Origin of the sequence: Microbacterium hydrocarbonoxydans, from assembly GCF_011752045.1 — a bacterium.
Lineage (GTDB): Bacteria > Actinomycetota > Actinomycetes > Actinomycetales > Microbacteriaceae > Microbacterium.
Genome location: NZ_JAAKXW010000003.1, coordinates 171,136 through 400,587 on the forward strand (window position 1 = coordinate 171,136; position 229,452 = coordinate 400,587).

205 protein-coding genes, 3 pseudogenes and 1 riboswitch (2 of these 209 cut by a window edge) are annotated in these 229,452 nt (G+C 69.6%); of the genes and pseudogenes, 88 read left to right on the forward strand and 120 right to left on the reverse strand.

The window, feature by feature from the left end:
* Both G6G98_RS11855 and G6G98_RS11860 read right to left on the reverse strand, forming a co-directional pair.
* Positions 1-575: the beginning of a DHA2 family efflux MFS transporter permease subunit gene (locus G6G98_RS11855; protein WP_243842131.1), read on the reverse strand. Its footprint begins 826 nt before the window's first position; the window shows 575 of its 1,401 coding nt (coding positions 1-575); its start codon is at positions 573-575; the stop codon falls past the left edge of the window.
* 150 nt (positions 576-725) lie between these two features.
* On the reverse strand, positions 726-1,274 hold the full coding sequence (locus G6G98_RS11860) for a GNAT family N-acetyltransferase (protein WP_067356173.1): 549 nt from the start codon (positions 1,272-1,274) through the stop codon (positions 726-728).
* Positions 1,275-1,411: 137 nt separating this feature from the next.
* Here G6G98_RS11860 and G6G98_RS11865 point away from each other — a divergent pair, with 137 nt between their 5' ends.
* Both G6G98_RS11865 and G6G98_RS11870 read left to right on the forward strand, forming a co-directional pair.
* Positions 1,412-2,767 carry a hypothetical protein gene (locus G6G98_RS11865; RefSeq protein WP_164234200.1) on the forward strand — a complete coding sequence of 452 codons (1,356 nt, stop codon included), beginning with the start codon at positions 1,412-1,414 and terminating at the stop codon, positions 2,765-2,767.
* A gap of 25 nt (positions 2,768-2,792) precedes the next feature.
* Complete coding sequence (locus G6G98_RS11870; RefSeq protein WP_432207073.1) at positions 2,793-3,656, forward strand: phosphoribosylaminoimidazolesuccinocarboxamide synthase; 864 nt, start codon at positions 2,793-2,795, stop codon at positions 3,654-3,656.
* A 261-nt stretch (positions 3,657-3,917) separates the two neighbouring features.
* Here G6G98_RS11870 and G6G98_RS11875 read toward each other — a convergent pair whose 3' ends face one another.
* Complete coding sequence (locus G6G98_RS11875; RefSeq protein WP_164234199.1) at positions 3,918-5,462, reverse strand: HNH endonuclease signature motif containing protein; 1,545 nt, start codon at positions 5,460-5,462, stop codon at positions 3,918-3,920.
* Between the two features lie 427 nt (positions 5,463-5,889).
* Here G6G98_RS11875 and G6G98_RS11880 point away from each other — a divergent pair, with 427 nt between their 5' ends.
* Positions 5,890-7,218, forward strand: coding sequence for a uracil-xanthine permease family protein (locus G6G98_RS11880; RefSeq protein WP_067356184.1), 1,329 nt, complete (start codon positions 5,890-5,892; stop codon positions 7,216-7,218).
* Positions 7,219-7,270: 52 nt separating this feature from the next.
* Here the strand turns inward: G6G98_RS11880 and G6G98_RS11885 are convergent, their stop codons facing one another.
* The 10 genes from G6G98_RS11885 to G6G98_RS11930 form a co-directional block, all read right to left on the reverse strand.
* Complete coding sequence (locus G6G98_RS11885) at positions 7,271-8,311, reverse strand: LacI family DNA-binding transcriptional regulator (RefSeq protein ID WP_067356187.1); 1,041 nt, start codon at positions 8,309-8,311, stop codon at positions 7,271-7,273.
* A 37-nt stretch (positions 8,312-8,348) separates the two neighbouring features.
* Entirely contained in the window at positions 8,349-9,695 is a 1,347-nt protein-coding gene (locus G6G98_RS11890; RefSeq protein WP_164234297.1) for a NosD domain-containing protein, read from the reverse strand.
* A 22-nt stretch (positions 9,696-9,717) separates the two neighbouring features.
* Positions 9,718-10,554 (reverse strand): carbohydrate ABC transporter permease, encoded by an 837-nt coding sequence (locus G6G98_RS11895; protein ID WP_164234198.1) that lies wholly within the window; start codon positions 10,552-10,554, stop codon positions 9,718-9,720.
* Complete coding sequence (locus G6G98_RS11900) at positions 10,551-11,459, reverse strand: carbohydrate ABC transporter permease (RefSeq protein WP_164234197.1); 909 nt, start codon at positions 11,457-11,459, stop codon at positions 10,551-10,553. Before G6G98_RS11900 ends, G6G98_RS11895 begins: the two co-directional genes overlap by 4 nt.
* Before the next feature lie 140 nt (positions 11,460-11,599).
* Entirely contained in the window at positions 11,600-12,916 is a 1,317-nt protein-coding gene (locus G6G98_RS11905; protein ID WP_164234196.1) for an ABC transporter substrate-binding protein, read from the reverse strand.
* Between the two features lie 144 nt (positions 12,917-13,060).
* The gene (locus G6G98_RS11910; protein ID WP_164234195.1) at positions 13,061-13,714 is read right to left on the reverse strand and encodes a TetR/AcrR family transcriptional regulator; all 654 of its coding nucleotides are present in this window, start codon (positions 13,712-13,714) and stop codon (positions 13,061-13,063) included.
* A 266-nt stretch (positions 13,715-13,980) separates the two neighbouring features.
* Positions 13,981-14,607, reverse strand: a complete 627-nt coding sequence (locus G6G98_RS11915) for a response regulator (RefSeq protein WP_067356203.1) — start codon at positions 14,605-14,607, stop codon at positions 13,981-13,983.
* Positions 14,608-14,617: 10 nt separating this feature from the next.
* On the reverse strand, positions 14,618-15,940 hold the full coding sequence (locus G6G98_RS11920; RefSeq protein WP_067356206.1) for a sensor histidine kinase: 1,323 nt from the start codon (positions 15,938-15,940) through the stop codon (positions 14,618-14,620).
* Positions 15,941-15,945: 5 nt separating this feature from the next.
* Positions 15,946-17,547, reverse strand: a complete 1,602-nt coding sequence (locus G6G98_RS11925) for a carboxyltransferase domain-containing protein (protein ID WP_164234194.1) — start codon at positions 17,545-17,547, stop codon at positions 15,946-15,948.
* 4 nt (positions 17,548-17,551) lie between these two features.
* Positions 17,552-18,322, reverse strand: a complete 771-nt coding sequence (locus G6G98_RS11930; RefSeq protein ID WP_164234193.1) for a LamB/YcsF family protein — start codon at positions 18,320-18,322, stop codon at positions 17,552-17,554.
* Positions 18,323-18,629: 307 nt separating this feature from the next.
* Between G6G98_RS11930 and G6G98_RS11935 the strand changes: the two genes are divergently transcribed.
* Positions 18,630-19,451: a M57 family metalloprotease gene (locus G6G98_RS11935; protein WP_067356214.1), complete on the forward strand. Its 822-nt coding sequence runs from the start codon at positions 18,630-18,632 to the stop codon at positions 19,449-19,451.
* Between the two features lie 76 nt (positions 19,452-19,527).
* Here the strand turns inward: G6G98_RS11935 and G6G98_RS11940 are convergent, their stop codons facing one another.
* From G6G98_RS11940 to G6G98_RS11965, 6 genes are all read right to left on the reverse strand, one after another.
* Complete coding sequence (locus G6G98_RS11940) at positions 19,528-20,766, reverse strand: glycoside hydrolase family 6 protein (RefSeq protein WP_164234192.1); 1,239 nt, start codon at positions 20,764-20,766, stop codon at positions 19,528-19,530.
* 110 nt (positions 20,767-20,876) lie between these two features.
* Positions 20,877-21,872 carry a LacI family DNA-binding transcriptional regulator gene (locus G6G98_RS11945; RefSeq protein WP_067356219.1) on the reverse strand — a complete coding sequence of 332 codons (996 nt, stop codon included), beginning with the start codon at positions 21,870-21,872 and terminating at the stop codon, positions 20,877-20,879.
* Positions 21,873-21,961: 89 nt separating this feature from the next.
* On the reverse strand, positions 21,962-23,386 hold the full coding sequence (locus tag G6G98_RS11950) for a GH1 family beta-glucosidase (RefSeq protein ID WP_432207074.1): 1,425 nt from the start codon (positions 23,384-23,386) through the stop codon (positions 21,962-21,964).
* A 5-nt stretch (positions 23,387-23,391) separates the two neighbouring features.
* The gene (locus G6G98_RS11955) at positions 23,392-24,309 is read right to left on the reverse strand and encodes a carbohydrate ABC transporter permease (protein WP_067356226.1); all 918 of its coding nucleotides are present in this window, start codon (positions 24,307-24,309) and stop codon (positions 23,392-23,394) included.
* Entirely contained in the window at positions 24,306-25,253 is a 948-nt protein-coding gene (locus G6G98_RS11960; protein ID WP_067356230.1) for a carbohydrate ABC transporter permease, read from the reverse strand. Before G6G98_RS11960 ends, G6G98_RS11955 begins: the two co-directional genes overlap by 4 nt.
* 56 nt (positions 25,254-25,309) lie before the next feature.
* Entirely contained in the window at positions 25,310-26,584 is a 1,275-nt protein-coding gene (locus G6G98_RS11965) for an ABC transporter substrate-binding protein (protein WP_164234190.1), read from the reverse strand.
* Between the two features lie 302 nt (positions 26,585-26,886).
* Here G6G98_RS11965 and G6G98_RS11970 point away from each other — a divergent pair, with 302 nt between their 5' ends.
* From G6G98_RS11970 to G6G98_RS11985, 4 genes are all read left to right on the forward strand, one after another.
* Positions 26,887-27,417 (forward strand): adenine phosphoribosyltransferase, encoded by a 531-nt coding sequence (locus G6G98_RS11970; protein WP_164234189.1) that lies wholly within the window; start codon positions 26,887-26,889, stop codon positions 27,415-27,417.
* Positions 27,418-27,573: 156 nt separating this feature from the next.
* Positions 27,574-27,822: a phosphoribosylformylglycinamidine synthase subunit PurS gene (gene purS / locus G6G98_RS11975; RefSeq protein ID WP_067356239.1), complete on the forward strand. Its 249-nt coding sequence runs from the start codon at positions 27,574-27,576 to the stop codon at positions 27,820-27,822.
* Positions 27,819-28,526 (forward strand): phosphoribosylformylglycinamidine synthase subunit PurQ, encoded by a 708-nt coding sequence (gene purQ / locus G6G98_RS11980; RefSeq protein ID WP_067356242.1) that lies wholly within the window; start codon positions 27,819-27,821, stop codon positions 28,524-28,526. The genes purS and purQ overlap by 4 nt, the downstream gene beginning before the upstream one ends.
* Before the next feature lie 226 nt (positions 28,527-28,752).
* The gene (locus tag G6G98_RS11985; protein ID WP_243842110.1) at positions 28,753-31,050 is read left to right on the forward strand and encodes an immune inhibitor A domain-containing protein; all 2,298 of its coding nucleotides are present in this window, start codon (positions 28,753-28,755) and stop codon (positions 31,048-31,050) included.
* Between the two features lie 103 nt (positions 31,051-31,153).
* On the opposite strand, the gene G6G98_RS11990 is transcribed toward G6G98_RS11985, so the two are convergent.
* Entirely contained in the window at positions 31,154-31,582 is a 429-nt protein-coding gene (locus tag G6G98_RS11990) for a DUF1761 domain-containing protein (protein ID WP_067356245.1), read from the reverse strand.
* Positions 31,583-31,720: 138 nt separating this feature from the next.
* Between G6G98_RS11990 and G6G98_RS11995 the strand changes: the two genes are divergently transcribed.
* The 7 genes from G6G98_RS11995 (at position 31,721) to G6G98_RS12025 (ending at position 39,349) form a co-directional block, all read left to right on the forward strand.
* On the forward strand, positions 31,721-33,379 hold the full coding sequence (locus G6G98_RS11995; protein WP_164234188.1) for a glycoside hydrolase family 13 protein: 1,659 nt from the start codon (positions 31,721-31,723) through the stop codon (positions 33,377-33,379).
* Between the two features lie 100 nt (positions 33,380-33,479).
* Positions 33,480-34,487: a LacI family DNA-binding transcriptional regulator gene (locus tag G6G98_RS12000; protein ID WP_067356252.1), complete on the forward strand. Its 1,008-nt coding sequence runs from the start codon at positions 33,480-33,482 to the stop codon at positions 34,485-34,487.
* A gap of 246 nt (positions 34,488-34,733) precedes the next feature.
* The gene (locus G6G98_RS12005; protein WP_084788430.1) at positions 34,734-36,095 is read left to right on the forward strand and encodes a TrkH family potassium uptake protein; all 1,362 of its coding nucleotides are present in this window, start codon (positions 34,734-34,736) and stop codon (positions 36,093-36,095) included.
* A gap of 30 nt (positions 36,096-36,125) precedes the next feature.
* Positions 36,126-36,821, forward strand: a complete 696-nt coding sequence (locus G6G98_RS12010; RefSeq protein WP_208321481.1) for a potassium channel family protein — start codon at positions 36,126-36,128, stop codon at positions 36,819-36,821.
* A 58-nt stretch (positions 36,822-36,879) separates the two neighbouring features.
* The gene (locus G6G98_RS17225; protein ID WP_164234187.1) at positions 36,880-37,569 is read left to right on the forward strand and encodes a TetR family transcriptional regulator; all 690 of its coding nucleotides are present in this window, start codon (positions 36,880-36,882) and stop codon (positions 37,567-37,569) included.
* Between the two features lie 48 nt (positions 37,570-37,617).
* Positions 37,618-38,556, forward strand: a complete 939-nt coding sequence (locus G6G98_RS12020) for an ABC transporter ATP-binding protein (protein ID WP_164234186.1) — start codon at positions 37,618-37,620, stop codon at positions 38,554-38,556.
* Positions 38,549-39,349: an ABC transporter permease subunit gene (locus tag G6G98_RS12025; RefSeq protein ID WP_164234185.1), complete on the forward strand. Its 801-nt coding sequence runs from the start codon at positions 38,549-38,551 to the stop codon at positions 39,347-39,349. Before G6G98_RS12020 ends, G6G98_RS12025 begins: the two co-directional genes overlap by 8 nt.
* A 45-nt stretch (positions 39,350-39,394) precedes the next feature.
* Here the strand turns inward: G6G98_RS12025 and nhaA are convergent, their stop codons facing one another.
* The gene (nhaA, locus tag G6G98_RS12030; RefSeq protein WP_067356265.1) at positions 39,395-40,723 is read right to left on the reverse strand and encodes a Na+/H+ antiporter NhaA; all 1,329 of its coding nucleotides are present in this window, start codon (positions 40,721-40,723) and stop codon (positions 39,395-39,397) included.
* A 110-nt stretch (positions 40,724-40,833) separates the two neighbouring features.
* Between nhaA and G6G98_RS12035 the strand changes: the two genes are divergently transcribed.
* Positions 40,834-42,048 carry an amidohydrolase gene (locus G6G98_RS12035; protein ID WP_164234184.1) on the forward strand — a complete coding sequence of 405 codons (1,215 nt, stop codon included), beginning with the start codon at positions 40,834-40,836 and terminating at the stop codon, positions 42,046-42,048.
* A 110-nt stretch (positions 42,049-42,158) separates the two neighbouring features.
* Here G6G98_RS12035 and G6G98_RS12040 read toward each other — a convergent pair whose 3' ends face one another.
* On the reverse strand, positions 42,159-42,854 hold the full coding sequence (locus G6G98_RS12040; RefSeq protein ID WP_164234183.1) for a GTP pyrophosphokinase: 696 nt from the start codon (positions 42,852-42,854) through the stop codon (positions 42,159-42,161).
* A gap of 45 nt (positions 42,855-42,899) precedes the next feature.
* A complete protein-coding gene (locus tag G6G98_RS12045; RefSeq protein ID WP_164234182.1) occupies positions 42,900-43,973 on the reverse strand; it encodes a VanZ family protein in 1,074 nt (357 codons plus the stop codon).
* A 78-nt stretch (positions 43,974-44,051) separates the two neighbouring features.
* Between G6G98_RS12045 and G6G98_RS12050 the strand changes: the two genes are divergently transcribed.
* Positions 44,052-46,190: an APC family permease gene (locus G6G98_RS12050; RefSeq protein WP_164234181.1), complete on the forward strand. Its 2,139-nt coding sequence runs from the start codon at positions 44,052-44,054 to the stop codon at positions 46,188-46,190.
* Between the two features lie 84 nt (positions 46,191-46,274).
* On the opposite strand, the gene G6G98_RS12055 is transcribed toward G6G98_RS12050, so the two are convergent.
* Together G6G98_RS12055 and G6G98_RS12060 are read right to left on the reverse strand one after the other, a co-directional pair.
* A complete protein-coding gene (locus G6G98_RS12055) occupies positions 46,275-48,722 on the reverse strand; it encodes a X2-like carbohydrate binding domain-containing protein (RefSeq protein WP_164234180.1) in 2,448 nt (815 codons plus the stop codon).
* Positions 48,723-48,803: 81 nt separating this feature from the next.
* Positions 48,804-50,984 (reverse strand): alpha-galactosidase, encoded by a 2,181-nt coding sequence (locus G6G98_RS12060; RefSeq protein WP_164234179.1) that lies wholly within the window; start codon positions 50,982-50,984, stop codon positions 48,804-48,806.
* A 190-nt stretch (positions 50,985-51,174) separates the two neighbouring features.
* On the opposite strand from G6G98_RS12060, the gene G6G98_RS12065 reads away from it, so the two are divergent.
* The 4 genes from G6G98_RS12065 to G6G98_RS12080 are packed head-to-tail and all read left to right on the forward strand — an operon-like array spanning position 51,175 to position 56,792.
* Positions 51,175-53,517, forward strand: a complete 2,343-nt coding sequence (locus G6G98_RS12065) for a glycosyl hydrolase family 95 catalytic domain-containing protein (RefSeq protein ID WP_243842111.1) — start codon at positions 51,175-51,177, stop codon at positions 53,515-53,517.
* Positions 53,507-54,487 (forward strand): acetylxylan esterase, encoded by a 981-nt coding sequence (locus tag G6G98_RS12070; RefSeq protein WP_164234177.1) that lies wholly within the window; start codon positions 53,507-53,509, stop codon positions 54,485-54,487. The genes G6G98_RS12065 and G6G98_RS12070 overlap by 11 nt, the downstream gene beginning before the upstream one ends.
* Positions 54,488-54,494: 7 nt before the next feature.
* Complete coding sequence (locus tag G6G98_RS12075) at positions 54,495-55,661, forward strand: ROK family transcriptional regulator (protein ID WP_084788431.1); 1,167 nt, start codon at positions 54,495-54,497, stop codon at positions 55,659-55,661.
* A 42-nt stretch (positions 55,662-55,703) separates the two neighbouring features.
* Entirely contained in the window at positions 55,704-56,792 is a 1,089-nt protein-coding gene (locus G6G98_RS12080; protein ID WP_067356297.1) for a mandelate racemase/muconate lactonizing enzyme family protein, read from the forward strand.
* A gap of 58 nt (positions 56,793-56,850) precedes the next feature.
* Here G6G98_RS12080 and G6G98_RS12085 read toward each other — a convergent pair whose 3' ends face one another.
* The 4 genes from G6G98_RS12085 to G6G98_RS12100 all read right to left on the reverse strand — a co-directional run bounded on the left by G6G98_RS12085 (position 56,851) and on the right by G6G98_RS12100 (position 62,039).
* Positions 56,851-58,476: an extracellular solute-binding protein gene (locus G6G98_RS12085; RefSeq protein ID WP_067356300.1), complete on the reverse strand. Its 1,626-nt coding sequence runs from the start codon at positions 58,474-58,476 to the stop codon at positions 56,851-56,853.
* Between the two features lie 62 nt (positions 58,477-58,538).
* On the reverse strand, positions 58,539-59,492 hold the full coding sequence (locus tag G6G98_RS12090) for a carbohydrate ABC transporter permease (RefSeq protein WP_243842112.1): 954 nt from the start codon (positions 59,490-59,492) through the stop codon (positions 58,539-58,541).
* The gene (locus tag G6G98_RS12095; RefSeq protein WP_243842113.1) at positions 59,489-60,487 is read right to left on the reverse strand and encodes an ABC transporter permease; all 999 of its coding nucleotides are present in this window, start codon (positions 60,485-60,487) and stop codon (positions 59,489-59,491) included. Before G6G98_RS12095 ends, G6G98_RS12090 begins: the two co-directional genes overlap by 4 nt.
* 145 nt (positions 60,488-60,632) lie before the next feature.
* Positions 60,633-62,039: a PLP-dependent aminotransferase family protein gene (locus G6G98_RS12100; protein ID WP_164234176.1), complete on the reverse strand. Its 1,407-nt coding sequence runs from the start codon at positions 62,037-62,039 to the stop codon at positions 60,633-60,635.
* On the opposite strand from G6G98_RS12100, the gene G6G98_RS12105 reads away from it, so the two are divergent.
* The 4 genes and pseudogenes from G6G98_RS12105 (at position 62,038) to G6G98_RS12120 (ending at position 65,967) form a co-directional block, all read left to right on the forward strand.
* Positions 62,038-63,033 (forward strand): DMT family transporter, encoded by a 996-nt coding sequence (locus tag G6G98_RS12105; RefSeq protein ID WP_164234175.1) that lies wholly within the window; start codon positions 62,038-62,040, stop codon positions 63,031-63,033. The two genes, G6G98_RS12100 and G6G98_RS12105, sit on opposite strands and share 2 nt — an antisense overlap.
* On the forward strand, positions 63,033-63,632 hold the full coding sequence (locus tag G6G98_RS12110) for an FMN-binding negative transcriptional regulator (RefSeq protein WP_164234174.1): 600 nt from the start codon (positions 63,033-63,035) through the stop codon (positions 63,630-63,632). Before G6G98_RS12105 ends, G6G98_RS12110 begins: the two co-directional genes overlap by 1 nt.
* 221 nt (positions 63,633-63,853) lie before the next feature.
* Positions 63,854-65,299: pseudogene (locus G6G98_RS12115) on the forward strand (sensor histidine kinase); the annotation flags it as partial.
* Positions 65,296-65,967: a response regulator gene (locus tag G6G98_RS12120; protein WP_164234172.1), complete on the forward strand. Its 672-nt coding sequence runs from the start codon at positions 65,296-65,298 to the stop codon at positions 65,965-65,967. The pseudogene G6G98_RS12115 and the gene G6G98_RS12120, both read left to right, overlap by 4 nt.
* Positions 65,968-66,078: 111 nt before the next feature.
* On the opposite strand, the gene G6G98_RS12125 is transcribed toward G6G98_RS12120, so the two are convergent.
* Positions 66,079-66,642, reverse strand: a complete 564-nt coding sequence (locus G6G98_RS12125; protein WP_164234171.1) for a TetR/AcrR family transcriptional regulator — start codon at positions 66,640-66,642, stop codon at positions 66,079-66,081.
* A 96-nt stretch (positions 66,643-66,738) separates the two neighbouring features.
* On the opposite strand from G6G98_RS12125, the gene G6G98_RS12130 reads away from it, so the two are divergent.
* The gene (locus G6G98_RS12130) at positions 66,739-67,581 is read left to right on the forward strand and encodes an alpha/beta fold hydrolase (protein ID WP_067356321.1); all 843 of its coding nucleotides are present in this window, start codon (positions 66,739-66,741) and stop codon (positions 67,579-67,581) included.
* Positions 67,582-67,657: 76 nt separating this feature from the next.
* On the opposite strand, the gene G6G98_RS12135 is transcribed toward G6G98_RS12130, so the two are convergent.
* From G6G98_RS12135 to G6G98_RS12175, 9 genes are all read right to left on the reverse strand, one after another.
* A complete protein-coding gene (locus tag G6G98_RS12135; RefSeq protein ID WP_164234170.1) occupies positions 67,658-68,599 on the reverse strand; it encodes a siderophore-interacting protein in 942 nt (313 codons plus the stop codon).
* Positions 68,589-69,389 (reverse strand): ABC transporter ATP-binding protein, encoded by an 801-nt coding sequence (locus G6G98_RS12140; protein ID WP_067356328.1) that lies wholly within the window; start codon positions 69,387-69,389, stop codon positions 68,589-68,591. Before G6G98_RS12140 ends, G6G98_RS12135 begins: the two co-directional genes overlap by 11 nt.
* Positions 69,386-70,444: a FecCD family ABC transporter permease gene (locus tag G6G98_RS12145; protein WP_164234169.1), complete on the reverse strand. Its 1,059-nt coding sequence runs from the start codon at positions 70,442-70,444 to the stop codon at positions 69,386-69,388. The genes G6G98_RS12140 and G6G98_RS12145 overlap by 4 nt, the downstream gene beginning before the upstream one ends.
* Positions 70,441-71,499, reverse strand: a complete 1,059-nt coding sequence (locus G6G98_RS12150) for a FecCD family ABC transporter permease (protein ID WP_432207077.1) — start codon at positions 71,497-71,499, stop codon at positions 70,441-70,443. Before G6G98_RS12150 ends, G6G98_RS12145 begins: the two co-directional genes overlap by 4 nt.
* A gap of 18 nt (positions 71,500-71,517) precedes the next feature.
* A complete protein-coding gene (locus tag G6G98_RS12155) occupies positions 71,518-72,546 on the reverse strand; it encodes an iron-siderophore ABC transporter substrate-binding protein (protein WP_432207075.1) in 1,029 nt (342 codons plus the stop codon).
* Between the two features lie 333 nt (positions 72,547-72,879).
* Positions 72,880-73,083: a cold-shock protein gene (locus tag G6G98_RS12160; RefSeq protein ID WP_042538190.1), complete on the reverse strand. Its 204-nt coding sequence runs from the start codon at positions 73,081-73,083 to the stop codon at positions 72,880-72,882.
* A gap of 73 nt (positions 73,084-73,156) precedes the next feature.
* Positions 73,157-76,039, reverse strand: a complete 2,883-nt coding sequence (locus tag G6G98_RS12165) for a helix-turn-helix transcriptional regulator (RefSeq protein ID WP_164234167.1) — start codon at positions 76,037-76,039, stop codon at positions 73,157-73,159.
* A 68-nt stretch (positions 76,040-76,107) separates the two neighbouring features.
* Entirely contained in the window at positions 76,108-76,329 is a 222-nt protein-coding gene (locus G6G98_RS12170; RefSeq protein ID WP_164234166.1) for a hypothetical protein, read from the reverse strand.
* Positions 76,330-76,450: 121 nt separating this feature from the next.
* Positions 76,451-77,506: a DUF998 domain-containing protein gene (locus G6G98_RS12175; RefSeq protein WP_243842114.1), complete on the reverse strand. Its 1,056-nt coding sequence runs from the start codon at positions 77,504-77,506 to the stop codon at positions 76,451-76,453.
* Positions 77,507-77,791: 285 nt separating this feature from the next.
* Between G6G98_RS12175 and G6G98_RS12180 the strand changes: the two genes are divergently transcribed.
* Both G6G98_RS12180 and G6G98_RS12185 read left to right on the forward strand, forming a co-directional pair.
* Positions 77,792-78,829, forward strand: coding sequence for an FUSC family protein (locus G6G98_RS12180; RefSeq protein WP_164234165.1), 1,038 nt, complete (start codon positions 77,792-77,794; stop codon positions 78,827-78,829).
* A 123-nt stretch (positions 78,830-78,952) separates the two neighbouring features.
* The gene (locus tag G6G98_RS12185) at positions 78,953-79,609 is read left to right on the forward strand and encodes a DNA alkylation repair protein (protein ID WP_164234164.1); all 657 of its coding nucleotides are present in this window, start codon (positions 78,953-78,955) and stop codon (positions 79,607-79,609) included.
* A gap of 3 nt (positions 79,610-79,612) precedes the next feature.
* On the opposite strand, the gene putP is transcribed toward G6G98_RS12185, so the two are convergent.
* The 3 genes from putP to G6G98_RS12200 form a co-directional block, all read right to left on the reverse strand.
* Positions 79,613-81,127, reverse strand: a complete 1,515-nt coding sequence (putP, locus tag G6G98_RS12190) for a sodium/proline symporter PutP (RefSeq protein WP_067356352.1) — start codon at positions 81,125-81,127, stop codon at positions 79,613-79,615.
* A 157-nt stretch (positions 81,128-81,284) separates the two neighbouring features.
* Positions 81,285-82,925 (reverse strand): SulP family inorganic anion transporter, encoded by a 1,641-nt coding sequence (locus tag G6G98_RS12195; protein ID WP_164234163.1) that lies wholly within the window; start codon positions 82,923-82,925, stop codon positions 81,285-81,287.
* The gene (locus G6G98_RS12200) at positions 82,922-83,284 is read right to left on the reverse strand and encodes an ArsR/SmtB family transcription factor (RefSeq protein ID WP_164234162.1); all 363 of its coding nucleotides are present in this window, start codon (positions 83,282-83,284) and stop codon (positions 82,922-82,924) included. The genes G6G98_RS12195 and G6G98_RS12200 overlap by 4 nt, the downstream gene beginning before the upstream one ends.
* A 74-nt stretch (positions 83,285-83,358) precedes the next feature.
* On the opposite strand from G6G98_RS12200, the gene G6G98_RS12205 reads away from it, so the two are divergent.
* Positions 83,359-83,724 (forward strand): zinc ribbon domain-containing protein YjdM, encoded by a 366-nt coding sequence (locus G6G98_RS12205; protein WP_164234161.1) that lies wholly within the window; start codon positions 83,359-83,361, stop codon positions 83,722-83,724.
* 125 nt (positions 83,725-83,849) lie between these two features.
* Entirely contained in the window at positions 83,850-86,342 is a 2,493-nt protein-coding gene (locus tag G6G98_RS12210; protein ID WP_164234160.1) for a DEAD/DEAH box helicase, read from the forward strand.
* Between the two features lie 33 nt (positions 86,343-86,375).
* Here the strand turns inward: G6G98_RS12210 and G6G98_RS12215 are convergent, their stop codons facing one another.
* The 3 genes from G6G98_RS12215 to G6G98_RS12225 are packed head-to-tail and all read right to left on the reverse strand — an operon-like array spanning position 86,376 to position 89,064.
* Positions 86,376-87,341 (reverse strand): D-alanine--D-alanine ligase family protein, encoded by a 966-nt coding sequence (locus G6G98_RS12215; RefSeq protein ID WP_164234159.1) that lies wholly within the window; start codon positions 87,339-87,341, stop codon positions 86,376-86,378.
* Positions 87,338-88,459 (reverse strand): alanine racemase, encoded by a 1,122-nt coding sequence (gene alr, locus G6G98_RS12220; protein ID WP_243842115.1) that lies wholly within the window; start codon positions 88,457-88,459, stop codon positions 87,338-87,340. The genes G6G98_RS12215 and alr overlap by 4 nt, the downstream gene beginning before the upstream one ends.
* Positions 88,456-89,064, reverse strand: coding sequence for a M15 family metallopeptidase (locus G6G98_RS12225; RefSeq protein WP_164234158.1), 609 nt, complete (start codon positions 89,062-89,064; stop codon positions 88,456-88,458). Before G6G98_RS12225 ends, alr begins: the two co-directional genes overlap by 4 nt.
* An 88-nt stretch (positions 89,065-89,152) precedes the next feature.
* Between G6G98_RS12225 and G6G98_RS12230 the strand changes: the two genes are divergently transcribed.
* Positions 89,153-89,857, forward strand: coding sequence for a response regulator transcription factor (locus G6G98_RS12230; protein WP_067356380.1), 705 nt, complete (start codon positions 89,153-89,155; stop codon positions 89,855-89,857).
* A gap of 10 nt (positions 89,858-89,867) precedes the next feature.
* Entirely contained in the window at positions 89,868-90,956 is a 1,089-nt protein-coding gene (locus G6G98_RS12235) for a sensor histidine kinase (RefSeq protein ID WP_164234157.1), read from the forward strand.
* Here the strand turns inward: G6G98_RS12235 and G6G98_RS12240 are convergent.
* Positions 90,918-91,910, reverse strand: a complete 993-nt coding sequence (locus G6G98_RS12240; RefSeq protein WP_164234156.1) for a helix-turn-helix transcriptional regulator — start codon at positions 91,908-91,910, stop codon at positions 90,918-90,920. The genes G6G98_RS12235 and G6G98_RS12240 overlap by 39 nt on opposite strands.
* Before the next feature lie 61 nt (positions 91,911-91,971).
* On the opposite strand from G6G98_RS12240, the gene G6G98_RS12245 reads away from it, so the two are divergent.
* Positions 91,972-93,147: an epoxide hydrolase family protein gene (locus G6G98_RS12245; protein WP_243842116.1), complete on the forward strand. Its 1,176-nt coding sequence runs from the start codon at positions 91,972-91,974 to the stop codon at positions 93,145-93,147.
* Positions 93,148-93,186: 39 nt separating this feature from the next.
* Complete coding sequence (gene arr, locus G6G98_RS12250; RefSeq protein WP_164234155.1) at positions 93,187-93,597, forward strand: NAD(+)--rifampin ADP-ribosyltransferase; 411 nt, start codon at positions 93,187-93,189, stop codon at positions 93,595-93,597.
* Positions 93,598-93,612: 15 nt separating this feature from the next.
* On the opposite strand, the gene G6G98_RS12255 is transcribed toward arr, so the two are convergent.
* Entirely contained in the window at positions 93,613-94,632 is a 1,020-nt protein-coding gene (locus G6G98_RS12255) for a LacI family DNA-binding transcriptional regulator (protein WP_243842117.1), read from the reverse strand.
* Between the two features lie 151 nt (positions 94,633-94,783).
* On the opposite strand from G6G98_RS12255, the gene G6G98_RS12260 reads away from it, so the two are divergent.
* Both G6G98_RS12260 and G6G98_RS12265 read left to right on the forward strand, forming a co-directional pair.
* The gene (locus G6G98_RS12260; protein ID WP_208321483.1) at positions 94,784-95,719 is read left to right on the forward strand and encodes a dihydrodipicolinate synthase family protein; all 936 of its coding nucleotides are present in this window, start codon (positions 94,784-94,786) and stop codon (positions 95,717-95,719) included.
* Between the two features lie 98 nt (positions 95,720-95,817).
* On the forward strand, positions 95,818-97,125 hold the full coding sequence (locus tag G6G98_RS12265) for an Nramp family divalent metal transporter (protein ID WP_208321484.1): 1,308 nt from the start codon (positions 95,818-95,820) through the stop codon (positions 97,123-97,125).
* A gap of 130 nt (positions 97,126-97,255) precedes the next feature.
* On the opposite strand, the gene G6G98_RS12270 is transcribed toward G6G98_RS12265, so the two are convergent.
* The 6 genes from G6G98_RS12270 to G6G98_RS12295 all read right to left on the reverse strand — a co-directional run bounded on the left by G6G98_RS12270 (position 97,256) and on the right by G6G98_RS12295 (position 106,263).
* Positions 97,256-98,773 (reverse strand): SDR family NAD(P)-dependent oxidoreductase, encoded by a 1,518-nt coding sequence (locus G6G98_RS12270; RefSeq protein ID WP_164234154.1) that lies wholly within the window; start codon positions 98,771-98,773, stop codon positions 97,256-97,258.
* Between the two features lie 117 nt (positions 98,774-98,890).
* Entirely contained in the window at positions 98,891-99,649 is a 759-nt protein-coding gene (locus tag G6G98_RS12275; RefSeq protein WP_164234153.1) for an SDR family NAD(P)-dependent oxidoreductase, read from the reverse strand.
* A gap of 8 nt (positions 99,650-99,657) precedes the next feature.
* A complete protein-coding gene (locus G6G98_RS12280; RefSeq protein ID WP_164234152.1) occupies positions 99,658-101,106 on the reverse strand; it encodes an ATP-NAD kinase family protein in 1,449 nt (482 codons plus the stop codon).
* 5 nt (positions 101,107-101,111) lie between these two features.
* Positions 101,112-102,698 (reverse strand): aminomethyl-transferring glycine dehydrogenase subunit GcvPB, encoded by a 1,587-nt coding sequence (gcvPB, locus tag G6G98_RS12285; RefSeq protein ID WP_164234151.1) that lies wholly within the window; start codon positions 102,696-102,698, stop codon positions 101,112-101,114.
* Positions 102,695-104,080: an aminomethyl-transferring glycine dehydrogenase subunit GcvPA gene (gene gcvPA, locus G6G98_RS12290; protein ID WP_067356406.1), complete on the reverse strand. Its 1,386-nt coding sequence runs from the start codon at positions 104,078-104,080 to the stop codon at positions 102,695-102,697. Before gcvPA ends, gcvPB begins: the two co-directional genes overlap by 4 nt.
* A gap of 113 nt (positions 104,081-104,193) precedes the next feature.
* Complete coding sequence (locus G6G98_RS12295; protein WP_164234150.1) at positions 104,194-106,263, reverse strand: beta-galactosidase; 2,070 nt, start codon at positions 106,261-106,263, stop codon at positions 104,194-104,196.
* Between the two features lie 147 nt (positions 106,264-106,410).
* Here G6G98_RS12295 and G6G98_RS12300 point away from each other — a divergent pair, with 147 nt between their 5' ends.
* The gene (locus tag G6G98_RS12300) at positions 106,411-107,067 is read left to right on the forward strand and encodes a GntR family transcriptional regulator (RefSeq protein WP_084788437.1); all 657 of its coding nucleotides are present in this window, start codon (positions 106,411-106,413) and stop codon (positions 107,065-107,067) included.
* 96 nt (positions 107,068-107,163) lie between these two features.
* On the opposite strand, the gene G6G98_RS12305 is transcribed toward G6G98_RS12300, so the two are convergent.
* The 7 genes from G6G98_RS12305 to G6G98_RS12335 form a co-directional block, all read right to left on the reverse strand.
* On the reverse strand, positions 107,164-108,060 hold the full coding sequence (locus G6G98_RS12305; protein ID WP_084788438.1) for a carbohydrate ABC transporter permease: 897 nt from the start codon (positions 108,058-108,060) through the stop codon (positions 107,164-107,166).
* Positions 108,057-108,953, reverse strand: a complete 897-nt coding sequence (locus G6G98_RS12310; RefSeq protein ID WP_067356412.1) for a carbohydrate ABC transporter permease — start codon at positions 108,951-108,953, stop codon at positions 108,057-108,059. Before G6G98_RS12310 ends, G6G98_RS12305 begins: the two co-directional genes overlap by 4 nt.
* 2 nt (positions 108,954-108,955) lie before the next feature.
* On the reverse strand, positions 108,956-110,272 hold the full coding sequence (locus tag G6G98_RS12315) for an ABC transporter substrate-binding protein (RefSeq protein ID WP_164234149.1): 1,317 nt from the start codon (positions 110,270-110,272) through the stop codon (positions 108,956-108,958).
* A 132-nt stretch (positions 110,273-110,404) separates the two neighbouring features.
* On the reverse strand, positions 110,405-112,171 hold the full coding sequence (locus G6G98_RS12320) for an amylo-alpha-1,6-glucosidase (protein WP_164234148.1): 1,767 nt from the start codon (positions 112,169-112,171) through the stop codon (positions 110,405-110,407).
* Positions 112,168-113,112, reverse strand: coding sequence for a carbohydrate ABC transporter permease (locus tag G6G98_RS12325; protein ID WP_208321485.1), 945 nt, complete (start codon positions 113,110-113,112; stop codon positions 112,168-112,170). Before G6G98_RS12325 ends, G6G98_RS12320 begins: the two co-directional genes overlap by 4 nt.
* Positions 113,109-114,080 carry a carbohydrate ABC transporter permease gene (locus tag G6G98_RS12330; RefSeq protein ID WP_084788439.1) on the reverse strand — a complete coding sequence of 324 codons (972 nt, stop codon included), beginning with the start codon at positions 114,078-114,080 and terminating at the stop codon, positions 113,109-113,111. The genes G6G98_RS12325 and G6G98_RS12330 overlap by 4 nt, the downstream gene beginning before the upstream one ends.
* A complete protein-coding gene (locus tag G6G98_RS12335) occupies positions 114,080-115,417 on the reverse strand; it encodes an ABC transporter substrate-binding protein (RefSeq protein ID WP_164234147.1) in 1,338 nt (445 codons plus the stop codon). The genes G6G98_RS12330 and G6G98_RS12335 overlap by 1 nt, the downstream gene beginning before the upstream one ends.
* Before the next feature lie 193 nt (positions 115,418-115,610).
* Here G6G98_RS12335 and G6G98_RS12340 point away from each other — a divergent pair, with 193 nt between their 5' ends.
* A complete protein-coding gene (locus G6G98_RS12340; protein WP_067356423.1) occupies positions 115,611-116,048 on the forward strand; it encodes a hypothetical protein in 438 nt (145 codons plus the stop codon).
* 251 nt (positions 116,049-116,299) lie between these two features.
* Here G6G98_RS12340 and G6G98_RS12345 read toward each other — a convergent pair whose 3' ends face one another.
* Both G6G98_RS12345 and G6G98_RS12350 read right to left on the reverse strand, forming a co-directional pair.
* Entirely contained in the window at positions 116,300-117,508 is a 1,209-nt protein-coding gene (locus tag G6G98_RS12345; protein ID WP_164234146.1) for a hypothetical protein, read from the reverse strand.
* A gap of 40 nt (positions 117,509-117,548) precedes the next feature.
* A complete protein-coding gene (locus G6G98_RS12350) occupies positions 117,549-118,757 on the reverse strand; it encodes a hypothetical protein (protein WP_164234145.1) in 1,209 nt (402 codons plus the stop codon).
* Positions 118,758-118,867: 110 nt separating this feature from the next.
* Between G6G98_RS12350 and G6G98_RS12355 the strand changes: the two genes are divergently transcribed.
* From G6G98_RS12355 to G6G98_RS12370, 4 genes are all read left to right on the forward strand, one after another.
* Entirely contained in the window at positions 118,868-119,932 is a 1,065-nt protein-coding gene (locus tag G6G98_RS12355; RefSeq protein ID WP_067356433.1) for a M4 family metallopeptidase, read from the forward strand.
* Positions 119,907-120,242, forward strand: a complete 336-nt coding sequence (locus tag G6G98_RS12360) for a protealysin inhibitor emfourin (RefSeq protein ID WP_067356437.1) — start codon at positions 119,907-119,909, stop codon at positions 120,240-120,242. Before G6G98_RS12355 ends, G6G98_RS12360 begins: the two co-directional genes overlap by 26 nt.
* Before the next feature lie 27 nt (positions 120,243-120,269).
* Positions 120,270-120,506 (forward strand): hypothetical protein, encoded by a 237-nt coding sequence (locus G6G98_RS12365; protein ID WP_164234144.1) that lies wholly within the window; start codon positions 120,270-120,272, stop codon positions 120,504-120,506.
* A 118-nt stretch (positions 120,507-120,624) separates the two neighbouring features.
* Positions 120,625-121,527 (forward strand): ribonuclease H family protein, encoded by a 903-nt coding sequence (locus tag G6G98_RS12370; RefSeq protein ID WP_164234143.1) that lies wholly within the window; start codon positions 120,625-120,627, stop codon positions 121,525-121,527.
* A 33-nt stretch (positions 121,528-121,560) separates the two neighbouring features.
* Here the strand turns inward: G6G98_RS12370 and G6G98_RS12375 are convergent, their stop codons facing one another.
* Positions 121,561-122,745, reverse strand: coding sequence for an FAD-dependent oxidoreductase (locus G6G98_RS12375; RefSeq protein ID WP_164234142.1), 1,185 nt, complete (start codon positions 122,743-122,745; stop codon positions 121,561-121,563).
* Between the two features lie 37 nt (positions 122,746-122,782).
* On the opposite strand from G6G98_RS12375, the gene G6G98_RS12380 reads away from it, so the two are divergent.
* Both G6G98_RS12380 and G6G98_RS12385 read left to right on the forward strand, forming a co-directional pair.
* Complete coding sequence (locus tag G6G98_RS12380; protein WP_164234141.1) at positions 122,783-123,340, forward strand: TetR/AcrR family transcriptional regulator; 558 nt, start codon at positions 122,783-122,785, stop codon at positions 123,338-123,340.
* Positions 123,341-123,462: 122 nt separating this feature from the next.
* A complete protein-coding gene (locus tag G6G98_RS12385; protein WP_067356454.1) occupies positions 123,463-124,377 on the forward strand; it encodes an SGNH/GDSL hydrolase family protein in 915 nt (304 codons plus the stop codon).
* A 179-nt stretch (positions 124,378-124,556) separates the two neighbouring features.
* Here G6G98_RS12385 and G6G98_RS12390 read toward each other — a convergent pair whose 3' ends face one another.
* Entirely contained in the window at positions 124,557-125,537 is a 981-nt protein-coding gene (locus G6G98_RS12390; RefSeq protein ID WP_067356459.1) for an SRPBCC family protein, read from the reverse strand.
* Position 125,538: 1 nt separating this feature from the next.
* A complete protein-coding gene (locus tag G6G98_RS12395) occupies positions 125,539-125,916 on the reverse strand; it encodes an ArsR/SmtB family transcription factor (protein WP_067356463.1) in 378 nt (125 codons plus the stop codon).
* Positions 125,917-126,300: 384 nt separating this feature from the next.
* Between G6G98_RS12395 and G6G98_RS12400 the strand changes: the two genes are divergently transcribed.
* The 5 genes from G6G98_RS12400 to G6G98_RS17070 all read left to right on the forward strand — a co-directional run bounded on the left by G6G98_RS12400 (position 126,301) and on the right by G6G98_RS17070 (position 130,118).
* Positions 126,301-126,666: a type II toxin-antitoxin system VapB family antitoxin gene (locus G6G98_RS12400; RefSeq protein ID WP_164234140.1), complete on the forward strand. Its 366-nt coding sequence runs from the start codon at positions 126,301-126,303 to the stop codon at positions 126,664-126,666.
* Positions 126,663-127,067 carry a PIN domain nuclease gene (locus tag G6G98_RS12405; protein ID WP_164234139.1) on the forward strand — a complete coding sequence of 135 codons (405 nt, stop codon included), beginning with the start codon at positions 126,663-126,665 and terminating at the stop codon, positions 127,065-127,067. Before G6G98_RS12400 ends, G6G98_RS12405 begins: the two co-directional genes overlap by 4 nt.
* Before the next feature lie 74 nt (positions 127,068-127,141).
* A complete protein-coding gene (locus G6G98_RS12410; protein WP_164234138.1) occupies positions 127,142-127,510 on the forward strand; it encodes a YciI family protein in 369 nt (122 codons plus the stop codon).
* Positions 127,507-128,739 (forward strand): RNA polymerase sigma factor, encoded by a 1,233-nt coding sequence (locus G6G98_RS12415; RefSeq protein WP_164234137.1) that lies wholly within the window; start codon positions 127,507-127,509, stop codon positions 128,737-128,739. The genes G6G98_RS12410 and G6G98_RS12415 overlap by 4 nt, the downstream gene beginning before the upstream one ends.
* Before the next feature lie 107 nt (positions 128,740-128,846).
* The gene (locus G6G98_RS17070) at positions 128,847-130,118 is read left to right on the forward strand and encodes an alpha/beta fold hydrolase (protein ID WP_208321486.1); all 1,272 of its coding nucleotides are present in this window, start codon (positions 128,847-128,849) and stop codon (positions 130,116-130,118) included.
* A 289-nt stretch (positions 130,119-130,407) separates the two neighbouring features.
* Here G6G98_RS17070 and G6G98_RS12430 read toward each other — a convergent pair whose 3' ends face one another.
* From G6G98_RS12430 to G6G98_RS12445, 4 genes are read right to left on the reverse strand one after another with little or no spacing between them, the layout of a single operon-like run.
* Positions 130,408-130,989 carry an NADPH-dependent FMN reductase gene (locus G6G98_RS12430; RefSeq protein WP_164234136.1) on the reverse strand — a complete coding sequence of 194 codons (582 nt, stop codon included), beginning with the start codon at positions 130,987-130,989 and terminating at the stop codon, positions 130,408-130,410.
* A 46-nt stretch (positions 130,990-131,035) separates the two neighbouring features.
* Complete coding sequence (locus G6G98_RS12435) at positions 131,036-131,704, reverse strand: NADPH-dependent F420 reductase (protein WP_164234135.1); 669 nt, start codon at positions 131,702-131,704, stop codon at positions 131,036-131,038.
* Positions 131,705-131,718: 14 nt separating this feature from the next.
* Positions 131,719-132,801, reverse strand: coding sequence for an LLM class flavin-dependent oxidoreductase (locus tag G6G98_RS12440; RefSeq protein ID WP_164234134.1), 1,083 nt, complete (start codon positions 132,799-132,801; stop codon positions 131,719-131,721).
* Positions 132,802-132,836: 35 nt separating this feature from the next.
* On the reverse strand, positions 132,837-133,949 hold the full coding sequence (locus G6G98_RS12445; RefSeq protein ID WP_164234133.1) for an LLM class flavin-dependent oxidoreductase: 1,113 nt from the start codon (positions 133,947-133,949) through the stop codon (positions 132,837-132,839).
* Between the two features lie 116 nt (positions 133,950-134,065).
* On the opposite strand from G6G98_RS12445, the gene G6G98_RS12450 reads away from it, so the two are divergent.
* On the forward strand, positions 134,066-134,512 hold the full coding sequence (locus G6G98_RS12450) for a MarR family winged helix-turn-helix transcriptional regulator (RefSeq protein WP_243842118.1): 447 nt from the start codon (positions 134,066-134,068) through the stop codon (positions 134,510-134,512).
* A 30-nt stretch (positions 134,513-134,542) separates the two neighbouring features.
* A complete protein-coding gene (locus G6G98_RS12455) occupies positions 134,543-134,857 on the forward strand; it encodes a (4Fe-4S)-binding protein (RefSeq protein WP_164234131.1) in 315 nt (104 codons plus the stop codon).
* 111 nt (positions 134,858-134,968) lie between these two features.
* Here G6G98_RS12455 and hisD (G6G98_RS12460) read toward each other — a convergent pair whose 3' ends face one another.
* Positions 134,969-136,285, reverse strand: coding sequence for a histidinol dehydrogenase (hisD, locus tag G6G98_RS12460; protein WP_067356465.1), 1,317 nt, complete (start codon positions 136,283-136,285; stop codon positions 134,969-134,971).
* Between the two features lie 76 nt (positions 136,286-136,361).
* Here hisD (G6G98_RS12460) and G6G98_RS12465 point away from each other — a divergent pair, with 76 nt between their 5' ends.
* Entirely contained in the window at positions 136,362-137,288 is a 927-nt protein-coding gene (locus G6G98_RS12465) for a LysR family transcriptional regulator (RefSeq protein WP_164234130.1), read from the forward strand.
* A 4-nt stretch (positions 137,289-137,292) separates the two neighbouring features.
* On the opposite strand, the gene G6G98_RS12470 is transcribed toward G6G98_RS12465, so the two are convergent.
* The 4 genes from G6G98_RS12470 to G6G98_RS12485 all read right to left on the reverse strand — a co-directional run bounded on the left by G6G98_RS12470 (position 137,293) and on the right by G6G98_RS12485 (position 141,476).
* Complete coding sequence (locus G6G98_RS12470) at positions 137,293-138,099, reverse strand: nitrilase-related carbon-nitrogen hydrolase (protein ID WP_164234129.1); 807 nt, start codon at positions 138,097-138,099, stop codon at positions 137,293-137,295.
* A 64-nt stretch (positions 138,100-138,163) separates the two neighbouring features.
* A complete protein-coding gene (locus tag G6G98_RS12475) occupies positions 138,164-139,333 on the reverse strand; it encodes a cupin domain-containing protein (RefSeq protein WP_067356474.1) in 1,170 nt (389 codons plus the stop codon).
* A 29-nt stretch (positions 139,334-139,362) separates the two neighbouring features.
* Positions 139,363-140,343, reverse strand: coding sequence for an ester cyclase (locus tag G6G98_RS12480; protein WP_164234128.1), 981 nt, complete (start codon positions 140,341-140,343; stop codon positions 139,363-139,365).
* Positions 140,344-140,474: 131 nt separating this feature from the next.
* Positions 140,475-141,476, reverse strand: coding sequence for a LacI family DNA-binding transcriptional regulator (locus tag G6G98_RS12485; protein ID WP_164234127.1), 1,002 nt, complete (start codon positions 141,474-141,476; stop codon positions 140,475-140,477).
* 98 nt (positions 141,477-141,574) lie between these two features.
* On the opposite strand from G6G98_RS12485, the gene hisD (G6G98_RS12490) reads away from it, so the two are divergent.
* From hisD (G6G98_RS12490) to G6G98_RS12500, 3 genes are read left to right on the forward strand one after another with little or no spacing between them, the layout of a single operon-like run.
* Entirely contained in the window at positions 141,575-142,903 is a 1,329-nt protein-coding gene (hisD, locus tag G6G98_RS12490) for a histidinol dehydrogenase (RefSeq protein ID WP_164234126.1), read from the forward strand.
* Positions 142,900-143,658 carry an SDR family NAD(P)-dependent oxidoreductase gene (locus G6G98_RS12495; protein WP_067356486.1) on the forward strand — a complete coding sequence of 253 codons (759 nt, stop codon included), beginning with the start codon at positions 142,900-142,902 and terminating at the stop codon, positions 143,656-143,658. The genes hisD (G6G98_RS12490) and G6G98_RS12495 overlap by 4 nt, the downstream gene beginning before the upstream one ends.
* Entirely contained in the window at positions 143,658-144,398 is a 741-nt protein-coding gene (locus G6G98_RS12500) for an HpcH/HpaI aldolase family protein (RefSeq protein ID WP_164234125.1), read from the forward strand. Before G6G98_RS12495 ends, G6G98_RS12500 begins: the two co-directional genes overlap by 1 nt.
* A gap of 49 nt (positions 144,399-144,447) precedes the next feature.
* On the opposite strand, the gene G6G98_RS12505 is transcribed toward G6G98_RS12500, so the two are convergent.
* The 5 genes from G6G98_RS12505 to G6G98_RS12525 form a co-directional block, all read right to left on the reverse strand.
* Positions 144,448-145,158, reverse strand: a complete 711-nt coding sequence (locus tag G6G98_RS12505) for an alpha/beta fold hydrolase (protein WP_164234124.1) — start codon at positions 145,156-145,158, stop codon at positions 144,448-144,450.
* A gap of 1 nt (position 145,159) precedes the next feature.
* A complete protein-coding gene (locus G6G98_RS12510) occupies positions 145,160-146,053 on the reverse strand; it encodes a carbohydrate ABC transporter permease (RefSeq protein WP_067356496.1) in 894 nt (297 codons plus the stop codon).
* A complete protein-coding gene (locus G6G98_RS12515) occupies positions 146,050-146,922 on the reverse strand; it encodes a carbohydrate ABC transporter permease (RefSeq protein WP_164234123.1) in 873 nt (290 codons plus the stop codon). The genes G6G98_RS12510 and G6G98_RS12515 overlap by 4 nt, the downstream gene beginning before the upstream one ends.
* A gap of 71 nt (positions 146,923-146,993) precedes the next feature.
* A complete protein-coding gene (locus G6G98_RS12520) occupies positions 146,994-148,301 on the reverse strand; it encodes an ABC transporter substrate-binding protein (RefSeq protein ID WP_164234122.1) in 1,308 nt (435 codons plus the stop codon).
* Between the two features lie 115 nt (positions 148,302-148,416).
* Positions 148,417-149,067, reverse strand: coding sequence for a TetR/AcrR family transcriptional regulator (locus G6G98_RS12525; RefSeq protein WP_067356508.1), 651 nt, complete (start codon positions 149,065-149,067; stop codon positions 148,417-148,419).
* A gap of 80 nt (positions 149,068-149,147) precedes the next feature.
* On the opposite strand from G6G98_RS12525, the gene G6G98_RS12530 reads away from it, so the two are divergent.
* Complete coding sequence (locus G6G98_RS12530) at positions 149,148-149,630, forward strand: DUF6326 family protein (protein ID WP_164234121.1); 483 nt, start codon at positions 149,148-149,150, stop codon at positions 149,628-149,630.
* A gap of 63 nt (positions 149,631-149,693) precedes the next feature.
* On the opposite strand, the gene G6G98_RS12535 is transcribed toward G6G98_RS12530, so the two are convergent.
* Positions 149,694-151,379: an FAD-dependent oxidoreductase gene (locus tag G6G98_RS12535; RefSeq protein WP_164234120.1), complete on the reverse strand. Its 1,686-nt coding sequence runs from the start codon at positions 151,377-151,379 to the stop codon at positions 149,694-149,696.
* A gap of 253 nt (positions 151,380-151,632) precedes the next feature.
* Here G6G98_RS12535 and G6G98_RS12540 point away from each other — a divergent pair, with 253 nt between their 5' ends.
* Both G6G98_RS12540 and G6G98_RS12545 read left to right on the forward strand, forming a co-directional pair.
* Positions 151,633-151,908, forward strand: coding sequence for a metal-sensitive transcriptional regulator (locus G6G98_RS12540; protein ID WP_067356516.1), 276 nt, complete (start codon positions 151,633-151,635; stop codon positions 151,906-151,908).
* A 73-nt stretch (positions 151,909-151,981) separates the two neighbouring features.
* Positions 151,982-153,679, forward strand: coding sequence for an SDR family oxidoreductase (locus G6G98_RS12545; protein ID WP_164234119.1), 1,698 nt, complete (start codon positions 151,982-151,984; stop codon positions 153,677-153,679).
* Between the two features lie 604 nt (positions 153,680-154,283).
* Here G6G98_RS12545 and G6G98_RS12550 read toward each other — a convergent pair.
* On the reverse strand, positions 154,284-156,038 hold the full coding sequence (locus tag G6G98_RS12550; protein WP_164234118.1) for an ABC1 kinase family protein: 1,755 nt from the start codon (positions 156,036-156,038) through the stop codon (positions 154,284-154,286).
* A 64-nt stretch (positions 156,039-156,102) separates the two neighbouring features.
* On the reverse strand, positions 156,103-156,696 hold the full coding sequence (locus tag G6G98_RS12555; protein ID WP_164234117.1) for a PadR family transcriptional regulator: 594 nt from the start codon (positions 156,694-156,696) through the stop codon (positions 156,103-156,105).
* Between the two features lie 277 nt (positions 156,697-156,973).
* On the opposite strand from G6G98_RS12555, the gene G6G98_RS12560 reads away from it, so the two are divergent.
* Entirely contained in the window at positions 156,974-157,441 is a 468-nt protein-coding gene (locus G6G98_RS12560; protein ID WP_164234116.1) for a DUF2975 domain-containing protein, read from the forward strand.
* Entirely contained in the window at positions 157,442-157,651 is a 210-nt protein-coding gene (locus G6G98_RS12565) for a helix-turn-helix domain-containing protein (RefSeq protein WP_067356522.1), read from the forward strand.
* Positions 157,652-157,759: 108 nt separating this feature from the next.
* Here the strand turns inward: G6G98_RS12565 and panB are convergent, their stop codons facing one another.
* The 6 genes from panB to G6G98_RS12595 form a co-directional block, all read right to left on the reverse strand.
* Entirely contained in the window at positions 157,760-158,629 is an 870-nt protein-coding gene (gene panB, locus G6G98_RS12570; RefSeq protein WP_164234115.1) for a 3-methyl-2-oxobutanoate hydroxymethyltransferase, read from the reverse strand.
* Positions 158,626-159,009: an aspartate 1-decarboxylase gene (gene panD, locus G6G98_RS12575; protein WP_164234114.1), complete on the reverse strand. Its 384-nt coding sequence runs from the start codon at positions 159,007-159,009 to the stop codon at positions 158,626-158,628. The genes panB and panD overlap by 4 nt, the downstream gene beginning before the upstream one ends.
* Complete coding sequence (gene panC / locus G6G98_RS12580; protein ID WP_164234113.1) at positions 159,009-159,860, reverse strand: pantoate--beta-alanine ligase; 852 nt, start codon at positions 159,858-159,860, stop codon at positions 159,009-159,011. Before panC ends, panD begins: the two co-directional genes overlap by 1 nt.
* Entirely contained in the window at positions 159,857-160,564 is a 708-nt protein-coding gene (locus G6G98_RS12585; protein ID WP_164234112.1) for a DUF2520 domain-containing protein, read from the reverse strand. Before G6G98_RS12585 ends, panC begins: the two co-directional genes overlap by 4 nt.
* Before the next feature lie 204 nt (positions 160,565-160,768).
* Positions 160,769-161,416 (reverse strand): NAD(P)H-hydrate epimerase, encoded by a 648-nt coding sequence (locus tag G6G98_RS12590; RefSeq protein ID WP_164234111.1) that lies wholly within the window; start codon positions 161,414-161,416, stop codon positions 160,769-160,771.
* Between the two features lie 90 nt (positions 161,417-161,506).
* Positions 161,507-161,953: a hypothetical protein gene (locus tag G6G98_RS12595; RefSeq protein ID WP_164234110.1), complete on the reverse strand. Its 447-nt coding sequence runs from the start codon at positions 161,951-161,953 to the stop codon at positions 161,507-161,509.
* Positions 161,954-162,083: 130 nt separating this feature from the next.
* Between G6G98_RS12595 and G6G98_RS12600 the strand changes: the two are divergent.
* The 6 genes and pseudogenes from G6G98_RS12600 to G6G98_RS12625 form a co-directional block, all read left to right on the forward strand.
* A pseudogene (locus tag G6G98_RS12600) lies at positions 162,084-162,812 on the forward strand (SulP family inorganic anion transporter); the annotation flags it as partial.
* A 440-nt stretch (positions 162,813-163,252) separates the two neighbouring features.
* Positions 163,253-163,369, forward strand: a riboswitch (SAM riboswitch).
* 508 nt (positions 163,370-163,877) lie between these two features.
* The gene (locus G6G98_RS12605; protein WP_164234109.1) at positions 163,878-164,108 is read left to right on the forward strand and encodes a hypothetical protein; all 231 of its coding nucleotides are present in this window, start codon (positions 163,878-163,880) and stop codon (positions 164,106-164,108) included.
* A 31-nt stretch (positions 164,109-164,139) separates the two neighbouring features.
* On the forward strand, positions 164,140-166,059 hold the full coding sequence (locus tag G6G98_RS12610) for a hypothetical protein (protein ID WP_164234108.1): 1,920 nt from the start codon (positions 164,140-164,142) through the stop codon (positions 166,057-166,059).
* Positions 166,056-166,898 (forward strand): hypothetical protein, encoded by an 843-nt coding sequence (locus G6G98_RS12615; RefSeq protein WP_164234107.1) that lies wholly within the window; start codon positions 166,056-166,058, stop codon positions 166,896-166,898. The genes G6G98_RS12610 and G6G98_RS12615 overlap by 4 nt, the downstream gene beginning before the upstream one ends.
* Positions 166,891-167,649 (forward strand): DUF6339 family protein, encoded by a 759-nt coding sequence (locus tag G6G98_RS12620; protein ID WP_164234106.1) that lies wholly within the window; start codon positions 166,891-166,893, stop codon positions 167,647-167,649. The genes G6G98_RS12615 and G6G98_RS12620 overlap by 8 nt, the downstream gene beginning before the upstream one ends.
* Before the next feature lie 139 nt (positions 167,650-167,788).
* Positions 167,789-168,028: a hypothetical protein gene (locus tag G6G98_RS12625; RefSeq protein WP_164234105.1), complete on the forward strand. Its 240-nt coding sequence runs from the start codon at positions 167,789-167,791 to the stop codon at positions 168,026-168,028.
* A 76-nt stretch (positions 168,029-168,104) separates the two neighbouring features.
* On the opposite strand, the gene G6G98_RS17230 is transcribed toward G6G98_RS12625, so the two are convergent.
* From G6G98_RS17230 to G6G98_RS12645, 5 genes are all read right to left on the reverse strand, one after another.
* The gene (locus G6G98_RS17230; protein WP_279587593.1) at positions 168,105-168,239 is read right to left on the reverse strand and encodes a hypothetical protein; all 135 of its coding nucleotides are present in this window, start codon (positions 168,237-168,239) and stop codon (positions 168,105-168,107) included.
* 53 nt (positions 168,240-168,292) lie between these two features.
* The gene (locus G6G98_RS12630) at positions 168,293-168,772 is read right to left on the reverse strand and encodes a very short patch repair endonuclease (RefSeq protein ID WP_164234104.1); all 480 of its coding nucleotides are present in this window, start codon (positions 168,770-168,772) and stop codon (positions 168,293-168,295) included.
* 56 nt (positions 168,773-168,828) lie between these two features.
* On the reverse strand, positions 168,829-170,400 hold the full coding sequence (locus tag G6G98_RS12635; RefSeq protein ID WP_164234103.1) for a restriction endonuclease FokI C-terminal domain-containing protein: 1,572 nt from the start codon (positions 170,398-170,400) through the stop codon (positions 168,829-168,831).
* Between the two features lie 67 nt (positions 170,401-170,467).
* On the reverse strand, positions 170,468-171,535 hold the full coding sequence (locus G6G98_RS12640; protein WP_166706100.1) for a restriction endonuclease PLD domain-containing protein: 1,068 nt from the start codon (positions 171,533-171,535) through the stop codon (positions 170,468-170,470).
* Between the two features lie 12 nt (positions 171,536-171,547).
* Positions 171,548-172,651, reverse strand: a complete 1,104-nt coding sequence (locus G6G98_RS12645) for a DNA cytosine methyltransferase (RefSeq protein ID WP_243842119.1) — start codon at positions 172,649-172,651, stop codon at positions 171,548-171,550.
* 339 nt (positions 172,652-172,990) lie between these two features.
* Here G6G98_RS12645 and G6G98_RS12650 point away from each other — a divergent pair, with 339 nt between their 5' ends.
* The 3 genes from G6G98_RS12650 (at position 172,991) to G6G98_RS17170 (ending at position 176,100) form a co-directional block, all read left to right on the forward strand.
* Positions 172,991-173,311, forward strand: a complete 321-nt coding sequence (locus tag G6G98_RS12650) for a nucleotide pyrophosphohydrolase (protein ID WP_164234101.1) — start codon at positions 172,991-172,993, stop codon at positions 173,309-173,311.
* Entirely contained in the window at positions 173,308-175,026 is a 1,719-nt protein-coding gene (locus tag G6G98_RS12655; protein ID WP_164234100.1) for a DUF2075 domain-containing protein, read from the forward strand. Before G6G98_RS12650 ends, G6G98_RS12655 begins: the two co-directional genes overlap by 4 nt.
* Positions 175,027-175,161: 135 nt before the next feature.
* Positions 175,162-176,100 (forward strand): G5 domain-containing protein, encoded by a 939-nt coding sequence (locus G6G98_RS17170; RefSeq protein ID WP_164234099.1) that lies wholly within the window; start codon positions 175,162-175,164, stop codon positions 176,098-176,100.
* On the opposite strand, the gene G6G98_RS12670 is transcribed toward G6G98_RS17170, so the two are convergent.
* The gene (locus G6G98_RS12670; protein ID WP_164234098.1) at positions 176,058-176,978 is read right to left on the reverse strand and encodes a hypothetical protein; all 921 of its coding nucleotides are present in this window, start codon (positions 176,976-176,978) and stop codon (positions 176,058-176,060) included. The two genes, G6G98_RS17170 and G6G98_RS12670, sit on opposite strands and share 43 nt — an antisense overlap.
* Positions 176,979-177,226: 248 nt before the next feature.
* On the opposite strand from G6G98_RS12670, the gene G6G98_RS12675 reads away from it, so the two are divergent.
* Positions 177,227-177,430, forward strand: a complete 204-nt coding sequence (locus G6G98_RS12675) for a dodecin family protein (protein ID WP_067356576.1) — start codon at positions 177,227-177,229, stop codon at positions 177,428-177,430.
* Between the two features lie 76 nt (positions 177,431-177,506).
* On the opposite strand, the gene G6G98_RS12680 is transcribed toward G6G98_RS12675, so the two are convergent.
* Both G6G98_RS12680 and G6G98_RS12685 read right to left on the reverse strand, forming a co-directional pair.
* Complete coding sequence (locus G6G98_RS12680) at positions 177,507-178,778, reverse strand: phytase (RefSeq protein ID WP_208321488.1); 1,272 nt, start codon at positions 178,776-178,778, stop codon at positions 177,507-177,509.
* 125 nt (positions 178,779-178,903) lie between these two features.
* Positions 178,904-180,991: a carbohydrate binding domain-containing protein gene (locus G6G98_RS12685; RefSeq protein WP_067356583.1), complete on the reverse strand. Its 2,088-nt coding sequence runs from the start codon at positions 180,989-180,991 to the stop codon at positions 178,904-178,906.
* A 323-nt stretch (positions 180,992-181,314) separates the two neighbouring features.
* Here G6G98_RS12685 and G6G98_RS12690 point away from each other — a divergent pair, with 323 nt between their 5' ends.
* Entirely contained in the window at positions 181,315-182,124 is an 810-nt protein-coding gene (locus tag G6G98_RS12690; RefSeq protein ID WP_164234097.1) for a class I SAM-dependent methyltransferase, read from the forward strand.
* An 81-nt stretch (positions 182,125-182,205) separates the two neighbouring features.
* On the opposite strand, the gene G6G98_RS12695 is transcribed toward G6G98_RS12690, so the two are convergent.
* Positions 182,206-182,436 carry a hypothetical protein gene (locus G6G98_RS12695; protein WP_067356589.1) on the reverse strand — a complete coding sequence of 77 codons (231 nt, stop codon included), beginning with the start codon at positions 182,434-182,436 and terminating at the stop codon, positions 182,206-182,208.
* A 97-nt stretch (positions 182,437-182,533) separates the two neighbouring features.
* The gene (locus G6G98_RS12700) at positions 182,534-183,688 is read right to left on the reverse strand and encodes an SLC13 family permease (RefSeq protein WP_164234096.1); all 1,155 of its coding nucleotides are present in this window, start codon (positions 183,686-183,688) and stop codon (positions 182,534-182,536) included.
* Between the two features lie 161 nt (positions 183,689-183,849).
* Between G6G98_RS12700 and G6G98_RS12705 the strand changes: the two genes are divergently transcribed.
* The 11 genes from G6G98_RS12705 to G6G98_RS12750 all read left to right on the forward strand — a co-directional run bounded on the left by G6G98_RS12705 (position 183,850) and on the right by G6G98_RS12750 (position 197,473).
* Complete coding sequence (locus G6G98_RS12705) at positions 183,850-184,875, forward strand: LacI family DNA-binding transcriptional regulator (RefSeq protein ID WP_164234095.1); 1,026 nt, start codon at positions 183,850-183,852, stop codon at positions 184,873-184,875.
* A 270-nt stretch (positions 184,876-185,145) separates the two neighbouring features.
* Positions 185,146-186,495, forward strand: coding sequence for an ABC transporter substrate-binding protein (locus tag G6G98_RS12710; protein WP_164234094.1), 1,350 nt, complete (start codon positions 185,146-185,148; stop codon positions 186,493-186,495).
* A gap of 61 nt (positions 186,496-186,556) precedes the next feature.
* The gene (locus tag G6G98_RS12715) at positions 186,557-187,519 is read left to right on the forward strand and encodes a carbohydrate ABC transporter permease (protein WP_243842120.1); all 963 of its coding nucleotides are present in this window, start codon (positions 186,557-186,559) and stop codon (positions 187,517-187,519) included.
* Positions 187,516-188,370: a carbohydrate ABC transporter permease gene (locus G6G98_RS12720; protein ID WP_164234093.1), complete on the forward strand. Its 855-nt coding sequence runs from the start codon at positions 187,516-187,518 to the stop codon at positions 188,368-188,370. Before G6G98_RS12715 ends, G6G98_RS12720 begins: the two co-directional genes overlap by 4 nt.
* Before the next feature lie 10 nt (positions 188,371-188,380).
* Positions 188,381-189,547, forward strand: coding sequence for a serine hydrolase domain-containing protein (locus tag G6G98_RS12725; RefSeq protein WP_164234092.1), 1,167 nt, complete (start codon positions 188,381-188,383; stop codon positions 189,545-189,547).
* Between the two features lie 43 nt (positions 189,548-189,590).
* The gene (locus G6G98_RS12730) at positions 189,591-190,565 is read left to right on the forward strand and encodes a glycosyl hydrolase family 32 (protein ID WP_164234091.1); all 975 of its coding nucleotides are present in this window, start codon (positions 189,591-189,593) and stop codon (positions 190,563-190,565) included.
* Positions 190,562-191,710, forward strand: coding sequence for a serine hydrolase domain-containing protein (locus G6G98_RS12735; RefSeq protein ID WP_067356615.1), 1,149 nt, complete (start codon positions 190,562-190,564; stop codon positions 191,708-191,710). The genes G6G98_RS12730 and G6G98_RS12735 overlap by 4 nt, the downstream gene beginning before the upstream one ends.
* A 125-nt stretch (positions 191,711-191,835) precedes the next feature.
* Positions 191,836-194,166 carry a phosphoribosylformylglycinamidine synthase subunit PurL gene (gene purL / locus G6G98_RS12740; protein ID WP_164234090.1) on the forward strand — a complete coding sequence of 777 codons (2,331 nt, stop codon included), beginning with the start codon at positions 191,836-191,838 and terminating at the stop codon, positions 194,164-194,166.
* A 34-nt stretch (positions 194,167-194,200) separates the two neighbouring features.
* On the forward strand, positions 194,201-194,335 hold the full coding sequence (locus G6G98_RS17235) for a hypothetical protein (protein ID WP_279587594.1): 135 nt from the start codon (positions 194,201-194,203) through the stop codon (positions 194,333-194,335).
* Between the two features lie 238 nt (positions 194,336-194,573).
* The gene (locus tag G6G98_RS12745; RefSeq protein ID WP_164234089.1) at positions 194,574-196,799 is read left to right on the forward strand and encodes an esterase-like activity of phytase family protein; all 2,226 of its coding nucleotides are present in this window, start codon (positions 194,574-194,576) and stop codon (positions 196,797-196,799) included.
* Positions 196,800-197,149: 350 nt separating this feature from the next.
* Positions 197,150-197,473 carry a cupin domain-containing protein gene (locus G6G98_RS12750; protein WP_208321489.1) on the forward strand — a complete coding sequence of 108 codons (324 nt, stop codon included), beginning with the start codon at positions 197,150-197,152 and terminating at the stop codon, positions 197,471-197,473.
* 101 nt (positions 197,474-197,574) lie between these two features.
* Here the strand turns inward: G6G98_RS12750 and G6G98_RS12755 are convergent, their stop codons facing one another.
* From G6G98_RS12755 to phnD, 5 genes are read right to left on the reverse strand one after another with little or no spacing between them, the layout of a single operon-like run.
* A complete protein-coding gene (locus tag G6G98_RS12755) occupies positions 197,575-198,210 on the reverse strand; it encodes a TetR/AcrR family transcriptional regulator (protein ID WP_067357282.1) in 636 nt (211 codons plus the stop codon).
* Between the two features lie 2 nt (positions 198,211-198,212).
* Complete coding sequence (locus G6G98_RS12760; RefSeq protein ID WP_067356625.1) at positions 198,213-198,980, reverse strand: tyrosine-protein phosphatase; 768 nt, start codon at positions 198,978-198,980, stop codon at positions 198,213-198,215.
* The gene (gene phnE, locus G6G98_RS12765) at positions 198,977-199,813 is read right to left on the reverse strand and encodes a phosphonate ABC transporter, permease protein PhnE (RefSeq protein ID WP_067356628.1); all 837 of its coding nucleotides are present in this window, start codon (positions 199,811-199,813) and stop codon (positions 198,977-198,979) included. The genes G6G98_RS12760 and phnE overlap by 4 nt, the downstream gene beginning before the upstream one ends.
* On the reverse strand, positions 199,797-200,681 hold the full coding sequence (gene phnC / locus G6G98_RS12770) for a phosphonate ABC transporter ATP-binding protein (RefSeq protein ID WP_243842121.1): 885 nt from the start codon (positions 200,679-200,681) through the stop codon (positions 199,797-199,799). The genes phnE and phnC overlap by 17 nt, the downstream gene beginning before the upstream one ends.
* Positions 200,678-201,580 carry a phosphate/phosphite/phosphonate ABC transporter substrate-binding protein gene (gene phnD, locus G6G98_RS12775; RefSeq protein WP_164234088.1) on the reverse strand — a complete coding sequence of 301 codons (903 nt, stop codon included), beginning with the start codon at positions 201,578-201,580 and terminating at the stop codon, positions 200,678-200,680. The genes phnC and phnD overlap by 4 nt, the downstream gene beginning before the upstream one ends.
* A gap of 148 nt (positions 201,581-201,728) precedes the next feature.
* Here phnD and G6G98_RS12780 point away from each other — a divergent pair, with 148 nt between their 5' ends.
* From G6G98_RS12780 to G6G98_RS12795, 4 genes are all read left to right on the forward strand, one after another.
* On the forward strand, positions 201,729-202,079 hold the full coding sequence (locus G6G98_RS12780; RefSeq protein ID WP_164234087.1) for a TraR/DksA family transcriptional regulator: 351 nt from the start codon (positions 201,729-201,731) through the stop codon (positions 202,077-202,079).
* A gap of 30 nt (positions 202,080-202,109) precedes the next feature.
* Positions 202,110-203,129: a LacI family DNA-binding transcriptional regulator gene (locus G6G98_RS12785; protein WP_164234086.1), complete on the forward strand. Its 1,020-nt coding sequence runs from the start codon at positions 202,110-202,112 to the stop codon at positions 203,127-203,129.
* Between the two features lie 227 nt (positions 203,130-203,356).
* On the forward strand, positions 203,357-204,730 hold the full coding sequence (locus G6G98_RS12790; protein ID WP_164234085.1) for an APC family permease: 1,374 nt from the start codon (positions 203,357-203,359) through the stop codon (positions 204,728-204,730).
* Between the two features lie 2 nt (positions 204,731-204,732).
* A complete protein-coding gene (locus G6G98_RS12795; protein WP_164234084.1) occupies positions 204,733-206,334 on the forward strand; it encodes an amidohydrolase in 1,602 nt (533 codons plus the stop codon).
* Positions 206,335-206,456: 122 nt separating this feature from the next.
* On the opposite strand, the gene G6G98_RS12800 is transcribed toward G6G98_RS12795, so the two are convergent.
* The 8 genes from G6G98_RS12800 to gnd form a co-directional block, all read right to left on the reverse strand.
* Positions 206,457-207,278: a hypothetical protein gene (locus tag G6G98_RS12800; protein WP_164234083.1), complete on the reverse strand. Its 822-nt coding sequence runs from the start codon at positions 207,276-207,278 to the stop codon at positions 206,457-206,459.
* A gap of 56 nt (positions 207,279-207,334) precedes the next feature.
* Positions 207,335-208,642 carry a sensor histidine kinase gene (locus G6G98_RS12805; RefSeq protein WP_164234082.1) on the reverse strand — a complete coding sequence of 436 codons (1,308 nt, stop codon included), beginning with the start codon at positions 208,640-208,642 and terminating at the stop codon, positions 207,335-207,337.
* Position 208,643: 1 nt separating this feature from the next.
* Positions 208,644-209,321 carry a response regulator transcription factor gene (locus tag G6G98_RS12810; protein ID WP_164234081.1) on the reverse strand — a complete coding sequence of 226 codons (678 nt, stop codon included), beginning with the start codon at positions 209,319-209,321 and terminating at the stop codon, positions 208,644-208,646.
* Positions 209,322-209,453: 132 nt separating this feature from the next.
* A complete protein-coding gene (locus G6G98_RS12815) occupies positions 209,454-210,002 on the reverse strand; it encodes a hypothetical protein (protein ID WP_164234080.1) in 549 nt (182 codons plus the stop codon).
* Between the two features lie 182 nt (positions 210,003-210,184).
* Entirely contained in the window at positions 210,185-211,135 is a 951-nt protein-coding gene (locus G6G98_RS12820; protein WP_164234079.1) for a histidine phosphatase family protein, read from the reverse strand.
* 175 nt (positions 211,136-211,310) lie between these two features.
* Positions 211,311-213,956: a beta-glucosidase gene (locus G6G98_RS12825; protein ID WP_164234078.1), complete on the reverse strand. Its 2,646-nt coding sequence runs from the start codon at positions 213,954-213,956 to the stop codon at positions 211,311-211,313.
* Between the two features lie 132 nt (positions 213,957-214,088).
* Positions 214,089-215,594 (reverse strand): glucose-6-phosphate dehydrogenase, encoded by a 1,506-nt coding sequence (gene zwf / locus G6G98_RS12830; RefSeq protein ID WP_067356657.1) that lies wholly within the window; start codon positions 215,592-215,594, stop codon positions 214,089-214,091.
* 16 nt (positions 215,595-215,610) lie between these two features.
* Positions 215,611-216,666, reverse strand: coding sequence for a phosphogluconate dehydrogenase (NAD(+)-dependent, decarboxylating) (gene gnd / locus G6G98_RS12835; protein ID WP_067356660.1), 1,056 nt, complete (start codon positions 216,664-216,666; stop codon positions 215,611-215,613).
* Between the two features lie 141 nt (positions 216,667-216,807).
* Between gnd and G6G98_RS12840 the strand changes: the two genes are divergently transcribed.
* Positions 216,808-219,096, forward strand: a complete 2,289-nt coding sequence (locus G6G98_RS12840) for a glycoside hydrolase family 3 N-terminal domain-containing protein (protein WP_164234077.1) — start codon at positions 216,808-216,810, stop codon at positions 219,094-219,096.
* A 13-nt stretch (positions 219,097-219,109) separates the two neighbouring features.
* Here the strand turns inward: G6G98_RS12840 and G6G98_RS12845 are convergent, their stop codons facing one another.
* The 4 genes and pseudogenes from G6G98_RS12845 to G6G98_RS12855 form a co-directional block, all read right to left on the reverse strand.
* On the reverse strand, positions 219,110-219,373 hold the full coding sequence (locus G6G98_RS12845; protein ID WP_166706094.1) for a hypothetical protein: 264 nt from the start codon (positions 219,371-219,373) through the stop codon (positions 219,110-219,112).
* A gap of 169 nt (positions 219,374-219,542) precedes the next feature.
* Positions 219,543-220,040, reverse strand: a pseudogene (locus G6G98_RS17285) (antibiotic biosynthesis monooxygenase); the annotation flags it as partial.
* Positions 220,041-220,189: 149 nt separating this feature from the next.
* Positions 220,190-220,780, reverse strand: coding sequence for a TetR/AcrR family transcriptional regulator (locus tag G6G98_RS12850; RefSeq protein WP_243842122.1), 591 nt, complete (start codon positions 220,778-220,780; stop codon positions 220,190-220,192).
* Positions 220,781-220,949: 169 nt separating this feature from the next.
* Positions 220,950-222,245 (reverse strand): MFS transporter, encoded by a 1,296-nt coding sequence (locus G6G98_RS12855; protein ID WP_243842123.1) that lies wholly within the window; start codon positions 222,243-222,245, stop codon positions 220,950-220,952.
* Positions 222,246-222,509: 264 nt separating this feature from the next.
* Between G6G98_RS12855 and G6G98_RS12860 the strand changes: the two genes are divergently transcribed.
* A complete protein-coding gene (locus tag G6G98_RS12860; RefSeq protein ID WP_164234074.1) occupies positions 222,510-224,735 on the forward strand; it encodes a glycoside hydrolase family 3 C-terminal domain-containing protein in 2,226 nt (741 codons plus the stop codon).
* Positions 224,736-224,819: 84 nt separating this feature from the next.
* On the opposite strand, the gene G6G98_RS12865 is transcribed toward G6G98_RS12860, so the two are convergent.
* From G6G98_RS12865 to G6G98_RS12885, 5 genes are all read right to left on the reverse strand, one after another.
* A complete protein-coding gene (locus G6G98_RS12865; protein WP_243842124.1) occupies positions 224,820-226,172 on the reverse strand; it encodes a mannitol dehydrogenase family protein in 1,353 nt (450 codons plus the stop codon).
* Positions 226,173-226,267: 95 nt separating this feature from the next.
* A complete protein-coding gene (locus G6G98_RS12870) occupies positions 226,268-227,191 on the reverse strand; it encodes a carbohydrate ABC transporter permease (RefSeq protein WP_164234072.1) in 924 nt (307 codons plus the stop codon).
* The gene (locus G6G98_RS12875; protein WP_164234071.1) at positions 227,181-228,119 is read right to left on the reverse strand and encodes a carbohydrate ABC transporter permease; all 939 of its coding nucleotides are present in this window, start codon (positions 228,117-228,119) and stop codon (positions 227,181-227,183) included. Before G6G98_RS12875 ends, G6G98_RS12870 begins: the two co-directional genes overlap by 11 nt.
* Positions 228,116-229,408, reverse strand: coding sequence for an ABC transporter substrate-binding protein (locus tag G6G98_RS12880; RefSeq protein ID WP_164234070.1), 1,293 nt, complete (start codon positions 229,406-229,408; stop codon positions 228,116-228,118). The genes G6G98_RS12875 and G6G98_RS12880 overlap by 4 nt, the downstream gene beginning before the upstream one ends.
* Positions 229,409-229,413: 5 nt before the next feature.
* A protein-coding gene (locus G6G98_RS12885) for a Gfo/Idh/MocA family protein (protein WP_164234069.1) crosses the window boundary here: on the reverse strand, positions 229,414-229,452 show its end. The gene runs 1,026 nt beyond the window's last position; the window shows 39 of its 1,065 coding nt (coding positions 1,027-1,065); the start codon falls outside the window, past its right edge; its stop codon occupies positions 229,414-229,416.

Below are 229,452 nucleotides of genomic sequence, written 5' to 3' on the forward strand. Positions count from 1 at the left end.
AGGAACAGCGCGATGGCGCTGAGGAAGACGCCGGGGATGTCGAAGCGGTGCGGGTGGGTCTCCAGCTTCGGCACCAGCATCCAGGCGAGGACGAACCCGACGACGCCGATCGGCACGTTGATGAAGAAGATCCACTCCCAGCCGGCGCCGTCGACGAGGAAGCCGCCGGCCAGAGGGCCGACGAGCATCGCGACGCCCGAGGTGCCGCCCCAGAGGCCCATGGCGGCACCTCGGCGCTCGGGCGGGAACGTGCGGGTGATCACGGCCATGGTCTGCGGGGTCATGCAGGCGGCGCCGAGTCCCTGCACCGCACGGGCGACGATGAGACCTTCGAGGGTCGTCGACAGGCCGCACCACAGCGAGGCGAGCGTGAAGATCGCGAGGCCGATCAGATAGATGTTCTTCGGGCCGAACCGGTCGCCGAGGCGTCCGGTGATGAGCAGCGGCACCGCGTAGGCGAGAAGGTAGGCGCTGGTGACCCACACGACGTTGTCGAGGTTGTTCGTCTCGGGGTCGAGGGCCGTCTTGATCGCAGGGTTCGCCACGGAGACGATCGTCGTGTCCACCAGGATCATGAAGAACCCGATGACGAGAGCCCAGAGGGCGGGCCACGGACTCGTCGGGCGCAGGAAGGAGCCGGTGTCGCTGCTGACGGGGGAGGTCACGGCGCCACGCTACACCTCGGGTCCGACGCCGGATGCCGTCAGGGCGCGGGACGGATGCCGTCAGGCCAGCGCCGCCGCGAGCTGAGCCGCGGTGAGGGGGCGGTCGGCGTAGACGAGGCGCATCACGTCGGGGTCGGGGTTGCCTGCGTCGGGAGCCCGATGGACGAGCTCGAGTCCCAGCTTCTCGGCGACGTGAGCGGAGGCGCGGTTGTGCTCGACGAGGAAGGCGATCAGCGGGCGCTCCGGTGCGATCGCCCGTGCCCGCGCCACGGCGGCCTCCGCGAGCTCGGTCGCGTAGCCCTTCCCGTGGTGGTCGGCGGCGATCCGGTAGCCGATGTTCCACACCTCGCCGCCCAGCAGGGTGCAGCCGCCGTTGCCGATCATCTCGCCGGTGCCGCGGAGGCGGGCGACCCATGATCCGAGGCCCGCTGCGTTCCAGCTGCGCTCCCAGCGCCCCATCATCTGCAGGGTCGGCGTCGTGTCGATGTGCCGCAGGCTCGGGAAGTGCGTCCAGACCCGCGGATCGTTCTGGATCGCGAACACCTCGTCGAGGTCGGCCGGCACCGGCCGGGACAGTCGCAGCCGATCGGTGAAGGTGTCCGCCGTCATGCCACCAGGCTATGCGGCGCCGCGGACACCGCGGCTCTCGCGGGCCGGGGCGGCCTGGTGGGGCGGGCGGCCCCCGGTAGGGTCGGAGGCACGGACCCGGGGGAGTCGTCGTGACGAGGATGAGGAGCGGACGCCGCGTGCGCCGCACAGTTGCCGCAGCCATACTGACCTGCGGCGTCGGCGTGATGGCCCTCACCGGATGCGGCCCCGTGAACGCCGGCAGCGCGGCGGCGGACGACATCGAGGCGCAGTTCTCGGAAGCCGATGGCGTCGCGTCCGTCGAGGCGAGCGGATCCAACGACCTGCCCTTCGTCGGCAGCGTCGAGGCCACTGTGACCGCGGAACCCGGGCTTTCCGCGGACCGGATCGACGCGATCGCCGAGGATCTCGCCGGCCACATGTCGGCGAGAGACGGCATCGGCTGGTCCGTCACGCTCGTCGCGGATGCCCTCACCGTCGGCATGACCATCGACGATGCTGAGCGCGCACTGCGCCTGGACATCGCGCGGGAGCTCGCGGAGCATCCGCACGCCGAATCGGTACGGGTGGCCGTCGCGTACGAGGATCCCGTCGTCCTGGTCGAGGTCGATGCCCCGGAAACCCTGTCGGAGGCATACGCCCTGGCCAGGGCCGCCGTCGACCAGATGGACGTCGACGGCTACGACACGAACGCGGGCGCTGTCAGCGGCGAGTTCACGATCGACGACGAATCGCGGGACGGTGAGGAGACAGCGATCCAGGTGCCGCTGCGCATCTTCGATGCCGTTCTCGCACGTTTCCCACTCACGTCGGCGACAGTCACCCCCGAGGAACTGGAGCTTCGTGCGGCGAGCGAGGAGGACGTCCCTCAGCTCGAGGCGCTGGTCACCACGATGCCCGTCCCCGAGGAACTCGAGATCGAGATCCAGGGCGGCAGGACGACGCTCGCTCCCGATGCGAGCGCCGCCGCAGATGCCGTCGCCGCAGCACTGCGCGAAGTGAAGGAGGTGTCGGAGATCAGCGCCTCGGGCGACTTCGTGAACATCGTCGTCGACTCGATCGACGACGCCTCCACCGTCCTCGCCGCGATCGAGAAGTCCCCCGACTTCCTCTCGCTCGGCGGGTTCGGCGTGCGCGATCCCTCACTGTCGTTCCGCGTGTTCGACCGGCCCGCCGAACTCGCCGCGACGCTCGCGATCGCCGAAGCGGCATCCGTTCTCCCCTCGCTCACATCGGTCGATGCATCGAGGTACGACGAGAGGCCCGCGCCTTCCCTCCAGCTCCGGTTCGACGGCGCGACCGAGGAGATGCTGGCAGCGTTCGCGACGACGATGAAGCCGGCACTCGTCGCCGGCGGCTGGGACGTGTGGCTCAACGCCGACGGCTTCGTCGAGTCTTTCCGCGCGGAGGATCGGATCACCCTCGAGGAGCCCGTGACCGGGGACCGGGAGCAGGACGAGCAGCGGTTCGCGGACACCCTCGTCCGCACGTGGAACGACGCCGCGACATCATGAACAGGCGCCGCGACATAATGAACTGGTGAGCGAAGCACTGAGCATCCCCGGCTGGCGGCACGTCTACTCCGGCAAGGTCCGCGACCTGTACGCGTCGGAGGATGCCGAGGACACGCGCATCCTCGTCGTCGCCTCGGACCGGGTGAGCGCCTTCGACTTCGTGCTGTCCCCCGGCATCACCGACAAGGGCGCCCTGCTCACCCGCCTCAGCCGCTGGTGGTTCGCGCAGCTCTCCGATGTGCCCAATCACCTGGCTGAGGGCGAGATCCCCGAGGTCGTCGCGGACCGCGCGATGCTCGCGCAGTCCCTGGACATGCTGTCGATCGAGTGCGTCGTGCGCGGCTACATCACCGGCTCCGGCTGGGTCGAGTACCAGGAGAACGGCACCGTGTGCGGCATCCCGCTGCCCGAGGGCCTGCAGAACGGGGACCGTCTGCCCGAGCCGCTGTTCACGCCTGCGTACAAGGCGCCGCTGGGCGAGCACGACGAGAACATCACCTTCGACCGCGTCATGGAGCTCGTCGGCGCCGACCGCGCCTTCCAGCTCCGTGACGTCTCCCTCACCGTCTACCGTCGTGCCGCGGCGATCGCCGAGGACAAGGGCCTCATCCTCGCGGACACGAAGTTCGAGTTCGGTACGGATGCCGAGGGCACCCTGCGCCTTGCCGACGAGGTGCTCACCAGCGACTCCTCGCGTTACTGGGACGCCGAGGCCTGGGCGACCGGCGACACCCCGAGCGAGCGCATGGCGAGCTTCGACAAGCAGATCGTCCGCGACTGGCTCGCCGCGAACTGGGACAGGGAAGGCGAGCCGCCGACGCTCCCCGCCGATGTGGTCGACCGCACCACCGCCCGGTACCGCGAACTCATCGAGCGCCTCGGAGCCTGAGCTCCCGCGGGCCGGTGCTCCGGCCCGCGACTGCGCGGGTCTCTCGTTGGGGCTTCTTACGGGTTTCGTGTGTGGTCGCTGCGCGATGGATGCCGTGGGGAAGACATGCCCTCGCTCGCCTTCGGCGTGCTCCCGCCAGACCCGGTGCCAGCTTCCCCACGACATCCATCGCTCCGCTCGGAACCCCGGTCGTTACAGCCGGTCGTTGAGCGAGCGGAGCGAGTCGAAACGCACCTTCCGGCGCACGACACGCGGGCAGGTTCAAGTTCGCAGGGGTGTTCGTCGTCCTGGCGGTACGGGGATCGACAGACTCGGCGTGCGCCATCGCTGCTCCCGATCCCACCACTCCGGTCCCCGGATCTGCGGGACCCCGCCGTTCATCCGGATCTCCCACCCCGAATGATCCAGCGACCGGTGATGCCACCAACACAACGGCACCCCGTTATCGGTATGCGTCGGACCACCCTTCGCATGCTCGGTCACGTGATGGATTTCACACCACGCGGCGGGGACGTGACAGCCGGGGATGAGGCACTCCTGGTCGCGGGCGATGATCGCCCGCCGCTGATGCACCGTGAACACCCGATCGGTGGTCGTGATCCCGACGATCCGGCCCTCGTCGAACAGCACCCGCTGAACCGCACCCGTGCACGCGGTATGCGTGGCGACGGTGAGTGAGACGGGGGTTTCGGCGCCGGGGATCGTGGCCCAGCCCGTCCCGGTGGCGAGGTCCTTCGCATCCACGTGCACGACCAGGGTCGGGGCGGCACCGCCCAGGGTGGGCATCTCTTCGTGGCGGGCGGCGATGCCCAGCGCGGCGGCGAGAGCGTCGTGGCGCTTCTGCCCGGGGGTGCGGGAATCGATCAGGTTCCGCGGATCGATAGTGAACCGATCCTCCCCCTCACCATCGCCTTCGCGTTCGCCATCGCTGCCGTCACCAAAGTCGGCTCCGTTCTCACCATCAGCGGGTTGGAACCGCACCCCAGGAGCAGGGGCACCCCCGACCTTGGGGTTGTTGTACGCGTCAGCGATCAGCTGCCACGCCGCAGCGACCTCCGGGGTCAGGTTTCCGCGCACCGGATGCACCCCATTGCGCAACCGGCCCACCGTGAAGAAGCGGCGCGACTGCGCCTCCAAATCCGACGGCTCCGCCCCATCCGGATCCAACCCCACCGCGAGAGCACTCGCGAACATCTTCAAGTCCTCCGCCGACGCCCGCGGACCGTGGGAGGTGCCGTCGCTCTCCGCGGTGCCTTCCGGGCTCATCCCCGCTACGTCGGCATCTGCACCCGCGTCGGCGTCCGCGCCGGTGTCGGGGAGGTTCTCGCCGCGCGCGAAAGCAGCGAGGTTGGCATCCGCCCACAGTCGCTCCTCGAGCGTGATGCGATCCCGCGCCGCATCCAACGGCCCCACCGCCGCCAGCAGACCGGCCACGCCGACGGCACCGCCCAGGAGCGCTTCCCGCATCGCCGGCCAGCGAGCCGGCATCCGCTCCCCCGACACCAGACTCACCTCCCGAGCCACCGCGTCGGCAGCACGGATGATCCTCCCCGCCGTCGGCGCATCGACCAGGGTGGCTCGGCGGAGGAGCTCGTTCATGCCGCGGCATCCGAAACGGTGACCGAACTCCACATCCGCCGTCGCCACCACCTCCACCGTCGCCGCATCGGTCAACCTCGACACCTCACCGAGACCCACCAGAAGCGCCGCGCGGTCGGCATCCGACAGCCCCGCGACCGTGTCGCCGGACAGCAGCTCGCGCAGGCCGGAAACGACCTGAGCGACGGTGTCTGCGGGGCTGTTCATACCTCAATTCTGCCGAGGGCCACCGACATTGAGAGGCTGGTTTCCCCCAGATCGGAGAAACTTTTCGACCGTATCTCAAGTCGTGTTCGGAAAGGGCGTTTCGACTCGCTCCGCTCGCTCAACGACCGCGAGGCCAACCCCTCCGACGGGGCGTTTCGACTCGCTCCGCTCGCTCAACGACCGCGGGGCGAACCCCTCGGAAGGCGCGTTTCGACTCGCTCCGCTCGCTCAACGACCGGGGGCAGGACACAGGCGTTTCGACTCGCTCGCTCAACGACCACGGGACTGCGCCCCTCCGCCCACTCGACGACCGGTTCGGAACCCTCGCCCGACGATCGAGAGGAGGGCCCAAAGCCCCCGTCCATCCAGGGAACACTCAGGAATCGGTAGTGTGGCGGGAGTCATCCCCCGACCCTGAGGAGCCCGCATGCCGCTGTGGAACCTGCACGGAGACGGACGGACCGTCGAACCCGGCGCCGTCGTCCGCCCCGAAGAACGACTCTCCTGGCCCGCCACCATCGCGATCGGCCTGCAGCACGTCGTCGCGATGTTCGGCGCCACCTTCCTGGTGCCGATCCTCACCGGCTTCCCGGTGCCGACCACGCTGCTGTTCAGCGGCGTGGGCACGATCCTGTTCCTGCTCATCACGAAGAACAAGCTGCCCAGCTACCTCGGCTCCTCGTTCGCGTTCATCGCTCCGGTCACCGCCGCCACCGCGACGACCCATATGGGCACAGCCCTCGCGGGCATCGTGTCCGTCGGCATCCTGCTCGCCCTGATCGGCGTGGTCGTGCACACGGTCGGCGTGAGGTGGGTCGACCGCTTCCTGCCTCCGGTCCTCGCCGGCACGATCGTCGCGCTGATCGGTTTCAACCTCGCCGGGGCCGCGCATTTCAACTACGCCCAGGCACCGGTCACCGCGACGTTCACGCTCGCAGTGACGATCCTGTTCGCCGTGGTGTTCCGCGGATTCCTCGGCCGCATCTCGATCTTCCTCGGCGTGATCGCCGGCTACATCTTCGCCGGCATCCGCGGTGAGCTGAACTTCGAATCCGTCGACAAGGCCGACTGGGTGGGCCTGCCGACGTTCCAGCTCCCGAACTTCACCGAACCGGGGACGCTCACCGCCCTGGCGATGTTCCTGCCCGTCGTGCTCGTGCTGATCGCCGAGAACGTCGGCCACGTGCGCGGCGTCGCGACCATGACCGAGGACCCGACGATCAACGAGCAGACCGGCAAGGCCCTCATCGCCGACGGCGTCTCGACCACCCTCGCCGGCTTCTTCGGAGGCTCCGGCACCACCACCTATGGCGAGAACATCGGGGTCATGGCGGCGACCCGGGTGTACTCGACCGCCGCCTACTGGGTCGCCGGCATCGCGGCGATCCTGCTCAGCCTCTCGCCGAAGTTCGGCGCGATCATCAACTCGGTGCCCGCGGGGGTGCTGGGCGGCGTGACCACCGCACTGTACGGCCTCATCGGCATCATCGGCGTGAAGATCTGGGTCGACAACCGGGTCGACTTCTCCCGCCCGGTGAACCAGTACACGGCGGCGGTCGCGCTGATCATGGCAGTCGGCGGCTTCGCCATCAAGGACGAGGCGTCCGGCTTCGAGCTCGGCGGCATCGTGATCGCCACGGTCGCCGCGATCCTCATCTACCACCTGGGCAACCTCATCGCACGGGTGCGCAGGAGCGGAGCGGACGACCCGAAGCCCCTTCAGGCGGTCGGCCCGCTCGGCGGCGACCCCGCCTGAGATCACTCAGGAGGTCCCGGATGCCGCCACCGCGGCATCCGGGACCTCTGCGTCACGCACGCGGAGGAGCCACGGAGTCCCGCACCACGAGCGGGCAGGTCAGGCGCACCGGCTCGGCGGCGCGCCGACGGCTCGCGTCGTCGCCGTTGAACAGGTCGACCAGGGTCGACACGGCCCATTCGCCCATCTCGTAGTGCGGGAGTGCCACGGTGGTGAGAGCGGGGAACAGGCTCGTCGGGATCGGCGCCTGGTCGTCGAAACCCACGATCGACAGATCCTCGGGGATCCGCAGACCGCGCTCGGCCACCGCCCGGTACGCTCCCATCGCCATCCGGTCGTCGTAGCAGAACACCGCCGTCGGAGGCTCCTTCATGGCGAGCAGCGCCCGGGTCGCCTCGTAGCCGCCCGCCGCGTCCGAGGTGCCGGCCACGACCAGCCCGTCGGTCGGCAGTCCTGCCTCCGCCATCGCCTCGCCGTACCCGATGAGGCGGCCGCGGGTCGCCGGCACGTCCTCAGCCGCGTCCGTGAAGCCGATCCGCGTGTGCCCGGTCTGCACGAGCATCCGGACCACCGATGCCGCACCGGCGCGCTCGTCCGGGACGACAGACGGGATGACCCCGTCCCGGTCCTTCGCGCCGATCAGCACTGCCGGGAGCGTATGGAGCGTCGGCGGCGCGACGACGACGTCGTGGAAGACCGTGGCGTAGATGATCCCGTCGATCTGCCGATCCAGGAACGCCTGCACCTGAGCCGGGTCGACGATCGGACGGGCACTCAGCTGCGTGTTGATGATCGCGAGCGTCAGGTTGTCGTCGCTCGCGCGCTCCTGCGCGCCGAGGATGATCCGGCCTGCGTATGGGGTGGTCGCGATCTCCTCGGTGAGCAGGCCCACCATGCCCGAGGTCTGCGTGCGGAGTCCGCGGGCCAGCCTGTTCGGCCGGTACCCCAGCTCCTCAGCCGCCGCGCGCACGCGCGTGGCCGTCTCCTCGCTGGTGCGGGTGTGAGGCGTCTCGTTGAGGACATGCGAGACCGTGGTGACGGACACGCCGGCGTGTTCGGCCACATCACGAATGCCGACCTTCTTGCGAGGCATCCAACTCCCTGGTCTCACGGACTCCCCTATCTTGACATCACCGCGGCATCGCCGAGCCGACCGCCGGCGTCGGCCGGATGGCGTTCGCCGCCCGATCGGCGACCACCTCGAGGTCAGTCCCCGAATCGAGGATCGTGTTCCCGGCCGATCCCGTGTCGACGAGGACGGTCGTGACGGCCAGCGCCTCTGCGACGTCGGTCGACAGCAGCGCGTCGACCTGCGCCTCGAAGCAGGAGTCGCCGGTCTCCGGACGCACGTCCGACGCGACCACGTTGTTCGCCGCCACGAAGTTGCCGCGCCCGTCGGTGAGCCGGATGATCACGGGCCTCGTCCCGGCTGGACGGACGGCGCGTCCGTCGACCGCTGCTGAGAAGTGGTTCCCGATGACCGAGTTGCCTCTTCCGCCGATGCGGAGAAGGCCGAACTCGTCGTCCCGGCTGTTGTCGACGCCGAGGAAGGGCGTCCACGGCTCGTGATCGCGCAGGAAGTGGTTCGAGGCGATGAGGTTCTCCGACCCTCCTCCCTCCAGGACGACCATCCCCGGGTAGAAGGAGTGCAGCCGGTTCGCGGTGACGCTCGACCGGGTGACGCCGTGGAGGTGGATGCTGTGCGCTCCGCGCGGGAAGACGTTGTTCGCGGTGATCAGCAGCCCTCCGTGGTTCTCCGCGTGGATCGAATGCCCCCGGGGCCCGGCGCCGATGAGGTTGTCGGTGATCTTCGACGCCTGCCCCCACCCGCTCAGCTCGATGCAGCTCCCGCACTCGGCGATGAAGTTGTCGTGCACCGACAGCGCATCGGCACCGTGGATCACGAGTGCGTGCTCGAGGTACACGAAGCCCATCCCGCGCACGCGCACGGAGTCGTTCGCGCTGACGATCCGGATCCCGCTCTTGCCGTTGACGTAGGTGTTCGCCGCCGGCAGACCGGAACCGTCGTCCTCGAACCGCAGGCCGTCGATGCAGAAGTCCACGAACTCGAGCGAGCTGATCCGCGGGCTCCCGCTCCGCTCGACGAGGAATGCCGCACCGTCGGACTCCTCCGCATCCGGCCCCAGGGGGATGTCGACCAGGACCCGGCTTCCACCCGGCCAGAGCTCATGCAGATCCGGCCAGTCATCTTCCGGCACGTTGAACCGGATGCTCGACGAGCTGAACCCGTGCCCTGCTCCCTCGATGCGCAGGAAGCTGATGTCGATCCGCACCTGAGTGCGCAGACGCCAGTCGCCCGGGGGGATGCGGATGACGGCACCCGGCTTGCCGCCGTCGCCGGCGACTGCCTGCCGCGACTTCACGTCGGCGAGGATGCTGTTGATCACCTCGCCGATGTCCTGCGCCGGGTCGCCGACGGGCCATGAGGTGACGTCGTAGTGGTTGCCGCCGGTCATCGTCTCGCTGTTCATGTCGTCGTCAGCCCTTGACCGCGCCGAGCGTGAGTCCGGCGACGATGTGCCGCTGCAGGAACATCGTCAGCAGCACGACGGGCAGGGAGTAGATCGCGGCGAGCGCCGTCATCGCTCCCCACTCCAGGCCGAACTGGCTCTGGAAGTTGGCGATGACGATCGGCGCCGTCTGGGCCCGCACGGCGCTGAGCAGCAACGCGAACAGGAACTCGTTCCACGAGGCGAGGAAGGCGAAGATCGCCGTCACCGCGAGGCCGCCGGTCACGACAGGGAGCACGACCCGCACGAGCGCCTGGATGCGGGAGCATCCGTCTACCTTGGCGGCCTCCTCGAGCTCCTCGGGCACCGCCTCGAAGAAGCTCGACATCAGCCAGATGGACAGCGGCAGCGAGATCGTGGCGTGCGCGACGGCGAGACCGAACGACGTGTCGGTGAGACCCAAGGTGCGCATCACCTCGACGAGAGGCACGCCGACGGCGATCGTCGGCACCATCCGCGCGACGAGGGCGGCGAGGATGAACACCTGCCCGCTCGGGGTGCGGAACCGGGTGATCGCGTAGGCGGCCGGCACGGCGAGGACCAGGGAGATCGCCGTGCTCGTCACCGCGGTGATCACGCTGTTGATCAGCGCGGCCGGAACTCCCTCGCGGGTCAGAGCGATCACGTAGTTCTCGAGCGACCACTGGCCCGGCAGCACGCTCGGCGGCACCGAGATCGCGTCGAGCGGTGTCTTGAACGAGGTCAGCAGCAGGTACAGGAACGGGAATCCGTAGAGGACGAGCGTCACTGCGAGCAGGATCCAGAGCAGGATGCGGCTGCGACCGCGCACTTCCAGACCGTTCATCGCTTCGCCCCTCCCGGCCGCCAGATCAGGCCTATCGCGAGCACCGCGACGACGAGCATCACGATGAGGTAGACCGTGCCCATCGCGCTGGCGAGCCCCGGCTCACCGAATCGCGTCATGGTGCGGTACACGAGAAGGCTCAGCGTCGTGGTGGAGCCCTGCGGCCCGCCGTCGGTCTGGATGAGGATGATGTCGAAGGCGCGGGCGGCATCGATGCCGCGCACGAGCAGCGCGACGGCGATCACAGGGCGGAGCAGCGGCAGGATGACGCTGAACAGCAGCCGCGGGTACCTTGCGCCGTCCAGTCGAGCGGCCTCGATCACGTCGCCGGGGATGTTCTGAAGCCCGGCGAACAGCACCAGTGTGATGAACGACGTCGTCAGCCAGATGTCCGGGAGGGCGACGGAGAAGAGCGCGATCGACGGGTCGCTGAGCCAGGAGACGGCATCCGCCCTCGGGAGGATCCCGGCCTGGGCGAGCACATGGTTGACGATGCCGAAGTTGTCGATGAGCAGGAACCGCCAGAGGAGACCGGCGACCACCGGTGCGATCATCAGCGGGTACATGAACAGCGTGCGGAAGATCGTCGAGCGCTGTCCGAGGGCGCTGAACAGCAGCGCGACCGCGAGGCCGAGGGTGAACTCGAGCACCACGACGATGAAGGTGTACGCGGCGGTGCGCCATCCGGCTCCCTGGAACGCCGCGGAGTCGAAGGCCCGTACGTAGTTGTCGAAGCCGACGAACGTCCTGGCGCCGCCTGCGAAGGGCGAGATGTCGAAGAAGCTGTCGGAGACGAAGCGGACGAGGGGCCACAGGACGAACAGCGCGAGGAAGAGCGCTGCCGGGGCCATCAGGATGAGCGCGAACCGGCGATCGCTCTTCTGCGCGCGGGAGACGGCGGCCATGACTCCTCCTTTCGGATCGAGGTGACGGTGCAGGTCGGGGCGGATGCGGGCGGGGCGGATGCGGGCGGGACGGATGCGGGCGGGACGGATGCGGGCGGGACGGATGCGGGCGGGACGGGGATCCGCCCCGCCCGCACGGCTCAGGGCTGGACGAGTTCCTCGATCTGGGCCTTGGCCTCGGCGAGGAGCGCCTCATTGTCCGCTCCCGGCACCACCGCCTTCTGCAGCATCGGGATGAGCACGGAGTCGACGATCTGCTGCCACTTCTCCGTCGCCGGACGCGGCCGGCTCTGCGCAGCGTCCAGCGTCTCGACGAGGGCGGGATAGTTCTCGAAGCCCTCCTCGCCGGAACGGTTCTCGAAGGCGGACTTACGCGCCACCAGGCCGAGCGAGGTGTCAGCGGCGAGCTCGTTGTGCTCGTACGCGAACGCGATGAACTCCTTCGCCGCATCCTGCGTCGATCCGCTCGCCGGCACCGACAGGTACCAGGCGCCGGGGACTCCGGCGATCCCACCCTCACCGCCGATCATCGGCGCGACCCCCACCTTGCCTGCGACGACGGAGTCCTCGGGGGTTCCGCGGTACGCGTGGCCCCAGAAGCGCATCATCGCGAGCTTGCCCTGGTAGAAGAGGTTCTGCGAGCCCGCCCAGTCGAGCTGCGCGGCCCCGGGCGGGGCGTAGGGGAGCAGACTCGTGTAGAAGTCGAGCGCCTCGAGATGAGCCGCGGAGTCGATCGTCACCTCACCCGAGCTCGCATCGAGCACCATCTTCTCCTCGCCGGCCTGCGACACGGTGGCGAGCCACTCCGTCTCCACCGCACCCTTGACGTCCGTGCCGTACAGGTCGACCTCGCCGTCTCCGTCGGTGTCCTGCGTGAAGAACTCCGCGACGTCGGAGTACTGCTCCCACGTGGTCGGCGGGGCGAGCGGATAGCCGAATCGCTGCTCGAACGCGGACGCGTTCGCCGGGTCCTCGAAGAGGTCGGTGCGGTAGAACAGCACCTCGGAGTTGGTCCAGACCGGCATGCCCACGAACGAGCCGCCCACCTGGGCCTCTTCGACGAGGCCGCCGAACAGGTCGGAGGTGACGTCCTCGGTGAACAGGTCGTCCAGCGGGGCGAGGCCCTCGCCGAAGGCGCTCAGCCAGATCGCGTCGAGCGCGGCGATGTCGAAGCTCGGGCTTCCGGACGTGAGTTCGGCGGAGATCCGGTCATAGAGGCCCGCGTACGGGAGCTCGACGAGCGTGACCTCGACGCCCGTCTCCTCGGTGTACAGGTCGGCGATCGGCTGGAGCTCAGCCTTGCCGCCGCCCTCCACCACGATCGAGAGCGAATCGGTTCCGGATTCGGCGGGGGTGTCACCGCCGACACCGCACCCTGACAGCAGCAGCGACGCCGACGCCACGGCGGCGACACCGATCACGACGCGTCGTGCGCCGGCATTCATGCGAAGCTCCATCACTTCGACTCCTTCGTCTCGGAAGTTCGGGTTGTTTGCCAAAACGTCTTGGCAAAACGTCTTGGCACGAGATTAGAACCTGACTCGGATCCGCGTCAAGCACTTCTTCCGGAGACGCTCAGCCGTGACCCGTCCGCCGAGCGATCACACGACCCCGGAAGCGCGGGGCCGCGGCTCGCCCTCGCCCGGACGGGACTCCAGCGGCAGCGGGGCCTCGGGCTCCGGCAGTCCGTAGAGCCGGCGCACCCAGCGCCGCGCATCCTCGAGCGGATACGTGTCGCCGTAGACGGCGAACTTCATGAAGATGCCCTCGAGCGTGCTGCGGAGCATGACCTCCTCGAGCGCAGGGTCGGCGGCCCCGCGGGCGCGGAACAGCGAGCGCACGGCATCCTCCGCCGCTGTCACCCCCGCGGCGTGCCGCTCCTCGGACTCCGCGAACAGGCGGTGCGTCGACGGCTGCTGCTGCATCGCGAGCACCGCCCGCTGCAGCGGAAGGGCGAATGCCGTCGCCATCATCACCGCGTCGATGATGCCCGCGAGCACCTCGTCGGGACTGCCCTCCGCCTGCGGAAGCCCGAGCAGCGTGTCGAACCAGCGGTCCATGATGGCCGCGATGAGCTGATCCTTGGAGCCGAAGTGGTAGTTGACGAGGCCCTGCGCCACTCCCGCGCGGCGCGTGATCTCGGCGATGCTCGCTCCCGACGCCCCGCGCTCGCTGATCACGGCGATGGCAGCGTCGAGGATGCTCTCGCGGGCGCGCTCACGGGCCTGGCGATTCTGCTCGTCCGAGCGCGGCACGGCCCTTCCCTTCCCCCGCCGCGAACCTGCCGCCGGCGAGTGCTCCGTCGTCAAGGGTAACCATTGAATGAGTATTCAGCTATGATCGGAGTGCACTGGGGCCAGGGATGCTCAGCCGATCCGGGGGGGACCGCGCTCGGCATCCGTGGGTCGTCCGCGATCGGGAGGCATTGTCCCTGCCCGCGATCGCACGATGGGTGCGGACCCGCACTGGAGGGGCGTCCGGTCCGCACCCGTCAGCGGCGCCCGCCTCTGCCTCCGCCCCGTCAGCGACGGATGATGCGCTGCTCGATCGCGGCGGCCACCGCGCCCGCACGGGTGTCGACGCCGAGCTTGCCGTAGATGTGCGAGAGGTGCGACTTCACGGTGGCCTCGGAGACGAACAGCGTCTTCGCGAGCTCGCGGTTGCCGAGCCCGTCGGCGAGGAGCTCCAGCACTTCGACCTCGCGCTCCGTCATCCGCGGTTCCGGCGATGCCGCCCTCCGCATGAGCACCGAGGTGACCGACGGAGCGAGCGCCGGCTCCCCCTTGGCGACGGCGCGGATGCCTGCGAAGAGGTCCTCCGGCGGCACGTCCTTCAGCAGGTAGCCGCGGGCGCCGGCATCCAGCGCCCTGAGGATGTCGGACTCGGTGTCGTAGGTCGTGAGGACGAGCACGGCGGGCGGATCGTCGAGCGCGGTGAGGCGTCGGGTCGCCTCGATGCCGCCGACGCCGTCGCCGAGGCTCAGGTCCATGAGCACGACGTCAGGGCTCTCCGCGGCGACCACGGCGACCGCCGACGCTGCGTCGCCGGCCTCGCCGACCACCTGCAGATCCTCGCTCGATTCGATCAGCGCGCGCAGGCCCGCACGCACCACGGGGTGGTCGTCGACCAGCACCAGTCGCAGGGTCATCGGATTCCTCTCATGCTCCAGGAGCCGGCCGCGCCTGCCCGCTCCCGCCGAACGCGTCCTCGCCGAACGCGCCATCAGCGGACGCGCCCTCGCCGAACGCGCCCTCGCCGAACACCGACGAGTCGGAGCCGCCGGCCAGAACCGACGCCGGGAAGACCGCGGACAGCGTCGTTCCCTCACCCGGAGCGCTCTCGATCTCGAGCGTCCCGCCGAGCGCGGCGATGCGCTCCTCGATGCCGGTGAGCCCGTGCCCGCGACCCTGACGGTGACGCTGGCCCGCGCGCTCGCGGCGGGCTGCGGGGCGGGCGTCGAACCCCACCCCGTCGTCGCGGATGTCGAGCCGCAGCTCGTCGGGCTGCGCGGTGAGGCTCACGACGACACGGGTGGCCTGCGCGTGCTCGGCGACGTTCGCGAGCGCGCCGCGCACCGTGCGGATGACGGCCGCGGCGACCGGCAGCGGCACATCGGCGACGGCGCCGTGGCTGCGGAACGAGGCGTCGACGCCGACGGCATCCGCCACCACCCGCCGGATCGCGTCCGGGAGGGATCCCGCGGCGCCGTCCAGCTCGGCCGGGGCGAGGTCGCGCACGACCCGGCGCACCTCGTCGAGGCCCTCGCGGGCGGAGTCGGCGGCCGTGCGCACCTGGGCGCGCGCCTCGTCGGGGCGCCGATCCCACTGCTGCTGCGCGGCCTGGAGCAGGAGGTTGATGCTGGAGAGGTCCTGCCCGACGGAGTCGTGGATCTCGCGGGAGAGCCGGGCCCGCTCGGCGAGAGCACCGGCGCGGTGCTCGGCGGCGGCGAGCTCGGCCTGGGTCGCCGTGAGCTCGTCGAGGAGCTGCTGACGTGCGCGCGCCTCCCGGTCGAGGGCCCGGTAGGCGACGATCGTCGCGACGGCGATGCCGATGGGACCGGCGACGATCGTGGGGTCGACGTCGGCGGCGAGGCGCAGCTCAGCGACGACCACCACGGCGGTCATCCCGGCCACGACCGCGCTCGCCGGCCAGAACGGGAGGATCTGCAGCACCGCGAAGGCGAGGGGCACGGCGCACCAGGCGAAGGAGGGGGCGGTGAGGGTGAGCGCCACCCAGGCGGCCACCGCCACGAGCGTCCAGGCCGCGGGCCAGGCGCCGCGGCGCGGCACGAGGCCCTGCACGGCGGCCACCGCCGCGAGCACGACGGCCCCGGCGAGGACCGGCACCATCATCGCCGAGTCGTCGTGCCGGAGCACGTAGCGGATTCCGCACACCGCGATCATCGCGAGCAGCACGGAGCGCAGCATCCGCCCGAACCGCACGGGGGCGAGGATGCCGCGGGCGCCGTCCATCGTGTCCATCACGGTCAGCCTAGGGACGAACCGCGCCCTGCGGCATCAGCCGATCGGCTACTCGACGGGGCGACGCGGAAGCGGATGCGGGCGCCCGGCGGCAGCTGTGCGGCGAGGTCGAGGCAGCGGTCGGTGAGGGCGCCGACGATCGGGTACCCGCCGGTCAGAGGATGATCCGCGAGGAACAGCACCGGCTGCCCGTCCGGCGGCACCTGGATCGCTCCGGTGACCGCGCCCTCGCTCGGCAGCTCCCCGGTGATCGCGCGCTCGAGCGGCACCGGTCCGCGGAGCCGGATGCCGACCCGGTCGGACCGCGGCGTGACCTCCCACTCCTGCTCGGCGAGGGTGCGCAGGGCGCCCTCGGTGAACCAGTCCGCGCGCGGTCCCAGCGTGATCTCGAGGTCGACGAGATCACCGGATGCCGGCAGCGTCCGCGGCACCGCGTCGGGCTCGACCGCGTGCGGGGCACCGTCCCCGATCCCGACGACGTCGCCGGCCGCGAGCGGCGCCGGGCCGAGACCGGCGAGCGTGTCCGTCGCACGGCTGCCGAGGGCGAGCTCGCCGCGGATGCCGCCGCGGGCCGCGATCACGTACCGGAGTCCGCGCACCGGCGGCTCGAGGTGCAGCGCGTCGCCACTCGACATGCCGAAGGGGGCGCCGTGCGGGACCGGCCGCTCATCGCCGGCGGCATCCGTGACGATGAGGCCTCCGACGGCGCCGGCAACCGCGAGCACCGCGGAGCCGCGCACCCGCAGCACCGCGCCGCCGACGTTCTCCAGCACGGCGGCGCCGCGACCGTTTCCGACGGCCCGGTTCGCGTCGCCGAGGGCGGTGCGGTCGGCGGCGCCGGAGGCCGAGACGCCGAGAGCGGCGTGCCCGGGGCGCCCGCGGTCCTGCACGAGTAGCTGGAGACCCGGGTGGACGACCTCGATGGCAGCATCGGACGCTTCCCCGCGGTCGTGGGCGCTCGCTCGCGCGGCGAGCGAAGGCGCGACGATCGGGGGGCCGTCCCGCTCGGCCCGTGCGAAGCGGACCACCGTGCCCGGCGACAGCAGCGCCGGTGGATCGCGGTCGACGTCCCACATCGCGGCGTCCGTCTGTCCGATCAGCTGCCAGCCGCCGGGGCTCTCACGCGGATAGACGCCAGTGAAGGGACCGGCCAGCCCGACCGATCCCGCCGGCACGCGGGTGCGCGGCGACGAGCGGCGCGGTACGTCGAACAGCGGATCCGAGCCGACGAGGTAGCCGAACCCGGGAGCGAAGCCGGAGAACGCGACGCGCCACTCGGCCGCGAGGTGCCGAGCCACCACCTCCTCCGCCGTGAAGCCGAGGAGGTCGGCGACCGCGGCGAGGTCCTCGCCGTCGTATCGCACGGGTATCGTCACCGCCCGCGACGGGACCGGCAGCACGGCATCCGCGGGGATTCCGCGCAGCAGCTCGGTAAGCTCCTGCGCCGACACCTGCAGCGGATCGAAGCGCACCAGCACCGTGCGCGCGCCCGGCACCCGCTCGACGACACCGGGGAGCCCGGCCGCACCGAGATGGATCCGCATCGCCTCGTCGAGGTCGGCGGCCTCGACGAGCAGCGCCCGATCGGATGCCGTGAGGACGCGCATCGGCTCACGCCCCGCGGCCGGCGAACGGCTCGATGACGACGCCGGCGGACTGCAGCATCCGCCGGGTCTCCGCCGCCATCGCGACCGCGCCGGGGCTGTCGCCATGCACGCAGATCGACTGCGCATCCACGCGCACGTCCGTGCCGTCGATCGCACGGACCACGCCCTCACCGGCCAGGCGCAGCATCCGCTCGGCGACGGCTCCGGCATCGTGCAGCACAGCGCCCTCGACGCTGCGCGGAACGAGCCCGCCGTCCGGCAGGTACGCCCTGTCGGCGAACGCCTCCGAGGCGACGCGGAGTCCCACGCGCTCGGCGACCTCCAGCACGACGCTCCCGGCAAGCCCCAGCAGCACGAGGCGCGGATCGACGGCCCTGACCGCGGCCACCACGGCCGCGGCCTGGATCTCGTCGCGAGCGATCCTGTTGTACAGCGCCCCGTGCGGCTTCACATAGGCGACCTCACCGCCGACCGCCGAGGCCAGACCGGTCAGCGCGCCGAGCTGGTACTCCACCTCGGCCTGGAGCGTCGCCGGATCGACGTCGACGTCGACCCGGCCGAAGTTCTCGTAGTCGCGGTAGCCGGGGTGCGCGCCGATCACGACGCCGCGGGCCACCGCGGCGGCGAGCGTCTCCCTGATGCCCTCGGGGCTGCCGGCGTGGAAGCCGCAGGACACGTTCGCGCTGGTGACGATCTCGAGCATGGCGACGTCGTCGCCGACCACGCGGTCGGGGACGTTCTCTCCGAGATCCGAGTTCAGGTCGATGGCCGCCATGTCACCAGTGTGCCCCCATGCAGGGCGGTCGAGGCCCTCCGGGGAGTCTTCGCACGGACGGGACGTCCCCCGCCATCCGACATCCGGCGAGAGATGCCGCGACTTTCGGGCAGGCGAGCCCCGGGCATTTCTCACCTGAGTGCAAAAAGTGCTCGGCGCGCCGCGAGCCCTCTTGACCTCGAGTAAACACGGCGGTTACCGTGAGCGGGCTTCGGCACGATCGGTGGAGCAAGGAAGCCCCGCCGTGGCCGGAGCCTGCTCGCCGACCCGGCGGGTGGTCATCGCTCTGCACAGAAGGATCACTGTTTTGCGACTCACGAGAACATTCGCGCTCGCCGCCACCGCGGCAGCCGCACTCTGCATCGGCGCCGCCATCCCGGCATCCGCTGCGACCCCCACCGCCGATGACGCCGACGTCCCCTCCTACCAGGAGTTCGCGGCGTCGACCTACCGGGATGTCGACGGCAGCTACATCGTCAACGGAGACGAGGTGATCTCCACCCAGGGCGAGCTGAAGAAGTTCTACGACTTCATGCTCAACGGCCCCGACACGTCGACCGACGGCCTCATCGTCAACACCGTCAACGGCGCCGACGACAAGTGGTCGGCCTCGCAGGTGAGCAACCTCACCTACTGCGTCAGCACGAAGTTCGGCTCGCGTCACGCCGACGTCGTCAGCGCGATGGCCAGCGGCGCGGCGCTCTGGGAGTCCGCCTCCTCGAAGATCAACTTCGTGTACGTCGGCAGCGCCGACGGCAACTGCACGACGCGGAACAAGTCGATCGTGTTCTCGGTCGAGCCGGTGCAGACCTCGCAGTACATCGCCAGGGCGTTCTTCCCGAGCACGCCGGACCGCCAGCAGAACGTCCTCATCGACGACTCGATCTGGTCCTCCGGCTCCTGGACCCCGACCAACATCCTCGGCCACGAGCTCGGCCACGTCCTCGGCTTCCGCCACGAGCACACCCGCCCCGAGTCGGGCACCTGCTTCGAGGACAGCAACTGGCGTCCGCTCACGCCGTACGACTCCTCGTCGATCATGCACTACCCGCAGTGCAACGGCACCTCCGACGACCTGTCGATGACCAGCGCCGACCGCGCCGGCGTCGTCGCCCTCTACGGGAACTGACACCGCTCTCCTGAGCGTCGTCGAAGCAGCGGGGCCCGGTCGATCACGACCGGGCCCCGCGTCCGTCATCGCGCGATCATCCTCCGTGCGCGATCGCCGGGACGGCGTTGTCGATGAGCTCGTCCGCCATCTCGGTGAACCAGTGCCCTGCCGGCGGATCCACGGCGCCCCGCGCCGGGTCCTCGGGACCTCCGGTGCCGCGGTAGCACTCGCCGTCGGACTCGCCGGGCACCTTGATCCAGAGATACGCGTCGATCAGCGCGTGACCCGTGCTCGTCGTCGGCCGTGCGCCGAGACCGCGGTCGGGCGGGTTGCACCACACCTGCGGATCCGGGTAGACCTCGGTCGGAGTCCAGGTCCCGACGCCGTTGCGGCTGGTGTCGATCACGAAGTGCGGCTGGCGCGCCTCGTCCGGCACGAGTCCCGCCTCAGCGTACGCCTGGTCGAAGGCCGCGTCCGTGAGGGGCCAGGTCGAGAAGTCGCCGGGGTCGGCCGGGTGGAACTGACTGGGGCACGAGGCCGTGTCCCGTGACGCGTGCAGCGCCAGATCGATGCAGCGGGAGATCCAGGTGCCGTACGCGATCTCGCGCTCCGTCAGCGAGTAGTTCGAGACGTTGAGGAAGAATCCGTCGGCCCGCTCGACGCCCGCCTCGATCAGACGTCCCGAGATGTCGCCGACGTTGAGCCACGCGGAGAGCGTGCCGTCGAGGTAGACCGCGGTGCGGGGCAGGGCCGACAGCACGTCGACGGCGTGTTCGAGCATCTCGTAGCGCTCGGTGGCGGCAGTCTCCGGATCAGCCTCGGCGGGCCGGCACCATTCCAGCTCGCCGGAGGCGGTCGTGTGCCACGGGATGATCCCGAGGCCGTCCGGCTCGAGGATGACCACGGCGTCCTTGTTCCCGATCCCCTTGGCGAAGGCGTCGATCCAGGCCCGGTACTCCGCCGCGGATCGCGCACCTCCCGAGGAGTACTGCGAGCAGTCCCGGAAGGGGAGGTTGTACGCGACCAGCACCGGGACGGCCGCGTCGGAATGCGCACCGGCGACCAGTCGCCTGACGTCGCGCTTCACCTCGTTCGCGGTGCCGCCGGTGAGCCACGACGCACTCGGCACCGATGCGAGGAGCAGAGCATCCTCACGGGCGTCTCCGGTGAGGCCCTCGGCGGCTTTCAGGGTGGTGCTCCGCGGGTTGACCCAGAGGGGAGCATCCTCGTCGAGCGGATTGCCGGGAGGCGCCGCGGCTGCGGCGAGCGGGCTGATGGCGAGGAGGGCGACAGCCACGAGCGCGGCGCGTCGCAGCGGGGATGGAATCTGCATCGGTTCCTTTCGGTGGTCACTTCATCGTGCGTGGGAGCGCTCCCACGGAACAGTCTCGACGGCCCTGAGCGACCTGTCAAGGACAGTCCGGCCGACGGAGGGACTCGCTGTCAGGCGGAGGCGCGAACGACCAGCTCGGTCGGCAGGATGGTCACGCGCTCCGCATCCCGGCCAGCCAGAACGTCGAGCAGCACCGACGCCATCGTCTCCCCCTGCGCGTACATCGGCTGCCGCACCGTCGTCAGCGGCGGATCCACGCTGAGCGCGATCTGCGAATCGTCGAAGCCCACGATCGCGACGTCGCCGGGCACGCGCACGCCGGCTCCGCGGAGCACATGCAGCACGCCGCGGGCCATGAGGTCGCTCGCGACGAAGATCCCATCGGGGAGCTCGCCGCTCGCGAGCAGGCGACGGGCGGCATCCGCACCGCCCTCCTCTGTGAACCCGCCGTCGATCTCGGCCACCCGCTGCAGCCCGCCGGCTGCGGCCGCTTCGCGGAAGCCCTGCAGACGGTCGACGGCGGCGGGCATGGTGAGCGAGCCGGAGACGGTGGCGATCCTCCGGCATCCCCGGTCGATGAGCCGCTGCGTGGCGATCCGGCCGCCGATCACGTTGTCGACGTCGACCACGTAGTCGCCGGGGCGAGCCTGCACCGGCCGCCCTCCGAACACCACCGGCACCGCTTCCGCGATGCGGTCGACGAAGGAATCGCTCGTGTGGTGCGACACGATGATCGCCCCGTCGACACCGCCGTTGCGCACGAAGGACGTCATCTTCGCGCCGGGGTCGTCGCTCGCGATCAGCAGGTTCAGGATGTAGTCGGTCCGGGTGATCCGCGCGCTGATCCCGGCGACGATCGCCCCGAAGAACGGGTCGCCGAAGAACCGCGTGGTGTCCTCGGGGACGATCAGCGCGATCGCGTGCGTCTGCCGGGAGGCCAGCGAGCGGGCCGCCCTGTTGGGGACGTAGTTCAGCTCGTCGATGGCACGGCGCACGGCGGCGAGCGCCTCGGGGCTCACCGCGGTGGATCCGTTCACCACCCGCGAGACCGTGGATCGGGACACGCCTGCCGCCGCCGCGACCTCTTCGATCGTCGCCCTGCCCATCGGTCCCCCGTCATCGTTCGAATCGCGCAGATGGCTGCATCCAGGCCCAGGATACGGTCATCCGCGCGACTCGAAACGCACGGACGCCGTCAGAGAGCGCGCGCGGCGATGATGCGCGCGTACTCCCGCCCCGAGTCCTTCACGGTGCGCTCCTGGGTCTCGTAGTCGACGCGGACGATGCCGAACCGCTTGTCGTACCCCCACGCCCACTCGTAGTTGTCCATCAGCGACCAGTAGAAGTAGCCGCGCACGTCCACGCCCGCGTCCAGGGCGTCGAGCGTCGCCGCGAGATGGTCGCGCAGGAACGCCGTGCGGTCGGCATCCGGCACCCTCCCGTCGACCACGACGTCGTCGTAGGCGGCCCCGTTCTCCGTGACATAGAGCGGCACGTCGCCGGCGTAGTCCTCGGCGACCCGCTTCAGCAGGCGCGTGAGCCCCTCGGGCTGCACCTCCCAGTCCATCGCGGTGCGGGGCAGTCCGCGCTCGACCCAGTGCACATCGCCTGCGGCGGGGAACGGCGAGGCCGTCGCCCGGGCGCCGGCGGACTGATCGCCATCGTGCGGAGTCCCGCCCGCGTCTCCCTGCGGATGCCCGGAGAGGAGCTCGCCGTGGTAGTAGTTGATGCCCAGCGCATCCAGCGGCGTGGAGATGATGTCGAGATCGCCGTCGTGCACGGCATCCTGCCAGCGGCTGATCGCGTCGCCGTCGACCTCGCGGATGTCGCGGACGACATCGCTCGGGTACTCGCCGTGGAACACCGGCGAGAGGAACCAGCCGTTGAACTGCCCGTCGATGCGGCGCGCGGCGTCGACGTCGGCGGGGTCGTCGACGTCGGCCGGGTCGGCGACGGTGAGGTTCAGCGTGATGCCGAGGTCGAGGGACGCGTCGCGGGCGCGCAGCTCCTGCACGGTGCGCCCGTGCGCGAGCAGCAGGTGATGCGCGGCGAGCAGCCCGTCGCCGATGTCGGTGCGCCCGGGGGCGTGCACGCCGGCCGTGTATGAGAGGAACGAGGAGCACCACGGCTCGTTCAGGGTCGTCCAGTGCTGCACCCGGTCGCCGAGGGCGTCGTGCATGGTGAGCGCGTACTCGACGAAGCGCTCGACGGTGTCGCGGCTCGTCCACCCGCCCTTCTCCTCGAGCGCCTGCGGCATGTCCCAGTGGTACAGGGTCAGCCAGGGCAGGATGCCGGCGTCGAGCATCTCGTCGACGAGCCGGCTGTAGAAGTCCACCCCCTGCCGGTTCACCGCTCCGCCGTCCGGGCGCACCCGCGACCACGAGGTGGAGAAGCGGTAGGTCTGCAGGCCGAGCTCCTTCATCAGGGCCACGTCCTCGCGGTAGCGGTGATAGTGGTCGCAGGCGACGTCGCCGGTGTCCCCGCCGATCACGGCTCCCGGCACGCGCGAGAACGCGTCCCAGATGGAGGCCGTGCGTCCGTCCACGAAGGCGGCTCCCTCGATCTGATAGGCCGCGGTCGCGGCGCCGAACAGGAAGCCCTCGGGGAAGGTGCGCGTCATGGGGGTCATCCTTTCACCGCACCCTGCATGATGCCACTGACCAGCTGCTTGCCTGCGACCACGAAGAGGAGCAGGAGCGGAATGGTCGAGAGCAGCACGCCGGCGAGGACGATCGAGTAGTCGACGAAGTGGTTCGACTGGAGCAGCGAGAGCGCCACGGGGAGGGTGGGGTCCTGACGGTCGAGCACGATGAACGGCCAGAAGAAGTTGTTCCAGCTCGACACGAAGGTGAACAGCGCGAGCATCGCGGCGGCGGGGCGGGCAGCGGGGAGGCCGATCGTCCAGAAGGTGCGGAACGAGGATGCCCCGTCCATGCGCGCCGCCTCGATGAGCTCGTCGGGGACGGCCTGGGTGAGGTACTGCGTCATCCAGAACACCCCGAAGGCGCTGGTGAGCGCGGGGATGATCACCGCACCGGTGCTGCCGGTCCAGCCCAGTTCGCTGAACAGCACGTACAGCGGCACGACGCCCAGCTGCGTGGGGACGGCCATCGTGCCGACGACGAACGCCAGCAGCCAGCCGCGGCCCTTGAACCTCAGCTTCGCGAAGGCCCAGCCGGCCAGCGTGGAGAAGAAGACCACGGATGCCGCGATGAGCGCGGAGGTGTAGACCGAGTTCCACAGCGCCCGCCAGAAGTTCACCGCCGGGTCGTTCATGACGGCGAGGGCGTTCGACCAGAAGTTGCCGCCAGGGATCCACGACATCTCCGGGTCGCGGATCGTGTAGGCGTCTCCGGAGCCGATGAGGAAGGACCAGTAGAAGGGGAACACGCTGCCGAGCAGCACGATCGCCAGGCTCCCGTAGACGACCCAGCCTGGCCGGGTTCCGCGCACGCGGCGGGGCCTTCCAACCCGCGGCTGCGACGAGCGCGATCGCTCGGAGGATGCCGGGGCCTCGGCATCCGCCCTCTCGATGACGGTCATGACCTCTTCCCTTCTCCGCGCACCAGGGCGCGGGTGACGAGCAGGTTGATCACGCCGATCACGAGCACGATGAGGAACAGGATCCAGGCGAGCGCCGAGGCGCGCCCGAAGTTCCACTCCCCCCAGCCGATGTTGTAGAGGTACAGCGTGATCGTCAGCCACTGGCTGTTGGAGCCCCCGGTTCCGTACTGGTCGTACATGCGCGGTTCGTCGAAGATCTGCAGGCCGCCGATCGTCGAGGTGATGATGACGAAGATGAGGGTGGGGCGCAGGCTCGGCAGCGTGATCGCGAAGAACTGGCGCACCCTGCCCGCGCCGTCGACGGTGGCCGCCTCGTAGTAGTCCCGCGGGATCGCCTGCATCGCCGCGAGCAGGATGAGGGTGTTGTAGCCGGTCCAGCGGAAGTTCACCATGGTGGCGATCGCGACGTGGCTGGCGAAGGCGTTCGAGTGCCAGTTCACCGGCCCCGCACCGATCTGGGCGAGGAGGGTGTTGATGAGGCCGTACTTGTCGCCGAACAGGTTCGAGAAGATCAGCGCCACCGCCACGGGCGCGACCACGTACGGCACGAGCACGCCCATCCGCCAGAAGGTCTTGGCTCGGATGTTCTGGTCGAGCATCGCCGCGATGACGACGGCCGCGATGAGCTGCGGGATGCTCGACAGCAGGAAGATGCTGAACGTGTTGCGCAGCGCGATCCAGAACTTCGGCTGGCTCAGCACGTAGGCGTACTGATCGAAGCCGATGAAGGTGCCGGAGCCGCGCACCTGATCCCAGTCCATGAAGGAGATCACCGCGGTGTACGCGATCGGGAACAGCCCCACCACGAGGAAGAGCAGGAAGAACGGGGAGATGTAGAGGTACGGGGAGAGCTTGACGTCCCAGCGCGACAGGCGCTGGCCGAAGCCCAGGCGCCTGGTCGGCGCGGCGGATGCTGTGGTCATGTCGGTCCTCGGATCGGGACCGGCCCCTCCGTGGAAGGAGGGGCCGGTCACGTCGGCTACTTGATCGCCTCGACCTCGGAGACCCACTGCTTCCAGGAGGTGTCCGCGTCCTGCGTGCCCTCCTCGACGCGGGTGAGGGCCTTCTGCATCGCGTCGTTGATCTGGAAGTAGAACTCGCCCTTGAACGGCGCGACGGTCACGGCCTGCGCGCGCTCGGAGAGGATCTGCCCGGTGGGGGCGTCTGCGAAGAACGCGTTGGTGGCGCCGAGGAGCGTGTCGTCGCTGAGCGCGTCGTTCTGGCTCGGGAAGGTCCCCGCGTTCTCGAACGCCTTGACCTGCTGCGCGGGGTCGGTCAGCCAGTCGGCGAACTCCTGCGCCGCCTCGACGTTCTTCCCGTTCGCGGGCACCGTGAGGTACGAGCCGCCCCAGTTGCCGCCGCCGTTCGGGAACGCGTTCGCGATGTCCCAGCCGGTGACGCCCTCGGCGTTGCCCTCGATGACTCCGAGCATCCAGCCGGGGCAGAGCATGGTGGCGAAGGCGCCGTTGGAGAGGCCGGCGAACCAGTCGTCGGACCACTGGCCGAGGTGCGCGGACTGCGTGGCCGAGGCCTCGAGCACCTGCTCGTAGATGTCCTTCACCTCGTCGTTGCCGGTTGCGATGATCTCGCCGGACTCCGGGTCCTCGTAGGCGGCCTCGACCTGGTTGATCATGCCCTGGTAGGTGCCGCCGGCGGAGTCGAAGAACGCCTTGCCGGTGGCGGCGGTGTACTGCTCGCCGAGCTCGAAGTAGGTGTCCCAGTCGCCCTCGAGGAGCGCGGCGACCTCTTCGCGATCGGTGGGCAGGCCCGCGGCGGCGAACAGGTCGCTGCGGTAGCAGACGCCCTCCGGGCCGATGTCGGTGCCGTAGCCGATGAGGTTGCCGTCCTTGTCGGTGGCGGCATCCGTCTTCCAGTCCAGCCAGCGGTCCTTGAGCGACTCGTCGACCGGCGCGAGCAGGTCGGCGTACTGCATGACCTCCGGCAGCCAGTCGACCTCGATCGCCTCGATGTCGGCGAGGCCGCTCTTGCCGAGCTTCTGGAAGTAGTTCTCGCGGGCCTCGTTGCTGGTCGCCGCACGGTTGTGCACGATCTTCACGTTCGGGTGCTCGTCCATGTACTCCTGGAGGAGCTCGTCGGTGTAGCCGAAGTCGTTGAACGTCGCGACGGTCAGCGTGATCTCGCCGTCCGGGTCGGCGGCGCCGGCGTCGCCGGACGCGCAGCCGGCGAGGGCGATGGCGGTGACGGATGCCGCGGCGGCGGTCGCCAGCATCCGGTTGCGGGCACGTGTGTTCACGGGTCACTCCTTTGTGCAGGGTCGTGCTGTGGATGGGGTCTTCCGGAGCTGTGGGAGCGCTCCCACAAACTGGGGAGTCACTCTATGGGAGCGCTCCCACAACTGTCAAGCGCTCTGCGCGGCCGGGACGATTCGCGGAGGGGGTGACGATTCACGGTGCCATCGACCGCGAAGCATCCGTGAATCGTCGTCGTGTCCGCGGATCGTCGCCGAGCCGGCGGGCAGCCCGGCGGCGGGTGCCGGGCGGCCGGGCGGCGGGCGGGGCGGATGCCGATCGGATGCCGGGCGCGTAGCCTTGTCCGGTGCCCGACACCGAACTCTCCCCCGCCCTCGCCCGCGCCGAGTCGCTGATCCGCAGCATCCCGAACTACCCGCAGCCGGGCATCGTGTTCCGCGACATCACTCCGCTGCTCGCCGACGCCGAGGCCCTGCGCGCGACGACCGAGGCGATCGTCGCGCCGTTCGCCGGAGAGTTCGACGTGGTCGCCGGCATCGAGGCGCGCGGGTTCCTGCTCGCCGGCGCCGCCGCGATCGCCGCGGGCGTCGGCCTCATCCCGATCCGCAAGGCGGGCAAGCTGCCGCGGCCGGCGGCATCCGTCGATTACGCCCTCGAGTACGGCACCGCGACGATCGAGATGCACGACGACCTCCCCGTCGGGTCGCGTGTGCTCCTCATCGACGACGTCCTCGCCACCGGAGGCACCCTCGCCGCCGGCCGCGAGCTCGTCGAGCGCCTCGGCGGCCGCGTCGCCGGGATCTCGGTCCTGTTCGAGATCGACGGCCTCGGCGGCCGCGAGCTCGTCGGCGATCTGCACACCGTCTTCCGCGCCTGAACCCGCCGCGCTCTTCTTCACCGACGCCCCATCTGACCGCCGACGTTCCGGTGGGGCGTGGACGCTCACGGGGGGGCGTCGACGCTCCGGCGAGGTGCGGCGAGAAGTCCCGGTAGACTGGACGCGCCCGTCCGCCCGCGACTTCCGGAGCCGTTCATGCCCACCATCGTCGTCGACGTCATGCCCAAGTCCGAACTGCTCGACCCGCAGGGGAAGGCCGTCTCCGGCGCGTTCGCCCGCCTGGGCGTCGAGGGCTTCACCGACGTCCGCATCGGCAAGCGCTTCGAGCTCACCGTCGAGGGCGAGGTCACCGACGAGCTGCTCGCCGAGGCCAAGCGCGTCGCCGACGAGGTGCTCTCCAACTCCGTGATCGAGGACGTGGTCGGCATCGAGGTCGCCGAATGACCGTCCGCATCGGGGTCATCACCTGGCCCGGATCGCTGGACGACCGCGACGCCCAGCGCGCGGTGCGTCTCGCCGGCGCAGAGCCCGTCGCCCTCTGGCACGGCTCCCACGACCTCGAGGGCGTCGACGCGCTCGTGCTCCCCGGCGGCTTCAGCTACGGCGACTACCTGCGCTCCGGCGCGATCGCCGCGCTCTCGCCGATCATGGCCGAGGTGAAGGATGCCGCCGCGAAGGGCATGCCCATCCTCGGCATCTGCAACGGGTTCCAGATGCTGGTCGAGGCGCACCTGCTGCCCGGCGGGCTGATCCGCAACGACCACCAGCACTTCGTGCGCCGCGACCAGAAGCTCACGGTCGAGAACGCCGACACCGCCTGGACGAACGCGTTCCGCAAGGGCCAGGAGATCGTCATCCCGCTGAAGAACGGCGAGGGCGGCTACATCGCCGACGAGGAGACCCTCGACCGCCTCGAGGGCGAGGGTCTCGTCGCGTTCCGCTACGCGGGCGTGAACCCGAACGGATCGCTGCGCGACATCGCCGGTCTCACCAACGAGGCGGGCAACGTCGTCGGCCTGATGCCGCACCCCGAGCACGCCACGGAGGCCGGCTTCGGGCCGGACACCGCGGCTGCGATGCGCTCGGGCGTCGACGGCCTCGGCTTCTTCGCGAGCGCGATCGCCGCGGTCGCGCGCGTCGCGGCCTGAGCTTCCTCCGCGGCGCTGCGGCGCCGACGGCATCCGATCTCCCGTGTTCCGGAGAACCCCCGGATGCCCGTGAACCGGTATTCCGCGACCCCATCTGCGGATTCCTGTGCTTGCCCGCACAACCCCGGTTAACGAGCCGGAACTCGCCATTCCGGCGAGCCCTCCCGCGTGTTACTTTGGCCCCGTCGTGCCCGGCGATCCCGGGCCAGCGCACAAAGGAGTGAACGTGAAACGACGTACCCGCGGCATCATCGCCGCAGCCGCCACAGGTGCGACCCTCATCGCCGGCGCCATGGTGGTCCCCCCGGCCACGGCCGCACCATCGGGTGACGGGCCCACCTCGGACGGAGCATCGGCGCAGCGATCCGACAACCGCCCCGGCCCGCTGACCGACAGGCAGAACGAACGGCGCAAGGCCGCCCAGCGCCTGATCCTCTCCGGCCAGGCCTCCCCGAACGAGGACGGCGTCGTCGCCCTCAACGCCGAGGGCGACAAGTACTACGAGGCGGCCGTCACCGGAACCGGCCGGCTGTTCACCATCCTCGCCGAGTTCGGAGACCAGGGCAGCGGCAAGCTCGGCACGGAGCCGGGTCCGCTGCACAACGAGATCCCCGAGCCGGATCGCATCGTGAACAACAGCACGCACTGGCGGGCCGACTTCACCACCGAGTACTACGAGACGCTGTTCTTCGGCGACGGCGAGTCGATGGCCGACTTCTACTCGAAGCAGTCCTCCGGCAACTACACCGTCGACGGATCCGTCAGCGACTGGGTCCAGGTGCCCGGCAACGCGTCCACCTACGGAGACAACACCATCGAGGATTACGGCGGCGCCTGGCAGTTCATCGCGGACGCCGCGAACGCCTGGTACCAGGCCCAGCTCGACGCGGGCCGCCCGGCGGCGGAAGTGCTCGCGGAGCTGCAGTCCTTCGACGTCTGGGACCGCTACGACCACGACAACGACGGCGAGTTCGACGAGCCGGACGGCTACATCGACCACTTCCAGGCCGTGCACGCCGGCGAGGGCGAGGACGCAGGCGGCGGCGCGCAGGGCGAGGACGCCATCTGGTCGCACCGCTGGTACGTGAACCAGACGGACTTCGGCGTGACCGGTCCGGCCGGGGCCGAGTTCGGCGGCGCCCAGATCGGCGACAGCGGCATCTGGATCGGCGACTACACGGTCGAGGCGGAGAACGGCGGACTCGGCGTCTTCGCGCACGAGTACGCCCATGACCTCGGCCTTCCCGACTTCTACGACACGGCGGGCGGCGAGAACTCGAGCGCGTTCTGGACGCTCATGTCCAGCGGCTCGTGGCTCGGCCACGGCACCGAGGACATCGGGACGACGCCGAACTACATGGGTCCCTGGGAGAAGCTGCAGCTCGGCTGGCTCGACTACAGCATCGTGAGCCCCGGCGAGGGCGGCACGTACACCCTGAGCCCCGCCGCACTGCAGGTCGACGGTCAGGACCAGGCCCTCGTGGTCGACGTCCCCGACGTGGAGACGACGAGCACCGTCGTCGACCTCGCCGGCGGGCACGCCTGGTGGACCTCCAGCGCCGACGACCTGAACACCACCCTCACCCGGACGCTGGATCTCAGTGCGGTGCGGTCGGCGACGGTCAGCGCGAGCGCCTGGTACGACATCGAGGCCGGCTACGACTACCTGTACGCCGAGTACTCGACCGACGGCGGTGCGGAGTGGACGTCTGCGGGGAGCCCGATCAGCGACAGCTCGGACGGGCGCTGGAAGACGCTCCGGTACTCGGTGCCCGGCGGCAGCGCCGACACGCAGTTCCGCTTCCGCTACCAGAGCGACGGCGGCGTGCACCTCGCGGGCGCCTTCATCGACGACATCGTCGTGAAGAGCGGCGGCACCACCCTGTTCACCGACGATGCGGAGGGCGGTGAGAACGGCTGGACCGCCGCGGGCGGCTTCGCTCTCAGCGACGGCACCTCGACGGCATCCGGCGACCGCTACTACCTCGCCGAGAACCGCACGTACGTCGGCTACGACACCACGCTGCAGACGGGGCCGTACCAGTTCAGCAAGGGCATCACCGCGCCGGACTGGGTGGAGCACTTCCCGTTCCAGGACGGCATGGTGGTCTGGGCGGTCGACGAGTCGTACAGCGACAACAACACGATCGAGCACCTCGGCCATGGCCTGGCGCTGCCGGTCGACGCCAACGCGGTGCCGATCATGTATCCGGACGGGACGATGCCGAGCAACCGGCGCCAGCCGTTCGACGCCGCGTTCGGCCTGAACCCGCTGGACAGCGTGAGCCTGCACAAGGAGGTCACCGTCGGCCACGGCAAGAAGGCGACCGTCGACACTCTCGCCGCGAGCTCGACCCCCGGCATGCAGACGGCCACGTTCGACGACAGCGTCACCGACGCCTTCTACGACGAGGCCAACCCGCTCGGGGGCGTCCTCGTCGCCGGACACGGCGTGACGATCACCGTCACGGACCAGAACACCGGCGGCACGATGACGATCTCGGTCGCCAACCCGGCGGAGTGATCTTCGCCTGACAGCAGTCCGGGCCCGTCCCCTTCCCCGGGGGCGGGCCCGGACTCGTGTCCCGGTGCGGCGTCAGACCTGGCCGACGGCGAGGCCGGGAACGTCAGATCCCGGCCGGGGGCCAGACGCCGATCAGCACCGCCATCACCACGACCGTCACGAGCTCGTGCGCGATGTTGAGGGTCGTGAGCTTCGTCGAGCGTCCCTCGAACGCGTCGTGCGTGATGAACCGCGCCGCGGTGAACCCGGCCCAGAGCGTGACCCCGGTGACGATCGCGCCCCAGAGGAACGACCCGCCGTAGAAGTGCCAGGCGATGGCGGATGCTCCGGCGAGCACCCATGCGGTGATGAAGCTCACGATCACGGTGGTGATGATGGGCATCGTCGCGCTCGACGCCGGCCTGTCCATGTCGACATTCGCCAGCTGCGACCAGCGCGTGCCGAACACCTTCGGCGCGTACCAGACGGAGCCGACGAGCATGCTCGAGGCGGTGGCCAGCAGCACCGCCCAGTAGTTGATCTCGGGAACCATGACAGCCTCCACTCCTCGGATGCCGTCACCCTACTCCCCGTTGCAACTCCGCGCCTCCGTGTGCTCGCCGACACGCCTGCCGAACCGATTCGATGCCCTGTCTGGCGGGAATGTAAGCGTTTGCACTAGCCTGTTCCCATGGCACAGCTTGAACAGATCGCAGCCCCCGGTTCCGAGTGGTGGCGCAGTGCGGTCATCTACCAGATCTACCCCCGCTCCTTCGCCGACGCGTCCGGTGACGGCATCGGCGACCTGCCCGGCATCACCAGCCGTCTGGACTCGCTCAAGGACCTCGGGATCGACGCGATCTGGCTGAGCCCGTTCATGACCAGCCCGCAGCACGACGCCGGCTACGACGTCGCCGACTACCGCGACGTGGACCCGCTATTCGGCACCCTCGCCGACTTCGACGAGATGCTCGCGCAGGCGCACGCCCGCGGCATCCGCGTGATCGTCGACCTGGTCCCGAACCACTCCTCCGACCAGCACCCGTGGTTCCAGGAGGCGCTGAAGGCCGGCCCCGGCAGCCCCGAGCGTGCACGCTACGTCTTCCGCGACGGGCGCGGGAAGAACGGCGAACTCCCGCCGAACAACTGGGAGTCGGTGTTCGGCGGCGGCATGTGGGAGCGCGTCGTCGAGGCCGACGGCACCCCCGGCCAGTGGTACCTGCACATCTTCGACGCCACCCAGCCCGACTTCGACTGGACGAACGAGGAGGTCAAGGAGGAGTTCCGCTCCATCCTCCGCTTCTGGCTCGACCGGGGCGTCGACGGCTTCCGCGTCGACGTGGCGCACGGCATGGTCAAGGAGGCCGGCCTCCCCGACTACGCCCCCGTGGCGGACGCCGACTCCATGGGCGGCAACGACGAGGACGTGCCTTACTGGGGCCAGGACGGCGTGCACGACATCTACCGCGACTGGCACCAGCTGCTCGCGGAGTACGACGGCGACCGCGCCCTGTGCGGCGAGGCCTGGCTGCCGACGCTGAAGCAGACCGCGCTGTGGGTGCGCCCCGACGAGATGCACCAGACGTTCAACTTCCCGTACCTGATGACCGCGTGGGACGCGAAGGCCCTGGGCGACGTCATCCGCGAGTCCCTCGACGAGTTCGGCAAGGTCGGCGCCCCGAGCACCTGGGTGCTCTCCAACCACGACACCGTGCGGCACACCACCCGGCTCGCGGCGACGCGACTTCCCCACGGCGAGGGCATCGGGCCGAAGACTCCGAACAAGCCCGCACCCGAGATCTCCCTGGCCCGCGGCCGCGCCGCGACCACTCTCATGCTCGCCCTCCCGGGTTCCGCCTACCTGTACCAGGGCGAGGAGCTGGGCCTTCCCGAGGCGATGGAGATCCCCGACGAGTTCCGTCAGGACCCGACCTGGTTCCGCACCGAGGGCAAGCGATACGGACGCGACGGATGCCGCGTGCCGCTGCCCTGGGAGGCGGATGCCCCCGCGTTCGGCTTCAACGACACCGGCCTCTCCTGGCTGCCGCAGCCGGCCGAGTGGGCGGAGTACGCCCGTGACGCGGAGTCGTCCGACCCGACGTCGACACTGGCGCTCTACAAGGAGCTCCTCGCCGCGCGCCGCGAGCACGGCTTCGGCAACGGCTCCCTGATCTGGGAGGATGCGGGGAAGGATGCCGTGGCCTTCCGTCGCGGAGACGTGCACGTGGTCGCGAACCTGGGCACCAAGCCGCTGCCGCTGCCCGCCGGCGCGACCGTGATCCTGAAGAGCCAGCCTTTCGACGGCGACGCCCTTCCGGTCGACACCGCCGTCTGGTACACCACGGCCTGATCAGCACACACCATCCGCTCCGGTATGAGTTCCTGCGGCCTTCCGGCCTCGAACACGACGAGAACTCATACCGGAGCAGGAGGATCGAGGAAGGAAACCCATGGCGAGCATCGATGAGGTCGCCCGGCTCGCCGGGGTCTCCACGGCGACCGTATCCCGGGCCCTGAGCGGGCGAGGGCACGTCTCGGAGTCCGCGCGCCAGCGCGTGCAGGAGGCGGCGTCCTCGCTCGGCTACGTCGTGTCCTCGCGCGCCTCGAGCCTCGCCTCCGGGCGCACCCGGAACGTCGGCGTCGTCGTGCCGTTCCTCGACCGCTGGTTCTTCAGCACCGTGCTCTCCGGGGTGTCCTCGGCGCTGATGCGCGAGGGCTACGACATCACGCTCTACAACATCACCGCCGACAAGGACGTGCGCCGGCACGTGTTCGACACGTTCCTGCGCCGGCAGCGGGTGGATGCCGTGATCGCCGTCTCGATCGAGCTCGACGAGGGCGAGACGCAGCAGCTGCTCGACCTCGGGCTCCCGGTGATCGCGATCGGCGGCCCGAACCCGAAGCTCGACACCCTCACGGTCGACGACCTCGCCGTCGCCCAGCTCGCCACCGAGCACCTCATCGGACTCGGGCACCGCGACATAGCCCACATCGGCGCGAACCCCGAGTTCGACCAGGACTTCCACATCCCGACCAACCGCCGCCAGGGCTTCGAGAGGGCGCTGGCCAAGGCCGGCATCCCGCTGAACCCCGCGTTCCTGGAACCCGCCGACTTCACCGTCGAGGGCGGGTACCGCGCCGCGAAGCAGCTGCTCGGCCGTCCCGGCCCCCGCCCGACGGCCGTGTTCGCGGCGTCCGACGAGATGGCCATCGGCGCGATCCTCGCCGCCCGCGACCTCGGCTTCCGCGTGCCGGAGGACCTCTCGATCGTCGGCATCGACGGCCACGAGCTCGGCGAGTTCTTCAAGCTGACGACGGTCGACCAGTTCCCGCTCGGCCAGGGCGAGCGGGCGGCGGATGCCGTGCTCGCGAAGCTCGCCGAGGACGGCGCCACCCGCGTCCCGGCCGCGCTCCCGTACGAGCTGAACGTCCGCGGCACGACCGCACGGCTGCAGTAGGAGCGCGGCGGACTCGATCCCGTCTTCACCGGTACTCGGACGCCGGAAGCGACAGGCATCCAATGCGGGTGGAACGAACTCGGCGTCACCGGCCCGATTCCAGTCCCGGCATCGCGCCGAGGCTGATCGCCCGGGTCCAGCTCAGGTCGCGACCCCGTAAGGATTCCGTCAGGACCGCAGCCGATGCCGTAGGGATGGCGTGAAGATGCCGAGCAGGCATGCCCCCTCGCGCGTAAGGTCGTCGGAGTGATCCTGGCCGAACGCATCCCCGCTCCTCGCCGTCCTCGGCATCTCGCCCCGGCGCAGACGATCGCGGCCGGCTTCGGCTCCGTGATACTCCTCGGCACCGTGCTGCTCATGCTGCCGGCATCATCGGCCGCGGGCCGCTGGACGGGTTTCGTGGAGGCTCTGTTCACGTCGACGTCCGCGGTCTGCGTGACCGGGCTGATCGTCGTCGACACACCCGTGTACTGGAGCCCCTTCGGCAAGATCGTCATCCTGCTGCTCATCCAGCTCGGCGGGCTGGGGATCATGCTGCTCGCCTCGCTCGTCGGGCTCGCGCTGGCTCGCCGCCTGTCGGTGCGATCGCGTATCGTCACCAGCGCGGAGACGAAGTCGCCCGGCACCGGCGACGTCCGTGGCGTCGCCGCCGGCATCCTGGTGACGACGCTGACGATCGAGGCCGTCGTCGCCCTCCTGCTGTTCGTCCGCTTCTTCGCGGGCTACGGCTATGACCCGGGTCGCGCGGCCTGGCACGCGATCTTCCACGCCGTCTCCTCGTTCAACAACGCCGGGTTCGCGCTCTACACCGACAGCCTGATGGGCTTCGTGGCGGACCCGTGGATCATGTTCCCGATCTGCGCCGCCATCATCCTCGGCGGCGTCGGCTTCCCGGTGCTCCGGCAGCTGCGTCGCGAGCTGCGGCGTCCGCTGCACTGGACGATGAACACCCGAGTGGTCCTCGTCACCACGGCGGCGCTGCTGGCTCTCGGGATGCTGGCGGTCACCGTCATCGAGTGGGGCAACCCGCGCACCCTCGGCGCCCTCGACCCGTGGTCCCGGCTGCTCGCCGGCTTCACCTACTCGGTGCAGGCCCGTACGGCCGGCTTCAACTCGATCGACATCGCGCAGCTGCACGATGAGACCTGGCTCGTCACCGACGTGCTCATGTTCATCGGCGGCGGACCTGCGGGCACCGCGGGCGGCATCAAGGTGACCACGTTCGCCGTGCTGTTCTTCATCATGTGGACGGAACTGCGCGGCGGCACCGCGGTGAACGTGTTCGGCAAGCGTCTCTCGCGCGCCGTGCACAGGGAGGCGATCACCGTCGTTCTCGTCGCGATCGGGGCGGTGATGGCCGGTGTCATCGCGATCCTGGCGCTGACCGATCTCGACCTTGACAAGGTGCTGTTCGAGGCGGTGTCGGCCTTCGGCACGGTGGGCCTGTCGACGGGCATCACCGCCGCGCTCCCTCCTGCCGCCCAGCTCATCCTCGTGCTGCTGATGTTCCTGGGCCGACTCGGCCCGCTGACCCTCGGTTCAGCGCTCGCCCTCCGTGAGCGCCGGATCGCCTACGAGCTGCCCAAGGAGCGACCGGCGATCGGCTGATCGCGGACGCTCGTGCAGAAAGGACCCTCCTTGCGAAACTTCCTCTCCTTCGGCCACGACGCCCGCCGCATCGCGGAGGCCGACTCCGTCGCAGTGATCGGACTCGGCCGGTTCGGCACCTCGCTCGCTCTGGAACTCATGGCGTCGGGCACCGAGGTGCTCGGCATCGATGGCGACGAGGACGTCGTGCAGTCCCTCAACGGGGAGCTCACCCAGGTCGTGCGCGCCGACTCGACGAAGCTCGAGGTGCTCCGCCAGCTCGCCGTGGACGAGTTCGACCGCGTCGTCGTCGCGATCGGCAGCGACATCACCGCCTCCATCCTCACCGCCTCGCTGCTGCTGCAGCTCGAGGTGCCGGTCATCTGGGCGAAGGCCCTCGACGAGCGACACGGTGCCGTGCTGGAGCAGCTCGGGGTGCACCGTGTGATCTACCCGGAGAAGGACATGGGCCGCCGGGTCGCGCATCTCGTGCGCGGTGCCGCGGCTGACTACCTCGAGATCGACAAGGGATTCGCCGTCGTGAAGACGATCGCCCCGCGTGCTCTGCACGGCGTCACTCTGGCCGAGGCCGGGGTGCGGGCCGAGCACGGCATCACGGTCGCAGCGCACCGCTCGGAGGCGGGCTCGTGGGCGAACGCGGCCCCTGAGACGGTGCTGCAGGCCGGTGACACGGTGCTCATCGTCGGGCCCATCGAGAAGGTCGAGCGCTTCGCGCAGCTCCGGTGAGAGCCGCCGAGTCCGCAAGGGGTTGACGCTGCCTGAACAAGTGTTTAGCATCCTGAACATGCGGTCAGCATCCGACGATCTGACGACGCGCGCACGAATCCGCGACGCGGCGGTCGGGCTGTTCGCCCGCCAGGGGTTCGCGCGGACGAGCCTGCGTCAGATCGCCGAGGATGCCGGCGTGAGCGCCGCTCTGATCGTGCATCACTTCGGCAGCAAGGAGGGGCTTCGCGAGGAATGCGACCGGTTCGTCGTGCACTCCATGCTCGACGACAAGGAAGAGCTGATGGGAGCCGACGCCGCGGCGATGATGCGCGCGGCGCTCGACTCGCCGGAGAGGTACGGACCCATGCTCGACTACCTGTCGCGCATGCTCACCGAGGACACCGACGCCTCCGACCGCCTGTTCGACGCCTTCCTGACCGGCACGCGGCGGATGATGCAGGGCCAGATCGCCGCGGGGCTGATGCGAGAGCCGTCCGACCTGGAGGCGACCGCCGCCTACCTCACGCTGTACGGTCTCGGACCGGTCGTCCTCCAGCGTCAGCTCACCCGTGCCTTCGGGGAGACGCGGCTGTCAGTCGCCCTGCTGGAGCGTTCCACCCTCCCCGTGCTGGAGATGTTCACGCACGGCCTGTACACGGACGACCGCCTGCTCGTGGCGGCGCGCGAGGCATTGGGGCGGCGGTCGGGACCGCGTTCGGACAAGGGCGAGAACGACCCGAATCAGGACCCGGATCCGCCACGCTGAGGCGCGCTCCGTGACCCTGATCGTCCCCATCTGAAAGGAGCAGGGACTGTGACCCCTGCCATCGACCTCATCGACCTGCACAAGAGATACGGGCGCCGCACCGCGGTCGACTCGCTGAGCCTCACCGTGGAACCCGGCACCGTGTTCGGCCTGATCGGCCCGAACGGCGCAGGCAAGACCACCACCCTCCGCCTGATCCTCGACATCATCCGTCCGACCTCCGGTGCGGTACGCGTCCTCGGAGAGGATCCCCGATCCGGCGGTCCCTCGCTGCGCCGGCGCATCGGCTTCGTCCCCGGGGAGCTCCGTCTCGACGGGCGCATGACCGGCAGGCGCCTGCTCGACTTCTACACCGGGGTGTCCGGCCCCGTGCCGGCCGGGCGGATCGACCGGCTCTCGGCGCGGCTCGGCCTCGATCTGACGCGTCGCGTCGGCACTCTGTCGAAGGGGAACAAGCAGAAGCTCGGCATCGTCCAGGCGTTCATGCACGAGCCGGAGCTGCTCGTGCTCGACGAGCCCACCAGCGGGCTGGACCCCCTCGTGCAGCGGGAGTTCCTCCAGCTCGTGCGCGAGGCGCGGGATCGAGGGCAGACCGTGCTGCTGAGTTCTCACGTGCTCAGCGAGATCCAGCAGGCCGCCGACACGGTGGCGGTCCTCAGCGCCGGCCGCCTCGTCGCCGAGGGCGATGTCTCCTCGCTCCGCCTCGGCGCCGTCCGCCGGGTCCGGGCGGGTTTCGACGACGTCGACGCGGAGGAGCTGCGCCGGGAGCTGCAGCTCATCCCGCATCTCGCCGACGTGGAGATCACCCGGGCCGACGGCTCCGCCCGGCTCTCCGCGACCGTGGAGGGCGACATCGACCCCTTCGTCAAGACGATCGCCCGCCACCGGCTCACCGACCTCTCCGTCGAGGAGCCGGATCTCGAGGAGTCGGTGCTCCGGCTCTACGGAAGTCCGCACCCGTCGGCGGAGGAGGCCGGTCATGCGTAGGCCGCTTGCGACGCTTCGACGCGAGCACCGCGAGACGTGGCGCAGCCTCCTCGGCTGGACGATCGGCGTGGCCGGGGTTCTCTTCATGTACCTGCCGCTGTTCCCGAGCATCGGCGGCGGCGGCCAGATGCAGCAGATCGTCGACAGTCTGCCGGCCGAGCTCGTGAAGACGCTCGGCTACGACCTTATCGGCACCGGCGCGGGTTACGCGCAGAGCACGTTCTACGGGCTGATCGGGTTCCTGCTGCTCACCATCGCCGCGATCGGCTGGGGCGCCGAAGCCATCGCCGGCACGGAGGAGTCGGGCCGTCTCGAGCTCGATCTCGCCCACGGGATCGGCCGGGTGCCCTACGCGCTCGAGATGGCGGTCGCCATGCTGATCCGCCTCGCCTGGCTCGGCGCCTTCGCCGGAGTCCTGGTGCTCGCCCTGAACGAGTCCGCGTCGCTCGGAATCGAGCCTTCACGGATCCTCGACGCCACGATCGCCCTCGTCGGCGTCACGATGCTCTCCGGCGCCCTCGCACTGTTCGTCGGCGCCCTGACGGGTCGCCGCAGCCGCGGGGTCGCCGCAGGTGCCGGGATCGCGGTCGCCGGGTACGCGTTCAACGCGATCGCGAATCAGGTGGAGGATGCCGAATGGCTGCGCCTCCTCTCCCCGTACTCCTGGGCCTATCACCGGCCTCCGCTCACCGAGGGGCTCGATCCGGCCGGCTGCGCCGCTCTCTGGGCGGGCGTCGCGGTGCTCGTGACCGGGAGCGCCTGGGTGCTGCATCGAAGGGACGTCGTGGGCTGAACCGGCGGTCGAGGGGCTCCGCGCCGCGCCCGCGCGGCGTCGGGCCTACTCGCCTCGCTCGTAGACGTCGGGGATCCCGTCGGCATCCTCGTCGACGGCGTCCTGCTCCTCGATCAGCCGGTAGTGGCGGTTGCGCAGGCCGAGGATGACGGATGCCGTCAGGGCGGCGAGCACCGACGCGAGCAGGATCGCGACCTTGGCCGCGTCGTGCTCGACGCCTCGGGGGAAGCTCAGCTCGGCGATGAGGAGGGACACCGTGAACCCGATCCCCGCGAGGACGCCGACGCCGATGAGGTCGATCCAGCCGAGGCCGTCGCTCATCCTGCTGCGGGTGATCCTCGTGGTGAGCCAGGTGGTGAGGACGATGCCGACGGGCTTGCCGAGCACCAGCGCGCAGACGATCGCGATCGTCACCGGGTGCGTGATCGTCTCGATCAGGCCATCTCCCGCGAAGGCGACTCCGGCGGCGAAGAACGCGAAGACGGGCACGGCGAAGCCGGCGGAGAGAGGGCGGAAGCGATGCTCGAACTCCTCGGCCAGGCCGGCATCCTCGACGCCGTCGTCGCCTGTCGCGTGAGAGCGGACCGGGATCATGAAGCCGAGCAGGACGCCGGCGATGGTCGCATGGATGCCCGACGCATGCACGAACGCCCAGACGACGATGCCGACCGGGAGGAGGATCAGCCAGGCGGCGAACCGGTTGCGGAGGAAGAACCCGCGGCGGCGCTGAGCGAGGACCGCATAGAGGGCGAGGGCGAGGATCGCCCCCGGTATCGGCATCGGATCGAGGTCGTCGGTGTAGAAGACGGCGATGATGACGATCGCGATGAGGTCGTCGACGACCGCCAGGGTGAGCAGGAAGAGACGGAGCCGTGCAGGCAGGTGCGAGCCGATGATCGCGAGCACCGCCACGGCGAAGGCGATGTCGGTCGCGGTGGGCACCGCCCAGCCTCTCAGCAGTTCGGGCTGCGGACCCACGATGATCATGTAGATCACCGCGGGAACGACCACACCGCCGACGGCCGCCGTGACCGGGACGATGGCCCTGCGGATGTCGCGGAGGTCGCCCACCGTGAACTCCCGCTTCAGCTCGAGACCGACGAGGAAGAAGAAGATCGCGAGCAGCCCGTCGGCCGCCCAGGCACCCAGGCTGAGCCGGAGATGCCACGGCTCGTAGCCGAACTCGAGATCGCGCAGCGCGAAGTAGCTGTCGGCGAAGGGCGAGTTCGACCAGATGAGCGCGATCGCGGCCATGGCCACGAGCAGGATGCCGCCGACGCTCTCCCTGCGCAGCAGCGCGCCGATGCGCACGACCTCGCGGTGGCTGCCACGCGTGGGGAAGACGGAGGAACGGGAAACGGGGGATTCAGCCATGTGAGTGCTCCGAGGTGTCGACGGACGGCGTTGTCGACCAGGCTTCCCGACGCTCCGCGTCCACCCTACCGCGGGTGGGGCGCGCTCGTCGCGACGGCTAGGCTCGGGCCATGACGATCGACCTCGAAGCGCTCTACACCGATCTGCACCAGCACCCTGAGCTGTCGTTCCAGGAGACGCGCACCGCCGGCATCGCCGCCGCCCACCTGCGCGATCTCGGCCTCGAGGTCGAGGAGGGGGTCGGCATCACCGGCGTCGTGGGCGTGCTGCGCAACGGCGAGGGCCCCGTCGTCTGGGTCCGCGCCGACATGGACGCGCTGCCCGTCGAGGAGCAGACCGGGCTCGCCTACGCGAGCACCGCCAAGGGCATCGACCCGTCAGGGAACACCGTTCCGGTCATGCACGCCTGCGGGCACGACATGCACGTCACCGCGATGATCGGCGCCGTCGAGAAGCTCGTCGCCGAGCGCGCGGACTGGAGCGGCACCCTCGTCGTCCTGATCCAGCCGGCCGAGGAGTACGGGGCGGGCGCCAGGGCGATGCTCGACGACGGCATCCTCTTCCGCTATCCGAAGCCCGACGTCGTGCTCGGCCAGCACGTCACCCCGCTGCCGGCCGGAGTCGTCGGGGTCCGATCCGGCACGCAGATGGCGGCATCCGACGGGCTCACCGTCACGCTGCACGGCCGCGGCGGACACGGCTCGCGTCCGCACGCGACGATCGACCCGGTCGTCATGGCGGCCGCCACGGTGATGCGCCTGCAGACCATCGCCTCGCGCGAGATCGACCCGCAGGGTGTCGGCGTCGTCACGGTCGGCTCGATCCACGCGGGCCTGAAGAACAACATCATCCCTGCGGAGGCGAAGCTCGAGCTGAGCCTGCGCTATCCGAACGAGCAGGCGCGGGAGAAGGTGCTCGCCAGCGTCGAGCGCATCGTGCGCGCCGAGGCCGCGGCTTCCGGGGCCGAGCGCGAGCCCGACATCGAGACCCTGCACACCCTGCCGGCCACGATCAACGACGCGGATGCCACGGCCAGGGCGACCGCGGCGATCCAGCGCGCCCTCGGCGAGGCATCCGTCATCGACCCCGGCATGTTCACCGGCAGCGAGGACGTCTCCTGGTTCGCCCGCGACGCCGGAGCGCCGCTGGTGTTCTGGTTCTGGGGCGGCCATGACCCGGCGAAGTTCGCCGCGGCGGTCGCGGCGGGGCGTCAGGAGCAGGACGTCCCGACCAACCACTCGCCGTTCTTCGCGCCGGAGATCCACCCCACGATCGAGGTCGGCGTCACCGCGATGTCCGCCGCCGCGCGGGAATTCCTCGGCTGATCGCCCGCGTCCCTCGGGCGGCGCCTTCCCCTCCGGGGCGCGTTGTCGTCGCCTTCCGATGCCGAGGGCGACGACAAGGCGCACCCCGCTGAGCCTCGCCCGTGGCGGACTCAGACCCCGACGACGCGGGGCGGCGGCGGGGCGAGCTGCCGCTGCGGCACGCCATGCGCCTCTCGGTGCAGCCGCTCCATGCGCAGGTCGAGCTCGGCGGCGGCATCCGCGGCGTCCGTGAGGCTCTCCACGAGGTGCGCAGGCACCTGGTTGGAGAACTTGTAGTAGATCTTGTGCTCGAGGCTCGCCCAGAAGTCCATGGCGATGGTGCGGAACTGCACCTCGACCGGCACCGACAGCGCGCCGGTGGAGAGGAACACGGGCACCTCGAGGATGACGTGCAGGCTCTTGTAGCCGTTCGGCTTCGGGTTGGCGATGTAGTCCTTCACGACCCGCACCGTGATGTCGTCCTGCGCGGTGAGCAGGTCGAACAGCCGGTACACGTCGGCGATGAAGCTGCAGGTGACGCGCACGCCGGCGATGTCGGTGATCTCCTCGCGGATGCGTGCGAAGTCGGGTTCCTCGATGCCCTTGCGCGCGATCTTCTCGACGATGCTGTCCGGCGTCTTCACCCGGCTCTTCACGTGCTCGATCGGGTTGTACGCGTGGTGGTGGGTGAACTCGTCGCGGAGGATGGAGATCTTCGTCTCCACCTCCCGCATGCCGAACTCGTATTCGCGAAGGAAGCGCTGGAACTGATCACGCAGCTCCTTCGCCTCGCTGATCGCCCGCTCGTCGACGGAAACCGTGCTCATACGCTCGACGTTACGCATCCGTGATCGGAAACGGCTGTGCGTCGGCTATGGGCGCGACGCGACCGCGGCCTCCGTCCTCGCGTCCGCGAGCTCCTGGCCGGAGAGCAGGCCGGGCAGGCCGCGGCCGAGCCGGGTGGTGAACACCAGGATGACGGCGATGAGGATCAGTGCCGACGAGATCGCGTCGAACACGCCGCCGAGCAGCGGCAGCGCGCCGACGCCGCCGATCCCGCCGGTCCAGCGCAGCGCACGTGCGAGCGGCACGGGCAGACGCGAGCCGTCGTAGCGGAGCTGCACGGCGAAGTCGCCGACGGAGCGTCCGGTGGCGAGGATGAGCAGCAGCCAGGCTCCCGCGGCGAGCGCCGTGCCCGCGAAGGACGCGACGACCCCGTCGAGCACCGCCTGCCTGTCACCGACGCCGTACTGCAGCCAGATCTGCGTGGCGATCGAGCCGCCGAACTGCACGAACCCGAAGGCGAGTCCGTCGCAGAGCATCGCCAGTGCGCGACGGCCGCGCGTGACCGGTCGCGGCGCCCCGGCATCCGGGCTCACCCTCATGCCGCGACGGCTCGCCGGCACGACGAGAGCGAGGAGCGCGCCGATCGCGGCGCCGGTCGTGTTCGTCAGGAGGTCGCCGACGTCGAAGAACCGGTACGCGCAGGGGTAGAGCCCCCACACGCCGGTGAGCTGGGTGAACTCGACGAACAGCGAGGTGCCGAGCCCGACGGCGAGGGCGGTGAGGATGCCGCGGCCTCCGAGCACCCGGAGGAAGAATCCGAGCGGCACGAACAGGAGCACGTTGAAGACGAGCTGCAGGAGCGCAGGATGCCGCAGCGGATCGCCCGGCTCCGTGAACGCCTTCTGCAGATCGTGCACGACCGACATCGGGTCGGTGATCATGCCGACGCAGCGGATCGACTCCGGGTCGGGAAGGGGCAGCAGGGTGTACGTCCAGATCGCCCAGAAGTAGACCAGCGCCCCCGCCCAGAGCACGAAGCGACCGAATCCCAGGCGTCCGCGGCGCCGGTAGGAGATGGCGACGAACGGCACGAACAGGAGCACGCCGACGATGCCGCCCAGGCCGATCGCGAAGAGCGCGGAGAGGACTTGGCCGGACACCTTCCCGATCCTAATCGGGGGCCGTAAGGATTCCGTGAGGAGGCCGCAGGGCGTCCGTAGGGATTCCGTGAGGACGGCATGAGCGGCCCGCCCGGCGGAGTAGCGTCGCCCGACGTGCCGAACGTAACCCGGGAGACCCCGGACGCCCCTCAGATCGCCAAGCGGATCCTCATCGGAGACCCGCTCACCAGCGAGCAGGCCGACCACCAGCTGCTCCCGAAGAAGATGGCGCTGCCGATCTTCGCCTCGGACGCGCTGAGCTCGGTGGCCTATGCCCCGCAGGAGCTGGTCATGATCCTCCTCATCGGAGGGCTCACCTTCCTGTCCTTCACGCCGATCGTGGCCGTGGCGGTCGTGGTGCTGCTGACGGTGGTGGTGCTCAGCTACCGCCAGCTCATCAAGGCGTATCCGTCCGGCGGCGGCGACTACGAGGTGGCCTTCAAGAACCTCGGCGAGATCCCCGGTGTGGTCGTCGCGTCCGCCCTGCTCGTCGACTACGTGCTCACCGTCGCCGTGTCAGTGGCCTCCGGCGTGGACAACATCATCTCCGCCGTACCGGCGCTCGATCCGCTGCGCGTCGAGCTCGCCGTCGGCTTCGTCATCCTCATCATCATCGTGAACCTCCGCGGAGTGCGCGAGGCCTCCCTCGTCTTCGCCATCCCGACCTACGTGTTCATCGGCTCCGTCGGCTTCATGATCGCGACCGGCCTGGTGCGGACGATGCTCGGCGACGCACCGGTCGCGTCCAGCGCCGAGTTCGCCGTGCATGCCGAGAGCCTCAGCCAGGCGGCGGTCATCCTGCTCATCCTGCGCGCCTTCTCGAGCGGATGCTCCGCTCTCACGGGTGTGGAGGCCGTGTCGAACGGCGTCCCCGCCTTCCGCTCGCCGAAGGTGCGCAACGCGCAGACCACCCTGGTGCTCATGGGCACCATCGCGATCTGCCTGTTCTCGGGCCTCACCGCGCTCGCCCTGATCAGCGGGGTGCACTACGCCGAGAACCCGTGCGACCTCGTCGGCTTCGACTGCACGAACCCGCAGCCGAGCCTGATGGCCCAGATCGCGGCGGCGACGTTCGGCGGCGGGAGCATCCTGTTCTTCATCGTGCAGGCCGCGACGGCCTGCGTGCTGCTGCTCGCCGCCAACACGGCGTTCAACGGGTTCCCGCTGCTCGGCTCGGTGCTCGCCCGCGACGGCTACGCGCCGAAGGCGCTGAACACGCGCGGCGACCGGCTCGTCTTCTCGAACGGCATGATCATCCTCGGCATCGTCGCGATCGGCGTCCTCGTGGTGTTCCGGGCGCAGCTGACGACCCTCATCCAGCTGTACATCATCGGCGTGTTCGTCTCGTTCTCGCTCGGCCAGATCGGCATGGTCCGGCACTGGCGGCGGGTCCTCCGCGAGCAGGCGGGCAAGGGCGATCCCGCGGCGGCATCCGATCGCCGCTCGGCGCGAGCCGGCCTGGTGATCAACTCGCTGGGCGCCACGTTCACCGTGCTGGTCCTGCTGATCGTGACGATCACGAAGTTCACGCACGGCGCCTACCTCGTATTCTTCGCGATCCCCGTCCTCGCGTTCCTGATGATGGGCGTGAAGCGGTACTACCGCGACGTCGAGCACGAGATCGCGATCGACGACACCACGCACTTCGGCGCGACCGGCGACGTCGCCCTCGTCCTCGTGAACAAGCTGCAGAAGCCGGTCGTGAAGGCGGTCGACTACGCGATCGCCGCCAAGCACGGCAAGACGATGGCGATCCACGTGGCCGTGTCGGCTGAGGAGGCCGCGCAGCTGCAGAAGGAGTGGGAGGACCATCTGATGCCGATCCCGCTCATCATCGTGGAGTCGCCCTATCGCTCGTTCGCGCAGCCCGTCGCGGAGTTCATCGAGAAGTACCGGAAGAAGCACGGCTCCTCGGTCGTGACCGTGTACCTGCCGCAGTACATCGTCGGCCACTGGTGGGAGACCTTCCTGCACAACCGCCGCGCCCGCCGCATGGCGAGCCAGCTGATGCTCGTGCACGGCGTCTCGATCACGCTGGTGCCGTGGCTCCTCGACTCCTCCGAGCTGATCTACGGCCGCCGGTCGCGTCCGGTGCCCGGTCAGGAGCGCGCCGGACGGCCGGTGGTCGTGAACGGACGCAGGGCGCACCGGCCCGAAGGACCGCCGGCCGAGGATCGCACGGCCCGGAAGGGCGCGGGCGAGAGCGCCGGGGTCTGAGGCCGGGTCCAGACCTCAGTCGGATGCTCCGACCGAGGATGCCTGCGGTCGGGGTGCGGGGCTGCGAGCCCCGCACCCCGTGTGTCATCTCGTGACGTAGGACAGCGAATCGATCCGCAGCACCTCGCCGGACGCCTTGACGATCCGGATGGTGTGCTCGCCCTTCTTGAGGGTGTCGCTGCGGAACAGCTCCTGCTGGGTGAGACGCGTGTCGCTGTGCAGGTCGACGGTGTCGACGAGCTCGTCATCGATGTAGATCTCCGCGGTGCCCTGATCGGGACCCACGGCACCGGTGATCGACACCGAGGATCCCGTGAATGCGAGAGTCACGGAGGCCCCGTCGGCACTCGTCCAGTGGACGTCGTCGCGGAGGTCGCCGCGGAAGCGGAAGGAGATGTCCGTGTCTCCGTCCGGCAGCGAGGCGAGCAGATCCTTGCCGAGCGTGAGCGTGTTCCCGTCGAGCGTGTACTCGTCTCCGGCGGACAGGCTCTCGCCGTTCAGGGACACCTCGACGAGCTCGCCGGGATCGCGCAGCAGCGTGACCACGGCGTCTGCCGGAGCGGCACGGTCGAAGGCCACATGATCGATGTCGAGCACCCCCTCCTGCACGACGTCGAGCCGGTCGAGCAGCATGAACTGACCGGTCTTCTTCACGACGCGCAGCGTGTGGGTGCCGTTGGGCAGATCCCGGACGCTGTACACGACCTGCTGGGCGCCGCGCCCCTCCGCCTGGAACGTGTCGACGGTGTCGACGAGCACGCCGTCGAGGTAGACCTCGGCTTCGCCCTGCGATTCGTGCGTCTCGGTCACCCAGTCGATGCCGGTCCCGACGAAGACGTGCTCGAAGGCGGCGCCGTCGGCCTCGGCGTAGTGCACGTCGTCCTGGTAGTCGCCCAGCCCGCGACCGGTGCTGTGCCCCCAGTTGCCGCTGTACACGATCCCGGAGTCGCTGTCGTTGAGGACGACGACGTTCGACGCGCCGGGCTCGGGCGCTTCACCGCCGGCGCTCGAGTCGTACACGGAGACGGTGAGATCCTGCGTCCGCGCCGGGACCTCCATGCCCGCATTGCGGTTCCATTCGCCGTCGTACCCGAGCCGGGCATCGTCGTCGTTCAAGGTGATCGCGGTCTTCCGCTCCGGGCTGAACGTGTACAGTGCCGCGCCGTGGACCGGGATGTCCTCGGCCACGAACTCGCCGGTGACGCCACCCAGGTTCTTGCCCTTCCAGAGGTCCCGCACCTTCGCCGACCCGTCGATGCCCAGTGCCTCGAGCGACACCGCGATGTCTGCATCCGTGCGTCCGAGATTGAACACGGCGACGGTGACCGAGCCGTCGGGGTTCACGGCATACCAGGTCTGGCGAGACGTTCCCGTCGAGACGGGATGCGCAGGGATCCCCGCCTGGTTCACGGCGATGACCTCGCGATTCGTGAGGAGCGAGATGCCGTACTCGTCGAGCTGCGTCATGTCGTTGCCGATGTACATCGGCGCGGCCGACACCGCCCACAGCGTCGCCGCCGTCCGTCGCTCATCCTTCGTCAGCCCGTCCATCTGCCCGTTGCCGACGTTGAGGGAGTCGAGGTCGTTCCACCCGTCCGGGCCGGCGTGGCGCCACCAGTCGGCGAGCTTGGGGAAGAGGCGTGCGATGTTGTCCCAGGTGGTCAGCGCCTCCTTCTCGCAGTAGCACTCCACATCCCAGTCGATGCGCCAGCCGTCGGCGTACTGCTTCCAGTACTCGGCGTAGCGGATGTCCAGCGCCCAGGAGAGCTCGAACCAGATGTCGTTGCGCTCGAGCGCCGTCGACCAGGCGGCCACGTCGTCCCGGGCGTCGAGCGTGAGGTCGCCCACGCCCGATCCCGGGGTCACGCTGTCGAACTTCACGAAGTCGACGCCCCAGGAGCCGATGAGGTCGGCGATGGAGTCCACGTACGCCTGCGCGCACGGATTGGAGAAGTCGATGCGGTGCCCGATGCCCCAGTAGTCGGCCTGCTGCACCGGCTGCTTCACGATGTCCCCGGTCGAGCACTCCGGCGCTCCCGCGATGGGCAGGTCGGCCTCCGCCACCTCCGGGGAGATGCCGGGGATGAAGTACAACCCGACCTTCTGCCCGTTGGCGTGGATGTGATCGATGACCGCCTGCAGACCGTCGGGGAAGAGGGTCTCGCTGGGCACGGGACGCCCGTTTCCGTCGACGCCGTCGTTCCATCCGGCGTCGATGTTGATGTACTCGTAGCCGTAGTCCTGCAGGGTGCCGTGCATGGCATCGGACTGCGCGATGATCTGATCGGCGGTGATCCACTTGCCGTCGCCCGAGTACACCTGCATGCTGTAGCTGCTCCACCCCATGTACGGAGCGGAGCCGGCCTCCTCCGTCTTCGCCGCTGCGGCGGGTGTCGACGGGGAGGAGGCAGGGGCTGGGCCGGTCGCCGCATGGGCCGTGGACGCGGCCGTCCCGGCGCCGAGGGCGAGAGCGCCGGCTGCCAGCGCGGCCGGCCATCGCAGCCGGGATTCCGTGCGATAGATCTTCTTCATGATTTCCTCTCGTGGTGGGTTCGACGGTGAACCCCGCGCCCCTTCGCGCGGTTCCCAGGAAGGCGGGAGCGGAGTGCCCGGTCAGTGCACCCGCTCGAGATCGAGCAGCAGCGCCTGCTGCGGGTTGAGTGTCGGCATCGGCAGGCCGGCTCGCGTCAGCAGGAGCCCCGGCATGAGGAATCCGTCCCGCGCCGCGGCGTCGAGCCACGCGGGATCCGTCCCCTCATGCATCCGCGGAGTGCCGAGCTCGGTGCGCAGACGGATGCGGAACGTCGCCTGCGGATCCAGGCCGGGGAACACGATGCGACCGCTCTGCCCGGCGTCCGAAGTCGCGAGGCGCGCCCACGTGAACAGAGCTCGCGCGCCATCCTCGGCGACGATGCCCGTCAGCATCGTGGCCTCATCCGCGAGGTCGGCGTTCACGATCCGTCCTGAGTGGATCAGCGGGCGCAGCTCGCGGTACAGCCGTGACCAGGCGGCGATCGTCGCGAGCTCGTCCGCAGACACCTGGGTGAGATCGGCTTCGATCCCGGCGTGCGCGGTGAGCGCGATGATCAGCCGGAACGCCAGGTCGGTCTCCCGATGGGTCGTGTGCGATCGTCGTGCGCCGAGATGCGAGCCGATCAGCTCGGGCGGCACCAGCATCCTCGTCCAGCGCTCGATGCGAGCCCGCTCCACAGGGTCGTTGCAGTCGGACGCCCAGAGCCGGTCCGTGCGGTCCAGGATGCCGAGGTCCACGCGACCGCCGCCGCCCGAGCACGTCTCGATCTCGAGCTCCGGGTGCCGTGCGCGAAGCTCGTCGAGCATCCGGTACAGCGCGAGGGTCTGCGCGCGCACCCGTGGCCGGTCGCCGCCGTCATGATCGGCGACCGGCTCCATCAGATCCCGGTTGTGATCCCACTTGATGTAGTCGATGGAGTGTGCGACGACGAGCGCGCTGATGCGCTCGAGGACGACGGCGTAGGCGTCGGGGTTCGCGAGGTCGAGCACCTGCTGATGCCGGGCCGTCGCACCGGCTCCGCTGCGAGGGGCGAGCACCCAGTCGGGATGCGCACGCGCCAGCTCGGAGTCGGGATTGATCATCTCGGGCTCGAACCAGAGGCCGAACTGCATGCCGCGCTCATGGACGGCGTCGGCGAACGGGCCGAGACCGTCCGGCCACACGCTCTCGTCGACGACCCAGTCGCCGAGCCCTGCGGTGTCGTCGCGGCGCCCGCGGAACCACCCGTCGTCGAGGACGATCCTCTCGACCCCGACCTCGGTCGCCCGGTCGGCCAGCTCCGTGAGCCGCTCGAGGTCGTGGTCGAAGTACACGGCCTCCCAGGTGTTGAGCACGAGCGGACGGGGCTGCGGGGGATGCTGCGGGCGCGATCGCAGTCGGTCATGCAGGCGCGCGGCGATCCCGTCGAGACCCATGTCGGACCACGTGAACAGCACACGGGGAGCGTCATACCGCTCCCCGGGCTTCAGGATCACTTCGCCCGAGCGCAGGAGCTCACCGGCGCCGAAGACGCGCGAGAACTCGCCGGCGCCCTCGGGAAGCCTCTCGGCGAGATACTCGCCGTCCCCGCTCCACGCGAGATGCGCGCTCCACACCTCGCCATGACCGAAGCCGAAGCCGGCGGTGCCGACGCTCAGCAGATACGGCGCGTCGTGCCCCGGCTTGCCCCGGCGTGCGCGGCGCGCGTGGGTGCCGAAGGGAAGGATCTGCCGCTGCGGCGAGCGCTCGCGGCACCACTTCCCGCTGAAGTCGAGCAGCTCCTCGGCACGATCCGGCAGGGGCAGGAGGATGCGCAGTCCGTCCAGGAGGTAGTCGGAGGAGTCGGTGTTCTCGATCGAGGCATCGACGGAGAGCACGCCCGCCGGGTCGAGGACGCAGACGAGCCGGGATCGCGTGCCCGTCACGGCGTCGGCGAGTTCGATGCGGATCGTGCCGCCACCGGCATCCGCGTGCTCCACCTCGACGTCCACCACGGCCGGGCGCGGTGTCGTCGCGGTCCCCCGCCGGTTGCCGCTCTGCGCGGGCGTACCGACCCACCCGTCCTGTTCCGCGGGCCAGAGGGTGAACAGGCGCGGCAGGTCGGGAGCGTTGTTGAGCACCGCCGGGGTGGCGCTCTCCCGCAGCGCGGCGAGCGCGGGCGCGTCCAGCCGGCCGAGGTCGGCGCCCCAGTGCAGCACGCGCGGCACGCGGCCGGCGTGGTCGATCACGAATGCGACGCCCGCTGCGCGCAGCACCGTCATCGATGCGTCTCCGGTGACCATCGAACCCCTCCATCTAATTACTTGACATCGGTAATTAATCACGTTTACGCTGGCATCGCAAGCAAAGATCCGAGGTTTCCGCCTCGCTGCGACTCTCGACCGCCTCGACAGGAAGACGATGACGCCTTCGCCGGAACACCAGACCCTTCGCCTGTCCTGGCATCGCCCTGCTGACGGGTGGGAGGAGGCTGTGCCCCTCGGCAACGGCCGGATAGGAGCGATGGCGTTCGGGGGCCCGACCGGACGCTACGCACTCAACGACGCGACCCTGTGGTCGGGGCACCCGGACGGGCCCGCCGCGGCTCTGCGCGACGTCGTCGCGGCGGGCGCGGGTCCCGACCGCCTTGGGGAGATCCGCGCAGCGCTCGACGCCGGGGACATCCGCACGGCAGAGCGACTGCTGATGGCCTTCGAAGGGCCGTACTCGCAGGAGTTCCTGCCACTCGGAGACCTCGAGGTCCGCGTCGCCGGCGCCGGCGCCTCTCCGCGCGTGCTCGATCTCGACGACGCCGTGCTCACCGAAGAGCTCGGGGTCCCGGGCGGGACCCTGGTGCGCAGGTCGTGGGTCTCCGCCCCCGCCCAGGCGCTGCTCGTCGAGATGACGGCGGACGTCGAGTTCACGGCGACCCTGAGGCTGACCACACCGCTGCGCGGCAGGCTGGCGGCCGAGTCCGGGCGGATGACGCTCGACGTCGTCGCACCGATCGACGGGGCTCCCCTGCACGAGACGTCGGTCGTCCCGCCCCTGCGGTACGCCGAAGACGACGGCGGCTACGACGCGTTCACGGCCGTCGCCGCCGCATGGAGCAGCGACGGATTCGCGGAGGCCGCGCCCGAAGGCGCGACTGTCCGCGGAGCCCGCCGGCTGCTGATCGCCCTCTCCACATCGTCCCGCGCCGCGTCGTGGTGGGCCGGCGCGGGCGAGGAGTGGCGGACCGTCTCCCGCGAGACGATCCGGGACCGCGCCAGGACCCAGGCGGAGACCGCGGCCGACCGCGCTCCCTCCGCCCTGCTGTCCGAGCACATCGCCGACCGTCGGCGCATGGCCACGGCGCGGTTCGCGATCGGCAGCCGTCGTGGAGGAACGTGGGATGTCGCCGTCGATGTGCTCCGCACGGAGGACCCGGCGCTGGCGGCGACCGTCATCGCGGAGTACGGCGCCTACCTCCTGGCTTCGTGCTCACGCAGCGGCGGGCCCGCCGCGAACCTCCAGGGCATCTGGAACGACCAGCTGCGCCCGGCGTGGTCGTCGAACTACACCATCAACATCAACACCGAGATGAATTACTGGGCGGCTCCCGTCCTGGGCATGAACGACCCGGCGGAACCGCTCCTCCGTCTCGTCGAGCACCTCGCTCGCACCGGGGCTGACACGGCGCGCGTCCTCTACGGCGCCCGCGGCTGGGTCGCTCACCACAACAGCGATCTCTGGGGCTGGTCGCTGCCCGTCGGAGGCGGGCATGGAGCTCCGAGCTGGGCGATCTGGATGATGGGCGGGGTCTGGCTGACCCACAACCTGTGGGACGCGTACGAGTTCAGCGGCGACCAGGACCTGCTCCGGACGCGCATCTGGCCGCTGCTCCGCGGAGCCGCCGAGTTCTGCCTCGACTGGCTGACACCCGACTCGGAGGGACGCCTGCGCACCTCACCCTCCACATCACCCGAGAACTCCTACGTCGCCGGAGACGGCGCGGCGACCGCGATCGGCCTCACCGCCGCATCCGATCTGCTCCTCATCCAGGCGCTGTTCGAACGAGCCCTCGAGGCGATCCGGATCCTCGGCCTCGAGGATCCCGAGCTCCTCGAGGAGCTCGAGCGGTCTCTCGCCGCCCTCGCGTCCGTCGGCATCCGCGCCGACGGACGGCTCTCGGAGTGGTCGAGCGACGTGGTCGAGGTGGAGCCGCTGCATCGTCACCTGACGCCGCTGATCGGGATGTACCCGCTCGAGACCACCACGCGCGAGCGCACTCCGGAGCTCTTCGAGGCGGGCGTGCGGCTGCTCGACGCCCGGGGCCCGGGTGCCATGGGCTGGTCGTGGGCATGGAAGATCGCCTTGCGCGCCCGCATCGGCGACGGCGACGGCGCAGCGGCTCTCCTACTCGAGGCCCTCACCCCCTTCGACGGCGACGCGACACGACACGGCCCTGTCGACGGATCGGAGTGGGGCGGGATCCTCCCCAACCTCTTCAGCACGCATCCGCCGTTCCAGATCGACGCGAACCTCGGCTTTCCCGCGGCGATCGCCGAGATGCTGGTGCAGAGCCACGGCGGTCTGATCCGGCTGCTGCCCGCCCTGCCGTCGTCCTGGCCGCGCGGCGAGGTGCAGGGGCTTCGGGCTCGCACCGGCGTCGCCGTGGACCTCGAGTGGCGCGACGGGCTTCTCTCCCTCGCGCGGCTGCGCAACCTGCGGAGCGAGGAGCACGTGGTGACCGTCACCTGCGCCGGACAGTCGCAGATCGTGCGGATGCGCGGAGGGGAGACTGTGGAGCTCACCGCCGTCGGCGCCGTCACCGGAGTCGGTCATGCTCACTGAGGCCGAGGTCGCCGACGTTCCCATCACGCAGACGGAACCTGCGGACTTCGATGCGTTCTGGAGCGAGACCATCGCGGAGGCGCGACGGCTCCCGATCGACGTGACGGTGACCCCGCACGACACGGGTCTCGCGGTCATCGATGTCTTCGACGTCTCATTCCGCGGCTTCGGCGGCACCCGCATCCGCGCGTGGCTCCGCATGCCGCGTGGCATCGGCGCGCCGATGCCCGGGCTGGTGCAGTTCTACGGCTACGGGAACGGCAGAGGTCACGCCCTGCGCGACCTGCGCTGGGCCGCCGCCGGCTATGCGCACCTGGCCGTGGACGTGCGCGGTCAGGGGCACGGCGACACCGACGACGATCACGCCGACGGCGGCCCCTCCGCCGGCGGATTCCTCACCCGTGGCCTGCGCTCACCGCACGAGTACTTCTATCGGCGCGTGTTCACCGACGCGGTGCGAGCAGTCGAGGCGCTGCGGAGCCTCGACCATGTCGACGCGTCGCGCGTCGGCGTCGTCGGGGCGAGTCAGGGAGGAGGCATCGCGCTGGCGACGGCCGGCCTCGTGCCCGACCTGGCTCTCGCGATCATCCAGGCGCCGTTCCTGTGCGCGCTCGATCGTGCCGCAGACCTGAGCTTCGAAGAGCCGTACGCGCTGCTCGCCCGGCACTTCGCCGATCGGCGCACGGAAGCCGCGGTCGCCCTCGACACCCTGCGCTACTTCGACGGCATCAATCATGCGAAGCGCGCGACCGCACCCGCCCTGCTGAGCACGGGGCTGCGTGACGGCATCACCCCGCCCGCGACGGTGCTTCCCGCGTTCAGCGCCTACGCTGGCGAGAAGCGCGTCGTGCTCTGGCCTTACAACGGGCATGAGGCGGGCGGCGATCTCGACGAGCAGAACGCCATCGCCTTCGCCGCAGATCGACTGGCACCGCAGCGGGGATCCGACACCGAACCGGACGAGGGATGAACGAACGATGGACCACCAGACCGCCGCACGCACCAGGCTGATCAGCTCGTCATCGGATGCCGGGTCGAAGGTGTTCGCGACGATCCTCACGCGCAGCCCGATCAGCCGCATCGACATCGCGCGGCACACCGGGCTCTCGCAGGCCGCAGTGACCAAGGCGGTGTCGCCGCTCATCGCCGCCGGCCTCGTCGACGCGCCGCCCGCGGCACATCGCGATGGGAACCCGGGTCGCCCCGTGGCCCCCGTGTCGATCATCCCCGATGCGATGGTGATGATCGGCATCAAGGTGAACGTCGACGAGGTCATCGCCGTCGCGACGGACCTCGCCACCGCCGTGATCGCCACGAAGCGACGACCGCTGTCCCACCACGACCCGCGTTCGGTCCTCGACGCGATCGCGGCGGTCGTCGGGGAGCTCGAGGCCGACCTGGGTCCGAGATCCGCAGCGATCGCCGGACTCGGCGTCTCGGTGTCGGGCGACGTCGACACCGCGAGCGGCGTCGTCCGCGAGTCGGCCATCATGGGCTGGGCCGACGTGCCCTTCGGCGAGCAGCTCGCCCAGCGCATCGGCCGTCCCATCACGCTGGAGAACGACGTCCATGCCCTCACCGTCGGCGAGCACTGGTTCGGCGTCGGGCTGGGTACCGCCTCGTTCGCGATCGTGACGATCGGACGCGGAATCGGCAGCGGGCTGCACCTCAACGGTCAGGTCGTGTCCGGCGCGTACGGCGTCGCCGGGGAGATCGGCCACCTCCCGCTGGCCGATCCCGCACGCGTGTGCAACTGCGGACGCCGCGGATGCGTCGAGGCCGTCGCGTCGACGGGCGCCATCGAGGCGGCCGTGTCGGCCGCCCACGGCCGCGTCATCGACATCGACGAGGCGGCGCGCCTCTCCCACGAGGGCGACGAGGCCGCACGGAGCGCGTTCCGCGAAGCGGCGGTCATCGTCGGCACCGCCATCGCGACACTCGTCAACCTCGCGGGACCCGAGCTCGTCATCATCGGCGGAGAGGGGGTCTCGAACTTCGACCTGTTCGACCGCACCCTGCGGGAAGCCTTCGAGGCGCATGCGTTCGGAGCAGCCGCCCGGTGCCGCATCGTCACGCGTCCGCACACCTTCGAGGACTGGGCCCGCGGAGCCGCAGCGGCGGCGATCCAGTCACTCGTCGGCTGAGCTCCACGTCCCGGAATCCTTCATCCGCCCGAGAGGTCACACGTGCCCGTCATCACCGCCGCCCGCGCCACGCTCGTGGACATCCCCGTCGAGAGCGTCCGCACAGACGCGATCCAGGCCTTTCTGAAGCAGGAGACGATCGTCGTCGACCTTACGACCGACGACGGCACTCCGGGGCGGGGATACGCGTACACGATCGGCACGGGAGGCCGCGCCGTGCTGGCGATGCTGCGAGAGCACCTGCTCCCGGCGATCATCGGCGAGGACATCCGCCGTCCCGAGCGCGTCTGGCGCCACACCCTCTCCCAGACCCGGGCGACGAGCATCGGCGCGATCACGTCCCTCGCGCTCGCCGCGATCGACACGGCGGTGTGGGATGCCCGATGCCGGCACGCCGGCGAGCCGCTGTGGCGGCTCGCCGGCGGCGCGGAACCCGAGGTCAGGCTCTACGACACCGAGGGCGGCTGGCTCCACATAGACACGGACACCCTCGTGCAGAACGTCATGGCTGCCCGTGCGGGCGGCTGGCACGGGTCGAAGATCAAGGTCGGGTCCGCCAGTGCGCGACGCGACGAGGAGCGGCTCCACGCCGTCCGCGACGCCGTGGGCCCCGACTACCCGATCATGGTCGACGCCAACCAGTCGCTCTCCCTCGCCGACGCGCGAGCACTCGCCCGCGTGCTCGAGCCGATCGGCATCACGTGGCTCGAAGAGCCGCTGCCCTCCGACGACGTGACGGCGCACGCGCGTCTGACCGAGTCCACGGGGATCCCCATCGCGGTCGGAGAGTCCCTGTACTCGGTCGGCCAGTTCGCGGAGTACCTCACCCGGGGCGCAGCGACCATCGTCCAGCCGGACGTCGCCCGCGTCGGCGGCATCACCCCCTGGCTGAAGATCGCGCATCTCGCCGAGACCCTCAACACCCCGGTGTGCCCGCACTTCCTGATGGAGCTGCACGTCAGTCTCGTGGCGGCAGTGCCCAACGGCCGGATCGTCGAGTTCATCCCCCAGCTCAGGGCGATCACGCGCACCGACCTGCCCGTGACCGGCGGGCGCGTCGTCGCCCCGGAGGAACCCGGGATCGGGATCGACTGGGACGAGGACGCGATGGACGACCTCCGCGTGGCGTGAGCCGGAGGATGACGATGCCCGCCGGTCGATCCGACCGGCGGGCATCGTCATCAGCAGCTCACAGCGCGTCGTACAGCGCCTGCTGCAGCTCCAGGTAACGTGCCACCCCGAGGCCGTCCAGGTCGTCGAGATAGGCCTGCCACGCGCTGTCGTCGTCGATGTCGCGCTGCCCGGTCACGAACTCCGCCTGCGCCTGGGTGATGTAGTTCGAGATGTTCGTCTGGAGATCCGCCAGCTCCGCAGACGTGTCGGGGTCGGGCCACAGCTTCTCCGACGGGAACAGGATGCTCTCGTCCGGGCGGTACGGCTCGTACGCCTGGGAGGCGATGAGCAGGCGCCGCTCATAGCCGTCCGGCGAGTAGACATCCTCAGGGACCACCTGCGCGTTGCGGTACTCCAGGGAATCCCAGTACTGCGCCATCGACCGCCACGCGGCGTTCGACGTCTCGTCGTAGGTGAGTGGCTTGAACGTCGGCTCCAGCTCGGGGTCGAGTGCGACGTCGCCTTCTTCGGCGGGCACCCACGCCTCGCCTTCGGGACCCATTGCGCCCCGCCTGTCGCCCTCGTCGGTGACGAGGTAGTCGATGAGCTTGATCGCCTTGATCCGCTCCTCCTCGGTCGACTTGTTCGTCAGCGCGAACATCCCGAGCGGGTTCACCGGCGATCGCCAGGTCGCGTACTGCGTTCCGTCAGGTCCCGCTACCGGGGCGAGGGCGTCGTAATGCGTGTCGCGTCCGTCGGGGGACTCGGCCGACACGAACACATAGGGGTGCAGCGACACGGCAGACCCGAGGATCTCTGCGCTCGCGTTGTCCCCGATTGCCTTGAGGGCATCGCCGTTCTGCGTGAACGCCGTGGTGTCCAGCAGACCGTCCTCGGCGAGCGAGGTCACGTACCTCAGCCCCTCGCGCCAGTCATCCGTCGTCGCCGCCAGCTGCACCTCGTCGCCGTCCCTGGTCAGCGGAGGAGTCGCGCCGTTGCTGTACGGGACATAGGTGAACGCGTTCAGGAAGTAGTTGACGATGGGCTGGGTGGACTCGCCGCTCAGGGGCACCTCGTCCTGCTGGCCGTTGCCGTTCGGGTCGCCGTTCTTGAACGCGAGCAGCACCTCGCGGAGCTCCTCGGTCGTGGTCGGCTGCTCGAGGCCCAGCGTGTCGAGCCAGGCGCTGTTGATCCACAGCTTCGAGGGGAAGCTGCAGTGGAAGCACTCGCTCCACTGCGTGAGCGCGTAGATGTGCCCGTCCGGCGCCGTCACCGACTGCTTCCAGTCGGGCTTCTCCTCGAAGCGCTCCTTGAGTGCGGGCGCGTGCTCGTCGATGAGGTCCTCGAGGGGGACGAGCACGCCCTGCTGACCGTACTTGAGGATCTCGCTGCGAGAGAAGGCGTCCACCCACGGCACGAGGAAGTAGGCGTCCGGATAGTCGCCGCTGGCCAGGGAGACCTGGCGCTTCTCGCCCGCGACGCTGCCGTCGTAGGTCGTGGTCTGCCATTCGAAGTCGATGTCGAACTTCTTCTCGACCTCCTGCGTGAACGAGTTGTCCGCGAGCGAGCCGTTGTCGCCCTGAGGGCCGAAGGCCACGAGCCGGTCGGCATCGTCGCTCGGCGCGGTGCAGGCCGCGAGCGCGAGCGCGCTCACCACGACCATGCCGGCTGCGGCGGCCCCTCGGATGGTGCTGTGTCTCATTGCCGGAATCTCCTTTGACCGGTTCGTTGTTCTCGGGTTGTTGTGGTGGGTCTGCGGGGCGATCAGCCCTTGACGGCGCCGATCATGATGCCCTTCGTGAAGTACTTCGCGACGAAGGGATAGGCGATCAGCATGGGAACGGTCGCGATCACGACCGTCGAGTACTTGAGGAGATCGGCGAGCTCGCGGCGACGGAGCTGCTCGGCGACGTCTCCCCCGGCGCCGACGTCGTTCAGGACGAGCAGCCCCCGGAGGACGAGCTGGAGCGGCTGCAGATCGGCGCTGCGCAGATACAGCAGCGCGTCGAAGTAGGAGTTCCACTGCATGATGGCGTACATGAGCGCGATCACCGCGAGGAGCGGCTTCGCGAGAGGCAGGACCACGGTCCACAGGATCCTGAGCTCGCTCGCGCCGTCCAGCTGCGCCGCCTCGTAGACCTCGTCGGGGATGGAGGTGCGGAAGAACACGATGGCGATGATCACCTGCCACACCCCGATCGCGTTGGGCAGCAGCATCGCCCATCGCGTGTCGAGAAGCCCGAGGGACTGCACCACGAGATACAGCGGGATCACTCCCCCGCTGAACAGCATCGTGAAGACGACGCCCGCAGTGATCGCCTTCCGTCCGAACAGCTGGGTCCGGGAGAGCGGATAGGCGATGGCGACGGTGCCGGCGATGCTGATCACGGTGCCGGCGACGGTGTAGAAGATCGAGTTCGCGAACCCGCGGAGGATCGCGGGGTTGCCGAGCGCCTCCTGATAGCCGAGGAAGGTGACATCGACCGGCCAGAAGAGCACCCGGCCGGAAGATACGGCCTGCGGGCTGGACAGCGAGCTCGCCACGATGTTGAGAAGCGGAAGCAGCACGACGAGGAGGAAGACGCTGAGCAGGATGTAGGCCGCGATGACGAAGCCGCGGTCCGCCCTGGTCTCCTTCACCTTGACGCCGCGAGAGCCGGGATCCCTGCGCTTCTTCCCGGTCGCCGTGATCAGCGCTTCCGTGTCGATCGTCGTCACCACAGTCCGTTTCCCGTCACTCGCTTGGACACCCCGTTGACCACGAGCAGCAGCACCAGGCTGATCACGGCGTTGAAGAGACCGACGGTGGCACCCAGGCTGAAGTTCGCGTTCAGGATTCCCGTCTTGTACACGTACGTCGGGATGATCTCCGAGGTGGACAGATTCAGGGCGTTCTGGAACAGGAACGCCTTCTCGAAGCCGATCGCCATGATGTTGCCGACGCCGAGGATGAGGATGATCGTCGCCGTCGGCATGAGGGCGGGGATGTCGACGTTCCAGATCTTCTGCAGCCGGGACGCGCCGTCGATCTTCGCCGCCTCGTAGAGCGACACGTCCACGGATGCCAGCGCCGCGAGGTAGATCACCGCCGAGTAGCCGGTCGTCGTCCAGATGTCGGTGGCGACGTAGATGTGCCGGAAGAAGTCGGCGTCGGCGAGCAGGTCCACCTGCCCGGCGCCGAAGAAGCTGAGAGTGCGTCCGAGGAGCCCGACGCGCGGCGACAGCAGGAGGATCGTCATCGAGACGACCACGACCGTGGAGATGAAGTAGGGCGCGTAGGTCACCATCTGCACCGTGCGCCTGAAGAAGCGCAGCCGCACCTCGTTCAGCGCGAGCGCCAGGATGATCGGGAGCGGGAAGCTCGCGATCAGCGTGTAGGCGGCGAGGATGAAGGTGTTCCCGACGAGCCTGGGGAACACCGGGTTGCGGAAGAGGTTGGCGAAGTTGTCGAACCCGACCCACGGGCTTCCCCAGACGCCGTCGATCGGGTTGTAGTTCTTGAAGGCGATCACGGCGTTCGCCATCGGGATGTACTTGAAGACGAGGAACCAGGCGACGGGCAGCAGCAGGAGCAGGTAGAGCTGCCAGTATCTGCGCAGGCTGCGCCTCAGACGCGCACCGGCGCGGGTGCGGGGGGACCGTCCGCGGAGGGTCGACCCGGGCGGCGTCGCCCGGTCGTCGACGGGCACGTGCTGCTCAGCGCTGAGCGTCATGGCTGACCTCTCGGTGGATTACTTTACGTCGTAATATAACCCCGGCCACACAGATGCGCAAGCATATTCATCCGATGTCTCGACGAGCGCCGCGGACACGACGATGCCGAGGTGAAGCGAACGACAGCCAACCCCTGCCCCGGCTTCAGCCCTCGGCGAGCACGGACCCGAGGATGCCGGCGGCCTCGGCGAACCGCGCCGGGTCGGCGCTCGCGTAGTTGAGGCGCACATAGGGGCCCGCGGGCTCGGCCGGGAACCATTCGGCACCCGGGGCGAGGATGACGCCGCGCAGCTCGCATTCGCGGACCACGTGAGAAACCTCGGCCCCCTCGGGAAGGCGCAGCCACACGTTGAGCCCGCCGGCCGGGACGGTCTCGACGACGCACTCGGGCGCCTGCGCGGCGAGGGCCGAGAGCAGGAGGTCGCGCCGCGCGCGCAGCTGCTCGCGGAAGCCGCGCAGGTGCGTGCGCCAGCCCGGCTGCGTGACGACGTCGAGGGCCGCCGCCTGCAGCAGGCCGCTGACGTACATCGACTCCGCCGCGCGGTCGGCGAGGATGCGCTCCCTGGCCGGTCCCCGCGCGATCACCGCCGCGACCCGCAGCGCCGGCGACACGCTCTTGGTGAGCGACCGCAGGTAGACGACGTGACCGTCGTCGTCGAGAGCGGCGATCGGGCGCGGCTCCGCGTCGATGGCGAGGTCGTGCGCCCAGTCGTCCTCGATGAGGAAGGCGCCGTGCCGGCGCACGGTGTCGAGCACGGCTCGGGATGTCTCCGCGGCCCACTGCGCACCCGTCGGGTTCGCGAAGGTCGGCTGCGCGTAGAACGCACGAGCGCCGGTCTGCGCGAACGCGCGCTCGACATCGTCGGGGTCCGGTCCCTGAGGACCCGTGGGGATCGGAACGAGCACGACGCCGGCCTGCTCCGCAGCGAGCAGCGCACCCCAGTAGGTCGGCGACTCGATCAGCAGAGGCTGCCCTGGCCCGACGACGGCGCGGAAGATCGAGCTCAGCCCGCTCTGGCTTCCCGAGATGATGAGCGCGTCGCGCCCCGTCGCCGGGGTGACACCGGCGGGCGCGGCCTCGGCCAGCTCGCCGGCGAACCAGGCCTGCAGCGCGGGAAGACCTGCAGCCGGCGACCTGGTCAGCGCGATCTCGGTGCGGGCGGCGCGGGCGAGCGCCTGGCGGACGAGCCGCTCCGGAAGCAGGTCCACGGCCGGATAGCCGGAGTGCAGGCCGATCACGTCCGGAGCCGCCGTCCGCTGCGTCGAGGAGAGCGCGGCGGTGCGGTTCGGCGGGGCGCCGAGGGCGGCCGTCTGCCAGCCGTAGTCGACGGGGCGGGCCGTGCGCGCGGCGCGGACGAAGGTGCCGACGCCGGGGCGGGACTCCACGAGCCCGAGCGCCGCGAGCTGCCGCATCGCCTTCTGCACGGTGACAGGGCTTGCGCCGTACTCCGCCGTCAGGGCCCGGTTCGACGGGACCTGCGCCCCCGGCGGCGCCGCCGCGATCCATGCGCGGAGTCCGGTGAGGATCCGCTCGGTGCTATCCTGACTCATGAAAGAACAGAGTAGCGTTATCCACCCGAAAGCGTCAGCGCTATCGACACGCGCCGGCCTCTGCTGGGGTCTTCTCGGCGTCGCCGCCTTCTCGTTCACGCTCCCTTTCACCCGCATCGCCGTCGCCGGCCTGTCTCCTCTGTTCATCGGAGCCGGGCGCGCGGTCGTCGCCGCCGTTCTCGCTGCCATCGCGCTCACGGCGACCAGACAGCATCTCCCGACGCCGGGCCAGTGGGCGCGGCTGGCGATCGTCGCCGGCGGCGTCGTCGCGGGGTTCCCGCTGCTGACCTCTTTCGCGATGACGACCGCTCCGGCCAGCCACGGCGCCGTGGTCGTCGGCATCCTGCCCGCAGCGACGGCAGCCATGGTCGTGCTGCGCACCCGCGAGCGCCCCCGCCCCGCCTTCTGGGCGTTCGCCGCACTCGGCGCGGCCGCCGCCGTCGGCTTCGCCTCGCTGCAGAACGGAGGACTGGGCGAGCTCCGATGGGCCGACCTGCTGCTGTTCGGCGCCGTGCTCGCCGCGGCGACCGGCTACGCCGAGGGAGGCCTGCTCGCCCGCGAGCTCGGCGCCTGGCAGACCGTCTCCTGGGCCCTCGTTCTCGCGGCGCCCCTGATGGCGTCGCTGACCGTGTTCGCGGCGATCGCGCAGCCCCCTGCCGGGACCCCGGTCGAATGGCTCGCCTTCGCGTATCTCGCCGCGGTGAGCATGTTCCTCGGCTTCTTCGCCTGGTACCGCGGCCTCGCGATCGGCCCGATGGCGCAGGTCAGCCAGGTGCAGCTGGTGCAGCCGGTGATGGGCCTCGCCTGGGCCGCCCTCCTCCTGCACGAGCCGCTCGGCTGGCCGACGGTGCTCGGCGGGGTCGCTGTCATCGCCTGTGCCGCCCTCGCCGTCCGCACCCGCCTGAGCCCCGCCCGCAGCCGCCTGAACCCCGTCCGCCTGAACTCGGCGCACTCCCGCCTGAACCCCGCCCCGATCACCCCTGAGGAGTCCTGATGCGTCACACGCCCCGCTACCTGATGACCGACCCCGAGGACGTCAAGCGCCTCGTCCGGAGGAACCCCTGGGCGACGTTCGTCTCCCCTGCCCGGGGCGGCCTCGTCGCCTCGCACTATCCGGCGCTGCTCGAGGAGGACGCGGACGGCATCGTGATCGTGAGCCACTTCGGGCGCCCCGATGAGGAGCTGCACGAGCTCGGCGCGCACGAGATCCTGGTGATCATCCAGGGCCCGCACGACTACGTCTCGCCGAGCCTGTACGCTCCCGGCGACCTGGTGCCGACGTGGAACCACGTGACAGCGCACCTCTACGGCACGCCGGAGATCCTCGGAGAGGAGGAGAACTACGCCATGCTCTCCCGCCTCACGGATCACTTCGAGCAGCACCGCCCCGGCGGACGCAGCCTCGCCGAGGACGAGGCGGGCACCCGTCGCGCCGCCAAGGGCACCGTCGGCCTGCGGATGCGCGTCGTCCGCTTCGACGCCCGCGCCAAGCTCAGCCAGAACAAGCCCGCCGAGGTGCGGGAGGACATCGCCCGCTCCTTCGAGCGGACCAATCCGCTGCTCGCCGCGGAGATGCGGCGGATCGACGGCTGACGCGCGCTGCCTGGAGCATCCGGGGACGGATGCCGTGAGCATCCCGTATGCGTCGGCACCCGGACCGTATGGATCCCGTGAGGATCGCCGACCGTGGCGCCGCATCCGGATTGAATCGAGCGGTGCCCGTCGCCGACGGCGCGCACGCACGTGCCGGGAGACGGCGGAATAGGATTCGGAGAATGAGCGCAGATCGGATGCCGAGGCGCGGCCGTGCCGGCGCCCTGCCGGCCGGTGCAGTGCTGCTGCCCCGCATCGCGGGAGGCGCACTCGGCTGGCGGCGCCAGCTGGCCGGCTTCACCGTCGCGCTCGTCTGCGGTCCCCTGCTCACCTGGCTGCTGCTGACGCTGCGCCGTCCGGAGTCGATCACGGCCGAGGTGCTCTCTTATCAGCTCCTCGTCGTCATCGTCGCGCTGATCGGCGGGCTGTACCCCGCGGTGTTCGCGGCGGTGCTCTCCGGCATCACCCTCGACTTCCTCTTCGTCGCCCCGCAGTTCACGATCACCGTCGAGCATCCTCTGCATCTGGTCGCCCTTCTGCTGTACGTCGTGATCGCCGTGCTGGTCAGCCTCATCGTCGACCAGGCCGCCCGCCGTGCCCGCGCAGCGAACCGCGCCGCGGAGGACGCGGAGCTGCTCGCCGCCGTCGCAGGCAGCGTCCTGCGCGGCGAGAACGCCGCGCAGGCCCTGGTCAGCAGGACGCGTGAGGCGTTCGGCCTCGCCGGCGTGCGCCTGCTCGCCGCCGACGGCGAGGTGCTCGCCCGCGACGGAGAGCCGCTGGCCGACGGACGGATGACGACCGTGCCGGTCGGCGCTCCCGTCGACGGCAGCGCGCGCGCCGTGCTCGAGCTGCACGGGCATCCCCTCGACGCCCCGTCGCGCCGGCTGCTCGACGCGATCGTGGCGCAGCTGTCGGCCGCGATCGAGCACACCGACCTGCGTGCGACCGCGAAGGAGGCGGAGGCGCTCGCCGAGACCGATCAGGTCCGCAGCGCGCTGCTGTCCGCGCTGAGCCACGATCTCCGGCGCCCCCTCGCCGCCGCGGTCGCCGCGATCGGCGGCCTCCGCGGGGCGCACGATCTCTCCGCCGCCGATCGCGAGGAGCTGCTCGCGACCGCCGACGAGAGCCTGAGCACCCTCACCACGCTGGTGACCGATCTGCTCGACGTGAGCCGCGTGCAGGCGGGCGTGCTCGCGGTCTCGGCGGTGCCGATCGACGCTGCGGGCATCATCCTCGCGGCGATCGACGAGCTGGGGCTCGGCCCTGCCGACGTCGAGCTGCGCCTGGACGCGTTCCTGCCGCCGCTGCTCGCCGACCCCGTGCTGCTGCAGCGCGTCATCGTGAACGTGCTCGCCAACGCCCACCGGTTCTCCCCCGCGCAGACGCGGGTCGTCATCACGACCGCGCGGTCGGGCCCGATGGCGGAGATCCGCGTCATCGACCGGGGAGAGGGAGTGCCGGCGGAGCGCCGCGACGAGATCTTCCAGCCGTTCCAGCGGCTCGGCGACACCGACAACGCCACCGGGCTGGGCCTGGGCCTGGCCCTGTCCCGCGGCTTCGCCGAGGGCATGGGCGGCACGCTCACCCCCGAGGACACGAGGGGCGGCGGCCTGACGATGGTGATCGCGATGCCCCTCGCCGCCGACGACCGGAAGGACACGGAGTGAAGCTCCTCATCGCCGACGACGACCCGCAGATGGTGCGGGCTCTGCGCATCACCCTCTCCGCACACGGCTACGAGGTCGTCGCCGCCGCCGACGGTGCGGCCGCCGTCGCCCTCGCCGCGCAGACGCACCCGGACATCATCATGCTCGACCTGGGGATGCCGCACCTCGACGGCCTCGAGGTGATCCAGGCGCTGCGCGGCTGGACGACCGTGCCGATCATCGTCGTCTCCGGCCGCACCGACTCCGCGGACAAGGTGGACGCACTGGATGCCGGCGCCGACGACTTCGTCACCAAGCCGTTCCAGGTCGACGAGCTGCTCGCGCGCCTGCGCGCGCTCTCCCGTCGCAGCGTGACCGCGGGCGGGGAGTCCACCGTGGCCTTCGGCGACGTCGTCGTCGATCTCGCCACGAAGACGGTCACCCGGGCGGGCTCGCGCGTGCACCTCACACCGACGGAATGGAGGATGCTGGAGCATCTGTCCCGGCATCCGGGAGCCCTCGTCACCCGTCAGGACCTGCTGAAGGAGATCTGGGGCAGTGAGCAGGTCGCGGACTCCGGCTACCTGCGCCTGTACATGTCGCAGCTGCGGAAGAAGCTGGAGACGGAGCCCAGCGCGCCCGCGCATCTGCTCACCGAGTCGGGGATGGGCTACCGGCTCGTGCCCTGAGCCGCGGACCGTTCGGAATTCCTCAGAGAACGCGCGTTCTGGCTCGTGCAGGGGTCGATTCGGCATCGTCGGCCACGATTCCTGAGGAGTCGTGAACGCGAGCGGATGCCGTCAGGCGCGCGTCGCGGCCTCGATGAGCACCTCGGCGGCGGCGCGCGCCTGCGCGGCGACCTGCGGGTCGGCGGAGATCGCCGCGGTGCTCTGCGCCCCCTCCGCGAGGATCGCCAGCTGGGCGGCGAGCGCAGCGGGCGCCCCCGCCTCCACGACGAGCCCCGCCATGTACTGCTGGAAGGACGCCTTGTGCTCCCGCACGATGGCGGCGACCTCCGGGCTCGTGCCGCCGAGCTCGCCGAAGGCGTTGATGAACGCGCAGCCACGGAAGTCGTCGGTGCAGAACCAGTCCTCCAGGTAGCCGTACACGGCGAGCAGGCGCGCCCGCGGGTCGGGACCGGCGGCCGCCACCGCGCCGGTGAGCCCGGACTCCCATTCGCCGTGCTTGCGCTGCAGCACGGCCGAGACGATGTCGGTCTTCGAGGGGAACAGGGCGTAGAGGCGCCGGAGCGACACGCCGGCGGCGGCGCGGAGCTCGTCCATCCCGACGGCCGCGTATCCCTTGCGGTAGTAGAGCTCCTCGGCGGTGGAGAGGATGCGCTCCCTGGCCTCGTCTTCGGTCATGCCAAGAGTTTACTTGACACGAGAACGTTCGTTCTCTACATTGGGACGCATCGAGCGAGAACGACCGTTCTCACCAGGACAGGAAGGGACAGGATCATGGGTTACATCAGCGTCGGCACGGAGAACACCACCCCGATCGAGCTCTACTACGAGGACCAGGGCGCAGGTCAGCCGGTCGTGCTGATCCACGGATACCCGCTGAACGGCCACAGCTGGGAGCGCCAGACCCGCGAGCTGCTCGCCCAGGGCTATCGCGTCATCACCTACGACCGCCGCGGCTTCGGCCAGTCGTCGAAGGTCGGCACCGGCTACGACTACGACACGTTCGCCGCCGACCTGAACACGGTGCTCGAGACCCTCGACCTCCGCGACGTCGTGCTCGTCGGCTTCTCGATGGGCACCGGTGAGCTCGCCCGCTACGTCGCCAGGTACGGCCACGACCGGGTCGCGAAGCTCGCCTTCCTCGCTTCGCTCGAGCCCTTCCTCGTGCAGCGCGACGACAACCCGGAGGGCGTGCCGCAGGAGGTCTTCGACGGCATCGCCGCGGCCGCGAAGGGCGACCGGTACGCCTGGTTCACCGAGTTCTACAAGAACTTCTACAACCTCGACGAGAACCTCGGAACGCGCATCAGCCAGCAGGTCGTCGACGCGAACTGGAACCTCTCCGTCACCAGCGCCCCTGTCGCCGCCTACGCGGTCGTCCCGACCTGGATCGAGGACTTCCGCGGCGACGTCGAGGCCGTGCGCGCGGCCGGCAAGCCCACCCTCATCCTGCACGGCACGAAGGACAACATCCTGCCGATCGACGTCACCGCCCGCCGGTTCCACCAGGCGGTGCCGGACGCCGACTACGTCGAGGTCGAGGGCGCCCCGCACGGCCTGCTCTGGACCCACGCCGACGAGGTCAACGCCGCGCTGAAGGAGTTCCTCGCCAAGTGACGCCGCTGCCGCGGCATCCGCTCTCCCTGCGAGGCGGATGCCGCGGCTTCGTGCGTCCGGAGGCCGGTGCCCGGTCTCAGCCGCGCATCGCGACGCCGCGGCGCCAGTACCCCATGAACGCGACCTGCGCGCGGTCGATGCCGAGGTCCTTCACGAGGTGGCGGCGGAGCGTCGTGACGACGCCGCTCTCGCCGGCGATCCAGAAGTAGCGGTCGGCGGGAGCATCCGCCGGCGCGATCTCCTCGCCAAGGCCGGAGTACACCGGGGTCTCCCAGAGGAGCTCCTCCCCGTCGATGTCGCGGACCTCGACAGCGGTGTGCGCGTCGCCGAGGTGCGCGAGCACGGCCGGGATGAGCAGCGCGCCGTGCAGCTCCCCGCCGGCGCGCGGCAGCCAGGTCACTTCGACGCCGACGGGCGCGGCGATGGGGAGGATGTCGTCGGCCGTGGGCACCTCGATGAACGCGGTGCCGCGCAGATCGCCCGGGGCGTCCTCGAGGATGCGGGCGATCGCCGGGGCCGCGGTCTCGTCACCGGCCAGCAGCACCGAGGATGCCGTGCCGGGGGCGTACTCGATGCCGCCGCGGTCCTCGCGGCCGCGGCGCGGTCCGACCAGGAAGATCTCGTCTCCGGGCTTCGCCGCGCTCGCCCAGGTCGAGGCAGGACCGGTGAGTCCGGGCTGCAGGTGCAGCACGAAGTCGACGACCACCTCGCTGCCGGCCTCGGACACGACGAGCTCGCGCACCGAGTAGGTGCGCATCGAGCCGCGCTCCTCCTCCGGCACGGCGAGGAACGCACCCCACCAGTCCTCGGAATCGCGATCGAGGGGCGGGAGGACGCCGGATGCGGGCGGGAAGATCAGCTTGATGCGCGTGTCGTAGACGTCGCCTGGCGTGCCGAAGTCGTCGAGATCCGCACCGCCGAACGTGACGCGCACGAAGTTCGGCGACACCCTCTCGACGGAGCGCACCTCGGCGAGGGCGAGGATGTAGGGCGATCGCGTTGCGGTCTCAGCGGACATGGTGCCTCCCGATGGGCGTGACCAGCGGCTTGCCGGAAACGGGGTCTGTGGTGACGTGGTTGGCGAGGCCGAAGACCTCCTGGACGAGTTCCGCGGTGACGACCTCGTGCGGGGTGCCCGTGGCGTGCACGCGACCGTCCTTCATGGCGACGAGCTCGTCGGCGTAGCGCGCGGCGAGGTTCAGGTCGTGCAGCACCATGACGATGGTGGTGCCGCGCGAGACGCTGAGGTCGGTGAGCAGGTCGAGCACCTCGACCTGGTGCGCGACGTCGAGGAAGGTCGTCGGCTCGTCGAGCAGCAGGATGTCGGTCTCCTGCGCGAGGGCCATCGCGATCCAGACGCGCTGCCGCTGGCCGCCGGAGAGCTCGTCGACGCTGCGGTCGGCGAGCTCGGCGGTGCCGGTGGCCTCGAGCGCATCGGCGACGACCTCGTAGTCGTGCGCTGTCCAGCGAGACAGCATCCGCTGGTGCGGGTGGCGTCCGCGGCCGACGAGGTCGGCGACGGCGATGCCCTCCGGGGCGATCGGCGACTGCGGCAGCAGCCCCAGCACCCGGGCGACCTCCTTCGTCGGTCGGGCGTGCACGGACTTGCCGTCGAGCACGATCTGCCCGGCGGTCGGCGACAGGAGCCGCGCGAACGAGCGGAGCAGCGTCGACTTGCCGCATCCGTTCGCCCCGACGATGGTGGTGATCCGGCCGGGGGCGAGGGTCAGGTCGAGTCCGTCGATGACGGTGCGGTCGCCGTAGCCGAGGGTGACGGACTCGGCCGACAGGGTGTGCGCCGCGGTCACAGGGAGCCTCCCGAGCGGTTGGTGCGGATGAGCAGGTGGATCAGGTACGGGGCGCCGAGCACACCCGTGATGACGCCGACCGGATATCGGGCGCCGAGCGCGAACTGCCCGATGAGGTCGCCGCCGAGCACGAGCAGGGCGCCCACGAGTCCCGCGGGGAGCAGCAGGTTCGCCCCGGGGCCGGTGAGGCGCGCGGCGATCGGTCCCGCCATGAACGCCACGAAGGCGATCGGGCCGGTCGCGGCGGTGGCGAAGGCGAGCAGCACGACGGCGCCGAGGATGAACAGCACGCGGGTCGCGTTCACGCGCACGCCGAGTCCGGATGCCGAGTCGTCGCCCAGCCTCATCGCGCCGAGTGCTCGCCCCTGCAGCAGCATCAGCGGCACGGTGACGGCCGCCGCGAGCGCGAGCGGCAGGACGCGCTCCCAGGAGGCGTTGTTGAGGCTGCCGGTCAGCCACTGCATGGCCGTCTGGATGTCCCAGTTCGCGGCGCGCGACAGCACGTAGGAGATCACGCTCTGCAGCATCGCCGCCACGCCGATGCCGATGAGGATCAGGCGGGTGCCCGCGAAGCCGCCCCGGTTCGAGAGCAGGTAGATGACCGCCGCGGTGACGAGCGCGCCGGCCAGGGCGAGCAGAGAGACGACGGGGCCGTTCAGCGAGAGCACGACGATGCCGAAGACGGCCGCCGCCCCTGCGCCGTTGGAGATGCCGATGATGTCGGGCGAGGCGAGCGGATTGCGCAGCAGCGTCTGGAAGGAGACGCCGGCGATGCCGAACGCGAGACCGGAGAGGATGCCGAGCACCGCCCGCGGCAGCCGCAGCTCCCCGACGGTGAACGAGGCGCCCGGCACGGTCTGCCCGAGGATCACGCGGATGATCTCGTCGAGGCCGTAGAGGGTGTTGCCGACCATGAGGGCTGTGACGAACAGGGCGAGGAGCAGGATGCCGAGCGCGATGCTCACGCTCGCGTGACGACGGTGGCGGGCGCGGCGGCCGGCGATGACGGCCACCACGCGGTCGGCCGCGGGCGCCTGCTGCGTGAGAAGGGTCACAGTTCACGCACCTTCTGGCGGCGGACGATCCAGATGAAGAACGGGGCGCCGAGGACGGCGGTGATGATGCCGACCTGGATCTCCTCGGACGAGGGGGCGATCACGCGGCCGACGACGTCGCTCGCCGTGAGCAGCGCGGCACCGGCCAGGGCGGAGAAGGGCAGCAGCCAGCGGTGATCGGTGCCGACCAGCATCCGGCAGAGGTGCGGGATGACGAGGCCGACGAAGCCGATGGGGCCGGCGATCGCCGTGGCCGCGCCCGCCAGGATCACCGCCCCGAGCGCGGAGACGAGGCGCGTGCGGAAGACGTGCTCGCCGAGGCCGGCGGCCATGTCGTCGCCGAGGGCGAGGGAGTTCATGCCCCGCGCGGAGGCGAAGCAGATGAGCGCACCGGCGGCGAGCACGGGAGCCGTGATCGCGATGCGCGGCCATTCCGCGCCGCCGACCCCGCCGATCTGCCAGGACTGGAAGGCCTGCAGCAGGTCGACCCGCGGCAGCATGATGGCGCTGACGAGCGAGGCGAACGCCGCGGAGGTCGCGGCGCCGGCGAGGGCGAGCTTGAGCGGGGTGGCGCCGCCGCGGCCGAGGGAGCCCACCGTGTAGACGAAGGTCGCGGCGACGGCGGCGCCGGCGACGGCGAGCGCCATCTGGCCGTAGGGGTCGCTGATGCCGGCGAAGGCGATGCCGACGACGACCGCGAGCGCCGCGCCGTTCGAGACGCCGAGGATGCCGGGGTCGGCGATCGGGTTGCGCGTCACGGCCTGCATCGTCGCGCCGGCGAGCGCGAGCGCCGCGCCGACGAGGATCGCGAGCACTGTGCGCGGGATCCGCTTGATGATGGCGGCCTGCGCGATGGTGTCGTCGTGTCCGCCGAGGGCCGCGAGGACGTCGTCGACCGACACCTCCCGCACGCCGAACGAGACGGAGAGGATGGCCAGGACGGCGAGGACGCCGGCCCCGGCGAGCAGCCAGGCCGCGCGCACCGCCACCGGGCGCCGCAGGTCTGCGGCGCCCGGGTTCACGCGGCCCTTGTGGGGTGCGATGGCGGTCACGATCGTGCTGCTCCCGCGGTCTCAGCCGGCGAGCGGCTTCGCGAGCACGGCGAAGTAGTCGTCGAGGCCCCACGGGATGGACAGCGGCGACGGGTTCGCAGAGGCCGCGAGCGGCGTCGCGTCGCCGAGCACGGCGATGCGTCCCTCCGCGATGGCGGGGATCTTCGACAGCAGCGGGTCGGCCTGCAGCAGCGGGACGATCGACTCGTCGCCGTAGGTGACGAACACGTCGACGTCGCTGAAGGTATCGGCCTCTTCGGCGCTGACGCTGAGGTAGAACTCGGTGCTGTCGGCGTTCTCCTCGACGGCGGCCGGGAACGGCAGGCCGATGTCGTGCAGGTAGCCGGGGCGCGTGTCGATGGCCGTGTAGTAGCCGACCTGGCTGAGGTCGGACGGGTCGATGTACGAGAAGAGGAGCTTCTTGTCCTTCAGCTCGGGGTGCGCCTCGAGAGCGGCATCCGCCTGTGCGTGCAGATCCGCGATGAGGGCCTCGCCCTCCTCCTCGAGGCCGAGCGCCTTCGAGTTCAGGGCGATCATGTCGTCGACCGAGGTGCCCCAGGCGATCTCCGGGTAGGCGACGACGGGTGCGATCTTGGAGAGGGTGTCGTACTCCTCCCGGGTCAGACCCGAGTACGAGGCGAGGATGACGTCGGGGTTCGTGTCGGCGACGGCCTCGTAGTCGATGCCGTCGGTCTCGTCGAACAGCACGGGAGTCTCGGCACCGAGCTCCTCGAGCTTGTCCTCGACCCAGGGAAGCACGCCGTCTTCGTCGTCGTCGCCCCAGGTGGCCTTGCTCATGCCGACCGGCACGATGCCGAGCGCCAGCGGCACCTCGTGGTTCGCCCACGCGACGGTGGCGACGCGCTCCGGCTTCTCGGTGATGGTGGTCTCTCCGTACACGTGCTCGATCGTGACGGGGAACGCGGAGTCGGAGGCCGGGTTGCCGCCGGCGGGAGCGTCTTCGGCAGTGGCAGGGGCGCAGGCGGTGAGGCCGAGGGCGAGTACCGCTGCGGCGCCGAGGGCGACCAGAGGGGAAGTGCGCACAGGCATGTCCTTCGGGTAGGTGGGGGACTTCGACGCGAGGGGGCGCCGCGGCTTTGGTAAGCCTGCCCTAACCTAACACATACTTAGGTAAGCCTTAACTCCACTCGACATCGAGGACCAGCGCTGCCCGCTCGGCCTGTCACGCGCGCCCGGGATCAGACGCCGAAACGAGCGCGAGGCCGAAAGAGCATCCGAAGGAGCATCCGGAGCTGCCTTTCTGACCTCGCACCAGACGACGGGATGCTGCTTCGGCCCGGCACCCGCGCGAAACGCCGCGGGAAAAGCGAAAACCGGCCGGACCCCGAGGGGTCCGGCCGGTTCGCGAAGTCTGTCGCGTGCTCAGAGAGCGCGGATGTTCGCCGCCTGCATGCCCTTGGGGCCACGCTCAGCGTCGAATTCGACCTTCTGGTTCTCACGGAGCTCCTTGAAACCGGAGCCGGTGATAGCCGAGTAGTGGGCGAAGAGGTCGTCGGTGCCGTCATCGGGAGCGATGAAGCCGAAGCCCTTTTCCGCGTTGAACCATTTCACAGTGCCAGTGGCCATGTGTTTCTACTTTCTGTTGAATGACCGCTCGCGCGGCCTGCACCGCGACGAGTCATCCGCCGCGTGTGCTCGGTCACCGTACCACGGCAGGCTGACGAGAAGCCTCGACGTCGAGATGCCGCTGCGCGGCGACGGCCGCCTCGGTGCGCGAGCTGACGCCGAGTTTGCGGAGAACGGCCGACACATGCACGCTCACGGTCTTCACGCTGATGAACAGCCTCTCGCCGATCTGCCGGTTGCTGAGCCCCTCCGCGATGAGGCTCAGCACCTGCCTCTCCCTGGCGGTGAGGAGCAGCGTTTCGGCATCCTCCTCGATGCCGGCGGAGCGGAGTCCCGCGGCCGAGGCGAGGTCCTCGACGATCCGGATGAGCCCGGCGTGCTCGATGCGGGCCGCGATGCCCGCCGCCTCGTCGAGGAGGCGTCCCGCACCGGCGCGGTCGCCGTGCTCGATGAGCATCCGCGCCCGCTCCAGGCGGGTCATCACGCGGAAGACGACGGGGACGTCCTCGCCGTCGGCGAGCCGCACGGCATCGTCGAGCGCTTCGGCAGTGGGCGTGAGCAGCGCGTCGAGGATCGCCGACCATATGTCTCCCCGCAGCTCCGTCGACTGTGCGTTCCACGCCTGACGCACCTCCCCGATCGCGGCCTCCACGTCGGCGCCATGGGCGCGGAGCTCGGAGACGAGCCAGCCGGCCTGCAGGAGCAGTCGCCGCTGATGGATCAGGACCGGCCGTTCGTCGCGCAGCATCCCGCGGATCTCCTCGAGCGCGCCGGCGAGATCGCCACGGCTCTGGGCCACCTCCACGCGCATCATGACCTCGTCGTACCAGATCTGCCGCTCGGCGCGCCCGGTCTCCTCGAAGGCGGGCTGCCACTCCTGCATGACCTCGGCCGCCTCCTCATGACGGCCGCGCCAGCAGAGGACGCGCACCCGCGTCATCGTCGCGTACATGTGGAAGATGCGCAGCGTGTTCTGGGAGAGCTCGCGCGCGAGCATCCCCTCCACTCGCCCGATCTCACCCAGCTCCAGCAGCGGCACGGCCATGTTCTGCGTCATCACTGCACCGGAGGTGCGCTCCACGCCGTACTCCCTGGCGCGGACCAGCCCCTCCTCTGCCACGCGCACCGCATCGCGGTAGCGCCCGAGGAGCCCGAGGAGGTCGGAGTAGTTGACCCGGTATCGCATCTCCGCGTTGGTGCCCCTGGCGAGACTCAGCGCGAGCGCGTACTCGCGGTGCCCCTGCTCGATCTCGCCGCGGTGCGTGCGCGCGGCGCCGCGGATGTTCGCGGCGATGGAGGCCTCGTCGTCGTCTCCGGCGCGGGCCGCCCGCTCGCCGGACTCGGTCGCGAGGACGATCGCCTCGTCGAGGCGGCCGGCGATCATGTAGCGGCTGGCCAGCTGGGTGAGGACCGAGGCCCGCAGGCGATCGTCGTCCACGCGCTCGAGCAGGGCGAGGGATTCGTGCAGCAGCTCGATCACCCCCGGCCTGCCGAGGTTCATCGTGTAATAGGCCTTGTCGCGCAGCAGGCGGGCGTGCATCCTCGGGTCGACCACGGCCGGGTCGATCTCCGAGAGGGCGACGTTGACGACCGCGAGCGCGCGCTCCCCGTCTCCGCCGTTGCGCAGCACCGAGCCCAGGGCGCGCAGCAGCTCGAGGCGTTCGACGCCGGCGACCTCCGCGGCATCCGGAACCTGAATCCACAGGTCGAGCACGAGCTCTCCGAAGCGCGCCGCGGAGGCGAAGGCGAAGCGCGCCTTCGCGTCGAACATCGCGTTCACCGCGGCGGCGAGAGCCTTGCGGTCGTCCTGCGCGAGCTGCCAGTGGTAGGCGAGAGCAGCCGAGTCGCCGGTGTCGCTGCCGGCACACTCCGCCTCGAGCACCTCGGCGTAGGCGCGGTGCAGGCGCGCCCGTTCGCCGGGCAGCAGGTCGTCGTGCACGGCCTCGCGCAGCAGCGCGTGCCGGAAGCGGTAGTAGTCGTCGTCGACCACGACGAGGATGCCGCTGCGCGTCGCCTCGCGGATGCCCTCGTCGAGACGGTCCTCCGGCAGGGCGGCGAGCCGCGTCACCAGCGGATGGGAGAGAGGGCGTTCCGCCCCCGAGACGACCTGGACGACGCGGCGGGCGTCGTCTCCCAGCCGGTCGAAGCGCGCGAGCAGCAGGTCTCGGAGACTGTCGGGCAGCGGGCCCTTCGCGCAGCCCGCGATCTCCTCGACGAAGAACGGCACGCCCTCGGCACGCTGTTGAATGCGCTCGAGAGCGGTGTCGCTGAGCCGGTGCCCGGTGATCTGCTCGGCGAGGCTGCGCACAGCATCCTCGCCGAGTCGTTCCAGACCGATCCGCTCGAGCAGGCGCCCGCGCGTGGCCTCGCCGATGAAGCGGCTGACGGCATCGCCACGGCGGACGTCGTCGGTGCGGCAGGTGAGGATCAGGAGGATGCGACCGCGGCCGAGCGTGCGCAGCAGGAACGACAGGATGGCGAGGGTCGACTCGTCGGCCCAGTGCAGGTCCTCGACGACGATGACCTGCGGCGCGTGCTCCGCGGCTGCCTCGATGAGGGCGGCGATCGCGTCGCGGAGGCGGTCGGGGCTGGTGCGCTCGCGCTCGGTGGCGCTGAGCTCGGGGAGCAGGGTGCCGAGAGCCTCGACTCCCACGCCGAGGTGCTCGCGGACGCGGTCGGCGCCGAGGCGGGCGACGATCGAGCGGAGGATCGCGGCCAGCGGCCCGAAGGGCGAGCGTGCCGCACCGAGGTCGAGGCACCAGCCGACGTGCACGTCGGCTCCGGTCGCGATGTCCGCCGCGAACTCACGCAGCAGCCGGGACTTGCCGATGCCCGCCTCGCCCTCGACGAGGACGGCCGCCGGGATGCCCTCACGGGCCCGGTCGAACAGCACGCGCACATGGGCGAGGTCGGCGTCGCGGCCGACCATCGTCGCGGTGGGGGCGATCGGGGGCATGGACTCATCGTCCCACCCCCGACCGACATCGGGCGCCGATCCGGAGATCTCCGGCGGCGCGACCGTGCTCACCGGGCGACGGCCGGCTCGCAGACCGCGGCGCCGCGGGTGTCCGCGACCGCTCGCGCCGACGACGGCACGAGCAGGCGCAGCAGCCGGGAGACCAGGCCGGGGCGCGCCACGATCTGGTCGGCGTGCTCCGCGAGGAAGCGCCGGCACGCGGCCCTGCGCTCCATCTGCTGCAGCTCGACGCGGGCGACCTGGTCGGTGAAGTACGGGTGCTCGAACATGACATCTCCTCTTTCGCTGTACCCCTACACTCCGCTCTGAGGCGGGGGCACGGCATCGGGAGGATTCCCTATCTTCGTGGGCTCTTCGGGCTGCGGCTGTCCCTAGTCCGGCGCGAGCGCCTCAGACACGCAGCAGCGTCGGGCGCGCCGACGGGCGTGAGCGCTCGGGGGCGAGGATCGCGAGCACCCTGACCAGGGTCGTCATCCAGAGCAGTCCGAGGCCGACCACGATCGCCTCGAGCGCGGTGACCCCGTACACGCCGAACGGACGCCACAGCAGCACCGCCGCGACGACCAGCCCGACGACGCCCACGGTGGTGATCACCAGCGCATGCGGACGTCCGGGGATCACGACGGCGGTCCACACGGCCGCGGCGGCGAAGAGCACGAGCGCCGAGAACGCGGCGATGTTGTGCGGGATGTGCGCGCGGTGCAGCGGCAGCAGGCCGACCGCGGCGAGCGCGGCCCCGGTCGCGGCCCAGAGCACCACCACGACGGCGATCCGGCCGAGCGCCGCGTCGCCGAGCATCCGGTGCAGATCCCGCCCGATGTACGAGCCGACGGTCGCGACGAGGAGCCCGGCGACCACCAGGGTGCCGTTGAACGCCCAGGCGCCCGCCCCGTTCCCCAGGGCGGAGAAGTTGTGCTCCCACCAGCGCGGGTCGGCGGCCGTCGCCATCGCGAACAGGGTGCCGATCACGAGGTAGCCGAACAGGATGCCGGCGAGGTCGGCCGTGCGCAGGCCGATGCCCGCGCCGTAGGCGAAGCGCCCGCCGACGGCTGCGGCGACCCCGGTGAGGACACCGCCTCCTGGCGCTCCGAGCTCGAGGCCCTGCAGGCCGGCGGCGAGGATCTCGGAGACGAGCAGCACCCCCATCGCCGTCACGCCGCCGAAGGCGACGGTCAGCGCCACCGCGGAGAGGTCTGAGATCACGGCCTGCCAGCGCGGCATGGGCGCGGTCTCGCCGCGGCGGTGCCGCACGGTGCTGAACGCGAAGGCGGCGGCTGCGAGAAGCCCCGCGATGAGGGCGATCCGGGGCGCGAGCGATCCCTCGCCGGTGAGCGGGCGCGGCTCGCCAGCCAGGAGCAGGATGCCGCCGCCCGCGCCGAACGCGAAGCACACGACCGTCGCCCAGACGGCCTCGGTCTCGCCCCGCAGTCGCTGCGCCTCGTCCATGCCTCCATGCAAGCATCCGCCGCCGACGGGGTCGACCGCCTCGCCGGGGCGGCCGGGATCGCGAAGTCACCCGCCTCGCGGGGCGTGCGCGCGTTCACTCGCCGGAGCGCACACGCCGATACGGCGCAACCACCGCGCCGGACGCCGAGGTGCGCCGAACGGCCGCCTCCCAGGCTCTGGCGCGACACTTTCGCGCACGCACCCCCGACCTCTGCGCGCACGTCCACGACGCCGATCACGCACGGACGGCTGAAGCGGATGCCGCAGCCGCACTACCGTGGGAGCATGCGCATCCCCGCCGCGATCCGCGCCTCCAAGCGCTCCCCGCTGCTGCAGGTCGTGAAGTCCGCCGCGGCGACGATCGCGGCGTGGCTGATCGCGGGATGGGCCTTCCCCGGCCAGCTGCCCGTGTTCGCCGCGATCGCCGCGCTCCTCGTCGTGCAGCCGAGCGTGAACCAGTCGCTGTCGAAGGCGCTGGAGCGCAGCATCGGCGTGATCATCGGGGTGCTGGTCGCCGTCGGACTCGGGCTTCTCCTCGGCTCGCCGAGCTGGATCGTGCTGCTGGCGATCGTCGTGGCGATGCTCGTCGCCTGGGTGTTCCGCGCCTCCCCCGGCACGGGCAACCAGGTGGCGATCTCCGCCATGCTCGTGCTGGCGCTGGGCTCGTCGAGCCCCGAGTACGCGTTCGCCCGCATCGCCGAGACGCTCATCGGCGTCGTGATCGGCATCGTCGTGAACGCACTCATCGTGCCGCCGGTGCTCACGGGACCTGCCCGCCGCGACCTGGGCCTGCTCGGGAGGGAGCTCGCAGCCAGCCTCGACCGCCTCGCTGCCGCCCTGGGGCAGCCGCAGACCCCGGCACAGCTGCAGGAGCTGATGCTGCAGGTGCGGCTGCTGCGCCCGATGAAGGACGCCGCCGAGGCATCCATCGCGGCCGGCGAGGAGTCCCTCACCCTGAACCCGCGCCGCTCCGCGCACCGCGAGGAGCTGCGCGAGATGCGGGCGCTGCTCGAGCGCCTCTCGCCGATCGTGACGCAGACGATCGGCATGACCCGCGCTTATTTCGACCACTACGACGACGCCCTCGGCGAGGAGCCGGCGGTCACCGCGATCGCCGAGCAGCTGCGCCGGGCCGGGCACGACGTGCGCCTCGCCGTGCAGACCGCGGCGGTCTCCCCCGAGCCCGAGGCCCTGACCTCGGCGATCCCCGCGCTGACCGCTCCGCTGGTGATCCACCCTCCGGCATCCGGTCACTGGATCCTCATCGGCTCGCTCATGGAGGACCTCCGCCGCATCCGCGGGGAGCTCCTCGACGAGGACTGACCGCTCCTCGCTGTTCACGATTCCTCAGAAACCCTGCTCCTGGCGGGTTCTCCGGCCCCGGCGACGCGGATCCCGCGCCTTCTTGAGGAGTTCTGAACGGGCGGCCCGGCCTACCCTGGAACCATGACGCTCGAAGAGGCACTGTCCGAGCTCGCCGCGCTCGAGGACCCGAAGATGCGCGCCGCGAACGAGAAGCGCGGCGACGACCACGGAATGAACCTCAGCAACCTCCGGTCTCTCGCGAAGCGGGTCAAGACCGACCACGCGCTGGCGAAGGAGCTGTGGGCGACGGGCGAGACGCCGGCCCGGCTGCTGGCGCTGCTCATCTGCAAGCCCCGCGAGTTCAGCGCCGATGAGCTCGACGCGATGCTGCGGCAGACGGATCGCCCGAAGGTGAACGACTGGTTCGTGAACTACATCGCGAAGAAGTCGCCGCGGGCTGAGGAGATGCGGCTGCGCTGGTTCGGCGACGCCGATCCCACCGTGGCAGCGGCGGCCTGGTCGCTCACCACGGTGCGCGTCGCCAAGCAGCCGGAAGGCCTCGACCTCGAGCATCTCCTCGATCTCATCGAGCGCGACATGAAGGATGCTCCCGGCCGCCTGCAGTGGGCGATGAACGAGACGCTCGCGACGATCGGCATCCATCACCCGCACCTGCGCGACCGCGCACTCGCGATCGGGAACGACCTGCAGGTGCTGGCCGACTACCCGACCGCGCCGGGCTGCATCTCTCCCTTCGCGCCCATCTGGATCACCGAGATGGCGAAGCGCCTGCCCTGACCGTCAGGGGGTGTCTCCCACCGCGTGCGGTCGGGGCACCGTGAGCATCACGCCGGTGTCGGTGAACTCCTGCTGGATCTCCTCGTTGTGCCGGTAGGTGAGCAGGCTCACCACGACCGCCGCGACGAAGGCGAGCACGAATGCCGGGAGCAGTTCGTAGAGTCCGGTGTTCATCGCCTTCCAGATGAAGACGGTCGCCGCTCCCACGAACATGCCGGCGAGCGCACCCCAGTTGGTGAGCTTCCGCCAGAACAGGCTGAGCAGGATGATCGGCCCGAACGCCGCGCCGAAGCCGGCCCAGGCGAACGAGACCAGCCCGAGGATGGTGTCGTTCGGGCTGACCGCGAGGATGATCGCGATGATCGCCACGACGAGCACGGCCAGACGCCCCATCAGCACGAGCCGCTTCTGCGACGGCGGCGTCTTCTTGACCACCTTGTAGAGGTCCTCGACGAGAGCCGAGGAGCAGACCACGAGCTGGCTGGACACGGTGCTCATGATCGCGGCGAGCACGGCGGCGAGCACGAGGCCGGCGACGAACGGATGCAGCAGCGTCTGCGACATCAGCAGCACGACGGTCTCGGGGTTGTCCAGCGTGATGCCCTGCTTGGCCATGTAGGCGATGCCGACGATGCCGGAGAGGATCGCGCCGCCCATCGACAGCACCATCCAGGAGATGCCGATGCGGCGTGCGCTCTTGGCCTCCTGCGGCGTGCGCAGCGCCATGAACCGGACGATGATGTGCGGCTGGCCGAAGTACCCGAGCCCCCAGGCGAGCGCAGAGACGATGGCGAGGAAGGTGCCGCCGGTGACCGCCCCGCCGCCGAGCAGTGACAGGAAGCCCTCTCCGCCGTGCTCGGTGATGAGTGCAGCGGTCTCGCCGAATCCGCCCGTCGCGATGATCGCCGAGATCGGCACGACGATGAGGGCGATCACCATCATCAGCCCTTGCACCACGTCGGTGAGGGAGGCGCCGAGGAATCCGCCGAAGAGCGTGTACAGCAGCGTGATGCCGCCGACCAGGAGCATCCCGAACATGTAGTCGCCGTTGAAGGAGCTCTCGAAGAAGACGCCGGCGGCGACCATGCCGGAGGAGATGTAGAGGGTGAAGAAGACCAGGATGATGAGGCCGGACAGCACCCGCAGTGCGCGGCTCGTGTCGCGCAGGCGGTTCTCGAAGTAGCTGGGGATCGTGATCGAGTTGCGCGACACCTCGGTGTACGCCCGCAGCCGGGGAGCAACGAGCAGCCAGTTCAGGTAGGCGCCGATCGTGAGCCCGATCGCGATCCACGCCTCGATGAGGCCGGCCGCGTAGATCGCACCCGGCAGGCCCATGACCAGCCAGCCGGACATGTCAGCGGCCCCGGCGCTGATCGCGGCGACCCACGGCGGCAGGTTCCGCCCGCCGAGCATGTAGTCCTCGTGGTCGTCGGTGCGCTTGTAGGCGAAGTAGCCGATGAGGAGCATCCCGGCGAAGTACACGCCGAGGGCCACGTAGGTGAAGATCTGGTCGGACATCGTCGTCCCTTCTTCGCGGCGGATCTCGCCGCACCGTGGTCCGACGATGGCAGAGACGGATGCCGGTGTCCAGGTCCCACGCGGGACGGCGCCCTCTCGGGCGGTGGACACGTACTCGGGAGGAGGATTCCGGGACTCACCGGCCGGACGCGTGAAGCTAGGCGGCCGCCCGTGCGACGTGGCTGCGGGCGTGCGCCGCGGCTGCATCCAGATCATCGAAGAGGTGGTTCTGGTGCCGCAGCGACGCGAGCACGCCGACGCGCTCGGCGAGCGCCAGGTGCTGGGGCGGGATCCCCTTCACGAGCACGGTGATGCCGCGCCGCTCGAGGGAGGTGATGAGCTCGGTGATCACCTGCGCACCGGTGGCGTCGAGTACCTGCAGCTGCGACATCCGGAGCACGACCACCTCGATGTCACGAAGGGCTCCGACGCGCTCCATCGTCCGCTCGGCCGCCCCGAAGAACAGGGCGCCCTCCAGCCGGAACACGGCGATCCGCTCGTCGCCGGGGACGACCGGACCCGGCAGCTCCTCGCGGTGCACGCCGCTGGTGCGAGCGAGCTGGCGGAGGGCGAAGAAGCCGGCGGCGAGGAGTCCGATGAGCACGGCGTAGATGAGGTCGACGCTGACGGTGACGATCGCAGTGAGGCAGAAGACGACGGCATCCGCCCTGGTGGATCGCAGCACCGTGCGCACCGTCGACGGGGCGATCATGCGGCACGCGGTCACCATGAGCACTCCGGCGAGCGCGGCGAGCGGGATGTGCGAGACGACGGATGCTCCCACCAGGGCCACCGCCAGCAGCAGCAGACCATGCGTGACGGCCGCGAGCCGGGTGCGGGCGCCGGCGCGGACGTTCACCGCGGTGCGGGCGATCGCACCGGTCGCCGGCATTCCGCCGAACAGTCCCGCGGCGAGGGACGCCAGCCCCTGCCCGACGAGCTCGCGGTCGGGGTCGTAGGGACCGGTGTCGGCGAGGGTCGAGGCGACGCGCGCCGACAGCAGCGACTCGATCGCGGCGAGCGCGGCGACGGCGGCGGCGGGTCCTGCGAGCGGCAGCAGCGTCGCCGGGGAGAGGTCGGGCAGGGTCGGCGCGGGGAGGCCGGCCGGGAGTGCGCCGATCGTGTCGACGGGCAGCCCGAAGCCGACGGCGATCAGCGAGGCGACGACGATGGCGAGGAGGGAGCCGGGGAACCGGGGGTGCAGGCGCAGCGCCCCGAGCATGATGGCGACGACCACCCCGACGAGCAGCAGCGACCAGCCGAGCTTCGGCCATTCCGCAGTGGCGAGCGACTGCACCGCGGCGACGACCGCGTTCGTGCTGTCGCCCGGGCGCGTGCCGGTGGCGGTCGGCACCTGCTGGAGGAAGATGATGACGGCGATGCCGAGCGTGAACCCCTCGATCACCGGCCAGGGGATGTACCCCACGGTGCGGCCGAGCCGCAGGGCGCCGGCGGCGAGCACGAAGAGCCCGGCGAGCAGGCAGACGGCGGCCAGCGCGCCGGCGCCGCGCTCGGCGAGGATCGGCGCGAGCACGACGACCATGGCGCCGGTCGGCCCGGACACCTGCACGTTCGAGCCGCCGAACACCGCGGCGACGACGCCGGCGACGATCGCGGTGATGAGGCCGCTCTCCGCCCCCGCGCCGGAGCTCACGCCGAAGGCGAGGGCGAGAGGCAGGGCCACGATGCCGACGGTGACTCCGGCGAGCAGGTCGCCCTTCCAGGAGCGGGCGAGACCGCGGTAGTCGGATGCCGCCGGCAGCAGCCCCCGGACGGCCTGCAGGCCCTTCGCTCTCATGCCCGCGCGGGGATCTCGGGGAGACCCTCGCTCTCCACGAGCTGCCGCTGCGTGGTCTGCAGGATCTCGCCGAGCAGGGCGCGCGCCACGCGGAGCAGGTCGGCGACCTGCGGGTACGCGAGTCGGTAATAGACGAGGCTGCCGCGCCGCTCGGAGACGACGAGACGGTTGCGGCGGAGCACCGCGAGGTGCTGCGAGACGTGCGAGGCCTCGAGCCCGACGACCTCGAGGAGGTCGGAGACGGACACCTCGGGGGAGGCCGAGAGCACCTCGAGGATGCGGATGCGGATCGGGTGCGCGAGCCCCTTGAACAGGCCGGCCTTCACCTCGTACAGCGGGCGGTTCGGATCGCTGAGCATCCTCTTCCCCTCTCCCGGCCGCGGCTTCGCGCCCGCGGTCTGATGGATTCATCATATCGCGCTATCCTGGTCGCATGGCCGACTCCCTCCCCCTCTGCCCCGAGTGCTCCAGCGAGCACGCCTACGAGATGGGCGCCCTGCTCGTCTGCCCGATGTGCGGGCACGAGTGGTCGCCGTCTTCGGAGGCCGCGGAACCGGCCGATGGCGAGGGCGAGGGCGAGCGGGTCGTGAAGGATGCCGTCGGCAACGTCCTCGCCGACGGCGACACGGTCGTCGTCACGACGACGATCAAGGTGAAAGGGTCGCCGCAGGGCATCAAGGCCGGCACCAAGGTGCGCGGCATCCGCCTGATCGATCCGGTCAACGGCCACGACATCGACTGCAAGGTCGACGGCTTCGGAGCGATGCTGCTGAAGTCCAGCCTCGTCAAGAAGGCCTGAGACCAGGCGCCGCCGTCCACAACTCCTCAAGAACGGGCCTCCCGGCGCCGGATCACCGGCGTCACGACGCGAAGGCCGCCGGTTCTGAGGAATTGTGAACGCGGCGAGTAGGGGATGATCGAAGGATGCTCCTCGACCCCGCAGCGCTCTCCGACGGATCCGATGCGGATGCCGTCTACACGGCGTTCGTCGAGTGGGCGGAGTCGACGGGCATCACGCTGTACCCGGCGCAGGACGAGGCGGTCATCGAGATCGTCTCGGGCAACAACCTGATCCTGTCGACGCCGACCGGCACGGGGAAGTCGCTGGTCGCGGTGGCCGCGCACTTCGCCGCCCTCGTGGGCGGACGCCGCACGTACTACACCGCCCCGATCAAGGCCCTGGTCAGCGAGAAGTTCTTCGCCCTCGTCGACATCTTCGGCGCGGCGAACGTCGGCATGATCACCGGCGACTCCTCGGTGAACGCGGACGCGCCGATCATCTGCTGCACAGCCGAGATCCTCGCGAACCTCGCACTGCGACAGGGGACGGATGCCGAGGTCGGCCAGGTCGTCATGGACGAGTTCCACTTCTACGCCGACCCCGACCGCGGCTGGGCGTGGCAGGTGCCGCTGCTGGAACTGGCGCAGGCGCAGTTCATCCTCATGTCGGCGACGCTCGGCGACGTCACCGAGCTCTCCGCCGACCTCGCGCGGCGGACGGGCCGGGACACGGCATCCGTCACCGGCGTCGAGCGCCCGGTGCCGCTGCACTTCTTCTACGAGCTGACCCCGATCCACGAGACCATCGACGACCTGCTGAACACCGGGCAGGCTCCGGTCTACATCGTGCACTTCTCGCAGGCGGCCGCCATGGAGCGTGCGCAGGCGCTGTCGAGCACCAAGGTCGCGACCCGCGAACAGCGTGACGAGATCGCCGAGCTCATCGGAGGCTTCCGGTTCACCACCGCGTTCGGCAAGACCCTGTCGCGGTTCCTGCGCGCCGGGATCGGCGTGCACCACGCGGGGATGCTGCCGAAGTACCGCCGGCTCGTCGAGCAGCTCGCCCAGCGGGGGCTGCTGCGGGTGATCTGCGGCACGGACACCCTCGGCGTCGGCATCAACGTGCCCATCCGCACCGTGCTGCTCACGGCTCTCACGAAGTTCGACGGCACCCGGATGCGGCAGCTGAACGCCCGCGAGTTCCACCAGGTCGCGGGGCGGGCGGGCCGCGCGGGATACGACACCGCCGGCACGGTGGTCGCCCAGGCGCCGGAGCACGAGACCGAGAACGCGGCCGCCATCAGGAAGGCCGGCGACGACCCGAAGAAGAAGCGCAAGATCGTCCGCAAGAAGGCACCCGACGGCTTCGTCTCCTGGGGCGAGCCGTCGTTCCGCAGGCTCATCGACGCCGAGCCGGAGACCCTCACCTCGCACATGCAGATCACGAGCGCCATGATGCTGAACGTCATCGCCCGCGGCGGCGACGTGTTCGGCAACATGCGCCGGCTCATCTACGAGAACCACGAATCGCGGCAGCGGCAGCGCGAGCTGGCGCTGCGCGCGATCGGCATCTACCGCACGCTCCTCGAGTCCGGGGTCGTGGAGCAGACGCCTGCCGGTGAGATCCGCCTCACCGTCGACCTGCAGCCCAACTTCGCTCTCAACCAGCCGCTGTCGCCGTTCGCCCTCGCCGCGTTCGAGCTGCTCGACCCCGACGCTCCGTCTTTCGCGCTCGACATGATCTCGATCGTGGAGTCGACCCTCGACGATCCGCGCGCCGTGCTGGGACAGCAGGAGTTCCTCGCCCGCGGCGAGGCCGTGGCCGCGATGAAGCAGGAAGGGATCGAATACGAGGAGCGGATGGAGCTGCTCGAGCAGATCACCTATCCGAAGCCGCTCGACGAGCTGCTCAGCGCCGCGTTCGAGACGTTCAGCGCGGCCCAGCCGTGGATCCGCGACTTCGAACTGCACCCGAAGTCGGTGGTCCGCGACATGTACGAGCGGGCCATGTCGTTCGGGGAATATGTCGCCCACTACCGGATCGCCCGGTCCGAGGGCGTGGTGCTGCGCTACCTCTCCGACGCCTACCGCGCGGCCTCGCAGACCATCCCGGAGGAGCTCAAGAACGACGACCTGCGCGACCTCATCGAGTGGCTCGGCGAGCTCGTGCGTCAGGTCGACTCCAGCCTGCTCGACGAGTGGGAGGAGCTCGTCTCGGGCGTCATCCCGGCCCACGGATCGGAGGAGCCGATCGTCCCGCCGGCGCCCAAGCGACTCACCTCCAACGTGCGGGCCTTCCGCATCCTCGTGCGCAACGAGCTGTTCCGTCGCGTGCAGCTCGCCGCCAGGGAGGACGTGGATGCTCTCGCCGAGCTCGACCCGCACTTCGGCGCCGACGGCTGGAACGCCGCGCTCGACGCGTACTTCGCCGAGCACGACGAGATCCTCACCGGCGCGGATGCTCGCAGCTCGCAGCTGCTCCTCATCACCGAAGGAGCGAACGAGTGGACCGTCCGGCAGATCCTCGACGACCCCGCCGGCGACCACGACTGGGGGATCTCGGCGACGGTCGACCTCGCGGCATCCGACGAAGAGGGCGCTGCCATGGTCACGGTGACCGGCGTCGACCGGCTGTAGACCGCGACCGAATCACTCGGCCCGCGCGGGAACTCACCGTGCGGCACCGGGGACGACGGCCGCACGCACGAGACGGTCGACGAGGTCCTCGTACGACACCCCGGCCGCCGCGAACATGCGCGGCACCTGCGACGCGGCCGTCATGCCGGGCATCGTGTTGACCTCGTTCAGCACCGGCCCCTCGCTCGTGAGGAAGAAGTCCATCCGGGCTATGCCGGCGCACCCGAGAGCGTCGAACATCGCCACGGCTGCACGCTTGAGCACCGCACCCTCCGTGGCGGTGAGCGCCGCCGGCACGGTGAACCGGGCGCTGCCGTCGTACTTCGTCGCCGTGTCGAAGAGACCTGCCGCGTGGATCTCGAGCGCCGGCGCAGCCCAGCGGATGCCGCCCGCCTCGCGGATCACCGCCACGTCGATCTCACGTCCGTGCAGCACCTCCTCGACGAGAATCCGGTCGTCGTGCGCGGCCGCCTCCTCCAGGGCGCCGAGCAGGTCCCCGGCGTCCTGCACGAGCGTCACGCCGTGGCTCGACCCCGCCGACACCGGCTTCACCACCACGGGTCCGTCGTATTCGACGTCGCCGATGGCGGATGCCGCCACCAGGCGCCCCCGCGCGGTGCGGATGCCGACAGCCTCTGCCACGAGCTTCGTCGCCCACTTGTCCATCCCGATCGCCCCGGCGCGCAGGTCGGAGCCGACCACCCGCACACCCGCGAGTGCACAGAGTGCGGCGAGCGCGCCGTCCTCCCCGAGCAGTCCATGCACTGCAGGGAATACGACCTCGATATCCGCCAGGAGCGACAGCGCCTGCGCGAGCGACTCCGCAGCGGACGCCGGCGGCGGAGCATCCGGCACCTGCCACATCCCCTCGCGCGAGATCGTGACCTCGCTCACCTCATGCCCTCCCGCACGCAGTGCCGCCGCGACGGCGGAAGCCGAGGCGAGCGAGACGTCGTGCTCGGAGTTCTGCCCTCCGCCGATCACCAGCACCCTGGTCATGCGACGCTCCTCCGCACTCGCGGACCGATGTGCGTGACGATCGTGTGCGGGATGCTGCCCGCCCACCGTGCCCAGTCCTGCACGGTCGGCACCGCGCCGCCGTCCGGCCCGAACACCGTGACCGTCGTGCCCCGCGGATACGCGGTATCGCCCGTGTCGACGATGATCTGGTCCATCGACACCCTGCCGACCACCGGATGCCGCGCCCCGCCGATCTCGACCGCGGCGCCCTGCGCCAGCTCGCGCGGGATGCCGTCGGCGTAGCCGACCCCCACCACGCACAGGTACGTCTCCCCTGTCGTGACGTGTGTGCCGTCGTAGCCGATCGGCGTGCCCGCGGGCACGAGCCGGGAGTGCACGACCGAGGCGGTGAGCCGCGACGCGCCCATGAGCACGGTCGACTCCGACGGATCGATGCCGACCAGCCCCGCACCCACGCGCACCATGTCGAAGTGCGTCGACGGATCGTTGAGCGCGCCGGAGGTCGCGGCGAGATGCACGGCCAGCGGGCCGAACCCGGCGCGCAGCACCGCATCGCGCGCCTGCCGCATCCGCAGCACGGCGGGGGCGTTCGCGCGCGGGGAGCCCTCGTCGGCGCGGGGCAGATGCCCCATCACCCCGACGACCTCGATGCGACCCCGCCCGGCCCGGGCGACGCGCAGCAGCTCCGCCCAGTCCTCCAGCGGGCACCCGCCCCGCGACATCCCGGTGTCCATGTGCAGGTGCACCCGCACGGGCGCATCCGCATCGGCGATCAACTGGCAGAGCTCCTCCACCGACCCGACGGCGATGTCGACGCGCAGCGCCGCCGCCTGCGCGGCATCCACCCCCGCGGGGTTCAGCCAGGCGAGGATCGGCACGTCGATGCCGGCCGCGCGCAGCGGCGCGGCGTCGGCGGCATCCGTGATCCCCAGCCAGGTCGCCCCGGCGGCGACCGCGGCCTGCGCCACCGTCACGGCGCCGTGCCCGTACCCGTCGGCCTTCACCACGGCCATGATCCGGGCGTCCGTCTCCTTGCGGATCCGGGCGACGTTCGCAGCGACGGCAGAGGGGATCGCGTGCAAGGTGGGCGGGTGCATCCGGGAGAGCGTCAGCCGCTCGGCGATCAGGGCGCTCACTGCGAGATCCTCGGGTCGGCGGTCGGGTCCTCGTACATGGGCGGGCATCCGTTCGCGACGGCGGCGGGCCGCAGCTCGTAGTGCCAGCGCTCGTTGGCGTAGATCTGGCACAGGCCGTAGGCCGCGCCGTGCCGCGACATCCAGTCCTGCCCCGCCAGCGGGCCGAGATCGACCGCGTCGCCCGACACGTGCTCCGACTTCTCCGGCGTGGCCACCCAGCGAGCGGCCTCCTCGGCGGACCCGTACTTCTCGACGGCATCCGCGAGCAGCACCTCCTGGTAGGCGGGCGACCGCCAGCCGCTGTTCACGTGCAGGCGGATGCCGTCCTCCTCGGCGGCCACCGCCGCGGCGCGCAGCGCGGTGAGGAGTTCGGGGTCGAGGTTCGACACGGCCGGGGTGTCGGCGAAGACGGAGACGGCGTCGTGCTCGCTGATCATCCCGTCGGCCTCGCTCACCGGGGCGAGGGAGCTGCGGTCGGCGGCCGAGGCGGGGCTCAGCGACTGCTGGCCGACGACGACGATCGCGGCGAGGATGAGGGCGGCGAGCAGCGCGACACCGATCGTGGCGGTGAGTCGTCGCTGTCTGAAGGCGCGGCGTGTGTTCATGGTTCCAGTGAAGGAAGACGACTGTTGCGACGGCGTATGCGGTTTTCCATATGCTCGCGATATGCGCGGGTGCGTATGCTCGGAACCCATGAGAGTGCTGATCGTCGAGGACGAGCCCTACCTCGCCGAGGCCGTGCGCGACGGTCTGCGCCTCGAGGCGATCGCGGCCGACATCGCGGGAGACGGCGACACCGCCCTCGAGCTGCTGAGCGTGAACGCCTACGACATCGCCGTGCTCGACCGCGACATCCCGGGCCCCTCCGGCGACGACGTGGCGCGCTCGATCGTGGACTCGGGCAGCGGCATCCCGATCCTCATGCTCACCGCCGCCGATCGCCTCGACGACAAGGCGACCGGGTTCGAGATCGGCGCCGACGACTACCTCACCAAGCCCTTCGAGCTGCGCGAGCTCGTGCTGCGCCTGCGCGCCCTCGACCGTCGCCGGCAGCGCGCCCGCCCGCCGGTGCTCGAGCTCGCCGGGCTCCGGCTCGATCCGTTCCGCCGGGAGGTCTACCGCGACGGCCGCTACGTCGCCCTCACGCGCAAGCAGTTCGCGGTGCTGGAGGTGCTCGTCGACGCCGGGGGTGGCGTCGTCAGCGCGGAGGAACTGCTCGAGCGCGCCTGGGACGAGAACGCCGACCCGTTCACGAACGCGGTGCGGATCACCGTCTCGTCGCTGCGCAAGCGCCTGGGCGAACCGTGGCTGATCCTCACAGTGCCCGGCGTCGGCTACCGGATCGGGACGGATGCCGATGTGGCGAGCGCCGGAGCGGGGACGGATGCCGATGACTAGGCGCCGCGGCATGAGCGCGCGGATGAAGCTCACGCTGAGCTATGCGGCCGTGGTCGTCATCTCGGGGGCGCTGCTGCTCGCCGCCGTCGCCCTGTGGCTGCTGCGGTACGTGCCGGACACGGCGGACTTCTTCCCCAACCGCTCCGATCTGACCAGGGCCTTCGTTCCGGTGGCGTTCATCGTGATGCTCGTACTGCTCGCGATCGGGCTCGGCGGCGGCTGGGTCCTCGCCGGGCGGATGCTGGCGCCCCTCGACCGCATCGGCCATGCCGCGCAGCTCGCCGCGCAGGGGTCGCTGTCGCACCGGGTGTCGCTGGAGGGTCCGCGTGACGAGTTCCGCGACCTCGCCGACGTGTTCGACTCCATGCTCGAGCAGCTCGAGGCGAACATGGCGGAGCAGCAGCGGTTCGCGGCGAACGCCTCGCACGAGCTGCGCACGCCCCTCGCGATCTCGCAGACCATGCTCGAGGTGGCGCGCACCGACCCCGACCGCGACGTCGACGCCCTGATCGGCCGGCTGCAGGAGGTCAACGCGAGGGCGATCGAGCTCACCGAAGCCCTCCTGATGCTCAGCCGTGCCGAGCGACGGGCGTTCGCGCGCGAGCCGGTCGAGCTCTCACTCCTCGCCGAGGAGGCCGTGGAGACGCTCACCCCGCTCGCCGACCACCGCGGGGTGGGCGTCGACGTGGGCGGCGACACGGCGCACGTGATCGGCTCCGCCGCACTCCTGCAGCAGCTGATCGCGAACCTCGTGCACAACGGGATCGTGCACAATCTGCCTGCGGGCGGGCTCGTCGCGGTGCGCACGCACTCCCGCCCGGAGGCGGTCGCCCTGGTCGTGGAGAACACCGGCCCCGAATTGCCCGCCCACGTGGTGGCGACGCTGGCCGAGCCGTTCCAGCGCGGTGCCGAGCGGACCCGCGACGTCGATCACGCCGGCGTCGGGCTCGGTCTCGCGATCGTGCAGCGCATCGCGCAGGCTCACGAGGGCTCCCTCGTGCTCACGCCCAGGGCGGGTGGCGGCCTGAACGTGACGGTGTGGCTGCCGCATCCGTTCCCGTCAGCCCTCCGGCACGGAGACGCTCGGCCCGTCGCCTGACGCGCCCGCTCCGCGCAGAAGCCTGCCTGCGACGGCGACCGCCGCACGTCGGACCTCGTCGCCCTCGAGCACCTCGAACTCGATGCCCGACAACCCGATGTACAGCGCGAACTCCTCCGCCGAGCGCGAGCCGCTCGTGAGGATGCTCGTCCCGTCGCCTGCATCGACGACCTCGGCCACCGTGGCATCGAAGTGGCGGGCGACCTCCGCGGCCGGCGCCATCATCCGCAACCGGGCGCGGTACGGGTACGGAGCGCTCGCGATGCTCCTCGTCGTGAAGCGGCGCAGAGCGTCGTCCGGGATGTCGCGCTCAGGGAACTCCTCGCGGAGGATGACCGGGCGTCGCATCCGGTCCACACGAAGAGTGCGCCACTCCCCGCGATCGGCGTCCAGCGCGACCAGATACCAGCGATCGGCCGTGTGCACGATGCGGTGCGGTTCGAGCATCCGGCGCACGTCGACTCCGTCGTGCCGGGTGTAGTCGATCTGAAGTCTTCTGCGTTCAGCGATGGCGGTCGCGACCGTCGTGACGAGGGCGATGTCGATGTCGTCATGGCGCGTGGTCAGCGGCACCATCGCCTGCTCCACCTCCGCGATGTGCCGGCGCGTGGAGGGGGACAGCGACTGCTCGAGCTTCGCGAGCGCGCGGGCCGATGCGTCCTCCATGCCGGTCACCACCGAGGTCGCGGCGGCGCGCAGGCCGACGGCGATGGCCACCGACTCGTCGACGGACAGGGCCAGCGGCGGAACGGCCGCGCCGACACCGAGCCGGTAGCCGCCGTGTCGTCCCCGCGTGGCCTCGATGCCGTAGCCGAGTTCCCGGAGGTCGTCGATGTCGCGCCGCAGGGTGCGTTCGCTGACCTCGAGCCGCTCGCGCAGCTCGGCACCGCTCCAGGCGCGGCGCGACTGCAGCAGCGCGAGGAGATCCAGGGTCCGTCCGGTGGTGCGGGTCATGTCTCGATCCTTCTTCGCTATCAGGACATATTGTGACCGCTGAGGGGAGGAGAGTGAAGACATGAACACGACGCAGATGGACCCCCGCATCCGCCCCTTCCGCATCGCCGTCCCGGAAGCGGTCGTCGACGATCTTCGGCGTCGCCTGGCGAGCGCCCGCCTGCCCGAGCCCCTGCCGGAGGACTCGTGGGACGACGGCATCCCGTCATCCGTGCTGCGGGAGCTCGTCCGCGGATGGACGGCGCACGACTGGCGGGCGACGGAGCAGCGCCTGAACGCACTGCCTCAGATCGTCACCGAGATCGACGGCCAGACCGTCCACGCGGTGTACGTGCGCTCCGCCCACCCCGGTGCGACGCCGCTGCTCCTGCTGCACGGCTGGCCCGGCTCGTTCCTCGAGTTCGAGGATCTCATCGGCCCGCTCACCGACCCCACGTCTCACGGCGGCGACGCCGCCGACGCCTTCGACGTGATCATCCCCTCACATCCGGGGTTCGGCTTCTCGACGCCGCTGTCGTCCGGTCCCTGGCCGGTGGAGCGCGTCGCCTCGCTCCACCTCGAGCTCATGTCACGGCTCGGCTACGACCGGTTCGCCGTCCAGGGCGGCGACTACGGGGCCGCCGTCGCACCCGCCATCGGCCGGATGGCCCCCGAGCGGGTCATCGGCGTGCACGCGAACGGCTCGCTCGGCACCTTCGCAGGCGAGGTCGACGAGGAGACGGCCGCGTCGCTGACGCCTCTCGAACGCGACCGCCTGCGCCGGATCGCCGAGTTCATGCAGCGCGAGTTCGGCTACATCTCCATCCAGTCGACGCGACCGGGCCTCATCGGCGCCATGACCGCCGACAGCCCGCTCGGGCAGATCGCCTGGATCTACGACAAGCTGCAGGCCTGGACCCACCCCGCCGAAGCGGACGCCCTGCGCATCCTCGGGGAGCGCTTCGTCTTCGACAACGCGTCCCTGTACTGGCTGACCGGCTGCGCCGGCTCCGCGGCATCCGTCGTCTACGCGCAGCCCCCGCAGTGGGGCGTCCGCAAGGAGAAGTCCGGCGTCCCCTCCGCGGTGATCGCCTTCGCGCACGACGTGGGGCTCCGTGTCGTGGAGGAGCAGGAGAACGACGTCGTCCGCTGGACCGACGTCGAGGGGCGCGGCGGGCACTTCGCCGCCCTGGAGGAGCCGGAACTGCTGGTCGCCGACGTGCGCGAGTTCTTCCGCGCACTGGACGGTCCGCGCTGACCGCGCGTCACCGGCCGCCGCGGCGTCTAGTCTGTCGGCGTGAGCGATGCACTGGACGACGGCCCCTTCTTCCACGGCACGAAGGCCGATCTCGCCCCGGGCGACCTGCTGACCGCGGGCTTCCGGTCGAACTACCGGCCGGAGGTGGTCATGAACCACATCTACTTCACGGCCCTGCGCGACGGCGCGGGCCTGGCCGCGGAGCTCGCCGCCGGCGACGGCGAGCCCCGGGTCTATCTCGTCGAGCCGACCGGTCCCTTCGAGAACGACCCGAACGTGACCGACAAGAAGTTCCCCGGCAACCCGACCCGCTCCTACCGCAGCGCCGATTCGCTGCGCGTGGTCGAGGAGGTCACCGACTGGACCCGCCTCACTCCCGAGGCGCTGCAGGAGTGGCGTGGCCGGATCGCGGCTCTCCGAGCGGACGAGCGGGGCGAGATCATCAACTGACGGGCGGGGCGCCAGTCACCCGGCCGCCGAGACCGCCGCGGTCGAGGCACGCGGGATGAGCGTGGGAAGCGCGCGGGTCATGGTGCCGACGGGGGCCTCCAGGAGGTCGAGAGCACTGGCCGCGATCTGGTCGAACGCGGTGCGCACCGAGGTCAGCGGAACCGGAAGCATCGCCGCGAGCGGGATGTCGTTGTAGCCCACGATCGAGACGTCCGCTCCCACGTCCAGTCCTGCCGCCCTCGCCGCAGCGACGACGCCGATGGCGAGGTTGTCGTTGGCGGCGAAGACCGCGGTCGGACGTGTCGACGGATCGGAGAACAACAGCGCCCCTGCCGCATTGCCTGACTCGATGCCGTAGCCGGTGGAGATCACGTGATGCTCGGGGACGTCGATGCCGGCCTCGTCGAACGCCCTGCGGGCTCCTGCCAGCCGGGCACGCGCGCTCGAGGTGAACCACGGGCCGGTGATGACCGCGATGTCGCGATGGCCGAGATCGACGAGGTGACGCGCTGCGAAGTACCCGCCCTCCTCATCGTCGCCGAGGGCCGAGGGACTGACGCCGTCGGTGCGAAGCACGAGTGCGTGGGGCACACGTCGCTCGCGGAGCGAGGCGGGGAGGGTGTCGTCCAGCCGTGCGGTGGCGAGGACGAGTCCGTCCACGTTGCGGTCGAGCAGCGTCTCGGTGGCCCGGCGCTCGTCGGCGGGATCGTCGCCGCAGGTCGCGACCACGGCGAAGGTTCCCCGACTGCGCGCCGCCCGCTCGATCGCCTCGAACATCAGCGCCATGACGTTGTCGGTGAGGCGGGGCACGAGCACGCCGATGCTTCCGGTCGCGCCCCGCCGCAGCCCCGAGGCGAACATGTTCCGGCGGTAGCCGAGTTCGTCGGCCACCTGTCGCACCCGGTCTGCGGTCTGCGATCGCGACGGCCGGGTCCGATCGTCGAGGATGCGGCTCACGGTGGAGATGCTGACCCCGGATGCCGCCGCGACGTCCTTGAGCGTGACCACGCGTCGCTCGTGCTGCTCCTCCGCCACGGCGCCTCCTCGAACTCGCTGCGATCCGGGTGTTGACATCGCCCGGCATCCCGATCATACTTGCAATCGTTCCTGCAAACGTTCCCGCGAACGTTTGCACATCAGCGAAGACGTGAACTCGGCAACGATGCCCGACCGAAAGGAAACGATCATGACTCTCGACCTCCGCGGCCTCAACCCCGCCCCCGTCACCCCGTTCACCGAGGACGGCGATGTCGACTACGACGCCATCCAGCGCCTCGGCTCCTGGCTCGGCTCGATCGACGGAGTGAAGAGCCTCGTCGTCCTCGGCCACGCCGGGGAGGGGACCTTCCTCACCGAAGAGGAGCAGCTCGACGTCATCCGCGCCTTCGTCGCCTCCACCGACGGCCGCGTCCCGGTCATCGCCGGCATCACCAAGGAGGGCAACAAGACCGCCGCCCTCGAGGCGAAGGCCGCCGTCGAGGCCGGGGCCGCAGCCGGTCTCGTCTACCCGTCGCACGGCTGGCTGCGCTTCGGCTACCAGCAGGGCGCGCCGCAGTCGCGCTACCGGGAGATCCACGAGGAGTCCGGCCTGCCGCTCATCCTCTTCCAGTACCCCGACAACACGAAGGCCACCTACGATCTCGACACGCAGCTGGAGATCGCCGGCCAGGAGGGCGTGTTCGCCACCAAGAACGGCGTGCGCAACATGCGCCGCTGGTACACCGAGATCCCCGCGCTGCGCGCCGCATATCCTGACCTGCAGATCCTCTCCTGCCACGACGAGTACCTCCTGCCGACGATGTTCGACGTCGACGGCCTGCTCGTCGGTTACGGCAACATCGCGCCGGAGCCGCTCATCGAGCTGATCGCCGCCGGCAAGGCGCGCGACTACGAGGCGGCGCACGCCATCCACGAGCGCCTGCTCCCCGTGACGCAGAACGTGTACCACCGCGGCTCGCACATGGAGGGCACCGTCGCCCTGAAGTGGGGGCTCGTGCAGCGCGGCATCCTCGAGCACGCGACCGTGCGCACCCCGCTCCTTCCGCTTCCGGACGGGGCGGATGCCGAGATCGCGGCCGCCTTCGCCCTCGCCGGCCTCGGCAAGGTCGCGGTCCCCGCGTGACCCCGCGGCGGGGCGGCCGCCCGGCCGCCCCGCCCTCCGCTTCATTCCGTCGCGCTCAGGCGGCACCCGCAGTCAACGACGACTCGAAGGACGAGATCATGAATGAACGCACCACCACCCGCCACACCACGACGACCCCCGGCACTGGCTACGGGCGCGTCTCGACTGAGACGATGAGAAGCATCGTGTCATCGCACAGGCATCACCGCTCGTTCTGGCAGCAGCTGGCCCTCATCGGCCCGGCCTTCGTCGCGGGCGCCTGGCAGTTCGGCCCCGGCAACCTGACCACGGCCGTCCAGGCCGGCAGCGGCTACCAGTACGCCCTCATCTGGGTCATCGTCGTCTCCACGATCCTGATGATCTTCCTCACCGACATGGCCGTCCGGCTCGGCATCAAGTCGCCGACGTCGCTGATCTCCTCGATCAAGGACCACCTCGGCGGCTGGGTGGGGGTGCTCGCCGGCATCGGCGTGTTCCTCATCACGCTGTGCTTCTCGGTCGGCAACGCGGTCGGCTCCGGACTCGGCCTGTCGATGCTGATCGGCGGCAGTCCGATCATGTGGACGATCATCTGCACGGCTGCGGTGGCCGCGCTCCTGCTGCTCCGCAACGTCTACCGCGTCGTCGAGAAGGTGCTCGTCGTCATCGTCGCCCTCATGGCGATCGCCTTCATCGCCTCGGCGTTCATCTCGAATCCGGACTGGTCCGCCGCGGCGTCCGGACTCCTGCCGGCCTTCCCCGACGGGGCCTGGCTGCTGATCGTCGCGCTCGTGGGCACGAACTTCTCCATCAACGCGGCGTTCTACACCGCCTACGGCACCAAGGAGCGCGGCCGCACCGAGGCCGATTACCACGACGTCACGATCGTCGACACGATCCCCGGCATCGTCGCCCCAGGAGTGATGACCGCACTGGTCATCGTGGTGGCGGCATCCGTACTGGGGCAGACCGGAGAGGCCGCGCCGACGATCGTCGCGCTGGCGGGCATCTTCGAGCCGCTGGCCGGTCCGATCGGCTCCACCGTCTTCGCGCTCGGCTTCTTCGGAGCGGCGTTCTCCTCGATGATCGCGAACGCCACAGCCGGCGGCACGATGCTCTCGGACGGCCTCGGCCGCGGGGCGTCTTCGAGCTCGCTGACCGCGAAGCTCGTCAGCGCCGGCATCCTCCTGTTCGGCGTCATCGTGACGCTCGTCTTCCAGACCTCGCCGGTGCAGCTGATCGTCGTCGCGCAGGCCCTGACCGTGTTCGTCGCGCCGATCCTCGCGGCGCTGATCATCCTCATGGCGAACCGGATCACCCTGATGGGCGACATGCGCAACACCTGGTGGCAGAACGCCGCCGGCGTCATCGGGCTGCTGGCCGTGCTCGGGCTGTCGGTGCGGCTGTTCCTGACGCTGATCGGATAGCCCCTCAGGGCCGCTCGACGGCCTCGGCCGTCCCGCCGGATGCCGGACCAGAACGCGCTTCTGGTCCGGCATCCGGTTCTCGCTCATGCGGATGGCGCGCGAAGCGGATGCGGTGCGCCGCCGTCTCAGCTCACCAGGGGCTGGGCTCGTAGTCCTTGAGGAAGACGCCGTGGATGTCCTCGCCGGCCTCGCCGCGCACGATCGGGTCGTACACGCGGGCTGCGCCGTCGACGAGGTCGAGCGGGGCGTGGAAGCCCTCCTCCGCGAGGCGGACCTTCGTGTAGTGCGGGCGCTCGTCGGTGATCCAGCCGGTGTCGACGGCGGTCATCAGGATGCCGTCGGTCTCGAGCATCTCGCCCGCGCTGGTGCGCGTGAGCATGTTCAGCGCGGCCTTCGCCATGTTCGTGTGCGGGTGCCCGGGTCCCTTGTAGCGGCGGGAGAACTGGCCCTCCATCGCGGAGACGTTGACCACGTACTTGCGGTGGGCGCTCGACGCCGCCATCGCGGGGCGGAGGCGGCTGATCAGCAGGAACGGCGCCGTGGTGTTGCAGAGCTGCACCTCGAGCATCTCGAGCGGGTCGACCTGATCGACCGACTGCACCCAGCTGTTCACGCGGTTCACGTCGGGCACGAGCCCGCCGGCGTCGATCGCCGTGCCGTCGGCGTGCTTCTCCAGCGACGAGGACCCCGGGGCCATCGCGAGACGCGCGAGGTCCTCGGCGGTCAGCGCCTGTCCGCCCTGCTCGGCGACGGTGCCGCCGAGGGCCGCGACCGACAGCAGCGGATGCGCGTCGACCGAGGCCTGCAGCGCCTGGGGGTGCGGGTCGGCCGTGTGCCCGAAGGTCTCCATCTCGGGGAGCGGGCCGTCGGGGAGGGGCTGCAGCTCGGCATCCGCCAGCAGAGAGTAGGCGCCGGGAGAGCGGCGCACGGTCTGGGCGGCGTTGTTGATGAGGATGTCGAGCGGTCCCTGAGCCGCGACCGAATCGGCGAGGCCGATCACCTGGGCGGGGTCGCGGAGGTCGATGCCCACGACGCGCAGCCGGTGCAGCCAGTCGGCCGAGTCGGGCAGGGCCGAGAAGCGGCGCACGGCATCCCGCGGGAAGCGCGTGGTGATCGTCGTGTGCGCGCCATCACGGAGCAGGCGCAGCGCGATGTGCATGCCGATCTTCGCGCGGCCGCCGGTGAGCAGGGCGCGCCTGCCGGTGAGGTCGGTGCGGGCGTTGCGCTTGCCGTGGCTGAAGCGGGCGCAGTCCGGGCAGAGCTGGTGGTAGAACGCGTCGACGATCGTGTACGGCTGCTTGCAGATGTAGCAGTTGCGCGGCTTGATCAGCTCGCCGGCGATCGGGGCGTCCACGACGCTCGATGCCAGGTCGTTGCCGCGGGTCTCGTCGTCGATGCGGTCGGGCGCGCCGGTCGCGGTGCGCGCGACGACGGCCTTGTCGGCCTCGGCGATCGCGTCGCGGATCTCCTTGCGGCGCACCCGCTTGACGGCCTTGAACATCGCGGCGGTCGCATGGCGCACGGCGACGAAGTCCGGATGCTCGTTGTCGATCGTGTGCAGCTCGGCGAGCACGCGCAGCGTGGTGGCGAGGTCATCGGGGTCGATGCCCGGGCCGAGATCGGGGGCGGCGTCGGGCGCGTCGGTCATTGGGCCGATTTTACGCGAGAGTCCTGGGGGTATGCCCCGGGGCGGCGCCCGCCCCGGCATCCGCTCCGGTATGAGTCGTCCTCTCCGAACTGCGCCGCCCACGCGGGGCGGATGCCGTCAGGCGATGCCGCCGCCGTCGACCACCAGCGCCGAGCCGGTGACGTACGAGGAGTCGTCGCTCGCGAGCCAGACCACGGCCTGGGCGATCTCGCTCGGCTGCCCCATGCGGCGCAGCGGCCGGTCGGCGGCCTCGGCGAGGAAGGCGGCCGGATCCTGCCCGAGCTGGCGCGCCTCGTCGCTGAGCATCCCGGTGTTGACGTCTCCCGGGTTGACCGAGTTGACGCGGATGCCGGCAGGGCCGTGGTCGATCGCGAGTGCGCGCGTCATGTTCACGACGGCGCCCTTGGAGGCGCAGTAGGAGATCGCCTGGCCGCCGCCCTTGAGCCCCCAGCCGGACCCGGTGTTGATGATCGAGCCGCCGCCCGCGGCCTCCATGATCGGCACGACGTGCTTGCACATGAGGAAGATCGAGCGCACGTTGACGCCGAAGACGCGGTCCCACTCCTCGACCGTCGTCTCGACGGCGGTGGTGCGGCGGATGATGCCCGCGTTGTTGAAGACGACGTTCACGCCGCCGAACTCGGCGACCGTGGCGGCGACGACGCGCTCGATGTCGGCCTCGCTGGAGACGTCGGCGGAGATCGCGACGGCGGTGCCTCCGGCCTCGCGGATCTCTTCTGCGACGGCCTCGGCGGCCTCGGCGTTCAGGTCGACGACGGCGACGGCCGCGCCCTCCGCGGCGAGCGCGATCGACGTGGCGCGGCCGATGCCGCCTGCACCGCCGGTGACGATGGCCTTCTTGTTCTCGAGACGCATGGTGTTCCTTACTGTGTGGGGGCGAGTTCGGGGGCGGTGACGGCATACAGACTGCTGGTGCCGACCCCGGTGATGATGCGCACGTGCCCGGCGAGTCGGGCATCGAGCTCCGGGTCGCCGGTGTCGACGATGAGAGCGCGGCCGTGCAGGTCGAGGAGCTTCTGCTCCGGTGCCACGACGAGGAGCGGGTCGTCGCCGAGGGCGCGGAGGACGGACGCCGAGAGCTGCTGGTTCCCCCGGCCGAGGAGGAACCCCTGCCCGCCGATGACGGTGACGATCGCCTGGGCGGGACCCTCCGCGATCTCGGCGAGGATCTCGCGCTCGCTCGCGGCGGTCTTGATGACGATGCCGTCGAGGACGACGTCCACGCCGAGCGGCGACCCTTCGACGCCGAGCCGGCGGGCGACCTCGGCGGTCGTGCCGCCGGGTCCGAGCAGGTAGCGGATGCCGGGACGCATCCGTGCGACGGCGCCGCGAGCCGCGGCCTCGACGGCGGCGGCCTCGGTGGCCGGGGTCGCGGCCTTGCGGGCCTGGGTGCGGCCGCTGCGATACGGCACCCGGAGGAAGCCGTACAAGGCGGGGTCGACGCGAGCGCGGCGCATCGCCGCCTCGTCGATGTCGAGCACCTCGCGCTCCTCGACGGGCAGCCCGCCCTGTGCGACCCACTCGGCCGCGATCGCGCCCGCGGCGCGGGGACTGACCGCGAACACCGGGGAGTACATCTTCACGCCGGCGGGGATTCCGAGCACCGCCGGCATCCGCTCGGCCACCGGCCCGTGCGCTTCCGCCGGCGCCGGCGCTTCCTGTTCGGAATTCCTCAGAATCGGACCAGTTCCGCTCGGATCTGCCCCCGAACGGGCCCCGGCAGCAGCTTCTTGAGGAGTCATGAACGGTGCGGCCCCGCCAGAACTCCGGAGATCTGCGACGGTTTCCGCGGGGATCGCCCCGGAACCTGCCTCGACGGCATGGTGCTCCGGAGTTGTGGAACCGGAGACCGAGGCGCCCAGCCCGGCGACGGCATCCCGCAGGGTCCCGTCGCCGCCGACGACGAGGATGAGGTCGGCTCCCGCCGCGGCCACTGCGGCGACAGCGCGGGAGGTGTCGGCGGCATCAGTGGCGTGATCGAGAACAGGCGTTCGCGCGAGATCAGGCGATCCTGCCGCCGATTCGCCTTTCCCGGCGTGTTCGCCTGTTCCCGCGCCGGACGCCGGGTACACCACGCGAGGCACGAGCCCGGCGGCGCGCACGGCATCTGCTCCCATGGCCCCGGCCGCGGTCGCCACGACGAGTCCCGGATGCTGCGCCGCCAGCACGCGCAGCGCGAGGGCCGTCCGTTCCTGCACGCGCGAGCGCGCGCCGCGCGCGAGGGCGAGGCGCTGCACGTCCGCGCCGTCGGAGCCGGCGAGGCCCGCGGGCCCGCCGACTCCGGCGACAGGGTTGACGACCAGTCCGATCACGACGGTCAGGCCCCCGAGGAAGCGTCGGCGGCGAAGTACTTCCGCTGGTACGCACGCCAGGTGATGGCCCAGCGCTCCGGGTCGTCGAGGTCGTCGTGGTGCGTGTGGTGCACGGTCTGGTTGTGCGGGGCCGTGCGGACGACCTCGGGGGTCTCCCGCGCCTCGCGCGCGACCTCGGCCAGCGTCGCGGCGTACTCGTCGAGCTCTGCCTTCGAGTACGACTCGGTCGGCTCGAGCGTGAACGGCTGCGGCACGACGTACGGGTGGTGGCTGGTCCAGTAGTGCATGCCGAAGTCGGTCATGCGGATCCCGATCTCCTCGGAGGTGATGCCGGTCTCCTGGAACAGCTCCTCCCACGAGTAGCGCACCTGCTCGATGCGGCGGCGCCCCGTCGCGTACGGCGCCGAGGCGCCGGGGATGTCGAGAACCTTCTTCAGCAGGTAGTTGTTGTTCAGCACCGCGATCTCGGCCGCCGCCAGCAGCCCCGGGGCGCCGAGCGCCATGATCCACGAGTACGCGCGCACGATGTTCGGGATGACGCCGTGGAACGGCGCGACCGCGCCGATCGACTGCTCTCCCGCCTCGGCCACGTCGAACGTGCCGTCGTCGAGACGCACGACCCGCGGACCGGGGAGGAACGGAGCCAGGGCGGCCGAGACCGCGTTCGCACCGGCACCGGGGCCGCCGCACGCGTGCGGGGTGGAGAACGTCTTGTGCAGGTTGAAGTGGCAGACGTCGAAGCCGGCGTCGCGGGCTCGGGTGATGCCGAGGATGCCGTTGGCGTTGGCCTGGTCGTAGGAGGCGAGCGCGCCGACGGCGTGCGCGGCATCCACCCACTCCTTGATGGCCGGGTTGTAGATGCCGGTGTCCTCGGGATTGGTGACCATGATCGCCGCCGTGCGCGGGGAGAGCGCTGCCTTGAGCGCGGCGAGGTCGGGGTAGCCGTCGGCATCCGGGAACACCGTGATGACCTCGTAGCCGGCCGCCTTCGCCGCCGCCGCGTTGGACGGGTGGCTGAAGATCGTGGTGATGACCTCGCGGCGCTGCTCGTCCTCGCCGTTCGCCTCGTGGTACTTGCGGATCATGGCGATGTTCGACCAGATCGCCGCCGACCCGCCCTGGGTGTGCAGGGAGACCTCGTCCATGCCGGAGATCTCGGCGAGCATCCGCTCGAGATTCCAGACGATCTCCAGCACGCCCTGCGCGTCGGCCGGGTCCTGATGCGGGTGCATGTCGGTGAGCTTCGGTGTGTCGATCAGCTGGTCGTTGATCTTCGGCGAGTACTTCATGGTGCAGGTGCCCTGGCCCACGTCGACGTTGAAGTCGGCGCCGAGGTTCTCCTGCGACAGGCGCAGGTAGTGCTTGAGCACGCGCATCTGCCCCATCTCGGGAAGCTTCGGCCTCGACGGGCGGCGCAGGGATGCCGGCAGCGCGCCGACCACGTCGCCGACGGCCTCGCGGACTCCCGCCTCGACCTGCGAGACGAGCACGCCGCGCTCACCGGGGGTGGACAGCTCGAAGATGACCGGCTCGTCCCAGCGAGCCTGCTGGAAGCGGCGCAGCGCCGGCTTCGGGGCGACGGGGAGGCTCATCGGTTGTTCTCCTCAGCGAGTTCGGGGGTGATGACGGAGGCGAGCGCGCCCGCCAGGGTGTCGATGTCGGCCTGCGAGGTCAGCTCGGTGACGCACACCAGGAGGCGGCGCTCGCCGACGATCACACCGGGCTCGATCCCCTTCGCACGCAGTGCGGAGACGACATCGGATGCCGGGACGGCGAGGGTGACGGTGAACTCGCGCAGGTGCACGGCGTCGTCGTCGAGCTCGACGCCGTCGACGGCGGCGAGCGCCTGCTGCGCGTAGCGGGTGCGGGCGAGGAGGGTCTCGCCGAGCTCGGCCATGCCCTCGGGCCCCATGAGCGCGAGGTAGACGCCGGCGGCGATGCCCCAGAGAGCGGCGGCGGTGCCGACCCACTCCTTGCCCTCTTCGCGATGCGCGAAGGAGGTGCGGTCGTAGGCGACGTCGCCGAAGCCGTACTCGCCTGGCACGTCGGTGGTGGCGAGGCCGAAGAGGCGCGAGGGCATCTCCATGACGTACGTCGGGTCGTCGTGCACGGCGATGAAGCCGCCGTGGGCGCCGCCGTACCACTGGTGCAGGCCGAGCGACTGGATGTCGCCGGTGACGATGTCGGCGCCGTGCAGCGACGGCGGGGCGAGCACGCCGTAGCCGATCGGATCGGTGCCGACGACGAGCACGGCACCGGCGGCGTGGGCGGCGTCCGCGATCTGCTGGAGGGCGGCCTCGACGGCGCCGGTGGCGCTGGGGGTCTCCACCCAGACGGCCGCGACGTCGTCACCGAGGGACGCCGTGATCGCGGCGATGTCGGCGGTGCCGCCTACGGTCGGGACATGCTCCAGCGTCAGGTGGGCCCGCACGTAGTCGGCCACCTTGGCGAGCTTGGCCGGCAGCACGTCGCTCGCCACGATCACGCGGCGGCGGCCCGTGATCCGCCCTGACATCGTGAGGCCCGTGGCGGTGGCCTGGTAGCCGTCATAGGTGGGGACGTTCACGACGTCCATCTCGAGCAGCTCGGCCATGAGCGACTGGTACTGGAACAGGGCCTGGAAGCGGCCGTGGTCCTCGTAGGGTTCGCCGGCGTAGGCGGTGAGGAACTCGCTGCGGCCGATGACCTCGTCGACGACGGCGGGCACGTAGTGGTTGTAGACACCGGCGCCGAGGAAGCTGAGACGCTCACCGGTCGGCGTGTTCTTCGCGAGGATGCCGCGGACGTGGCGGGCCAGGTCCTGCTCGGCGACGAGCGGGGCAGGCAGGTCGAGCGGCCTGTTCAGGCGCAGCGACGCCGGGATGTCGGCGTAGAACTCGTCGACGGATGCGGCGCCCACGGCCGCGAGCATCGCTGCGCGCGACTCGGGTGCCGTGTTGGGGATGTACGGATGCACGAAGCTCTCGCTCGTCATGCTTCCTCCTTCACGTGGTGATCGGAAGTGCGGGGTGATCGGAAGATCGAGTTGGTCGGAAGATCGGGGTGGTCGGAAGATCGGGTGGTCGTGAGATCTTGGGGTCCGAGAGCTCAGCTCGGGATGATCGGCGAGAACGGGGTGGTCTCGGTGTGGGGCGCCGCCAGCACTGCGACGCCGTAGCGTTCGAGGTCGAGCCGGTCGGTGTGGCGGATGCCGGTGAGCAGATCGGTCGCGGGTCCCGCGAGCGCGAACGACACCGGGCTGCGCCCGTGGTTCAGGTAGAACGTGTAGTCGGTGGTGCCGTCGGTGCGGGTGACGGCCTCGGCATCCACGTCGACGCGATCGCGGGCGGGGAGGCCTGCCGTGCGGAGCACGTCGCGGAACACCGGCAGCATGCTGTCGTGCTCGAGCATCGCGCTGAGGTACCAGGCGGAGCCGGCGCCGGCAGAGCGGCGGGTCACGGCGGGGAGACCGGCGAGCTCGCCGGACGTGTACGTGCCGCGCACCTCGACGTCGGCATCCGCCTCGAGCCACTCGCTCCAGCTCGGCACCGTGAGCACGTCGTGGCCGTAGTCGATGGTCTCGGTGAGCCCGTCCGCGATCGGCCACTGCTCGTCGACCTCGACGCCGAGCAGGTCGCGCAGCGGACCGGGGGCGCCGCCGTCGTGCACCTTCTCGGTGGCGTCGACGACTCCGGAGAAAGGACCGACGACGAGGTGCCCGCCGCGCTCGACGAAGGCGCGCAGCGCATCGGCCTGCGGCTGTTCGGTGATGTACAGGTTCGGCACGACGACCACGTCGTACCGGTCGAACGGGCCGTCGGCGCGGACGGCATCCGTCGGCTGGCCGAGCGCAAAGAGCGCGCGGTGCCAGGCGCGGGCCTGCTGCGCCCACTGCAGGCGCTGCGACGGCAGCGACTCGAGCGCGCTGGAGCCCCACCAGGAGTCCCAGTCGACGACGAGGGCCACGCGCGAGCGCACCCGGGTGCCGCGCACCGGCTCGAGCTTCTTCAGCTCCTGACCGAGCGCCTTCGTCTCCTGGAAGCTCCGCGACCGCTCGCCGCGGTGGCCGAGCATCGAGGAGTGGAACTTCTCCTGGCCGTACTTCGCCTGCCGCCACTGGAAGAACATCACGGCATCCGACCCGTGCGCGACGGCCTGCAGGCTCTCCACCCGGATCTTGCCCGGCGCCTTCGGCACGTTGACGTCGCGCCAGCTCGTGGCGCTGGCCGACGACTCCAGCAGCAGCCACGGCTGCCCGCCCTTGAGGGACCGCATGAGCCCGTAGTTGAGCGCTGCGCCGACGTGCGAGGTCGGGTCGGCGGGCTCGGGGTAGGCGTCGTCGGTCACCACGTCCTCGACGGCGGCGAAGTCCCAGTAGTCCAGGTCGCGGAACATGCTCATGAAGTTCGTGGTGACGGCGATGTCGGGGGTGACCTCGCGGAGCACGTCGATCTCGATCTGGAACAGCTCCAGCAGGGCATCCGACGAGAACCGCTCGAAGTCGAGCAGCTTGGTGGGGTTCACCGGCCCCGGCGCCTTCTTCGGCGTCTCGATGTGCTCCCAGGAGGTGTAGCGCTGACCCCACACGTTGACGCCCCAGGCCTCGTTGAGCCCGTCGAGGTCGCCGTAGCGGTTCTCCAGCCAGCGGCGGAAGTGCTTCGCCGACTCGGGGCACCAGCAGCGTGAGGTGTGGTCGCCGTACTCGTTCGAGATGTGCCACATCGCCAGCCCCGGATGCTCCCCGTAGCGCTCGGCCATGGCCCGCGTCATCCGCGCGACGTTCTCGCGCCACACGGGCGAGGACGGGCAGTAGGTCTGCCGGGAGCCGAACTCGAGCCGGTGGCCGTCGGCATCCCATGGCGCCATCTCGGGGTGGGCGCGCAGCAGCCAGGACGGCGGGGTGGCGGTGGCCGTGGCCAGATCGATGCGGATGCCGTTCTCGTGCAGCAGGTCGATGATGCGGTCGAGCCACTCCCAGTCGTAGACGCCGGGCTCGGGCTCGAGCTGCGGCCAGCTGAAGATCGGCAGGCTGACCATGTTCACGCCCGCCTCGCGCATCAGGCGGATGTCCTCGTGCCAGGTCTCCTCCGACCACTGGTCGGGGTTGTAGTCGCCGCCGTAGGCGAGCGCGTCGATGCGGACGCGTCGGATCGGCTGGTCGCCACCGGATGCGGGCACGAGTGCTCCTCTCTGAGTCCTGGCCGCGGACTCTGGTGCATTTCCCGAGCCCGCTGTATTCTGTATACACCACAGTAGATCGTCACGCGGAAGCCGTCAACCCATAGGCTGGGCGGGCGGGGGCGCGACGCAGAAGGGGGACGGCCGATGGCCATCGAACGCAAGAACCTGCGCTCTCAGGTGCGCGAGGAGCTCCTCGCCCGGATGCGGGCCGGTCTCGTGCAGCCCGGCGAGGGCATCAACGAGGTGCAGCTCGCCGGCGAGCTCGGCGTCAGCCGCACGCCCCTGCGTGAAGCCCTCATCGCGCTCGAGTCGGAGGGGCAGATCGAGAGCGAGAACGGCAAGGGCTTCCGCTTCGTGCCCCTCAGCGCGTCGGAGTTCCGCGACCTCGCCCCCGTCATGGCCGCCCTGGAGAGCCTCGCCCTCGAGCTCAGCCCGCCCGACGAGCTGCAGGCCATCGGCGTGCGTCTCAAGGAGATGGCGGATGCCTTCGCCGACGAGCTCGTCGAGCACCAGCTCGTGATCGCCAAGGACGACGAGTGGCATGCGGTGATGCTCTCCGCCTGCCCGAACACCCGCCTCCTGGCCGTGATCGACAGCGTGCGCAGCTCGATCCACCGCTACGAGTCGCTGCTCGTGCCGGAGGAGGCCAAGGTCGAACGCGTCGCCGCCGAGCACGCCGAGATCGCCCGCTGCCTGGCAGAGGGCGACGTCCCGGGCGCCGTCGCCGCGCTCAAGGTCAACTGGATGCACGGCGCGCAGCGCATCCTCGACAACGCCTCCAGCAGCTACTTCACCGCCTGACCCGGCCACGGCATCCCGCCAGCATCCGCTCCCGTATGAGTTTCTGCGGCGGAATCGCCGATTTCTCCGCAGCAACTCATACGGGAGCAGCATGGGTCACCCCTTCACGGCACCGCCGAGGAGGCCGGCGACGAACTGCTTCTGGAAGATCAGGAACAGCAGCATCAGCGGCAGGGTCGCCAGCAGCGACCCGAGCATGAGGCCGGAGTAGTCGACGCGGCTCATGCCGATCATCGTGTTCAGCGCGACCGGCACCGTGTAGTTCGCCTCGGTGTTGAGCATCAGCAGCGGCCAGATGAACGAGTTCCACTGGCTGATGAACGTGTAGATCACCAGCGCGGCGATCTGCGGCTTCGCGACCGGCAGCACGATCCGATAGAACGTCCGCAGCTCCGAAGCGCCGTCGATCCGCGCCGCCTCGATGAGGCTCGCCGGGAAGTCGAGGAACCCCTGCCGCATGAGGAAGATCCCGAACGCGTTCGCGAGGAACGGCAGGATGACGGCCTGGTAGGTGTCGATCCACCCCATGCCGGCCATGATCTGGAACAGCGGCACGAGCAGCACCTGCATCGGGATCATCATCGTCACGAGCACGGCGCCGAGCAGGATGCCGCGGCCGCGGAACCGGTACGTGGCGAGGCCGTAGCCGGCCATGATGCTGACGATCGAGCTGAACACCGTGTAGACCACGGCGATGAGGAGGCTGTTGAGCATCACCCGGCTGAAGCCGATGCTCTCCTCGAGCCGGGCGAGGTTCACCCAGAGGTCGCCGCCGGGGAGCACCGGCAGCGGGGTGCCGAACAGCTCGGAGGTCGGATGCGTGGACGCGACGACCATCCACAGGAACGGGACGATCGACACCACCGAGGCGGCGATCAGCAGCAGGTACAGCGGCAGCTTCAGGATGCCGGAGCGGAGGCCGCGCTCCCCCGCTCCGCGGCTGGGCGTCTCCCGGCCTTCGGTGACGAGGGTGCGGGTGGCGAGATCGGTCACTTCTTCTCCCTCATGACGCGGAACTGCACGATCGCGATGATCGCGGTGAGCAGCACGAGCATCCACGCGATGGCGGAGGCGTAGCCGAAGTCGAACTGACGGAATCCGACCTTGTACAGATAGAGCACCGGGGTGAGCGTGGCGTCGCTGGGCCCGCCGCCGGTGAGGATGAAGTTCTCGTCGAACAGCTGCAGCGCGCCGATCGTCGAGGTGATGCCGGTGAAGATGAGCACCGGGCGCAGCTGTGGCAGCACGACGTGCCAGAAGGTCTGCCAGCGGCCGGCGCCGTCGACCTTCGCCGCCTCGTAGAGCTCGGGCGGGATCGATTGGAGCCCGGCGAGGATGATGACCATGTTGTAGCCGGTCCAGCGCCAGGTCACCGCGGCGATCACGGCGACCCGCGCCCACCACTCGTTGTTCAGCCAGTCGATCGGTCCGATGCCGGCGAGGCCGAGCAGCTGGTTCACCGCTCCGCCGTCAGTGGCGAGCAGGACCCGGAAGACGACCGCGTAGGCGACGAGGGTCGTGACAGCGGGGAGGAAGGTGAGCAGCCGGAACCCCGACCGGAACCGCAGCCAGGACTGGTTCAGCAGATAGGCCAGACCCACGGCGAGCGCGAGCATCAGCGGCACCTGGATGACGAGGATGAGGCCCGCGTTGAACAGGCTCTTCGCGATCAGCGGGTCGGCGAAGAGCCGGGCGTACTGCCCGAGCCCGACGAACTCGGTGACGCCCGCCTCGGTGCGGAACAGGCTCTGCCAGAGCGAGGCGAGCAGCGGATAGGCGAAGAAGAAGGCGAGCAGGGCGGCGGCCGGCAGCACGAACCAGCGTCCGGCCCTGCCCGGGTCCAGGCGGGTGCGCCGCCCGGACCCGAGCGTGGTGACGGAAGCCATGATCAGTCCGCGATCTCCCGGCCGGTCGAGGTGGCGAGCTGCTTCGCGGCATCCTCCAGCACCGTCGCCGGGTCGGCTCCGTTGAGCACCGCGGCCGAGACGGCGTTCGCGACGATGTCGGTCGCCTCGGCGCTGTCGGACGTGTACACGATCGGCGGGATCTCGCCGGTGAGCTCGGCGAAGACCTCGTACACCGGCTGGCCGCCGAAGTAGTCGACCGGCGCGGAGAACTGCTCGTCCTCCAGCGCCGGCAGGTACGAGGGGAACAGGCCCTCGTTCTTCATCATGGACGCCTGGTTCTCGGCATCCGCCAGCACGAAGTCGACGAACGCGGCCGCGAGCTGCGGGTTCTTCGCCTGCGCGGGCACGGCGAGGCCGGAGCCGCCGTTGTTCGAGGTGCGGGCGCCGCCCTCGTCGAATACCGGCAGCGGCATCACGCCGTACTTCCCGGCGTGCTCGGGAGCGTCGCCCTGCAGCGTGCCGATCCACCAGACCGCCTCGGGCGTGACCGCGGAGTCGCCGTCCTTCGCAGAGGTGACCCGGCCGTCCCAGCCGGTCACGTTCTTGAGCAGCCCTGCCTCGTTCATGTCCTTGAGCATGGTGAGCACGCGCACCGCCTCGGGCGAGTTCACCGTGATCTCGCCCTTCTCGTTGAAAAGCCCCTGCCCGAGCTGCTGCAGGCGCGCCTGGAAGCCGGCGCCGGCCGCGATGTCGGTCGACATCAGCGTGTGCCCGGTCTTCTCCTTGATGACCTTGCCGGCCGCGATGAGGTCTTCCCAGGTCTGCACGGCCTCGATGTCGACGCCGGCCTCCTCGACGATGTCGGTGCGGTAGAACATCGCGACAGTGCCGGAATCCCACGGCGCGATGCGCAGGGAGCCGTCGGCATCCGACCCCGCCGACCACTTGAACGGGTCGAAGTCGGCCTCGTCCTCGCCGAGGATCGGGTTCAGGTCGAGCATGCCCTTCGGGAACTGCGTGATGTAGCCGGGGGCGGCATCCGTCTCGACGGTGACGACGTCGGGAAGCCCTGTGCCTGCCTGGAAGCCGACGGACATCTTGTCGTAGGCGTTGTCGTAGCCGACGTCGACGACGTTGACCGTGGTGCCCTCGTGCTCCTTCTCGAAGTCTGCGGCGAGGCGCTCGAGCGCGACGGCGCCCACGTCCCACGACCAGACCGTGATCTCGCCCTCGAGCTTCGCGTCGGGGTCGAGGGCGGTGGAGCCGGATCCCCCGGTCGGGACGCCGCCGGTGGCGCATCCCGCGAGGGCGAGGCCGACCGCGGCGAAACCCGCGAGGCCGATGACGTGCTTCTTCATGATGACTCCTTCGTCGCGTGTGAATATTGAATACATCAGGTGGGTGCAGGTCGCCCCCGCCGCTCCCGTATGAGTTGCTGTCGAGTTTCTGCGCTTTCAGCGACAGGAGCTCATACGGGAACGAGGAGGCGGTCAGCCGGACAACCCCACGGCCAGGTCGATGAACAGCGCGGCCGACCAGCCGAAGGCGGTGGTGGCGCGCTCGGCCTTGAGGCCGGTGCGGGGGTTGAAGTACTCGTGCGGCCCGCCGCCGTGGATCACCAGGGCGACCGTCTTCTCACGGAGCTCGCGCGCCCGCTCCGGCCAGCCGGAGGCCTCGAGCCCCTCGGCGACGAGCATGCTCGTGTTCACCCAGATCGGCCCGCGCCACATGCGCTCCGGAGAGAAGTCGGGGTCGGATGCCGCCACGGTCGGCAGCCCGTACTCCAGAGCGAACCGCGAGGCGTCGTCGACGGCGGCGCGCAGCGCCTCCGCGACTGGCGCCGGCAGCGTGCCCGTCAGCAGCGGCATGAGCCCGACGACGGTGTCGCTGAGCAGCGTCTTGCCGGCGGCGCCGGTGGAGGCGCCGGGGATCGCCCCGCCGCCGTACGCGAGGAACCGCTCCTCCTCCGCCGACCACATCCGCAGCAGCAGCTCCTGCGTGCGAGCGGCGCGCTCCCGGAACCGCGTGACGTCGGCATCCGGCTCGTAGCGGGCCAGCAGGTCGGCGATCTCCAGGTCCTGGCGCACGAGGTAGGCGCCGAGATCGGGGGCGGCGGTGGGCAGCGGTCCGTCGAAGATCGGGCTGTCGTCGAGGCCCGAGGAGTACGGATGCCCGTACTCCGGCATCCCGTCGTGATCGAGGTCGGATGCCGCGAACCACCAGTCCTGCGACGCGATCACGCGTGCCAGCTGCGTGCGCACCCACTCCGGGTCGCCCCCGCCGGCGGAGAGCACCTTGCGCAGTGCCCAGGCCGCGAGCGGCGGCTTCGTCAGCGGCACGGGCGCACTCGGGTCGGCGATCTGCGAGCCGGCCCGGCGCAGATTCTCACGATCCCCGAGCGGCAGGTCCTCGCTCGTGGCGAGCACGCCGAGCTCGTGCACGACGTCGGGCAGCTGCCCGTCGGCCGAGGGGAACCGGAAGGCGATGTCCAGTTGCTCGCGGGCGAGGTCGGGGTCGCCGTGGCGCAGTCCGACGGCGATGAAGTAGGCGTCCCACTGCCAGAGCCCGACGTAGCCGATCTTCGACGGCACGATCGCGCGGGCGTCGCCGAGCGACGGCAGCTCGACGATGTTCGCGCCGAGCACCCACCAGCAGAACGCGGTCATCTCCTGCAGGTCGTCGCGCACGATCGGGCACTTCGCGAACCAGTCGTCCCAGATCTCGGCGGTCGCGGCGAGGGCTTCCTCGTGATCGCCCGGCACGACGGTGACGCTGCGGTCGGCCGCGACATGCAGGCGGATGCCGCCATCGAGCGGATGCTCCTCGACGCTGCCGTCCGGGCGCTCGAGGCGCACTCGCGTGCCGGGGGCGCCGCCGAGGCTCAGGGAGGCGGCATCCGCGAAGGTGAGCGTGGCCTCGGGATCCGAGACCTCACCGCGTTTCGTCTCGGTCGCTGGCGCTCCCTCGCTCAACGACCGAGAGTAGGACGTCGGAACCTCCTCGCTCAACGATCGGGGAGAGCCGAACCGCACCCGCCCGGGCAGCACATCGGCGACCGGCAGCACCGCGCCCGAAGCATCCGTCACCACGATCGAATCGAGCACCCGGCATTCCGAGAGCCTCTTCTCATACTCGGAGGTGTGCACCCGCACCCCGTCTCCCGACGGGGAGCGGAACACGAGCACGCGCGAGCGCGGCAGCGTGAACGGCGCCGAGAGGAGGTCGAGGTGCTTTCCGGCAAGCGCAGCGAGTGTCATCGTCCTCCGAGGCCCGAGGCGGCCATGCTGTTCAGGATCCTGCGCTGACCGATCACGAAGACGATCAGCATGGGAACGGTCGAGATCGCCGACGCCGCCGTCACCAGACCGTAGTTGACGGAGCCGAACTGGCCCTGGAACGCGGTCAGCAGCAGCGGCACGGTGAAGAGGTCCGGCGTGTTCAGCAGCACCAGCGGGAACAGGAACGCGTTCCACACCCCGAGCGAGACGATGATGCTGAGCGCGGCGAGGCCCGGCTTCAGGTTCGGCAGGATGACGCTCCAGAAGATGCGCCAGCGCCCGGCGCCGTCGATGATCGCAGCCTCCTCGAGCTCCTTCGGCAGTGACAGCACGAACTGGCGCATCAGGAACACGGCGAACGGGTTGGCGAGCAGGCCCGGCACGATGAGTGCGAGGTGGGAGTCGATCCAGCCGAACTGCGACATCAGCAGGTAGAACGGGATCAGCGTGACCTGCGCGGGAATCATCTGCGTCGCGAGGAACACGATGAAGATCACCTTGCTGCCCTTGAACGGGATGCGGGCGAAGGCGTAGCCCGCCATCGACGCGGTGATGAGCGTGCCGATCACGACCAGCACCGCGATGTAGAGGCTGTTGAGATACGCCTGACCGAAGGGGACCGCCGTCCATGCCTCGGTGTAGTTGTCGAAGGTCCACGGATCGGGGATGAAGGACAGCGGATCCTTGAGCAGCTGGGGCAGCGTCTTGAACGACGTCAGCAGCATCCACACGAACGGGAACACCATCCCGATGGCGCCGACGATCAGCAGCGCGTGCAGCACCGTCGAGTTGAGGCGGCGCTTCGCACGATCGCGCACGGGAGAGTTGCGCTGACCGCGGCCGGGGGCGACGATCGCGACGGTCGAGCCGGTGGCGGGCGGCTGGGTGCCGTCGGTGAGACGGACGACGGGAGCGCTCACGCGACGTCCTCCTCGTAGTGCACGAACCTCTTCTGCGCGCCGAACTGGATGGCGGTGATGATCAGCGTGATCACGAGCAGGATGATGGATGCCGCGCTCGACGGGCCGAACTCGAACCGGCGGAAGCCGAGATCGAAGATGTGGTACACGATCGTGCGGGTGGCGTCGTCGGGTCCGGCATCCTGCACGAGCACGTAGACGGTGTCGAAGGTCTGCAGCGACGAGATGAACGCCACGACACTGGAGAAGAAGAGGATGGGCGAGAGCAGCGGCAGGCGGATGCTCCAGAAGATCCGCCACGCGCCGGCGCCGTCGATGCGGGCGGCCTCGATGACCCCCGGGGAGATGTTCTGCAGGCCGGCGAGGAAGATGACGACGTTGAGGCCGAGCGAGGCCCAGATCGTGACGATGCACACGGCGATCAGGGCGAGCTTCGGGTCGCCCAGCCAGTCCGGCGGGGCGATGCCGAAGACCTTCGCGATCGCCGCAGACATGACGCCGTCGGCGCGGAACATCTGCTGCCAGATCATCGCGACGGCGACCGTCGAGGTCATCACGGGGGCGAAGAAGAGCACGAGGTACAGGGTGCGGGTCTTCAGCTTCTCCAGGGCGACCGCGATGACCACGGCCAGCCCGAGCCCGATCGGCACCGTGACGACGGCGATGAAGAGGGTGTTGGCGATGGAGCGCCAGAGCAGCTCGTCCTGGAACTGGTCGGCGAAGTTGTCGAACCCGACCCACTCGAGCGCCGTGAGGCCGTTCCAGGATGCGAAGGCGAGAATGAGGCTCGCGAAGAACGGCAGGACGACGAACACGCCCATGCCGATGAGCTGCGGGCCGACGAACAGCCAGCCCCAGCGGCGATCACGGCGCCGCCAGGCCGCCTCCCGGCGCACGGGCGGGTCGGGGAGCGCCCCCGAAGGGGCGGCCGCCGCGGCGACCGCCCCTTCGATGCTGGACGTCGTCATCACTCAGACTTCTCCGCCACGAGTTCGGCGACCTCGTCGAGGGTGGCCTGGGCATCCTGCTTGCCCTCGTCGAGGGTGGCCTGGGCATCCTGCTTGCCCTCGTAGAGCTTGAGGAAGATCTCGGCGATGTCGGTCGGCAGGTTCGGGATCTTCGCCTCGGCGGCGTAGTCGACGAAGCCGATGTCGCGCATGTCGAGCAGGGTCTGCGCGTGCGCGGGGTAGTCGTCCTCGAGGACGACCTCGTCGGCGCCGGCGACCGAGGGAACGGCGTTGCCGTCGCCGGACAGACGGGAGATCTGCCCCTCGGCGCTCAGGAACTCGCTCCAGAACGTGAACGCGGCATCCTTCACCTTCGTCGCGTTGTTGATCGCGAGGTACGACACGGCGACGCCGGTGGGCGCTTCCGCGCCGTCGGGGGTGGGCCAGCGCACGACGTCGACGTCGTCGGCGGTGCCGGCCTCCCTGACCGTGCTGATCGTGTAGCGACCCTGGATGAAGAAGCCCGCCTTGCCGGTGACGAACTGGCTGTCGGCGCCTGCGCCGTCGGGGAGCGTGTCCGCGACGATGAACTGCCCGTCCTGCACGCGGTCGCCGAACTCCTGGATCAGCTCGACCGATTCCGGGTCCTCGTTCGCGACGAACGCGCCGGAGTCGTCGTACGGTGCGTCGGCGCCCTGAGAGGACAGCCAGCTCCAGTGCGTGGCCCAGTAGTTCCAGAAGATGGTGCCGCCGATGCCGGCCGCAGCGAGCTTGTCGTTCATCTCGAGGAACTTCTCCGTCGTCCACTCGCCGTTCTCGGCGAGGGTCGCGGGGTCCTCGGTGATGCCGGCCGCCTTGAGCGTCGCCTTGTCGTACCAGAGCGCGTCGGGGTTGGAGTCGTTCGGGGCGCCGTAGTACTCGCCGTCCTTCTCGGCCGCGCCGAACAGGCCGGGGAAGAAGTCGTCGGGAGCGGTCTTGCTGTCCTTCGACTCCATGAGCTCCTTGACCGGCATCAGACGGCCCGAGTCGATGAACTGCCCGATCTGGTCGTCGCCGATGTAGAAGACGTCCGGCGCCTTGTTCGCCGCCAGCTGCGCGAGCAGCTTGGGGTGGTAGTCGCCGTAACCGGCCACCGGCTGCATCTTGACCGTGATGTCGGGGTGGCGCTCCATGAACTCCTTGTTGAACGCGTCGAACCGCTTGAGCTCGTCGGCGCTGCCCCAGGTCGACCAGACGACCGTGGCCTTGCCGTCGGCGTCGGCTCCCCCACCGCCACCGCCGCTGCACGCGGCGAGTCCCAGGACCAGGGCGCCGGCGGCCCCCACTGCCAGATACCGCGTGACCTTCGCGCGTGCCATCTCGCTACCTCTTTCATCATCGGAAGACTGTGTCGGGAAACGCCTCAGGGCGTACTCGTATTCTGTATACAGAACGCAGAAGTGTCAAGGGGTCGTGCGGTTCGAGATCATCTCGTGACGACCGCGGATGCTTTTCGGCGGGTCCCGCCGCCCGGGCGTGACCACCGGCATCCGGTGCGAGCACAATGGGGGCATGACCGACCCGCACATCCTCGGCCCCGGACTCCTGCCGACGCCATTCACGGCCGACGAGATCCGCGAAGCCACCGGCACCGGCAAGACGATCCGGATGCGCATGGATGCCGCCGACGGCTCCGTGGCTTTCCGCGTCAACCGCTTCCGAGAGGTGGATGCCGAGGGCGCCACGCTCGACCGCTGGGCGGAGGAGACCCCCGGCGACGTGTCCTCGAACCGGGTGACCTGGGCGGAGCTGCAGGGCCACGCGGCATTCGACGCGGAGACGACCTCGGTCTCGACCGAGGTCCTGCGCATCCCGCTCGGCGAGGTGAACTGCCTGCGCTTCGACACCGAGGACGGCGTCTTCTGGTTCTCGCTCGCGCACCCCGGGATGCCGGTGCGGTACGAGTCCGAGGGCCTGCGCACGACCGTGATCAGCGTCGACTACGACTGACCCGGGATCCGCTCGGGGGCCCCGGACCCGGCATCCGCTCAGGGGCTCCTCCCGACCGGCATCCGCTCGGGAGGAGAACGCGCGCTCGGGAGGAGGTCTCCGGGGGATTCCTCCTCCCGAACCTGCGTCCTCCTCCCGAACCGCGAGCCCGCCGCAGCTCCGGCGTCCGCCGAACCGCGAGCCCGCCGCAGGCTCCCGAGCACGCGCGGAGGGCGGGTCCGGCGAACCGGACCCGCCCTCGACGTGGAGCCTCAGTGCGCGCCGGCGCCGACCACCACGAACTCGCCGGGCACGACGTCGAGCTTCTGCGAGGCGACGACCTCGCCGGTGTGCAGATCGACGGCGTGGATGCTGTTCACCGCGGGTTCCGTGACGTAGGCGAGATCCCCGACGACCCGCAGGGCCGGGTGCGGCTGCTGCCACTCCTCCGGGCTCTCCCACGGCTCGATGACGCTCCACGAGTCCTGCACGGCCCCGGTCTCCTCGAGCGTGTAGAGCGAGCCGTCCGCACTCAGCACGACGATCCCGTCGTGGGAGTCGCGTCCGACGCCGAGCCAGGTGTACTCGACGCCCTCGGGGAGGTCGACGACCTCGAGCGTCTGCGCGGCGGTGTCGATGAGGGTGAGCGCGGAGAGCAGGTAGCCCTCGGCATCCGGATCGGTCCTGTAGTCGCCGACGGCGATCGCGCTGGTGTCGGTGACGTAGGCGTTGCCGGTGCGGCCGAACTCGTCGGGGGCGTCGAGCTTGGTGAAGGCGCCGCCGGAGAAGAGGAGCACGCCGTCCTCGCAGCCGAACATGACGACCTCGTCCTTCAGCGCGCCTTCGCCGTGCACGCCGGGGCACTGCTCGCTCCGTGCGAGCTCGGTACCGTCGGCGGAGAGGTGGCGGACGCCCGAGCGCGACTCGGCGGTGCCGATGGTCGACAGCACCGTGCCGTCGGAGAGCTCGATCGCGACGCCGTGATGCGCCTCCTCGGAGGCGAGCTCGTCGTACTCCGGCAGCTCGCCGGTGCCGACGGCATCCGTGTCGAAGATCCGCACGCCGCCGGTGCCGTCATCGAAGAGGGCGGTGCGTCCTGCGTGCGGGGTGACGTGCCCCGGTGCCACGGCGTCGAACACCTCCCCCGTGAAGGCGACCTCCCCGGAGGCGAGGCCGGTGTCGAGGAGGTGGAAGCCGCCGTCGGCGGTGACGAACACGTGGCCACTGTCATCGCCGGCGCTGTTGACGCGGAGGTAGCCGTCGAGCTCGGCCTCGCCGACGGGTTCGAGGGTCTCGCCGTCGAGCACGAGGACGCCGCCGTCGTAGGCGATCGCGACCCGAGTGCCGCTCTCGGCCGGGGGTTCGCCTGCGGTGTCGGGGGCGGATGAGGGCGCGGTGCCGCTCGCGCAGCCGGCGAGCGTGACCGCGGCGACGGCGGCGAGCGCGCCGGCCGCGAGGCGGGTTCGGGCAGGTCGGAACATGTCGTTCTCTCTTTCTTCTGGGTGCTGTTCTCGGAGGAGGTCAGCCGACGAGCTCGAGGGCTCGGGGCTGGAGGCCGGTGAAGGTGCGGGTCACGGATCCGCCGTCGAGGTCGATCTCGTGCACGGCGCCGGCCGACGGGTCGCCGACGTAGGCGTGGTCGCCGTCGACGAGCAGCTGCAGGTCTTCGGCCGCGACGGATTCGGCGACGAGCGGATCGGTGCGTGCGAGCACGGAGCCGTCCGCCCCGAGGATGCGGACCCGCCCTTCGGCGTCGACGACGACCGTGCGCGAGGCGTCGTCGCCCACGGCCGCGACGCGGACGAGCGGCACGTCCGAGGGCAGCAGGGTCCAGGTGCGCGCGCGGACGTCGAGCAGCCAGGCGGCCTGGTCGCCGGCGGGCCCGGCGAGGTCGGGACGATCGGGGCGGCCTGCGAGCACGGACGCCGCCGGCGCCCCCTCCGGATACGGGATGCTCTCGGCGCCGACCGCTCCGCCCACCTCGCGGCGCACGAGCACGGCGCCCTCGGCGCAGGCGTACACTGTGCCGACGCGGGTCGCGTCGACGTCGGACGCTGCGGCGCACGGGACCGCGGCGAGAGCGGGAACCGCGATGCCCTCGGCCGTCGCGGCGACGAGGGTCCCGGCGACGGACACGACGGGCCCGACGGCCTCGGCGGCGACGCGGGTCGCGGCATGCGCCCCCGCCTTCGCGAGCTCCTCGTGCGGGAGAACGACGACCTCGGGGTCGCCGTCGAAGCGGATCACGGTGGCGTCCGCGCCGACGCCGACCGTCGCACGCCCGGCGCCCTGGACGGCTCCGAGATCGCGGGGTGCACCGAGGAAGTAGTGGGAGTGGTCGCCGTGCGGCTGCGTCCAGCGGCCCGCGTCGACGATGTCGACCGTGCTCTCTCCACCGCGCTCGCGGGTGAGCAGAAGGAACCGGCCGGTGCCGTCGAGAGCGGCGAACTCGCCGCCCGCCTCGGCGATGATGCTGCGCTTCTCGGTGGCGAGGTCGAGGAGGGTGAGCTCGCCCCGCGCGTCGGCGACGACCAGCGCCCGTGCGGGCTCGGCGACCTCGGCGGCGCCGGCAGCGCCCTCAGGAGTCACCGTGTCGGGGGTCACCGCGTCGGGGGCCGGGTCCGAGGTGGCCTGCGGGTGGGCGGATGCCGCGCAGCCGGCGAGCACGAGGGGCACGAGCAGCGCCGCGACGAGGAGCAGGGCGGGGCGGAGGCTTCGAGCGGGAGTCACAGGACGCCACTCTATTGATAACGATTCTCACTATCAAGTTGGCCGCGTGTCTCCCGTCCCGAACGGTCACGCCGGTCCCGAACGTCGCACCCCCGGCGTAGGGTCGGGGCATGAGCAGTCGCGCAGCATCCCACGGAATCATCCCCTCCTACCTGCTGGCGCGCCTCGCGGAGTCCGGGCGGTTCCCGGGTGCCGCGGCCGCCGCACGGCAGACGCTGACCGCAGGCCGCCCGCCGTTCCGGGCCCGCCTCGACCTCTCCATCGACGAGAACGGCGACCTCGTCGCCTCGGTGTCGGACGCGCCGAACCGCACCATCAGCGACGCCGGCAACACCCAGAAGCTCCCCGGCGTCGTCGTGCGCAGCGAGGACGACGGGCCGGTGGCGGATGCCGCGGTGAACGAGGCCTTCGACGGTCTCGGCGCGACCTTCGAGATGCTCCTGTCGTCGTTCGGCCGCAACTCCCTCGACGACGCGGGCGCGCCCCTCGACGCCACGGTGCACTACGGCGTCGACTACGACAACGCCTTCTGGGACGGCGAGCGCATGGTATTCGGCGACGGGGACGGCGAGGTGTTCCGCGGCTTCACCGGGTCGACCACGGTCATCGGCCACGAACTCGCGCACGGCGTGGTGCAGCACACCGCAGGGCTGGAGTACCAGGGCCAGCCAGGAGCCCTCAACGAATCGATCGCCGACGTGCTCGGCGCTCTCACCGAGCAGCACCTGCTCGGGCAGTCGGCCGCCGGGGCCAGCTGGCTGATCGGCGCCGAGATCTTCACGGATGCCGTGCAGGGCAAGGCGCTCCGGTCGATGATCGAGCCGGGCACCGCCTATGACGACGACGAGCTCGGCAAGGACCCGCAGCCGGCGCACATGCGCGACTTCGTCCGCACCACGGAGGACAACGGCGGGGTGCACATCAACTCCGGCATCCCGAACCGCGCCTTCGCGCTCTTCGCGACCGAGCTCGGCGGCAACGCCTGGGAGACGGCGGGCACCGTCTGGTACCGCGCACTGACCGGCGGACTCTCGAGCACCGCCACGTTCACGCAGTTCGCGGATGCGACGGTGGCGGCGGCATCCGCTCTCGGCGAGCGCACGGCGGCAAGCGCTCGACGCGCGTGGACGACCGTGGGAGTCTATGAGGATGAGCGAGTCCCCTCCTCAGAGTGATCGCCCCGCCCGCAACGCGGCGCGCGTCGTCATCGCGGTGGTGCGCACGGGCGGCATCGCCGGCATCCGTCGACGATGGCGGGTCGAGCCCGGCCCCGAGGAGGCGGGACAGTGGATCTCGCTGATCGAGAGCTGCCCGTGGGACGCGCAGACGCCGGACACGACCGGCGCCGACCGCTTCGTGTGGAGCATCCGCGTGCGCACGCCGTCTGAGCGTCGCGAGCAGGAGCTGCCGGACAACGCCCTCGACGGCCCGTGGCGCGAACTCGTCGACGCGGTGCGCGCGGCCGCCTCGGAGGACGGCGCCTGAGCCGCCGGCCCGGCGCACAATGGAGCCATGGGACTATTCCAGCAGCGCCCCGAGGAAGAAGAGAAGCAGTGGGCGGGCCTGCCCTCGGAACCGCGGGAGCACGGCGCCGCCGAGGTGCTCGACGCCGCGCCCGCCGTCGATCCACTGAGCCTCGGCTTCGGCTTCGGTGACGGCATCGTCGAGTCGATCGCGTTCCCGGTCGCTCCGCCGCCGCCCGCGGCCGTGGTCATCGAGACCGGGGAGCCGGAGCTGCCCGAGGACTGAGTCCCCGGCGCTCGAATCGCCTGAATGACCCCTTCGCCACGGTTCTCACCGCCATTCGCGCGATTCGAACGGGCCCCCGGCGACGGATGCTGTCGCCGGCCCGGGCTACGGTGGAGGGATGACGATCACCGCCGCCGCAGACGGCTCCGCCCTGGGCAACCCCGGCCCGAACGGGTGGGCCTGGTACATCGACGACGCGAACTGGGCGGCGGGCGGATCCCCGCACGGCACGAACAACCAGGGCGAGCTGCAGGCCGTGCTCGAGCTCCTCAGGGCGACCGCCGGCACCGACGAGAAGCTGCTCATCGAGTGCGACAGCAAGTACGTGATCGACTCTGTGACGAAGTGGATGCCGGGCTGGAAGCGCAGGGGCTGGCGCAAGGCCGACGGCGCCCCGGTGCTCAACCGCGAGCTGCTCGAGGGCATCGACGAGGCGATGCGCGGCCGGCAGGTCGAGTTCTCCTGGGTGAAGGGCCACGCCGGTCACCCCCTGAACGAGGCCGCCGACGAGCGTGCGAACGCCGCGGCGACCGCGTACAAGCAGAAGCAGGAGCCGCGCCGCGGTCCCGGGTTCACCCGGGCGACGGATGCCGGCGCCGCAGTCGCGGGTTCGGCAGCGGTCGCAGCAGGAGCGGGAAGCGGTTCGCCCGGCGCGAGCTCGGCAGGAGCGGGCACGGCCGGAGCCGGTTTCGCCGCGGTCGCGACGGGCGCGGATGACGCCTGGCTCGACCCCGCCGAGGACGATTCCTGGATCGACGACGCCGAGGCCCGCGCGGAGGCCGACCGCGACTCCGCGGTGGCTGCGGCCGCGGCATCCGCCCCCTCCCCTGCAGCCGCGGCGTCTCTCGCCGAGCCGCTCTGGGCCGAGGCATCCGACCTGTTCGAGGGTCTCGACGACGAGCCCGCCGACGACCCGATCGAGCTGCGGATCACGCTCAGCGGCGAGGAGCACGCCCGCCTCGCCGACCGCGCCCAGGCGCAGGGCGTCACGCTCGAGGAGGCGCTGCGGCGCCTGATCTGAGAGGCGCCCCGAGGCACCCCGGAGAGCAGACCCTCAGACGAGGTGCTCCGGCCGGGCGCCGAGCCCGACGAAGCGGCCGGTGAGGTGCGCGAGTGCCGGGTGGCGCCGCATCGTCCGCAGCGGCCTCGGCAGCGGCGCATCCGAGGGGCTCGTCGCCAGCAGCGGACGCTGCATGGCGCGCTGCACCGCCTGAGTCACGACGACCGGCCACATCCGCCGCCGCTGCACCCGGCGCAGGTCGGCGGGTCGCGGATTCCGTTTCCGCAGCACCGGACCGAGGATGCGCGCCGTGGCGACGGCGTCCTGGATGGCGAGGTTGATGCCGACGCCGCCCGCCGGTGACATGGCATGCGCGGCGTCGCCGATGCAGAGCATCCCGTCGACGTACCAGCGGCGCAGCCGCTCCAGGCGCACGCGCAGGAGGTGCACGCCGTCGAGCTGCACGTCGGCCGCGGCGGCGCCGATCCGCGGCGAGATGCGGAGGAGTCGCTGCTTCATCCGCGCCAGGTCGTCGGGCGTGCCCGTCCAGCTTCCCGCGGGGATGACGTGCGCGATCTGGAAGAAGTCGTCGCGGTCGATGGCGATGATCATCCCCGCTCCGGCCTGGACGAACGGATGCGTTTCACCCGCCTGCTTCGGCAGCCGGAACCACAGCACGTCCATCGCCGCGGCCACGCCGACCGGGGCGAGGCCGGCTCCCCCTCGCAGGGTCGAGTCGCGCCCGGAGGCGTCGACCACGAGGCGCGCGCGGATCTCGGCCCGGCCCTCGGGTCCCGTGGCCGTGACGCCGACGATGCGCCCGCTCTCGCGGATCACGTCGTCGACCCTGGTGGAGCGCAGGAGGCGGAAGCCGTCGTAGCGCGCGGCGGCGTCGGCGAGCATGTCGAGGAAGTCCCACTGCGGCATGAAGCTCATCACCTTGCGCCGGGTGGGGAGCCGGCGGAAGTCGGCCATGGTCAGCACGGTGCCGTGCCAGCTCAGAGTGATCCGCGGCATGTCCGCGTGCGGGCGTGCGAGGAACTCATCGAGCAGTCCGAGTTCTCCGAGCAGCTCCTGCGTCGACGGATGGATCGTGTCGCCCCGGAAGTCGCGCAGGAAGTCCGCGTGCTTCTCGAGGACCGCCACGTCCAGGCCCCGGCGGGCCAGCAGCAGGCCGAGCATCAGACCGGCAGGACCCCCGCCGGCGATCACCACATCGGTCTCGATTCGCGTGTCCATGCCTCGAGCGTGCCCGGCCCGGCCCCAGGATGCGAGTGTGGTCAATAAGAGACGAGGGCGACCGCGCGGCGGGTCGACGGCGCGACAGCGCCTGCTGGATGCCGCGCAGGAGCACTTCGACCGCGGCGACCTGGCCACGATCTCCTCGAGGGAGCTCGCTGCAGAGGTGGGCGTCAGTCACACCCTGGTCAATTATCATTTCGGCTCCAGGGAGGCGCTGGTCGCAGCGGCCGTCAGCCTGAGGGCGGCGCCGCACGACGTGATCGCCCTGTCGCGCGATCGCGACGGCCGGCTCGACCTGGCGCGGCTCGCGCACGGCATCATCGGCGTCTGGGAGCATCCGGAGCACGGACCGCGGCTGGCCGAGTTCGCCCGCCGCCTGGCATCCGGCGACGCGTCGGGAGCGTCCATCGCCGAGTACCTGCAGCACTCGGTGTTCCAGCCGCTCGTGCGGGACGTGGGCCGCGATCAGGCGCGTCGCATGGCGACTGCGATCATCGGATTCCTCTTCGGCCGGTATGTGATCGCCCTGCCGATGTTCACCGTGCTGACGCGCGAGGAGGCGGGCCGGCTGCTCCTCGGCATGCTGCGGTGAGCGGCGGCATCCGGCGCCCCGGATCGGGGCGATCGCGTGCAGACGTCCGATCATACAGACCACGGGATGCCGCCCCATCACGCTTCTTGTGACCCCTGGACTACAGGTCTAGTGTGTGCTCCATGAGCGCCAGATCAACCCGAGACGGCCGCGCCCTTCGCTACGCGACTGACCACGCCCCCCGCACGATCCGCCACCGGATCGACACGGCTTCCGCCGCACCCGCTCCCGCCCGTCGGGCCATCCGTCTTCTCGCCCTCTTCCTCGTCGCCGCCGGCCTCGCCGTCGGCGCCGCTCCCGCCTACGCCGCACCCGGAGGGAACGGCGGCGGTGGCGGCGGCAAGCCCGCGAACGTGGCCTACGCCGCACTCGGCGACTCCTTCGCAGCCGGCCAGGGCGCCGGCAGCTACCTGAACACGACCTGCTATGTGAGCTCGAAGGGGTACCCCGCACTCATCGACGCCGACCGGAAGATCGATCTCGTCTCACGTCCCGCCTGTTCCGGCAGCTCCACGCTCGAGGTCGTCTCGGTCCAAGTGCCGCAGGTGCCGGCGACGGCCAGCCGGGTCACGCTGACCGCGGGCGGCAACGACGTCGGCTTCGGCGCAGTCATGCAGAACTGCTTCATCATCGTGAACAACTCGGCCTGCAGCCAGGCGATCGCCGCCGGCGACGCGATGGTGCAGGACGGCACCGTCACGAACCGCATCGCCGCGGCGGTGAACGCGATCAGGGCGAAGGCGCCGAACGCGAAGATCATCGTGACCGGGTATCCGCGTCTGTTCGAGCCGACCGTCACGCGGGCGTACGCGCAGCAGGTGAACACCAGCACGACCGCGCTGAACGCGGCGATCCGCGCCGGTGCGCAGTCGGCCGGAGCGGTGTTCGTCGACGTCGAGGGCGCGTTCACCGGCCACGGCATCGGCAGCGCGAGCCCGTGGATCAACGACTGGAGCTGGCTCAACACCTCCGCCGGCTTCCACCCGAACGCCAGCGGCTACGTCGCCTACTCTGGGCAGATCAAGCTCGCCTGGTGAGCGGACGCCGGGGCCACGGTCAGCCGACTCGGCACCCTTCCGTCCGCTGCCGCGCCCGAGGCGCCGTGCCGCGCACCGCGCTCGGAACCCCGTTCATGACTCCTCAAGGATCTGCCCGACACGGCGGAAACCGGCCGATTCCCGAAGGAACCGGCCGGTCTCTGCGGAGTGGTGAACGCTCAGACCTTGAGCAGCGTGCTCTCCAGGCGGGCGTACGACGCCTCCATGCCCTCGGCCATGCCGGTGGCGAGGATCATGTCGCGCGTCTCCTTGTCCGGGTACTCGATGAGCAGCGTGACGAGGGTCGCACCGTCCTCCTCGTAGAGGTTGAGGTCGTTGAGGGTCTCCGGGCCGTCGGTGCCGATCATCCGCTCGGTGGTCACCGCGCGACGCGGGGCGTCAACGAGGAGCACCTCGCCCTCGAAGCCGAACGGCTCGCCTTCGGTGTCGCCCACGGGCGCCCACGAGGTGCGGTGCTGCTGGCCCGGCTCGGTGGCGATGACGCACTCGGTCATCTCCCATCCGTCAGGCCCGAGCATCCACTGCCGCATCAGCTCCTCCTCGTTGTAGGCGCGCCAGACCAGGTCGCGCGGACCGTCGACGAGGCGCGTGATGCGCACGTGGGTGTCGTCGAGCAGCTCGACCTGAGTGCCCTTGCCCTGCGCGAACTCGCGGAGGTCCTGCAACACGACGTCCAGCTGGGCCATCGCCATCTTCAGGCCCTCGACCATGCCCATGCCGACGAGCTGCTCGAGCGCCTCGACCGAAGGGAAATAGCTCTTCGAGACCATCCGGCTGCCGTCGGCGGTCGGCTCGAAGTCGAACGTCATCCGGGTGGCGGGGAAGCCCTCGAGCGGTGTGCCGTCCTCATCGGCGAAGGAGTCGATGACCTCGAAGCGGTGCGGTGCCTCGATCGCGAGGAACTCCCACGAGCCCGAGGAGCGCTCGCCCCGCGGACCGCTCATGGAGTACTGCGCTCGGCCGCCGACCGTGTGGTCCCAGGCGGTGAAGGTGGCCGGCCACCCGGGAGGGCCCCAGAACCGCTCGAGCTGGCGCGGGTCGCTGTAGGCCGACCAGACGCGCTCGACGGGTGCCGCGAAGTCGGCGATGACCGTCATGGTCAGGTTCTCGGGGTCGGTGATGACGTCGGTGACAGGCATGTCAGTCTCCTTGTTCCTTCGGTTCGTCGTGCTGCTGGGTGGATGCCGGCTCTGCCAGCAGGTCGTCGAGGCGGGCGATGCGCGACCGCCACAGCTCTTCGTATCGGGCGAGGAGCGCCCTGGCGCGGGCGATCATCTCGGGGTTCGCGCGGACGAGCCGCTCGCGTCCCTCGGCGCGCTTGATGATGAGGTTCGCGGCTTCGAGCACGGCCACGTGCTTCTGCACCGCTGCGAACGACATCTCGTATTCGGAGGCGAGGGTCGAGACGGACTGCTCCCGCTCGATCGTCCGGCGCAGGATGTCACGCCGGGTCGCCGTCGCCAGTGCGTGGAACACACGGTCGACCTCCGCTTCGCTCAGTTCTCGTTGTGCAACCATTTGGTTGTACGTTATGCCCGAGCGGATGCCGTGTCAAGAGGTACTTGTCGGGAGTGCGGTGACGTGACGCTTGGCAGCCTTAGGTGACACCGGCAACGGTTTGGAAGTGGCCTCGTGTCACCAACTCCCCGACCACTTCGGCCCTGTCGCCACCGACACGCCCGGAAGGATTTGCATCGCGGAACCTTTCGGAAGGCCGATTCTCCTCGTATATGAGCATCGCCCGACCGGCACACGCGCTTGCGCGTGGAAGCGCGGTCAAAGCAGGGCTGGGTCTTGGCCGATTCGCGACGCGGAACCTCGACTTCCTCTCCGCGCCCCGTCACGACCGCTGCATGCTTATACAATGGTCTATACAAGACTTTCGACGCCGAAGGAGGATCCGTGGCCGTCACATCCATCGACATCGACCCGGACGAGCTGAAGCAGGCCAAGAAGCTCGCCGGCACCACCTCCAACCGCGAGACCGTGGACCTTGCCTTGCGCACACTCATCGCTGTGCGCCGACAGCCGGCTGCAGTTGATCGCATCATCGGACGCCGCTTCGAGGATTCCCAGATCGATGCGCCCACGGTTCAGCCGGCTGAGAGCGCAGAACCCCGCAACAGCGGTCCCCGTGGAAAGAGCGGCGGGCAGGCGAAGGGCACGGTCGCGAAGAAGAAGAGCTCTGTCCAGGGCAAGACCGTTGTTCGTGAGTCGCGCACTGGACAGGTCACGACGGCGGCGCGTCGTAAGAGCTCGACCCGGTGACCACGTACCTCGTCGACAACAGCATCTGGCAGAAAGCGGGCAGGAGCACGGCGATCGCCGACCGGCTGAGAGCTCTTTCGCCCAACCACCTCATCATCACCTGCCCGCCGCAGGTGCTCGAGTACTGCCACTCCGCGCGCAACGCCGCAGAGTATGCCGAGCTCCGCGAGGACATGGATGAGCTGCTTCCGGCCTGGGAGCACCCCACTGAACAAGACGCCCTAGACATCCAGCAGGCGCTCTGGGACAAGGGGCTCATGCGCGCGGCGGCAGCGTTCGACTGTCTCATTGCTGCGTACGCCGTGGCCAACGACGCCGTGATCCTCAACTCCGACCACGACTTCGGATACATCGAACTCGCAACCGCGGGGCGGGTCCGCCAGGAGTACGTCGCCATCTGATCGACGCCGTCGGGAGCGAAGCGCCTTCCCAGTTCTGGTGAGGCTGGTTACGATCGCACACGAACGGAGGCGTGATGAAGTTTCTCATTCTCGGGTATACCCCGGCCGACGCGTGGGATGGCACCGACCCCGACGCGCCATCGGAGGACGCCCTGGCGGCGTTCGCCGAGTATCAGAAGTTCGAGGCGGAGTTGCGTGCCACCGGAGAGTTCGTCAGTGCTGAGGGGCTGGGACACCCGGTCATGTCGACCACGGTGAGCAGGCGCGACGGGGAGATCGTCGTCACCGACGGGCCGTTCGCGGAGTTGAAGGAGGTGCTCGCCTCCTTCGCGGTGCTCGATGTGTCGAGCCTCGACCGCGCCAAAGAGATCGTGGCGCAGATGGTCGCCGTCCTCGGCGAGCCGATGGAGATCCGGCCGATCATGGGCGACGACTTCGCTTGACCTCTCCACTGGAGCCGATCGAGCGGGTGCTGCGTGCAGAGGCGCCGCATGTCGTGGGTGCGCTCACGCGCCGTTTCGGTCGCTTCGACGCCGCCGAGGACGCCGCTCAGGAAGCGCTGCTGGCCGCGAGCACGCAGTGGCGCGATGACGGCATCCCTGCCGAGCCGCGATCGTGGCTGATCCGTGTCGGATATCGCCGCATGGTCGACGCGATCCGCTCCGAGCAGGCGGAGCGACGACGTGAGCACGAGTACACGCTCGCCGACCCGAGACTCATCGGAGAGACCGCATCGCTGGACGCCGACGACAGCCTGCACCTGCTGCTGCTGTGCTGCCATCCCGTGCTGTCGACCGCCTCGCAGGTCGCCCTCACGCTCCGCGCCGCGGGCGGCCTCACCACCGCGGAGATCGCCCGCGCCTACGGTGTCACGGAACAGACGATGGCGGTGCGGATCAGCAGAGCGAAGCGTCAGCTGAAGGCGACCGGTGCACGCTTCGAGTTCGCCGTCTCCGAGGATCTCACCGCGCGCATCGCCTCCGTCATGAAAGTGCTCTATCTCGTCTTCAACGAGGGGTATACCGCCTCGTCCGGGGAGCGGCTCACCCGCACGGATCTGTCCGCGGAAGCCATCCGGCTCGCCCGGCTGCTGCACGATCAGACATCGGGCGAGCCTGAGCCCGCCGGCCTGCTTGCGCTCCTGTTGCTCACGGACGCCCGGCGCGCGGCCCGGACCGACGCCCGCGGAGAGCTCGTGCCGCTCGCGGAACAGGATCGCCGGCTCTGGGATGCCGGCATGATCGCGGAGGGGTCTGCGCTCATCGGGTCCGCGTGGGCGCAGAGTCCCGTGGGGCCCTACCGGCTGCAGGCGGCGATCGCCGCCCTTCATGACGAAGCGCCGACCGCCGACCGCACGGACTGGCGGCAGATCGCCGCGCTCTATCTCGCCCTGGAGCAGCTTGAGCCGAGCGGCCCGGTCATGCTCGCCCGCGTCGTCGCCGTCGCTCATGCGTTCGGCGATGCGACCGCGCTGGAGCTGCTCGACCGATTGGATCGCGATCATGGCCTGCTGGAACATCCGCTGACGACGCAGCGCGCGCATGCGATCCGCGCGCACCTGCGGGATCGGTCGGGAAGCCGTGCCGAGGCGCGCGCCGACTTCCTCGCCGCTGCGGACCTCACGGAGAACGATGTCGAGGCTCGGTATCTCCAGGGGCGCGCTCACGGCTGACGAACTCCGCCGGGATTCTTTCGCCGCACATGTCAAGAACGCGTCGCCGGTTCCGATGTGTCTGTGAAAGCTGCCCGATGGGCGGCGCTGACACAGAGGAACACACCATGAACGACCAGCAGAACGCCACGGTCATCTCCGCCGACGGCACTCCCATCGCCTACGAGAGGACCGGCGAAGGACCGGTGATCATTGTCATCAGCAACGTCGCCGAGGATCGCACCGGCGTCGCCGGCCTCGTCGAGGCCCTCGCCGCGGACTTCACCGTAGTCTCGTACGACCGCCGCGGACGCGGCGCCAGCGGCGACCCGCAGCCGTACGAGCCGGCGCGCGAGGTCGACGACGTCGCCGCGCTCATCGAGGCGGTCGGCGCGCCCGTCTACCTCACCAGCGGATCCGGCGGATGCGGTCTCGCCCTCGACGCCGCATCCGCTCTCGGTGACAGGATCGCCGGACTCTACCTCTACGAGCCGCCTTTCATCGTCGACGACTCCCGCGCACCCGCTCCGGCGGACTACGTGAAGCACCAGGAGGAACTCCTCGCCGCAGGACGTCGTGATGACGCCGTCGAGTACTTCATGACAGAGATGATCGGCGTCCCCGCCGAGTACATCCCGATGATGAAGGATGACCCGTCCTGGCAGGAGATGACCCGATACGCGCACACCTACGCCTATGACGGCCGGATCATGCAGGGCCTCCAGGACGGCCGCCCGCTGCCTGCCGACCGGTGGCAGATCGACGCTCCCGTCACCGTGGCGGTCGGCAGCGAGGGGGAAACGTTCATCCGCGCAGGGGCCGAGGCCCTCGCCGCCCTCCTGCCCCACGTCACCGTGCTGACCCTCGAGGGACAGGATCATTCCGCGTTCTGGATGGCGCCGGGTCCGGTGGCCGCTCAACTTCGAGAGGCTCTGCTCGACGCGCGAGGGGACTCGTCGACCGGCGTCGACGAAGCATCCGAGAATCCGGCGCCCAGCCCCGGCATGGCCGCGCTCGAGCGGCTGATCGGTGAATGGACGGTCACCGGCGGAGCCGAGGGGGTCGTCCGGTACGAATGGATGCCCGGCCGCCACTTCCTCCTGCAGCACGTCGAGCTCCAGCAGTTCGGAGAGCAGATCACCGGCCTCGAGGTCATCGGGCATCTGCATCCGTTCGGGGAACCCGCAGGCGCCGACATCGTGTCGCGTTTTTACGACTCGCTCGGCAACACCCTCGACTACACCTACGAGCTCGACGGCGACACCCTCACGATCTGGGGCGGGCCGAAGGGCAGCCCCGCGTACTTCCGCGGAGAGTTCCGAGACGGCGACCGCGTCATGGACGGCGCCTGGGTCTACCCCGGCGGAGGAGGCTACGACTCCACAATGACCCGACGTTGAAGGGGTCAGGCGAAGCGCCGGCCGGGAACCTGCTTCTCGACCGGCGCTTCGCCGGTATGTCCGGCCGCGCGCAACCGCAACGGTTCGCTGCGTGTGTGCATCGTTCGAAGAGTCGCGCACGCCGTGGTCCACCGCCTTCCGGCGAAGGTCGCGATCGACGCTCGGTATGAGAAACTGCGACCCTCCCGGAGGCGCACAACACACTGGCTCAGGAGGCTGTCCCCGGCAAGGCGATGAGGGTCAGTGAAGTCGTCTGGCTACTTCCGCGTCCTTTCAGGTTCGCAACCGGTCAGGCTGTCATGCTCGCGAACTCGGGGTTGCGGACTGACTCGAGCGCTTCAGACCAGGCGATGACCTGGTCGAAGAGGGTGTTCAGGAAGCCGACCTGGTAGTCGCCGGGGGCGAAGGTGCGGAAGTTCTCGAACTCGGTCATGAGCGAGAGCGTCAGCGTCTGGCGCACGGTGGCCACCTGGAGCTCGGCGAGCACCAGCCGCAGGTGTTCGATCGCGCGGGCGCCGCCGACGCCACCGTATCCGACGAAGGCCGCGGCCTTGTTGTTCCACTCGGCATGCAGGTAGTCGATCGCGTTCTTGAGCACGCCGGAGGTGGAATGGTTGTACTCCGGGGTGACGAAGACGTACCCGTCGAACTCGGCGATCTTCTCGGACCACGCGCGGGTGTGGTCGTTCTGATACTGGCCCGTCGACGGCGGCATCGGTTCGTCGAGGTGCGGCAGCGGGAAGTCGGCGAGGTCGACGAGCTCGAACTCTGCGTCGTCGCGTTGCGAGGCCTGTTGCAGAACCCAGTCCGCGACCTGCTTGCCGTTGCGGCCGGGGCGGGTGCTGCCGAGGATGATGGCGATCTTGGTCATGTCGTTTCTTTCTTTCGTCACTTGGATCAGCGGTGAGGAACAGGGATCAATGGAATGTGAGGGGAAGCATGCGATCGGACGCTGCGGGTGAGATCACCGCCCTCAGTCCGTCGGCGGGCAGATCGGCCCCGAACGCCGGATGTCCTGGCTGCAGCACCACCCCGTCGGCGAGGGAACCTGCGAGCACGGGATCGAAGCCGAGCCGGTCGACGAACGCCGAGACCTGCGCGAGGTCGGCGTCTCGGTCGCCGGCGATCGCGATCGCCTTGCGGCCGGCGACGCCGGCGGGACGGGCTTCCTCCTCGAGATCGTGATACCCCATGTGGTTCAGGGCTTTCACCACCCGGGCCCCTGCGAGGAACTCCTGCACGACTTCGCTCGTCGAGGTGCGCGGGTCGTTCAGGTCGTCGCGGATGCCGTCGGTCTCCCACCAGTAGTTCATGGCGTCGATGACGAGCTTGCCCTGCAGCTCCGCCGCAGGGAGACGGCGGTACTTGCCCAAGGGGAGCGCCAGGATCACGATGTCGGCGTCGCGCGCCGCCTCCTCCGCCCGGACGGCGGTCGCGCCCGGTGCGAGCACATCGATCGTCAGGGCGATCCGCTCCGGCTCTCCCGAGCCGGCGATCAGCACCCGGTGCCCCGCCGCGATGGCGAGGCGGGCGAGGACGGTGCCGACCTTCCCGGCGCCCAGGATGCCGATGGTGACGGTGTTCACGGTGGTCTCCTTCCTCAGCGCCGGAACGATGCGCCGGTCATGGTCTTCTCGGGGGTCTCGGCGAGCAGTTCGCGGACCATGGGGATGACCCTGGTGCCGTAGAGCTCGACAGCGCGCAGCCGCGCGCTCGCCGACATCGCACCGCCGGCGGAGTAGATGAGATCGAAGCGCCCGACATCCAGCGCGCGGATCGCGTCGGCCATCCTCCTGCCGACGGTCTCGGGGGAGCCGACGTAGAGCGATCCGTACTCGACGTCCGCCTCGAACTCGCCGCGCTGCAGTGGCGGCCAGCCGCGCAACGCGCCGATGCGATCGCGGATCACCTTATAGCCGGGGTAGAAGAGCTCCTTCGCCTCGTCGTCGGTCTCGGCGATGAACCCCGGAGAGTGCATGCCGACCGGGTACGCGGACGTGCCCAGCTGCGCCGTCGCCCTGCGATACAGATCCACGTACGGAGCGAAGCGCGTCGGGGCGCCGCCGATGATCGCCAGCATGAGCCGGAATCCATAGTGCGCAGTGCGCAGCACCGACTGCGGGGTGCCGCCGACGCCGACCCAGGTGCGCAGCCCGCCGGCATCCGTCTTGGGGAAGACGTCGGCGTTCACCAGCGGAGCGCGAGTCGTGCCCTCCCAGGTGACCGGCTTCTCGTCGAGCAGCGCGTGGAAGAGGTCGATCTTCTCCTCGAACAGCAGGTCGTAGTCGGCCAGGTCGTAGCCGAACAGCGGGAACGACTCGGTGAACGATCCGCGACCGAGGATCACCTCCGCGCGGCCCGATGAGAGGGCGTCCACCGTGGCGAACCGCTGGAAGACCCGCACCGGGTCATCTGACGACAGCACGGTCACGCCGGAGCCGAGTCGGATGCGCTCGGTGGCTGTGGCGATCCCGGCCAGCACGGTTTCGGGCGTGGAGATCGCGAACTCGGGGCGATGGTGCTCGCCGTTCGCGATGGCGTCGATGCCCACGTCGTCGGCCAGCACCGCCTCATCGACGGTGGCCCGGATCGCCTGCCCATAGGACATCACGGCGCCGTGGTCGTCGCGCGGCAGGTCGCCGAAGGTGTCGATGCCGAATTCGATTTCGGTGCGGTCGTTCATCAAGGTGCTCCTCGGTCCGTTCTCACGTGCGGTGTTCAGGCGTGGGCGGCCTTGCCGCCCTTGACGATCTCTGCGGTGTCGCGCCCGGTCAGGTACCAGTCGCCGGGGTCCTCGGCGAGCAGTTCCCGCACGCGCGGTGCGACGCGCTCACCGAACAGGCGGATGCTCTTCTCCCGCGCCTGGCGGGGAAGGTGCAGCACGTCGTACTTCAGGTCGAAGCGGGCCAGATGATTGGTCCGCACGATGCCGGCGATCTTCTGCGCGACGGTCTCGGGTGACCCGACGTAGAGCGCGCCGGTGTCGACCTCCTCGGCGTAGCGCTCCGCGGTGGGCGGGTAGAAGCCGCGCTCCTTGCTCACGGCTTCGACGACCGGCTGCCAGTGCTTCCAGTGCACGTTCTTCGCCTCGTCGTCGGTGTCCGCCACGAAGCCCAGCGAGTGCTGACCGACAGGGAGCTCCGGATGACCGAATTGCGCCAGTGCGCGCAGATACAGCTCCACATGTCCGGCGAAGCGCTGCGGCCGCCCGCCGATGATGGCCATCATCAACGGCATTCCGTGCCTGGCCGCCCTGACGACCGAATCGGGGCTGCCGCCGATGCCGATCCAGGCGGGGATGCCGCCTTCCGGCATCCGCGGGCGCAGGCGCGCATTGTCGAGCGGTGCGCGGTACCTGCCAGACCAGGTGACCCGATCCTCGCGCATCAATCGCAAGAACAGGTCCAGCTTCTCCTCGAAGATCTCCTCATAATCGGCGATGTCGTAGCCGAAGAGCGGGAACGACTCGATCGCCGAGGCTCTCCCCAGCACGAGCTGGGCACGACCGCCGGAGAGTCCGTCAACCGTCGCGAACTGCTGGTACAGCCGCACCGGATCCTGCGTCGAGAGCACGGTCACCGAAGTGCCCAGACGGATCGTCGAGGTCGCCTGCGCCGCGGCGGCGAGGATCACCGGGGTCGCGGAGTCGACCATGTCCTCGCGGTAGTGTTCGCCGATGCTGAAGACGTCGAGGCCGACGGATTCGGCCAGCTGCGCCTCGTCGATGAGCAGTCGCAGCGTCTCGGAATCCGAGAACACCCGTCCATGATCGGTGGCGATGTCTCCGAACGAGTTCAGCCCCAGCTCCAGTTCGTGCGACGACTTCGACATGATCGCGGCCCCTCCCGTCACCGGTCCCTCCGGATTGACGTGTCAATTACCTATGAACGCTAGCATTGATGTATCAATTCCCGGGAGCGAAAATGGACCATGAGCACCGCCGCACGATGCCCACACGTGAGCAGCTGCGCATCTGGCGGGAGTACATCGAGACGGCGGAGACGCTGCGCACACGGCTGACCGGCCGACTGCAGAGTGAGTCGTCGCTCTCACCGGGCGACTACCAGGTGCTGCTCGCCCTCACCGAGGCCGATCAGCACAAGATGCGTTCGTCGGAGCTGGCGACCCACATCGGGTGGGAACGCAGCAGGCTGTCACACCATCTCGGCCGGATGGAGAGGCGTGAACTGATCCAGCGTGTCGCCTGCGCCGACGACGTGCACGGCATCGACGTGATCGCGACCGACTCCGGGCGCGAGGCGTTCCGTGCCGGATCCGTGCCCCACCTGCGCGCCGTGCGCGAACTGTTCGTCGACGCGCTGACCCCGGAGCAGTTCGCCGAGGTGGACGACGTGACGACATCGCTGCGCAGGCACCTCGGCCTCGAGCCCTGACCACATCGGAACAGTCCTGAAGGAGTGAGCATGCAGGAGACGACATCGGGCGGACGCGCAGACGGCATCCGCGAATACGTGGCCGACGGCATCGTCGTGACTTGGGAGGCGTCGCGCTGCCAGCACGCCGCGGAGTGCGTGCGCGGCCTGCCCCGTGTCTTCGACCGCGACCGGCGCCCCTGGATCGACCCGACGGGCGCGAGCATCGACGAGACCGTCACCGTCATCGACCGCTGCCCCAGTTTCGCCCTCGGCTACCGCACGCATGACGGACGCGGTCGCACCGCACCGGCGGTCGCCGAGAAAGGCGGGCCGCAGCGCGCAAGCTCGCGGTCGGCTGGCTGAGCGATCTCATCCCCGAAGCGGCCCCGCCGACAGCCGCTTCGGCTGAGGGCCGTGGAGGGCGAAGTGCCCGCCACCTCACGGTGACGGGCACTTCCTCATCAGCGGCGGAGCTCAGCCGAGACGGTTCAGCCTCAGGGTGGCGGTGGCGCTGTGCGCGGCCATGCCCTCCGAGTCGGAGATCACCTGCACGGCGTTCGCGAGCTGCGGCGTGGCCTCGCGGCTGACGCGCTGGTACGTCAGCGGCTTCAGGAAGCGCGACACCGAGAGGCCTGCGCTGTGCTTCGCTCCGCCAGCGGTCGGCAGCACGTGGTTCGTGCCGGCCATGCCCTTGTCGGAGTACGCCACCGTGCTCCACGGCCCGATGAAGAGCGAGCCGTAGTTCCGAAGGTTCTCGTGGTACCACTCGTCATCGGCCGTGAGCAGCTCGAGGTGCTCCGGGGCGAGGTCGTCCATGAGGGCAGCGGCTGTCTCGCGGTCCTTCGCGACGGTCACCACGCCGTAGTCGCGCCAGGCCGGACCCGCGATCGAGGCGGTCGCGAGATTCTCCAGCTGACGGTCGATCGCGGCGATCACAGCTTTGCCGTGCTCTTCGGACGTCGTCACGAGCGCAGCGGGGGAGTTGGGGCCGTGCTCGGCCTGCCCGAGCAGATCGGCCGCGACGAGCTCCGGGTCGGCGGTCTCGTCCGAGATGACGGCGACTTCACTGGGGCCGGCGAGCAGGTCGATCGCGACCGTGCCGAAGAGCTGACGCTTGGCCTCGGCGACGAACGCGTTTCCTGCCCCGACGAGCATGTCGACGGGCAGTTCGCCGAGCAGACCGTACGCCATGGCGGCGAGGGCCTGGACGCCGCCGATGACGAACACTCGATCGACGCCGGAGAGGTGCGCGGCGTAGACGACGGCGTCGTTCGCGCCGCCGTCAGGCTGCGGCGGAGTGCACGCGATCACGGTGGGAACGCCGGCGGCCTTCGCGACGCCGACCGTCATGAAGGCGCTCGCGGTGAGGGGGAAACGGCCGGCGGGGAGGTAGGCGCCCACGCGCGAGACCGGGATGTACCTGGCGCCGGTGACGAGCCCGGGAACCAGCTCGGTCTCGAAGTCGGAGAGGTGAGCTCGCTGCGCGCGGGCGAACGCCTGGGTCCGCTCGGCGCCGAGCTCGATGGCCGCACGGAGGTCGGGATCGAGGCGGTCGCCACTGGTCGCGATCTGCTCGGCGGTGAGCTCGATGTCGGCACCCTGATAGTTGTCGAGCTTGCGCGCGTAGTCGAGCACGGCGTCGAGACCGCGCTCGCGGATGTCGGCGAGCATGCTCGTCACAGTCTCGATCACGGCCGGGTCCCGCTGGGCCGCCGGGGCGTCGATGAGCGGGGTCTTGAGGTGGTGGAAGGCGCCGTCGAGGCGGGCGAGAACAGGTGAGGAGTAACGCATGCAGGAAGGCTAAGTCGCGGGCTAGCATCCGACAACCCTGGTGATCCGTTGCTGACCATCGGGTTTACCATTAGCTGTGACGATCACGCAGCTCACCGCCTTCCTCGCCGCGCTCGAGCACGGCTCGTTCACGGCCGCGGCGTCGAGCCTGGCGATGACGCAGGCCTCCGTCTCCGAGCTCGTCGCCCGCCTCGAGCGCGAGCTCGGCGTGCCGCTCTTCACCCGCGGCTCCCGACGCCTGGTGCCCACGGAGGCGGCGCTCGAACTCCGCCCCCACGCGACCCAGGCCGTCAGCGCCGTGCAGAACGGCATCGACACGATCCAGGCGCTGACCTCCCTCGAGGGCGGCACCTGCACGTTCGGCGTGCTGCGCAACGCCGCCTATTACGCTCTGGCCGATCTCGCCGAGACGTTCCACCACCGGCATCCGAACGTCCGGCTGCGCCTGGTGGGCATCAACTCCGCTCTCGTCGCGCGCTCGATCGCCCGCGGGGAGCTCGAGGCCGGCCTGCTCGTGCTCCCCGTCGACGAGGAGGGCCTGGAGGTGCGTCCGCTGTTCCGCGACGAGGTCCTCTACGCGTCGGCCATCCGGCCGGCAGATGGTGGGGCCGTGACGATCCAGGAGGCGGCGGCGGCGAAGCTCGTGCTGTACGACGCCTTCGCCGGATGGGACGATCCCACGCGCAGGCAGCTGCTCGAGCGCGCGCGCCTGCGCGGGCTCACGATCGAGCCGGCCGTCGAGGTCGAGAACGTCGAGACGGCACTCGACCTGGTTGCCGCCGGCACCGCCGACACGATCGTGTCCAGGTCGATCGCGGAAGCCGAGGGGTTCCCCGACGGCATCCGCACCTTCCCCTTCGCCGAGCCGATGCACGACACGATCGCGCTCGTGCAGCGCGAGGGCATGCTCCTGTCACCGTCCACGCGGAGGCTGGCGGAGCTGGCGGAGCGGATGCTGCGCGAGCGGATCCCGGAGCATCAGGGCCGCATCCCGCTCAGCTGAGCATTCAGTACAGGTCGGCCCGGCGGTCCGCGAAGAGGTCGTTGTGCGGCGGCAGCGACTTCTCGCGCGCGGCACCGAGCGAGAGGACAGCGGTGGCGCCCGTGACGGCGCGGAACGCGACGATCCACCCCTGCTCGTCGATGATCGCGGTCCCGTCCGTCCAGTCCACTCCGCGCTCCGCGCCGCAGCGGTCGGCGATCACGACGGGGAGCCGCGATGAGCGCGCGGCCGCCATCGCCTGGATCAGTTCTGGCGCGTGCTCACCCTCGGGCCGCGGCACCAGCGGCCAGTTGACCGGCAGGGCCAGGACGTCCGCTCCGGCCAGCGCCAGCCGACGCGGAACCTCGGGGAACTCGTTGTCGTAGCAGAGCGCGACGCCGAGCCGGCCGAACGGGGCGTCGACGACGATCCCGGCCTCGGAGCCGCTCTCGAACACGAGCTTCTCCGCACCCCAGAGGTGGGATTTCCGGTAATCGGCGAGCCTCTCGTCACTGGTCAGCACCGCCGCCGTGTTGTAGAGGCGCTCCCCCGCCGTCTCGGCGTAGCCGACGACGACCACGGTCCCCTCGGGGATCACCTCCCGCACGGCATCCCACCGCGGATCGTCGCGCGTCAGCGCCAGCCTCTCCGCCTCGGCGCGGTCCTCGAACACGTAGCCGCTCGTGGCGAGCTCGGGGAGCACGATCAGGCGCGCGCCCCGACCCGCCGCCACGGCGATCGCCTCGCGGATGCGGCCGAGGTTGGCGTCGAGCTCCCCGATCACGACCTCGGGCGACATCGCCGCGACGCGCAGTTCGCCGGAGTCCGACATGTCCCTCGCTCCCTCCTCGGAGGCGCCGGGTACGAGAGCCGACGGCCCTCGCACCCGCGCGTTCTCAGTCGTCCTCGGTGGCGGTGACCATCACGCCGAGCGGTGCGAGGTAGCCGTTGGGATCGATCGTCCAGTCGGCCGCGGCAGCCGCATCGACGACCTCCGGGGCCCACTCCAGGTAGACGCGGTCGTCGCCGCCGTTGATGACGAGGACGGTGCCGGTTCCGGTCTCGTCGCCCTCCACGCACCGGTACGAGCGCCATGCGCCCTCCGGAACGGAGAAGGCGTCGCCGGGGCCGAGGTTCACGGCCGTCGAAGAGTCCCCATTGAGCGTGACCTCCCAGCGGCCCGTCTTGAACAGCAGCGCCTGCGTCTTGTCGTGGCGGTGCCGCAGCACGCCCTGACCGGCCTCTGCACGCACCCAGGCGAGGTTGAACGAGTGCGGCTCGTGGACGTTGGGCACCTGGCGGCGGTTCTCGGACATGCCGTAGCCGATCGCGGTGGCGAGTTCGACCCGCCCGCCCTCGACGGCGGCGCAGAGCAGAGCAGCAGAGGAGTACCTGCGGTCGCCCGGCTGGATGACGCGCGAGCGCATGTCCTCGACCGTGTAGCTCGTCAGCTCGTCGATGTAGTGCTGCTTCATCGGCTTGATCAGCGCGACGTCGTCGGGAAGCACGTCGCCCGCGACGGTGTCGATGAGGCGGTTGTCCGCCGTGAGGTGCAGGCCGTAGGACTCGGCCTCGCGGAGCACGGAGGGGCCCCAGATGATGCCGCCGTTGTCGTCGCGGCCCAGCACCGTGTAGAGGATGCCGTCGTCCGGCCCCTCGTTGGTGAAGCCGCGGAAGATCCACGTCGGGATCGTGACGATGTCGCCGTCGGTGCTGACGTACTCCCCCTGCTTGCCGTCCACGCCCCAGCGGAGGCGGAACTCGCCGCCGAGGTTGATGAACACCTCGGCGGTGAAGTGCAGGTGGAGGTTGTTCGAGATGCCGTTCGGCATGCCGGCCGCACCGGTGTTGAATCCGTGGTTCTCCTCGAGGTTCACGTACTGGTTCGCGTTCTGGGAGACCCCCGCGCCGATGAACGCGTAGTTCTCCTTGCGGTCGGAACCCGGCGTGCGGCAGTCGATGAATGCGGAGTTGCAGGGGACCCAGTCCGTTCGACGGATCGTCCGTCGCTCGATCTCGGCCGTGTCGACGGTGACCTCTCGGCTGTCGACGATGACGTCGCTCATTCTTCTTCTCCTTGTCGATCAGTCTGTGATCAGTAGATGTTGCTCGGGCCGACCGGCTCGTCGCCGCGCATACCGGCGATCTGCGCCCGGAGGGCGATGTCGTCCCACAGGCGCACCTCCTTGACGAGTGCGCCCTGATGGAACGTGAACTGCGAGATGCCGAGCACGTCGACAGGCTTGCCGGTGAGCGGACCGTAGTTCGGCCTGCCGCTGTAGGCGCCCGTGAACTTCCAGGTCACGGCGACGCGGAGGCCGGCGTAGCGCACGTCGTAGTTGGTCTGGATGTCGCGGATCTCGAACTGTCCCGCGGGGAAGGCCTCGAGGAATCGCAGCAGCGCGCGGCGGTAGCCCTCCGGTCGGATGATGACCTTGTTGCCGACGGTGAGGAGCACGAGGTCGCGATGGAAGTACTTCTCCACCTTCTGCAGGTCACGATCGTTCCAGACCGTCTGGATCATGTCGATCACGGTCTCCACCTCGGAGCGGTAGTCGTTCGGGCGGGGACCGGAATCGCCCACCGCGATCGGATCGGCCGGCGCCGGCTCCGTCCATGAGCCGGTGTAACCGCGGAACGCCTGAGCGCGGGCGAGCTCGTCGAGGTCGTCGCCGCGCTCGAGAGCGCCGGCGAGCGAGTCTCGGACGACCCACTCCTCGACCATGCGGCCGCGACGGTAGAGGCAGTTCGCGATGGTGCGGCTGTGCGCCGAGGTCTGCAGCTGGCCGGAGAGCACGAGGTGGGAGCTGAGGAACGCGTCGTCTCCGCGCGCCTCCCAGATGACGTCCTCGGCCTGTCCGGTGCGGTCGGGGGTGGCCGAGATGCGCATGAGCGTCCCCTCGATGACCTCGTCGCGCGTCGTGGAGGTGCCGTAGGCGCCGTGCACGATCGAGTCGGGTTCGTAGTTCTCCCGGATGTAGTGGATCGAACGATCCACCCAGATCAGGTCGGTGACCTCACGGATGAAGTCGTCGGGGTCCTTGTACGGCAGATAGGCGACCGGGTCGAGAGACACGCTGTTTTCACTCCTTGGACGATGGCCCGCATCTCGTCGATGAATGCGGGCTTCGTCGTCAGTGTATGCGTATGCACAAGCGAGTGCAAGCATGAGTTGAAAGACACACGGGTGCTTGGTATGACGACCGCTCAGTCCGCGGAGACGGGCCCCAGTGTGCGCCGCTCGACGAACGCCGACTCGAAACGGGTGTTCGCGATCGGCGCCGAGCGGTCCTCGATCCGGCGCACGATGAGGTCGGCGGCGGCCGCGGCCATCGCCGCGATGTCGTAGCCGATCGTGGCGAGGCCGATGATCGGCCAGGCCGCCTCCGGAAGGTCGTCGAAGCCGATGACCGAGAGGTCGTCGGGGACGCGCAGCCCTGCACGATGCGCGGCGTTCAGGACGCCGTAGGCGACGACGTCGTTGCCGCAGAAGAGGAGGGTCGGACGCTGCTCGCCGTCGAGGATCTCTGCCGCCGCCTCCTCGCCGGCGGCAGCCCCGTAGGGGACCCGGCGCGTATCGGCCTCGGCGAGCGTCAGCCCGTGCCGGAGGAGCGCCGCGCGCAGAGCGGACTCCCGCGCCTGCGCCGTGCTCGTGTTGCTCGGTCCGAGGACGGCGCCGACCCGGCGATGCCCGAGCTCCGCCGCCCTGGCGACAGCCCGCTCGTATCCCGCTGTCGGGTCGACCACGGTCGCGTCGGCGTCGACGAGCGCGCCGGTCCGGTTGAAGTACACGAACGGGAGCCCGCGGTCCTTGAGTCGCAGCGGCACGGGCGACTCGACGATCGTGGTGGCGAGGATCAGGCCGTCCAGGCCGTTGGCGAGGAGGCGCTCGACGATCGTGTCGTTGTCTGCGGACTCGGTGTGCAGCATGAGCTGATAGCCGAGCGTCTCGAGCTCGCGATGGACCGGCGCGATGATGTGCGAGTAGAACTGGTTGTCGAGGTCCGTCAGGAGGAGGCCGATGCGGCGCGTGCGGCCGGATGACAGGGCCCGGCCGGCCTCGCTGGGCACGTACCCGAGCAGCTGCGCCGCCTCTCGCACGCGGACCTTGGTCGCTTCCGACACCCGCGAGTCGTCTCGGAGGGCCCTGGAGACCGTCGGTTGGGACACACCGGCCAGACGCGCGACATCCCGGCTCGTGACGACCATCTGACGCCTCCCCTCGACCTAGCGAATTCTAACGCCTTGACGCTCGCGTGCATACGTGGTCATAATCTAGACATACGTATGCAACGAAAGGATGGGCCATGCCCCTGCATCTGAAGTCCGCGCCGACGAAGACGTTCGCGGACACCGCGCAGCAGGATGTCGCCGAACGCGTACGCGCGATCATCGGCGACATCCGCGAGAACGGCGACGCCGCCGTCCGACGGTACGCCGAGCAGTTCGACGACTGGAGCCCCGAGTCATACCGCCTCTCCGACACCGAGATCGGTCGGATCATCGGCACGCTCCCTGCGCAGGTGATCACGGACATCGAGTTCGTGCAGAACCAGGTGCGCCGCTTCGCCCAGGCCCAGCGCGACTCGCTCGCCGACATCGAGGTCGAGACGCTGCCCGGCGTCCTCCTCGGCCAGAAGCACGTCCCCGTGCAGGCCGCCGGCGCCTACATCCCCGGCGGGAAGTATCCGCTCACGGCGTCCGCCCACATGACGATCATCACCGCGAAGGTCGCGGGGGTCCCGCGCGTGGTCGCGTGCACCCCGCCGATCCGCGGCCAGATCCCCGCAGCCACGGTCGCCGCCATGAAGATGGCGGGTGCGGACGAGATCTACATCCTCGGCGGCGTGCAGGCGGTGGCCGCCATGGCCGTCGGCACCGACACGATCGCGCCGGTCAACATGATCGCCGGTCCCGGCAACGCCTACGTGGCCGAGGCGAAACGGCAGCTCTTCGGCGAGGTCGGGATCGACCTGTTCGCCGGTCCCACCGAGATCCTCATCGTCGCCGATGAGCACGCCGACCCGTTCTTCACCGCGGTCGACCTGCTCTCCCAGGCCGAGCACGGCCCCGACTCGCCCGCGGTTCTCGTCACCACCTCGCAGAAGCTGGGCGAGGAGGTCATGGACTGGATCGAGCGGATCCTCCCCGGCCTGCCGACTCGGGACTACGCAGGACCGGCGTGGCGCGACTGGGGCCAGGTGATCGTCGCGGACGACCTCGACGAGGCGTACCGCATCGCCGACGACTTCGCGTTCGAGCACGTTCAGATCTTCACCGAGAACCCGCGCGAGGCCCTCACGAAGATGCACGACTACGGCGCGCTCTTCCTCGGCGAGAACACCTGCGTCTCCTACGGCGACAAGGTCATTGGCACCAACCACGTGCTCCCGACGCTCGGCGCGGCGCGCTACACAGGCGGTCTCTGGGTGGGCAAGTACCTGCGCACGGTGACGTACCAGGAGGTGCAGAACACCCACTCCTCGGCCGAGCTCGGCGCGGTGTGCGGCCGGGCGGCCAGGGTGGAGCTGTTCGAGGGCCACGCCCGCTCCGGCGATGTGCGCGCCTGGCGGCACGCCGGCACCGAGTTCGCCTGGATCGACGAGAGCCGCGCGACCGTCGCGGAAGCGCGATGACCGACCTCACGGGACGCAGCGCCGTGGTGACCGGCGGCGGCAGCGGGCTCGGGGCGGCCATCGCCCGCGCGCTGCACGCCGCCGGCGCCGAGGTGATCCTCGTCGGCCGCGACGAGCGCAGGCTCGCCGCGGCCGTCGAGAAGCTCGGCGAGCGCGCACGGTGGCTGCCCTGCGACGTGTCCGACCCGGCATCCGTCGACGCGCTGCGGACGGAGCTCGCCCGCACCGAGGTCTCGATCCTCGTGAACAACGCCGGCATCGCCGGACCGGTCGCCGCCCTCACCGACATCGAGGTCGACGACTGGGACGAGGTCTTCCACGTGAACGTGCGAGGCACCTTCCTCCTCTGCAAGGCACTGCTGCCCGGAATGATCGCCCGCGGGGACGGGGACGTCATCAACATCGCCTCGGTGTCCGGCAAGCGCCCGCTGGCGCACCGCACACCGTACTGCGCATCGAAGATGGCCGTGATCGGCCTCACCTCGACCCTGGCGTTCGAGGTCGGCCCGGCGGGGGTGCGGGTGAACTCGCTCTCCCCTGGCCCGGTCGCCGGTCCGCGCATGGAGCGCAACTTCCGCCTGGAGGCGGAGCGCTCCGGATCGAGCGTCGACGAGGCGGAGCGGGCCTTCGTCTCCCGCGCCGCGCTGGGACGCATGGTCACCGAGGAGGAGGTGGGAGCCGCGGTCGTCGCGATGCTCGGGATGCCGGGGATGTGCGGCGCCGACGTCGACCTCTCCGCCGGGATGGTGGCGTGATGACCTCTCTGCGCGCCAGGGCCCGCGCCGGAGAGAAGCTCGTCGGCGCGCTCCTGCGGATGCCGTCCGAAGAGCTCGTCGAGATGCTCGCCGTCGCCGGATTCGACTACGTGCTGATCGACTGCGAGCACGGTCCTGCCGACGTCGTCGCGCTGCGCGCTCACATCGCCCTGGCGGCGGTGCACGGGGTGCCGGTGATCGTCCGGGTCGGCGAGGACGACCGCGGGCAGATCCTCCGCGTGCTCGACCAGGGGGCCCAGGGGATCCTCGCCCCGCACCTCGATACCGCCGCGGACGCGGCCGGCCTCGTCGACGCCTCGATCTACCCGCCGACCGGATCCCGCGGCTTCGCCACCTACAGCCGTGCCGGACGCTTCGGCGAGGTCGCCCCCTCCGCGCACCTCGAGTGGCACCTCGACAACACCCTGGTGCTGGGGATGATCGAGTCGCCGGCCGGCGTGCGCAGCGTCGACGCGATCCTCGCGACGCCGCGACTCGACGGCATCCTCGTCGGTCCGGCTGACCTTGCCGCGTCCTCAGGACCGGACGACCCGCCCGTCCCGCAATCGATCGCTGCTGTGCATGACGCTCTCGCGAGGGCTGGCTCCCTGCGCATGGACATCGTCGGCTCGCGCGCGGCCGCCGATGAGGCGTTCGCGGGGGGCGCCGACCTGGTCGTCTACAACCTCGCGGCATCGTTGATGAGGCACCTGCGCGAACTGGCCTCGCCCGCACGCTGACCACCGCCACCCGGGCGCCCGCGAGAACGCCGGGCGCCCGCCCGCGCCGTCAGTGACGGGGCGTCACCGCCGCCTCGGCATCCGTCGGCTGCGCCTGCCAGCACCTCACCAGCGCACCGAATGCCTCCGCGCGCTCGAGCGGAAGCATGTGACCGGCGTCCAGGGTCACCAGCCGGGCGTCCGGCAGGCTCGAGACGATCTCGGTGTGGAAGTGCGGCGGGCAGATCACGTCGTCCAGTCCGGACACCACCAGCGTCGGCGTGTGCACCGAGGGCAGCAGGCCAAGCAGGTCCCGCCTGCTGAGCTGCATCCTCAGCTGCGCCCGCAGCCGCTCCGCTCCGGTCTCCGCCCCCATCGCCAGCGTCCGCTCGACGACGTCCGGGCGGCGCGCCGCCTCCGGGCCGAGCAGCGCCGGCAGGATGCGGGACTGCAGCTCGCGAGCATCCGCGCCCCCATCCAGCTCGGCCAGCCACTCGCGCCAGCCGTCGCGCTGGGCGTCGGTCGGCGCCTTGGCGTTCGTGGACACGAGGCACAGTCCGCTCACGCGCTCCGGCGCGGCCGCGGCGAGCGCCATCGCGACGATGCCGCCGAGCGAGTGCCCTCCGAGCACGAACCTCTGCGGCAGCTCGGCGCACAGCGCCTCCACCTGCTCGTCGATGTCATCGCGGTCGAGCACCGGCGTGATCACCGGGCCGAGCCCGGCATCCGACCACAGGTCGCTCGTGCAGTTCATGCCGGCGAGCAGCACCAGCGCGGGCATGTCAGCCCTTCACTGCGCCGTCGCTGAGACCGGCGACGAGATACTTCTGAGCGATGAACGCGATGACGAACACGGGGATGGTGAGCAGCATCGACGCGGCGCCGGCCTGCTGAAGCATCGGCAGGGTCTGCCCGAGCTGCGTGGCGATGAAGACGGGAACCGTCTTCGACGACGTGTCGGTGAGCACGAGCGCGGTGAGGTACTCCTGGAAGGCGAAGAGGAAGACGAAGATGCCTGCCGTGAGGATGCCCGGCCCCATCAGCGGGATCATCACGCGCCGGAGCATGCCGATCCGCGTGCAGCCGTCGATCATCGCCGCCTCGTCGAGCTCCTTCGGGATCTCCGCGAAGAAGTTGCGCAGCAGCCAGATCGTGAACGGCTGGTTGATCGCGACGAGGGCGATGGCCAGGGCGACCGTGGTGTCGTAGATCCCCAGCGCCCGGCTGATGTCGTACATCGGCAGGACCACCGCGAACCGGGGCAGGGCGCGGAAGACCAGCGCGAGCACGAGCAGGCCCGCGGATACGTAGCTCGGGAACCTCGACAGCGCGTAGGCCGCCGGGATGCCGATCGCCAGCGCGACGACGGTGGCGACGACGGCCACGACGAGCGTGTTGACGAGGTAGTCGGCGAAGTACGTCGTCTCCCAGAGATCGACGAAGGCCTGCAGCGTGGGCTCATAGCCCCAGAGCACCGGCGGGTTCGCGAACGCGACATCCGTGGGCTTGGTGACCGACAGCGTCATCCAGATGAACGGGCTGAGCACCACGACGCACAGGATGCCGAGGAGGATGCCTGTGACGACGGGCGGTCGCCCCTGCCCCGTGCGTCGGCGCTTCGGTGCACCGCTCGTGACGATGGCCCTCGTCGAGAGCTCGGCGGAGGTGAGACTCATCGTTCGGCCTTCGCTTCCTTGAAGATGCCCCGGATGAACGGGATCAGCATGATGAGGATGAGGAGGATCGTCAGGACGTTGATCGCGCTGCCGAGACCGAGCTGCTCGGCGCCGTCGGCGAACGCGACGGAGTACACGTACAGCATGATCGACTCGTTCCCGATCGACTGCGCCTGCGGCGACAGCGGGATCAGGTTGTCGAACATGCGCAGCACGTCCATGATCGTGATGAGCGTCACGAAGCCGAGGACTCCGCGGATGGTCGGGATGATCACGTTGAGGTGGGTCTGGAACGCGTTGGCGCCGTCGATCTTCGCGGCCTCCCTGAGCTCGGCAGGCACTCCCTGGAGCCCGGCGAGGATGATGAGCATCGCGAAGGGCAGCATGTGCCAGACCGTGTTCGCGATGACGATGACGGCGTTCGGCACCTGATCGGTGAACCAGAGCACCTGCGTGCCGCCGAAGAACGCGATCAGCCGGTTCACGACCCCGCCGAAGTTGTCGTCGAAGAGCCACGAGAAGGCGACGGCGCCGACCAGGTTCGGCAGCACGTACGAGACCAGCATGATGCCGAGCACCAGGGGGCGCGACGTGGTGATGCGATTGATGCCGGTGGCGATGATGTAGCCGAACACCAGGAGTATCACCGTGGTGATCACGGTCACGGCCACTGTGAAGAGCACCGCCCGGTGGAAACGCGGATCGGTCAGAGCGTGGGTGAAGTTGTCGAACCCGACGAAGACGCCGGGTGTGCCGTAGCGGACCTGCTCGAAGCTCCACTGCACCGTGCGCACCAGCGGGAGCACGAGGAGCGCCCCCATCACCAGCAGGCTCGGGAAGAAGAGCAACCAGAACTCGCGTGCCTTCATGTGCGTCCCTCCTGGACGGACTGTGGCCTGAACTCTCGCTCAGGCCACAGTCGTCGACCGTCGGTCGTGGATCAGCCGGCGATCTTCTCGCCTGCGGCCTGCATCTGCGCGAGCCCGTCTGCGACGGACACGTTGCCGTTGATGATCTCCACGAGGATCGGTCGGATCTCGTTCGTGATGTCGGCCAGGACCGGCGAGACGATGGGAGGCATCGCGTTCGCCATCGAGTCGTTGGCGGCCGCTCCGTAGGGGGAGTTCTCCTCCGTGACCATTCCCTCGCGCGCCGGGTAGGCGGCCGGGACGGATGCCGTGGAAGCGTCTTCGCTGACTGCGGAGGCCATCATGACGAAGAGCATCTCGTGGTCGAGCTTCGTGTTGAACGGGATGGACCAGCCGTCGATCGAGAGGCGGTTGTACGCGTACTCCGCGTCGTCGGAGACCTTCGGCGCCCCTGCGAAGCCGAAGGAGTCGGAGAGCTTCGAGTTCGACTCCAGCGTGAGGTCGAACATGCGTCCGGAGAACATGATCGACATGGCGGCCGTGCCGTTGAACATCTGCTGCTGGACCTTGGGCTGGTCGAAGGTGGTCACCTGCGGGTCCATGTACGGCTTGAGGGCGAGCAGCGCCTCGAGGGCCTGCTCGGCCTCCGGGGTGTCGAGCGTGACGTCTCCGTCGGGGCTGACGAAGTCGGCGCCGAGCGAGTTCATCGTGGCCTGGAAGCTCGTCGTGATGTCGGCGGTCGCCAGCCACGGCAGGGCGATCGGGTACTCCATGAGCCCGGCGGCCTTGATGGCCTCAGCGGCCTCGATCATCTCGTCGAACGTGGTCGGGACGTCGAGGCCGATCTCGTCGAAGACGTCGGTGCGGTACGCCATGACGAACATCTGCGCCTGCATCGGCAGGGCGTAGAGCTCGCCGTCGTAGGACATGCCCTCGCGCATCGACTCGCTGATCTCGTCGAGGCCGTAGTCGTCGGCGTACTTCTCGTAGAGGTCGTTCAGCGGGACGAGCTTCTCCTCCTCGGCGAGGCCGGGGATGACGAATCCGTAGGTCTCGATGATGTCGTACGTGCCCGTGTCGCCGGCGAGGGTCGCCGTCGTCTTGGTCACCTGGCCGCCGAAGTCGATCGGGTCGTGCTTCAGGGTCACGTCGTCGGTCGAGCAGCTGGAGACCATCGTGTCCGTGAAGGGGTCGATGGCGGAGGAGTTGTAGGCGAGGACGTTGACGGTGGTCTTGCCTTCGGGGGCGGTGTAGTCGCACGACACCGTTGTCGCGTTTTCATTGTCGGTGCGGGTACCGGCCCCGCAGCTGGTGAGGGCCAGGACGCCCACGGCTGCGAGTGCGAGTACCGGCAATGCCCGATGCTTCATGTGTGCCATATCGCGATGGTATACGTATGCACCGGGCTAAGGGAAGCCTATGTTTCGAGAATGTTGGAAGTCTGAATACGTATACTGCATCGAGACCCCGAGAGCGGAGCTGCGCGGCTGCCGGTCATGTCGCCTGAGCGAGGCGCTGCTCGAAGCCGTCGAGGATGACGTCGAGACCGACGTCGAACTCGTCGGCGAAGGAGTACGTCCGGTTGCGCATGAGCTCGCCGAGCATCCACGTGAGGTGCGGATACTCCTCGGGGTCCGGGGCGACGTCCTCGGCGAAGGCGTTCTCGGCGCCGTCGGCGGGGGTGAACGGCAGGGTCGATTCCGTGAGGGCGAACCCGTAGATGTAGGCATCCAGGGCCGAGAAGAGGTGCGTGGCGAGCGCGGCCGGGAAGCCGGCGTTGCGCAGGCATCCGAGCACGCGATCGAAGTGCCGGAGCAGCGGGGTGCCCGGCCGAGGGCGCGCCTCGATCATTCCGAGCGCCCACGGATGCTGCACGAGCACCGATCGCGCCGACCGGGCCCTGGCGGCCATGGCCGGCCGCCAGGGGTCGTCGACCTCGGGCGCGAGGATCTGCTCGAACGCCCAGTCGGCGAGCGCGTCCAGCAGCGCGCCCTTGCTGGCCACGTGGTGGTAGAGCGACATCGCCTCGACGCCGAGTTCGGATGCGACGGAGCGCATGCTGACCGCGGCGATGCCGCCCCGGTCGGCGACAGCGGCCGCTGCCGCGACGATCCGCTCCCTGCTGAGCGCAGCGCGTGCATTCATGACGTCATTGACTCCTTACGGGTGTAAGACTAACATCGCGAACACCCTTACACATGTAAGAATCAAGGAGCGGAGACCCCATGAGAACGCAACCCAGCCCACTCGAAGAACAGCGGATGCCGGTGCGAGCCCAGCTCGCATCGGCCTGGACCGCCTTCATGTTCCTGTACATCTACGTGGACTACTACCACCTGTACAAGCCCGGCACGCTGGACCTCATCCTGGAGGGGAGGGTCTTCGAGTTCGCCGTCAGCCCCGTGCTCCTGACCGCGTTCCTCGCCCTGAGCGGGATCCCCGCCCTGATGGTGGCGTTGTCCGCGACGCTGCCTGCACGGGCCAACCGCACCACCCAGCTCGTCGTGGCGTCGATGTACATCCCTGTCACGGTGTTCAACGCAGTGGGGGAGTCCTGGGAGTGGGCTCCGTTCTACGTCCTGTCCATCGGGGTCGAACTGGTGCTCCTGGCGTTCATCCTGCGCTCGGCCTGGACCTGGCCGCGCACCGCGACTTCGGCGGCACAGCCGAGCGTCCGCGTGGCCGATCACGCCCCTCAGCAGGCCTGAACCGCCGGGCGGGTCGATCCGCCCGGCGATTCATGGACGCACGCAGGGCCCTGGCCGCGGTCGTCATGCCCCGACCGCGACCAGGGCTCCGTCGCGCGACGCCGAGAGCTCTGCCGTGGAGCCGTCCCGCCACGTGCGGTAGCCGCCGTCGAGGTTGCGGGCATCGCGCCCGCGCTGGCGGAGCAGCCGGGTGGCGATGTGTCCGCGCAGGCCCACCTGGCAGTGGACGATGAGCTGCCCTGCGGGAAGCTCGTCGAGACGGTCCCTCAGCTCGTCCAGCGGCATGCTGATCGCCCCGGGAATCGACCCGGCGGCGAACTCCGCCGGACTGCGGACGTCGACGAGCGTGGCACCCGCATCGCGTGCGGCGGCGAGCTCGTGCCACTGCACGGCGGGCGTCGTTCCCGTCCTCGTGTTCTCCGCGACGTAGCCGGCGATGTTCACCGCATCCTTCGCCGAGCCGAACTGGGGCGCATAGGCGAGTTCGAGGTGAGCGAGCTCCGCGGCCGCGAGGCCCGCGTGCATCGCCGTCGCGATCACGTCGATCCGCTTGTCCACCCCGTCTCGTCCGATGACCTGGGCGCCGAGGATCCGATCGGATGCCGGGTCGGCGAGCAGCTTGATCGACACCGTCTGGGCACCGGGGAAGTAGCCGGCGTGCGATCCGGGATGCACGTGCACGGCATAGAAGTCGCGACCGGCGGCACGCAGCTGCTTCTCGCTCCATCCGGTCTTCGCCGCGGCCAGGCCGAACACCTCGACGATGCCGGTGCCGATCGCCGGCCGGGCGGACTCGGCGCGCCCCGCGATCACGTCTGCGATGAGACGTCCGTGGCGGTTGGCCAGGCCGGCCATCGTGATGAGCGCCGCATCGCCGCCGATGAGCTCGGTCTTCTCGGCGCCGTCCCCGACCGCGAAGACGTACGGGTCGCTGGTGCGGCAGTGCTCGTCGACCCGGATGCCTCCGGTCTCCCCGAGGGCGATGCCGGCGTCCGCCGCGAGTCGCGTCTCCGGCACGACTCCGGATGCCTCGACGACGAACTCCGCCTCGATCACGCTGCCGTCGCTCAGCTCGACGGCGCCTTCACGCGTCGCGATCACCTCGACCCCGAGCCGCACGTCGACGCCGAGGCTGCGCACCGCGTCGAGCACCGGCGCCGCCATCTCCGGGTCGAGCGGCGACAGCAGCTGCGCCCCGCGCTGCACGAGGGTCACCCTCGCCTCGCGCGCGACGAGATTCTCGACGGCCTCGAGTCCGGTGTATCCGCCGCCGACGACGACCACCGGCACGCCCGGTCGGGAGACCGCGGCCTCGATCTCGACGGCATCCTCCACCGTTCGAAGGCTGCGGACCGGGACGCCGCCTGTCCGCTGACCGTGAGCGGGGCGCGCCCCGGCCGCGAGGACGAGCCTGTCGTAGGCCTCGACGCTCTTCACGCCGCTCTCCAGATCGACGACCTCGACCTGCCTGCGGGCGGTGTCGACGCGAGCGACTTCGTGCCGCACCCGCACGTCCAGCCGGAACCGGCGGTGCAGGGATTCCGGCGTCTGCAGCAGCAGCGAGTCCCGGTCGGCGATCACGCCTCCGACGAAGTACGGCAGACCGCAGTTGGCGTACGACACCTCTGGTCCACGCTCGTAGACGACGATGGTCGCGTCCTCGTCGAGACGGCGCAGACGCGTCGCTGCCGACATGCCGCCTGCCACTCCACCGACGATGACGACCTTGAGCGGCCTCGGGGAGGTCATCGCTGGAACAGCCTCGAGAGGAAGCCGCCCTGGTTCTGCGGCTTCTCGTGCCCTCCGCACCACTGGGGCGCGGGGACGGTTCGGCGCACGGAATCCACGTGCTGCCCGCATCCGGCCCAGGTCGTCTTGCCGCAGGTCCTGCAGCTCACCGCGCGACACATGATCACTCTCCGTCCTTATACCCCGGTGGGTATCTCTAGGCATACCCTAGGGGGTATAGTTGGAGTTGTCCAATCGAGCAGAAGAGGCGAGCATGACCAGCACCGACCCCGAGGTCCAGCGCAAGATCCTCAACCGGCTCCGGCGCGCGCAGGGACAGCTCGCCGCCGTGATCGGCGCCGTGGAGCGGGAGGAGGACTGCCGCACCGTCGTCACCCAGCTCTCCGCCGTGAGCTCGGCGCTCGATCGCGCGGGCTTCCAGATCATCGCCACGGCGATGAAGGACTGCCTGAGCGAGCCGGATGCCGAGACCGAAGGCGATGCGATGCCCCTGGGCGAGCTGGAGAAGCTGTTCCTCTCGCTCGCGTGAGACACCCGTCTCACGACACCTCCCGGAACGCAACCCCCGTGCGCCCGTCCGCGGCCCCGCCTAGCCTCGAGGCATGACCGAGCTCACACAGCCCACCGGCCATGAGGACGCCCTGCGCGCCCTCCCCCGCGACGACAGCACCTCGCCCCGCGCGCTCGTGCTCGGCGCCACCGGCTACATCGGCGGGCGCCTCACCCCGCGCCTCCTCAATGCCGGCTACCGGGTGAGACTGCTCGTCCGCGACGCGCAGCGGGCGGCATCCTTCCCCTGGGGTGCGGACTGCGAGATCGTCGAGGGCTCGGCCGACGACGCGGATGCCGTCGCCGAGGCGATGGCCGATGTCGACGTCGTCTATTACCTGATCCACTCGATGACCGCCGGCAAGGGCTTCGAGGACAGCGATGAGCGAGCCGCGCAGACGGTGGCGGATGCCGCGGCGACGGCGGGCGTGCGGCGCATCGTCTACCTCGGCGGACTGCATCCGGAGAACGTCACGCTGTCGCCGCACCTGCGCTCACGCGTGCGCGTCGGGGAGATCCTCCTCGCCTCGGGCGTGCCGACGCTCGCGCTGCAGGCGGGCGTCGTGATCGGCTCGGGGTCGGCGTCATTCGAGATGATCCGCCACCTCACCGAGGTGCTGCCGTACATGCCGGCGCCGAGGTGGGTGCGCAACCGCATCCAGCCGATCGCCGTGCGCGATGTGCTGCACTACCTGCTCGGCGCCGCGCGGGTGGACGGGAGCGTGAACACCGCCGTCGACATCGGCGGCCCCGACGTGCTGCGGTACGGCCAGATGATGAACGGCTATGCCCTGGAGGCCGGGCTTCCGCAGCGGGCGATCGCCGCGCTGCCGGTGCTCACCCCCGAGCTCGCCTCGCACTGGGTGAACCTCGTGACACCGGTGCCGCGGTCGATCGCGCGCCCGCTGGTCGCCTCGCTGCAGAACGAGTGCGTCGTCAAGGATCGCGCGATCGACGAGCTCATCCCGCAGCCGGAGGGCGGGCTCACCCCCTACCGGAAGTCCGTCGAGCTGGCGCTCGGGCGAGTGGACGCCGACAGCGTCGAGACGAGCTGGCAGGATGCCGAGGTCTCCGGCGCCCCGAGCGACCCGCTGCCGAGCGACCCCGACTGGGCCGGCCGCACCGTGTTCACCGACGAGCGCAGCGTCGACACGACGGCATCCACCGATGAGCTGTGGCGGGTGATCCTCGGGATCGGCGGGGAGAACGGCTGGTACTCCTCGCCGCTGCTGTGGGCCGTGCGCGGCTGGATGGACCGTCTCGTCGGGGGCGTCGGACTGCAGCGTGGCCGGCGCAGCCGCAGCGCCGCCCGCGTCGGCGACGCGATCGACTTCTGGCGGGTCGAGGCGATCGAGACGACGGATGCCGGCAGTCTCCTGCGCCTGCGGGCGGAGATGAAGGTGCCCGGCGACGCCTGGCTGGAGCTGCGCGCGGCGCCGGCCAGGGACGGCGCCCGCTACCAGCAGCGGGCGGTGTTCTTCCCCCGCGGACTGACCGGACGGCTGTACTGGCTGGCTGTGCTGCCCTTCCACGGGTTCATCTTCGCGGGCATGGCGGCGCGCATCACGGCCGCAGCGGAGACGGCCGGCGCGGATGTCGAGGAGGGGGCCGCCGCTGAGACGGGCGCAGCGGTCGAAGAGGAGTCGGGCGGTGCCGGGGGTGCGGGCCCCGTGGCGGATGCCGATCCGGAGCCCTCGTCGATGACTCCGGCGACCGGCGCGGCCGCGGTGTCCGCGGCGAATCCCGCCTGAGGCGGATGCCTTCGGCATCCCCGGTCCCAGTCGCCCCCGCGCACGTCCGGGGTGCGCGGTGCGGGCAGGTGGGCGAAACCGCCGCCCCACGCACCTCAAAGCGACAACAACACGCACCTCCCCCGACTCAGCCCCCGCGCCCCTGCCAACCAGGTGCGCGAAACCGCCGCCCCACGCACCCCGAGGCGACAACAACCCGCACCTCGTCGCCCCGGCCCCCGCACGCCCGGCATCCACGTGCGCGAAACCGCCGCCCCACGCACCTCAAAGCGACAACAACACGCACCTTCCCCACGCAGCCCCCGCGCCCCCCGCCAACCAGGTGCGCGAAACCGTCGCCCTACCCACCCCGAGGCGACAACAACACGCACCTTCCCCTCGCAGCCCCGCGCCCCCGCCAACCAGGTGCGCCGAATCGTCGCTGACGCACCCCGAGGCGACAACAACGCGCACCTCGCCAACTCAGGCGCCTATGCCCCCGAGGTCCAGGTGCGCCGAACCGCCGCCTGACGCACCCCGAGGCGACAACAACACGCACCTCGCCGACCCGAGCCGAGCCCGACCCCGACTGCCGCCCACCCCAGGAGCTACCGCCCGCCAGGCGCTACCGCCGCCCGACTCCCGCGAACAGCGCGTAGAGCAGCGGCAGCGCCGATGCGACGATCATGCCGGTGCCGAGCGGAGCCGCGGGAGCGAGCAGCAGCGCGCCGCCGATGACCAGTCCGGCGAACAGCACGGCGGCGACAGCGCGGCGGCCGACGCGCATGAGCCCGTCGAGTCGGCGCTCCAGCCGTGACGTGTCGAAGGAGACGTCCCCGTCGTCGATGCGGGTGATGATGTCGTCGATGCGCTGCGGAAGCCGCCAGGTGACGGCGGCCGTCGAGGCGGCCTGTTGTGCGAACGCCTGCAGCAGGTTGCCGCTCTCGTCGCGGAGCAGCCCGGCGGCGTAGGGCTCGGCGGCGTCCCACACGTTGAACGCCGGGTTCAGCCCGCTGCACATGCCCGAGGTCAGCGACACCGCGCGGATGAGCAGCAGCATGTTCTCGGGGAGCTGCAGCGGCAGGGAGCGCACGACGTCGCCGAACTCGGCGGCGAAGTCGCGGAACTCGCGCGGGTCGACGCGGCTGAGCTCCGCGAAGCCCATCCCGCCGAAGCGCGCGAAGAGCGCAGTGAGTGCGCGTTCGAGCTCGCGGGTGTCGGCGGCGGGGAGCAGCACGCCGATCTGCTGGGCGGCGCGCACCAGTCCGCGGCTGTCGCGGGCGGTGACCGCGATGAGCAGGGTGCGCAGGCCGTCGCGGAGGCTGTCGGGCACCTCCGCCATCATGCCGAAGTCGACGAAGGTGAGACGCCACGCCCGGCCCGCGGCATCCGGCTCCTGCGGCGTCACGAAGATGTTGCCCGGATGCGGGTCGGCGTGCACGAAGGAGTGCGTGAACACCTGGTCGAACATGACCTGGGCGAAGACGTCGGCCACCTCCGAGGGGTCGATGCCCGCGGCGCGCAGCGCGTCCCTGTCGTTGATCTTGATGGCGGTGACGTCCGACAGGGTGAGCACCCGGCGGGTCGAGCGCTCCCACACCACGGAGGGAGTGTCGACGCGCGGATCGTCGGCGAAGTTCTCCGCGAAGCGCTCGGCATTGGCGGCCTCGTGCAGGTAGTCGATCTCCTGCAGGCTGGTGGTCGCGAACTCTTCGACGAGGGCGGGGGCGTCAACGCGATCGGCGACGACGCGCACGCGGCGCAGCCAGCCTGCCACCCGGCGGAGAGCCGCGAGGTCGACGGCGACGATCTCGTCGATGCCGGGGCGCTGCACCTTCACGACGACGTCCTCGAGCCCGGTGTCGGCGGCGTCGAGCGCCGAGAGTCGCGCCCGGTGCACCTGACCGAGGGATGCCGCGGCCACCGGGTTCTCGTCAACCCAGGCGTAGGCCCGCTCGAGCGGCACGCCCAGCTCTGCCTCGGCGAGCGCCCGGATCTCCGCGAATGGCACCGCGGGCACCTCGTCCTGCAGGCCCTCGAGCTCGGCCGTGATCTCCGGCGGCAGCACGTCGAGACGGGAGGACATGAACTGCCCGACCTTGATCATGAGCCCGCCGAGACCGACGGCGAGCGCGTGGAACCGGCGGGCGAAGCGCTGCATCCGTGCCGGACGGGTGCGCTCGGCGATCGCCGACATCCCGAACCTGGGGAGGACGAGCTCGAACCACCAGATCTGGAGGAACTCGCGGGCCGCGAACGAGAGGATCCGCCGGTAGCGGGCGCGATGGATGCCGTGCGGCTTCTCGGCCCGCGGCGGCGACGTGCGGAACCCGGGGACGGGGCGGCCGGGCGCGACGGGGTCGCCTGCGGCATCCGTCATCGCGCCACCACCTTCAGCTGGTCGGTCGCCTCGCACGCCGATCGGCCGGACGTCCTGCATCCGCTCAGTCCTGGGCGAGGATCGAGTACAGCCTACGGCGGGCCTCGTCGAGCACGTCGATGGCCTGCTGCACCTGCTCGGCGCTGCCGGTGCGTCCGACCTGCGCCGCGGCGGCCGCGAGGTCGACGCCGGCCTTGGGCAGGGCGCTGAAGCGGCCGTGGTCGCGCGCGCCGTCGCGGTTCGGCGACTCCCAAGGGGCCGGGGTCTCGGCGGACTCGTCGGCGACAGCACGGCCGGCCTCGGTGAGCGAGTAGGTCTTGCGTCCGTTCTGCTCCTCGGCCTCGATGAGGCCCTCGTCGGCGAGCAGCTGCAGGGTCGGATACACGGAGCCGGCGCTGGGCTTCCAGGTGCCGCCGCTGCGCTCGGCGATCTCGTTGATGACCTGGTAGCCGTGCATGGGCTTCTCGGCGAGGAGCGACAGCACGGCGGTGCGGACGTCGCCCCGGGCCATGCGCGAGCCGCCGGCCGGGCGCGGGTCGAAGGTCTTGCGCAGCTGCTCCATGGCCTCGAGGAACGCGGATGCCGGGCCGCCGGCGCCGCCGTTCCCGCCGCCTCCGCCGCCGAAGGGACCGCCGAAGGGGAACGAGTTGGTGTTCATGATGACCTCCCGGATCGTGGGTGAGCGATAGCTAACGATATATCGTTAAGTCCGGAAGTGGGGTGGGAGTTCTCGGGCCCGCTCTGCCGCCGAGCATCCGGTCGGTGCGCGGAATTCGGCCAAGCACGTCTTCCTCGGCCAGCTTCCCGGGATTCGGCCGAGGAAGGCGCACTTGGCCGGGGGAGGCGCACGGCGCCGGTGCGAGAGAAGCACCCCGCCTTGCCAAATCGAACGATAAACGATAGATTCCTGTTGTTCTTCGATGAGAGGTGGAGACATGGGCAAGGGGACGATCGTCACGCTCCAGGTCGTGATCGCGCTCGCGCTGGCCGGGTCGCTGGTCGTGCAGACGGTGATCGTGCCGCTGTTGTGGCTCGACCTCGACAAGGCGCCGCTGTGGGCGCGCGTCTCGCTCGTCGCGATCGCCGTGCTCGGCGTGCTGACACTGCAGATCTTCGCGGTGTGCGTCTGGATGCTGCTGAACAAGGTGCGCCGAGGGTCGATCTTCTCGCCGGCATCCTTCCGCTTCGTCGACGTGATCATCGGCGCGATCGCGGCCGCCGCGCTGCTGGGCTTCGCGCTGGCGGTGGTGCTGGCGATCGGGCCGGCGGCACCCGGCGTCGTGGCCCTGATCTGCGGGGCGGCGTTCACGCTCGGCGGCATGGCACTGCTCGTCGTCGTGATGAAGGCGCTGCTGCGGCAGGCGATCGAGCTGCGCTCCGAGCTCGACAACGAGGTGATCTGAATGCCCGTCGTCGTCGACATCGACGTGATGATGGCCCGCCGCAAGATGAGCGTGGGCGAGCTGGCCGAGCGCATCGGCATCACGCCCACGAACCTCGCGGTGCTCAAGAACGGGCGCGCGAAGGCCGTGCGCTTCACGACGCTGGACGCCCTGTGCGAGGTGCTCGAGTGTCAGCCCGGGGACCTGCTCCGGTGGGAGCCGGAGGGGTAGCTCGGCTCGCTTCGATCGCACGATCGCTCCTGGATCGCAGGGATTCCTCGGATTCCTGCGATCCAAGGGGGTTTCTGCGATCGGAGGAAGGGCCGGCGGATGCCGCGGCTACCGCGCCGCGAGCAGCTCCCTGAGTCGCGCGGCCTCGGCCTCCGGCATCCCGTAGCCGTGCTCCGGGCCGGGGTAGACGCCGTCGCGGACCTCGTCGGCGTAGGCGGCGACCCCGTCGATGGAGACACCGCGCACGTCGGCGTAGCGCTTCACGAACTTCGCGGCCGGCCCGCCATAGACCCCGAGGAGGTCATGGAAGACGAGCACCTGGCCGTCGGCATCCGCTCCGGCTCCGATGCCGATGACGGGGATGTCGAGCAGCGGCATGAGGGCCGCGGTGACTTCGGACGGCACGGCTTCGACGACGAGCAGCGAGACGCCGGCGGCCTGCAGGGCGAGGGCGTCGTCGATGACGGCGAGGGCGGCCTCGGCGGTGCGGCCCTGCGCGCGGTAGCCGCCGAGGGCGGTGGCGGTCTGCGGGGTGAGTCCGACATGTCCGACGACGGGGATGCCGGCGTTCACGAGCGCGCGGGCGCGGTCGACGGTGGTGCCGCCGCGCTCGATCTTGACGAGGTCGACCCCGGCCTCCTTGATGAAGCGCTGCGCGGTGGCGATGGCGATCTCGTCGGACGCCTCGTAGGAGCCGAAGGGCAGGTCGCCGACGAGCAGCGGGCGGTCGAGTCCGCGGCGCACGGCCTTGGTGAGCATGAGCATCTCGTCGGTGGTGACGGGCACGGTGCTGTCATAGCCGAGAACCACCATCGCGGCGGAGTCGCCGACGAGCACGATGTCGACGCCTGCGGCCTCGGCGATCTGCGCGCTGGGGAAGTCGTAGGCGGTGACCATGACGATGCGCTCGCCGGCATCCTTCTTGGCGGCGAGGTCGCTCAGCGTGAGCTTCTTCGTGGGGGCGGCGTGCGCGCTCACGCGGTCACCAGCTCTCCGACGGCGTCGTCGACCCGGATGATCGCGTTCGCCCGGTCGACATGCACGACGACGGGCTCGTAGTCCGCGAGCTCCTCACGCGAGTAGTCGGCGTAGGAGATGACGATGATCGTGTCGCCGGTGTGCACGAGGCGGGCGGCGGCGCCGTTGACCTGGATGACGCCGGATCCGCGCTCGCCTTCGAGGGTGTACGTCACGAATCGCGACCCGTTGTCGACGTCGACGACGTGCACCTGCTCGTGCGGGAGGATGTCGGCGGCCTCGAGCAGGTCGGGGTCGATGGTGATCGATCCGACGTAGTTCAGGTCGCTGCCGGTGATGGTGGCGCGGTGGATCTTCGACTTCAGCATCGTGCGGCGCATCAGCTGCTCGCTTTCAGTACGTGGTTGTCGATGAGGCGGGCGGTGCCGACGCGGGCGGCGACGGCGAGCAGGGTCTCTCGTGTGGTGCGGGCGACGGGTTCGAGGGTCTCGGCGTCGCGGAGCTCGAGGTACTCGGGATGGATGCCGGCTTCACGGAGGACCTTCTGTGCGGCAGAGCGGATGCTGTCGGCGTCGCGCTCTCCCCCGTCGTGCAGAGCCTGCGCCGCGTCGAGGGCGCGGTTGAGCGCGGTGGCCTGCTGCCGAGCATCCGCGTCGAGGTAGACGTTGCGGGAGCTCATGGCGAGGCCGTCGGGTTCGCGCACGATGGGGCAGGCCTCGATGCGGACGTCGAGGTCGAGGTCGCGCACGACGCGGCGCACGACGAGCACCTGCTGCGCGTCCTTCTGGCCGAAGTAGGCGACATCGGGGCGGACGATGTTGAAGAGCTTGGTGACGACGGTGGCGACGCCGTCGAAGTGGTGGGCGCCGCGGCTGGCGCCGTCGAGCACGTCGGTGAGGCCTGCGACATGGATGTTCGTGGCGAAGCCGTCGGGGTAGATCTCGGCCGGGGTGGGGGCGAAGAGGATGTCGACGCCCTCCTGTTCGGCCATGCGTGCGTCTGCTTCTTCGTCGCGCGGGTAGGTGCTGAGGTCTTCATTCGGGGCGAACTGGGTCGGGTTGACGAAGAGGGAGACGACGACGAGGTCTGTCTCCTGCCGTGCGCGGCGCATGAGGGAGAGGTGGCCCTGGTGGAACGCGCCCATGGTGGGGACGAGGCCGACGGTGCTGTTCTGCGCCTTGGCTTCTCGGACGGCCTCGCGGACCTCGGCGATCGTGCGGAGGATTCTCATGCGCGGTCCTTCAGGGCTCGGGTGGCGGTGGCGAGGGCGTCGAACAGTGCTTTGTCGTCTGCGGCTTCGCGTTGCCGGGCGACGGTGGCCTCGTCGCCACGGGCGATGGGTCCGGTGAGGGCTGCGTTCGCGCCGCCCCGCTGCCAGTTGTCGACGGTCTGGCGCACGAGCGGCGCGAGGGTCTCGCGCGGGTTCTCGACGCCGGCCGCGGTGGCGAGCTGCTCGGCCGTGTCGAGCACGGTGAGCACGAAGTTCGAGGCGAAGGATGCCGCCGCGTGATAGGTCGCGCGGCCGTCGACGGTGAACGGAGTCATGCCGAGGGCGCGGGCGAGGTCCCTCGCGAGCTGCGTGTCGTCGTCGGTGCGTCCGTCGACGGCGGCGCCGATGCCGTGAAAGACCTCGGGCGGCTCGGTGCCGGTGAAGGTCTGCAGGGGGTGGATGCTGAAGTCGACGGCGTCAAGGGCGGTGGCACCGGAGAGGTGGGCTGTCTTGGTGCTGTTCGCCGTGGCTGCCGCGTCGGCGATCGCGCCGTCGGGGACGGCGAGGATCGCGAGGTCGGTCTCCGGTGCTTCGTCGGTGCGTCCGAGCGGTCCGCGGACGTCGAATCCGGCGGCGCGGAGGGCGCCGGCGAGCACAGTGCCGAGACGGCCGGCGCCGATCACGGCGATGGTCGTCTCGGGCGCGAGAACGAAGGCAGAAGTCATGGCGGATGCCGGGTCGGGATGGGTGATCCGGATGGGTCGAGTATCCGCCTGGGGTGGGGTGCGCTCCAAATCGGAGAGCAAAACGCAATCCAAGAATCGACTATGTCTTGTCTCTATGCTGCCAATTCGCCTACATCTCTACCCATCTTGCTCTCCACCGATTCGCCACTCTTGCTTCGCCGTCGCTTGACGAAACACGGTTGTTCAGCCATCGCGGACCTCGTCGACGGAAGCCGTGCCCACGGCATCCGCGAGTTCGAGCCCGAGCCTCACCAGCACGACGCGCCCGCTGAGCGCGGGACCGCCGCTGCGCGTCAGGCCCGCCTTGACCGCGCCGAAGGTCACAGTGATCGCGGCTGGCAGCACGACACCGTCAGCCTCGCCGGAGTCGGGGTCGAGTCCGCTCGGCAGGTCGACCGCGATGACGCGGGGCCGTGCCGACAGCAGCGCCCCGACGATCTCCCGGGCGCGCCCCCGCAGTCCGCCGCGGGCGCCGATGCCGAGGATGCCGTCGACGACGAGATCGTAAGCCGCGGCATCCACGCCCTCGAGCTCCACGAGCCGCACACCGGCTGCCGTCGCCGCGGCAAGCGCCTCCTCGTGCACGCGATCCGCCGTGCGCAGCACGTCCACCGTGGTGCGGCCGGCCGCGACCTCGGCCGCCGCGAACAGTGCGTCGCCGCCGTTGTCCCCGGCACCGGCGAGCACGAGCATCCGCCCGGGCCGCTGCTCGGCGATCACGCCCGCGAGGGCATGCGCCGCGCGGCGCATGAGCGGCACGCCCGCCTCCAGCAGCGGCGCCTCGGCGGCGCGCACCTGCGTGGAGGTGTGGATCGGGACGGCGGGCGGCATCGGGTTCCTTCCGGCGGGGCGGGGTTCCATCGTGCCCCATGCGGACGGCTGGACCGGCTTCCACCGACCCAGCCGCAGATCACATCCCACTCAGTGCGCGGACCCGGTGTACCTGTCGTCGATGCCAAGGTCGGACGGCGTGCCGGTCAGCGATCCGGATGCCTTCACGCCCTCGTACCAGCCCCACGCGTCGGTGATGTTCCAGGTGCCGGTCGAGCCGAACTCCCCGAATCGTGCCTTCAGGCTCACGGTGAATCCACCGACGCCGCCGTCGCAGGTGAACTCCTTCTCACCGACGTAGACACCGCCCCAGACCGTGAACCTCGGATCCCCCGCGACGTCTTCCACGGTGCCGGTCGCACAGCCCGGGATGTTGCCCTCGAACATGCTCGGCGCACCGCTGAAGTCGGTGTGGACGACGACGTCCACAGGGAACTTCACCGGCGCCGCGGATGCCGGTCCTGCCACTCCCATCGCGAAAACTGCGCCGATCGCGAGCCCCATGGCAACGACCTTCGCAACGGACTTCCTGCTCATGATGTCCTTCTTCCCCAGAGGTCCCCCATCCGGGCGCCGTCGCCCGGCGAGCAACACCGTACGCCGGGTGGCGGGTGGTGTCGAGAGGCGCTGGGGTGGCGCTGACCTGACTTATCGAGTCGCTGTTCCCGCGACGCTCGTCGACGAGATCAACGACACGCATTCGGACAAGAGCTGCGAATCGTGGGGCAGGGCGTCGCGAACGTGCTCTCGGGGATCTTCGGCGGCATGGGCGGATGCGCGCGGTCATCGGGCAGACCATGATCGACGTGAAAGCGTCGGGGGCGCGGACCCGCTTCTCGACGTTCTGCGCCGGCGTCTTCCTGTTTCTGCTGGCCGTCGTGTTCGGCGACTTGGCGGCACGATTCCGATGACGGCGCTCACCGCGGTGATGATCATGGTCGCGATCAGGGTTTTCGGCTGGCACAGCGTGTGTCCGTCGGCTCTGAAGCGGATGCCGAAGAGCGAGACCTTCGTGATGGTCACGACCGTAGTACTGGTCCTGCCACCTACGATCTCGCGGTGGGTGGCGTGGTCGTCGCTTCGGCACTCTTCGTGCGGCGCGTCGATCACCTCGTGAACGTCCGTAGCTATTTGCCGGTTCTATCGTGACGTAGGTCGTGGAGGGCGAGCTGTTCTTCGCGTCGAGCAACGACCTGACGACGTTTTCTCGTACTTCGCCGACCCTGCGCCCGTCGTGATCGACCTGTCGCCTTCACCCGTGTAGGACGCGTCGACCGTGGCGGCGCTCGATGCGATCGAGACGAAGTACGCTGCGCTCGGGAAGCGCGTCGAGATCGTCAGGATAAATCAAGCGAGTGAGTGGATGCGGGGGAGGTTGACTGCCGGGTACGTGTAGGAAGCGAACGCCGGAGTGATGGCGGATCAGCTAGCGCCGATCCGCCATCTCGCCGCTCAACGGTCAGCGCAGTGCTTGCACAGCGGCCAGCCATTCGTTCCGGATCGCTTGTTCTGCCAGGGAATCTGCTTTCCGCTCACGCAGTCGTCGTAGACGTGATGAACGTCCGGGTCGCTGGGGTTGATCGAGTGGTATGGGGAAACGCGCATGACTGCTCCTTTGCATTCGAGAGCCGAAGCTCCGATCAACGGAACGATACGACTCGCCTACGACATCGTCGGCGTTGAGGACGTGGATTGAACCGAGCTTTCTGACCCTCGGGTCCTAGAGTTTCCTGGTTGAGACAGGTAGAGCTCCTGCGCTCGGGATGCCCGCGGTATCTCTGATGGGCAGGAGCCCGCCGACTCGATGTCGGCGGGCTCCTGCTACCGTCGAACCAGGTTCAAGAGCTGCAGTCATCGGTACCTGGCCGGCTGCACGGCAACCCTCCTCCATCGAGCGGGGTGCCCCAGGGGAAGAACCGGCCCGACGCGATCGCGTGCGGGCAAGTCGACGGGCACTCGTTGCCCTTCCCGCGGAAGGACTATCCGATGAATGCAGATCACACCCCGCGCCCCACAGGCGGCTGGCCGGACGACGAGAACCGCCCGGTCTTCGCGCCGACGGATGCCGCGACCGCCGTGCACTCTCCCGAGAAGCGGCTTCATCGTTGCGAGCACGAGACGGTCAGAGCGCACACATTCTAGGTCGCCTTCAAGCCCCGTGATTATGTGCAGACTTCACAGTTCGCACCCTGACCGGAATCGTCAACGCACCGGAGACTACGAACCGTCATGCACCATCGCGAGAGCCACGAATTCCCCGAATGCTTCCACGACTCCGAGCGCACCCACTCGCCATCGCGGCCAAGGCCCCTTCCGGGCTGAGTGCAATCCGAAGCAGTTGGTCAACGAGTCGTGCTGAGAGCGGGCCTCACTCCTGTTCGCAGAGCATTTTGCCTATATGTTGCACATGTAGGCAAGATCTACGTATAATGTGCCCCATGGGGCCCGAAGGTTTAGAACTATGGTGAGAGATCGACGCGAACGCTTCATCTCGCTCGCTGAAGCGCGCACGGACAAGGCGCTCAACGCGATACGGCTGATCGGCAATCTGTCCAACCGATCGAACTACGAGTACGAAGAGGCCGAAGTGAACAAAATCGTCCGAGCCTTGGAGAGCGAGGTGCGCGCGGTCAAGGCGCGATTCGCGGACGCTTCAGCGGGGCGAGAACGTACCTTCCGGCTGAAGGGATGAGGGAATGGTAATGGGCGGGGGGATGACAGGCATGGCAACTGAGGTGGGATGGAAGTTTCCTTCTCTTAACCACGGAACCCGAGAGGGCTTCAACGTGTCGGCAATCGACATGTTCAAGAGTGAGCGCCTCCAAGCACTCGTGCGGGAGATGATTCAGAACTCCCTCGACGCACGGAAGATCGCTGGCGAGCCGGTCGTCGTCCGGTTCACGCTCGACACCACATCCGATCTCGCCAGCACCGGTTTCACCGAACTCGCGCGCTACCTCGAAGCAGCTCACGATCTCGAGCGGACAGCCGCTGGCAAGAGCTTCTACGCGCGCGCCCTCGACCAGATTGAGGACGGGAGTATCACCCTCCTCGGCGTCCATGACTACAACACGAAGGGCCTTACCGGTCCCATCTACGACCCTCCAGAGAATCCCCAGTCAGGACCCTGGCTCGCGCTTGTCAAGGGCGCTGGTATGACGTTCAAGGACAGCAATGCGGCTCTGGGATCATTCGGGCATGGCTCGAGAGCACCGTTCGCGATGTCGGAGCTCCGCACTCTCTTCTACCTGTCGCGTATCGAGCACCAGGAGGGACACGAGACAAGATTCCAGGGGAAGAGCATCCTTCAGTCAGTGCCGCTCACAACCGTGACAGGTGAGAACGAGTGGTGCGTCGCGACGGGGTACTTCGGAGTTCGCCAGGGGTGTCTTCCTCTCACGAACGGCCGGGTGCCGTCATGGGCGATCGCCGCGCGACCGGAACTGAGTGCGGATGCCTTAAGCGTCGGCACGTCCGTGTACATTCCTGAGCCCTATGGCGTGGATGAAGAGGAACTTCTCTGGGCTGGGGTCAAGCTGGCAGTGGTTGCCAACTTCTATTACGCCGTGCTCACGAACAAATTGGTGGTTCATCTTGGACAACGCGAGCGCATCGACGCCGATAGCATCGCGCAGGCCTTCGACGATGTCGTAGAAACCGACCTCATCAACACTCTCAACCCGACCGAAAAGGTCTTCGAGCGTCTCGAGTCCGCGCGTACGGTACGTAAGAGCGACCTCGCCGGAGAGCTTGAGCTCGATGGTTTCGGGGCGATCTCGTGGTATCTACGACTCGATGGCGTCGTGGGACGCCATGTCGGTGTGGCCCGCGGCAACGGGATGCTCATCACTCGAGCTGCTGAGAAGCTGCAGAGGTTTCCGGGCCTCAAACCGTTCGACCTGTTCGTCTGCGTGTCCGGTGATCAGGGCTCAGAACTGCTCCGCAAACTCGAGAATCCCGAGCACACCGAGTTTGCGTTCGATCGAATCAGCGACATGGCGGAGCGAAAGTCTGCGGAAATCGCGTATTCGAAGTTTCAGTCAAGCGTGCGAGCGCTCCTGCGGGACCATGCCTCCGTCGAGATCGAAGAAGAAGTCGCAGTCGACGATCTGGACGATTGGCTGCGCGGGGATCTGGGCACCGGTAGTGAGGAGGAGAAAGGCGAGCCGAACCGCGCCCTACGTGTCGCATTCAAGAAGTCCCGATCCCATCGCGAAAACAAGCAGACCGAGCTCACAGGCGACGCGGAGACCGCCGGTCGGGGCACAAGTGGGGGTGCGGGAAAGCACCGATCGACAGGTGGCACCATTCCCGGAGATGGCGGGGGATCCGCGAAGGGAACTCTTCGCACCGGGATGCCCGTGCGTAATTTGCGCGTCGTCCGCTTGTCGGCGGGATCCGGGGTCGCAGATGTAGCGTTCACTCCGGTCGACGGCTCACGGAAGACCCTCGTGCTTCTTCGTTCAGGTGACTCAGAAACTGAACGTCTGGAGTTTCGCACGGAGGACGAAGCCGCGGCTGGCGCCCCGTGGCGGACATCCCTCGAGTTCGCGGAGCTCAGCGCCACGGCGCGAAAGCGCCTCCGTCTCGTCTTCCATCCCGCTGATCTCGACTATGCAATCGAAGGGAGGCTTGAACCGTGAGTTATCGAGCCAAGGCTTACCCGTACCCGGTTCTCTCGTCGTTCAGTGATGACTTCGGGCCCGACGCAAAGTTCCATGTTGAGATTGATGCGTGGATAGGCGGTGAGTCCTCGCAGCAATTGGTGATCGAGTACGATATCCGCCAGTCTGTCGCGTGGATGGATGAGCTTCTTGTTGACGGTAACGCCCGCCTCCTGATGGACGTCGAGTGCAGATCAACTCTGCTCCGGGAGTACGTAAGTCTCGAAGGCTGGACCGGCCGAATCGCTTTCGAGGACGGACAGCTCTACGGGAGCACCACCTTCACCCCGCTGATCGTGGCAAGCGCGGCTAACTCTGCGTATCGGCCTGAGGGAATCGACGCAGAGTTCGGGGCGGCCGTCTTCCGAACTCGCGAAGGAGACATCCTGGGGATCGGCGAATCGGTGACGGTCGACCTTGAGTTCTCACGCACACTCGATCGAGACTTGGTTACGATTCAGTACTCAACCGAAGAGACGGATACCGATATCTATCGCTTCCAATACGATGGCCCACGCATAATCATCATCGCGGGCGAGAGCCTCCGCGACGCCATCGGACACATGCGCGCGGATCGATCTGCACGCCCGTATCTATTCATGAGTGTATACAAGGACTGCATTGCGGGCGCCCTGAACTATCTCGCGCGCGAAGAGGGCGGCGAGAGCACGGAGTTGCCTTGGGGACGCACTCTGCTGAGTCGTCTTGAAGAGTTGGGACGTGCACTCGAACCCGACGACCCCGAGTATCAAGAGATCTCGGCCCAATTGCTCGTGAGCGCAAAGGGCTTCAAGAAGATCGAGGTTGCCGATGTCTGAGTTGCAGAAGTTGCGCATCCTGACCGCTGACTCGGTCGACACGCTAAGGGTCATGGCGGCAGGCGAGAACGCGACGCGCGTTTGGAACACCGATCTTGATTCGCTGGTGACGGAGCTTGACCTGAGGTTCATCGAGTCGGAGTACGAGGTCGATGGGGCTTTCAGCCTCCACCTCTCGGACGAGGGCACTCGCCAGGGTGACCTAGACGCAGCAAATGCCCACCTGATCCTCCAAGTGTTGCCGAACCTGACCCCAGCAGATGCAGTAGACGAGCGCCTTTGGGTGACTCTCGCGCTCGGCTACTTCCGCAACTACACCCGCGATCGCTGGCCTGCTCACGGCGAAGCGCTCGGCAATCACGTCACGAATCACGTGTTTGCTAGCACAGATCGCAGGCGTGAGCGCGATCACGCGATTGCGCGGCTCTGGTGGAGCGGTTGGTATGTGCGTCGGTTCACCCGCGCTGAGGAGCTCAACCCGGCCCTCCAGGCCTTCTTCTCAAACAGTGACCTGTCTGTGCAGATTCTGGGACGGCCTGGACTCGCGACAATCCCGACCCTTGCGCGCGCCATGCTCAGCGTCCTCAAGACCTACTTCGTTGATCAGGAGACGCCCTATGATCGCATCGGTGTACGCGCATTCCTCGAGGGACTCGACTTCCTCGCTGGTCGCCGAGCGCTCGGGACAGTACCGGAGGCGGAGCTTCTTGAAATCGTGGACCAAGGCTTCCGCGAGAATCTGAAGCTCTGACGGAGTTCGCTTAGGTGTTCTTCTCCGTGAGGTTGTGAACGATCTTCCAGCGCCACAGGGCATTACCTTGAGTAACGAAGGCGACCGAAGCTGACCGCGCATGTAGAACCTCCAACATCAACTCGGCAACATATCATTCGTGAACGGCATGATCCCCGTCGCGCCACCCACCGATGACGAGGCGCGCGAAGCGCTGGAGACTCTTGGGATGCTGTATTTCGTTGCCTGCGCGTATGGCGGAGGCACCAGCATGGAGTGGGACCACCTGCGGCCGCTCGTCGAACAAGCAACGGCCCACTGGATCCATCTCGGAGATCCAAAACTCGGGTTCCTGCGTGTGGCAAATGCAGTCAGAGCAAGGGGAACAAGCATCGGCTGACCTGGTCGCGCAGCACAGCGCGGCTGGCTCCCGCGGCCTGCGGCGTCGCGGACATCGAGGAGCGGATCACCCACCTTCAGGAGTACGAGCGACTTGGACGTCCGACGAAGATCACCTCGAGTCCGCCGTTGGAGCTGAGCTGTGGGAACGCCACGGGGCGCACCATCGGCAGCTCCTTGACCTCATGCGGGTGGCCAATTTGGACGCTCACGAGATCCGCAAGCGTGTTCGCGAGGCGTAAGAGGGCGAAACTGACTGCGGCCACTAGTTTCGAGGTCTACCCCGTGCGTGACTCATCGCATCGATGCTGACGGAATGGTCGCGTGAAGCGGTGTTTCCCCTACATCGAACGACAACCTCAACGATCTCAGATGCAACGTCTTCTGGCGATTCATGCTCCCAGAACCGCAAGACCAGCCACCCCGCGTCGGCGAGCAACGCATCCGTCTCGCGGTCGCGCTCCGCATTCCGTTGGAGCTTGGGCAACCAGTAGTCGCTGTTCTGTTTCGGGGACACCGCATGGAACGGGCAGGAGTGCCAAAAGCAACCGTCAATGAAAACTGCTATGTGAAGGCGAGTGAAGACGATATCTGCTCTCCGACGGCCGCCGAGCGGAGCGAAGTCGACGCGATACCGAAGTCCCTGAGCATGAACGATGCGGCGAACTGCCATCTCGGGCCGCGTATCGCGTCGACGGTTGGCCTGCATCGTTCGCCTGCTCCCGTCAGACGAGGCCCAGGACATCTGCCTACTCTACGTGCGAGTCGGGCTGAGTCGTAGTTGGCTACTGCTCGGCTGACCTATCCGCCAGCAACTAACGTAGGGAGATCTTCCAGCGTGAGCTCTCGTCCAATGCTGAACAAGCGTGGCAGATCGGAACCACCAATTACCCCCGCTTCAGCAAGCTTGATCATCTGGAGCCAAGCCACCATGCCCACAACCGTGCCAGCCAGGCCTACCTGTTTCCCAAGGAAGTGCACCTTTGCGCTCGCCCCGCGCGCAACCGCGCCACAGATGAACGCCCAGAACCTAAGAGGAGAGTCACCCGCCCTGTAGTTCTCAACGTACTCGCGCATCGCGCGATCATGCCCCGAAGGAAGTGTGTACTCGCCTGAATAGGCTTTCGTGTCAACAATTCCTCGCCACCCGTCGCCCGAGACGACCACATCTGGTTCACGTCCCTGACTGCCGACCAGCTTCGCGTCAACACGGAACACAGCCTTAAGGATGTTGGCGGTTGACTCCTCGAACAGTTTCGCGGCACGGGGAGATTCATCATGAACGAGGTTCGCGTAGGTGCTCAGGAACTGGTCGACCGTGCGGTCTCGTCCGAGAACCTGTTGCGCGACGCGAGCCACCATTGCGCGCTCGAGTCCCGTCGCTTCTACGAGACGATCAATAATTTCAGGGGTCGCACCCTCGACAAGCAACTCAGAGCGTGCCCATCCCATGACGACGGTATTGACGCGGCGCCGAGCATGTTCAAGCTCCGTTAGCGCCCGGGATCGCGCCAGGTCGCGGGTGTCCTTCCTGACACCAGGAGGAAGTCCATAACGTCGTTGAAAAGTCTCTTCCTGGTCCGAATCACGGATGGGATTCTCCCGGGTATAAACGTCGATCAAAGCGCTCGCGGCTCCGACGAGACTTTCGGGTATAGATACAACATCACGGTTTCGTTCGATGACGTCCGAATACTCAAGCCAATTGAGCGCGGTGTTCGCAATGTCGTTCAGCTTGCTACGCAAAGAATCAAACGTGTCACGCTGGCCTCCAAACCGCGACACAAAATCGGGCTCGAGAGCATCAATGCCTCGTGCCCGGTAGTCAAGAACGAGCTTAGCAACTCGAGTGGCATCTTTGGGGGCGTCACCAGTTCCGTGGACCAGAACGCGTAGCGCGATCTCTTCCTGCGTCAACCCACCGAGCTCCCCCAAGAGCAACATACGAAGGATAAGAATGAAGGGTCGAACTTTGAATCTCGGGCTAATGTCTACATTCCGACCAACCGAGTATGGCGACGGGAACTGAAAACGCAATACCTGATGTCTGATGAGCTCGCGCGGGGGCGCTCCTTCAGCGAGAGCCTGACCCGCGAGGGTAAGTTCTAGGCTGTTTGTCCGTTCCCGAACAAACGCGAACCCAAGGCTGCGCACTAACGCCGCATGTGTGCGCCCACCAGATCCCGAGCCGTCGCGCCGCTCTCCTGGACGCTTGATCAGTTCGCGTTCAAGGACCTCCTCGAACGCAACATGGAGTTCGCGAGCGCCTCCCCACTCTTCGCGATGCGCAACCTCGTAAAGGGCAGCCACAGTCTGCGGCAGGCGGTAGAGCTTGCGCTGCGGGCGACTGAACATCCAGTACTGCTTCGTCACACCCCTCACCATAGCCAACCGGCGGTCCCCAGCACGTTTAGCGACCCACCGTCCGGCATCGCGACAACTACAGCGGAGGAAATCCGTAAAGCGCCATGCCCTCAGGCTCAAGATCGGGGGAGTAGATCATGTGATAAGTCTCATCATCGAGCCGGAAGAACTTCACGAATCTGGAACCGAAAGCTCGAAGGTGATCCAGCGTCACGACTGCACCGTTCGCGACCCCTAGCCGGAAACGGAAATATTCACCCAAGGCGCCATTCGAGGGCACTGAATGCAGAGCCTTGTCACCTTGCTCGGCGACCGACATGAACATCGATTTGTTGTCATCGGTTCCAACGAGAAAATGAACACGACGTCCGCTTTCGCCGCGCGGGAAGAAGTTCGGCTTATCATCCCTCGCGATCTGTGGAATGAGGATGGACGCCTCGTTCCTGTTACTACGTCCTCGACCGACACCCCAGTTCAATCCCCACACACGATGGGGTTCCCCCCTCACCGTTCCCGTGGGCGGATAGTCTCGGATCGCGACTAGAGGCAGGATCAAACTTTCGGCACCCAGCAACGGTCCACCGGCTCCTGGGACATCCGCAATCGCTGCAGAGTCCAACGATGCTCGCGACCGCGTGTGCAGTTCAATCTCATTCTCGACATCCGGGTGGATGGCGCTTAGAGACTCGGACTCAATCCGGGCGAACTCAGCCATGGCTTGCGACGGGTCAGTCCTTGCTAACACTTCTGAGTGCCTTGACTGGCGCCAGCCGACCAAGAACCCGTTCTGAGTAAAGTTCGATGACCCGACGTATGCCTCGACGCCTTCTCCCTGCCTGCTCCAGACATAAAGCTTCGTATGGATGGAGCGTCCTCCGGTTGTGTAGGCAACGCGCAACCGATCTGAGTTTGCTTCCTGCAATGCGGTAAACGCTTCGTGATCGGCGATGACCACGCCTTCATGGCCCGCCATGCCAACCACCAGGTGCAGGGTTGCCGAGTCTGGCAACTCCGCGAGGACCCTGCTGACCATCGCAGGTGATGCATACCCCGCGACGATCTTAAGCTCATCCGCGTAAGCCGCGGGCGCCATCAGCACCGACTCGAAAAGCCGGTCAGATAGGAGAACGTGTGGAGTGGTCACAGTCGCTTGGCGTTATGCAGATCGCTCGCTTGCCGAAGCCTCGCGCCTGGGTGGGACAGACCTCAGGAGGTTCGGCTCGACGCTCGGATACTCAATGCCTTCCAGCGAGCTGAGCAAGGCCTTAAACACAACGCGCGCGCCGTCGACAGGTACGGCCATGCCGATCTGCTTCCGAACTTCTTCCTTCTTGCCCTCGAAGATGTAGTCGTCGGGGAAGGTCTGAATGCGTGCGCGCTCCCGGTTCGTCAGGGCACGATTCTCCTCGTAGTGATAGACGTGCGTGCCTCCACCGCCAGAGCCTGTGACGGTGTATGAAGGCTTGTCCGCCTGCAGTCTTCGGTAGATCTGGCTGATCTTCGCCCCCTGAACATTCAGTTGCAGATGCGCAGGAAGGTCAGCTGTAAACGCGTTCTCACCTGGCTTGATGTGCGACAGACGCTCAACAACGGTCGGATTCTGTCGGGTGAGCTCCTGGTGGGTCGCGTCTGCCGGTATATTGCTCAGCGCAGTCTTCACGGAGTTGTCGATGTGCGAGTAGGGCTCAGGCGAAGGAACCCGAAAATCCACTTCGAGATCATTGCGCACGCCAACGATGATTATGCGGTGCCGGCGCTGCGGCACGCCGTACTCCTCGAACTTGTACAGGTGAGGGTAAAGCGTGTACCCCCCGTACTCGGGAGCGCCGGCTTCCTGCAGCCGATCCAAGATCATCTCGAAGGCCACACCATCATTGCTGTTCCGCAACCCTCCCACGTTCTCGGCGAAAAACCACTTGGGGCTGTAGCGGTCGACTACTCGCGCGCCGTATTCGTACAACGGCCCAAACGTGCCGTCGATCCCCTTCTGCTCGCCCACGACACTGAAGTCGTTGCAAGGGAAGCCGAACGCGAACCCGTCGATATCAGAAAGCTCGGTCTCAATGTCAAGCTTTCGGATGTCTTTGTGGATAACGTGAGCACCGGGAAAGTTCGCCTTATAGGTCCGAGCGGTCGCCGCGTCGTAATCGTTCGCCCAGGTGTGTTCAACATCAACCTCGACACCCTCTTTGCGGAGGTCTTCCACGGCAAAGTCGAGTCCCCGGGCGATCCCTCCGGGTCCGCAGAACAGCTCTCCCACGCGATACCGAATCATATTTGAAGCTCCTCACATCCGCCCAGCGGGCTAGTACCTAGATTCGAAAGAGTAGGACTGACGTCCGACATCGTGTTCGTAGCTCTCAGCGGCAGCTTACATCAGTTCCACCCGAAAAGCAGCTTCCGCGCGCGCGTGCCTTCGTCTCGAGCGACCGACGCGTTGCTAGGAGCGCAGGACATCTATCCTCTCATCCTCGTTGGAGGATCGACTCCCGTCCTCGCGGCGTCAGCGCCTCCCTCAGCACCCTGGCACCTAAGCCATTTGGAGTATGTTCGCGACACTTGCTACATAGTGCTGACGTCGAGTGCTACCTTCGCTGCCATGCCCTCCCAGCACACCCTCGCCGCCCTCCGCGCCTTCGTAGCCGAGCGCGACTGGGACCACTTCCACACCCCGGAGAACCTCGCGAAGAGCATCGCGATCGAGGCGTCCGAGCTGCTCGAGCTCTACCAGTGGACAGGCAACCCCGACCAGCAGAAAGTCGAGGAAGAGCTCGCCGACGTCGTCACCTACTGCATCCATCTGGCGAACAGGCTCGGGGTCGACCTCGACGACATCGTTATGGCGAAGCTCGAGAAGACGCAGCGGAAGTATCCGGTCGAGCACAACCAGGGCGTCATCAGCAAGCAGGAACCGCAGTGACCGACATCCGCCGCCTCAGATTCACGCGCGAGGCCGTCGACACCTGGGCTCAGGCTGACCCGCGCCATACCAACTGGCCTGTCGTCTACGTGCTCGACGGTTCGCGCAAGCTCTATGTCGGCGAGACGACCGGCACTCAGAAGCGCATGCGCCAGCACCTGGAAAGCACCAAGAAGGGCGAAGGCCTCGACAGCATCCGCGTCGTGATCGACGAGAAGTTCAACAAGTCTGTGTGCCTCGACCTCGAATCGCATCTCATCCGCTGGTTCTCCGGTGACGGCCAGTACAGCGTCCTCAATGGCAACGACGGCCTCACCGACGCGCAGTACTACGATCGCGAGCTCTATCGCGAGTCGTTTCGCGACGTCTTCGAGACGCTCCGCGAAGAGGGTCTGTTCTCGCGCAGCATCCCGCAGATCGAGAACTCCGACCTGTTCAAGCTGTCGCCGTTCAAAGCGCTCACCGACGACCAGGCGATCGCCGTGACCGACATCGTCGAGGGACTGCTCGAGGATCTCGCCCACCCGGACGAGCGATCCACCCTCGTCGTGCAAGGCGACCCGGGCACGGGCAAGACGATCATCGCGATCTTCCTCATGAAGCTCCTCGCCGACATCCGCGACTACACGGAGTACGACGACCTCGAGCCCGACTCGATGTTCGCGGAGTTCTTCGTACCCGAGAATCGCGAGCTCCTCAAGGACCTGCGCATGGCGCTCGTCATCCCGCAGCAGTCGCTGCGCGAATCGGTGCAGCGCGTATTTCGCAAGACCCCCAAGCTCGACCCCACCATGGTGCTCACCGCGTTCCAGGTCGGGGAGTCAGATGCTGACTTCGACCTCGTCCTCGTCGACGAGACGCACCGGCTGAACCAGCGCTCGAATCAGCCGTCAGGCCCGCAGAACAAGAAGTTCCGCGACATCAACGAACGGCTGTTCGGCGAGGACGCCCCACATCACACCCAGCTCGACTGGATCAAGGCGCGGTCGAAGCATCAGCTGCTGCTCGTCGACGGCGCGCAGAGCGTCCGCCCGCACGACCTGTCTCCTGCCACACTCGACGACGTGGTGAGCGACGCCAAGAACGCGCACCGGCACTTCCGGCTCACGACACAGATGCGCGTGCGCGCCGGCGCCGACTACGTCGACTTCATACGAGGGATGCTGCGCGGCGAGAAACGGGCGCTGTCGGACCTCGGCGACTACGACCTGCGGTTCTTCGACGACCTCGGGGACATGCGTAGGGCGATCCGCGAGAAGGACGCCGAGGTTGGCCTGTCCCGCCTGGTCGCAGGTTATGCGTGGGGCTGGATGTCGAAACGGAACCCCGAGGTCTACGACATCGAGCTCGACGGCGAGCGGATGCGGTGGAACAGCACCGACAAGGACTGGATCAACTCTCGCGGTTCGCTCGACGAGGTCGGCTCCATCCACACCGTGCAGGGCTACGACCTCAACTACGCCGGCGTGATCATCGGGCCGGATCTGCGTCTCTCGCCGACCGGCGAGATCGTCGCGAGCGCCGAGGACTACCGCGACAAGATGGGCAAGCTCCGCACCGGAAGCTTCAGCCACGGCTTCACCGATGATGATCTGCTCGTCTTCATCCGGAACATCTACGGAGTGCTGCTGACACGCGGGATGCTTGGGACGTTTGTGTACGTGTGCGATCGCGGACTGCGGGAGCGGCTGCGAAAGCAACTCAGTTCTCAATAGACCGCTTGCCTGCACAACGAGGGAGGCATTTCTCGTCCCCGCCCGTTGTCGCCCTAGGGCGGAAGGCGATATACACATCTCAAGGCGCAACGGCGCGCCCCGCGATTCGTCGCCTCAGCTCCGAGAGGTGCGTTCATGTCTACCCTGCCACCGCCTGCCGCCTGGTACCCGGACCCGCAGAACCCGAACCATCTGCGATGGTGGGACGGCGTGCAGTGGACCGCTGCGACGGCGCCCGTCGCTGCGTCGACCGCAGCAGCCGCCACACCGGCCGTGCGCGCCAAAACACACACAGGCTGGCGCACAGTCGCGATCATCGTCGCCTCGCTGGTGATCGGCGGCATCCTCGCAAGGCTCTCGCCGGTGGCGATCGTTCTCGCCGCGCTCGCGGTGATCGTCGTCGGGCTCGTGGTGCTGATCGCACGACCGCTGCCCGGCGTCGGGTTGCGCACCCGCCGCTCAGGCCTCGCCGCTCTGGGCGTCGCCGCCCTGCTTATCACCGGAGGCGGAGTGGCGAGCGCGAGCCCAAGCCCGAGTACCGAGGCGGGCAACTTTGCGACGCCGAACAGCATCGCCGACATCCCGCCGACGGCGTCAGCTTCGCGTCCGACACCGACCCCCGTGCCGACGACGGTCGGTACCCTGACCGAGAACGTCGCCATCCCGTTCGAGAGGACGACAATCGATGACCCGCTGCGCGATCAGGGCACGACGGCCGTCGTCACCGCCGGTGTGGATGGCGTGAAGGTGATCACGTATCGCGTCACGATGGTTGACGGTGTCGAGGTGGCCCGGGAAGTGGTCAGCGAAACGGTTCAGACTGCGCCAGTCGCCGAGGTCACCGCGATCGGGAGCAAAGCGCCGGCTCCCCCGCCTGCCCCGGTACCACTCGTCCAGCAGGGCGGCGGAGGATGCGATTCCAACTACACCGGGGCCTGTGTCCCGATCGCGAGCGACGTCGATTGCGCTGGCGGGAGCGGGAACGGTCCGGCCTACGTGCAAGGGCCCGTCCGGATCGTCGGCTCCGACATCTACGACTTGGACCGCGACGGCGACGGCATCGCCTGCGACTGAGGCCGGAGACGCCCCACCAGCATCCGCCCCACCGTCCCCACAACCCCGATCCCCGCCGCGACCACCACCGGCAGCCACTCGATCGCGAGCGCCATCGGGAACACCTGCGCGGCGGCCCGCAGCATCTCAGGCACGTCCCCGTCGAGCACGCGCATCCCGAGCCCGTACGAGAGCGCCGTGTACAGAGCGGGCACGATCCACAGCGCGAGCAGCGCGACGGCCCACACGACGAGCCTCCACAGCGGGCGCACCCCGCACCACACCAGCGCCAGACCGACCACGACCGCGGGGACCCACCGCGCGACTGACGTGATCCACATCGGCACAAGCGCCTCGCCGGTGAAGGCGACCACCCAGCGCATCGCCCAGTTCGCGAACGACACCGCGGCGAGCGCGACGCCGAGGGCGGCGACGCCGGCCGAACGACGCGACGTCATCCAGAACGCGAGTTGCGCGAGGAGGACCGTGAGGATCGTGCCACCGAGCATCCCCGCGAAGTACACGGTCGCACGGGGGTCGCCGCCGCCGTCCAGGCCGAGGCCGCCATGCAGCACGATGAAGCTCTGCACCGTGGCGACGACGTGCACGAGCAGCAAGCCCATCGAGCCGGGCCACGCAGCCATGCCTCGGCCGACCAGGCGCACGGCCAGCCCGACGAACACCCCGCCGATCAGCACCAGTGAGAACAGCAGCAGCGCTGAGTACTGGCTCACGGGGAGCAGCACGAACGGCATCTGCTCGGGCGGCACGTACACGGTCCACAGGTTCTGCAGGAGCATCCGCCCGCCGCCGACCAGCCAGGGCAGCAGCCCGAGGACGCCGCCGCCCACGCCGATCAGGAACGACAGCCAGCGCGGGCGAGGAGTCGTGACAGTCATGTGCGCCAGGCTGTCACGACACGAGCGAGACCGTGGGGAGGACGCGGCTGACAGTTCTCTGGGATGAGCGGCTGAGGGTGCGGGCGTTTCGACTCGCTGGCGCTCGCTCAACGTCCGGGGGGCGCGACTGAGGGTGCCGGCGTTTCGACTCGCTTCGCTCGCTCAACGACCGGGGGCCTGACACAACCCCTTGCACCCGCCCCTCCCGGGGAGTTGCATGGAACCCGTCAGCCAACGAAGGAGGACCCATGTCCGTCGCACGCGTCACCACCATCACCGCACGCTCCTCGGAGAGCTTCGAGGCCGCCGTGCGGCACGGCATCGAGAGGTCGAACGAGACGCTGCGCAACGTCAGCGGCGCCTGGGTGAAGGAGCACCAGGTCCTCGTCGCCGACGGCGCGATCACCGAATGGCAGGTGACGCTCGAGGTCACCTTCGTCCTCGACGACTGACCTCCCACACACGCACCACGGAGGGTGAGAAGGAGCGGATGCCGTCGGAGCCTCGCGCCGACGGCATCCGATCCGCCTAGCGTCGCGCCACGTCGAGATCGAGGCCGCTCTTCTCCGCCACGTCCTCCCAAGCGAGGTACTTGAAGTTCGTGCTCGACTCATCCTCGCCCTCGGGGGTGTTGTCGCCGTCCTGCACCACGAGCAGGCCGCCGTCGAAGCCCGGCAGGCTGACGTTCACGGCATCCGCCCCGTCGCTGTGCTGGGTGCTGTCGACGTCGCCGTCGGCGGTGCGGAACGAGCCGACGTAGTCGTTGTCGCCCTGCAGCTCGTACACCGCGTAGCTGTCGTCGCCCTGGCTCGACGCGAGCAGGTAGCCCTTCTTGCCCTGGGTCCGGTAGATCGTCAGGCCCTCGATGTCGGTGCGCAGCACGTCGCCGCCGAAGCCCGGGTTCTCGCCGTAGACGCACTCGTCGGCCTCGGCGTCGTACGTGCCCGGCAGGCCGAACTCGACCGCGGTGTCGACGAGCTCGGGCTCACCCGTGAGATCGGCGTCGACCTTCCAGATGCCGACGAGCTCCTGCCCCAGGTACGCGGTGCCGGTCTTCTCGTCGACGGCCATGCCCTCGACCTGCGCGTACTGGCCGGGGTCGTCGCAGGTGGTCCAGCTCGAGCCGTCGGGCATCGTGAACTCCGCCGGCAGCGCGAGCGTGCGCACCTTCTCCCAGCCGACCGTGCCGTCGTCGTGCGCCTGCAGCTCGAGCAGCGCGACGTCGGTCTCGGAGTTGCGGCTCACCAGCGCGTACGCGCCGTCCTCGTCCTGCCAGGTGGTCAGGCCGTAGGCGGTGTGCTCGCCGTTGATCTCCTCCTGCGAGGCGCTGAAGATCCACCCGGCATCCGGCGCGGTCACCTCGGTGAGCTCGCCGTCGTCGATCACGAAGATGCCGAGGTCGTCCATGCCCTTGTCCGACGCGACCGCGAGGTCGACCTCCTCGCCGTCGAGCTCGAAGTCGTGGATGAGGGCGACGTTGTTGTAGCGGCCCGGGGCGTCGTCCTCGCCCGGAGCGGGGTCGGGTGCGATGTGCTGCACCTCCTGCCCGGCGAGGTCGTAGACGTAGATCCCGGCCTCCTTCGCCGTGGCGATCACGAGGCTGTCCTCGGGGGAGTCCTCGTCGACCCAGATGGCCGGGTCGTCGGCATCCGCGTCGTCCTCGTCCCACAGGGCGGGCGTCTCGAGCACGGCGGTGAGCGGCTCGGGCTCCGGCTTCGGCGGGCGGGCGTACGCGGCGGAGCTGCCGACGAGCGCGACGACGGCGCCGACAGCGGTCGCGGTGAGCAGGCGGGGGATCACGAGTTCTCCTCAGGTCGGTGGATGCTGACGCTCGATCGTTCTCCCGCCCGGTGAACTCGCCCTGAACTCGACATGACGAGGCGGCATCCGGAACCCTGTTCGACCCCGGATGCCGCCCGCTCAGCTCAGCCGCAGGGGTTGACCGTCGTCACCGCCCCGTTGTTCACGGCGGCGGTGGTGCCGGTGAAGGCGTAGTCCTGCCCGCCATTGTTGTCCCACGTGCCCGACCCGTTGTTGAACGCCGCGGTGACGGATGCGCCGTTGGAGTCGATCGTCTTCGACACCCAGCCGCTGCACGCCGCCGCCATGGCCTGGCCGGGAACCGCCGTCCACGCTCCCGCGCCGACCTTGTAGTGCACGTTGTACGCCGACCAGCCCTTCGAGGTCGAGTAGTACACGGTCAGGTCGTCGGTCGGCGGGGTCGCACACGGGTTCGTCGTCGTGACGACCCCGTTCTTCACCGCTGCCGTCGCCCCGGTGAGCGTGTAGTCGCTGCCGCCGTTGTTGTCCCACGTGCCGGAGCCGTTGTTGAACGCGGCCGTGACGGATGCGCCGTTCGAATCGATCGTCTTCGACACCCAGCCGGTGCACGCCGCGGCCATCGCCTGACCGGGCGCGGTGGTCCACGCGCCGGCACCCACGCGATAGTGCACGTTGTATGCCGACCAGTTCTTCGAGGTCGAGTAGTAGACGGTCAGGTCGTCGCCGGGGGTGCCACCGCCGCCACCGGGAGTCGCCTTCGCCCCGGCGTGCAGGGCAATCGCGTCGTTCGCACCGACAGTCGCCGTGAACTGCCCGCCCGATACGGTGATGGTCGGGCCCGACCAGGTCGACCCCGTGCGCACCGCGTCGATCACGTTGTAGTAGGTGCCGTCCGGCAGGCTCGTGGCGAAGGTGCGGCTGATCGCCGATCCGCCGCGGTTGATGGCGACGAAGCCGGCATCCCCGCGGCCGAAGGCGATCGCGCTGCCGCCGTTCGTCCACTTGTCCGTGACCGGCTTGCCGTACGTGGCGTTGCGGAAGCCGACCATGTTCATGATGTCGTTCTGCGCGTGCTTGAAGGTCCAGTTGCCCTGGCCCTTCACGGGGTCGATGACGTTGCCGGCGGCATCCGTGATCGGGCCCGCGTCGTTGCTGCTGAACGAGTAGCCGGAGTGAATCGACGGCGAGCCGTAGTTCCACGCCAGGGTGAAGATCTGCGCGAGGTCGTACTTCGCGCCGTCGGCGTAGGAGAGCGTCTCGTGGTTGCGCTCGGTGTCGTGGTTGTCGACGAACACGGCCGCGTTCGCCTGCGGCAGGAAACCGCTCCAGGTCGGGCCGATGCCGTTGCCCTCGATGAGCCAGTTGATCGTGCCGCCGCCGAACGCCTCCTTGAGCTTGCGGCCGAACGCGAATTCGTGGATGTCGCCGACCGAGGTGTACTCCTCGGGCTGGATGGGCTCGTTCGCGCGGATGACCTCCTGCACGACGTAGAGGGAGTCGCGGTTCTGCACCTTGCTCCAGATCGCCTGCATGTCGGCGGCGGCGATGTGCTTGACGGCGTCGATGCGGAATCCGGCGACGCCCATGCCGACGAGCTTGTTGAGATAGCCGGCGATCGTGTTCTGCACGTAGGTGGAGCCGGTGTTGAGGTCGGAGAGGTTCACGAGGTTGCACTCCTGCACCTCCCACCGGTCCTGGTAGTTCACGATGTCGCGACGGCAGGAGTGGAAGTCCCAGCTCGAGTACGTGCCGGGGTAGTTGTAGTGCTGGAACTGCGTGCCCGCCCAGCCGGTGCCGCCGGCGGACTGCCCGGACATGTGGTTGATGACGGCGTCCACGATGACGCCGACGCCCGCCTGCTCGCAGGTGTCGATCATCGCCTGGAACTCGGCCTCGGTGCCGAGCCGCGAGTCGAGCTTGTAGGAGACGGGCTGGTAGTAGGTCCACCAGGCCGAGCCGAGCACGTGCTCCTGCGGCGGAGAGGTCTGCACGTAGCCGTACCCGGCCGGGCCCAGCGTCTCGGTGCACTCGCGGGCGATCGCGTTCCACGTGTAGGAGAAGAGCACGGCGATCGAGTCCTTCGGGCCGGGCGCCGCCGCCTCGGCGGGCTCGGCCGGCGCGGTCGCGGCGAACACCGGGATCGCGAGAACGGCCGCGAGCAGCAGGGCGAGACGGCCCTTCGATCGTGATCGCTCGCGCGACCGGGTGCGGGGCAGAACGCTCGGGAACATCGAGATACTCCTTCCGTCAGGATCGCCCGCGCGGCATCCTCGCCGCGCGATCGAGAGCACGTCAGCGTGCGTCCCGACGACCGTAGCGGTGCCGCGTGTGTTAATGCAAGCGTTTACAGAATCGGATGCTCGCACAGCGAATGAACTTAACTTCGAGGGCGCAAGCGCTTCCAGAATCGCATCGCATCACCCGCCCCGTACACCGGCGACGACCTGGTGCGGCCGGCCAGGCCGGCGGTGCAGCGCGGGCCAGCGCCCGCGGCATCCTGACCCCCTGTTCCCGGGCGCTCCGCAGGCGTACTCTCGCCTCAGAGGGAGTCAGGATGCCCGAGTCCGACAGCGTCTTCGCGGGGTCGATCCCCGAGAACTACGACCGCCGCATGGTGCCGCTCATCTTCGAGCCGTATGCGGCCGATCTCGCGCGTCGCGTCTCGGCCCTCTCCCCTCGGCGCGTGCTGGAGACGGCCGCCGGCACCGGCGTCGTCACCCGGATGCTGTGGCCGCAGCTCGGCCCCGATGCCGAGTACACCGCGACCGACCTCAACCCGCCGATGCTCGAGTACGCGGCATCCCTCCTCACCGATCCGCGCGTCCGCTGGCGAGCGGCCGACGCGCTCGACCTGCCGTTCCACGGCGCGACCTTCGACGTCGTGCTCTGCCAGTTCGGGGCGATGTTCTTCCCCGACCGCATCCGCGCGTTCGGTGAGGCGCTGCGCGTGCTCACCCCCGACGGCACGTTCCTGTTCAGCGTGTGGGACGCGATCGAGAAGAACGACTTCGCCGCCGTGATCACGGATGCTCTGGCGGCGATGTTCCCCGCCGATCCGCCCCGCTTCCTCGCCCGCACCCCGCATGGCTATCACGACATCGGACGGATCAGGCAGGACGTGGAAGCCGCCGGCTTCGGCACCGTCACCATCGAGACCGTCACCGCGCAGAGCGTCGCGCCCTCCGCACTCGAGGCCGCGACGGCCTACTGCCACGGCACCGTGCTGCGCACGGAGATCGAGGGGCGGGATGCCGGCGCCCTGAACGCCGCCACCTCACGGGCAGCGGCGGCCCTCGCGGCGAGGTTCGGCGACGGCGAGGTCCGCGGGCGGATCCAGGCGCACGTGGTCACCGCGTCCGCGTGACCGCCGCCCCGCTCCGCATCCGCTCGACGGCGGGCCGTACGCCCGGTGGCCGTGCGCCGTTGATGCACGCCTGCAGGAGCATCACGCGATCAGTTCGCGCGGATGCCGCTCGTACGCGCCGACCTCACCCGAGGGACCTCCCTCGTCGATGCGGACCGTGTGGCCGACCTGACGGGCGGCGGCCGCACTGCGGCCGACCCTGACGGCATCCGCCCGGCTCTCGAAGCTCATGCCCAGCGTCGTCGACTCCCCCTCGATGCGGTTGAACCAGATGCCGTTGCGGCGATACGTCTCGATGTCTCCAGCAGCCATGCGTGTTCCTTCCGTCCCCTCTTTCCTACGCCGGGCCACCGACACCGGGAACGGCCTTGACAGCCGCGGCGACGTCCGGCCACGCGCGCGGACGCGGCTACACCGTCGCCGCCAGGGCCAGCGTCGACAGCACCACCGTGAGCGGAGCCGCGATGGCGCCCAGGAGCATGTACCGACGCCAGCGGATCTCCACGCCCGCCGCGCTGAGGCGCTGGTGCCACAGCAGCGTGGCCAGCGACGCCCAGGGCGTGATGAGCGGCCCGGCGTTGACGCCGATGAGCAGCGCGGCCAGCCGGAGCGGAGACGCGGCCGAAGGCTCGAGCGCCAGGTACGCGGGCAGGTTGTCGATGGCGTTCGCGCCCACCATTCCCGTGAGCGCCAGCCGCAGCAGCGCGAGCGGCGACTCGCCCTCCCCCGACACCGCGGCGAGCAGAGCCCCGAACCCCACCGCGTGCAGAGCCTCGATGAACAGGAACAGCCCCGAGGCGAGCATGATCAGCTGCCAGGGCAGGAGGCCGAGCCGGAGCACGCCGCGACGGCGCACGAGGAACGTGACGCCGAGCACCGCCGCCGCTGCGAGCGCCGGCATCCACACCGGCAGTCCGGAGACGAGCAGCGGCACGAGGGCCGCGACGACGACCGCGCTCCAGCGGAACAGCACCGGATCGTCGACGCCGGCAGGCGCGCCCGTCTCATACCGCCCCAGGAGGCTGCGCCGATGGATCGCGAAGATGAGCGCCAGCGGCACGACGACCGCCACGGCGGCCGGAGCCGCCATCAGCCCCGCGAATGCGAGCGGGCTGGGCTCGCCCATCGCGTGCTGCGCGAGGAGGTTGGTGAGGTTCGAGACGGGGAGGAGCAGCGAGCCCGTGTTGGCGATCCACACCGTGGTCAGCGCGAACGGCAGCGGGTCGAGCCGGGCGTGCCGGGCGAGCACGACGACGATCGGGGTCAGCAGCACGGCCGTCGTGTCGAGCGACAGGAAGATCGTGCTCAGAGTCGCGAAGGCCGCGACGAGCAGCCACAGCGCCCAGGCCCTGCCTCGCCCCCAGCGCGCCGTCCGCTGCGCGATCACAGTGAACAGGCCGGCGGCCGCCGCGAGCTCCGTGACGACGGTGATCGCGAGCACGAACAGCAGGATCGGCCAGACGCGAACCCACAGTGCGGCCACGTCGGACAGCGGGAGGATGCCGGTCGCGGTCGCGACCGCACCGGCGGCGAGCAGCACGGCTCCGACGATCGCGGTGCGCATCCGATCTCCGTCTCGAGGCGAGTCGCCGGACCGGGCGCGCCCGGCGACCGTGCGAGCTTAGCCGGTGAACCGCGGTGCGGGCGATCGTCCGGCCGCCTCGGCTTCAACGCTTCAGCGCATAGAGTGGCAGAGCACGGCCGATCGGGGAGGAAGGACGCATCGTGACGGACAAGCGACCGACTCTCGCAGACGTCGCCCGCCTGGCAGGACTTTCGCCGACCGCGGTGTCGCTGATCCTGAACGGCAGACCGAACACCCGTCTCTCCCAGGATGCGCGAGACCGGGCGTTCAGTGCGGCGCAGGCGCTGGGCTATCGGCCCAACCTGTCCGCGCGCGCCCTCCGTGGCGACAAGACCCACACCATCGGGTTCATCTCCGACATGGTGACGACGACGCGCTTCGCCTCCGGACTGATCGAGGGCGCCATCGCTGCCGCCGAGGAGGCGGGTCATGTGGTCCTGGTCATGGAGACGAACGGCGATCCCCGGCGCCAGGCCGTCGCCGTCGAAGCCGTGCTCGATCGGCAGGCCGACGGCATCCTATTCGCCGCGATGCGCGCTCGGGAGGTGAGCCTGCCCGCCGTCCCGTCCGGCACCGAGGTGGTCATGCTCAACGCGACCAGCGCCGCGCACTCCCGGTCGGTGCTCCCCGACGAGGAGGCGGGCGGACGCGCCGCGGTGAACCTGCTCGTGGAAGCCGGCCACCGTGACGGCATCGCCCTGATCGGTCAGCGCGACCAGGTCAGCGCCGATCTCCTCCGCTCGATCGCCGTCAGCCGGCGCATGGCGGGGATCACGGCCGCGATGGGCGAACACGGGCTCGAGTTCGCCGACGAGGAGGCGATCTCCATCTGGGTGCCCGACCGGGGGTACACGGCGACCCAGGCGGTGCTCCAGCGCGGCAGGCCCGTGACCGCGCTGCTCTGCCTGAACGACCGCATCGCCTTCGGCGCGTACCAGGCCCTCGCCGACGCCGGCCTGTCGGTTCCCGGCGACATCTCGGTCGTCTCCTTCGACAACGACGAGCTCGCGTCATACCTGCGCCCGGGCCTGACCACGATCGGCCTGCCCCACGAGTCCATGGGCGCCGAGGCCGTGAAGATGCTGCTCGGTGCGGCGGGAGACGGCGAGCTGCTCGTGCCGATGCCGCCGATCGTGCGCGACTCGATCGCCGCCCCCGCGCGCTGACCGGCCGGACGGCGCCTCCGTCGCCCTCCTCTCCCGTCGTCCTCACCGGACCGGGGGATGCCGCGCGCAAGACCTGACCCCGGCGCCCGCAGGCAGGGCCGCCGACCTCCGACCGTGGGCGCTCACTTGACCTCCGGTGACGCATCGTGCATCATGCTAAATGGTTGTAGCACCCGTAAATCCGGGGAACCCGCTTCGACGCCATCGACCCGCGACGGCGTCATTTCAGCGCGCGTCTCCCCCATCCCGCACGACGAAGGAGTCACGATCATGCGATCACTGCACGCCGTTTCCGGACGATCCCGCAGCTGGCTGAAAGGCTCAGCACTCGCCCTCGGAACCGCCCTGCTTCTCACCGGCTGCTCAGGCGCCACCGACCCGTCCGCCCGGGTGGAGGCCGGCAGCGGCACCGGCACCATCACCGTGTGGGCGCTCGACGGCCAGTCCGCGGAGAACGAGGCGATCCAGAAGATCATGGACGACTTTGAGAAGTCGAACGGCGAGATCGAGATCGACATGCAGTTCATCCCCGCCGACCAGTTCACGACGGCGCTGCAGACCGCCACCGACGAGGAGCTGCCCGACGTCCTCGAGGTCGACGGGCCCCTCATCGCGAACTTCGCGTACCTCGACCGGATCGCCCCGATCGACGACTGGGTGTCGGCCGAGACCATCGACAACCAGACCGAGGCGATCAAGGGCCAGAACACGGTCGAAGGCGACCTGTACGCCGTCGGCATGATGAACTCGGGGCTGGCCATGTGGGGCAACAAGAAGCTCCTGGACGCCGCGGGCGTGACGATGCCCACCACCGCCGCCGACGCCTGGACGGCGGAGGAGTTCAGCGACGTGCTCGACAAGCTCGCGGCCGTCGACGCCGACGGCCGGCCGTTCGGCCTCGCGGAGAACAACGGCTTCTCCACCGAGTACGGCATCTACGCCTTCGCGCCCGTGCTGTGGTCGGCGGGCACGCCCCTGATCGACGACGGGAAGGCCGCAGGCGCACTCGACTCCGAGACCGCCGTGGAGGCCGTCGAGACCTGGGCCTCGTGGCGGGAGTTCACCGACCCCGACACCGACGGCGCGGCGTTCCAGTCAGGCCGCGTCGCGCTGAACTGGATGGGCAACTGGATGTACCCCGCGTACAAGGAGGCCCTCGGCGACGACCTCGTCGTCGGCCCGCTCCCCGACTTCGGCCAGGGCGCCAAGACCGGCTCCGGCACCATCGCCTGGAGCATGGGCGGCGCCACGAAGAACGCGACCGCCGCAGGCGCCCTGCTCGACTACCTCATGAGCGACGCCGTGGTCGAGGAGTACACCTCCGCCAACGGCGCTCCGCCGGCCACGCACTCGGCGCTCGGCTCCTCGGCCCTCTATGGCGAGGGCAAGCCCCTCTCGTACCTCACCGAGCAGCTCGACGCCGCCTGCCCCACCGAGGACAAGCTCGCCGCCGACTGCGTGGCCGTCTCGCGCCCCATCACCGCCGGCTACCCCGTGGTGACGGCCGAGTTCGGCAAGGCGCTCGCCGCGATCTGGGGCGGAGCGGATGCCGCCGAGTCGCTGAGCGCCGCCGCCAGGGCCATCGACCGCGACTTCGCCGACAACGACGAATACAAGTAATCGCCGGACCGGTGTGCTGAGCGGGCCGCCCGCTCAGCACACCCCCGCAAGAGGACTGATGATGACGCTCTCCGCACCACGATCACGCCGCGAAGCGCCGGGCGGCGCGCGGCGCCGCGTCCGGCGCCCCGGCAGCGGCGCCGGCCCCCTGATGGCCGCGCCCGGCCTGATCCTGCTCACGGCCTTCCTGGCGATCCCCTTCCTCGGGGCCGTCGTCATGTCGTTCTTCCGCATCCAGCTCGGCAACCCGCGACCGCCGCGATTCGTGGGGTTCGAGCAGTACGCGCGGCTCTTCCTCGACCCCGACATCAGCGCGACCTTCCTCCGGTCGCTGGGCAACAACTTCGCGTTCGCCGTCGTCGTCGTGCCCCTGCAGACGGCGCTCGCCCTCGGCCTCGCGATCCTCATCAACCGCAAGCTCCGCGGGATGACGGTGTTCCGCACGCTGTTCTTCATGCCGCTGGTGTTCCCGCTCGCGCTCGTCGCGGTGATCTGGCGCCTGATCTTCGCCCGTGACGAGAACGGGCTGCTCAACGGCTTCCTCGGCGCGATCAGCGGGGGAGCGATCGCGCCGCACGACTGGCTCGGCGACCCCTCGACGGCTCTCGCCGCGATCATCGTCATGTCGATCTGGCAGAGCGTGAGCTTCCAGATGATCATCCTGCTCGGCGCCCTCCAGGGCGTACCTGCCGAGCTCTACGAGGCGGCATCCATCGATCGCGCCGGCGGCTGGAGCCAGTTCATCCACGTGACCGTGCCCGGAGTGCGCAACACGCTGATCTTCGTGACGCTGCTGACCACGATCTTCGCCTTCCGACTGTTCGACCAGGTCTACCTCCTCGACAAGAGCGCGTCGATCAACATCGAGGCGACGCAGACGGTGATGTTCCAGGTCATCACCACCGGCTACGACCAGAACAACATCGGGCAGGGCGCGGCGATGGCCGTCGTCTTCCTCATCATCGTCGCCGCCATCGCACTCATCCAGCGACGGCTGATCCGTCAGGAAGGAGGGGTCGAGTGAGCATCGTCCGCAGCCGATCCCGCAGCATCACGACCCGTATCGTCGAGTACGCGCTCCTCGGCTTCTTCGCCCTGCTGTTCTTCGCCCCGATCTACTACCTCATCGTCGGCAGCCTCCGGCCGGGCGACCAGGTGCTCACCGGCGTGCGCGGGTTCTTCCCCACCGAGCTCTCCCTCGAGAACTACATCGACGTCTTCCGGCGCTTCTCGAACTCCACGACCGGCTACCTCGCGCAGTTCATCGCGGTCTCGGTGATCGTCACGGCGGTGGTCGTCGTCGGCGGGCTCCTCGTGAACTCCCTCGCGGGCTATGCCCTCGCCCGCATGCGGTGGAAGGGGCGCTCCTTCGTGCTCCTCCTCGTCACGGTGCTGACCATCATCCCCTTCGAGGCGGTCGCCCTCCCGCTGTACTACATGCTCAACGCCAGCAGGAACACGATCTACGTCCAGGCCCTTCCGTTCATCGCGAGCGCGTTCTCGATCTTCCTCTTCTACACGTTCTTCCTCGGCATCCCGCACGAGATCGAGGAGGCGGCGCGCCTCGACGGCGCCGGTCCCTTCCGAACCTTCTTCACGATCGTGGTCCCGATGAGCAAGCCGGCGTTCGCGACCGTCGCGATCCTCACGTTCCTCGCGCAATGGGGCTCCTATCTCTGGCCGGTCCTCATGGTGACCGACACCTCGGCACGCCCGCTGCCCCTCGAGCTGAGCGTGTTCCAGGCGGCGCAGCCGCCCGAGTGGGGCAGCGTCCTCGCGTTCGGGGTGATCTTCATCCTCCCCGTGCTCATCGTCTTCCTCATCTTCCAGCGCTGGTTCGTCGCCAGCATCGCCAGCTCCGCCGTCAAAGGCTGAAGGACACATCATGAACGACATCGAGGGCACCGTCCTGCCCGGATTCGAGCGGGTCGCCGAAGCGTTCGCCGCGACGACGGCCGGAGACGGCGGCTCTGCGCTGAGCATCCGCGTCAGCGGCGAGACCGTCGTCGACCTGTGGCACGGCCATGCCTCGGCGGACCCCGGGCGGCCGTGGACCGCCACGACCCCTGCCGTCATCTTCAGCGGCACGAAGGGCCTGGTCGCGATCCTCGTCGCGCGCCTCGTGGAGTCGGGCGCGCTGGACCTGGACGCCCCGGTCGCGCAGTACTGGCCCGAGTTCGCCGACGCGGGCAAGGCGGCGATCACCGTCCGCCAGCTCATGGCGCACCGCGCCGGTCTCGCCGCCCTGCGTGACGACATCGACCTCGCCGGGGCGCTGGACTGGACGACGATCACCGGCCTTCTCGCCGCCGAGCGCCCGCTGTGGGAGCCCGGCAGCGCCTACGGATATCACGCCCTCACGTACGGCTGGCTCGTCGGGGAGGTCATCCGCAGGGTCACCGGCACCCCGATCGGCCGCCGCTTCCACGACGAGATCGCGGGACCGCTGTCGGCGGACGCGTGGATCGGCATCCCCGCCGACCGCGAGCCCGAGGTCGCGCGACTGCTGCGAGGCCCCAGCATGGATGCGCCCCCGCCCGGCGGCTTCCCGTCGCTCGATCCCGAGCATGCACGCTGGATGGGACGGGCCATGACCCTCGGCGCGGCTTTCCCCGCCGACCTCGTCGTTCCGGGCGCTGGCTTCGACGACCCGCGTGTGCACAAGGCCGAAGTGCCGGGAGCCGGCGGCATCGGCACGGCGCACGCGCTCGCGACCATCTGGTCGGCGACCGTGCACACGACCGACGGCATCCGGCTCATCGGAGACGAGGTCGCGCACGACATGACCCGCGTGCAGAGCGAAGGCGAGCCGGTGTGGTGGCTCCCCGGGCCGTACCCCCGCTGGGGAACCGGCTTCATGATCTCCTCCGAGCGCCGTCCGTTCCTCACCCCGGATTCGTTCGGCCACGACGGAGCCGGCGGCCAGGTGACCTTCGCCGATCCGACGCACCGGGTGGGGTTCGCCTACGTGACGAACCGGATGGAGCTCCATTCGGATGACCGCGGAGACTCCATCGTCCGGGCGCTGGGCGACGTGCTGATCGCCGGCTGACGCTTCCCGCCCCTATCCCCACCCGATCGACCCGAGAGAAGACATGACGTTCGAGCTGCCCGACCGCTGGGTCTGGGACTGCTGGCTCGCCGACGACGGCGACCGCTTCCACCTCTACTACCTCAACGCCCCCCGCAGCCTTGGCGACCCCGGGCTCCGGCATCGCAACGCGATCGTCGGGCACGCCAGCTCCACCGACCTGCGCGCGTGGACCGTGCACGAGACCGCCCTCGAGCCGGGGCTCCCGGGCGACTTCGACGCCACCGCGACCTGGACCGGCTGCGTGGTGCGGCACGACCACGCATGGCGGATGTTCTACACGGGGTCCGTGTTCCTCGCCCCCGAGGCGCACACCAACATCGAGAGCATCGGCGCGGCGGATTCGGACGACCTGCACCGATGGTCAAAGACCTCTCGGTCTCGGGTGCGCGCCGACGCGCGATGGTACGAGACGCTCGGCGACGGCACCTGGCACGAGGAGGCCTGGCGCGACCCCTGGGTCTTCTTCGAAGACGGGCTGTGGCACATGCTCATCACCGCCAGGGCGAAACCCGCCGGCGACACCGGCGACCCTCGCGATGCCGGGGTGGTCGGGCACGCCACATCGGAAGACCTCGACGAGTGGACGATCCGGGAGCCGCTCAGTGCCCCTGGTTCCGGGTTCGCGCACCTCGAGGTGCTGCAGACCTTCGAGCTCGGCGGCCGACGATTCGTGCTCTTCTCCTGCGATCGCAGTCACCTCGCCGGCGGCCGATCCGAAGACCGCATCGGCGGCGTCTGGGTCGCACCGCGAGACCCGGCGACGGGGTGGTGCACCATCGAGGACGCTCGGCTGCTCCATGACGAGTCCCTGTACGCGGCGCGGCTTGTGCACGAGCGCGATGGCGGGCTCTCACTGATCGGCTTCCTGAACACCGAGGGGGACGGCGAATTCGGCAGCCGCATCTCCGACCCGATCCGGCTGGTGGCCGACGCCGACGGATGGCCGAGCACCGAGAACGGAGAGCACGACGCATGAGCATCGAGATCAAGGGAACAGCGGATGCCGGCTACGGCCGGGTGACCGACGCGTTCACCCGCGCGTTCGAGGGGCGCGAGGGCATGGGCGCTGCGCTGACGATCCTCGTCGACGGGAAGCCCGTCGTCGACGTCTGGGGCGGGCAGGCCGCGCCGGGCCGAGCGTGGACCGACGACACGGCATCCGTGATCTTCTCCTGCACGAAGGGGCTGATGTCCCTCCTGCTCGCGCAGTGCGTCGAGCGCGGAGAGCTCGGGTACGACGACCTCGTGGCCGAGCACTGGCCGGAGTACGCCCGCGGGGGCAAGGAGGGCACGCGCATCCGCCACCTCCTCGCGCACCGCGCCGGCGTCCCGGCGCTGCGTGAGCCGCTGTCCCGCGACGACCTGACGGACTTCGCCCGTGTCACCGCGGCGATCGAGCGGGCCGAGCCGTTCTGGGCGCCCGGCACGGCGTACGCCTATCATCCGATCACGCACGGCTGGCTGGTCGGCGAGATCGTCAGGCGCGTCACGGGTCTCTCAGTGCAGGACGCGTTCGCGCGCGCCCTGGCCGAGCCGCTGGGGGTCGACGCCTGGATCGGCATCCCCGAACACGTGGAGGAGCGTGTGGCGACCATGGCGATCGGGGCGAGTCTCGCCGACGCGACGGCTCGGCTTCTGGCCGACGAGAACCCCTGGCCGGCGCGAGGCATGACGCTGGGTGGGGCGCTGCCGGCAGCCCTCGTCGGTCCGGACGAGGGGTTCAACGACCCGGTGGTCCGTCGCGCGATCATCCCGGGTGCCGGCGGCATCGCGACCGCGCGCGCCCTGGCGACCATCTGGTCCGCCGCAGTGACGGAGACCGGCGGACGACGTCTGATCGGCGATGAGGTCCGCCGAGCGGCGACCTCGGTGCAGAGCGCCGGCGAGCCCTTCTTCCCCGCACCGGGGCCGTGGCCCGCCTGGGGCATGGGCTTCCAGCTCGATTCGGAGGCCCGCCGCTACGTCACCCCGCAGGGCTTCGGCCATGACGGTGCCGGCGGCCAGGTCGCCTTCGCCGAGCCGGAGGCGAAGGTCGGGTTCGCGTTCCTCACGAACGCCATGGAGGCCGGCGACGACCGGGCCACCGCGATCGTCGACGCCCTCCGGGACGTCCTCGGCTGACCGCGGAGCCGGCATCGGGCACGCCTGCGACGGAGCGAGCCCAGCCCCGAGACGCACGGCCGGCCCCCTCGGCATCCGCCGGTAGACTGATATCGCCCCGCTCGGCCCCTTCCTTAGGAGTGCGCGTGACCAACGCCCCCGAAGCCACCGCCCACAAGCACGTCCCCGACTCCGTCGAGAACGCGATCGCGACTCCGGAGAAGGAGCAGCCGTACGCGGCGCTCGGCCTCAAGGACGACGAGTACGCCCGCATCCGCGAGATCCTGGGCCGCCGCCCCACCTCCGGTGAGCTGGCCATGTACTCCGTCATGTGGTCGGAGCACTGCTCCTACAAGTCGTCGAAGAACTACCTGCGCCGGTTCGGCCAGAAGGTCTCCGACGAGATGAAGGAGCGCCTGATGGTCGGCATGGGCCAGAACGCGGGCGTCATCGACGTCGGCGAGGGCTGGGCCGTCACCTTCAAGGCCGAGTCGCACAACCACCCCTCCTTCATCGAGCCGTTCCAGGGCGCGGCCACCGGCGTCGGCGGCATCGTCCGCGACATCATCTCGATGGGCGCCCGCCCGGTCGCCGTGATGGATGCTCTCCGCTTCGGCGCGATCGACCACCCCGACACGGCCCGCGTCGTGCACGGCGTCACCAGCGGCATCAGCTTCTACGGCAACTGCCTGGGCCTGCCGAACATCGGCGGCGAGACGGTCTTCGACTCCGTCTACCAGGCCAACCCGCTCGTCAACGCCCTCGCCGTGGGCGTGCTCCGCCACGAGGACCTCAAGCTCGCGAACGCCACCGGCGTCGGCAACAAGGTCGTGCTCTTCGGCGCCCGCACCGGCGGCGACGGCATCGGCGGAGCATCCATCCTCGCCTCCGACACGTTCGCCGACGGCGGCCCGACAAAGCGCCCCGCGGTGCAGGTCGGCGACCCGTTCGCCGAGAAGGTGCTCATCGAGTGCTGTCTCGAGCTCTACCGTGGCGAGCTCGTCGAGGCCATCCAGGACCTCGGCGCCGCCGGCATCTCCTGCGCGACGAGCGAGCTCGCCGCGAACGGCAACTCGGGCATGCACGTCTCGCTCGACAACGTGCTGCTGCGCGACCCCACCCTGACCGCTGAGGAGATCCTCATGTCGGAGTCGCAGGAGCGCATGATGGCGATCGTCGCGCCCGAGAAGCTCGACGCGTTCCTCGAGGTCGTCAAGAAGTGGGACGTCGAGACCTCCGTGCTCGGCGAGGTCACCGGCGACGGCCGCCTCATCATCGACTGGCAGGGCGAGCGCATCGTCGACGTCGACCCGTCGACGGTCGCGGTCGACGGCCCCGTCTACGACCGCCCGGTCGCATACCCGACGTGGATCGACGCGCTGCAGGCGGATGCCGCCGAGCTGCTGCCCCGCACCGACGACCCGGCCGAGCTGCGGGAGCAGTTCCTGAACCTCGTCGCGTCGCCGAACCTCGCCGACACCCGCTGGATCACCAACCAGTACGACTACTACGTGCTCGGCAACACCGCCCTGGCCTTCCCCGACGACGCCGGCATGATCCGCGTCGACGAGGAGTCGGGCCTCGGCTTCGCGATCGCGACCGACGCGAACGGCCGCTACTGCCAGCTCGACCCGTACGCGGGTGCGCAGCTCGCCCTCGCCGAGGCGTACCGCAACGTCGCCGTCACCGGCGCCGTGCCCACCGCCATCACCGACTGCCTGAACTTCGGCTCCCCGGAGAACCCCGAGGTCATGTGGCAGTTCGGCCAGACGGTCGACGGCCTCGCCGACGGATGCTTCGACCTGGGCACCCCGGTCACCGGCGGCAACGTCTCGTTCTACAACCAGACCGGCGACGTGCCGATCCACCCGACCCCGTTGGTCGGCGTGCTCGGCATCATCGACGACGTCTCCCGTCGCATCCCCTCCGGCTGGCAGGACGAGGGCCAGAACATCTACCTTCTCGGCACCACGTCGACCGAGCTCTCCGGCTCGGCCTGGGCCGATGTCGTGCACGACCACCTCGGCGGCCTGCCCCCGAAGGTCGACCTCGCGGGCGAGAAGCGCCTCGCGGGCCTGCTCTCCGCGGCACGCGACGAGTGGCTGATCTCCTCGGCCCACGACCTGTCGACCGGCGGCCTCGCGCAGGCCCTCGCCGAGGGCGTCATGCGCTTCGGCGTCGGCGCCCGCGTCTGGCTGAACGAGATCATCGAGCGCGACGGCGTCGACGCGGCATCCGCTCTGTTCTCCGAGTCGACCGGTCGCGTCATCGTGACCGTGCCCCGCGAGGACGACGTGAAGTTCCGCGGACTCTGCGGGGGTCGCGGCTACCCGGTGCTGCGCATCGGCGTGACCGACAGTGAGCCGCAGCTCGAGGTGCAGGACGTCTTCACGGTGTCCGTCGAGGAGCTCCGCGAGCGCTCCCAGGCCACCCTGCCCGCCGCCTTCGGCCCGACCGTCGCGGAGCCGGTCGCCTGACCGGTCGTTGAGCGAGCGAAGCGAGCCGAAACGCATGAGCGAAGACACCGACTACGGCGATCTCGACGTCCGCAGGAACCGCCGCATCCGCATCGTCGCCTGGACCGTCATCATCGCGCTGATCCTCGGCGGTGGCGGGGCGACGGTGCTGACGCTGATCCTCGGCTGAGGCCCCGGCCTCGACGACCGCCACATACCGGTCGTTGAGCGAGCGAAGCGAGACGAAACGCCCCGCACCGAACACGGCCTGAAAGCTGCACACACCTCACCGCGTTTCGTCTCGGTCGCTTCGCTCCCTCGCTCAACGACCGCCGGCGGCCCGCCGTCCAGCATCCGTTCACCCCGCCGTCACCGGCCGGTCCCCGGGGAGTCACGGGGATGCCGGGGCGCGCGAGTTGACTCGCGGCATGAGATCACTCCCCCGCGCTCTCGCGGCCGCCACCGTCGTCGCGACGGCAGCCACGCTGCTGCTCGCCGCCCCGGCACAGGCCGCCCAGACCACCCCCACCTCGAAGATGCACGCGTTCGAGCCGACGCTCGTCGCCTGGGCCGAGCTGTCGGCCGACTTCCTCGCCGAAGGCCCGGCATCCGGCGCCCAGGCCTCCCCGGGCAACGGCCGCCAGGGACCCTGGGACGGCCAGGTCATCCCCGGTTTCTCGGCCGTGATCGACAACGGCGACGGCACCTTCTGGGCGCAGCCCGACAACGGCTTCGGCGCCAAGGGCAACTCGGCCGACTTCCTGCTGCGCAGCTACCTCGTGCGCCCCGACTGGCAGACCGCCGAGGGCGGCTCCGGCGAGATCGCGATCGAGCGGTTCATCTCGTACAACGACCGCAACGGCGTGCTCGACTTCCCGATCGTGAACGACGGCACCGAGGAGCGCCTGCTCACCGGCGCCGACTTCGACATCGAGTCCGTCGTCCGCGCGAAGGACGGCTCGTTCTGGGTCGGCGAGGAGTTCGGACCGTTCCTGCTGCACTTCGACGCCGAGGGCACGCTGCTCGAGAAGCCGTTCTCCCTCGACGGCGTGAAGTCGCCGCAGAACCCGTACCTGCAGCCCGGTGAGACCCCGACGCTGCGCTCGAGCCGCGGCTTCGAAGCCCTCGCGATCTCGAAGAACGGCCGCTACCTCTACCCGATCGTCGAGGGCGCCCTCGCGGACGACCCCGACCTCCGTCGCCGCGAGATCCTCGAGTTCGACACCAAGGCCGGCGCCTACACCGGACGCACCTGGGACTACCAGACCGACCAGGAGCCGAACGTCATCGGCGACGCCTTCACGGTGAAGAACGACGTGCTGCTCGTCGTCGAGCGCGACGACTTCGAGGGCGACCAGTCGGTCACCAAGCGCATCTACGAGATCGACCTGAAGAGGACGGATGCCGAGGGCTACGTCGAAAAGACCCTCGTCTTCGACGCGCTCCGCATCGCCAACCCCGACGGTCTCAGCGCCGGCAACGGATACGGCACCGGCGAGGTCTGGTCACTGCCCGTGCAGTCGCTGGAGACGATCGTGCAGCTGAAGAACGGCGACCTGCTCATCGCCAACGACAACAACTACCCGGGCAACGACGCGCGCGTCACCGGCACCCCCGACGACACCGAGTTCGCGGTCATCGACCTCGACCGGAAGAAGGTGGAGCCCGAGCAGGTGACCGTCATCGGCCACCGCGGTGCGAGCGGCTACCGCCCGGAGCACACCCTCGCCTCCTACGAGCAGGCGATCATCCAGTGCGCCGACTACATCGAGCCCGACGTCGTCTCCACGAAGGACGGCGTTCTCGTCGCCCGTCACGAGAACGAGATCAGCGGCACGACCGACGTGGCCGCGCGCCCCGAGTTCGCCGGCCGGAAGACGACGAAGACGATCGACGGCGTGAAGGTCACGGGCTGGTTCACCGAGGACTTCACCTTCGCCGAGCTCCGCACCCTGCGCGCCAAGGAGCGCCTGCCGCAGACCCGTCCGGCGAACACCGCGTTCGACGGCCTCTACGTCATCCCGACGCTCGACGAGGTCATCGACCTCGCCCGCCACTCGGTGAGCTGCGACGGCCGCCAGGTCGGCGTGTACCCCGAGACGAAGCACCCCTCGTACTTCGACTCGATCGGCCTCTCGCTGGAGGAGCCGCTGGTCGCCGCCCTGCAGACGAACGGCGTCGACTCGGCCGAGGCACCCGTGATCGTGCAGAGCTTCGAGGTCTCGAACCTGCAGGAGCTCAACGGCCTCACGAACGTGCGCCTCGCCCAGCTGATCAGCTCGTCGGGACGCCCGTACGACTTCACCCTCGCCGGTGATCCGCGGAAGTACTCCGACCTCGTCACCCCCGATGGGCTGGCCGAGATCACGGCGTACGCCGACGGCATCGGCGCCGAGAAGTCGGTGCTCATCCCGCGCACGCCCGACGGACGGCTGGGATCCCCGTCGCCGGTGATCGCGGATGCTCACGCCGCAGGACTCGACGTGCACGGCTGGACGTTCCGCCTGGAGAACCAGTTCCTGCCCGCCGAGTTCCGCTCCTCGGCCGACCCGATCGCACCCGGCGACCTCGCCGGCGAGATCCAGGTCTTCCTGGACGCGGGCATGGACGGCATCTTCAGCGACCAGCCCGACATCGCGGCGACCGTCGGCTGATTCCGTCGCGCGGCCCGAGTGCCCGGCATCCGATTCGCGCGGATGCCGGGCACTCCTGTATGCGGGCAGGCGTCACCCGGCACCGTTCCGCCCTCTCCGCCTCGTCCCCCGGTCGCACCTGCATGTCCAGATGACGGATGCAGGTCGAGAACTGGCCTTCTCGACCTGCATCCGTCATCTGAGCATCCATCTGTGCCGAGCCGATCACCCTGTGCCGAGCCGATCACCCTGTGCCGAGCCGATCACGGGGCCCCCGCAGAGTCCGGTCGCTGTCGCGGACCGGACAGGGTTCACCTCGCGTGCCGGAGCGCGTACCCTCGGGCAGGGAACGCGCACGTGACGGAGGCACCATGACCATCCAGCCCATCGACGTGGCACGCGACGAGGACATCGAGGGATACCTCCTGGGCTCCCCGGTGAGCGTCATGCGGGAGTACATCACGACGCCGGGGCGAGGGCCGCGGCTGCACCGGCATCCGTACGCCGAGACGTTCGTGATCCGTCGCGGCCGCGCGCTGTTCACGGTCGGCGAGGAGCAGGTCGTCGGTGCGGGCGGGCAGATCCTCGTCGTCCCCGCCCTCGTGCAGCACCGGTTCGAGGTGCTCGACGGCGGTACCTACGAGGCCACCCACATCCACGCGAACGACCGCTTCGTCACGGAGTGGCTCGAGTAGCGGCCGTTCCGGTCGCACTTCCGCACAGTCCGTCGCGCGACGACCGTGCCAGAGTGCGACCGGAGCGGGGAGGCCGGATGCCCGCGCGCACCGGATCCGGGTCAGGCCACCATCCCGTGCCAGATCACGTCGATGGCGGCACGCAGCCGCTCGGCGACTCCGGGGTCGGACATCCGCTCGCCGCGCACGACGATCTGATAGTACGCGGCGCCGGCGATCGCATCGAAGCACGCCTCGACGTCGAGGTCGGGGCGCAGCTCGCCGCGCTGGATGCCCTTCCGCAGCGCGTTGATCAGCGGTGCGCGCCGCCGCGACACGTGCGAGCGCCAGTACGCCTTCTGCAGCGCCCGGTCGGCCATCACCAGGCGGATGCGCTGCCGGAACCGCTCCTCGGAGAACCCGGGTGCCGACGGGGCGATGCCGTCGTCCCCGAGGCCCATCCCCTCGAACAGCGCCTCACGGAGGTCCTGGTCGTCGGGGTGTTCGGGCGGCACGGTGCGGCCGACGTCGAGGGCCTGAGCGATGAGCGTCGTCAGCGACGGCCAGCGGCGGTACAGCGCCGCCCTGCTCACCCCGCTGCGATCGACGACCCGGCCGACGGTGACATCCTCCCCGGCGTCGATGATCGCCAGCGTCGCCTGCAGGATCTGCCCGTCGATCTCCTCGTCGCGCGGACGGCCGGGGCGGCGGCGCACCGCTGCCCCGGCATCCGCCGACGTCCCGGCCTCCGTCGTCATCGTCACGCGGCGACCGCTCGCTGACGCAGCCGGGCGATCGTGTCTGCGGAGAGACCGGCCGCGTGCAGCGGCGCGAGCGCGTCTCCGTGCCGCTCGCGGAGGGTGTCGAGCAGCATCCGCATCGAGACCTCCATCGAGCCCTCCAGCAGCGAGGAGGACTTCTCGAGCGCCGAGGCGTCGAAGCCGAGCGCCTTCCACATGGCGCCCATCACCGGTGCGGTGCGCCGCATGATCGCGACCATGTTCTCGCCGGTGCGGGCGTAGTCGGCGACGATGTCGTCGTCGGCGGCGCCCAGGGCGAGCAGCAGCATCGCGGCGAGCACGCCGGTGCGGTCGCGTCCGGCTGCGCAGTGGAACGCCGCGGCACCTGGCGTGTACGCGATGACGTTCAGTGCGGTGACCAGCTGCGGGGCGGCGACCTCGACCATGCGCAGGTACATCAGGCCCATGCCCTCGTGTCCGAGCGCCGGACCGTCGTCCTCCATGGACCGCGCGACGTCGGCGATCAGCGGCAGGTGGTGGTACGCGATCGGATGCTCGCCGAGCGGGCCGCGTCCGGTCAGCGAGACCTCGAGCGGCGACCGGAGGTCGATGATCGCGGTGAGCCCGTCGGCGACGAGCTGATCCGCCACCTCGGCGGGCACATAGGCGAGGTCGTCGGTGCGGATCGCGAGGCCGTCGCGGAGCACGCCGCCGGCGATCGGGATGCCGCCGAGGTCGCGCAGGTTCACCGGGGCGCTGAGCACGAGCTCGGTGTCGATGATCGTCATGTGATTCTCCTTCGGATGAGGGCGCTGCCCTGGTCGATCGCCGTGACCAGCACGATGATGCAGATGATGATGGCGCTGAGGTGCCCGTAGTCGTACATGCGCATCGCGGTGGTCAGCTCGAGGCCGATGCCGCCGGCGCCGACGAGACCGAGGATGGTCGCGCCGCGCACGTTCCCCTCGAACAGCAGCAGGGTGTACGAGGTGAGCAGGGGCGCGGCCTGCGGCAGGATGCCGTACTGGATGACCTGCCGCTTCGACGCGCCGACCGCCTCCATGGCGACGACGGGCCCGCGGTCGACCTGCTCCATGGCCTCGGCGAAGATCTTGCCGATGGACCCGATCGAGCCGAGGGTCATCGCGAGGATGCCGGCGAACGGACCGAGACCGACGGCCGACACGAACATCAGGGCGAAGACGAGATCGGGCACCGAGCGGATGATGTTCATCACCCAGCGGGTCGGGTAGTACACCCACCTCGGCGCGATGTTCGACGAAGCGCCGAAGGCGACGAGCAGCGACAGCACGGCGCCGAGCACGGTGCCGACGATCGCCATCTGGAAGGTCTCCAGGAGCAGCGCGAGGATGGTGCCGATCTTCGAGAAGTCGGGCGGGAACAGGCGGGAGAGGAACTCGCCCATGTTCACGGTGCCCTCGCCGAGCTTGACGAAGTCGAACCCGGCGCCGTCGAACGACCAGATCAGCAGCAGCGCCGCGACCGGCAGGCCGAGCAGGAAGCGGGCGCGGGGCACGCGGAACGCGCTCTCGAGCCGGTGCCGATCGGCGGTGCCGAGCGCGGGGCGGGTTGTCGTGCGCGATTCACTCGTGAGCGTCATCGCCGTGCTCCTCGTCGTCGTAGAGCGGCGCGAGGGCCGCGGCATCCAGCTGGGAGGTGGCGCCGGCGACGAGCATCCGTCCCTGGCGCAGGCCGATGATGCGGTCGCTGTGCGCGAGCGCGAGCGGCAGCACGTGCAGGCTGACGAGCACCGGAATGCCGTCTTCGGTGGCGATCTCGCGGAGCAGCTCCAGCACCGAGTCGGCGAGCTTCGGGTCGAGGGAGGCGACCGGCTCGTCGGCGAGGATCACCTTTGGCTGCTGCATGAGCGCCCTGGCGATCGCGACGCGCTGCTGCTGCCCGCCCGAAAGCGAGCGCGCGGGCGCCGTGGCCTTGTGCGCGATGCCGACCCGGTCGAGGAGCTCGAGCGCCCGCCGCCGATGCGCGCTCGAGAATCCGCCCACGAGGTTGATCGGTCCCGCGTCATGCAGAGCGCCGGTGAGCACGTTCGTCAGCACGCTGAGCCGCGGGATGAGGTTGAACTGCTGGAACACCTGGCCGACGTCGGAGCGCAGGGTGCGCAGCTCTCCGCGGGCGAGGTTGGTGACGTCGTGGCCGGCGACCCGCACGGAGCCTGCGGAGATCGGCGCGAAACCGGTGAGGCTGCGCATCAGCGTCGACTTGCCCGAGCCGGAGGCGCCGAGCAGTGCCACCATCTCGCCGGGGAACAGGTCGAGGTCGACGCCGTCGAGCACGGTCGTGGTGTCGTACGCGACGCGGAGATCGCGCACGGTGACCAGGGGAAGCGCCTGGCGCAGCTCGGCGGTGGAGGTGCGGGGCTCCGGGGCGGCGGGGGCGGATGCCGCGGCATCCGCCCCCGTTTCGACTCCTCGCTGCGCTCGTCGCTCAACGACCGGTGGCTTCGTCACTTGAGGTCCTTGAGCTCGACGCCCGCGACCGCCGCGATCTCGGCGAAGGAGGCGTAGACGTCGGCATCCGGCTCGACGATCTGCTCGAGGGCGGCGAAGGAGCCCATGGCGCCGAGCCGCTCGGCGTTCTCCGGCGAGAACACCGCGGCGATGCCCTCCTCGATGACCTTGCGGGTGTCGTCGTCGAGCGACTGGCGTCCGAGCACGGTGCCCTGGACGGACATCGACGGGCTCTCGCCGATCCCGCGCCACTCGCCGTCGGCGAAGGGGAACATCGGCGCGCCGAGCTCGGTGAGCATGATCGCGGTGCACGCGGCATCCACCTGGCCCTGCTCGAGCGCCGCGAAGCTGCCCTCGTGGCCGCCGGCGAAGATCGCCTCGTAGTCCTCGCCCTGCTCGAGCCCGGCCTCGTGCAGCATGTACACGGGCATGAAGTAGCCCGAGCTGGAGGCCTGATCGGCGAACGCCACCGTCTTGCCCCTGAAGTCCTCGAGGGTCTGGATCGGGGAGTCGTTCAGCACCACGCAGGTGGAGACGGGCTTGTCGTCGCCGCCGAACGCGACGAGCGGATCGACCTCGCCGGTGTTGACGGCGAGCGCGGACGGGAAGCCGCTCATGATGCCGATGTCGACGTGGTCGGCGCGGATCGCCTCGACGACGCTGAGATAGTCGGGCACGTCGGTGACCTCGACCTCGCGGCCGGTGGCCTCCTCGAAGAGCTCGGCGAACACCTCGATCGGGTTCTCGGCGGTGGGGTCCTCGCCGACGGGGAGTGTGGCGATGGTGATGGGGGCGTCCGGGTCGGACGGGGTGGCTTCGGCAGCGGGGCTCTGGCAGCCGGTGAGGGCGAGGGCGCCGACGCTGAGGAGGCCGACGGCGGGCAGGGTGAGGCGACGCATGATGACCTTTCGGGAGGTGATGTTCCCGACATTTCGAGAACATCGGTATTCCAACTCGCGAAGGTGACCGGCAATTACGAGACCGCCGTACTCCGAAAGGAACGCTGCGTGAACGGACGGTGTCGGATGCCGCGCGTACAGTGCCGACATGACCGCCGATGCCCGTGCCCTGCTCTCCGTACTCCGGGCGGATGCCGCGGCACGCGTCGCCTCGACCGCGGCCGCACTCGAGCAGCTCGCGCACGACCGGGAAGGCTCGAACGACGACGACGAGCACGATCCGGAGGGCGTCACCCTGTCGTCGGAGTGGTCGCGCCTGACCGGGCTCGCCGAGGCGGCGGCATCCGAGCTCCGGCAGGTCGATGAGGCGCTCGCCCGGCTGGATGCCGGCACCTACGGTGTCTGCGCCGGCTGCGGGCAGCCGATCGCGGCCGCCCGGCTGGAGGTGCGCCCGTTCGCGACGCACTGCGTGGCCTGCGCGGAGACGCTCGGGCGCTGACCCCGCAGAACCGCGCGGTACATTCGAACAATGCGACCCGAACGCGCAGTCACCCTGCAGGACATCGCCGACCGTCTCGGCGTGTCCCGCTCGACCGCGTCGTTCGCGATCACCGGCCGCGGCCGGGTCTCCGAGGAGATGCGGCGCCGTGTGCGCGAGGTCGCCGACGAGCTCGGCTATCGCCCGAACAGCGTCGCCCGCCACCTGAAGGGCTCCCGCACCGGGATGCTCGCCCTGCGCCTCCCCCCGGACAGCACGGCGATGTCGTACTACATGGAGGCGACGTTCGGCATCGTCGAGGAGGCGAACGACGCCGGCATGACCGTCATCATGCTGCCCACCGAGCAGGGTCCCGGCGGTGCCGACCAGCTCCCCGCCGACGCCGTCATCCTGCTCGACCCCGATCTCAACGACCCGGTCGTGCACACGCTGCTCGCCGGACGCCTTCCCGTGATCACCGGCGAGCCGGTGCCGCCCGGGCTCCCCGAGCCGCGCGCCTCGGTGACCAGCGAGCATGACCCCGCGGTGCGCGAGCTCATGGATCACCTCCTCGAGCGCGGCATCCGCCGCCCCGCCATGCTGTCCCCCGAGCTCCGCGGGCACTGGGCGCTGACCGTGCGCGACGCGTTCGAGTCGTGGTGCGCCGAGCACGGCATCCGTCCGCGCTTCTCCGAGGTGGAGCATCCGGCGCCGCCCGAGGTCATCCACGCCGCGGTCGCCGAGCTCGTCGCGGAAGACGACGACGATCCCGTCGACGCGATCGTCGCGGTGTCCGACGGCACCGTGCTCAGCGTCGTCACCAGCGCGCAGCAGCTCGGCCGCCGGGTCGGCGAGGACCTCCTCGTCGCCGCGCTCGTCGATTCCGAGGTGCTCTCCCTCACGCAGCCGTCGATCACCGCGATCGACCTGCATCCGCGCGAGTTCGGCCGCCGCTGCGTGCGCGCGGCCCTCGCGGTGCTGGAAGCGGATGCCGCCGGCACGAGCGCGCACGTCCACGAGGTCGTGCCGGTCACGGTGCAGCGGCGCGACTCCACCCGCGGCACGGGCTGACCCGGTTCCGCTGCCGCCTTCCGCTCCCTGCTCCGGCGAGGTGCGCCCTCCTGCCGCGCCGCCACCGAAAGGCGACCACAACGCGCACCTCGCTCCGCGAGCCGCGCGCGAGGCCACCCGCGAAAACCGCTCTTGCGCTTGCTTTATCGATATTGCTACCCTGTGATCACCCGATCCGCCGACCCCGGCGAGCGACGACGATGTCGCGACGCCCTCCAGGAGCACCCATGTCACCGTCCGACGAATCCCTGGCCGCCCCGACCGAGCTCACCGCCCAGGTCACCGAAGGCCGCTTCAAGCGCGTCCTCGGCGTTCCGTCGCTGGTGCTGTTCGGCCTCGTCTACATGGTGCCGCTCACCGCGTTCACCACGTACGGCATCGTCACCGAGCTCACCGGCGGCCGCGTCGCCGCGACGTACATCATCACGCTCGCCGTGATGCTGTTCACCGCACGCTCGTACGCGCGCATGTCGGTCGCCTATCCGTACTCGGGTTCGGCCTACGTGTACACGCAGCAGTCCTTCGGCGGCGCCATCGGCTTCCTCGCCGGCTGGTCGCTGCTGCTCGACTACCTGTTCCTGCCGATGATCAACTACCTCATCATCGGGCTGTACCTGGGCAGCGTGTTCCCCACGGTGCCCACCTGGGTCTGGGTCGTCGGCGCCATCGCCCTCGTGACGGTGCTCAACGTCATCGGCATCGTCTCCGTGGCCCGCGCGAACTTCGTCATCATCGCGGTGCAGACCGTCTTCATCGCCTGCTTCGTCGTCTTCGCCTCCGCGGCGGCCGCCGGCAACGCCGTCGACCCGCTCGCTCCCTTCGCGGGCGACGGCACGGTCGACAGCATCCTCCCGGTCTTCCAGGGCGCCGCGATCCTGTGCCTCTCGTTCCTCGGCTTCGACTCGGTCTCCACCCTCGCCGAGGAGGCCAAGGACTCCCGCCGCACAGTCCCTCGCGCGATCATGATCGTCACGATCGGCGCCGGACTGCTGTTCGTCCTGCTCACCTACCTCGCGCAGGTCGCCTACCCGTCGAACGCGTTCGAGTCGGCCGACACCGCGAGCATCGAGGTCGTCGCCTCCCTCGGCCAGGAGTGGCTGTCCGTCCTCTTCCTCTCCGGCTTCATCGCCGGTGGACTCGGCTCCGCGCTCACCTCGCAGGCCTCGGTCGCCCGCATCCTGTTCGCGATGGGACGCGACGGAGTGCTGCCGCGCTCGCTGTTCGGCCACCTCAGCAAGCGCTTCGGCACTCCGGTGGTCCCGACCCTCATCGTGTCGGCCGTCTCGCTCTCCGCGCTCTTCGCCGACCTGCTGACGATCTCCAACATGATCAGCTTCGGCGCCCTCATCGCGTTCTCCTGCGTGAACCTGTCGACGATCAAGCACCACTTCGTCGACCGCGGCGAGCGCAGCGGGTGGGATGCCGTGAACAACCTGGTCCTGCCCGGCATCGGCTTCGGCCTCACCGTGTGGCTGTGGACGAACCTCAGCGGCATGACCTTCGTGATCGGCCTCTCCTGGATGGCGGCGGGCTTCATCCTGCTGCTCATCGTGACCCGCGGCTTCCGCCGTCCCACCCCCACCCTCGATCTGAAGGAATGATCTTGGTCGACACCATCGTCGTCGGCGCCCGCGTGCGCTCGCTCGCTCCCGAGACCGACGAGGCGGCGGATGCCGTCGCCATCACCGCCGGGCGCATCACGGCCGTCGGTCCGCGCGCCGAGATCCTGCCGCTGGCCGGGCCGGACACCGAGCTGATCACGCATCCCGGAGCGACGATCGTGCCCGGGCTCGTCGACGCGCACAGCCACCCCGTCTACAGCCTCGGCATCGTCCGCGGGCTGTCCCTGACCGGCGTGCACACGTACGCCGAGCTGGTCGCGGCACTCGAAGCCGGCCGCGACCAGCAGTCGGATCAGGAGTGGTTCCTCGCCTGGGGTCTCGACCCGACCGCGTTCGAGGGTCGCCCGATCGGCAACGCCGCGCTGCACGAGGTGCTCGGCCCCGACCGTCCGGCGTACATCAAGATGTTCGACGCGCACTCGGGCATCGCCTCGGCATCCGCCCTCGCCCGCGCCGGGATCGACGCGCCGGTGACGCACGCCGACGGGTCGGGCGCAGCCGGCGACGCCGACGGGAACCTCACCGGTCACCTCATCGAGTTCCCGACCATGGAGATCGTCGAGAAGGTGATGCCCGCTCTCGGGTTCGACGACCGGGTCGCGCAGCTGCGCGGTCTGCTGTCGGACATGGCCGCCGTCGGCATCACCGCCGCGCACGTCATGGACCTGCAGGATGCCGACGCCCTCGACCTGCTCGCCGCGATCGAGGCTGACGGGGAGCTGCCGGTGCGCCTGCGGATCTCGCCGTGGGTGACCCCGGAGACGACGGACGCCGAGGTCGCCGCGCTCGTCGCGATGCAGGGCCGCGGCGGACGCCGGTACCGCGTGGAGGGCGTGAAGTTCTTCATCGACGGCACGGTCGAGGGCGGAACCGCCTGGCTCTCCCGCCCGGACTCGGAGGGCGAGGGCCTGTCGTCGGCCTGGGCGCCCGCCGAGGCGTACGCCGAGCGGGTGCGGCACTTCCACCGTGAGGGCGTGCCCACCGCGACGCACGCGATCGGCGAGCGCGGCATCCGCTTCGTCGCCGAGACGCTCGCCGCCCTGCCGCCGTCGGGGGTTCCGCACCGGATCGAGCACATCGAGTCGGTGGAGGACGACGTGATCGCCCTCATCGGACGCAGCGGGATCATGGCCAGCATGCAGCCGACGCACTGCACGCACCACGTGCGCGCCGACGGCACGGACGACTGGTCCCGCCGTCTGGGCAGCGAGCGGGCGGGTCGCGCCTGGCGCACGGCCGACGTGCGGCGCAGCGGCGCGACCCTCGCTCTCGGCTCGGACTGGCCGGTCGCGGCGTTCGATCCGTGGGAGATCATGGCGGATGCTCAGGGCCGCCGGCACCTCGCGGTACCGGGGTCGGAGGCGGTCGGTCCGGAGCAGGCGCTGACCGCGATCGAGGCCCTCCAGGGCTACACGACCCACGCGCACCGCTCGGTCGCCTCCGACGGAGGGCGGCTGGTGCCCGGCGCTGCGGCGGACCTCGTCGTGGTCGACCGCGACCCGCTCGGCGCCTCGCCCGAGGAGCTCCTCGGCACCCGCGTGCTGCTCACCCTCGTCGACGGGGTGCCCACCCACCGCGCCTGACCGGCATCCGCTCCCGGAGCGTCCTGACTCCTGTTCCGGTCGCACTTCGGCACAGTCCGCGACGTGACGACTGTGCCGAAGTTCGACCGGAGCGGGGCCGACGGGCTCAACGACGCGACGGGTCAGTCGTCGATGTCGGCGGAGACGAGGGTCAGGTCGGAGGCGAGGTCGATGTCGGCGTCGCCTCCGCGGTCGAAGCGGATGCTCACCTCGTACGCGACGCCCTGATCTCCCCTGCTGGAGACCGAGTCGATCGCGCCGCCGGACACGCCTTCGGCCTCGGCGGCCGCGAAGGCCGCTTCGATGATCGCGTCGAGCTGCGCCAGGTCGAGCGCGGGGTCGGAGCGCGGGTCGTCCTGACCGGGCTCGGGTGTCGCCGTGCCGTCGGCCGTCACGAAGACATCGACCTCCTGGCCGTCCCCGAGGAGCACCTCGACCTCGTAGCCGGCATCCTCCACGTCGATCGAGGTCACGCCGGTGCCGTCAGCGGCCGCGAGCGCGGCCTCAGCGGCATCACGCAGCGATGCCGCGTCGGAGGCGGGTGCGGGACCTGCCGCCTGCCCGCCGGGCGCCTCGCCGCGGCGGTCCTCGTCACCGCGCCGGTCGTCGTCGCGGTCATCCCGGTCGTCATGGTCGTCATCGTGCGGGCCCGGTGCGCCTTCGCCGGAGATGCCGGGCCGGTCATCATCGTCGTCCCCGACGTTCGCGCCGACCGCATAGGCGCCGCCGCCGACGGCGACGAGGGCGACCGCCGCAGCCGCGCCGATGAGGATGTTCCGACGGCGCCTCTTCTTCGCCGCCTGCTCGTCGACGGACGCAGCGGGAGCCACGGGCTCCCCGGCCGGCGCAGGGCCCGGCGCGGCATCCGACGGCGCCGGGGTCGTGTCGAATCGCTGGGTCTCGGCGTTCGGGTCGGGCTGAGGGGTGTTCTGCTCGCTGTTCATGCTTCCAGCCTGCTGAGGAGGTGTTGAACGCCGACTGAAGCTTCCTGAAGACCCGTTCAGGAGGCGGCGGGGAGCGCCAGCGTGAAGCGCGCCCCGCCGGCGCTGCCGGCCGCCACCGACACCTCGCCGCCGTGGGCGCGGGCGATCTCCCGGACGATCGCGAGGCCGAGTCCGCTGCCGCCCTCGTCGCGCGCCCTCGCCTCGTCGAGACGGGCGAAGCGCTCGAAGATCTGCTCCCGCCGGTGCTCGGGAACCCCGGCGCCGTCGTCCTCGACCTCGACGACGACCCACGGCCCGGCCGTCCCGACGCGGAGCGTCACCAGGCCGGAGGCATGGCGCGCGGCGTTGTCGACGAGGTTGCGCACGGCCCGTCCGAGCAGCACTTCGCTGCCGGTCACCCGTCCGGGGCCGATGCCGTGCGCGTCGACCCGCACGCCCAGCCCGCGCAGGCGCCGCGCCTCGGAGAGCAGGATGTCGTCGACGTCGACCGCCGTCCACGCCTGCTCCCGGCCGCCGTGCTCGTCGAGCCGCGCCAGCAGCAGAAGACCCTCCACGAGCTCCTGCATCCTCAGCCCCTCGTCGCGCACCACCCGGCCGAGCTCGTCCACCGACGTCGACGAGGGGTGCGCCACGGCGACCTCGGCGTGCTGCCGGATGGTCGCCAGCGGCGAGCGCAGCTCGTGGGAGGCGTCGCTGACGAAGCGGCGCTGCGTCTTCTGCGACTGCTCGATCCGCTCCAGCATCCGGTTCATCGTGGCCGCCAGGGCGCCGAGCTCGTCGTCGCGGCCGGGGTCGACGCGCCGGTCGAGGCCGCTGCCGTCGATGTCGTCGACCTGCCGCCGCATCCGCTCCACCGGGGCGAGGGCGCGGGTGGCGACCGCCCAGACGACGCCGCCGATCAGGACCAGGAGCAGCGGCACGGCCACGGCGAGCACAGCGGATGCCGTTCCCACCGCCTCGTCCACATGCTCGACCGAGCGCGCGACGGTGAGCACTCCGGCATCCGTCCCCTCGGAGGCGGCGAGGTAGGGATCCCCGTCGACGACGATCCGGGCGACGGTGTCCTCCGGGACGACCGGAAGCCCGGCCGCGTCGTCGTCGTTGAACGACCGTCCGCCGTGCGGCCCGCCCTCCCCCTGCAGCCGCACGAGGACGTCGCCGTCGAGGTCGCCGATGTCGATCCGGCGCTCGTCGAGCTGCTCGCCGATGCTCTCCAGATCCTGCTCGACGCTCGCCGCCACTCCGCCCGTGAGCAGCTGGCCGATGACGAGCACCGTCCCGATCGCCCCGGCGGCGAGCGCGAGGGCGACGACGACCAGGGCGCCGAGGGTGACCCGGGCGCGGATGGAGCGAACCCTCGCCATGTCAGCCCCCGTTCCCCGCGAGCCGGTAGCCGGTGCCGCGCACGGTCTCGATCGCCTCACGACCGAACGGCCGGTCGACCTTCGACCGCAGATGCCCGATGTAGACCTCGACGATGTTCACGTCCCCGTCGAAGTCGTCGCCCCAGACGTTCGCGATGACCTCGCGCTTGGTCACGGCCTCTCCGCGTCGCCGCATCAGGAAGTCGAGCACGGCCAGCTCCCGCGCGGTGAGCGAGATCTCGGCGTCGCCGCGGAACACACGGCGGGCGGCGGGATCGAGTCTGAGGTCGCCCGCCTCGAGCACGGCCGGGCGCTCGCGCCCTCCCCGCCGGACGAGGGCGCGCAGCCGGGCGACGAGCACGGGATAGGAGAACGGCTTCGTGAGCCAGTCGTCGCCGCCGGTGTCGAGGCCCTCCACCTCGTCCCACTCGCCGTCCTTGGCGGTGAGGAACAGCACCGGCGTCCAGTCGCCCTCGCTGCGCAGCGCCTGGCAGACCCGGTACCCGCTCATCCCCGGCATCATCACGTCGAGCACGATGGCGTCGTAGTCGTTGTCGCGGGCCAGCCCGAGACCGGCAGTGCCGTCGTGTGCGACGTCGACGACCATGCCCTCGGCCTCCAGCCCGCGGCGGATGCCGTCGGCGAGGCGCGCTTCGTCGTCGACGAGGAGTATTCGCATGCGTCCAGACTGCCCCGCTGCCGCTGAAGCGGGGCTGAAGACCCGCCAGCGGCATCCGCTCTGCGCTCGCTGTTGCGGCGACGGGAACGGCTGTTGTGGCGACGGGAACAGAGGTTGCAGCGACGGCCCGGGTCAGCGCCCGGCCGCGCGGAGCTCGCCGCGCACCGGCCACCGACCGTGCGCCTGGTGGAAGGCGATGTGCGCGAGCAGATCCGGGACGGGATGGACCGCGATGTCGACGGCGAACCGCTCCCCGGTGACCGACCTCACCTGCAGCATCCGCCGGCCGCGGTGATCGCGGAACCGGTAGTCGGCGATGTCGGCGTACCGGATCGTCCGCTCCGCCCCGAGCACCGTGCGGTACGACAGCTCATCGGGTCCCGAGGAGACGTACCAGTTGTGGTACATCAGCGCGAACAGCAGACCGCCGGCCACGAGGGCCACTCCGCCGATCTGCATCCCCAGGACGTCATCCGCGCGGCTCGTGAACGCCGCGTAGGACATCAGCGCCCCGGCCGCGAACGTCGCCCAGCCGACGATGCCGACGATCCTCGGCATCCGGACCCGGTCGGGGTGGCTCTTCGAGCGGTTCGGCCGGCGCCGCGCCCGCCGCGCGACGAGGACCACGAAGAGCAGCGCCGCCGCGAACAGGACGACCTTCAGCACCAGGGCGGGGATCACTCTCCGACGCTACCAGCGCGGGAACCGCCGTCCCGGGGCCAGACAGCGGTTCCGGTCGCACTCTGGCATAGTCCGCGGCGTGAGGACTGTGCCGAAGTGCGACCGGAACGAGGGCCGCGGGGCCGCGGGGCCGCGAGGGGCCGTGGACCGCGCGGTCCGCAGCGCCCGCGCGGTCCACGGGGTCAGGGCTGCGGGTAGTAGGTGCGGGCTCCCACGGCGCCGTCGATCGCGAAGACGCCGTCCTGGTAGACGACCTTCGTCACGCCGAGGTTCGGCACGCCTGCCGGAGGCATCCCCGGGATGCCTCCGTCGACCGTGCGCATGTCGGGCGCGTTCGTGAAGCACATGATCGACAGGCCGCTGGAGACCACGAGCACGGTGTCCTGCTTCTTCTTGGCCGCGGCCTCCGCGATGTCCTCGAGGGCCTCGGTCATGCGGGCGTCGGTGTCGGCGCAGTCCTCGGCGGGCAGGCCCAGCTGCGGAGCATCCGCCACCGCCTTGATCGCGGCCATCATGCCGTACAGGCCGTGCTCGGTGATCGCGATGCCCTGCATGGTCTGCCAGCCGCCGTTCTGGCCGGTCTCATCGGCGGGCGCGGTGCCCGGAGCGTCGTGGTCGATCGTGTAGCCGAGGTGCTCGACGGCATCCGACCACAGCTCCTTGTTCTCCTTGCCCTCGTACTGACCGAAGTTCACCTCGCGCAGACGCCAGTCCTGCGTGATGTCGAGCTTCGTCTCACCGGCGCCCTGCAGCATGTAGGTCGCCGTCTCGAAGTGGCGCTTGCCGTCGGCCGAGTAGGCGACGTCGAAGGAGCCGGCGGCGGCCTCGAGGTTGGCGCCCACGGCGGTGGCCAGCGGACGACCTTCGTCGACCCGGGCGACCGGGTAGGTGGCGACGTCCTTCGTGCCGACGAGGAGCGGGGAGTCCGCCCAGCCCTGCACGGTGTCGGTGGTGTTCAGGATGGTGCGGCCGTGGCGGGTCAGGTAGATGACGACCGCCTGGTCGGACTTGCCCTTCTCGGCGCTGACCGCCGCGTCGACGGTCGGCGCGGCGGATGCCGAGTACCCGGTCAGCGTCGTGGCCGCGACGAGGGCCGCGGTGACGGCTGCGGTGCGGATCAGATTGCGTTTCATCGTGCTTCTCCTTCTGCAGGCGGCTCGTCACTGCTCTGTGACGATTCGGGTACCGCGAGATCAAAAACCTGTCATGTTACGGTATTCAGTTGCAAGGGCGGGTCCGGATTGTTTCAGCTCACAGGTCACGCATGCCCGCCGACCTCTCCCGGAGTGCGGCGGGCATGCGCGGGTCTCAGAGCTCGAGCGAGCCGATCAGCCGGATGTCCCGCGAGGACACGCCCACGCGCACCTCCGCACGACCGGTCGCCGCCGCCCAGTCGTGCCGATCGACGTCGAAGTACGACACCGCCCGACGGGGGATGGCCACGGTGACCCGAGCGGATGCTCCCGCCTGGAGCTCCACCTTCGCGAAGCCCGCGAGCTGCTGCGGCGGCATCGGCACCGGGGCCTGCACGTCGCCCGCGTACACCTGCACGACGGCGGACCCCGCCCTGCCGCCGGCGTTGCGCACGGTGACGGCGGCCGTGCCCGCATCCGCACCGTCGCCCGGCTCGACGACGAGGTCCTCGAACTCCCAGCTCGTGTACCCGAGGCCGTGACCGAACGGGTACGCGGGGATCAGCTCGTTCGCGTCGAACCCGCGGTACCCGACGAACACGCCTTCGTCGTAGAAGACCTGCCCGCCGACGCCGGGGTAGGTGCGGGTCTGCGCGGCGGGCGTCTGGTCCAGCGACAGCGGCAGTGTGAGCGGCAGCCGCCCTCCGGGCTCCGCGGCGCCGGTCAGCACCCGTGCGAGGGCGTCGCCCTGCGCCTGGCCCGGGTACCACGCCTGCAGCAGCGCGGCGGGGTCGCCGCCCCAGCGCGTCACGTCCACCGGGGCGCCGGTCATCAGCACGACGACCGTGCGCGGGTTCGCGGCGATCACGGCGCGGATGAGGTCGTCCTGACCCGCCGGGAGGTTGAAACCCGGGCGGTCGTCCGCCTCCGCCTCGTAGGTCCGCACGACGACGACGGCGACGTCGGATGCCGCGGCCACCTCGGCCGCGTGAGCGACGTCCGGCGCGAACACGCCGGCGGGCGGCACCCAGCCCAGGCGCAGCTTCGCACCGAGCAGGAAGCCCTGCGAGGGGTGGTTCGCCTGATACTCCAGCCGCAGCCGGTACGCGCGGCCAGCCTGCAGCCGCACGGTGACCTCGTCGATCGACGGATTGCCGTCGCCGCCGTCACCGCCCCAGCCGTACGGGGTCTCGGCGGCGGGGGCGCCGTCGGCGCCCTCGCCCCCGCTGAGGTCGATGACCTCGGATCCCGCCACCAGCGGCAGCTCCGCCGCATCCGCGCCGGAGCGGGCGATCACCTGGCCGTCCAGCGCGAAGACGTACTCGCCCAGGGAGGTCACCGCGAAGCCGTAGTCGCCGGTGACCGGCACGGTCAGGGTGCCGGTGTACCGCACCGACATCTGCCCGTTCAACTCGGTGGGCAGCGGCGTGAAGCGCGCGGAGGAGGCGTTGAAGCCGGGGAAGTTGTGGAAGCCGAGCAGCAGCTCGATCTGCCCGTCGGTGCGGACGAGGAAGGGGTCGCCCCAGAAGTCGGTGTTCGTCCAGTACTCGGCCCGAAGGCCCACCTCTCCGTCGGGGGTGTGGAAGAAGCTCGAGCCGATGGCATCCGGTCCTGGCAGCAGGGCACCCGGGGTGACCGGGTCGCTGCCGTGCACGACGGTCACCTCGACGTCGTCGCCGAGCGCCCGGCGGAGTCCCTCGGCCGGGGACACCCCGCGGGTGCCGCGCACCTGGGAGCTGCCGCCGCCCTGGGCGCTCGCGGCGTCGGCATCCGGTCCGATCAGCGCCACCGTGCGCACCTCGCCGAGCGGAAGCACGCCGTCGTTGCGCAGCAGCACCATGGCGCTCTCGGCGATGCGCTGGGCGATCTCGTGGTGGCCGTCCTCGTCGAACTCGGCGACCGACACCGGGTTCTCCAGCTGGCCGAGGCCGATCAGCGGCCGCAGGATGTTGCGGACCTTCTCGTCGATGACCTCCTCCGGCACCTCGCCGGCCTGCACCGCTGCGAGCAGCTGCGATCCCCAGAAGCCCTCGTTCGGCTGCTCCTGGTCGAGACCGGCGTTCGCCGCCGGCGCCGTGGAGTGGTTCGCGCCGTAGTCGCTCATGATCCAGCCGCGGAAGCCGAGGTCGTCGCGGAGGATGTCGCGCAGCAGGGTCGGGTTCTCGCAGGCGTACTCGCCGTTGACCCGGTTGAACGACCCCATCATCGAGGCGACCTCGCCGTCGCGGATGAGCGCCTCGAAGGAGGGCAGGTAGATCTCGCGCATCGTGCGCTCGTCGATCACCGCATCGACGCTGGAGCGGTGATCCTCCTGGTTGTTGATCGCGTAGTGCTTGGCGCACGCCTGCACGCCCTGCGACTGGATGCCGCGCACCACGGCGACGCCGATCCAGGACTGCAGCAGCGGGTCCTCGCCGAAGGACTCGAAGGTGCGGCCGCCGAGAGGCACGCGGGCGATGTCGACGGCCGGCCCGAGGGACACGTTGTGGTCGGTGGCACGGCACTCGGCGCCGATGACGACGCCGTACTCGGCCGCGAGTCCCGGGTCCCAGGTCGCGGCCAGCGCGATCGGCGCGGGAAGCTGCGTGGCCCGTCCCTCGTTGACGTCGCCCTTGTTGATGCGGACGCCCGCGGGCCCGTCGGCCATCTGCAGGTTCGGCAGGTCGAGCCGCTCGTTCCCGCGGGAGAAGAAGCCGAAGTTCCAGTCGAGGTCGCCGGTCACGAAGGCGACCTTGTCCTCCACGGTCATCTCGGCGAGGAGGCGCTCGACGCGCTCCTCCGTGGCTGCGGAATCCCAGCTCGCAGGGGACGGCTCAGGCATGCGGTTACGCTCCATCGGGTCTGCGGCGCCACGACTGTGTGGGCCGGCTCGATCAGAGTCTGGCGCGAAAACCGTAACAGGTCAAGTATTCAGCGGATGCCGCGGCGCGCGCCGACGGCATCCGCTCTCCGGCTACTCCCGCCAGGTGCGCTCGAAGGGGAGCCGCCAGGCGTTCGGGGCCACCAGCTGATGGATGGCGTTCGGCCCCCAGGTGCCGGGGGCGTACTGCTTCACCGCCGGCGGGTTCTCCAGCAGCGGCGCCGAGCGCTCCCAGAGCGACTCGATGCCCTCTGCCGTGGTGAACAGGGTGTGGTCGCCGCGCATCGCGTCGAGGATGAGCCGCTCGTACGCCTCGAGCACGTCGCCGGCACGGTCGGTGTCCTCGGTGGAGAACTGCATGGACAGCTTCTCCAGCCGCATGCCCGGGCCGGGGCGCTTGCCGTAGAACGACAGCGACACCTTGGACTCGTCGGCGAGGTCGAAGGTGAGGTGGTCGGGGCCATCGGCGCCGATGCCCGAGCCGGCGGGGAACATCGACTTCGGCGCCTCCTTGAACGCGATCGAGATGATCCGCATCCCCTCCGCCATCCGCTTGCCGGTGCGGAGGTAGAACGGCACGCCCGCCCAGCGCCAGTTGTCGATGCGGGCCCGCAGGGCGATGAAGGTCTCGGTGTCCGAATCGGGGTTCACCCCCGGCTCGGAGCGATAGCCGGCGTACTGGCCGCGCACCGCGTCCTCCGGGAGGATCGGCTCGAGGGAGCGGAACACCTTGTTCTTCTCCTCCGAGATCGCGCGCGGCTCGAGGGCCGTCGGCGGCTCCATGGCGACGAAGGCGAGCACCTGCAGCAGGTGCGTGACGACCATGTCCTTGTAGGCCCCTGTGGGCTCGTAGAACGCCGCCCGCGCGTCGAGCCCGATCGCCTCGGGCACGTCGATCTGGATGTGGTCGATGAAGTTGCGGTTCCAGATCGGCTCGAACAGGCCGTTGGCGAACCGGAAGGCGAGGATGTTCTGCGCCGCCTCCTTGCCCAGGAAGTGGTCGATCCGGAAGATCTGCTTCTCCTGGAAGGTGCGGTGGATGTCGGCGTTCAGCGCGACCGCCGTCTCGAGGTCCTCGCCGAACGGCTTCTCCATGATCACCCGCGAGCGCGGCACGAGGCGCGCCTGCTCGATGGTGTCGATCACCGCCACGGCCGCCCGCGGCGGAACGCTGAGGTAGTGCAGCCTCCGCACGCCCTTGCCGAGCTCCTCCTCGGCGGCAGCCACCTTGGCCGCAAGCGCCTCCGGCCCCGCCGACGTCGGGACGTAGGACAGCAGCGGGGCGAACCGCTCCCACTGCTCGTCGGTGAGCTTGCGCGCCCCGACCGCCTCGATGGACTCGCGCGCGAAGGCGCGGAACTCCTCGTCATCGAGCTCGTCCAGCGAGGAGCCGACGACCCGGATGCCGGCGGTGAAGCCGGACACCGCGAGGAATCCGATGCCGGAGAGCAGCTTGCGGCGGGCGAGGTCCCCGGTCGCGCCGAACAGCACGATGACGTGCGGGGCGACCTCCGGGCCGGCATCCTTCCGGCTCTGGGCACTCGGCCCCGGATAGGCGACGGTCTGCGCCTTCGCGGCGGCATCCGGCTTGGTCCTCATGCGCGTCCCCTCCCGCTCAGCCCGCGTCGGACTTGCGTCCGCCGGCCTCGAGCACGTCGCCGGCCGGGCGCTCCTGGTGCCCGCCGAACTGCATCCGCATCGCCGAGAGCACCTGGTTGGCGAAGTGGTCCTCGTCGCGGGAGGCGAAGCGCTCGAAGAGGGATGCCGCGAGCACGGGCACCGGCACTCCGATGTCCACCGCCGCCTTGACCGTCCACCGGCCTTCGCCGGAGTCGGAGACCCGGCCGGCGAGCCCGTCCAGCGTCGGATTCTCGTGCAGGGCCGCCGCGGTGAGGTCGAGCAGCCAGGAGGAGACCACCGATCCGCGCCGCCAGAGCTCGGCCACCTTCGCCGTGTCGATCGGGAACTGGTAGTACTCGGGCTCTTCGAGCGGGGCGACCTCGGCGGAGTGCTCGGCCTCGCGTACGCCGGCATCCGCGTTCTTCAGGATGTTCAGCCCCTCGGCGAAGGCGGCCATGATGCCGTACTCGATGCCGTTGTGCACCATCTTCACGAAGTGCCCGGCGCCCGAAGGGCCGCAGTGCAGGAATCCCTGCTCCTCCGGGGAGAGCTCGCCCGTGCGACCCGGGGTCCGCTCGATCTCGCCGGGGCCGGGGGCGATGGTGCGCAGGATGGGCTCGAGGTGCGCGACCGCGGAGTCGTCGCCGCCGACCATCAGGCAGTAGCCGCGCTCGAGGCCGAACACGCCGCCGCTGGTGCCGATGTCGACGAAGTGGATGCCGCGCTCGCGCAGCGCCGCGGCCCGGCGCACGTCGTCGCGGTAGTTCGAGTTGCCGCCGTCGATGAGGATGTCGCCCGGCTCGAGCACCTCGGCCACCGCATCCACCACTCCGCCGGTGAGCGAGGCGGGCACCATCAGCCACACCACGCGCGGCCCGTCGAGCTGGGCCGCGACTTCCGCGTAGCTCGAGGCGCCGATGGCGCCCTCGGCGACGAGCGCCGCCACGGCATCCGGGCTGACGTCGTAGACGACGCATTCGTGCCCCGCCCTCATCAGGCGGCGAACGATGTTCCCGCCCATCCTGCCGAGTCCCACCATCGCCAGCCGCATGTGCGCTCCTCGCCTCGACCTGCCGGCCCGCTCGGGCCGGCAGGCTCATCCTGGCATGGTGCGGCGGATGCCTCAACGGTTCGCATCGCGAAAATCGAAGAGGTTCCGGTTTTGGTGGGCGGCTGTGGAAGGATGAGCGGCATGAGTGCCCGGATGCCGTACCTGGACCCATCCCTGCCCACCGCCGACCGCGTCGCGGACCTGCTGTCCCGGATGACCGTGGAGGAGAAGGTCGGGCAGATGATGCAGCTCGACGCCCGCGGCGACCTCGAAGACCAGGTTCTCGGGGTCCACGTCGGCTCGATCCTGCACACCTCACCGGAGCGGATCGTGCGGGCGCAGGAGCTCACCGCGCAGACCCGGCTCGGCATCCCGCTGCTCGTCGGCGAGGACTGCATCCACGGCCACTCGTTCTGGGAGGGGGCGACGATCTACCCGACCCAGCTGGGCATGGCGGCGTCGTGGGACGCGGAGCTGATCGAGCGCGTCGCGCGCGCCACCGCGGTCGAGGTCTCGTCCACCGGCGTGCACTGGACGTTCTCCCCGGTGCTCTGCATCGCCCGCGACCTGCGCTGGGGCCGCGTCGGCGAGACGTTCGGAGAGGATCCGTTCCTGATCGGCGAGCTCGCCAGCGCGATGGTGCGCGGCTACCAGGGGTCGGGCCTGACGGACGAGACCGCGATCCTCGCGACCGCCAAGCACTTCGCCGGATACTCCGAGACCCAGGGCGGGCGGGATGCCAGCGAGGCGGACATCTCGCGCCGGAAGCTTCGCAGCTGGTTCCTGCCGCCGTTCGAGCGGGTCGCCCGCGAGGGATGCCGCACCTTCATGCTCGGCTACCAGTCGATCGACGGCGTGCCGGTCACCGTGAACGACTGGCTGCTCACCGATGTGCTCCGCGGCGAGTGGGGATACACCGGAACCCTCATCACCGACTGGGACAACGTCGGCCGCATGGTGTGGGAGCAGCACGTGCAGCCGGACTACGCGCACGCGGCGGCCGCCGCCGTGAAGGCCGGGAACGATCTGGTGATGACGACGCCCGGCTTCTTCGAGGGCGCCCTCCAGGCTCTCCGGGACGGGCTGCTGACCGAGAGCGATCTCGACCCGGCGGTCGCGCGGATCCTCACGCTGAAGTTCGAGCTCGGCCTGTTCGAGAATCCGCGACGCCCGGATGCCGCTCGCATCGCGACCGCGATCGGGACCCCCGCGCACGCGGAGCTGAACCTGGAGATCGCGCGCCGATCGCTCGTGCTGCTGCGCAACGACGAGCAGACCCTGCCGCTCGCCGGCGGCTACGTCGCGGATGCGGCGGGACGCGCGGCCGACGGCGACCCGGCCCCGCGGCGCATCGCCGTGATCGGCCCGCTCGCCGACGACGCCCAGACGCAGCTCGGCGACTGGGCGGGCGGCTCCGGACAGGCCGGCTGGCTCGACGGGCAGCCGCGGGAGATGATCACGACGGTGCTCGACGGCATCCGCGCGCATGTGCCGGCGAACTGGAGCATCACGCACGCGCCGGGAGCGGAGATCCTCACCCTCGAGCCCGACCCGCGCGGCGAGACCTTCGAGGACGGCCAGCCACGGCCGCCGATCGTGCGCCCCGCAGAGCCCGATGCGCAGCTGATCGCGGATGCCGTCGCCGACGCTCAGCGCGCCGACTGGGTGGTCGCCGTGGTCGGCGACCGGATCGAACTCGTCGGCGAGGGCCGGTCGACGGCGACCCTGGAGCTGATCGGCGGGCAGAGGGCCCTGCTCGACGCGCTGATCGCGACCGGGAAGCCGGTGATCGTGGTGCTCGTGGCGTCGAAGCCGCTCGTGCTGCCGGCATCCGTCCACGGCGCCGCGGCCGCGGTCTGGGCCGCGAACCCGGGCATGAAGGGCGGACAGGCCGTCGCGGAGCTGCTGCTCGGCCTCATCGAGCCGGCCGGCCGCCTGCCGATCTCGTTCGCGGCGCACGCGGGACAGCAGCCGACCTACTACAACCAGATCCGCGGTCAGCACGGCGACCGCTACGCGGACCTCGACCAGTCTCCGGTCTGGGCGTTCGGCGAGGGTCTGTCGTACACCTGGATCGAGTACGAGGACCTCGCCCTCGATGAATCCGTCCTTCTCGCCGACGGCACCGTGGCCGCCGAGATCACGCTGCGCAACGTCGGCGACCGGCCGGCGATCGAGACCGTGCAGGTGTACGTCAGCGACCGGGTGACCTCGGTGAGCTGGGCGGAGCAGGAGCTGAAGGCCTACCGCCAGGTCGCGCTCGAGCCCGGCGAGGAGCGGCGGATTCGCATCGAGCTGCCCGTGTCCGAGCTCACGATCGTGGACGCCGCGGGCCGCCGCACCGTCGAGCCGGGGGAGTTCGAGCTGCGGGTCGGCCGCTCCAGCCGCGACGAGTGGGCGCAGCGGATCGGCTTCGCCGTCGAGGGCTGAACCGGGCCGCCGTTCAGCCCAGCTGGAGCACCGGGACCACCGCGAACACCGCGAGCGATGCGACGTAGCCCGCGCAGATCACGGCGATCCCGGTGAGATTCACCGCCGGCCGCGACCCCTCGACCGGGTCGAGCCACCGTTTCAGGAGCCTGGCGGCCACCGGCAGCAGCACCCAGGTCAGCAGCACGATGCTGATCGCCATGCTGAGGAACACCGCCAACCAGGGCTGCGGCGCGAACAGGTGGATCACCGGGTTGAGGAACCTGTTGAGCAGCATGATCGCCGGGGTACAGCACGAGGAGGATCATCATCGAGGTCTTCCACGCCGGGGTCACCTCGGCGTGGCCGCCGGCGACGCGGACGGTGGATCCGAGCGAGGTCGACACCGAGGTCGTGATCACGGTGTCCGTCGCCAGATGGGAGCGGCGCTCCGGCCGGGCGCGGCGCAGCTCAGGCGAGGACAGCCAGGCCTCGAGATGCGCGCCGGTGCGGAAGCGGATGACGGTCGCCCACAGCTGCTCTTCGCCGATCGGCGGGAACACGCTCGAGCCCTCGTACCCCGGATAGCGCGACTCCAGGCCGGCGAGATGCTCCGCCGTCTCGATGAACGCCGCCTCGTGGCCCGGCGCCGGGGCGTCCCTGACCAGGAGCACGCCGGGGCTCAGCGGATGGTCTGCGACGAACAGCTCCATCCCCGCCACCGGCCCGCTCTCCCGCAGACCGCCGGCCCGATCGAGCCACGCGTGCAGATCCTGCTCCGAGCGGAAGTGCACGGCGATCGCACGCTCCAGCACCTCGGAGGTCAGCAGCGAGACCTGCATTCCGGCGAACCCCATGGCCGTCGCCGCGTCGCGCTCGATCGACTCCGCCAGTCTCTCCAGATCCGACAGAGCGGGCGCCGTCCGGGAGAACCGGAGGAACACCGTCGCACGATCATCGATCATCTGCCGCTCGCTTTCGCCGTCGAGAACCGCGGATGCCGAGCGGAGATCCGTCGACGCTGAGAACCTAGCCCTCCCGGGAGCCAAAAACCAGAGGCATTACGGGATTCGCGGCGCCCGCGTCACCGGCCGGGGCGCAGCGACAGCCGGGCTCAGCCCTCGGCGGGGATCTTCGAGAGAGCGGCGATGCCGTTCCACAGCGCCTGCAGGCGCGCCACCATGTCGATCGACCGGTCGAGGAGCCACTGCTGCTGCAGGCCGTCGGCGGCGGCGATCACCATGTCGGCGACGAGGTCGGGGTCGACGTTCGGGCCGAACTCGCCGCTCTCCTGCGCGGCGCGGACCGACTCCTTCGACAGCTCCCTGACCCAGGCATAGCGCTCCACGAAGAAGTCGTGCGCCGGATGCTTGCCGATGCTGGCCTCTGCGGAGAACTCCACGTACAGCTGCACGAGCCCTGGCACCTGCGTGTTGTGGCCGATGATGTCGAGGAAGGCCTTGAAGCTGTGCTCGGGCTCCCAGTACGTCGTGGTGTCACGCGTGTCGCGGGCGCGGAGCACCGCCATGTACAGCTCCTCCCGGGAGCCGAAGTAGTGCATCAGGCCGGCCTGGCTCAGGCCGACGCGGCGGGCGATCTCGCGGTTGGAGGCGTTGCGGCATCCGAGCTCGGCGACCACCTCGAGGGCGACCTCGAGGATCTCCTCGCGCTTCGCCACTCCTTTGGCGTAGGCGCCACGACTCATGATGCCCCCTCCACAGAAGCTCGCGTCATCCGTGCGGGCGGCTCCGCCCGCATGACATGCCTGCGTCGGAGTCTACGTGATACCGAGGTCAGCGAGCCAAAACGGGCGGGATGACGGACTCGGCCCCCCGACCTGTCCGCCATCCCGCCGGCCTCTGCCCTCCCGGCGCTTATCTGACTTTCTTGATCGGGAAGATGACCGCGGCGCCGATCAGAGCCGCTACCGCACAGACTGAGAACCATAGGGCGTAGTTGCTGCCGTTCGCGCTGCCCACGTAGACGACGAAGCCGCCGATGGCCGGGGCGAAGGTCTGCGGAAGCGCGTTCGCGATGTTGAACACGCCGAGGTCCTTTCCGGCGTCATCCGGGTTCGGCAGAACGTCCACCACGAGCGCCAGATCGACGCCGACGTAGATGCCGTAGGCGATTCCGAGCAGCGCCTCGAGAACGTAGAAGGCGGTGACGTCCTGGATGAAGATCAGCGCGAAGGTGCCGACGGCGAACAGCGCCGTGGAGCTCCAGACGAACACCTTGCGTCGGCCGATCTTGTCGGAGATGCGACCGGCGATGATGCTCGCGGGGACGAGGGCGATGGTGTAGATCAAGACACTCAGCGAGATGACCCCGGGGATGTCCGCCTCGGGCACATCAACGTGGTTGAGCAGGTAGAAGAACCTGAACGCAGTGAACCCGAAACTGGCGAACGTGATCAGGAAGCGCGACCACCATGCCAGCGCGTAGTCCGGGTTGCTGCGCGGGCTCACCCAGAAGGTCTCGACCCACTCGCGGAAGTTCATCGCCGGAGGCTTGACCGGAAGAACCTGGTCGGGCAGCACGAAGGCGAAGATCACGAGCACGAGGATCGCGAGAATCGACGGGCCCACGAACATGATGAAGAGGTCCGCCGCGAACCACTGCGCGACGTAGACGCCGCCGAGGATACCCAGGTTCTGGGCGATTCCCAGCGCCGCCGTGATCGTGCCGCGCTGGAACTTCGGCACCTGGTCGGAGATGGTCGCGATGAAGGGAGCGAGCGTCATGTTCGCGCCGAGCTGCGCGAGAGCCCACCCGACAGTAGCCATGGTGAGGTCGGGCGCGAGCGCCATGACCGCGAAAGCGATCGTCATCAGCACCGTGCCCAGCACGATCCAGATCCGGCGGCGGCCCCACTTGCTCGTCGTGCGGTCGGACACGCGACCGAAGACGACGTTCGCGACCGTCGCGAACAGGGCACCCACACCACCGAGAACGGCAGCGGCGGCCGTGGCACCGTCTTCCAGGATCGCCCCGGCATGGACCAGCGACTGGATCTTGATACCGATACCGACGATCGCCGGGCCGAGCAGCGCGATGAAGAAGAAGAGCTGCGCGAGCAGCAGCCAGGCCACATATCCCTTCTTCGCCGGCTCGGTCGGCTCCTTGAACCAGTGGTGCTCGTGCGATGCGACGGCACTCGCCGCCGTCATCCCTGACGGGCTACCTGCGGCTGATCCGCTGACAGAACTCATAACCTGCCTCCTTTGGCTGGACTGAGCGGAGCTTTCGCGCGCACGCTTCTCGGGCAACTCCACTGCTGTGAATGAAAACCTAGACCGTTATGGTTTCCGGCCACAAGTCATTTCTGAAAGATCGCTGGGAGCTTGCCGCCGAAAACCCTCATGGATAAGGTTTCTCCACGGCCCGCCGCCCGAGGATCGGTGCCGACGCGAAGAAGCGAAGAAGAGGGAGTCATGTCCGAACCCACCAGCGCACGCGCCGCGGATCTCACGCTCGAGGAGAAGGCGGCGCTCACCAGCGGCGCCGATTTCTGGACGACGAAGGGCATCGAGCGCGTCGGCATCCCGTCCCTCATGCTGACAGACGGCCCTCACGGCCTGCGCAAGCAGGGCGGTGCCACCGACCACCTCGGACTCGCCGGCAGCATCCCGGCGACGTGCTTCCCGCCGGCCGTCGGCCTCAGCGCCTCCTTCGACCCCGAGCTCGCGGAGCGCATCGGCGTCGCCCTCGGCAACGAGTCGGCGATCGAGGACGTCGCCGTCATCCTCGGCCCCGGCATCAACATCAAGCGCTCACCGCTGTGCGGCCGCAATTTCGAGTACATGTCGGAGGACCCGATCGTCTCCGGCGTGATGGGGGCGGCGCTGGTGCGCGGCATCCAGTCTCAGGGCGTCGGCTCCTCGCTCAAGCACTACGCCGCGAACAACCAGGAGACCGACCGGCTGCGCGTCTCCAGCGACGTCGATCCCCGCACCCTGCGGGAGATCTACCTGCGCGGCTTCCAGCGCGTCGTCGAGGACGCCCAGCCGTGGACCGTGATGTGCTCGTACAACCGGATCAACGGCGTCTACGCCTCCGAGGACCCCTGGCTGCTCACCCAGGTGCTCCGCGACGAATGGGGCTTCGAGGGCATCGTCGTCTCCGACTGGGGTGCGGTCAGCGACCGGGTCGCCGGCGTCGCCGCCGGCATGGACCTGGAGATGCCCGGCAGCGGCGGACGGACGGATGCCGAGATCGTCACGGCCGTGCGCGACGGCCGCCTCGCCGAGTCCGCACTAGACACGGTCGCCGACCGGCTCATCGACCTCGCCCGCAAGGCGCAGGCCCGCCCCGCGGCATCCGGTCCCCTGGATGTGGCGGCGCACCATGCCCTCGCCCGCGAGGCCGCCGGCCGCTCGATCGTGCTGCTGAAGAACGAGGGCGGGATCCTGCCGCTGCGGCGCACCGCGAACCTCGCCGTGATCGGCGAGTTCGCGCGCACGCCGCGCTACCAGGGCGCCGGCTCCTCGCAGATCAATCCGACCAGGGTCGACAGCGCCCTCGACGAGATCCGGCACAAGTGCACCGGCGGAGTCACCTTCGCCGCCGGGTTCACCATCGGAGAGGAGGCGCCTGCGGCGGAGGAGGCCGCAGCCCTCCGCGAAGAGGCCGTCGCCGCAGCGGCATCCGCCCACACCGTGGTGCTGTTCCTCGGCGTTCCCGCCCACGAGGAGTCCGAGGGCTTCGACCGCACGCACATCGACCTCCCCGCCGCACAGCTGGAGCTGCTCGACGCGATCCGGGAGGTCAACGGCGACATCGTCGTGGTGCTGTCGAACGGCGGCGTCGTGGCGCTGCCGTTCGCCGACCGCGTCCCCGCGATCCTCGAGGCGTGGCTGCTCGGCCAGGCCGGGGGCGGAGGCACCGCCGACGTGCTGTTCGGCGCCGTGAACCCCTCCGGCCGCCTGGCGGAGACGATCCCGCTGCGACTGGAGGACACCCCGGCGTACGGCAGCTTCCCCGGCGAGCACGGGCACGTGCACTACGGCGAGGGCCTGCTCGTCGGGTACCGCTGGTACGACGCCCGCCGGATGGAAGTCGCCTACCCGTTCGGCCACGGGCTCTCCTACACGAGCTTCACCTACGGCGCCGCGGCGGCCGCCACGACGGCGGAGGGCGACGTCGTCGTCACCGTGCCGGTCACGAACACCGGACCGCGGGCCGGCCGCGAGGTCGTGCAGGTGTACGTCTCCGTGCCGGGCTCGTCCGTGCAGCGCGCGCCACGCGAGCTGAAGACGTTCTCCTCGGTGGAGATCGAGCCGGGGCGCACGGCGCAGGTCTCGCTGCGCATCCGCCGGGCCGATCTCGCCTACTGGGACGTCCGCGTCGACCGCTGGATCGTCGAGGGCGGCGACTACGTCGTCGAGGTCGGCGCGTCCAGCCGCGACATCCGCACCTCCATCACCGTCACGCTCGAGGGCGAGAAGGTGACGCTCCCCGCGACGCTGAACTCGTCGATCGAGGAGATGCTCGACGACCCCGTGGTCGGCGCCGAGCTGCGTGCGAGCATCGAGGAGAAGTTCGGGGCGGACAGCCAGCTGCTCAAGCTCCTCGGCAACTTCCCGGTCGGACGCCTGGACGGCTTCCCGCTGCCGCGAGACGAGATGGTCGCCCTCGTCGAGCGCGCGCAGCGCGGCTGATCAGATCCGCATCCGGGCCGGTGCCCGATCCCGGCCCGGATGCGCACCACGGCCCCGCACGCCCTCGGGCGACGGGCCGCCCGCTCATCGGTGGCCGACGACGTCCAGCGGCGTAGCGAGCATGCCGATGACACGCATGAGGATCGCCTCGTCGTCGGCGAGCTCTGGCGCGATCAGCGCCAGCAACCCTCGCGTTGGATCCGACGCGGCCGCCGCCGCGACGATCTCCGCGGCTGCGGCATCTTCGATGATCCGGCCGGCCTCGCACGCGGCGAGGACGAAGCGAATCCACTCGGCCATCACTCGGAGGGCGGCATCTGCCGACCCTCCGGCTGAGCGTTCGCGCTGCACGACCTCGACGATGCGGCTGCGCAACTTGACACTGCCGTCCGCGGCGATCTGATCCAGGCGATGTGCGATCGCCGAGTTCGCGAATCGTGCGGCGAGCGCCAATCGGTAGTCGTCGAGATCGAGATCGCGCCCGCTCTCCGAGAGAAGCCGTGCATGCAGGTCCCACAGTCGTCCGACCGCCTTCGCGCATCGCTCATCCGCAATGGCCTCAGCGACGGTCGTGTGCCCGAACCCGATTCCCGCATAGGCCAGCAGCGAGTGGGCCCCGTTCAGCATCCACAGCTTTCTCCGTTCGAACGGCTCGAGTACATCGACGAACAGGGCGCCGGCGTCCTCCCACCGCGGCCGAGCCGCGCGGAAACGGCCGCTGAGTATCCAGCTTGAGTACCGCTCCGTCACGACGGGCGCGAGATCGAGTATGCCGGTGCGTGTGGCCACGGCCTCGATATCGGCGACGGTCGTGCGCGGTGTGATGCGATCTATCGAGGTGTGGATCCAGTCGACCTCGATGGCCGATGCCAGCGCCGGGTTGACGAGCTCCGCCAGTCCCATCACCGCAGCGCGCGCCGCTGCGCCGTTGCCGGCAAGGTTGTCGCAGGACACGACTGCGATGGGCCCGGCCCCGGATTCCGCTCGGCCGAGCAGCGCCCAGAGCAGTCGACCAGGCATCGTCCGCAGCGCTCCGTCCTCCACGGCAGCCGCTCCGGCCTCACTCCGCCGCAGCGTCACGCTGTCTGCCACGACATCGGCATCGCCCGTGTCCAGCGCTCCGGACGCGTCGAGGTGATAACCCTTCTCGGTGACCGTCAGAGTCACCACGGTCACTTCCGGTCTGGACACCAGTGCCCGCAGCGCCGCCGTCTCGGAGGCATCGTGAGTCTCCACGATCGACGTCACGGTCTCGTACCGATCCCCGTCCGGACCGCGCTCGATGAGCGTGTACAAGCCCTCCTGCGCCCCGAGAACGTGCGCCGCTGCGGGTCCGCGACCGGTGAACGCCGCGATCCCCCACTCGCCGGCAGGGTCGGCATGAGCCGTGTACCAGGCCTGATGCGCCCGGTGGAACGCGCCGAGGCCGAGGTGCACGATGCGCACCGGCGGCAGTATCCCTGCGCTCCGACACAGACGCCGCGACGCGGCGAGCTCGCCGGAGAGCTCGCCCGCCGATGCTTCATGCATCCTCACTTGAGCCCCGTCGTCGCGATGCCGCGAACCAGGTACTTCTGACCGAAGAGGAAGGCCAGGAAGACGGGGACGATCGAGATGACCGACATTGCGAACAGCGGACCCCAGGAACTCTGACCCTGCGAATCGAGGAAGGCGCGCAACGCGGGCTGCACCGTGTAGGACTCCGGCGAGGTGAGGTAGATCACTTGGCTGAAGAAGTCGTTCCAGGTCCAGATGAACGTGAAGATCGCTGTCGTCGCGAGGGCCGGCGTCATCAGCGGCAGCAGGATCTGCCAGAAGGTGCGCAAGTGCCCGCAACCGTCTATCCGTGCGGCCTCGTCGAGTTCTCGTGGCAGACCGCGAATGAACTGCACCATCAGGAAGATGAAGAAGCCGTCGGTCGCGAAGAGCTTCGGCACGATGAGCGGGAGGACCGTGTTCACCCAGCCCACCGAGTTGAACATGATGTACTGCGGCACGATGATCACCTGCAGCGGCAGCATGATCGTGAGCAGCATCAGGCCGAACATCCATCTGCGTCCCCTGAACGCGAGTCGCGCGAAGGCGTAGGCCGCGAGGGAGCACGACACCAGGTTGCCGATGATCGCGCCGAGCACCACCACGGCCGAGTTCAGCAAGTATCGCCCGAAGGGCTCTGAGAGCGCGTCCCAGCCCAGCGTGTAGTTCTCGAGCGTGAACCCCTCGAACGACAAACCGGGTGAGCTGAAGATGTCGACCGTCGGCCGGAAGGAACTCACTACCATCCAGACGACGGGGTACAGCATGAGTACGGCCAGGGCGACGAGGCCGACGTGCTTCAGGATGGTGCGGATACCCCCGGCGATGCTGCGCCGCGACGCCGCGACACCCACATTCACGTCACGGTGACGGTCTCCGCTGACGACGATCGCCTCGGTCTCACCCACTTCAGTCTTCATAGAACACCCACCATTTCGAGATCCAGAAGTTCAGCGCGGTGACCCCCGCCACGATGACCAGAAGAAGCCAGGCCATCGCCGATGCGTAGCCCATCTGGAACCCGGGGAACCCCTTCTGATAGAGGTACAGAGTGAAGAACAGGGTCGCGTCGGACGGTCCGCCTGTTCCGTTGGAGACGATGAACGCCTGCGTGAAGGTCTGGAAAGCGCCGATCACCTGCAGGATGAGATTGAAGAAGATGATGGGGGACAGGAGCGGCAGCGTGATCGACAGGAATCGCCGCACGGGACCTGCGCCGTCGACTTGCGCTGCCTCGTAGTACATCCGAGGCACGTTGCGCAGACCCGCGAGAAAGATCACCAACGGCGAGCCGAACGTCCACACGTGCAGGACGATGAGCGTTCCGAGCGCCGTGTCCGGACTCGCGATCCAGCTCGCACCCTCGAGACCGAACATCGCCAGCACCTGATTGACGAGCCCGTCGGCACCGAACATCTGGCGCCACAGCACCGCGATGGCCACGGATGCTCCGAGCATCGAGGGCAGATAGAAGGCGGAGCGATAGAACGACATCCCGCGCAGGCCCTGATCAAGCAACATCGCCAAGCCGAGAGCCACGATCAACTGGAGGGGAACGGCCAGCGCAACGTAGGTGAATGTCACGCCGAGCGAGTGATGCAGACGCTCGTCCTGCATCATCTGCTCGTAGTTCTGCGTACCGATCCATGCGGGCGGCTGGAGCAGATTGTATCTCGTGAAAGAAAGGGCGAAGGAGGCGATCACCGGACCGATGGTGAAGGCGACCATGCCGATGATCCACGGAGCAAGGAAGCCGTAGGCGGCAAGAGACTCCCGCAATCCCCGCCGCGCGAGGGCGCGGCGGGGACGTGCGGCGGAGACAGCGGCAGTCACGATCTCGTCTGTCATCCCGCTGCGATCAGAAGGTCGCTGAGTTCCTTGTGGACCCGCTGCGATGCCTCCTGAGGTGAGATCGTGCCGAACAGCACGTCCGAGATCCCTCGCTGGACGACCTGGTCGTAGGTACCGCCGCCCACGGCCGGAACTGCCGGAGCCTTGCCGAAAGCATCGGAGTAGTCGACGGTGAACGCGATGAGCCTCTGTTCCGGCTCGGACACCTTGTCGGCGATGTACTCACGGATATCGGTGTTCAGGGGAAGACCCCGCTCCGCCAGGAGCTCGTCCGCCGCCGCCTCGTCGTTGAGGAGGAAGTCGATGAGCTTCGCCGATTCAGCGGGGTGCTTCGAGCTCGCCGCGATCGAGTAGTACATCGCTCCGCGGAGGTAGATGCCGCTCTCCTCGCCGTCTGAGGGCAGCCGCAGGAGTTCGAGCTCAGAGCCGAGCGAGCCCTCGATAGTCGTCAGGAGGTTCGACCATGCGAACCCCATTGCGCTCTTGCCTGTGGCGATCCCCCACTGATCAGGGGAGAGCACCATCTGCTCGGTGATCACAGAGGCCTCCGGCGCACCGCCCGACGAGCTGAGTCCTGACACCAGTTCGAAGTAGCCGGTGAGACCGTCGGGGTCGAAGCCGACCTCGCCGTCGGCGGTGAAGAGTGCATCGCCGCGCTGTAGCAGCCATGCGTTGGTGATCGGATCGCCGATGATCGAATCCGTCCCGGCAGCACCGGTGCCGGCCTTCGCGAATGCGGCCGAGATCTCCTCGTAGTCGCTCCAGTCCCAGCTCGCGTCATCGGGCATCTCGATGCCCGCAGCAGCGAAGAGGGCGGGGTTCGCGAGCACAGCAGGGAAGTTGGCGCCTGCCTGCAACGCGTACACCTCGCCGTCGACTTCACCGCTGTCGACGCCGGCGTCATCGAGCGCCGTCATGTCGATCTCGGGGCGATCAGCAAGCGGCAGCAGCACTCCACGTCCCGCATACTCCGCGAGATAAGCGTCGCTCATCTGCACGACATCGGGCGTGTTGCCGCCCGCGGTCTGCGTCGCGAGACGGTCCCAGTATCCTCCCCAGTCGCCGAACTCGGTTTCGACTGTGATGCCGGGATTCGCCTCCTCGAAGGCGTCTACAGCGGCTTCGGTCGCGGTGTGCCGGGCATCCGATCCCCACCAGGCGAAGCGGATGGTGACGTCGCCGCCGCCTTCAGGCGTGGTCTCCGTCGCCGGCCCGCAGCCGGAGACGAGGAGCGCGCCGGCGGTGAGTCCGAAGAGTGCGGTTGTGAGTCGAGCTGTGCGGTGCATGGTGCCTACCTCCATTGGTTGGTTGTGTCGACGGCAGGGTCCGT

Coding starts and splice junctions, on each gene's coding strand:
- G6G98_RS12155 (WP_432207075.1), bottom strand. CDS start 72,546: ATGCCTGTGCGCACTTCCCCTCTGGTCGCCCTCGGCGCCGCAGCGGTA.
- G6G98_RS12440 (WP_164234134.1), bottom strand. CDS start 132,801: ATGAACGACCGCACCGAAATCGAATTCGGCATCGACACCTTCGGCGAC.
- G6G98_RS12235 (WP_164234157.1), top strand. CDS start 89,868: ATGAGCGCGCGGATGAAGCTCACGCTGAGCTATGCGGCCGTGGTCGTC.
- G6G98_RS12320 (WP_164234148.1), bottom strand. CDS start 112,171: ATGACACTCGCTGCGCTTGCCGGAAAGCACCTCGACCTCCTCTCGGCG.
- G6G98_RS12590 (WP_164234111.1), bottom strand. CDS start 161,416: ATGCCGCCCGCCGTCCCGATCCACACCTCCACGCAGGTGCGCGCCGCC.
- gcvPA (WP_067356406.1), bottom strand. CDS start 104,080: ATGACGAGCGAGAGCTTCGTGCATCCGTACATCCCCAACACGGCACCC.
- G6G98_RS11915 (WP_067356203.1), bottom strand. CDS start 14,607: ATGACCCTGCGACTGGTGCTGGTCGACGACCACCCCGTGGTGCGTGCG.
- G6G98_RS12270 (WP_164234154.1), bottom strand. CDS start 98,773: ATGACCGACGCGCCCGACGCCGCCCCCGATCTCGGCCCGGGCATCGAC.
- G6G98_RS12100 (WP_164234176.1), bottom strand. CDS start 62,039: ATGAGTCAGGATAGCACCGAGCGGATCCTCACCGGACTCCGCGCATGG.
- G6G98_RS12385 (WP_067356454.1), top strand. CDS start 123,463: ATGAGCGCCAGATCAACCCGAGACGGCCGCGCCCTTCGCTACGCGACT.
- G6G98_RS12265 (WP_208321484.1), top strand. CDS start 95,818: ATGAATGAACGCACCACCACCCGCCACACCACGACGACCCCCGGCACT.
- G6G98_RS12315 (WP_164234149.1), bottom strand. CDS start 110,272: ATGAAGAAGCACGTCATCGGCCTCGCGGGTTTCGCCGCGGTCGGCCTC.
- G6G98_RS12855 (WP_243842123.1), bottom strand. CDS start 222,245: ATGACGGCGGCGAGTGCCGTCGCATCGCACGAGCACCACTGGTTCAAG.
- G6G98_RS12695 (WP_067356589.1), bottom strand. CDS start 182,436: ATGGCTGCTGGAGACATCGAGACGTATCGCCGCAACGGCATCTGGTTC.
- G6G98_RS12565 (WP_067356522.1), top strand. CDS start 157,442: ATGCCCGTCGTCGTCGACATCGACGTGATGATGGCCCGCCGCAAGATG.
- G6G98_RS12825 (WP_164234078.1), bottom strand. CDS start 213,956: ATGCCTGAGCCGTCCCCTGCGAGCTGGGATTCCGCAGCCACGGAGGAG.
- G6G98_RS11945 (WP_067356219.1), bottom strand. CDS start 21,872: ATGGGCAGGGCGACGATCGAAGAGGTCGCGGCGGCGGCAGGCGTGTCC.
- G6G98_RS12700 (WP_164234096.1), bottom strand. CDS start 183,688: ATGCGCACCGCGATCGTCGGAGCCGTGCTGCTCGCCGCCGGTGCGGTC.
- G6G98_RS12755 (WP_067357282.1), bottom strand. CDS start 198,210: ATGACGACGGAGGCCGGGACGTCGGCGGATGCCGGGGCAGCGGTGCGC.
- G6G98_RS12500 (WP_164234125.1), top strand. CDS start 143,658: ATGACCTCTCTGCGCGCCAGGGCCCGCGCCGGAGAGAAGCTCGTCGGC.
- G6G98_RS12050 (WP_164234181.1), top strand. CDS start 44,052: ATGAGCGGCCCGCCCGGCGGAGTAGCGTCGCCCGACGTGCCGAACGTA.
- G6G98_RS12170 (WP_164234166.1), bottom strand. CDS start 76,329: ATGTTCGAGCACCCGTACTTCACCGACCAGGTCGCCCGCGTCGAGCTG.
- G6G98_RS12185 (WP_164234164.1), top strand. CDS start 78,953: ATGACGCTCGAAGAGGCACTGTCCGAGCTCGCCGCGCTCGAGGACCCG.
- G6G98_RS11895 (WP_164234198.1), bottom strand. CDS start 10,554: ATGAACGGTCTGGAAGTGCGCGGTCGCAGCCGCATCCTGCTCTGGATC.
- G6G98_RS12880 (WP_164234070.1), bottom strand. CDS start 229,408: ATGCACCGCACAGCTCGACTCACAACCGCACTCTTCGGACTCACCGCC.
- G6G98_RS12605 (WP_164234109.1), top strand. CDS start 163,878: ATGGTGAGAGATCGACGCGAACGCTTCATCTCGCTCGCTGAAGCGCGC.
- G6G98_RS12530 (WP_164234121.1), top strand. CDS start 149,148: ATGAGAACGCAACCCAGCCCACTCGAAGAACAGCGGATGCCGGTGCGA.
- G6G98_RS12310 (WP_067356412.1), bottom strand. CDS start 108,953: ATGGCTTCCGTCACCACGCTCGGGTCCGGGCGGCGCACCCGCCTGGAC.
- G6G98_RS12735 (WP_067356615.1), top strand. CDS start 190,562: ATGAGCATCGAGATCAAGGGAACAGCGGATGCCGGCTACGGCCGGGTG.
- G6G98_RS12875 (WP_164234071.1), bottom strand. CDS start 228,119: ATGACAGACGAGATCGTGACTGCCGCTGTCTCCGCCGCACGTCCCCGC.
- G6G98_RS12200 (WP_164234162.1), bottom strand. CDS start 83,284: ATGCTCAGCGATCCGAACCGCCCGCTGTACGAGGTGAAGGCCGGCCTG.
- G6G98_RS11875 (WP_164234199.1), bottom strand. CDS start 5,462: ATGAACAGCCCCGCAGACACCGTCGCTCAGGTCGTTTCCGGCCTGCGC.
- panD (WP_164234114.1), bottom strand. CDS start 159,009: ATGCGCCGCACGATGCTGAAGTCGAAGATCCACCGCGCCACCATCACC.
- G6G98_RS12375 (WP_164234142.1), bottom strand. CDS start 122,745: ATGGACACGCGAATCGAGACCGATGTGGTGATCGCCGGCGGGGGTCCT.
- gcvPB (WP_164234151.1), bottom strand. CDS start 102,698: ATGAGCCTCCCCGTCGCCCCGAAGCCGGCGCTGCGCCGCTTCCAGCAG.
- G6G98_RS12525 (WP_067356508.1), bottom strand. CDS start 149,067: ATGAATGCACGCGCTGCGCTCAGCAGGGAGCGGATCGTCGCGGCAGCG.
- G6G98_RS12840 (WP_164234077.1), top strand. CDS start 216,808: ATGAGTGCCCGGATGCCGTACCTGGACCCATCCCTGCCCACCGCCGAC.
- G6G98_RS11930 (WP_164234193.1), bottom strand. CDS start 18,322: ATGGCGGCCATCGACCTGAACTCGGATCTCGGAGAGAACGTCCCCGAC.
- hisD (WP_067356465.1), bottom strand. CDS start 136,285: ATGCGTTACTCCTCACCTGTTCTCGCCCGCCTCGACGGCGCCTTCCAC.
- G6G98_RS11885 (WP_067356187.1), bottom strand. CDS start 8,311: ATGCCTCGCAAGAAGGTCGGCATTCGTGATGTGGCCGAACACGCCGGC.
- G6G98_RS12180 (WP_164234165.1), top strand. CDS start 77,792: ATGCGCATCCCCGCCGCGATCCGCGCCTCCAAGCGCTCCCCGCTGCTG.
- G6G98_RS12845 (WP_166706094.1), bottom strand. CDS start 219,373: ATGCTGCTCAACAGGTTCCTCAACCCGGTGATCCACCTGTTCGCGCCG.
- G6G98_RS12760 (WP_067356625.1), bottom strand. CDS start 198,980: ATGACGATCATCGACACCGAGCTCGTGCTCAGCGCCCCGGTGAACCTG.
- G6G98_RS12105 (WP_164234175.1), top strand. CDS start 62,038: ATGAAAGAACAGAGTAGCGTTATCCACCCGAAAGCGTCAGCGCTATCG.
- G6G98_RS12730 (WP_164234091.1), top strand. CDS start 189,591: ATGACGTTCGAGCTGCCCGACCGCTGGGTCTGGGACTGCTGGCTCGCC.
- G6G98_RS12510 (WP_067356496.1), bottom strand. CDS start 146,053: ATGAGTCTCACCTCCGCCGAGCTCTCGACGAGGGCCATCGTCACGAGC.
- G6G98_RS12410 (WP_164234138.1), top strand. CDS start 127,142: ATGAAGTTTCTCATTCTCGGGTATACCCCGGCCGACGCGTGGGATGGC.
- nhaA (WP_067356265.1), bottom strand. CDS start 40,723: ATGGCTGAATCCCCCGTTTCCCGTTCCTCCGTCTTCCCCACGCGTGGC.
- G6G98_RS12130 (WP_067356321.1), top strand. CDS start 66,739: ATGGGTTACATCAGCGTCGGCACGGAGAACACCACCCCGATCGAGCTC.
- G6G98_RS12485 (WP_164234127.1), bottom strand. CDS start 141,476: ATGGTCGTCACGAGCCGGGATGTCGCGCGTCTGGCCGGTGTGTCCCAA.
- G6G98_RS12395 (WP_067356463.1), bottom strand. CDS start 125,916: ATGGTTGCACAACGAGAACTGAGCGAAGCGGAGGTCGACCGTGTGTTC.
- zwf (WP_067356657.1), bottom strand. CDS start 215,594: ATGAGGACCAAGCCGGATGCCGCCGCGAAGGCGCAGACCGTCGCCTAT.
- G6G98_RS12135 (WP_164234170.1), bottom strand. CDS start 68,599: ATGTCCGCTGAGACCGCAACGCGATCGCCCTACATCCTCGCCCTCGCC.
- G6G98_RS12535 (WP_164234120.1), bottom strand. CDS start 151,379: ATGACCTCCCCGAGGCCGCTCAAGGTCGTCATCGTCGGTGGAGTGGCA.
- G6G98_RS12850 (WP_243842122.1), bottom strand. CDS start 220,780: ATGAGTCGTGGCGCCTACGCCAAAGGAGTGGCGAAGCGCGAGGAGATC.
- G6G98_RS12545 (WP_164234119.1), top strand. CDS start 151,982: ATGACCGAGCTCACACAGCCCACCGGCCATGAGGACGCCCTGCGCGCC.
- hisD (WP_164234126.1), top strand. CDS start 141,575: ATGCCCCTGCATCTGAAGTCCGCGCCGACGAAGACGTTCGCGGACACC.
- G6G98_RS12260 (WP_208321483.1), top strand. CDS start 94,784: ATGACTCTCGACCTCCGCGGCCTCAACCCCGCCCCCGTCACCCCGTTC.
- G6G98_RS12165 (WP_164234167.1), bottom strand. CDS start 76,039: ATGCCCCCGATCGCCCCCACCGCGACGATGGTCGGCCGCGACGCCGAC.
- G6G98_RS12820 (WP_164234079.1), bottom strand. CDS start 211,135: ATGAAACGCAATCTGATCCGCACCGCAGCCGTCACCGCGGCCCTCGTC.
- G6G98_RS12110 (WP_164234174.1), top strand. CDS start 63,033: ATGCGTCACACGCCCCGCTACCTGATGACCGACCCCGAGGACGTCAAG.
- G6G98_RS12300 (WP_084788437.1), top strand. CDS start 106,411: ATGGCCATCGAACGCAAGAACCTGCGCTCTCAGGTGCGCGAGGAGCTC.
- G6G98_RS12060 (WP_164234179.1), bottom strand. CDS start 50,984: ATGGTCACCGGAGACGCATCGATGACGGTGCTGCGCGCAGCGGGCGTC.
- G6G98_RS12095 (WP_243842113.1), bottom strand. CDS start 60,487: ATGACGCTCAGCGCTGAGCAGCACGTGCCCGTCGACGACCGGGCGACG.
- G6G98_RS12520 (WP_164234122.1), bottom strand. CDS start 148,301: ATGGCACACATGAAGCATCGGGCATTGCCGGTACTCGCACTCGCAGCC.
- G6G98_RS12745 (WP_164234089.1), top strand. CDS start 194,574: ATGAGATCACTCCCCCGCGCTCTCGCGGCCGCCACCGTCGTCGCGACG.
- G6G98_RS12445 (WP_164234133.1), bottom strand. CDS start 133,949: ATGTCGAAGTCGTCGCACGAACTGGAGCTGGGGCTGAACTCGTTCGGA.
- G6G98_RS11960 (WP_067356230.1), bottom strand. CDS start 25,253: ATGACCACAGCATCCGCCGCGCCGACCAGGCGCCTGGGCTTCGGCCAG.
- G6G98_RS12345 (WP_164234146.1), bottom strand. CDS start 117,508: ATGTTCCGACCTGCCCGAACCCGCCTCGCGGCCGGCGCGCTCGCCGCC.
- G6G98_RS12750 (WP_208321489.1), top strand. CDS start 197,150: ATGACCATCCAGCCCATCGACGTGGCACGCGACGAGGACATCGAGGGA.
- G6G98_RS12070 (WP_164234177.1), top strand. CDS start 53,507: ATGCTCACTGAGGCCGAGGTCGCCGACGTTCCCATCACGCAGACGGAA.
- G6G98_RS12355 (WP_067356433.1), top strand. CDS start 118,868: ATGAGCAGTCGCGCAGCATCCCACGGAATCATCCCCTCCTACCTGCTG.
- G6G98_RS11990 (WP_067356245.1), bottom strand. CDS start 31,582: ATGGTTCCCGAGATCAACTACTGGGCGGTGCTGCTGGCCACCGCCTCG.
- G6G98_RS12595 (WP_164234110.1), bottom strand. CDS start 161,953: ATGAGCAGGAAGTCCGTTGCGAAGGTCGTTGCCATGGGGCTCGCGATC.
- G6G98_RS12710 (WP_164234094.1), top strand. CDS start 185,146: ATGCGATCACTGCACGCCGTTTCCGGACGATCCCGCAGCTGGCTGAAA.
- G6G98_RS17225 (WP_164234187.1), top strand. CDS start 36,880: ATGCGGTCAGCATCCGACGATCTGACGACGCGCGCACGAATCCGCGAC.
- G6G98_RS12610 (WP_164234108.1), top strand. CDS start 164,140: ATGGCAACTGAGGTGGGATGGAAGTTTCCTTCTCTTAACCACGGAACC.
- G6G98_RS11995 (WP_164234188.1), top strand. CDS start 31,721: ATGGCACAGCTTGAACAGATCGCAGCCCCCGGTTCCGAGTGGTGGCGC.
- G6G98_RS12860 (WP_164234074.1), top strand. CDS start 222,510: ATGTCCGAACCCACCAGCGCACGCGCCGCGGATCTCACGCTCGAGGAG.
- G6G98_RS11905 (WP_164234196.1), bottom strand. CDS start 12,916: ATGGAGCTTCGCATGAATGCCGGCGCACGACGCGTCGTGATCGGTGTC.
- G6G98_RS11950 (WP_432207074.1), bottom strand. CDS start 23,386: ATGACGCGCACCTTCCCCGAGGGCTTCCTGTTCGGCGCCGCGACCGCG.
- phnE (WP_067356628.1), bottom strand. CDS start 199,813: ATGACGCTCACGAGTGAATCGCGCACGACAACCCGCCCCGCGCTCGGC.
- G6G98_RS12365 (WP_164234144.1), top strand. CDS start 120,270: ATGGGACTATTCCAGCAGCGCCCCGAGGAAGAAGAGAAGCAGTGGGCG.
- G6G98_RS12160 (WP_042538190.1), bottom strand. CDS start 73,083: ATGGCCACTGGCACTGTGAAATGGTTCAACGCGGAAAAGGGCTTCGGC.
- G6G98_RS12035 (WP_164234184.1), top strand. CDS start 40,834: ATGACGATCGACCTCGAAGCGCTCTACACCGATCTGCACCAGCACCCT.
- G6G98_RS12810 (WP_164234081.1), bottom strand. CDS start 209,321: ATGCGAATACTCCTCGTCGACGACGAAGCGCGCCTCGCCGACGGCATC.
- G6G98_RS12455 (WP_164234131.1), top strand. CDS start 134,543: ATGCAGGAGACGACATCGGGCGGACGCGCAGACGGCATCCGCGAATAC.
- purS (WP_067356239.1), top strand. CDS start 27,574: ATGCCCACCATCGTCGTCGACGTCATGCCCAAGTCCGAACTGCTCGAC.
- G6G98_RS11940 (WP_164234192.1), bottom strand. CDS start 20,766: ATGCAGATTCCATCCCCGCTGCGACGCGCCGCGCTCGTGGCTGTCGCC.
- G6G98_RS12515 (WP_164234123.1), bottom strand. CDS start 146,922: ATGAAGGCACGCGAGTTCTGGTTGCTCTTCTTCCCGAGCCTGCTGGTG.
- panC (WP_164234113.1), bottom strand. CDS start 159,860: ATGAGAATCCTCCGCACGATCGCCGAGGTCCGCGAGGCCGTCCGAGAA.
- G6G98_RS12225 (WP_164234158.1), bottom strand. CDS start 89,064: ATGAACACACGCCGCGCCTTCAGACAGCGACGACTCACCGCCACGATC.
- G6G98_RS12175 (WP_243842114.1), bottom strand. CDS start 77,506: ATGGACGAGGCGCAGCGACTGCGGGGCGAGACCGAGGCCGTCTGGGCG.
- G6G98_RS12245 (WP_243842116.1), top strand. CDS start 91,972: ATGAACACGACGCAGATGGACCCCCGCATCCGCCCCTTCCGCATCGCC.
- G6G98_RS12085 (WP_067356300.1), bottom strand. CDS start 58,476: ATGAGACACAGCACCATCCGAGGGGCCGCCGCAGCCGGCATGGTCGTG.
- G6G98_RS11880 (WP_067356184.1), top strand. CDS start 5,890: ATGCCGCTGTGGAACCTGCACGGAGACGGACGGACCGTCGAACCCGGC.
- G6G98_RS11860 (WP_067356173.1), bottom strand. CDS start 1,274: ATGACGGCGGACACCTTCACCGATCGGCTGCGACTGTCCCGGCCGGTG.
- G6G98_RS12275 (WP_164234153.1), bottom strand. CDS start 99,649: ATGCGTCTCGAGAACAAGAAGGCCATCGTCACCGGCGGTGCAGGCGGC.
- G6G98_RS12675 (WP_067356576.1), top strand. CDS start 177,227: ATGTCCGTCGCACGCGTCACCACCATCACCGCACGCTCCTCGGAGAGC.
- G6G98_RS11920 (WP_067356206.1), bottom strand. CDS start 15,940: ATGGACACGATGGACGGCGCCCGCGGCATCCTCGCCCCCGTGCGGTTC.
- G6G98_RS12335 (WP_164234147.1), bottom strand. CDS start 115,417: ATGGCACGCGCGAAGGTCACGCGGTATCTGGCAGTGGGGGCCGCCGGC.
- G6G98_RS12370 (WP_164234143.1), top strand. CDS start 120,625: ATGACGATCACCGCCGCCGCAGACGGCTCCGCCCTGGGCAACCCCGGC.
- G6G98_RS12670 (WP_164234098.1), bottom strand. CDS start 176,978: ATGACTGTCACGACTCCTCGCCCGCGCTGGCTGTCGTTCCTGATCGGC.
- G6G98_RS12205 (WP_164234161.1), top strand. CDS start 83,359: ATGGCCGACTCCCTCCCCCTCTGCCCCGAGTGCTCCAGCGAGCACGCC.
- G6G98_RS17235 (WP_279587594.1), top strand. CDS start 194,201: ATGAGCGAAGACACCGACTACGGCGATCTCGACGTCCGCAGGAACCGC.
- G6G98_RS11890 (WP_164234297.1), bottom strand. CDS start 9,695: ATGACCGGCGGCAACCACTACGACGTCACCTCATGGCCCGTCGGCGAC.
- G6G98_RS12360 (WP_067356437.1), top strand. CDS start 119,907: ATGAGCGAGTCCCCTCCTCAGAGTGATCGCCCCGCCCGCAACGCGGCG.
- G6G98_RS12805 (WP_164234082.1), bottom strand. CDS start 208,642: ATGGCGAGGGTTCGCTCCATCCGCGCCCGGGTCACCCTCGGCGCCCTG.
- G6G98_RS12330 (WP_084788439.1), bottom strand. CDS start 114,080: ATGACGACGTCCAGCATCGAAGGGGCGGTCGCCGCGGCGGCCGCCCCT.
- G6G98_RS12555 (WP_164234117.1), bottom strand. CDS start 156,696: ATGAACACCAACTCGTTCCCCTTCGGCGGTCCCTTCGGCGGCGGAGGC.
- G6G98_RS12785 (WP_164234086.1), top strand. CDS start 202,110: ATGCGACCCGAACGCGCAGTCACCCTGCAGGACATCGCCGACCGTCTC.
- G6G98_RS12450 (WP_243842118.1), top strand. CDS start 134,066: ATGCCCACACGTGAGCAGCTGCGCATCTGGCGGGAGTACATCGAGACG.
- G6G98_RS12560 (WP_164234116.1), top strand. CDS start 156,974: ATGGGCAAGGGGACGATCGTCACGCTCCAGGTCGTGATCGCGCTCGCG.
- G6G98_RS11900 (WP_164234197.1), bottom strand. CDS start 11,459: ATGGCCGCCGTCTCCCGCGCGCAGAAGAGCGATCGCCGGTTCGCGCTC.
- G6G98_RS12505 (WP_164234124.1), bottom strand. CDS start 145,158: ATGCCCGCGCTGGTGCTGCTCGCCGGCATGAACTGCACGAGCGACCTG.
- G6G98_RS12025 (WP_164234185.1), top strand. CDS start 38,549: ATGCGTAGGCCGCTTGCGACGCTTCGACGCGAGCACCGCGAGACGTGG.
- purQ (WP_067356242.1), top strand. CDS start 27,819: ATGACCGTCCGCATCGGGGTCATCACCTGGCCCGGATCGCTGGACGAC.
- gnd (WP_067356660.1), bottom strand. CDS start 216,666: ATGCGGCTGGCGATGGTGGGACTCGGCAGGATGGGCGGGAACATCGTT.
- G6G98_RS12230 (WP_067356380.1), top strand. CDS start 89,153: ATGAGAGTGCTGATCGTCGAGGACGAGCCCTACCTCGCCGAGGCCGTG.
- G6G98_RS12055 (WP_164234180.1), bottom strand. CDS start 48,722: ATGAAGAAGATCTATCGCACGGAATCCCGGCTGCGATGGCCGGCCGCG.
- G6G98_RS12620 (WP_164234106.1), top strand. CDS start 166,891: ATGTCTGAGTTGCAGAAGTTGCGCATCCTGACCGCTGACTCGGTCGAC.
- G6G98_RS12650 (WP_164234101.1), top strand. CDS start 172,991: ATGCCCTCCCAGCACACCCTCGCCGCCCTCCGCGCCTTCGTAGCCGAG.
- putP (WP_067356352.1), bottom strand. CDS start 81,127: ATGTCCGACCAGATCTTCACCTACGTGGCCCTCGGCGTGTACTTCGCC.
- G6G98_RS12800 (WP_164234083.1), bottom strand. CDS start 207,278: ATGAACAGCGAGCAGAACACCCCTCAGCCCGACCCGAACGCCGAGACC.
- G6G98_RS12870 (WP_164234072.1), bottom strand. CDS start 227,191: ATGAAGACTGAAGTGGGTGAGACCGAGGCGATCGTCGTCAGCGGAGAC.
- G6G98_RS12390 (WP_067356459.1), bottom strand. CDS start 125,537: ATGCCTGTCACCGACGTCATCACCGACCCCGAGAACCTGACCATGACG.
- G6G98_RS17070 (WP_208321486.1), top strand. CDS start 128,847: ATGAACGACCAGCAGAACGCCACGGTCATCTCCGCCGACGGCACTCCC.
- G6G98_RS12690 (WP_164234097.1), top strand. CDS start 181,315: ATGCCCGAGTCCGACAGCGTCTTCGCGGGGTCGATCCCCGAGAACTAC.
- G6G98_RS12550 (WP_164234118.1), bottom strand. CDS start 156,038: ATGACGGATGCCGCAGGCGACCCCGTCGCGCCCGGCCGCCCCGTCCCC.
- G6G98_RS12470 (WP_164234129.1), bottom strand. CDS start 138,099: ATGTCGGACTCCGGCGAACTGCGCGTCGCGGCGATGTCGCCCGAGGTC.
- G6G98_RS12340 (WP_067356423.1), top strand. CDS start 115,611: ATGACCGACCCGCACATCCTCGGCCCCGGACTCCTGCCGACGCCATTC.
- G6G98_RS12240 (WP_164234156.1), bottom strand. CDS start 91,910: ATGACCCGCACCACCGGACGGACCCTGGATCTCCTCGCGCTGCTGCAG.
- G6G98_RS12495 (WP_067356486.1), top strand. CDS start 142,900: ATGACCGACCTCACGGGACGCAGCGCCGTGGTGACCGGCGGCGGCAGC.
- G6G98_RS11925 (WP_164234194.1), bottom strand. CDS start 17,547: ATGCGCGTCCTCACGGCATCCGATCGGGCGCTGCTCGTCGAGGCCGCC.
- G6G98_RS12630 (WP_164234104.1), bottom strand. CDS start 168,772: ATGTCCTGGGCCTCGTCTGACGGGAGCAGGCGAACGATGCAGGCCAAC.
- G6G98_RS17170 (WP_164234099.1), top strand. CDS start 175,162: ATGTCTACCCTGCCACCGCCTGCCGCCTGGTACCCGGACCCGCAGAAC.
- phnD (WP_164234088.1), bottom strand. CDS start 201,580: ATGCGTCGCCTCACCCTGCCCGCCGTCGGCCTCCTCAGCGTCGGCGCC.
- G6G98_RS11955 (WP_067356226.1), bottom strand. CDS start 24,309: ATGACCGTCATCGAGAGGGCGGATGCCGAGGCCCCGGCATCCTCCGAG.
- G6G98_RS12215 (WP_164234159.1), bottom strand. CDS start 87,341: ATGACCAGGGTGCTGGTGATCGGCGGAGGGCAGAACTCCGAGCACGAC.
- G6G98_RS12540 (WP_067356516.1), top strand. CDS start 151,633: ATGACCAGCACCGACCCCGAGGTCCAGCGCAAGATCCTCAACCGGCTC.
- G6G98_RS12685 (WP_067356583.1), bottom strand. CDS start 180,991: ATGTTCCCGAGCGTTCTGCCCCGCACCCGGTCGCGCGAGCGATCACGA.
- G6G98_RS12195 (WP_164234163.1), bottom strand. CDS start 82,925: ATGAGAGCGAAGGGCCTGCAGGCCGTCCGGGGGCTGCTGCCGGCGGCA.
- G6G98_RS12715 (WP_243842120.1), top strand. CDS start 186,557: ATGACGCTCTCCGCACCACGATCACGCCGCGAAGCGCCGGGCGGCGCG.
- G6G98_RS12790 (WP_164234085.1), top strand. CDS start 203,357: ATGTCACCGTCCGACGAATCCCTGGCCGCCCCGACCGAGCTCACCGCC.
- G6G98_RS12210 (WP_164234160.1), top strand. CDS start 83,850: ATGCTCCTCGACCCCGCAGCGCTCTCCGACGGATCCGATGCGGATGCC.
- G6G98_RS12125 (WP_164234171.1), bottom strand. CDS start 66,642: ATGACCGAAGACGAGGCCAGGGAGCGCATCCTCTCCACCGCCGAGGAG.
- G6G98_RS12430 (WP_164234136.1), bottom strand. CDS start 130,989: ATGACCAAGATCGCCATCATCCTCGGCAGCACCCGCCCCGGCCGCAAC.
- G6G98_RS12780 (WP_164234087.1), top strand. CDS start 201,729: ATGACCGCCGATGCCCGTGCCCTGCTCTCCGTACTCCGGGCGGATGCC.
- G6G98_RS12475 (WP_067356474.1), bottom strand. CDS start 139,333: ATGAGCGACGTCATCGTCGACAGCCGAGAGGTCACCGTCGACACGGCC.
- G6G98_RS12040 (WP_164234183.1), bottom strand. CDS start 42,854: ATGAGCACGGTTTCCGTCGACGAGCGGGCGATCAGCGAGGCGAAGGAG.
- G6G98_RS12725 (WP_164234092.1), top strand. CDS start 188,381: ATGAACGACATCGAGGGCACCGTCCTGCCCGGATTCGAGCGGGTCGCC.
- G6G98_RS12075 (WP_084788431.1), top strand. CDS start 54,495: ATGGACCACCAGACCGCCGCACGCACCAGGCTGATCAGCTCGTCATCG.
- G6G98_RS12000 (WP_067356252.1), top strand. CDS start 33,480: ATGGCGAGCATCGATGAGGTCGCCCGGCTCGCCGGGGTCTCCACGGCG.
- G6G98_RS12585 (WP_164234112.1), bottom strand. CDS start 160,564: ATGACTTCTGCCTTCGTTCTCGCGCCCGAGACGACCATCGCCGTGATC.